This window comes from Methylopila jiangsuensis, assembly GCF_027922305.1.
Lineage (GTDB): Bacteria > Pseudomonadota > Alphaproteobacteria > Rhizobiales > Methylopilaceae > Methylopila > Methylopila jiangsuensis.
Genome location: NZ_BSFK01000016.1, coordinates 1 through 224,548, shown reverse-complemented (window position 1 = coordinate 224,548; position 224,548 = coordinate 1). Strand labels below are relative to the sequence as shown.

Below are 224,548 nucleotides of genomic sequence, written 5' to 3'. Positions count from 1 at the left end.
GGTGGTGACGCTGCAGGGCGCGCAGGGCCACGTGGCCTATCCCCACCTCGCCGACAATCCGCTGCGGCGCCTCGGTCCCGCGCTCGCGGCGCTCATGGACGAGCCGCTGGACGAAGGCACGGCGCACTTCCAGCCCTCCCATCTGGAGGTGGTGGGGGTCGAGAGCGGAACCGGCGCGTTCAACGTCATCCCCGCCTCGGCGACGCTGCAGTTCAACGTGCGCTTCAACGACCGGCACACGCCCGACAGCCTGAAGGCGCTGCTGACGGACAGGCTCGCCAAGGCGCTCGGCCCGGACGCCTTCGCCATCGCCTTCCAGCCCCGGCCGGGCGAGGCCTTCCTCACCGCGCCGGGCGCCTTCGTGGACCTGGTGTCGGACGCGGTGGAGGCGGAGACCGGGCGCCGCCCGGCGCTCACCACCGGCGGCGGCACCTCGGACGCCCGCTTCATCAAGTCCTACTGCCCGGTGGTGGAGTTCGGGCTGGTGGGCCAGACCATGCACCAGGTGGACGAGCGGGTCGCCGTGGCCGACCTCGAGACCCTGACCCGCATCTACGAGCGCGCGCTCGTCGCCGCCTGCGGTTGAAGCCTCCGCCGCGCCGCTTCATGCTGGCGCAAAAACGGAGGACGCCATGGGCCACGATCACGAACGCGACGCCGGGGCGGAGCGCTGGAAGCACGACGGCGTCCGCGTCATCAAGGGCGACAGGCTCGATCCCAACACCGCCCAGACGCCGGGCATGTTCCGGCAGGCCGCCATCACCCACGCCCGCGTCGGCGCGCAGCGCATCTGGGCCGGGACGGTGGCGATCGAACCCGACGCCAAGACCGGCGTGCATCACCACGGCGCGCTGGAGAGCGTGATCTACGTCATCAGCGGTCGGGCGCGCATGCGCTGGGGCGAGCGGCTGGAGTACGTGGCCGAGGCGGGGCCGGGCGACTTCATCTTCGTGCCGCCCTACGTCCCCCATCAGGAGATCAACGCCGACCCGGAGCAGCCGCTCAACTGCGTGCTGGTGCGCTCCGACAACGAGGCGGTGGTGGTGAACATCGCCGACGTCGACCCGGTCGAGGCGCCGGAGGAGGTCTACTGGGTGGACCCGATCCACGCCCGTCCGGAGACGTGACGGAGCGACGCCGTCGACCGACTCTCGCCGCGGCCGGCGCGCGCGAACCGCTTCGACAACGTTCCGACAGGCTGTAAGCTCCTCGCGGAGGCTGGCGGCCGGCGCCGCCGGCGCTTGGGGAGGCGCGGTCATGAACGTGGTCGTGGGTCTGTTCGTCGGCCTGCTGGTGGTCGTCGCCCTCACGGGCTTCGCTCGGCGCGATCCGGGCGCGGTCGGGCCGGACAGCTTCGGCGATGACCCGCGAACAGATGGCGACGGCGGCGACGGCGGGGGCGACTGAGCCGCCGCGTCAGACCGCGGCGGCCTCGCCGGCGATGGCGCGCCAGAGTTCGGCCACCGACAGCGGCTTGGTCACCACCTCGTCCGCGCCGGCGGCGCGGAACGCCGCGATCTCGTGCGGGAAGGCGCGGGCGGTGACGCCGACGACGCGGATGGCGCCGTGGGGCGCGGGCAGGGCGCGGATGGCGCGGGTGGCCTCCAGCCCGTCCAGCGTCGGCATGGTGGCGTCCATCAGCACCAGATCGTAGCCGCCGGCGGAGACGGCCGCGAGCGCCTCGGCGCCGTCCATGGCCATGTCGAAGGCCAGATCGAAATGCTCCAGCAGCGTGGCGATGACCCGGCGGTTGACCGCGTTGTCCTCCGCCACCAGCACCCGGCGGGGGCGACCGGCCGGCGCCGGCCGACGGGGCATGGCGAGCCGCAGCCGGGCCGCCACCTCCGCGCCGCCCTCGGGACGGTTGCGGGCTTCGACCCCGCCGCCCATGCCGCGGGCGATCTCCGCCACCAGCGCGAGCCCGAGCCCGGCGGCGCCGCGGGCGCTCTCGCCCTGCACGAAGGGCTGGAACAGGCGCTCGGGCGTCGGCCCGAGCCCCGGCCCGGTGTCGCGCACGACGATCCGCAGCGTCGCCTCCGCGCCGTCGCAGGCGACGGGTTCGATCGCAAGCGAAACCGAACCGGAGGCCGTGGCGCGCAGGGCGTTGTCGGCGAGGTTCTCCACGATCTGTCGCAGCGCCGCCTCGTTGGCGATCACCCGCGCCGGCGCGCCGGGCGCGCGGAGGACCGTGAAGTCGAGCGCCTTGCTCCGGGCGCGGGCCTCCAGCGCCGGAGCGACGCGGGCGAGGAAGGCGTCGAGCTCGACCTCCTCGGCGCGGCGCGGCGCCATGTCGGCGCCCAGCAGGGCGCTCGCCACGCTGAGCAGGTGTTCGGCGGAAGTCTTGAGCGCCGCGGCGTGGCCGCGGGCGGCCTCCGACAGCTCCTCGGCCAGCAGCAGGTCGGCGAGCGCCAGGATGCCGCCGAGGGGCGTGCGGATCTCGTGCGCGGCGACGGCGATCCGCCGCGCCGGGTCCGGCGCCTCACAATCCTCGGCGAAGCTCGCGGTCGCGCTCATGCGGGCGATCGTCCTTCTGGTCCTTCGGCGGCGGGAACGTCGGCCCGAACCTGCCCCCGAGGCTTTAAGGATGGGCTAAACCGATCGCGAAATCCCGCCTGCAAACGCGCTGTCCCCAGCTTCCGCGCCGCCGCGTTGACCGGGCCGGCGCGACTGTCCTAATCGGGGACACGCGACCGTTCGCCGCGAACGGCGCCCATTGAGCCCAACCCATGTCCGATCTCCTCGCCATCGTGCTGCCGACCTTCGGCCTCATCGGCCTCGGCTACGGCGCGGCGCAGCTGCGCCTGATGGGCGAGCGCGCGGGCGACGGCCTGTCGGACTACGTGTTCCTGCTGGCGATCCCGGCGCTGATCTTCCGCACGCTGTCGACCGGCGGCGCGGTGGAGCAGAACCCCTGGGGCTACTGGGTCGCCTATTTCGCCGGCGTCGCGGTGGTCTGGACGCTGGGCGCGCTCTGCGCCCGCCGTCTGTTCGGCCGGGACCGGCGGGAGGCCGCGATCCACGGCTTCGCCTCCGGCCAGTCCAACACGGTGCTGGTGGGCGTGCCGCTGATCCTGCAGGCCTATGGCGCCACGGGCGCGACGCCGCTGTTCCTGCTGCTCGCCATCCATCTGCCGATCATGATGACGGTGGTGACGCTGCAGATCGAGACCGCGGGCTCCGAGCGGCGCGGCCTCGCCGTCGCGGGCCGGCTGGCCCGCACCATCCTCACCCATCCGATCGTGGTGGCGCTCGCCGCCGGCCTTGCGGCGCAGACGGCGGGCTACCAGCCCTCCGGCGCGCTGAAGGCGATCGTCGACCAGCTCGCCGCCACCGCCAGCCCCTGCGCGCTGGTCGCCATGGGGCTGGCGCTGAAGCGCTACGGCATGCGGGGCGACGTGAAGCCGGTGCTGGTCATCAGCGGGCTGAAGCTCGTGGTCCATCCCCTCATCGTCTGGCTGCTCGCGGTCCACGCGCTGCCCGTCCCGCCGGTCTGGGCCGGCGTGGCGGTGCTGTTCGCCGCCATGCCGAGCGGCGTGAACGCCTATCTGGTGGCGGCGCGCTACAAGGTGGGCGAAAAAACCTCCTCGGCCGCCGTCGCCGTCTCCACCGCGCTGTCGGTGGTCACGGTGTCGTTCTGGCTGTGGGTGCTGGGCGTCGTCTGACGCTTGTCCGATCCGAACGACGCATTTTCCAGGAGACGGCCGATGACGGCGCCGGAACGCAAGGTCCTGACCGTGGGAGACGGCGCAGACGCGCGCGAGATCGCGGTCCTGTTCCGCCCCGGCGCCGGCCCCTGCGTCGTCTGGCTCGGCGGCTTCCGCTCGGACATGACCGCCACCAAGGCCACCGCCATCGACCAGTGGGGCGAACGCGCGGGCCGCGCCGTGCTGCGCTTCGACTACTCCGGCCACGGCGCCTCCAGCGGCGCCTTCGAGGACGGGACCATCGGGACATGGCTGGAGGACGCGGAGGCTGCGATCGCGGCCTTCGCAGGCCCCGCGCCGGTGCTGGTGGGCTCTTCCATGGGCGGGTGGATCGCGCTGCTCGCCGCCCGCCGCAGCGCCGCGCCGCTCGCCGGGCTGGTGCTGATCGCGCCCGCCGCCGACTTCACCGAGGCGCTGATGTGGGAGCGCTTCTCGAACGAGACCCGCCGCGAGATCGTCGAGACCGGCCGCTGGATGCGCCCGAGCGCCTACGCGCCCGGCCCCTACCCGATCACCCGCGCGCTGATCGAGGAGGGGCGCGATCATCTCCTCCTGGACGCGCCGGTCACGATCGGCGCCCCGGTCCACATCCTGCAGGGCATGCGCGACGTGGACGTGCCGTGGGAGCACGCCATGCGACTGGTGGACCGGCTCGCGGAGGACGACGTGGTGGTGACGCTGATCAAGGACGGCGACCACCGCCTGTCCCGGGACGAGGACATCGCCCGGCTGATCGCGGCGGTGGATGGGATCGCTCCGGCGGCGTGAAGGGCTCGCCTCGCGGGAATCGGCACGGTTAAAGTCCCGTTAAGCGTTGATTCGTTTCGATGCTCTCGCCCGTCCGCCGAAAGCCTCCCGCCGCCGATGTCCCTGCTCCGCGCTCTTGGCCTCCGCGCCCCCGTCCGTCGTCCCGAGCCCCGCGCCCTCGGCGACGCGCTGACGGTGGCGACCCGCATGGGCGAGGTGGCGATCGCGGTGCGGCGCACCGCCCGGGCCCGGCGCATGACGCTTCGGGTGCGGGCCGCCGCCCGGGACGTGACGCTGACGCTGCCGGCGCGCACGCCGATCGCCGCCGCCCGGGACTTCGTGGAGCGGCATGTGGACTGGATCGAGCAGCGCCTTGCGCGGCTGCCGGACCGGATTCCGTTCGCGGACGGCGAGATGGTCCCGATCCGGGGCGTCGGCCATCGCATCGCGCTGCGCGAGGGCGCGCGCGGTCTGGTGCGGATCGAGCCGGGCCTCCGGGGCGAGCCGCCGACGCTGGCGGTGCACGGCCACCCGCCCCACGCCGCCCGCCGCGTCGCCGATTTCCTGAAGCGCGAGGCGCGCAAGGACCTGCTGGCGGCGACGTCCCGCCACGCGTCGGCTCTGGGCGTCACGGTCGGCCGGGTGACGCTGAAGGACACGACCACCCGCTGGGGGTCGTGCTCGTCCTCCGGCGACCTCGCCTTCTCGTGGCGGCTGATCCTCGCGCCCGCCCATGTGCTGGACTATCTCGCCGCCCACGAAGTGGCGCACCGCCGGGAGATGAACCACGGGCCCCGCTACTGGGCCCATGTGGCGGCGATCTATCCCGACTACGAGCGGGCCGAGGCCTGGCTCAAGGCCCACGGCGCCACGCTGCACCGCTACGGCTGACGCCCGTCAGAGCCGGCGGAAGACCAGGTAGTTGCCCCTGCGGCCTTCCCGGATGGCCTTGGCCTCGTAGCGGGTGCCCGGCCAGCCGGCCCAGGGGCGCCGCCAGTCGTCGGCCTTGGCGGCCGTCCACTCGAAATCCGGCGAGCGGCGGGCGTGCTCCAGCGTCCAGGCCACATAGGTGTCGATGTCGGAGGCGAAGCGGAACGGCGCCCCGGCTTTCAGAGCGCGGGCGATGCGGCCGAGGTTCTGGTCCGACACGAAGCGGCGCTTCCAGTGCCGGGTCTTGGGCCAGGGATCGGGATAGAGCAGATCCACCCGGGCGAGCGAGGCCTCGGGCAGCGCGTCGAGCAGCTGCGTGGCGTCGTCGTCGTAGAGCCGCACGTTGCGCAAGCCGAGCCGCTCGATGCCGGCGAGGCCCTTGGCGAGCCCGGCGAGGAACGGCTCGACCCCGATGAAGCCCACGTCCGGGTTCTGGGTCGCCTCGTGCAGCAGGTGCTCGGCGCCGCCGAAGCCGATCTCCAGCCGCACCTCGCGCACCGGGACCGGGAACAGCGCCCCGAGGTCGTCCGGCACGGCGGCGAGGTCGACCTTCAGCTCGGGCAGGTCGTCCGCGATCAGCGCGGCGCGGCCGGCGCGCAGCGGCTTGCCGCGGCGTCGGCCGAAGAACGACCCTTCGTAACGCATCGCCTCGTCGGACATCACGCCGTCACCTTCATGCCGCCCGACGCGGCGCGCCTTGAGCTCAGCCGAGCGCGGACTTCAGCGCGTCGACCAGATCGGTCGCCTCCCAGGAGAAGCCGCCGTCCGTCTCGGGCGCGCGGCCGAAATGGCCGTAGGCCGCGGTGCGGGCGTAGATCGGGCGGTTCAGCTTGAGGTGCTGGCGGATGCCGCGCGGGCTGAGCGACATGACCTGGCCGAGCACCTGCTCGAGCTTGGCCTCGTCCACCCGGCCGGTGCCGTGCAGATCCACATAGATCGACAGCGGCTCCGACACGCCGATGGCGTAGGACAGCTGGATCGTGGCCCGGTCGGCCAGGTCGGCCGCGATCACGTTCTTGGCGAGGTAGCGCGCGGCGTAGGCGGCCGAACGGTCCACCTTGGTGGGGTCCTTGCCGGAGAAGGCGCCGCCGCCGTGGGGCGCCGCGCCGCCGTAGGTGTCCACGATGATCTTGCGGCCGGTCAGGCCGGTGTCGCCGTCCGGGCCGCCGATGACGAAGGAGCCGGTCGGGTTCACATGCCAGACGGTCTCGGGCGAGATCCAGCCTTCCGGCAGCGTCTCGCGGATGTAGGGCTCGACGATGGCGCGGATGTCGTCCGAGGTCTGGGCCTCGTCGGTGTGCTGGGTCGAGAGCACGATCGAGGTCACGCCCACCGGTTTGCCCCCGGCGTAGCGCACGGTGACCTGGCTCTTGGCGTCCGGAGCCAGCGTCGGCTGCTCGCCGCTGTGGCGGACCTCGGCGAGGCGCTTCAGGATCTTGTGGCTGTAGTAGAGCGGCGCCGGCATCAGCTCCGGCGTCTCGCGGCAGGCGTAGCCGAACATGATGCCCTGGTCGCCCGCGCCTTCGTCCTTGTTGTCGGCCGCGTCCACGCCCTGGGCGATGTGCGCCGACTGCGCGTGCAGGTACACGTCAACGTTGGCGTTGGCCCAGTGGAAGCCGTCCTGCTCGTAGCCGATGTCCTTGATCGCCTGACGCGCCACCTCCTCGATCCGGTCGTGGGTGATGCTCTCCGGCCCGCGCACTTCGCCGGCGATGACCACGCGGTTGGTGGTCACCAGCGTCTCACAGGCGACGCGCGCCTCGGGAGCGGCGGCGAGGTAGAGATCCACGACCTCGTCGGAGATCCGGTCGCTGACCTTGTCCGGGTGGCCTTCGGAGACGGATTCACTCGTGAACAGATAATCGGCGCGGGCCAAGACTGAACTCCCACTCGAGAACGAGGGCGTTCGTTAGAACGAACGCGCCGTTCTTCGCAGAAGCGTCCGAGCGGGTCAAGGCGGGCCGGCGGTCAGCCGGCCGCAGGCTCCACATCCGCGAGCGAGGCGACGAGCTCGACGATCTTGCGCCGCACCTTGGCGTCGGAGATGCGCGCGAACGCCTTGTTGAGCTGGAGGCCTTCAGTGGTGGAGAGAAAGTCGACCACGTAATCGGAGCCGGGGGCCTCGGACAATCCGCCCCGGGCGGTCTCGGCCCCGGGGGCGTCGTCGAAGAAGTAGGAGACGGGGACGCCCAGCACGTTTGAAATCTGCTGCATGCGGCTGGCGCCGATGCGGTTGGCGCCTTTCTCGTATTTCTGGATCTGCTGGAAGGTGATGCCCAGAGCTTCTCCAAGCTTTTCCTGGCTCATCCCGATCAAGACACGCCTCATGCGGACCCGGCTGCCGACATGCTTGTCGACCGGGTTCGGCGTTTTCTTAATCATAGTCCTCGTCTCCTCGCGGTCCCTCCGTGCGGCGCGCCCCCGCCGTACAAGATTATCAACGATGTGCGCACGAACGGCCACGGGCGTTCGACGTCCCGACGCCGACTACCGGCGTAGTGGCGCCATTAGTCGGCGTCTCCTTAGGAATGTCAAACACTGCGCCGCCGCAGAACTGCGGCGAGCATGAAAACGATGGGGAACAGCAGAAATAACATACCGCGAGTTGTGTCGTAAATCGTCGGCGCAATTTTCAAGGGGAGCCGGGAGTCCACGACGCCGCGCTGACCGAGCGGAAGGGCGGCGAGCACGCGGCCGTAAGCGTCGACCACCATGGACACGCCGCCATTGGCGGAGCGCACCAGCGGAAGGCCCTGCTCGATCGCCCGCACCCGCGCCTGCGCCGCATGCTGTAGCGGGCCGGGGGTGTGGCCGAACCAGGCGTCGTTGGTGACGTTCAGCAGGAAGTCCGGCCGTTCGCCGCCGGCGATCTCGCCCGGAAAGATCGCTTCGTAGCAGATCAGCGCGCGAAAGCGGGGCCCCTGCGGCAGCGCGATCAGGGTGGCGCGGTCGCCGGCCGAGAAGCCGCCCTGCAGCCTGGTGAGCTGCTGCAGCCCGACCGCCTCCAGCAGGGCCTGGAACGGCAGATACTCGCCGAACGGCACCAGATGCAGCTTGTCGTAAGTGGCGTGGATCGCGCCGTCGTCCCCGACAAGATGGAGCGCGTTCCAGAACTGCGGCGTTCCGTCCGGCCGCAGTTCGCCGCGCACCGCGCCGGTGGCGAGCGTGGCGCCGGGCGCGAGGCTCGCGCCGATGCGAGACAGCGCCTCGGGCGTGCGGGACAGGATGAAGGGGAAGGCGGACTCCGGCCACACCGTCAGCGTGGCGTCGGCGAGTCCCCGGCTCTCCGGCCCCCGCGCCTCGTCCGACAACGCCAGATAGGCGTCCATGACGACGTCGCGCTGAGCCTCCTGGGTCTTGATGTCCTGCGGAATCTCCGGCTGGATCGCCCGCACCGTCACGCGCGGATCGTATTCGGTCGGCCCGAGCGCAAGACGGCCGGCGCCGAAGGCGGCGAGGCCCGCGAGCGTCAGCGCCGCCGCCGCGGCGCCGCGCCAGGCCGGACGGGGACCGACGAGCGCCGCCGGCGCCGCGAACACGGCGAGCGCGATGAAGGTCAGGCCCTCGACGCCGACCACGGAGGCGAACTGGCCGAACCAGCTCTGGTCGGCCAGCGCGTAGCCGAAGGCGTTCCAGGGAAAGCCGGTGAGGACGTGGCCGCGCAGCGTCTCGGCGAGTCCAAGCGCGCCGGCGAAGGCGAACACGCGCCGGCCGCCGCCGCTCCAGAGCGCGCGGGCGAGCGCGAAGCCCGCGGCGGGAAACAGCGCGAGACCCGCGGGCAGGCCGGCGACCCCGAGCGGCATCAGCCAGCCGAAGATGTCGGCGTCCACCAGAAAGGCGGAGCCGATCCACCACAGCCCGCCGAGGAAATAGCCGAAGCCGAACCACCAGCCGGCGACGGCCGCGGACAGGATCGTCCGGCCGCGGGTGGCGCCGGCGGCGCCGTCGATCAGGAACACGGCGACGGGGAAGCTCAGCGCCAGAACCGGCCAGAGCGACAGCGGCGGCATGGCGAGAGCGGAGGCTGCGCCGGCCGAAAACGCGATCATGACCCGCCGCCAGCCGTTCGCCAGCGTGACGGTCTGCGCGAGGGCGGCGAGCGGCGAGCGGCGCGTCATGCGGTCGGGCCCCGGTGGATCGCGCCGCCCCGTGGCGGGCGATCAGGCCGCGTTGGCGGCGTCCCTGCCGGAGGTATCCGATTCGTCGCCGTCGCGCTCGGGATCGCGCTCGGGCCGGGAGATGCGCACCGACACCACCCGGCGGGGGTTGGCGTCCAGCACCTCGATCAGCCGGCCGCCCGGACCCGCGATCACGTCGCCCTGCGCCGGCACCCGGCCGGCGAGCGTCACGATCAGCCCGCCGATCGTGTCCACGTCGTCGATGAAGTCGGAGACGTCGAAGCTCGGTCCCACCGCCTCGGCCACGTCCTCCAGCGAGGCGCGGGCGTCGGCCACGAAGCCGCCGGCGCCGTCGGGCGCGATGCGCGCCTCGACCGCGTCGTCGTGCTCGTCCTCGATGTCGCCCACGATGGTCTCGACCAGATCCTCGATCGAGACCAGGCCGTCGACGCCGCCATATTCGTCCACCACCAGCGCCAGATGCACATGCTGCGACTGCATGCGCGCCAGCAGGTCCATCACCGTCATGGAGGGCGGCGCGTAGATCACCGGCCGGATCAGGTCGAGGTCGCCGATGCGGGCGGAGAAGTCGATCGCGCCCGCAGGCAGGCCCTCGGGCCCCGAGGCGCCGGCGATCCGGCCGAGCGCGTCCTTGATGTGGACCATGCCCGCCGGCTCGTCGAGCGAGCCGTGATGCACCGGCAGCCGGGAATGGCCGGCGACGAGAAACGCCTGCAGCAGCTCGGCGAAGGAGATGTCCGCCGGCGCCGCCTTGATCTCGGTGCGGGGCACCATCACGTCGTCGACCCGGGTGTCGTGCAGGCCGAGCACGTTGCGCAGCAGAACCCGCTCCTGCGGGGTGACGGAGGCGTCGTCCGCCGGGTCCTCGATCGCCTCGGCCAGCGCCTCGCGCAGGGTGGGCGCGGCGCCGAGGCCGACGAATGAGCGTATTCGGTCGACCCAGCTGTCCGGGCGGGCCTCGCCGTCGTGCGTCTGGGACGCTCGGTCGCGGGAGGAATGGTCGGAGGAGGACATGGCGTCGGAACCGTTCAGCTTTCCAGGGAGGTCGCGGCGTCGGCGTCCGCGTAAGGATCGGCCACGCCGATGCGGGCGAGAGCGGCCGTCTCCAGCGTCTCCATCTCCTCCGCCTCGGTGTCGTCGACGTGGTCGTAGCCGAACAGGTGCAGCACGCCGTGGACCACCAGATGGGCCAGGTGGTCGCCGATGGCCTTGCCCTCGGCGTCGGCTTCGCGCGCTACGGTCTCGTAGGCCAGGATGACGTCGCCGAGCATGGGCGCGTCCGCGGTCTCGTCGGGTTCGTAAGCGGGGAAGCTCAGCACGTTGGTGGGCGTTTCCTTGCCGCGCCAGTCCGTGTTCAGCTCCCGCACGCGGGCGTCGTCCGCCAGCGTCACCGCCAGCTCCGCGTCGGGGCGGGCTTCAAGCTCGCCTTCCGCGAAGGCGGCCCAGACCGCGCGGGCGACGATGGCCTCGGCGTCGGGAAGGGCGGTCCAGAGTTCGCTGTCGCGCACGGTTTCGAGCGCGACGGGGGGAGATCGGTCCGGGCTCATCGCTTTCGCGTCAGACCTCCGGGCTGTCATGGGCGCCCTCATAGGCGCGCACGATGCGGGCGACCAGTTCGTGCCGCACCACGTCGGCGGAGCTGAAGCGGGTGACGCCGATGCCCTCGACGTTCTCCAGCAGCGCCACCGCCTCGCCGAGGCCGGAGACCTGGCCGGGCGGCAGGTCGATCTGGGTCGGGTCGCCGGTGATGATCATGCGGCTGTTCTCGCCGAGGCGCGTCAGGAACATCTTCATCTGCATGGACGAGGTGTTCTGCGCCTCGTCCAGCAGCACCACGGCGTTGGCGAGGGTTCGGCCGCGCATGAAGGCGAGCGGCGCGATCTCGATCATGCCGGAGGCGATGCCGCGCTCCACCTTCTCGGCCGGCATCACGTCGTAGAGCGAATCGTAGAGCGGGCGGAGATAGGGGTCCACCTTCTCCTTCATGTCGCCGGGCAGGAAGCCGAGCCGTTCGCCGGCCTCGACCGCCGGGCGGGACAGGATGATGCGGTCGGCCTCGCCGCGCTCGATCAGCGCCGCGGCCCAGGCCACCGCGATGTAGGTCTTGCCGGTGCCGGCCGGGCCGGTGGCGAACACCAGCTCGTGCTTGGCGAGCGCGCGGATGTAGGCGTCCTGCGCGGCGGTGCGGGCCACGATGGTCTTCTTGCGGGTGGAGACCTGCGCGAAGCCGGGGCGCGGGCCTTCGCCGTCGGCGGGGAAGAGCTGGCCCTGCGAGGTGGTCATGCGGATCGCGCCGTCCACGTCGCCGAGCGCCACCGGCTCGCCGCGACGGACGCGGTCGTAGAGGTTCTCCAGCACTTTCTTGGCCTGCCGGCAGGCTTCCGCGGGGCCGCGCAGGCCCACGTGGTTGCCGCGCACGGTCGCCTCCACGCCGAGCCGGCGCTCCAGGAAGGCGAGGTTCTGGTCGTGGCTGCCGAACAGGCTGGAGGCGTGGCGGTTGTCCTCGAAGGCGAGCGTCACCTCGGCCGGCGAGGACGGGGCCTCGCGCGCGAAGCCGGGCTTGCGCGGACTGGCCGCAGGAGCGTTTTTCAGCGGATCGAAACCTTTGGACATGGTCTCAACGCTCAAGCGGTCGCCTCCGCGGGCTCATGGAGGATGTCGCGCGCGCCGCCCGCAGGCGCGGCGAACAGGCTGTTCGCGCCGGTGTCGGTGACCACGGCGCGGATCACGTCGCCGACCGCGGCGCCGGGCGCCGTGATCTGGACCGGCTGGAGATAGGGGGAACGTCCCGCGAGCTGGCCGGGATGGCGGCCGGGGCGGTCGAGCAGCACATCGATCTCGCGGCCCACCAGCGAGCGGGCGAAGGCCGCCTGCTGGTCCGAGATCAGCCGCTGCAGCCGCTGCAGCCGCTCGTCCTTCACCGCTTCCGGAACCTGACCGCCCATGTCCGCCGCCGGCGTGCCGGGCCGCGGGCTGTATTTGAAGGTGAACGCGCTGGCGTAGGCCGCGTCGCGGGCGATCGCCAGAGTGTCCTCGAAGTCGGCGTCGGTCTCGCCGGGGAAGCCGACGATGAAGTCGCCCCACAGGGCGAGATCCGGTTGGGCCGCGCGGATGCGGTCGATCAGGCCAAGATACTCGTCCGCGGTGTGCTTGCGGTTCATGGCCGCGAGGATGCGGTCGGAACCGGACTGCACCGGCAGGTGCAGATAGGGCATCAGCTTGGGCAGGTCGCGATGGGCGGCGATCAGTTCGTCGTCCATGTCGCGGGGATGGCTGGTGGTGTAGCGCAGCCGGGCGAGGCCCTCGATCTCCGACAGCGCCCGCATGAGGCGCGCCAGCGACCACGTCCGCCCGTCCGGCCCCTCGCCGTGATAGGCGTCCACGTTCTGGCCGAGCAGCGTCACCTCGCGCACGCCGGCGGCGACAAGGCGCTCGGTCTCGGCGATGAGCTGGGCCGCGGGGCGCGAGCTTTCCGCGCCGCGGGTGTAGGGCACCACGCAGAAGGTGCAGAACTTGTCGCAGCCCTCCTGCACCGTGACGAAGGCGGTGACGCCGCGGGACGCGATCGCCTTGGGCGAGGGCTTGGCGAGGCGCTCGAACTTGTCCTCGACCGCGAAATCGGTGTCGACCGGACGGCGGCCCTCCGCCGCCTCGCGCAGCAGCTCCGGCAGGCGCTGGTAGCTCTGGGGGCCGATCACCAGATCGACCACCGGGGCGCGCTTGAGGATCTCGGCGCCTTCCGCCTGGGCCACGCAGCCCGCGACCGCCACCTTGGGCGCGCGGCCGGTCTCCTGCTTCATCTTCCGGATGCGGCCGAGCTCGGAATAGACCTTTTCGGCCGCCTTCTCGCGGATGTGGCAGGTGTTCAGGATGATGAGGTCGGCGTCCTCGGCCGACTGCGTCTCCACATAGCCTTCCGGCGCCAGCGCATCCGCCATGCGCTCCGCGTCGTAGACGTTCATCTGACAGCCGTAGGACTTGACGAAGAGCTTGGGGGCGTTGGCTGTCATTCGCAGATGTCGGTCACGGGTCGGTCTTGGGCTCCTGCACGAGGCTGCGCCGCGCAATCGCTCCAAGCCTTACCGCGAAACGCGCGTCGAGAGAATAGCCGCCGCGCATGACGCCGCAGCGACGGGCCGCGCTCCGCACATGAAACCGACCGACGAAAGGAACGCCGCCGGACGGCGCTCAGAGGCCGCGGGCGATCCAGCGGCCGGTCATCTCCACGCCCCGGTCGAGATCGGCGGGGAAGTCCAGCTCGCTCCAGTCCAGGCCGCGGATCGAACGCACGCCCACATGGCCGTGGTAGCGGGCGATGCCGTCGATGGCGGACAGGTACCAGCGCTTCAGCCCGTCCTCGTTGCGCAGCAGACGCTCGATTTCGGCCACGAAGGCGCGGCCGCCCTCGGCGGTGAAACGGAGGAAGCCGATGGACTCTCCCGTCACCAGATCAAGCGGCAGCGTCTTGCCGATGGCCAGCAGCCGGTCGCCCTCGGCCCGCACCTTCATGTCGTCGCTGTCGTAGTCGTCCTTGACGTCGATCGTCACCGTGATGGGCGCGGCCGGCGGATCGGCCAGCACCCGCTCCACGATCGCGGGCTCGATCAGCGTGTCGCCGTTGAGGATCAGGAAGGCGTCCGTCATCTCGTGACGGGCGATCCAGCAGCTGGCCAGATTGTCGGCCAGCTCGAAGAACGGGTTGTGCGTGGTGCGCAGCCGCGCGCCCGGCAGGTGGATGCCTTCGAGCGTCGCGACCACCTTGTCGGCCTCGAAGCCGGTGACCACCACCACCTCGGTGACGCCGGAGGCGGCGAGCGCCCGCACCTGCCACTCCAGCAGCGTGCGGCCGGAGAACGGCACCAGGCACTTCGGCGTCTCCGCCGTCAGCGGCAGCAGGCGCCGGCCCTGCCCGGCGCTGAGGATGATGGCCTTCACTGCTCCGTCCCGCTTTCGCCCTCGACGATCTCGGTCTTCTCGATCGCGATGCCGAAGCCGGCGATGCCGACGAACTGGCGCTCGTGGCCGGCGAGCAGCGCGATCTTGCGCACGCCGAGATCGCGCAGGATCTGCGCCCCGACGCCGATCTCGCGCCAGCGGGCGCGGCGCTGCCGGGCGGACTGGTGCTTCTCCTCCGAGCCGTCCGCGACCGCGCCGCCCACGTCGGCGGCGTCGCGCAGCACGGCCGGATCGCGGATCAGCACGAACACGCCGCGCCGGGTCTCGCCGAAGCGGGCCAGCGCGTTGTCGAGCCAGCCCTTGGAGGTGGCGGCGCCGCGCAGCAGGTCGGACAGCAGGTGCTCGCGGTGGATGCGGCAGGGCGTGGCCCTGTCGCTCTTCACGTCGCCCACGGTGATGGCCACATGCTGGGTCTGCTCGAACGGCGTCTCGTAGATCGAGACCGTGGCGTCGAGGCCGTTGATGCGGCGCTCGAAGCTGTCCACGCGCTTGACGAAGGTCTCGCGGCGGGAGCGGAAGTCGATCAGGTCTTCGATCGAGACGATCTTCAGCCCGTGCTCCCGGGCGAAGGGGATCAGTTCGCCCATGCGCTTCACGGTGCCGTCGTCGTTCACGATCTCGGCCAGCACGCCCACCGCCGGCAGGCCGGCCAGCGCCGCGAGGTCGCAGCCGGCCTCGGTGTGGCCGGAGCGGGTGAGCACGCCGCCCTCGCGGGCGATCAGCGGGAAGATGTGGCCGGGGCGCAGGAAGTCGGAGCCCGTGGCGTTGTCGCTGGCGAGCGCGCGCACGGTGTTGGCCCGCTCCTCGGCCGAAATGCCGGTGGTGAGGCCGATCTTGTAGTCCACGGTCACCGTGAAGGCGGTGCGCATGGGGTCGCGGTTGTTGGCGACCATGGGCGCGAGGTTCAGCTCGTCGGCGCGGTCGGCGGTCATGGGCGCGCAGATGATGCCGCTGGTGTGGCGGATCATGAAGGCGAGCTTCTCCGGCGTCGCCTTGGAGGCGGCCATGATGAGGTCGCCCTCGTTCTCGCGGTCGGTGTCGTCCACCACCACGACCAGCTCGCCCGCGGCGATCGCCGCGATGGCGTCCTCAATGCTGTCGAGTTCCATCGGCCCATGCTTTCCGCTGCCGCGGGCGAAACCTTCAGGGGCCGCCCGCACCGGGCTCGAATGCACCCGCGGCCGCGGAGCGGTCAAGGTTTTATCGGGGGCGCCGGCCCTGCGCTCGGAGCCCGTTTGAGACGTCAGGCAGGCCGTCATGCCCGAGCGTGTCTCGGTCATCCACGCCTTGGAGTTTCAAGCTTTCGTCCTGCAAAAGTCATGGTTGCCCGGCTTCGCCGGGCATGACGGGACTGTGAAACGCACGCTTCCGCAGGTTTCAAACGGCTCTCAGAGCCCGCAGGCGGCCAGCGCGTCCTGCAGGGCGCGGGTGTTGAACGGCTTGGTCACCACCTGGGTCGGCCCGCTCGCCGCTAGAGCCTGCGGCGGCTGGAACTCGGAGCGTCCGGTGGCGAACACGATCGGAAGGCCGGGGCGCTCGCTCCGGAGCCAGCGGGCGAGGTCCTCGCCGTCCATGTCCGGCAGGCCGAGATCGGTCAGGGCGAGATCGACCGGCGCGCCGGTCCGCGCGGCGTGCTGGGCGGCGGCGGCGTTGCGGGCCTCCACAACCTCATAGCCGAGGCTCTCCAGCAGATCGGCCACCGCCATGGCGATCAGGGCGTCGTCCTCCACCAGCAGCACCCGCCGGCGGGTGGGCGGCGTGGACACAGGAGCAGGCGCCGCCGCAGGCGGCTCGTCCAGCAGGCGGCGCAGGGCGACCGACAGCGCGTCCTTGCGGTAGGGCTTCTCGATCAGGTGGATGTCGGCGTCGACCCGGCCCTGATGCACCACCACGTCCTCGGCGTAGCCGGACATGAACAGCACCTTCAGGCCCGGCCGCGCGCTCTGCGCCGCGCGGGCGAATTCGGGCGGGCTCGGGAGGCCGGGCATCACCACGTCCGACAGCAGCAGGTCGAAGCCGCGGCCGTCGGCGAGAACGCGCCCCGCCTCGGCGGTGGAGGCCGCCTCCGTCACCTCGTAGCCCAGCGAGCGCACCAGATCGGCCACGGCGCGGCGGACGTCGTCGTCGTCCTCCAGCACCAGAATGCGCTCGCCCCGCCCGCGCGCGTCCGCGGGCGGGGGCTCGGCCAGCTCCACCGCCTGGGTGGCGCTCGCCGGAAGAAACAGCCGCACCGCGGCCCCGGCGCCCGGCGCGCTCTCGATCTCCATCCGGCCGTTGGACTGGGCGATGAAGCCCTGCACCTGCGGCAGGCCGAGCCCGGTGCCGCGGCCTTCCGGCTTGGTGGAGAAGAACGGCTCGTAGACCCGCGCCAGCACCTGCGGCGTCATGCCGACGCCGGTGTCGGACACGGCGATCTCGAGCCATAAATCGTCCTTCTCCACGTCGTCGGCGCGGTTGCGCACCTCGATGGTCAGTCGGCCGCCTTCCGGCATGGCGTCGCGGGCGTTGATGGCGAGGTTCAGCACCGCGTTCTCGAGCTGGGTCGGGTCGACCAGCGCGGTCCAGCTCGGCCGGTCGCCGTCGATCGCCACCTCGATCCGTTCGCCGAGCGTGCGCGCCAGCATGTCGGACATGCCGTGGATCAGGGCCAGCGCGTCGACCCATTTGGGCGCCAGCGGCTGGCGGCGGGAGAAGGCCAGAAGCTGGCGCGTCAGCCGCGCGCCCCGCTCGGCGCCCGCCAGCGCGTCGCGCAGGCGGCGCTGCACCGCCGCGGGCAGCCCGGCCGCGGCCGGGGTCGACAGATCGGCCGCGAGCAGCTCCAGATTGCCCTTCACCACCTGCAGAAGGTTGTTGAAGTCGTGGGCGACGCCGCCGGTGAGCTGGCCGATCGCCTCCATCTTCTGGGCCTGCCGCAGCTGCTCCTCGGCGTGGCGCCGGTCGGTGAGGTCGCGGGCGGCGCCCACCACCCGCGGGGGCGCGCCGGGCGCGGTCACCGGCGTGAGCGTGACCTCGTACACCCGCTCGCCGATGGGCAGGTCGACGGTCTCCTCATAGCGCAGCGGCGCGCCGCTCGCGACGCAGGCGGAAATGTTGGCGATCAGGCGCTGGGCGGCGGCGCCCGGCATCACGTCGCCCAGCGCCATGCCGCGCACGCCGTCGCGGCGCAGCCCCAGCGCGCGCTCCACCACGCGGTTGACGGTCTCGATCCGCACCCGCTCGTCCGGCTCGACGCTCACCAGGAACACGCCGTCCGGCGTGTTGTCGATATAGGCGGCGTAGATGGCGTCGACGCTCCGGCGTTCGGTCTCGACGTCCCGCCGCTCCTCCGCCGCCATGTTCAGGCGGCGACGCGCCTCCGCGAGCTCCCGTTCGAGCCGCGCGATCGTCCGATCGTCCACGGGCGCAGCCGAGCCCTCCTCGCGCGGCGTGGCGGCGGTCGGCGAAGGGCTGGTCATGAAGCCGGTCGTCCCCGTTGCGCGTCAGCGCAGGACGTATGGCCCCGAAGTCCGCCCGGCGCCTGCGCGGGCGGGACAGTAGCATATTTGAACCGCGCGCCACCCCATGAGGACCGCGAGCGGCGACGGACCGCGCGATCAGTTCCCCGGCGAGCCCTCGCCGCCGTCGCCCGCGGGGCCGTCCAGCCGGTCCGGCGCGGCCGAGACCGTCGTCTCCGCGCCCGGGGGCGTCTCGATCCGCACCAGCGGAGCGTCCCCGTCGGTCGCGATGCGCAGCGGCGGGGCGAAGCCGTTCTTGTCCTCGCCCATGTAGAGCGTGACGTGCGGGTAGGGCATCTCGATGCCGCGCTGGTCGAAGATCTCCTTCAGTATCTCGTTGTAGGCGCGGCCCGCGGCCCATTGCTTGCCCGGCTCGGTCTTGATGCGGGCGCGGACCGTGATGGCGCTGTCGCCGAACACGGTCAGGCCGTGCATCTCGAACGGGCCGATGATGGCGGGGCCGTGGGCGGTCTGCTTCAGCCGGTCGAAGGCGTCCTGCATCGCCTGCTTCACCTCGGGCACGCTCTCCCGGTAGGCCACGCCGATCTCGGCCATGTGATAGCTGAAATGCTTGGTGGCGTTGGACACCGTCTCCACCGAGGAGAACGGGATCAGGTGGTACACGCCGTCGATGGAGCGCACCCCCACCGAGCGGATGGTCAGCCGCTCCACCGTGCCGGTGACGCCCGCGATCTTGACGTTGTCGCCGGTGTTCATGGCGTTCTCGATCTGGATGAAGGCGCCGGTGATGATGTCCTGCACCAGCTTCTGGGCGCCGAAGCCGACCGCGAGGCCCAGCACGCCCGCGCCGGCGAGCAGCGGCGCGATGTTCACGCCGATCTCCGACAGCGCCAGCATGACGACCAGCACCGCCAGCACGATGGTGAAGGCGTTGCGGAACAGCGTCAGCAGCGTGCGCTCGCGGGCGGTCGGGGCCGCGCCCGCATTGGGATTCAGCCGGTACTCCACCCAGGACGACATGGCGAGATAGGCCGCGAGCCCGATCAGCACGATCAGGCCGGCGGAGATCACCGAGGTCGCGACCCTTGCGCCCACCTCGCTCGACACCCAGCCGAGGAAGTCCACCAGCGCCCAGCTCTGGGCGATGGCGATCAGCACGCCCAGAAGCACCACGATCCGCATCACCTTGAGGACCGCGGGGACGAAGGCGTTCAGCCGCGCCTCCAGCAGCGGCAGCCGCTGCTTCATCTCGGCCGGCAGCCGCATGCCGCCGGCGATCAGCCGCGACAGGAACGCCGTCACCGCGGCCCCGATCGCCACCGCGATCGCGGTCTGAAGCGTGGCCGCGGCCATGAAGGGCAGCGCATCGTCGGGGTTCGCGAGCCACACCACGAACAGCGCCACGAGCCACGCCAGCGCCGCCAGATGCCACAGCCGCGCCAGCAGCCGGTAGAAGGCCGACAGGGCGTCGTTGTGGCTCGCCTCGGCGCCGCCGGCGAGCGCCGCGCGCACCCGCTCCCTGTTCTGGAGCACGATGGCGATCGCCATCAGCAGCGCCGCGAAGGCCACCACCACACGCACCGCCTGCGCCGCGCCCGGCGACACCGCCGCGGTCACGATCGGGGCCGCGAACAGGAACGTGTAGCCGAGCGCGCTGACCATGCGGCTCAGCCAGAAGTACCAGTAGGCGGCGGTCTCGTCGGACAGCGGCAGCAGCCGCAGCGCCCCGTGGTTCGGCGACAGGCCGGCGCGCAGGGCGACCTTCGCCATCTCCACGAACAGGAAGGCGTTCAGGAACAGCGCCTCCTGGATGTTCATCACCCCCGTGGTCCCGAACTGCAGCGCGAAGACGTAGCCCACCGCCCAGGCGATCAGGATCATCAGCGCGTCCACGACCACGCTCGCCACGAACAGCGGGACGCGGAGCGGCCAGCGTAAGGACGCGGCGCGGCGGCCGATGGCGCGGTAGAACGGGATGCCGACCGCCCTGAGGCCGAAGAACACGCCGAAGGCGACGCCGATGGTGGCGAGCACGGCGATGACCCGCGGCCAGTCCACGGGCGCGCCCGAGACGCCCGCCGAGAACAGGCTGGACAGGTCGGACACGAACACGGCGGTCGCGCCCATGACGCTCGCCGCCTCCTCGGCCACGCCGCGGGTGTATTCCGCCACCTGCCGCGCGAAGGTGGGCTCGGCGACGCCTTCCGCTTTTCCGGCCGCGGCCTGCGCGGCGTCCGGGTCCGGCGGCGCGGAGGGTCCATCCCCGCCAGCCGCCTTGACGGCCTCGCTCGGTCCCGGCTCGGCCGTGGCCGCAGGCGCCTCCCGCTTCAGCCGCTCGATCAGCGCGGCGCGGGCGCCGTCGTCCTCCAGCACGCGGATCAGCGCGTCCACGTCCGCCTTGGCCGCCGGCGCGTCGGACGGGCCTTGCGCCGATGCGGCGGTCGCGAACGTCAGCAGGGCGGCGGTGAGCAGCGATCGCAGAAACATGAAGCGCCTGACCGGTGGCGCGCCGGGGGCGGCGCAGGGGCGCGGTCAGATAGATCGCGACGCCTCAGCGGACAGGGCGACGATGGAAGCGCCGCCGCCTCAGCCGTCGGCGTTCAGCTCGGAATGGGACTTCAGCGCCTTGGCCCCGTCCGGCTGCTCGATCAGATAGGCCGGGTTCGTCTCCGACGCCCGGCGGACGATCCGCGCGCCCTTGATGGTGCGCTGGACCCGCCTGCGGAACACCTCGACCACCGCGCCGGAGGCCTCGCCCTTGCCCCAGGACCACGCCACCCTGGCGCCGACCGCGTAAGCCCTGGTCATGCACGCCTCTCCTCGCATCCTCGCCGTGAGGGACGAACGTGGAGAAACGGGAGGCGTTCCGCGCGCCGGGATCAGCGCGGCAGCAGCACCCAGAGGTCGAGGTCGAGCACCACGGCCGGGTCGTCCTTGCCGTCGGCGGTCTTGAGCGGGAAGGCGCCCGGCGTCGCATCCTTGAGGCCGACGAGCCGCACCCGCAGCGCGCCCACGTCGTCGCGGCCCGGCAGCGGCTGCTTGTCGAGAATCTCCGACCAGGCGTAGAGCGTGTCGCCGGCGAAGATCGGGGCCACGTGGCGGCCGCCGTTGATGGCGGCGACGTGGAAGGCGTTCTCGAGCCCGTTGTACATCAGGCCGCGCGCCAGGCTGATGACGTGGCCGCCGTAGACCAGCCGCCGGCCGATCTTGGACGACTTCTGCGCATAGCCGTCGAAATGGACGCGGGCGGTGTTCTGCCACAGGCGGGTGGCGAGCTGGTGCTCGGCCTCCTCCACCGTCATGCCGTCCACATGGTCGATCTTCTCGCCGACCTGATAATCGTCGAAGCGGCGGGCGCTGCCCGACAGCGCGTCGTCCCAGGCGGAGGCGTCGATGCGCGGGCAGGCGCCGCCGATCTCGGCCGGGTCGACCACCGCCGGCAGCGACGGGACCACCGGATCGGGCAGCGGCCGGCCGCCCTGCACCCGGACCAGCACCCAGCGCACGTAGTCCAGCACCAGTTCGCCGTTCGCGCGCGTTCCGCGGGTGCGCACCCACACCACGCCGGCGTCGCCCTTGGAGGTGGGCCGCACGCCGATCACTTCCGACGTGGAGGCCAGGGTGTCGCCCGGATAGACCGGCGACAGGAACCGGCCAGCGGCGTAGCCGAGGTTGGCGAAGGCGTTGAGCGAGACGTCCGGCACGGTCTTGCCGAACACCACGTGGAAGGTGACCAGATCGTCCACCGGGCTGCGGGGATAGCCGAGACCTTGCGCGAAAGCGTCCGAGGACTGCACCGCGTAGCGGTTGCCGTAGAGCGCCTGGTTCAGCGCCAGATCGCCCAGCGTGACGGTGCGGGGCGTCGCGTGGCGGATGACGTCGCCGACGATGAAGTCCTCGAAGAAGCGTCCCGCGCCCGCCATCGCCGTCTCCTGCTGATCCGAAGGTTTTCGCAGCGCGGTATCTGCCACGTTGCGGCGCCCGCGGCGACATCGACCTTGGGTCAAGAGCGCCGGGTCAAGCGATCATTCGCGCCCGATTTCCGTTCACCTTTCCAGCGCGTGAACGCAAAGCGCCGCTTTCGCCCATGCCGCTTCACGCCGCTTTCAAGCGGCCCGTGCCAGTGTCCGTCCATGGCCGTCGGCGCTTCGCCGCCGGCGGCGCAGCATGACGCAGGAGCTTACCCCCATGACGCTTGGCGACGTCCTCGATCCGACGCATGACAGCCGCTGGACCGCGCCTCTGGCCGCGAGCTACCTGCGCTTCGCGTTCGACTGGACCGCGGACGGCGAAGGCACGCTCGCCGACGCGGAGGCCGCGCTGGTGCGCGGCGTGGCGATCCTCACCGCCGACCTCGCGGCGCAGCCGGACGACGTGGCGCGGCTGCTGCTGGTGGCGCGCGCCTGCGAGCAGCGCTGCCTGCTCCGGGCCTATGGCGAGAGCTGGACGCGGGCGGCCCGCGCGGCGCTGGACGGCGGCGACGCCCCGGCCGTGACCGGCGACCGGCGGCAGATCCGCGCCGCCGGCGCGGCCGCGACCGCAGCCCTCGACCTTGTGGCGCTGGAGGCGCCGAACCTCGCGCCGCTGGCGCAGGACCTGGCGCTGAGCTGCCTCAGGCTCGCGGCGACGCTGGAGGCGGCGGGCGCGGACGAGGCGGCCGGCGGCCTGCTGCTCCGTGCGGAATCGATCATGCGCGGCGTGCGCCCCGCGCCGTCCCCGACGGTCTCGGCGGAGCCCCAGCCGATCAGCCTGCGGGCGATCGAGGGCGGCGGCCAACGCACGCCTGCGGCCCGGCCTCAGCTGCGGATCGTCACCAGTCCGACAGCTTGATCTCGTCGGAGAACTCCACGTCCGGAACCTCCTTCGTCACCGCCTGGGCCGCGATCACGGTCTGCCGGACCGGATCGTAGGTGAGCGACGGCGAGCCCGCGAGCGCCCAGCCCTTGCTGAGCGCCCCCGACACCCGCTTGCAGAAGGCGGAATCGTCGGGACCGGTGAGGAGGCGGTAGAGTTTCATGACCGGAACAACGCTTCAGACGTGGGGGGGATCAGCCGCGCTTGCCGTAGCGGCGGTCGAACTTGGCGGCCTCGTGGCGGGCCCAGAGGAGCGCGGTCAGGCCGATCGCAAGACCGCCGATCGGCACCGCGAGCTGAAACCACAGCGGGAGCTGCATCGCCTAATCCTCGCTTCGCAGGACGCCGAGCACCGCCTGCGCAAACACATGTAATGCGACAGCGGCCAGAATCCAAAGGGCTGCGAACCACGACGCTTTGCCGGTCGTGACGGGCACGAGCACCGCCGCGCCAAGGATGGTGAGACCCACCGCGTTCGACGTCGAGGCCGCGAGCTTAAGGCGCTCGTTCGTGCGCTTCGCCCGAAGCCGCCGTTCGACGTCTTCGGGCGAGCGCTCCGTCATGTCACGCCGCCTTCTTGAGCAGGCCGCGGTTGGCGAGGCATTCGGCGATCTGGACTGCGTTCAGCGCCGCGCCCTTGCGCAGGTTGTCGGAGACGACCCACAGCGCGAGGCCGTTGTCCACCGTCGGATCCTCGCGGATGCGGGAGACGAAGGTGGCGAAGTCGCCGACGCATTCGACCGGGGTCACGTAGCCGCCGGGCTCGCGCTTGTCGACGACCAGCACGCCCGGCGCCTCGCGCAGGATGTCCCGGGCCTCGTCGGCGGACAGCGGCTTCTCGAACTCGATGTTCACCGCCTCCGAATGGCCGACGAACACCGGCACGCGCACCGCGGTGGCGGTCAGCTTGATCTTCGGGTCGAGGATCTTCTTGGTCTCCGCCACCATCTTCCATTCCTCCTTCGTGAAGCCGTCCTCCATGAAGACGTCGATGTGAGGAATGACGTTGAAGGCGATCTGCTTGGGGAACTTGCCGCCCTCGTGCTCGGGGCTCTGGTTCACGTAGATGCCCTTGGTCTGGTTCCACAGCTCGTCCATGGCGTCCTTGCCGGCGCCGGAGACCGACTGGTAGGTCGAGACCACCACGCGCGTGATGGTCGCCGCGTCGTGCAGCGGCTTCAGCGCCACCACGAGCTGGGCGGTGGAGCAGTTCGGGTTGGCGATGATGCCCTTCTTCGCATAGCCGGCGACCGCGTCGGCGTTCACCTCCGGCACCACCAGCGGCACGTCCGGGTCCATGCGCCAGGTGGAGGAGTTGTCGATCACGATCGCGCCCTGGGCGGCGATCTTCGGCGACCACTCCTTGGACACGGCGCCGCCGGCCGACATCAGGCAGATGTCGATCCCGGTGAAGTCGAAGGTCGCCAGATCCTTGCATTTCAGGGTTCGGTCGCCGAACGACACTTCCGTGCCGAGGCTCCGGCGCGAGGCCAGCGGGACGAGCTCGTCGACCGGAAACTCCCGCTCGTCGAGGATGTTCAGCATCTCGCGGCCCACGTTGCCCGTGGCGCCGACGATGGCGATCCGATAACCCATGTTCAGCTCCATCGCCGGCGCGAAGGCTTTTTGAGGGACGCGCCGGCGTCCTCGTGTCTGCGGCGCTCCGCCGCGCCGCTCTGATGACGCCAAACGGCCGGCAAATCAATCATCATGGCGCGCCGACGCCTATTGATGACGGCGGGATCTCCGCCAGTTCTTAGAGCCAAGCGCCTCTTTTCACGCCCGGAGCCCCGTCATGTCCCGCGCCCTCGCCGTTCTCGCCGCCGCCGCGTTGCTGTCCGCCGTCCAGATGTCGCCCGCCGCCGCCCAGTCGTCCGAGCGCCGCTCCGCGTCGAGCGGCGTCGCCATCACCATCACCAAGCAGTCGAACTACCTCAACACCCGCACGGTGGCGCGCCCCAACAGCCGCGCCAATTACGACACCTCCGCCGTCTACCAGTCCTCGACCCCCACGCGCGGCCCCGGCGGCTTCGAGCGCTGGCCGCTGCCCTCCACCTTCACCCTTCCGGGCTACTGATCCGCGATGGTCCCCCGCCGCCCGGCCGGCGGGGGACCATCGGCCTATAGGAGCGACCTTGAAAAGACGTTTCCCATAGGCTATGTAGTGTTCATCGATCTTGCTCGTTGAAATTTGTTACGCGTTTCAAACGCGACGGCGAACTTCCTTTCAAAATCGATCTAGTCGCAGCGCTCGGCATACGGTCGGGCGATCGAGAAACTGTGTCGATTTAAGGAAAATCGTCATGATCAACGGCACCGTGAAGTTCTTCAACACCCAGAAGGGCTACGGCTTCATCCAGCCCGACACCGGCGCGACGGACGTTTTTGTCCACATCTCCGCCGTCGAGCGTTCCGGCCTCCACACCCTCGTCGAAGGCCAGAAGGTCTCGTTCGAAGTGGTGCAGGATCGCCGCTCGGGCAAAAGCGCCGCCGAAAACATCCAGGCGGCGTGACGATATCGCTTCCGGCCCGCGACCACGGATGTACTGGCGCGGGCGGTTGAGGCGAGTGGGAGAAGGTCGGGCGTTCGCCCGGCCTTTTTTCGTTTCAGAAGGGACATTCGATGCTGAAGCTGACGAAAGAAAGCCTGTTCAAGCCATCGAAGGCTGAGGTCAAGGGCGACGCCACGACCCGCGCCGCCCGGGCGATCATCGACCAGGAGACCGCCCGACGGGACGCGAAGACGGCCCGGCTGAGAGAGGCCCGCCTGGCGCGGGACGCGGCCGAGCAGGCCGCGGCGCCGGCCCCCAAGGCGGCGCCGGTCCGCAAACGCGCCAAGGCCGCCGCCGCGGGCTGACGGCGGTCCTCGCGTCTCCCCTGGCTCGCCGTGACCGGCGGCGTCAGGCCAGCGCGTCAATCTCGGCGTCGGTGAGCCCGCCGGGCACGATCGCGACCGGAATCGGGAAGGCGCCGGCCGCCTTGCCGACGATGGCGGAGACCAGCGGGCCCGGCCCCTCCGGCCCGGGGCTCGCGGCCAGCACCAGCAGGGCGATGTCCTCGTCGTCCTCGATCAGGGCGGCCAGCTCGCCGGCGCGATCGCCCTCGCGCACCACCTGTTCCGGCTCCACGCCGGCCACCTCGCGGGCGTGCGCCGCCACGCGGGCGAGATGGGCGCGGGCCGCGGCTTCCGCTTCCTCGCGCATCACGTCGCCGACGCCGAACCAGTGCTGGAACTCGCCGGGCGTGACCACCGACAGCAGCGCCAGCGTCGCCCCCACGCGGCCGGCGCGCCGCGCGGCGAAGTAGACCGCGCGGCCGCACTCCTCGGTGTCGTCCACCACGACGAGGAACTTCGGGCGATGCCCGGCTTCATAGGAGCGGCGCGGCGCGGCGGTCATGAGGGGAAGCATGCGCGAGCCCGGCCCGCGCCGCAATCGGGACGGGACGGTTCTCCCCGCCCCGTCCGCCGTCAGCCGCCGAAGGCCCGGCGCAGCATCTCCATCTGGCCTTCCAGCGGGTGGCGCACCGGCGTCTCCACCATCACCGCGCCGTCGAGCTGCACGTCGAGGATCTGCACCCGCTCCTGCAGGCGGGCGGTGCGCTCGATCAGGTCGCGCAGGCGCTCCGGCAGCCGGCCGAGCATGTCGGCGGCGAGGGTGGAGGTCATGGGCGAGAGGCGCACCTTGAGCTTCTCCTCCCGCGCCTGGTCGAACGACATCTCGCCCTCGTTCACGGCGCGCTGCAGCAGCAGCCACGAGGCGATCTGCATCAGGCGGGTGGTCAGCCGCATGCTCTCGGTGGCGTAGGCGATGGATTCGGAGCGGCCCAACAGGCGGGATTCCGCGCGGCCGTCGCCGTCGAGATAGGCCGCGGTCTCCTCCACCAGCGCCATGCCTTCCCGGAACAGGGCGGTGAAGGCGGCGGAGCCCACGAGCCGCGCCCCGAACGAAACCGGCGCGTCCTGGGGTTCGACGCGCTCCCACCTGTCGTTCATGGATCTGGCCCTTTCATCGGCGCTTTGGCCGGCGACAGACTTAGCCGCCGCACAGCATGGCATCAACGCGAGGAAACGGGCAATCACCGGGCCAACCGCGCCGTTATCCACGGCGGAGACCCGCGCATGGTTAACCGGCCGCGACGAAAAAAGGCCGCCTGCGAAGGGCGGCCTGAAGTCGAATGACAGGGAGGCGTCATACAGAGTGGACAGGACCCACTCGAAATCCAGAAAGCTGGACGCCCCGATTCATGATCCGGAAAGGTTAACGCAACGTTTCCAACCCGCCGGAGGCGTTCGGTCCTGAGGGATTTGGCGCTTTTCAGCTCCGGAACACGCTTTCCGCGGCGTCCCGATGGGCGGACTTGGCGGAGATCGCCGCCTCCAGCCGGGCGATCTCGCTCCGGAGGGCCGCCACGCGCGCGTTGAGCTCGTCCACCGACAGCCGGTCCAGCGGCTGGCCGATCTGGTGGGCCGAATCAGCCGCGGGTCGCGCCGGCCGGTCGTCGTCGAACAGGGACATGTCCGTCTCCTCATCCGTCATTGCGGGACGGCGGACCGTGCCGCATCGGGACGCCCCGGCGCAAGCCGCCGATGGACGGAGGGCGCACGACCGCGTTGCGCGCCGCCGACGCAGTCCCTATACAGGGGAGAACCCCCATCATCGATATATGGTCAGGGCTCCGCCGCGAACCGGCGGCCGGAGCGAGAGGAGCATCGCACCCATGTCAAACGCGCCGCTTATGCCGAAGGCGACCGCGGTCTGGCTGGTCGAGAACACGTCGCTGTCGTTCGCCCAGATCGCCGATTTCTGCAAGCTGCACGAGCTCGAGGTGAAGGCGGTCGCCGACGGCGACGCCGCCCAGGGCATCAAGGGCCTCGATCCCATCACCTCCGGGCAGATCACCCGCGAGGAGATCGAGCGCGGCCAGGACAATCCGAACCACCGCCTGCAGCTCGCGGTCTCCAAGGTGCGGCTGCCGCCGGTGAAGCCGCGCAAGGGGCCGCGCTACACCCCCGTCTCGCGCCGGCAGGACCGCCCCAACGCCATCCTCTGGCTGGTGCGCAACCATCCGGAGCTGAAGGACACCCAGATCATCCGCCTCGTCGGCACCACCAAGTCGACCATCGCGGCGATCCGCGACCGCACCCACTGGAACGCGGCCAACCTGACGCCGTCCGATCCGGTGACGCTCGGCCTGTGCTCGCAGATCGACCTGGACTTCGAGGTCTCCAAGGCCGCCAAGGCCAACCCCGACGCGGTGCTGCGCCGCGAGGAGGAGGACACCCTGCTGCCGGCGGAGATCACCACCGCCGAGGATGCGGGCGCGGAGGAGCGCGAGCTCGACGTGGAGAGCGTGTTCGCCAAGCTGAAGCAGCTCAAGCGCGACGACGCCGACGACGAGGACGACGACCGCCGCTGACCATGAGGCGCCGGGACGCCTGTTCCGGCGCGCCGCTTCGGGCATGATGGGCGTTCCTGAAACCGGACGCCCGGGCGCAGCGCATGCCGTTCCTGAACGACCCCCGCCGCGGCGACATCGAGGACGACGCCTCCAGCACCAAGCTCTGGTCGCTGGCCTCGCTCGCGGGCTGGGTGCTGGTGGAGATCAGCATCCCGAAGCTGCTGCTGGCGAGCGTGCTGCTGTTCGGCCTGCCCTGCCTGCTGCTGGGCGCGGCGCCGCTGCTCATCACGGCGTGGCTGTCCTCGGCGTCCCACAGCGCGACGCAGCTCGTCACCGGCCTGCTGCCGGTGGCGGTCCTCGCCGGCCTGCTCGGCCTGGCGGCGCTCGGGCTCAGGCCCGCCTTCCGGCTGGCGGAGCGCAGCTTCTGGTCGCTCAACGCGCTCACCGTTCAGCCGAGCTTCGTGCTGTGCCGGGAGGCGATGCGGCATTTCCTGGCGCGCCGGCTGTCGCTCTATCTGAAGCGCGACGGCGCGCGGGTGGGACGCTTCACGGCGCTGGCCGCCGCAGGCCTGATGTCCGCCGTCTCCGCCGCGGCGGCCTTTCTCGCCTGGCCCCATTCGCGCTGGATCGGATCGTGGCGGGAGCTCGCCGATCCGCTGGCGCTGCTGGGCGCGGCGTTCTCGAACAGCGTGGTGCTGTTCGGCCTTTACGTGGCGGTCGCGGCGCTGGTGTGGGGCTGGGCCGACGCCGCCATGGGCCAGCCGGTGACGCTCACCCGCCGCGATCCGGAACCCGGAAACGGCGTCCGGCCGCTCCGGGTGGCGCATCTGTCCGACCTGCACACGGTGGGCGAGCGCTTCGGCTTCCGCATCGAATGCGGCCGCAAGGGGCCGCAGGGCAACGGGCGGCTCGCGGACGTGCTGGCGGCGCTGGCGCGGGCGGACGCGGCCGATCCGCTCGACCTGATCCTCGTCACCGGCGACATGACCGACGCCGGACGCTCCGCCGAATGGGCGGAGCTGCTCGAGGCGCTGGATCGCCACCCGGCGCTGAAAGGGCGGATGCTGTTCCTGCCGGGCAACCACGACGTCAACGTGGTGGACCGGGCCAACCCGGCCCGTCTCGACCTGCCGTTCTCGCCCGGCAAGCGGCTGCGCCAGCTGCGGGCGCTCGCGCTTCTGGCGGGGCTTCAGGGCGACCGGGTCCGCGTCGGCCCGCCGCCGGAGGCGGGCGAGGCGCCGACGCTGTCCGCATGGCTGAAGCCGCATGAGGCGGCCATCCGCACCTTCCTGCGCACCGGGCGGGGCAAGCGCGCCCGGGACGTCCGCGCGGTGTGGGACGAGGCGTTCCCCATGTGGACGCCGCCCGCCACGCCGGACGGGCTCGGCGTCATCCTGCTGAACTCCAACGCCGACACCCATTTCTCCTTCACCAACGCGCTCGGCCTGATGCCGGCCGAGCAGGAGCGGCGGGTGGACGCCATCCTGAAGGCCTACCCCTCCGCCGCGTGGATCGTGGCGCTGCACCACCACCTCACCGAATATCCGCGCCCGACGCGCTCGCTGTCGGAACGCATCGGCACCGCGCTGATCAACGGCAGCTGGTTCCTGCGCCAGCTCAAGCCCCACGCCGACCGCCTGCTGGTGATGCACGGCCACCGCCACGTGGACTGGACGCTCTGCTGCGGCGACCTCAGGATCGTCTCCGCCCCGTCGCCGGTGATGGGCGAGCCCTATGTCCTGATCCAGCGGCTGACCGCAGGCGGCGGGCGTCTCGGGCTGCTGGAGGCGGAGCGGGTGACGCTGCCGGAGGACGAAGCCGCGCCCGCCGCCGCGCCCCGCGTCTCAGCCCTTGGACCAATGTGACGCCGGGCCGCGCCCTCCCCGGCGCGCCACGGCTTACATACGGAGCGGAGGGCGCGAGGCGGGCCAAGGGCTCGTTCGCCGGCGCCCGCTGCGAGCCGGCGCGCCGCCGGGCGAGGACGCCATGACCACGATGAAGCGCCTTCTGGTTCTTGTCCGGCACGGGCAGAGCGCGGACAACGAGCAGGATCTGTTCTCCGGCCTGCGCGACCCGGACCTGACGGCCCGCGGCGTGGCGGAGGCGCACGCCGCGGGACAGGCGTTGCGCGGGCTGGGCCTCCGCTTCGACCGGGCCTTCACCAGCGGCCTGCGGCGGGCCCAGCGGACGCTCGGGATCATTCTCGACGAGATCGGCCAGCCGGACCTCGCCACCGTGCGGGACGCGGCGCTGAACGAGCGCGACTACGGCGAGCTGGCGGGCCTCAACAAGACCCAGGCTCGCGCCCGGTTCGGGACCGAGCAGGTGCGCATCTGGCGCAAGTCCTACCACGAGACGCCGCCCGGCGGCGAAAGCCTCGCCGACACCGCGGCGCGGGTGTGGCCGTTCTACGAGCGCGAGATCGCGCCGGTGGTGGCGGCCGGCGGCCGGGCGCTGCTGGTCGGCCACGGCAACGCCCTGCGCTCCATGCTGATGCGGCTCGACGGCGTCGACCCCACCAGCATCGAGGAGGTCAACATCGGCACGGCGCAGTTCCTGATCTACGCCATGGCCGAAGACGGCGGCGGCCTCTCGCGGGTGGAGATCGCGCCGACGGCGTAAGGCGTCAGGGCGCGGCGGACCCGCGGCCTGCGTCGCCGGTCTCCCAGCCGAGCATGGCGCGCTTGCGGGTCAGGCCCCAATGGTAGCCGGTGAGCGCGCCGGAGGCGCCCACCACCCGGTGGCAGGGCACCACGAAGGAGATCGGGTTGCGCCCGACCGCGGCGCCCACCGCCCGCGCCGCCTTCGGCCGGCCGAGCGTCTCCGCCAGCCGGCCATAGGTGGTGGCCTGGCCGAGCGGGATCGACAGCAGCGCCCGCCACACCTCCACCTGGAAGTCGGCGCCGATCAGCACCAGCCGCAGCGGACGGTCCGGACGCCATTCGGCGGGGTCGAAGGCCTGCGCCGCGAAGGCCGCCACATGGGCGTCGTCGCGGATCAGTCGCGCCGCGGGCCAGCGGCCGGCGAGATCGTCCCGCGCGGCGGGAACGCCGGCCTCGTCGTCGGCGAAGCCGAGCCCGCACAGGCCGCGCTCCGTCGCCGCCAGCACCGCGAGGCCGAAGGGCGAGGGCGCGACGCCCCAGCGGATGTCGAGCCCCGCGCCGCCGGCCTTGAAGGCGCCCGGCGACATGGCCTCGTGGGTCACGAACAGGTCGTGCAGCCGCGCGGGACCGGACAGGCCGAGCTCGTAGGCCGCGTCCAGCAGGTTGGCCTCCTCCCGCCGCAGCAGGCCCCGGGCGCGATCGAGGGTCACCGCCTGCAGGAAGGCCTTGGGCGACAGCCCGCACCAGCGCCGGAACACATGGTTGAAATGGGAGGGCGACAGGCCGACCGCCGCCGCCACCTCCTCCGTGGAGGGCTGGTCGCGGAACCGCGTCGTCAGATGCTCCAGCGCGCGCCGCACCACGTCGTAATCTGACGGCGCGGGCTCCACGGAGGCGAGGGCGGTCAGGGTCGGGGCGGGCGGCATGGCGGTCTCCGGGAAACGGAGGCGGAGCATGGCGGGCGCACCGGGCGTCCGCCACCCGAAAGCGACGGCGGCTCAGTCCACGGCGCGCCGTGGCCCGGCCTTGGCTGTGGCCAGCGCCGCGCCGAAGGCGTCGGCGAACTCGGCCCGCTCCGGAGGCGACAGCGCTTGCGCCACGTCCACCGCCATGCGCCGCTCCCGCACCGCGAGCCGCGTCATGCCGAACTCGTCGTCGGTCTCGCTCTCGATCCGGGTCCAGAGCGGGTTCATGCGCCATTCCCGGCGCTCGCCCCGGTGGGTGATCTTCGCGATGGTCAGCTCCACATAGGTGAGCGCGATGCGCTCGCAGGCGCGGGCCTGGGCGAAGCTCGCCCGGAGCGCCAGCCACAGCAGGGCCACGTCGAGGCCGAAGAAGCCCACCACCGGCCAGGCGCCCATGAGGACGAACGGCAGGCTCACGGCGGCGGAGACGATCCCGAAGCCCGCCACGAGGATCAGCGCGCCGCGGCGCCCAAGCGAGCGGTGCGGCGTGATCTCGGCGGCGAAGACCTGAAGGTCGGCCGCGTGCTCAGGGCTGGCGGGAGGGGCCATGGCCTCAGTATAACCCGTCCATGCCGCCTCGCCAGAGCCCCCCGAAGACCGCGCGTCCGCGCCGCGCCACCGCCGCCCCGGCGCGGCTGACGCCCGCCGTGGCGGAGGAGATCTTCCGCCGCTTCCACGCCCGCGATCCCGAGCCCAAGGGCGAGCTGGAGTACGTGAACCCCTACACGCTGCTGGTGGCCGTGGTGCTGTCGGCGCAGGCCACCGACGTGGGCGTCAACAAGGCGACCCGCGGCCTGTTCGCGGCGGCCGCCACGCCCGAAGCCATGGTGGCGCTGGGCGAGGACCGGGTGCGGGAGCACATCCGCACCATCGGCCTGTTCCGCACCAAGGCGAAGAACGTGATCGCGCTGTCCGAGCGGCTGATCGCCGAGCACGGCGGCGCGGTGCCGCCGTCGCGCGCGGCGCTGGAGCTGCTGCCGGGCGTCGGCCGCAAGACCGCCAACGTGGTGCTCAACATCGCCTTCGGCGAGCCCACCATCGCGGTGGACACCCACCTGTTCCGGGTCGGCAACCGCACCCGGCTCGCGCCGGGCAAGACGCCGCTGGAGGTGGAGCTCGGGCTCGAACAGGTGGTGCCCGACCGCTACCGCCGCCACGCCCACCACTGGCTGATCCTGCACGGCCGCTACGTCTGCAAGGCGCGCGCGCCCGACTGCCCCGCCTGCCTGATCGCGGACCTGTGCCCGTTCGAGCCCAAGACGGTGGAGAAGGCGGCGGCCGGGCCGCGCAAGGCCGCGCCCGCCGACGCGGCGTAAGGCGGGACCACGCGTCCCTGCGAGGCGGCTTCAGCCGACGGCGACGATCTCCACCTCGCCGTTCGGCAGCGTCGCGGCGTCGCCCGCCCGCTTGCCGATCAGCGCGCGGGCGAGCGGGGAGACATAGGACACCGAGCCCTTCGCCGGGTCGGCCTCGTCCTCGCCCACGATGCGGAAGGTCTGGCGGCGGCCGTCCTCCCGGTCGAAGGTCACGGTGGAGCCGAAGGCCGCCACATCCGGATCGTGCGTCGGCTCCACCAGTTCGGCGGTGGCGCGGCGGGCGGCGTAGTAGCGCAGGTCGCGGGTGGCGCGGGCCATGGCGGTGCGGTCGGTCTGGATGTCGCCGGAGGCCTGCGCCGCCGCATAGGCCGCCCGCGCGGCGGCGAGCGCCTCGTCCAGCGCGGCGAGCCCCTCCCGCGTCACCAGATTGGGATGCTGGGAGATCGGACGGTCGGGCAGGTCCGCGGCGGTGGCCTCAAGGTCCTGCTCGCGGGTGAAGGCGACGCTCATGATGGTCGGTCTGGCTTTCTGGCGGTCTGCGAAGCCGATGAGGATCGCACGGTTGACGGGCGCAAGGAAAGCAGCCCCGCGCACGGCTAACGCTTCCTCAACGCGAAGCGGCGATGCTGGCCCGGCCGCCTGTTCCGGGCGCCGGTCGGGAGACGTAACCAGCGTGACCCTCATCGCCATCCTCGCGGGCGTCGGCCTTGTGGCGGCCCTTCTCGTCATCGCCGCGCTGCTGCGCCGGGCGAGCGCCCATGACGCGGAGATGGAGCGGCTGCGCGACGCGCTGTGGCGCTCCACCGAGCAGGAGGAACGCGCCCGCGCCGACGGCGCCGCGGCGCTCGCCCTGGCGCGGGAGCAGGCGGACGAGGGCGCCCGCGCCAAGTCCCGCTTCCTCGCCACCGTCACCCACGAGATGCGCACGCCGCTGTCCGGCGTCGCCGGCGCGGCCGACCTGCTGCTCGGCACCGCGCTCGCGCCCGAGCAGCGCACCTACGCCCAGGCGGTGCGCAGCTCCGCGGAGGCCATGCTGGGGCTGGTGGACGAAATCCTCGACATGTCGCGCATCGAGGCCGGCAAGGTGGCGCTGCAGCCGGCGCCGTTCGATCCGGCCGCGGTCGCGGAGCAGGTCGCCGAGCTGCTCGCCCCCCGCGCCCAGGCCAAGGGGCTGGACTTCGCCGTCTTCGTCGCGCCCGACGCGCCGGCGCGGATCACCGCCGACGCCGCCCGGTTGCGCCAGATCCTGCTCAACCTCGCCGGCAACGCGGTGAAGTTCACCGACGCCGGCGGCGTCGGCCTGCGGGTGGAGCCGGCGGGCGCGGGCCTGCGCTTCTCCGTCTGCGACACCGGGCCGGGCTTCGACCCCGCCGACGCCGCCCGCCTGTTCGGCGAGTTCGAGCGCGGCGCGGACGAGGCGGGCGCTCCGGGCGTCGGCCTTGGCCTCGCCATCAGCGCCCGGTTGGCGGAGGCCATGGGCGGAACCATCCGCGCCGAAGCGACGCCCGGCCGGGGCGCGACCTTCACCCTCACCCTGCCCGCGCGCGACGCGGCGCCCGCCGCCACGCTGGAAACGCGCCTTGAAGGGCGTCGCGTCGCCGTGCTGTCCGACGCGCCGTTCAGCGGGCCGTGGCTGGTGGAGCGGCTCGCGCTCTGCGGCGCGGAGGCTCGGCTGATGGCGACCTGCGGCGCCGCGGCCGACCAGGCCGAGGCGCTGAAGGCCTTCGCCGCGGACACCGCCCTGATCGACCGGCCGGGCGGCGAGCGCGCGCCGGCGGACCTCGCGCTCGCCGCCCGGCTCGGCGGCGTGGGGCTGCGGCTCGCGCTGCTGAACCCCGCCGACCGGGGCGAGCTGCCGGGCCTCGCCGCCGACGGCTTCGACGGCTTTCTGGTCAAGCCGGTGCGCACCGCCTCGCTGGTGTCGCGCCTCACCGATCCCCGGCCGATCTCCGCCTCCGGCGCCCTCGAGCCGCAGGACGCGCCGGCGCCGGCGGGTCGGGGCCTCAAGGTCCTGCTCGCCGAGGACGACGAGGTGAGCGCGCTGATCGCCACCGCCCATCTCAAGCGCCTTGGCCATGCGCCGACCCGTGCGCGGGACGGGCTCGCCGCGCTGGAGGCGCTGACCGGCGCCGCCTTCGACGCCGCCCTGCTCGACATCCGCATGCCCGGCCTCGACGGCCTCGCGGTGGCGCGGCGCGTGCGGGCGCGGGAGGCGGAGTCGGGCGCGCGCCCGCTGCTGATGCTGGCGCTGTCCGCCAACGCCTCCGACGAGGACCGCGCCGCGACGCTCGCCGCCGGCTTCGACGCCGCGCTGGTCAAGCCGCTCGACTCCGCCCGGCTGGCGGAGCTGCTGGACGGCTGCACGACGGCGCGCGTCGCCTGAGCCCTCAACCGTTTCCGGAGCGATGACAGCGGTTTGAGCTGTCATATGGCCGTCGGCGGAGTATGGTGTCCTGTTCGTTGCGGCCGAGATGCCCGCCGCCGGACGCGACGCCGCTCCGGCGTCCACAAGAGGCGCCCGACCGCCCCACGCTGAGGCTGACCATGGCCATCGTCCGCGCCAATCCGACCGGTCCCGCCGCGCTCGTGCGCCGCTTCCGCTCGCACCATTCGGCGGAGCGCCCCGGCGCCGCCGCCAAGCTGATCGCCAGCTTCCGGGGCGCCGCCGCGCCCGAGTCCACCCCGAGCCGGGCGCAGCTCGAAGCCTCCGCCGCCCGCCTGCCCAAGCCGCTCGGCCGCATCGGCGCGCTGGAGCTGCGGCTCGCCGAACGGCCGAAGGACGTGAAGCGCGCCCAGCGGCTGCGCTACGAGGTGTTCTACAAGGAGATGGCGGCCGTCGCCGACCCGCTGGCCAAGCTCGCCCGCCGCGACATGGACGCCTATGACGCGGTCTGCGACCACCTGCTGGTGCTCGACCACGGGCCGAAGCCGGCCCATCCGGTGGCGGGCAAGCTGCTGGCCGGGCTGCAGGGCCTCGATCTGAAGGGCTTCGAGGCCAAGGCGCCCTTCGCCATCGGCGCCGCCGCGCCCAAGCCGAAGAAGCCCCGCGTGGTCGGCACCTACCGCCTGCTGCGGCAGGAGCAGGCGGACCGCGCCTTCGGCTTCTACACCGCCGGCGAATTCGACATCGCGCCGCTGGTCGCCCGCCATCCGGGCCTGTCGTTCCTGGAGCTCGGCCGCTCCTGCGTGCTCAAGCCCTTCCGGGACAAGCGCACGGTGGAGCTGCTGTGGCACGGCGTCTGGTCCTACGTGGTGGCCCACGACGTGGACGTGATGATCGGCTGCGCCAGCCTCGAAGGCGTGGACCCCGAACGCATGGCGCTGCCCCTGTCCTACCTGCACCACTTCCACCGCGCGCCGGCCGAATGGGCCGCCGCGGCGCTGCCCGGCCGCCGCACCGACATGAACCTGATGCCCAAGGAGGCGATCGACCTCAAGGCGGCGCTGAAGGCGCTGCCGCCGCTGATCAAGGGCTACCTGAGGCTCGGCGCCTTCGTGGGCGACGGCGCGGTGATCGACCGCCAGTTCGGCACCACCGACGTGCTGATCGTGCTGCCGCGCGCCGTCATCAACCCGCGCTACGTGGCCTATTACGGCGCTGACGCCAGCCGCCACGCCGCCTGAGGCCTGGGAAACACGGGCGTCACGCCCGGCGAACGCCGGACATGACGGGTCTCTGGACGGCGGATCGCGGGGATCAGGCGGCGACGCCCGCGGTCCGGACGCCGCCGTTCACGCCGCCGTCCAGCCGCCGTCGATGGGCAGCGACGCGCCGGTGATGTTGGCCGCGGCGTCCGAGCACAGGAACGTCACGAAGGCGGCGACCTGATCCACCGTCACGAACTGCTTGGTGGGCTGGGCCGCCAGCAGCACGTCCTTCTTCACCTGCTCCTCGGTCAGGCCGCGGGCCTTCATGGTGTCGGGGATCTGCGCCTCCACCAGCGGCGTCCATACGTAGCCGGGGCAGATGGTGTTGGCGGTGATGCCGGCCTGGGCCACCTCCAGCGCCAGCGACTTGGTGAAGCCGGCCACGCCGTGCTTGGCCGCCACATAGGCCGACTTGTAGGGCGAGGCCACCAGCGCATGGGCCGAGCCGGTGTTGATCACCCGGCCCCAGCCCTTCCTCTTCATGCCCGGCAGCGCCGCCTTGGCGGCGTGGAACACCGCGTTGAGGTTGATGGCGATGATGCGGTCCCAGGCGGCGTCCGGGAACTCGTCCACCGGCGCCACATGCTGGATGCCGGCGTTGTTGACCAGGATGTCCACCGCCCCGAAGCGGTCCTCCGCCGCCTTCACCATGGCGGCGATCTGCTCGGGCTTGGTCATGTCCGCCGGATTATAGAGCGCCTGAACGCCGAACTCGGCTTCGATCGCGACCCGCGCCTTCTCGATCTCGCCGGCGTCGCCGAGCCCGTTGATCACCACGTCGGCGCCTTCGCGGGCGAGCGCGCGGGCGACCGCGAGGCCGATGCCGCTGGTGGAGCCGGTGACGAGCGCGGTCTTGGTCTTCAGCATGCTGTCCTCCCTCAGGGCGGCTTGGGCTGCCCGTCCCATCAGTCGCAAACGCGCGCCCGCTCCGCAACGCGCGAAACGGCGGCGCGGGTCCGCCCTGCGGCGCGCGCGGCTCGCCTTTCGGGCGCATGGCGGCTATGCCTCCCGGCGCTCCGCGTAAGGCGTCACGCCCGAAGGCGGAGGCTGGAGCCCTGCCCCCGTGTCCTTCTCGCTTGAAACGCTGGCCCTGTTCTTCGGCGCAGGCCTGTTCGCCGGCGTCGTCGACGCCATCGCCGGCGGCGGCGGCCTGATCACCCTGCCGACGCTGCTGCTGGGCGGGCTCGATCCGGTATCGGCGCTCGCCACCAACAAGCTGCAGGGCTCGGTCGGAACCGCCACCGCCACCTTCCGCTTCACCCAGGCCGGCATGCTGGACTTCCGCAGCCGGGAGACCTGGCGGCTCGCCGCCAGTTCCTTCGGCGGCGCCGCCGTCGGCGCGGCGCTGGTGACCGTGGCGCCGGTGGAGGCCATGCGCGTCGGCCTGCCCTTCCTGCTGATCGCGGTGGCGCTCTATTTCATCTTCGGGCCGAGGCTGTCGGACGTGGACGGCCGCCCCCGGCTGTCGCCCGTCGCCTTCTCGCTCGGAGTGGCGATGCCGATCGGGGCCTATGACGGCGTGTTCGGCCCCGGCACCGGCTCGTTCTTCATGATCGCGCTGGTGGGGCTCGCGGGCTTCGGCGCGGTGAAGGCGGTGGCGCGCACCAAGCTGCTCAACCTGTCGTCCAATCTGGCCAGCCTGATCGTCTTCGTGATCGGCGGCCATGTGGTGTGGACGGTGGGCGCCGTCATGGGCTGCGGCGCGCTGATCGGCGCGCGGCTCGGCGCGGGACTCGCCCTCAAGCACGGCGTGAAGCTGGTGCGCCCGCTGGTGATCGTGGTTGCGCTTGCGCTCAGCCTGCGGCTGATGCTCGATGCCGGCCACCCGGTCGGCGCCGCGTTCTGGGCGGCCATGGCCGGAGGCTGAAACGCCTGTTTGAGACTTGCCGAAGCGCGCGATCCAAGCTCCCGTCATGCCCGCCGCATGGCGGGCATCCACGACTTCTCGCGGCGTGGATGCTTGAGCGTCCAAGTCGTGGATGCCCGAGACAAGCTCGGGCATGACGGTTGCCTGAACGCCCCGACAGGCCCTGAGGAGGACCACATGCGTCGTCTCGCCCTAAGCGCCCTTGTGAGCCTCGCGGCGACCCCCGCCGTCGCGGTGGACGCGAAGCCCTGCTCCGCCTTCGCCTGGGACGTGAGCGCGGATGTGGCGGCGCTCGCGACGGCGGAGATGGTTCCGAGCGGCTCGACGATCCTTCCCGCCCCCGCCGTGGCCGTGCGGCTGCTGATGACGGACGCGGACAAGGCCGGCCTCGCGCTGCCGCCGGAGCAGGCGCAGGCCCCCGCCGCGCTGGCGGGGACGCTGCGATTCGAGGCCCGAGCGGGCGCGTGGCGGGTGACGACCACGGAGCGGGTCTGGTTCGACGTGGTTCAGGACGGATCCCCTGCGACGCCGCTGGGCTTCACCGGCGATCCCATCTGCGAAGGCGCGCGCAAATCCATGCGCTTCACGCTCAAGGACGGCCCGGCGACGCTGCAGGTCAGCGGCGCGCCGAGCCGCACCGTGGGCGTGGCGGTGACCGCCGAGACGCCCTGAGGCGAACCGCCTTCACGCCGCCCAAATCCGCGCGCGTGGTGCCGTGATCGCGCGGCGGGCCGCGCTCCGGGCCGCCTCGCCATGACCTATCGCCGCGCCGTCCTCGCCGCTCTCGCCACCTTCGCCGTCGTGGCCTATCCGGCCGCGCACAAGACCTTCACCCACTGGTTCCCCGGCCTGAAGCAGGCGCATCTGCCGCCGGGCGAGACCCTGCCCGAACTCGCCGACCTGCCGGTGGTGGCGGTGGCGCCCAAGGGGCCGCCGCGGGCGCTGGCGGTGATCGTCACCGGCGGCGGCGGCTGGGCCACCATCGACCGCAGGCTCGCGAAAGGCTTCGCGGATGACGGCGTCGCCACCATCGGCCTCGACAGCCTGCGCTACTTCCTCACCCCCCACTCCCCCGACGAGGTGGGCGCGGACGTGGGCCGCATCATCGAGACCGCCCGGCGGCTCTGGGGCGTCCAGGACGTGGCGCTGGTGGGCTACTCCTTCGGGGCGGACACCGTCCCCGTGGCCTACAACCGGCTGCCCGAGCCGGACCGGGCGCTGGTGCGCTCGGTCGCCATGCTCGGCCTGTCGAACACCGCAGATCTCGCCATGGGCGTCGCCAAGGTGGCGGCCCGGTTCGAGGGCTATCCGAAGCCCACCGTCCCGGAAGTGGTGCGGGCGGAAGAGGCCCCGGAACGGCCGACGCTGATCTGCGTCTATGGCGCCGAGGAGCAGGCGGTGGGGCGCACGCCCTGCCCGAGCTTCGACCCCGCCCGCGTCACCCTGATCGAGACGCCCGGCGGCCACCATTTCGACGGCGACTACGACCGCATCGCCCGGGCCATCTCCGCCACCATCAGGCGGCGCGCCTGACCCGTTGCAAACCGGGGCCGCGGCGCGTATAAGCCCGGCTTCCGCGCGCGCCCGGCCGGTTATGGGCTGCCGTGGCGCGCCCAATCCTGCTCGAAGCCTCGGGCCTGGCCGCCTCTCCGTCTCGGGGATCGGCGACCGCACGCCGGGGGCTTCTCCTTCTTTTCGGAGAGCGAAATGCCCAAGATCAAGTCCAAGTCGGCGGCGAAGAAGCGCTTCCGCTTCACCGCGACCGGCAAGGTCATCTCCGCCCAGGCCGGCAAGCGCCACGGGATGATCAAGCGCACCAACAAGCAGATCCGCAACCAGCGCGGCACGACCATCCTGACGCCGCAGGACGCGCGGATCGTCCGGACGTTCCTGCCCTACGGCTGACGCCCGCTCTGCTTTTCCCAAGCGCTTTTCCCGAACACCTGAGATCACGAGAGATTTGACCCATGGCTCGCGTTAAACGGGGCGTCACGTCCCACGCCAAGCACAAGAAGACGCTCGCCGCCGCGAAGGGCTTCTACGGCCGCCGCAAGAACACGATCCGCGCCGCCAAGGCCGCCGTCGATCGGTCGATGCAGTACGCCTACCGCGACCGCAAGAACAAGAAGCGCACCTTCCGCGCGCTCTGGATCCAGCGCATCAACGCCGCGGTCCGCGAGCACGAGCTGACCTACTCCCGCTTCATCGACGGCCTCGCCAAGGCCGGCATCGAGGTGGACCGCAAGGTGCTGTCCGAGCTCGCCATCGCCGAGCCGGCCGCCTTCGGCGCCCTGGCCGCCAAGGCCAAGGCCGCGCTCACGGCGTGAGGCCTTCCGGGCCGCGCCCTTCGAGGCGCCGGCCCGGACCACGATCAGCCACGCGACGTCGCCCCGGCCCGAGCGCCGGGGCCCCTCTCCCCCTCCGCCGCCGGAGCTCGTCGAAGACGCGGGGGACATGGATCGCGGCGCAGCGGCCGCGGTGGCGCCCGGCGCGGGATATTCCCCGCGCTTCCCTGTCGTTCCGGCGGCCTTCGCAGAAGACCGCGCCGCCGATGACCGACCTTGCAAGCCTTTCCGCCCTCGAAGCCGACGTTCTGGCCGCCGTCGCCGGCGCCGCCGACGAGGCCGCGCTTGAAGCCGTGCGCGTGGCCGCCCTCGGCAAGAAGGGCTCCGTCTCCGAAAAGCTGAAGACGCTCGGGACCATGTCCCCGGACGAGCGCAAGACCTTCGGCCCGGCGCTGAACGCGCTGCGCGACCGGGTGGCCGGCGCCCTCGCCGACCGCAAGGCCGCGCTCGCCGACGCGGCGCTCGAGGCCCGGCTGGCCTCGGAGCGGCTCGACGTCTCGCTGCCCGTGCGCGAGAGCGGGCTCGAGACCGGCCGCATCCACCCGGTCAGCCAGGTGATGGAGGAGATCGCGGCGATCTTCTCCGCCATGGGCTTCTCGATCGCCGAAGGGCCGGACATCGAGACCGACGAGCTGAACTTCACCGCGCTGAACTTCCCCGTGGGCCACCCCGCGCGGGAGATGCACGACACCTTCTTCCTGCCCGAGAAGGCGAACGGCGAGCGCCTGCTGCTGCGCACCCACACCAGCCCGGTGCAGGTGCGCACCATGCGCGCGGGCACGCCGCCGATCCGCGTCATCTGTCCGGGGCGCACCTACCGCTTCGACATGGACCAGACCCACACCCCCATGTTCCACCAGGTGGAGGGCCTCGTCATCGACGAGACCGCCCATATGGGCCACCTGAAATGGGTGCTGGAGGAGTTCCTGAAGACCTTCTTCGAGGTGCCCTCGGTGGAGCTGCGCTTCCGCCCGTCCTTCTTCCCCTTCACCGAACCGTCGATGGAGGTGGACGTGCGCTGCCGCAAGCTGCCCAACGAGGTGCGCATCGGCGAGGGCGACGACTGGCTGGAGATTCTCGGCTGCGGCATGGTGCATCCGAACGTGCTGCGCAACTGCGGGCTCGATCCGGACAGGCATCAGGGCTTCGCCTGGGGCATGGGCATCGACCGCATCGCCATGCTGAAATACGGCATGCCGGACCTGCGCGACCTGTTCGCCGCCGACGCCCGCTGGCTCGCGCATTACGGCTTCCGCCCGCTCGATTTCCCGACGCTCGCCGCCGGCCTGTCGTCCTGAAACGCCGATGGAGAGGCCGGAGCGCGCCTGAAACTGACGTCATGCCCGCCAAAGGCGGGCATGACGTCGAGCGTTGAACGACCGAGCCGGCTCTGAACCCAGGCCGACCGTCCTGATGATCCCCGGCTCGCCGCCCCCTGCGCGGCCGCGCCGACGCCCTGAGGGCCAAAGCTGATGAAATTCTCCCTCTCCTGGCTGAAAGAGCACCTCGGCGGCGACGCCGACCTCGCCCTCGTGACCGACACGCTGACCCGCGTCGGGCTGGAGGTGGAGGACGTGGAGGACAAGGCGGGCGAGCTCTCCGCCTTCGTCGTCGGCCACATCCTGGACGCCAAGCGCCACCCCAACGCCGACAAGCTTCAGGTCTGTTCGGTGGACGTCGGAAAAGGCGCGCCGTTGCAGGTGGTGTGCGGCGCCCCGAACGCGCGCGCCGGCCTCAAGGTGGTGTTCGCGGCCCCCGGCACGGTGGTGCCGTCGTCGGGCGTGAAGCTCGGCGCCTCCGAGATCCGCGGCGTGGCGTCGGGCGGCATGCTGTGCTCGGCGAAGGAGCTCGGCCTGTCGGACGAGAGCGAGGGCATCCTTGAGCTCCCTGCGGATTCGCCGGTCGGCCGCCCCTTCGCCCCGCTGGTCGGGCTCGACGATCCGGTGATCGAGATCGCGGTGACGCCGAACCGGCCGGACTGCCTCGGCGTCCACGGCGTGGCGCGCGACCTCGCCGCCGCCGAGATCGGCGAGCTGCGCGATCCGTCGATCCGCGCGGTCGCCGGCGCCTTCCCCTGCCCGGTCAAGGTGACGTTCGACTTCGGCGACACGGAGCCCTTGGCCTCGTTCTTCGCGCTTCGCCTCGTGCGCGGCGTCACGAACGGCGCCTCGCCGGAGTGGATGCGGCGGCGCCTGACCAGCGTCGGCTCCAAGCCCATCAACGCGCTGGTGGACGTCACCAACTATCTGAGCTTCGACCGCGGGCGGCCGCTGCACGTGTTCGACGCCGCCAAGGTGACCGGCGACCTCGTGGTGCGCCGCGCCCGCGCCGGCGAGACGCTGGTGGCGCTCGACGGCAAGACCTACGCGCTCGACGCGACCATGTGCGTGATCGCCGACGACGCCGGCCCGCAGGCCATCGCCGGCGTCATGGGCGGCCTCGCCACCGGCTGCGACGCGACCACCACCGACGTGCTGATCGAGAGCGCGCTGTGGGACCCGCTCTCCGTGGCCCGCACGGGGCGCGCGCTGAACCTGAACTCCGACGCCCGCCACCGCTTCGAGCGCGGCGTCGATCCCGCCTTCGCCCTGCCGGGGCTGGAGCTCGCCACCCAGCTCGTGCTCGACATCTGCGGCGGCGAAGCCTCCGGCATCGCGACCGCGGGCGAGGTCCCCGAGCGCGACCTGATCATCGACTTCCCCGTCTCCGAGGTGAAGCGGCTCACCGGCCTCGCGCTCACCCCGGCCGAGGTGAAGGCGCCGCTGGCGCTGCTGGGCTTCTGGGTCACCGGCCAGGGCGAGACCCTGAAAGCCGCCGTGCCGAGCTGGCGCCCCGACGTCTCCGGCAAGGCCGATCTGGTCGAGGAGGTGGTGCGCATCGTCGGCCTCGACCGGCTGGTGGCGACGCCGCTGCCGGCCGCCTTCGGCTCCGGGCCGAAGCTGTCGCCCGTCCAGCGCCGCGCCCGCGTCGCCCGCCGCACGCTGGCCGCCCGCGGCATGGTGGAGGCGGTGACGTGGTCCTTCGTGTCGAAGACCCAGGCCGAAGCCTTCGGCGGCGGAAAGCCGGAGCTTGCGCTCGCCAATCCCATCGCCGCCGACCTGTCCGACATGCGGCCGAGCCTGCTGCCGGGCCTGATCGCGGCCGCCCAGCGCAACGCGGACCGGGGCTTGGCCGACACCGCGCTGTTCGAGGCGGGGCAGGTGTTCTGGGGCGACCGCCCCGAGGACCAGAAGATCGCGGCCGCGGGCCTGCGCCGCGGAACCGCCAAGGCGCGGGGCGCGGGGCGCCACTGGGGCGAGGCCGCCGCGACGGTGGACGCTTTCGACGTCAAGGGCGATGCGCTCGCGGCCCTGGCGGGCCTCGGCCTGCAGCCCTCGGCGGTGCAGATCGCGCAAGGGGCGGCGCCGGGCTGGTTCCACCCCGGCCGTTCGGCCGCGCTGCAGCTCGGCCCCAAGGTCGTGCTTGGCGCCTTCGGCGAGCTGCACCCGCGCACGCTGCAGGCGCTCGGCGTCTCCGGGCCGCTGGTGGGCTTCGAGCTGATCCTCGACGCCCTGCCCCAGCCCAAGGCCAAGCCGACCCGCGCCAAGCCGCCGTTCGAGGGCTCGGCCTTCCAGCCGCTCAGCCGCGACTTCGCCTTCGTGACCGACCGCGACACGCCGGCGGGCGAGCTGATCCGCGCCGCGCTGGCGGCCGACCGCAAGCTCGTCGCACGCGTCGACCTGTTCGACCGCTACGAGGGGCCGGGCGTGCCCGAGGGCAAGGTGTCGCTGGCGCTGGCCGTGACGCTGCAGCCCCGGGAGAAGACCCTCACCGACGCCGAGATCGAGGAGGTCGCGGCCCGCATCGTGGCGCAGGTGACCAAGGCGACGGGCGCCGCCCTGCGCGGCTGACGCCCGCCCCTCCCGGCTCAGCAGCCCCGCCATGGGCGCGGGACTGCCGCGCCGGAGATCGCTCGACAGCTATTAGATAGCGCCCTATTTAATAGCCATGTCCATCGCCCCGCTCCCACCGCTCGCCGCCGAGTTCGGCTACCAGCTCGGCCACGCCGCCCGGCGCTGGCGGCGGGCGCTCGACGAGGCGCTGGCCTCGGAGGACCTGACCGAGGCCATGTGGCGGCCGCTGGTGCATCTCGCCCGGCTCGGCGACGGCGCCCGGCAGAACGACCTCGCCCGCTCGCTCGGCATCGAGGGGCCGTCGCTGGTGCGGCTGCTGGACCGGCTGGAGGCGGCGGGTCTCGTCGCCCGCAGCGAGGACCCGACCGATCGCCGCGCCAAGGCGCTGCGCCTGACGCCCGAAGGCGCGGCGCTGACCGACCGGCTGCAGACCACGGTGCGCGCCGTCTGCGCCGAACTGACCGAGGGCGTGTCGCCGGCGGAGCTGGAGGCCTGCCTGTCGGTGTTCGCGCGCATGGCCGAGCGCGCCGACCGCCGGGGACGGCCGTGAACGCCCTGTCCTCCGCCAAGCTGATCTTCGCGCTGCGCACCACGGCGGCCGCGCTGCTGGCGGCCTATGCGGCGTTCGTGATCAACCTGCCCCAGGCCGCCACCTCGATGATGACGGTGTTCATCGTCTCCCAGCCGCTCGCCGGCATGGTGCTGTCCAAGTCGCTGTTCCGCGTCGTCGGCACCGTGATCGGCGCGAGCGCCGCGGTGCTGTTCGCCGCCCTGTTCGCCCAGACGCCGGAGCTGATGGTGGGCGCCGCCTCGCTGTGGATCGGGGCCTGCGTCGCGGTCTCGGTGCTGCTGCGCGACGCCCCGGCCGCCTATGGCGCGCTGCTCTCCGGCTACACGGTGGCGATCATCGCCTTTCCCAATGTGGACGCGCCGCAGGCGGTGTTCCTGTCCGCGCTCGACCGGGGCGCGGAGATCTGCGTCGGCATCGTCGCCGCAACCGTCCTCAGCCAGACGCTGTTTCCGCAGACCGCCGCCGAAGCGCTGAAGCGCGCCACCGGGGCCGCGGTCGCCTCCGTCGCGGCCTTCGCGGCCGACACCCTGCGCGGCCGGCCTGACCGGACGCAGGCCATGCGCGACCGCCGCGCCATGATCTCCGCCGTGCTGAAGCTCGACGGGCTCCGGGTCCACGCCGCCTTCGACGACGCCGGCGTGCGGCTCTCCAACCGCCGCCTGCGGCTGCTGCACGGGCGGCTGATGAACCTTCTGGCGCTGGTGGTCTCGATCCATGACCGGATGGAGATCCTGCGCGAGCAGTTCCCGGACAAGGTGGAGGCGCTGAGGCCGCGGCTGCGTCAGGCGGCCGACGCGCTCGAACATCGCGGCGACCCGCAGGCGCTCGCCGCCGCCCGCGCCAGACTCGCCTCGGCCCTGCCCGACACGGAGGCCATGCGCGGCGACCGCGGGCTGGTGGTGGAGCGCGTTCTGCTGGTCCGCGCCATGGACCTGCTCGACTTCGCCGCCGACGTGGAGCGTCTGGGCGAGGCGCGCGGCCCCGCGCAGGCGCTGAAGGACGAGAGCGCGGACGACGTGGCGCTGGCGCGCTACCGCGACCCCCGGCTCGCGCTGGTCTCCGGAGGGGTGGCGGCGATCGCCCTGATCGTGATCTCGGTGTTCTGGAGCGCGTCGGGCTGGAACGCCGGCGCCGGCGCGGCGGTGATGGTGGCGGTGATGACCAGCCTGTTCGCCCAGCAGGACGACCCGGCCGCCGCCGCCGGGGCCTTCTTCAAGGCCACCGTCGCCGCCACCGCCATCGCCGCGGTCTACGCCTTTGCGGTGCTGCCGCGCATCGAGGGCTTCGAGACGCTCGCGATCTCGTTCGCGCCGCTGCTGATCGGCGCCGGCTACGCCATGACCTTTCCGCGCTTCGCCCTGCTCGGCCTCGCGGTGGCGCTGGGCGCGCTGAACCTGATCAACCTCACCAATGTGGCGACCCACGACTTCGCGGCCTTCGCCAACAACGCGCTGGCGCAGCTCGTGGGCATCGGCGTCGCCGCCGCCCTGCTCGGCACTCTGCGTCCCATCGGCGCGTCCTGGCCGATCGCGCGTCTCGTCCGGGGCCTGCATGAAGACCTGGCGGGCGCCATGGCGGGCCGCGACGTGGGCCGCCTCGCGTTCGAGGCTCGCATGTTCGACCGCATCGACGGGCTGATGGCCCGGCTCGACCTGTCGGACCCGGACCAGCTCGCGCTGGAGCAGGGCGCGCTCGCCGGCGTGCGGGTGGGCCTGAACGCGCTGGCGCTGCGGCGGGTGGCGCGAACCCTGCCCGCGCCCGCGGATCAGGCGGTGTCCGACGCGCTGGCGGCGCTGACGCGCCATTTCCGCCGGCTGGCGCGGGGCGAAGCCTCGGCCGTCCCGCTCGACCGGCTCGACGCGGCGCTCGACGCCGCGCTCGACCCGCGGCTCGGCGCCCGCGAGGACGCCGACGACCTGCCGATCTGGATCGCCGCGCTGCGCGGCGCGCTGGCCCGGCACCCGAAGCTGTTCGGCGCGCCCGCGCCGGAGGGAGGCGCCGCATGATCAAGGAGCTCGATCTGTTCGGCGTGTTCGCGCCGCCGCTGCTGCTCTATCTCGCCGTCGCCGCCCTGCTCTGGCAGCCGCTGCGGATGGTTCTGGAGCGCGTCGGCTTCTACCGGCTGGTCTGGCGGCCGGCCCTGTTCAATCTGGCGGTCTATGTGATCACGCTCGCGGGCGTGTGGGCCGTGCTGTCATGAGGAGTGCGCCGTCATGCCGTCGCTGAAGAGCGGGCTCCGGATCGCCGTCACGCTGCTCGCGCTCGCCGCCGCCGTGGCCGCGGGCGTGTGGCTGTGGCGCTCCTACGTCTACGAGCCGTGGACGCGGGACGGGCGCGTGCGCGCCGACATCGTGCGGCTGGCGCCGGACGTGGCGGGACAGGTCTCGGAGCTGAAGGTGCGCGACAACCAGCAGGTCAAGCGCGGCGACGTGCTGTTCGTGGTGGACCGGGAGCGCTACGCGCTGGCGCTGGAGCTCGCCCGCGCGGTGGAGGCCGGCCGCGCCAGCGATCTGGAGCAGCGCCGCCGCGAGTCCGACCGGCGCGACCGGCTGACCTCCAGCGCCGTGTCCGAGGAGACCCGCGAGCAGGCCCGCGCCGCCGTCGCAGCCGCCGACGCCGCCCTCGGCCAGGCGGTGGCGGAGCGCAAGACGGCGGAGCTCAACCTCGCCCGCACCGAGGTGCGCGCGCCGGTGAACGGCTACGTCTCCAACCTTCTGCTGCGGCCCGGCGACTACGTCACGGCCGGCAAGCCGGTGATCGCGCTGGTGGACAGCGACAGCTTCTACGTGGCCGGCTACTTCGAGGAGACCAAGCTGCGGCTGATCCGGGAGGGCGACCGGGCCGTGGTGCGTCTCATGGGCCACCCGGAGGACCTGACGGGCCATGTGGAGAGCGTCGCCCGCGCCATCGCCGACCGCGACAACGTCGCCGGCGACGACCTGATCGCCAACATCAATCCGAGCTTCGCCTGGGTCCGGCTCGCCCAGCGGGTGCCGGTGCGCGTGCGGCTCGACGGCGCGCCCGCCGACCTCCGCCTCACGGCGGGGCTCACCGCCACCGTGGTGATCGAACCGAAGGCGCAGGCCGGGACGCGCTGACGTCCGGCGCCCGCCTCGCGGGGAGGAGAATGGCGGGTTTCGCTCTCCAGACGGGCTTTCCGGGGCCCTGCCCCGCTTGCCGCCGCCCACGGCGCATCTAGCTTAAGGCGCGAACATGATCGCCGTCCGCCGCCCCCTCGCAATCGCCGTCCGCGCAGGCCTCGCCGGCCTGTGGCTTGCGCTCGCGCCGGCGGCGGCCTGGGCGCAAGAGCTGACGTTCCCGGCCTTCACCGGCTATGTGGTCGATCAGGCGGACGCGCTCCCGCCCGACGCCGAGCGGGCGCTGACCGACAAGCTCGCCGCCTTCCAGCGGACCACCGGCCACCAGTTCGCCGTCGCCACCGTGCCCTCGCTGCAGGGGACCTCGGCGGAGGATTACGGCAACCGGCTGTTCCGGACCTGGAAGCTCGGCGACGCGACCCGCAACGACGGCGCGCTGCTGCTGGTGGCCCCCAACGAGCGCAAGGTGCGGATCGAGGTCGGCTACGGGCTCGAGGGCGACCTTACCGACGCGGTGTCCCGCCTGATCATCGAGAACGCCATCCTGCCCCGCTTCCGGGCCGGCGACATTCCGGGCGGCGTCGCCCGGGGCGCGGACGACGTGATGGCGGTGTTCTCCGGCCATGCGGAGGACTTCAAGGCCCGTGCGGCGGAGCGGCGCGAGGAGCCCCCGCTGTTCGCAACCCTGTTCATGGCCGCCTTCGTGCTGTTCTTCCTCTATGTGTTCTGGCGCTCGCTCCGCTCCGCCCCGCTCAACGGACGCCGCCGGCGCGCCGCGCCGTGGATCATCGGCGGCCCCGGCATGGGCGGCGGTTTCGGCGGCGGATGGTCCGGCGGAGGCGGGGGCGGCTTCGGCGGCGGAGGCGGCGGCTCGTCCGGCGGCGGCGGAGCCTCGGGCGGATGGTGAGCGCGGCGACCGTCCTCACGCCCGCCGACCGCGGCCGCATCGCCGAGGCGGTCCGCGCCGCGGAGGCGCGCACCGCGGCCGAGATCGTGGTGGTGATCGAGACCGAGACCTGCGAGGAGACCGACGCCACGCTGGCGCTGGTGGCGGCCGGGCTGATCGCCATCGGCGTCGCGCTGCCGCTGTCTCACCTCAACCTGTCGATCCTGCTGCTGGCGGCGCTTCAGGCCGCGCTGTTCCTTGCGCTCGCCGGGCTCGCCGCCTCGTCGCGGGTGCGGCGGGCGCTCCGGCTGGACCGGCTGGCGGCGCCGGCGTCCGCCCACCGCGCGGCGCTTTCGGCCTTCGACGAGCTTGGCGTCTCGGGCACGAGAAACCGCATCGGCGTGCTGATCCATGTGGCCGTGGCGGACCGGCGCGCCGAGGTGATCGCCGACGTGGGCGTGCACGAGGCGGTCGACCCGGCGACCTGGCGGGAGGAGGTGGCGCTGATCGTGGACGCCGCCCGCGAGGGCCGGCTGATCGAGGGCGTCGTCGCCGCGGTGGCGCGCTGCGGCGAGGCCTTGGCCGACGCCCTGCCGCCGGAGCCCGGCCGGCGGGACGAACTGCCGGACGAGCCGGTGATCCGCTGACGTTCGAAGACGCTCAGCCCTCGGGGCCGTCCGAGGGCGGGTCCAGCAGCCCGTCGGGAATGGCGGCCACCAGGCGGCCGCCCGCCATGTCCACCACCGGAATCACCGCCCTGGTGAAGGGCAGGTAGACCGTGCGCCGCTCGCCCCTGAGCCGCACCTCCAGAAGATCGTCGGCGCCGAAATTGGTCACCGTCACCACCTCGCCGACCGCCGCGCCGTCCGCGGTCTCGACGCGCAGGCCGATCAGGTCGGTCCAGTAGAACTCGTCCTCGTCCTCGTCGGGCAGCGCCTCGCGCGGCACGAACAGGCCGACGCCGTTCAGGGCTTCGGCCTTGTCGCGGCTGTCCACGCCCTTGAAGCGCACCACCAGCATGTCGTCCTTGAGGTGGCGCAGGCCGGCCACCGCGAAGGCGCGCACGCCGTCCTCGGCGGTGATGGGGGCGTAGGCCGCGAGATCGATCGGGTTGGCGGTGAAGGACTTCACCCGCACCTCGCCCCGGACGCCGTGGGCGGCGCCGATGACGCCGATCTGAACCCGTCGGGAAGAGGTCATGGGCGGTGTCGTCTCGCTCGAAGGCCGAAGGCGGAACGCGAAGCCCCGGAGCGGACGGACGCCGCGCCGGGACCACGCAGATCGGGGAGCGCCTCGCGGCGCTCAAGGCCTGTCTGGACCGCGCCGCGGCGCGTGACGCCCACTCCCGTCATGCCCGGGACAGGCTCGGGCGTGGCGGCTGCGCGTGACGTTCCGTACGGCGTCCGAAATCCGGGCCGCGGTCATGCGGCCCGGAGGCGGATCACTCCGCGGCGTCGGCGCTCTTGGCGGCGGCCTCGGCGGCGCGCTCCTGCGCCTTCTTGCCCGGCTCGGCCTTGGTGGGGTTGTTGCGGGCCGGGCGCTTCAGCAGGCCGGCCTGGTCCAGGAAGCGGTGAACGCGGTCGGTCGGGGTCGCGCCCTTGGCCAGCCACTCCTTGGCCTTCTCCACGTCGAGAACGACGCGCTCGGCGTCCTTCGGCAGCACCGGGTTGTAGGTGCCGATGCGCTCGATGAAGCGGCCGTCGCGGGGATAGCGCGAGTCGGCGACGACGATGCGGTAGAACGGACGCTTCTTGGCGCCGCCGCGGGCGAGACGGATCTTCAGGGACATTTTCTTTCCTTCCAGTCAGGTCGTGGCCCCGGCCTCGGGCCGGGAGCGGTTCAGGGTCGTTCGGTCCATCCGGCGGAGGCTTCGGGCGTCGCGCTCGCGCGTCCGCCGCAATCTCCGCCTGAATTTCAAAGGCTCACTTCTTCTTCCCGAGACCGGGGAAGCCGCCGAGGCCCGGCAGTTTCGGCCCGCCGAGGCCGGGAAGCCCGGGCATTCCGCCCGGAAGCCCGCCGCCGCCGGGGAAGCCGGGCGGCAGGCCGTCCGGCAGCTTGCCCTTCTTCAGCTCCTCCAGCGCCTCCGGCGGGATCTGCGGGGCGCCGCCGCCGAAGCCCAGCGCCGCGCCGAGGCCGGCGAGCGGGCCGCGGCCGGACTTCGCGCCCTTGCCCATCAGCTTCATCATGTCCGCCATCTGGCGGTGCATCTTCAGCAGCTTGTTGACGTCCTCGACCTTCGCGCCGGAGCCCGCCGCCACCCGCTTCTTGCGCGAGGCCTTGAGGATGTCCGGGTTGCGGCGCTCCTCGCGGGTCATGCTGTCGATGATCGCGGCCTGGCGCCGGAACATGCCCTCGTCGAGATTGGCGCCGGCCATCTGCTTCTTGAGATTGGCCACGCCCGGCATCAGGCCCATCAGACCAGACATGCCGCCCATGCGCTGCATCTGCTGAAGCTGGTCGCGCAGGTCGTTCAGGTCGAACTGGCCCTTGCGCATGCGCTCGGCGGTCTTGGCCGCCTTCTCGGCGTCGATGGTGGCCGCGGCCTTCTCCACCAGCGAGACCACGTCGCCCATGCCGAGGATGCGGTTGGCGATGCGGGAGGGATCGAACTCCTCCACCGCGTCGAACTTCTCGCCCACGCCCACCAGCTTGATCGGCTTGCCGGTGACGGCGCGCATGGAGAGCGCCGCGCCGCCGCGGCCGTCGCCGTCCATGCGGGTCAGCACGATGCCGGTGACGCCGACCGCCTGGTCGAAGGCGCGGGCGGTGGTCACCGCGTCCTGGCCGGTGAGGGCGTCGGCCACCAGCAGCACCTCGTGCGGGTTGGTGGCTTGTCTGACCTCGACCACCTCCGCCATCAGCGCGTCGTCGAGCGTGGTGCGGCCGGCGGTGTCGAGCAGCACCACGTCGTAGCCGCCGAGCCGGCCCGCCTCCATCGCCCGGCGGGCGATCTGCAGCGCGGTCTGCCCCGGCACGATCGGCAGGGTGGCGACCTCGGTCTGGCGGCCCAGCGTGGCGAGCTGCTCCATCGCCGCCGGGCGGCGGGTGTCCAGCGAGGCCATCAGCACCTTGCGCCGGTCGCGCGTGGAGAGGCGGCGGGCGATCTTGGCGGTGGAGGTGGTCTTGCCCGAGCCCTGCAGGCCGACCATCAGGATCGGCACCGGGGCCGCGGCCGCGAGGCTGATCGGCTGGGCGTCCGGCCCCAGCATGGCGGCGAGCTCGTCATGGACGATCTTGACCACCATCTGGCCGGGGGTGACCGACTTCACCACCTCGACGCCGACCGCGCGCTCCTTCACCCGGTCGATGAAGGACCGCACCACCTCCAGCGCGACGTCCGCCTCCAGCAGCGCGCGCCGCACCTCGCGCATGGCCTCGGCCACGTCCGCCTCGGTCAGCGCGCCGCGGCGGGTCAGCCGGTCCAGAATGCCGCCGAGGCGGTCGGTCAGGGTCTCGAACATGAAGGCCAGCGCCTCGTGGTTGGTCTTAAACGGAGCCGTCGGCGCGCAACGCAAAACGCGCCCGCGGACGTGATCGTCGGCGGACGTTGACCCCCCGAACTCATGGGACGGGCGGCTTGGCTGGCGTCTGGTCTTTCAAGACGTGGGCGCTCCTTACAGGCCGCGGAGGTAGCCGTCAACCGCGCCGCGACGGAGCGTCGCGCCTTCGTCACATCTCTCGCCGCCGAGCGATTCCCGCGTTAGGTTGCCCCTCGTAGAGCACACATGGCTCGTCCGATGGCGGCGCATACCGCGCCGTCGGGACGGGTCTTGATGAACGTCCATTATCCGAGGCGTCGCGGAAGTCAGGCTCTCGTCCGCAGCGCAAGGCATAAGCCCGTCGGAGAGACGAAATGACCCTCATCGCACCGCGCGACGGCGCCGTTTTCAAGGCGTTCGCTTGCTGGCCCTCCCGAATCGGCGCGATCGCGCTGATCACCCTCGGCGTAAGCCTGGGGGCCGACGCCTACGCCGGCGGCCCCGCGCCCGCCGCCGTGGCCGAACAGACGCCGACCGGCGTGGGTTAAGAGCGCCCCTCACCGTTTCAGCACGCTCCGTCGCGGCGAAACCCTGGCGTTTCGCGAAGGCGCGCGCGATATGAAGGCTCGACGACGGCCCCCTCGCGGCCGCCGAACAGCTGGTGTCGCGCCATGAGCTCCCTGATCGGTCGCCCCTTCCTGAAGATGAACGGCCTCGGCAACGAGATCCTCGTGCTCGACCTGCGCGAGGGCGGCGCCGTCGCGCCCGACGAGGCGCGGGCGCTGGCCGCCCGGGACGCCACCCGCTTCGACCAGCTGATGGCGCTGCATCCGGGCCGGGGCGACGTGGACGCCTTCATGCGCATCTACAACGCCGACGGCTCGGAGGCCGCCGCCTGCGGCAACGGCACGCGCTGCGTGGCCTGGGCCCTGATGCGCGAAAGCGGGCGGGACGGGGCGCTGCTGGAGACCTCCGCCGGGCCGCTGGTCTGCTCGGCGGGCGCCGAGCCCGACCAGGTGACGGTGGACATGGGCGCGCCGAAGTTCGGCTGGGCCGACATTCCGCTGTCCGAGGCCTTCGCCGACACCCGCGCCATCGAGCTGCAGGTGGGCCCCATCGACGCGCCGCTGATCCATTCGCCCTCGGTCGCCAATGTGGGCAACCCGCACGCGATCTTCTGGGTCTCCGACCTCGACGTGGTGGATCTCGGCCGCGTCGGGCCGCTGCTGGAGAATCACCCGCTGTTCCCGGAGCGGGCCAACATCTCGCTCGCCCGGATCGATTCGCGGGAAGCCCTGACGCTGAAGGTGTGGGAGCGCGGCGCGGGCCTGACGCTCGCCTGCGGCACCGCCGCCTGCGCCGCCGCCGTCTCCGCCGCCCGCACCCGCCGCACGGGGCGCGACGTGACGGTGACCCTGCCCGGCGGATCGCTCAGGATTCAGTGGCGCGAGGGCGACGACCACATCCTGATGACCGGCCCCGCCACCTTCGAGCACGACGGCCGCATCGACGCCGCGCTTCTGGCGGGCGCGTGAGCCTTTCGGGCGGCCTGAAAAAGTCCGCCCCGCCCCGCTTGCGCCGCCGCCTCCCCTGTGGCAGTTTCCGCGCGCTTCGCCACGCCCCTTCGGGACGGAGGCCGACGCCGCAGTAGCTCAGTGGTAGAGCACACCATTGGTAATGGTGAGGTCGGGAGTTCAATCCTCCCCTGCGGCACCAGATTTTTCCCTGAAGAATGAACATGTGTTGAAACCCTTGGGGCTCCAGCGCGCCCGGCGGCATGCACGGGCGTCACGCATGGTTCTCCCGACGTCCCGACCTTTCAGGCTCCCCCAAAGACAGGCGTGTACTGGCACCGGAGGCGCGTTCCGGCGGACCTGAAGGCGGCCTATGAGGGCCGCTCGCCGCCGACCACGACGGTCAACACGAGGAACCCCGAAGAGGCGCGCCGACGTCACGCCGCAATGGCTGATGAGGTCTCTCGTCGTTGGTCCACGCTTCCGCGACGCGCAAACCGGGCGCGTCCCGCTCAAAAGCCATGGCCCTCCCAAGGCCTTGGCGCCCTCCAAGCGGATCGGCGTCCGATCGACGCTCCAGCCGGCCGGAGCGCGAGAGTTCGACCGGACACAGGCGGGCGCCACAGCGCGTCTCTTCCGGGATCCGGGGCTCAAGCCGCGCGCCAACGTCATCGAAAGCAAGTCGTCGGAGCCAAGATTCGTGGCGGGACCAGAGCTCGCGCGCCAAGAACCGTCAGCCGCCCGGCGCCACAGACTCCACGGGCTTCCGATTCAAGCCGACACGCGAAAACACCATCATCACAGCGATCCCCGCGAGCGCCGTGACCGCGGCGTGCACGACGAAGAATCTCGCCCAACCGGGATAGGCGTCGATCGCGAGCCCGGCGACGTTCGGCGCGACGATGCCGCCCAGCAGCAGAAAGGCGTTGACGAGAGCGATCTCGCTGGCGGCGTGGCGCAGCGACACCAGCCGCAGCGTCGCCAGCATCCACATGGCCGACATCATGGCGTAGACGCCCATCTGGGCCACCATGACGGCGCCGCCGATGAGCCAGGACGCCGCGTCCGGTCCCAAGGCCACTCCGGCCCAGGCGAGGCTGAGGCCGATCTGGAGGACGACGCCGGCGCCGATCATCGCCGTCAGGCCGAACCGGGAGGCGAGGCCGCCGCATGCGAGCGCCGCCGCGGCGCAGAGGATCGACCCGCCATAGCCGGCGCTCCAGCCGATCTGCTCGGCGGTGAAGCCCCTGTCGCTCAGAAGCACCAGACCGAGCCCGAAGGGCGGCGCCATCACCGCCGAGAGGACGAACAGCATGGCCACCGCCCCGACGAGGCCGGGTCGTCGGAACATCGCCCCGGCGACGGCGACGAGCGAGTCGGTCGAGGCTTCGGCCGCGGCGCTCCGGTCGCCGGGAAGCGCCAGAATCGCCGGCCATGTCACGAGCAGCGCGAGGGCCGCGAAGGCGAGCGCGCCGGGCCAGCCGTAATCCGGGAACTGCGACGCCAGGACGCCGGAGCCCAGCCAGTTGCCGATCGAAGCGCCGGCGAAACGGGCCCCCACGGCCGTCGCCATCTCGGACTCGTGGAGCCCTTCGCGCATCCAGGCTCCGAGCGCGATGTTCCGGGTGGCCAGCGCCACGCCCGCCGCGAGGCACACCAGCAGGACCGGGACGCCGCCCGCACCGTCGGGGACGGACGCCAGCCACAGCGCGCCCGCGGCCAGAACGCCTGCGGCGAGCAGTTGCGACAGTCCCGCCCACCCCGCGCGCCGGCCGAGCCAGCCGATGGGGTGGCGGTCTACGAACGGGGCCCACAGGAACGCGACCGCGAAGGGAAGCGTGACGTAGCCGACGGCTGTCGCCATCGCCGCGCCAGCGCCTTCCTCACGAAGAAGAAACGGTCCGGCCACCACCAGGAAGCCCAGGAGCAGGCTGTCGGGCAGGAAGAGCAGGGCGATGCGCAGCTGACGGAGCATGGAACGACTTTCATTTCACCGCGCGGCTCAGGCTCCTGCCGGAACGTGCTGATGTCCGTCGCGAGCCTCGCCCGACCAGCGATCCGTGGCGTTCTGGGCGCGCCAGAGGTCGCGGTAAAGCGGGCATGTGGCGAGCAGATGCTGGTGGCTCCCGACGCCCGCGACCCCTGCGCCCCGGGCGAGAACCACGATCTGGTCCGCGGTGGTGACGGAGGCGAGGCGGTGGGCGATCACCATGGCGGTGCGCCCCTGCGTCAGAGCGCCGAGCGCCTCTCGGATCGCCAGCTCGTTCTCCGGATCGATCGCGGCCGTCGCCTCGTCGAGCAGGACGATGGGCGCGTCCTTCAGCAGCGCGCGGGCGATGACGAGACGCTGCTTCTCGCCGCCGGACAGATGGACGCCGCTCTCCCCGATGCGGGTGGCGTAGCCGTCCGGCAGCTGCATGATCCGCCCGTGGATGCGGGCCGCGCGGGTCGCCCGCTCGATCTGCTCCATGGTCGCGTCCGGCCGGCCGATCCTCAGATTGGCCTCGACGGTGTCGTCGAACAGGAAGTCGTTCTGGAACACCATGGCGAGGCTCCCGTAGAGCCGGGCCTGGGGCATGGAGCGCACGTCCACCCCGCCGATCTCCACGCTGCCGGAATCCACGTCCCAGAACCGGGCGATGAGGTTCACCAGCGTCGACTTGCCCGCTCCGGACGGCCCCACGATGGCCGTCAGCTTGCCGTCCGGCAGGGTGACGCTGACGTCGTCGAGCACCCGTCGCTCGCCATAGGCGAAGCGGACCTTCTCGAGCCGCACGTCGAAGCGCTCGGGGATCCGGGCCGTTCCGGGCGCGGGGTCGGGCAGGATCGGCGCGTCGAACGCCTTGCCGATCGCCTCCATCGACCGCTCGATCAGACGGCGGTAGCTCGTGAGTTCGGCGGCGTCGAGGATCGGGATGTAGAAGGCGAGCGAGAACAGCGCGAACAGCACGAAGGTCTCGACCGGGACCAGCCCGGAAGCCGCCATGAGCCCGCCGCCGCAGGCCAACACGACGAAACCGAGTTCGAGCACGCCGACGCCGACGCCGAACGTCGGCGTCACCTTGCTGACCGTGTGCAGGCTGGCGTCGCGATAGCCCTTCATGGCGTCGTCGAAGCCGGCCGCGGTCGTCACCGACATGCCGAACGCGCGGATGACCGGCAGGCCGCGGAGAAACTCCAGCATGCTGCGGTCCGCCTGCGCCCGCGCCTCGATCAGCCGATCCCAGACCGCGCAGTAGATGCGATCTGTCCAGTGCAGGACGACAAGGTAGAGCGGCAGGGTGGCGAACAGGCACAGGGTCAGCCGCCAGTCGAACCACACAAGCACGAGCGCCGCCATCGCGGGGCCGATGACCGCGCGCAGGAACTGACCGGGCGCGGAGATGAAGTCGATCTGCGCCGGATGGGCGACGAGCAGGCCGGTGAGCCGGCCCGCGTCCGCGCCATGGAAGAAGCTGAGCGGAAGCCGCCTCAGGCGATAGCCGACCGCCTTCTGAAGCGCCGCGATCGCGCGCGGCTGGACGCGCCAGAGCGCGCGAAGCGCCGCGTGCTGCATCACGATCTCGACCGCGAAGCAGACGACGAGGATCGCGGAGTAGATCGCCGCCCGCTCAACCGTCAGCCGGTCGTGCAGCAGGTCGATCACGCTGAGCGCCGCCAGCAGGATCGGCGCGCCGTGCACGAAGCCCTCGGCGAATTGCAGCGGCAACGCCACCCGCAGGAAGCGCGCCCGCTCCGGCCCGAGAAGCCGGAAGAACATCCGGAAGAACGAGCCGCCGGCAAGATTTTCATAGGCGAGGTCCGGCTGTCCGCCCGCGTCGTCCTCCACGGCCGGCGCAGGGGCCTCCGTTCGAGCCTCGCCCCGGCCCTCGAACCGCCACGTCTGGCTGCGTTCGTAGGCTTGCCACTGCTGCCGATAGGTGATCGAGCTCTGATGGAGTTCGGCGTGCGCTCCGGCGGCCTCGATCCTGCCGTCGGCGATGACGAGGATCTGGTCCGCGCCGCGGATGGTGGCGAGCCGGTGGGCGATGACGATCACCGTGCGCCCGGCGGCGAGCTCGGACAGGGCCGCATGCACCCGCTCCTCGCTCTCGGCGTCGAGCGAGGCCGTAGCCTCGTCCAGCACGACGATCGGCGCGTCCTTCAAGATCGCCCGCGCGATCGCGATGCGCTGCCGCTGACCGCCGGAGAGAAGCGCGCCATCTTCGCCGATGCGGGAGTCCAGCCCGTCGCTCAGTTCGTCGAGAAAGTCCGTCACGCAGGCGCGGCGCGCCGCCGCCTCGATCTCGGCGTCTGAGGCCTCAGGCCTGCCGACGCGGATGTTGTTGCGGACGGTGTCGTCGAACAGGAAGGTCTCCTGGAACACGAAGGCGACCCGGCTCATCAGATCGTCCGTGGCGATCCGGCGGACGTCGACGCCTCCGACCGACACCGCTCCCGACGAAACCTCGAAGAAGCGCGGCACGAGCTTGGCGATCGTGGACTTGCCCGCGCCCGAGGGCCCGACCAGCGCCGTCACCTCGCCGGGCCGCGCCTCGAAGCTGACGCCGTTCAGGATGACATGGCCGTCGATTTCCAGACGCACATCCTCGAACCGGACGCCGTTGTCGCGCGGGGTCTGCGGCGCGGCGGGCTCCGCAAGCGGCGGGATGGCGAGGAGCCGCTCGATCTCGGCGCTGGCGATCTTGATCTTCCAGAACGCATGCCCGGCCGAATAGGTGAGCTTCGCCAGGGGCGGCGTGACGCCGATGCCGAGCAGCAGCGCGAGGATGACCGCCTCAGGCGTGGTCCACCCCATAGCGAGGAGCAGCGCGCCCGTCGGCAACACGGTGAGAAGCGTGCTGCGCAGCAGGACCAGCATCACCGCGAAGGGCTTGAGCGCCGCGACCGCGTAAGCCTCCGACGACCTGGCGTAGGCGTCGATCGCATCGGTCAGTTCGGCGAAGGAGCTGTTCGCGCGCGTGAAGGCCTTGATGACCTTCATGCCCGCGACATACTGCACGACCACGCTGTTCAGCGCCACGTGGCTCATCATGTGGCTCATGCGCTCGCTCTTGCTCGCCCGCAGCGTCACCCAGTAAGCGAGACCGATCAGCGGCATCGGAGCGAACAGGGCCAGGGCCAGCCGGACGTCCACGAAAGCGAGAAGCGCGAGCGCCGCCAGCGGCGCGACCAGAGCGCTCGCGATGTCGGGAACGGCGTGGGAGAGAGCGCTTTCGATCTGCTCCACATCGTCGTGCAGGACCTTCTTGGTCGCGCCGGTGGTCCGACCGCCGAGGGCTCCGAGCGGCAGTGACGACAGATGCCGCCCAAGCGCGACGCGGATGTCGTAGAGGATGTCGTAGGCCGCCACATGCGCCACATGCGCGCTGACCGACTGCAGCGCCGCCTTGGCGATCACCGCCAGGACGGCGCCGGCGAGCAGCCACCCCAGGCCGTCGGCGGCGGCCGCCGCGCCCCCCGCGAGCATCGTGGCGGTCATCTGATAGATCACCAGCGCCGGAACGAGGCCGAGCAACGCCGCCGCGACGGAGAGCGCCGCGCCGACGCCAAGCAAGCCGGCGCGACGGCGGATCAACTGCAGAACGGTCAGATGTGCGGACATTCGTTTTCCCACCACGGCTTTGCTTCGCAGGTCCGGATCAGGCCCCGCCGCTTAGGCTCGCGCCCCGACGTAAGGCGCGACCAGTTGGCTCCAATCGGTCTTCGGACGATCGATGGGGCGCGACACCCATGTGTAGTTGAGGAAATTCCGCCAGTTGACATTCTCGCCAACCAGGCTTCCACCCCATGTTCCGCAGGATAGCGTCGTCGTGAACGGCATGCCATTGGAGAAGCTTCCGCTGTTTCCAGCTCCTGTCGATTGATTCACCATCAATCTGCTGGTCTTGACGGCTCGCGCAAGATGGCAAATCTGCTCGGGTCGGTTGGTGTGAATGCCGCAGCTATGGCCCCGTCCGAACTGCCCGGTGAGGCGGCACACCATCTTCACCGCATCCTCGAAATCCCGCACATGCGCCATTCCAAGGATCGGCGAGAGCTTTTCCCGGCACAGCGGATCCTGCTCCGACGCGGCGAGGACCGAGCAGACGAGAAGGCGCGTGCCCGGCTTGACGTCGACGCCGGCCTGTTCGGCGATCTCCGTGGCGCTGCGCCCGACGACCGAACGCGCCAGGACGCCGCCGGGCCACACCGCCGCCCGCAGACGACGCCCCTCTTCGGCGGTGCAGAAATGCGCGCCGCGGCGCTGCAGTTCGCGGCGCAGGCTGTCCCGCAGGCTTTCCACCGCCACCACGCAGCTTTCGGACGAGCACGACGTGCGGCGGCACGACAACGCCGTCCGTCTACACTCGGCGCTCGGTTACAGGCCGCCCGCGCCCGAGGTCGCGTTGTGGCCGGTGACGTGACCCTTCAAGGCTCAGTCCTTTTTCCAAATTCTGATCGACGCGCCAGCTCGTCACCCAAGTCGTTCGGTCTTTAAGGAGATAATACCCACGGCCTGCGGCTGTGACGCGCGTGGGATTTCCACAACGTCGGGGGTGATGACCCTCTACATCTGGGAGGATTCGCGCCATGGCGTCAGCGATTTCGCTTCGCGGGGACTATTCCGCCGCCGAGCTTCAGCGGCTTGCTGCGTCGAGCCGCCATGCCAACCGGAGCCGCCGCCTGCTGTCGCTGGCCGCTGTCTTCGACGGCATGAACCGGACCGAGGCGGCCCGTATCGGCGGCATGGACCGTCAGACGCCGCGCGACTGGGTCCATCGCTTCAACGAACACGGCCCGGACGGGCTGAAGGACAGTTGGGCCAACGGCTCCGTCCCGCGACTGTTTTCGGCGCCACTCGCGGAACTCGCCACGATCGTCGAGACGGGCCCGGACCGGGCCGTTGACGGCGTCGTGCGCTGGCGGCGGATCGACCTGAAGCGGGTGATCGAGGAGCGCTTCGGCGTCGCCTATCACGAGCGCACGATCGGCAAGCTCCTGAAGCAGATCGGCTTCTCGCACGTCAGCGCCCGGCCGCGCCATCCCGGCCAGAAGGCCGAAGTCATCGCGGCGTTCAAAAAAACTTCCCGGCGACGCTGAGGGCGCATGTCGGCCACCTGCCCAAGGGCAAGCCGATCGAGATCTGGTTCCAGGACGAGGCTCGCATCGGCCAGAAGAACGGCGTCGTGCGGCAATGGGCGAAGCGCGGGACGAGGCCACGCCAGCCGGCCGACCAACGCTACCGGAGCGCCTATCTGTTCGGCGCGATCTGCGCCCCGCGCGCGGCGTCGGCGCGGCTATCGCCATGCCGCTCGCCGACAGCCACGCCATGCAGACCCATCTCGAGGAGATCGGCCGGACCGTCGCGGGGTCCCCATGCCTGCGTGCGATGGCGGCGATCCGTCCGGCGAGCCGCAACGCCTCCGGCCGGCGCGCCTCCGGAACGCCGCTCGCGTCGAGGCGCGCCCCGGCTCCATCGGCGAGGATCAGGAGACCGCCGTCCCCGACGCGAAGCCCCTGATCCACGTCGGGGCCCTTGACGACGACGCCTGGAACGCGTCCGCGCCGCTCCTCGGACGCCGGGCCGCGAAGCTGAGCTTCAACATCGCCGGCGAGATCAGATAAGGTCTTATCAAGATCAACCCTGCGACGAACGCCGCGAGCCGCGCCTTTCGAGAGCACAAGGCAGACGGGATCCTCTTCGCCGCCGATCTCGATGGCCTGCAGCGCGATCGCCGCCCACCAGGCGTCCGCCCGCATTCCAGCAGGCAAACCTCGTGAGAAAAACAGACTGTCGTCCATGATACGAGCACATCCCGCTATAAGCGCATAATAATCCGGCCGTCGAACAACGGTTCCGGCCCTTATTGCGCGGCGCTGAGACGGAAAATATCGACGCATCGCCAGCTCGGGATTGAGTTATTGGCGCGCCATGAAAATCGTCAACACATCTCGTTACTGAGAGAAAATATTTGATTCATTCCATTAAATCTTCGAACCGCCCCGTTCCTCAACGGCCTCGTCTCAAAATATGTCGGTTGTTTTTCAGACTGTATCATTTTAACGAAAAGCGAAAAATGATCGATCTACCAGCAAATTATACGTCGAAAACAAAAATTCATCGTACTATGGTCTACACCACCACGAAGCCTTTATTTAAATAACAATTCCATTTTTGTCACGGACTAGTGACTCTGAAATCCCTTGACCCTCACGCAGAAGATATTGTTGTGGGACCCGGCGCTGAATGGATGCGACTGAATTTCGCCGGCCTCTTGGCCCAGAAATCCGTTCACTCCCGCAAGGAACGAGTATTCAGATGGCGACTCTTGTAGGCGGACAGGCGGTAGAATTTTACGTCATCAACACCAGAAACCCTGAACCGGACAGCTATTGGCCAGACGTCAAAAATATCACTGCGCTGTCCGATCGTTTCGATCTCGACGGAATTCTTTGTTTTTCGTCGAACGACACGCTTGTGGACCCCTGGCTGACCGCGCAACATGTTCTTGCCAGCTCACGCCGCCTGACCCCGATCATCGCGGTGAATCCGGTCTATCAGCACCCGATTACATCAGCCAAGATGGTGTCGTCTTTGGCCTATATGTACGGTCGCCAGGTGGCCCTGAACCTGATCACCGGCGCGGCCGCGCGCGACCGCGAGGTTCTTCACGACGACGTTGCGCATGACGATCGTTATGTCCGGCTGACGGAATACGCCGAACTGATGCGCTCTCTTCTCTGGAACGCCTCGCTGACGAGCTTTTCCGGCGATTTCTACAATGTTTCCGCGGCGAAGATACTTCCGCATCCGCCGGCGCACCTTCTGCCGACGTTCATGGTGGCAGGCCATTCCGCGGCGGCGGAACGCACCGCCGCCGCGGTCGACGCCGTGAGGATGAGAATGCTGGCTCCGGACCTCGCCGACGCCACGCCCGCAGGCCCGCATCGCAAGGGCGTGCACCTCGGCGTCGTGACCCGCAAGACCGCGGCTGAGGCCTGGACCGCGGCGAGGACCCACTTCCCTCCGGAGCCGGACGGCGAAGGCGTCCTCGAGATGACGATGGAGACCTCGGACTCGGCCTGGAAGCGCAAGCTCTACGATCAGCTCAGGCAGCGCCAGCCGGCCCATGACGGGTTCTGGCTCGAGCCCTTCGGCCAGTTTCAGGCCGACTGCCCCTATTTCGTCGGATCCCACGACGAGGTCGCGGAAATGCTGTCATCGCATGTGACGCAAGGGGTTCGATGGTTCATTCTCGACATGCCCTCCCATGAGGAGGAGTTCGAGAATCTGGACATCGTTCTGAACGTTCTCGGCGCGCGATCATGACGACCGGATTGGGGACAGACATCCCCGTGGGGCCTCGCAGCCATGTCCGTTGAGAGCCTCGGCGACTATCACCCCACCGATCTCTACCGGCTGTCCGCGGCCCGCAACATCGATCTCGACCTGTCGGCCTCGCGGCCCGTCGGGGCGAACGGACCGGTCCTGAGCGGGCGCATCCTCTCGGCCCCGGTCCAGCGCGGCCTCGACTGCGTGGCCTACGACGTCGCCTATCTGTCGGACATGAAGATGCGACAGCGCTGCGGCCGCACGCTGCTGCTCGCCATTCAGGTCTCGGGCGAGGCGGAGCCGATGCGCGTCGAAGGCGCGGAAGCGGCCATGTTCCGTCCCGGCCTCGTCGTGGCGGTGGCGACGGGCGAGGGAGCGGAGTGCCTTGGCTCCTGCCGGGCCGGCCAGCGCTGCGCCACGGTGGCCGCAGCCGTCTCGCCCGAGTTCTTCGATCGTTTCGACGAGGACGATGGCGACGACGGCCTCGATCCGTTGCAGGCCATGGTCGAGGGCGGCGCGCGGGTCCGTGAACTGGGCGCGTCGTGGCGCCTGTCCCATCTCGCCGCCGAAACGCTCGCAGACCGCTATGACGGGCGCCTGGCGCGCCTCCATCTCGAAAGCGCCACCCTGGCCTTCGTCACCGAGGCCGCGCGCCTCGCCGGGCGATCGACCGCAGAGCCCCACGCGCTCAGCGCCCGCCAATACGAGCGGATGGTCGAAGTGAAACGCGCCATCGACGCGGACGCCTTCGCCGTGCCGACCATGGCGGCGCTGGCGCGGCGCGCGGGCGTCAGCGCCAGCACCCTGCGCTCGCACTACCGCAAGGCGTTCGGAATCGCCCCGTTCGATTACGTCCGGACGCGCCGGCTCGAACTGGCGCAGGGGCTGCTGCGCAACCGGGAGCTGTCCGTCGCGGAGGTGGCCTATCGCGTCGGGTTCACCGATCAGGCCGCCTTCGCCACCGCCTATCGCCGCAGGTTCGGGTATCCCCCGAGCCGCGAGGCGAACCGCGCCTGACGCAATCGGCGGAAAACACAAAAGCTTTGGCGTTCTACAAAATCCAGGGGATCGCAGAGATGCGATAAGGCCCTGCTCTATCTCTGACTTTGGGGGAGACGATGGTTCGACGGGGTGCGGTTGCGCTGGGCGCGGCGATGTTCGGCTTCAGCGGCGCAGGACTTGCTCAGGACGGTCCCGACGGCGCCGTCATGCTCGAGGAGATCACCGTCACCGCGCGCAAACGGCCCGAAAACGCTCAGGACATCCCCATGAGCCTCACGGTGATCAACCGGGAGGCCGTGCCGTCCTTCTCCGCCGATCCCGGCGCGGACATCGCGCGGTCGACGCCGAACTTCAACTTCACCGATTTTTCGGTGCCCGGTCAGAACTTCAGCCAGATGCGCGGCATCGCGCCGCTCGGCAGCCCGTTCAACTCGCTCGACAACACCGTCGGCTATTCGCAGGACGGCGTGCCGACCAGCGCCTTCGGCTCCTTCTCCAGCCTGCTCGACGTGGAGCGGGTGGAGGTTCTGCGCGGCCCGCAGGGCACGCTGTTCGGCCGCAACGCCCTCGGCGGCGCGGTGAACGTGATCTCGACGCCCGCCGACGGCCGGCGCGAGTTCACCACCTCGGGCGAGATCGGTTCGGACGGGCATCGCGTCGCCCAGATGGTCGCCGGCGGATGGCTGGTCCAGGACAAGATCGCCGGGCGGCTTGCGCTGCGTTATTCCCATGTGGACGGCGACATCCGCAACTCGGTGATCGGCGGCCGGGAAGGCGGCGCCGAGCTCGCCTCCGGCAAGACCACCCTCACCTTCACGCCCAACGACACGCTGGACGTGACCGTGCGCGGCGGCTTCGACCGCGACCACCGCGACAATCCCATGCTGCTGCTCGCCGAGCATCCGGACTTCCCGCGCAGCGGGCTCGACGAGCATCCCTCGGGCAAGCGCGACATGGAGAACCTGGGCGTCGAGGTGAACAAGAGCTTCGACAGCTTCAAGTTCACCTCCATCTCCAGCGTCCAGAACATCAAGATCCGTCAGAGGTTCGACGACACCGACGCCTTCCTGTTCAGCAGGATTTATGGGGGATCGGTCGGAGATTACAACGATACTCTCAACGACAAGAGCCGGCAGGTGGAGCGGGAGCGCATCTATTCGCAGGAGCTCCGCGTCAGCTCGCTTGAAGGCGCCAACATTTCATGGGTGGCGGGCGCCAGCTACTTCCGGTCCGAGTACGACACGGTGCGCGACCAGACCAGCACCGTCAGCGCCTACACCAACGGGATCAACGACACCCAGATCGTCAGCCAGACCTGGGCGGCGTTCGGCGACGTTTCAGTCCCGGTGACGGATCGGCTGACGCTCTCCGGCGGCCTGCGTCTGGCCAACGACGACCAGAAATTCACCAGTCTCTATGTGGGCAACGGCAATGCGCCGCTGCTCGATCCCCGCGCCGTCGACCGGTTCGGCCAGAGGCGGAACTACTCCGACACCTATCTGACCGGCCGCGCCGCGGCCTCCTGGCGCTGGACGGACGGCGTCTCCACTTACGCCTCCGTCGCGCATGGCTACGTTTCGGGCGGGTTCGAGCGCTACTCGATCGACGCCGTTTTCGGCATTCCCACCAGCCCGTATCGGCCGTCCAAGGGCTGGACCTACGAAGCCGGGCTGAAGAGCCGCTTCCTTGACGATCGCGTCACGCTGAACGCCGCGGCGTTCTACAACGACATCAAGGACGGTCAGCTTACGACCTTCGACCCGCTGACCTTCTATGTCGAGTACGACAATCAGGACTACAAGTCCTATGGCTTCGAGGTTGAGTCGACCGTCAAGATCAGCGACCGTCTCTCCGCGCGCGGCGGCTTCGGCTATACGAAGAGCAAGATCGTCAACGTCGGGGGCAACGCCTCCGCGCTGCAATCCACGTTCAACGGAGCCCGCGTTCCCAACGTGCCGGAATACACCGCCAATTTCGCGATGACCTATGTTCTTCCGGGCGAGGCGGTCGGCGTGCAGGGCGCGTTCACGGCCACCGGCGAGGTGCAATATATGGGCTCACGCCAGGCCGACACCGGAAACTCCTACAAGCTCGATCCCTACACGTTCCTGAACGCGCAGCTGGGTTGGGGCGACGACAAGACGAAAGTGTACGGTTTCGCACGGAACATCCTCGACAAGCGGCCCCAGTACTTCGGCTCGACCTACGCGCCCAACACCCATGGACTGATCATCGGGCGCGGACGCCTTCTCGGCGTCGGAGCGAGTTACACGTGGTGACGAGGGCCGCGGCGGAGAAGCAGCGCAGGCGGCCCTGCGGTTCATGGAACGCCTGACGCTTCCGCCGGGACGGATCGACGTCTGGCTCGCCCGGCCCGACGATCTCGACGCGGCGCAGGAGCGATCCTGCCTCGCGCTCCTGAGCGAGGAGGAACGAGGGCGTTGCGACCGTTTCGTGGCGTCCGGCGCGCGGCTGCAGTATCTGGCCGCCCACGCCCTGCTGCGCCTGACCCTGTCGCGCTATGCGGATGTCCTACCCGAGGACTGGACCTTCGGCGCGAACGCGTTCGGCCGGCCGCATGTGGAGACGACGGCCGGCCTGGGGCTTCATTTCAATCTCAGCCACACGGACGGTCTGGTCGCCGTCGCCGTCGCCGCCGATCCGCTGATCGGCGTGGACGTCGAGAGCATGAGGCGCGCCAAGGACCTGGAAGGCCTCGCCCGCTCCGTGTTCTCGGGGCACGAACTGGCGGCCTTCTCGGCTGGGCCAGACGAGGCGGAACGGCGGGACCTGTTCTTTGCGCTCTGGACGTTGAAGGAGGCCTACATCAAGGCTCGCGGCCTTGGGTTCTCGCTCGACCTCGACAGCTTCGCTTTCGAGGTGTCAGGCCCGTCGCCCTCCATCCGCTTCAGCGAAAGATGTCCCGACGATCCGGCGCGATGGCGTTTCTGGCGTTTCCGCCCAACGCCCGACCATTTTCTCGCCATCGCAGGATCAGTCCGAAGCAATGCCCCCAACCTCATCTGGCTGGATAAGCGCATACTTCAAATACATACAGGATCATGACCCGCCAATTTGGGTCAATGCGCTATTTATTTAAGGCTTATCCCCTTGGCTCAGGTCCCCCTAGATGTGGTGTCTGTCCTGTTTTGTCGTAACCAAGCGAACGCGTTGAAGTTCGAAGCGTAGATTTTGAACCTCATTTCGAAGCTCAGTGACCAGTCGATAAAGCCATAGGGCTACGGCGACAGTGACGCCGGTCACACTGCAAAGGACAAAAACGGACAGAGTCGTCAGCATCACAATTCTCCACCGCGTCGCGAGAGCGGCGACGGTCACTATAGTGACTGGAACGGGTTAACGATCGCTTGCGTCATGCGCGCATGCGCTTGGCTGAGACCTTCGGTAAGAACGTGCGGAAAGCCCGCCTCGACAAGGGCATGACCTTGGAAGGCCTGGCGCACGAGGTCGGCTTGGCTTACAGCTACGTTGGCGGCATCGAGCGTGGTTCGAAGAATCCGACTCTCGATGTGGTTGAAAAGATCGCCTCTGTCCTAAAAGTATCTCCCTTACATTTACTTTCTGACAGTGGATGAAATGGCGCGGCATTTGCTCGTGAGCCGGCATGAGCGCGCGCTGGACCCATGATCGTCCCATTTCACTACAAGCCTTTATGGCTCTGTTCCCGGATGACGCGGCTTGCGCCGAGCATCTGATCCGGAAGCGCTGGCCTGATGGCTTCCGCTGCCCTGCATGCGCTTGCGTCAAGGGATGGCGGCTCGCCACGAAGCCGTGGACCTATGAGTGCGCTGGCTGCGGCAAGCAGACGTCCGCTACGGCGGGCACCATCATGCACCGTACGCATCTGCCGCTGCGAACGTGGTTCCTCGCCGCACACCTTGTGGCGACGCATTCCAACGGCATCTCAGCGCTCCAGCTTCAGGCCAAGCTCGGGATCGGTTCATACAAGACCGCGTGGTTCCTACTGCATCGCCTGCGCAAGGCCATGGTCGATCCCGATCGCGGCGCGCTGGAAGGCGTCGTGGAGGTGGACGAGTCGTCCATGCCCTATCACGCCAAGAGCGACTCCCGACGCTTCGGGACGCAAGGGCGAAGCCCGGTCGGCAAGCTGATCGTCCTTGGCGCGGTCGAACTCAAGGATGGCGGCAAGGGTCCGGGACGCATTCGCCTGAAAGCCGCCAGCGATTTCCAGGGCGCGACGCTGCGCGCCTTCGTGGAGAGCGTTACCGTTCCAAAATCGACCATCTCAACGGATGGCAACACCGGCTATCGCGGGCTGAAGGACCGGGAGCACAAGGAGCGGGTCATTGGCATGATGCCCGCGCACGTCTTCATGCCCTGGATTCACCGCGTGTTTTCGAACCTCAAGCGCTGGGGCATGGGCGTCTATCACGGTTTACGCCGCTGCTACCTGCAAGCCTATCTTGACGAGTTCGCGTTCCGCTGGAACTTCCGACGCCGTTACGCCGAGGCGTTCGACGTCCTGCTTGGGATCGGGATGGCGGTGGGGCCGATGTCGTTGAAGGCGTTGAGGGAAGCTTACAAAAACCCATTGCCTCGGCAGCAGCCTTAGGGCATTGAGCCACTGTCGCCCCTGCGAGAGCCGATAAGCTTCATCGCGCTTCTCGCAGGGACTCAGCGGCAACCCACGGCCTCGATTGAACTGTGTTCACACGAAGCCACGGTGACGGAGTCACTGCGGCTTCTAGAGGGAAGCACGTGGGACCGCTAACGGTGGTCATGAACACCGGAAGCGGGCCGATGCACCCATGAACGGCGGCAAAACCGTTCGATGGGGGCCGTAACCTCAACCTTTTGGGTCGAGGCGCGCCTGACCCGGAGGTCATGTCCATGAATCGGACAAGCATCCGTGTCGATGTTACAGTGAAACTTGACGTCGCCAAAGTACTAAACACACTCTTGGTAGCCGTCTTAATTTTACTGTAGCTCGGGCGGGGATCGCTTAAGGCGATCCCCGCTTTTTTTGTTTTCCCAATCATCCTTTAAAAAAAAGAGACGACATTTATAGGCTTTGCCCCTAATCAGGGTACGTATTTATTATAGTACATATCAACATATAGGCCAACCTTAATCAACGGGATAAGCCTTATTTATTTTCGTTCCACGAAGTGGGATTGGAATGGGTTCGTTAATTACGATGGGAGCCTATTCGGCGGACGCCCGCGCGACATCTATCCTCTTCACACATGGCGCGCCGCCTCACCTCACCGGAAACATCACGCCGGTGAGTTCCTCGGAGACGGTCCACAGTCGCCGCTGCACGGCAAGGTCGTAGGAGTCGGCGCTGGAGGTGACCAGTTTTGGATATCCGCGCACTTCACCCCACCCGCCGGGGCCGTAATATTGCCCGCCGAGAACCGCCGGATCGGTGGCGGCGCGCAGCGTCGGCAAGGCGCCCATTTCAGGCTTTTGGGTCAGCAATGGCGCAAGCCAGCTTATGGGACCACGAAACGCGGACGGCAGGTTTCGGATCAGTTCAGTGTTGGACACACCGGGATGGGCCGCCACCGCGACCGTCGCGCCATGCCGGGCGAGGCGGCGCTGAAGTTCATAGGTGAACATCAGGTTGGCCAGTTTGGACTGGCCGTAGGCGCCAGCGCGGCTGTACGAACGCTGCCCCTGCAGGTCGTCGAAATGGATGGCGGCCTGAATGCGGTGGCCGGTGCTGCTGACCGTCACGACGCGGGAGCCGGGAACCGGGAGAAGGCCGTCGAGCAGGAGACCCGTCAGCGCGAAGTGGCCGAGGTGGTTGACGCCGAACTGCAGTTCGAAACCGTCCGAGGTGGTCTGCCTCGGCGTGTACATCACCCCGGCGTTGTTGATCAGAAGATCGATGCGCGGATAGGCGGCCCGCAGGTCGGCCGCCGCCGAGCGGATCGAATTGAGCGAGGCCAGGTCGAGCGCCTGGACGGCGACCTCGCCGGCGATGCGGGCCGCCGCCTGCGCGCCCTTCGCCACGTCGCGGACCGCCAGAACCACTTTCGCTCCATGCGCGGCAAGCATCCGCGCCGTCTCAAAACCCAGCCCGGTGTTGCCGCCGGTGACGATCGCGATCCGTCCGCGCTGGTCGGGGATGCTGTGCTCGGTCCAATTGCCACTCACGGAACGCCCCTATAGAACCATCGGTCTGTAATGCTGCACATTAGAGACCGGCGGTCTTACGTCAAGAGACCATTGGTCTTTAGCGGGAGCGAGAGCGTGACTTTTCAGCGTGCGCGAAACGAGGAGCAACGTGAGGCCCGGCGCAGGGCGATCCTGGATACGGCGGCTGCGATGCTCGGCGAGATGCCTTTGGCCGAGGTCAGTCTCAACGAGCTCAGCCGGCGGGTCGGCTTGGCCAAGTCGAACGTCCTGCGCTATTTCGAATCGCGCGAGGCCGTGCTGCTCGAACTGCTGGACGACTTTCTTGGACGCTGGCTTGCCGATCTGGCGGCCGAACTGGCCGACGGCATCGACGCGCGGGCGACGCCGGATCAACGAACCGCTGAACTAGCGGAGATCCTCAGCCGCTCGCTGGCGCGCCGACCGGCGCTATGCGACCTCTTCGGCGCGCAGGGCGGCGTCCTGGAGCGCAATGTCTCGATCGAGACGATAAAGCGGTGCAAGCGGTCCTCGCTCGACCGGCTCGCGAACATGACTGAACTCATGCGACAGCATGTGCCGGAACTTGGCGACGGCGCCCAACTGTTCTGCCTGATGAGCCTCCTGTCGGCGGGCGCCCTGTCGGCCTACGCCCCGCCGCCGCCCAGCCTCCTCGCCGCCTATGCGGACGAGCCCGCTCTTGGCGCGCTTCACATGGACCTGCGCGATGCGCTGCGGGCCTCGTTCACCTCGATGCTGCTGGGCGTGCTGCCGCGCACCTGACCGGGCGTCGATCGACCAGCGCGGCGGCTCGTTGATGGCCGGCGACCCGATCCTGCTTCGGCGGCATGCGCGAGTGACATTGACTTATCCGCCGGAGCCCAAGATGGCGGCGAGAACTCCGAACGGCCCAACGGCGTCCGGACCCGGGCAACAACAGGTGACATCGCCGCTGCGCCCATGAGCCCATTTGCTCAAAAATGATGGGCCGATATGGCGGCCCTGATCTCGGTGGCGGGCCGGAGAGGATGAAACGGAGCGCTACGTCTACGCCATAGCCCTCCATAATCACGACTGAATTGGTCGACCCAATGTTGAGCCGCCAAGGCGTTGTTCAGATTAATCGCCGCGCGCTTTGCGGGCCATGTCGCTGAGCGTCGCGATGGTCGCATCGAAACGCCCTTCCGCCTCGGCGAAACGCTGGAAACGGGCGCGGGTGACGATGATTTCTGCTGGCGTCGGCTGCTGGGCAAACAGGGCCATCACCTCGTCAATGAACTCACCGAGCGGCTGGTAGCCCGCGCGGGTTTCCTGTCCGGGCGTCAAACCTGTCTGCACGGCGGGCGGCGCAAGCTCAATGACCTCAACCTCGCCCTTCAGGGCCTCGCGCAGCGAGAGGCTGTAAGAATGGATCGCGGCCTTGGTCGCGTTATAGGTGGGGCTGGTGTACAGCGGCACGAAAGCCAGACCGGAACTGACATTTACGATCGCCGCATCGGGCCGGGCGACGAGGTGATCAATCAGCGCGTTGGTCATCCGGATCGGGCCAAGCAGATTGGTGGTGATTGTCGCCTCGGCGTCGGCAAGGTCACGGCGAGTTTCCAGACGCTCCGAACGCATGATGCCGGCATTGTTGATCACGATGTTCAGCGCCGGAAATCTGGCGACGATATCTTTGGCGAATTGGTCGATTGCCGCCGCGCTTTCGATGTCGAGCCTGAGAGCATGCATGTTCGCCCGCCCTTCGCAGGTGCGATCCAGCGCGTCCTGCCGCCGGCCGGCGACGATGATGGTGTTGCCCAGATCGTGGAAGCGCTGCGCAAGCGCCGCGCCGATGCCGGAGCCGCCGCCGGTGATGAGGATGGCGTTGCCGGAGAGTTTCATCGGGAGCTCCATAATTTGTTATGGGTCTCAACTGGGCCGGCGCAGGCGTGATAGAAAGTAGGCGCTCAAAAGATTTATACTTACCGAAAAGAGAGTATTGGAAAATGCGCAGCCCTCAGACCGTTCAGGCCGCAACCCACAACGCCGGCGGGGACGTTGACGGAGAAACCGATCCGAAGGTCGAGGCATTGGTGAACGACCTGATCGGACGCGTGGCCGATAAATGGACAATGATCGTTCTCGAAGTCCTGAACGATCATGAGGAGTTGCGCTTCACCCAGCTCGCGCGAAATGTGCCCGGCATCAGCCAGAAGATGCTGACACAGACCCTCAGGCAGATGGAACGCGATGGCATGTTGACCCGCACCGTGCATGCGGTGGTTCCGCCAAGGGTCGACTATCGCCTGACAGATCTTGGAAAAAGCTTGGGTGCGGCGTTCTGCAGCGTGTGGATATGGGCCGAGCAAAACCTCGACAGGGTCGAGACCGCACGAGAAAATTTCGACGGCGCAGTTCGATAGGCAGCGCTGCTGACGGGCGATTACAGACTACGCTTTAAAGCTGAACGCCGTGGGACGTGACGTGCTCCCCTGAGTTCCCGCCACGGATAAGTTGGGTCCTTCGATCAGGAGAAGGATCATGCGGCGGAGCCGTTTCACCGAGGAGCAGGTCATCTCGGTGCTGAAGGAGCACGAGGCGGGGATGAAGACCGCCGACGTGCGCCGCAAGCACGGGATCTCGGACGCCACGCTCTACAAGGGGAAGGCTCGGTACGGCGGCATGACGGCCTCCGAGACGGCGCGGCTGCGCACGCTCGAGGAGGAGAACCGGCGGCTGAAGAAGCTTCTGGCCGAGCAGATGCTCGACAATGCGGCGCTGAAGGATCTGCTGGGAAAAACTGATCTCGCCTGCGGCGCGGTTCGCGACGGTGAAGCGCGTGATCGACGATCACGGCTACTCGGAGCGCCGGGCCTGCAGGCTGATCGGAGTGGATCGGTCGAGCTTCCAGCGCCGGCGCGAGGCGGATGGCGATGCCGCCGTCCGCACGCGCCTGCGGGAGCTTGCCGATGAGCGCCGCCGGTTCGGCTACCGGCGGCTGGCGATCCTGCTGAGGCGGGAGGGATTGAGGATGAACCTGAGGAAGGTCTACCGCCTCTGCCGGGAGGAGCGGCTCGTGGCGCGTCGACGCGGCGGGCGCTCGGCGCCAGGGCGCCAGGGCGCCGGCGACATCGCAGTAAGTTTCCACTTTGGTATCTGAATGATAGTCAGGCCTACAATACTAAGAAAATTTTAATTCGTAGGAGTCTTTTCCAGCGCGCTTGCATATGGCTTTAGGATGCGCGTACTCTGGAACGTCCTGAGCTTCAATTGCATCCAAAAACATGGAAACATTACCAATATCGTCAGCTAGGATGCGAATATCCTTTTCCCACCAACGGCTCGAAATTAGCCTTTCAACAGTATGTTCGTCAAATCGCATTCTCTTTATTGTAGCCGGAGATCCGGCTACGACAGCGTATGGCGGCACATCATGCACAACTACAGAGTTTGCGCCGACAATCGCGCCCGTGCCAATGGTCACGCCGCTGCGAATAAAAGCGCCATCACCCACCCAGACGTCATGGCCCACGTAAAGGCGCGGTCTATTTTTGACCTCACGCTCCCGCACAGCGATCTGAAAAAACTGGTTATTAATGAATAATGAGCGCGGGTTATACGCTATTGGATGGGTAGTGACGTAGTCCGTCGGGTGTTCAACTTGAGCGCCGCGCACACGGCGCCCGAAAGAGCAGTATCGGCCTATTTCACCTCGGCGAATGTCGCAATAAGGTCCAAAATACGAAAATGCGCCAACAGTGAGGTGCTTGCTCGCTAAGTCTGATAGCCTGCAAGGTAGTTCTACCTGAAGCGAATCAGGAACATTGAACGATTTGGCGCAGGACATGCCATTGTCCAATAATTGCTTTAACGCCTCGTCTTTTGTGTAAATTGGCATAGATCCAAAACCATTCTTCAATCTGATAATCTATATTCATATAGCCTTTATGCAATTTCAATTGCAATGGATCGCGGCGGCGAGAAGCACGGCCCCCCAACTGGGCCATCGCGGGTCCGCTCATCATCGCCCAATGGCCGCAGCCGCCCTTCCTCATGACGCCTGTTCTTTTTTCGTTCTCATGGAATCCATGATCCCAATCAGACCGGGAGACGGGACCATGACACGACTGGCGGAGGCCGCCGAGCCGGCCGATGATCTGTTTCTTGACGAGCGGCTGGCCGCGGAGGCGGCGGAGATCGAGGACCTGATCGCCCGCGCTCACGGCGATCCGCGAGCGGCGATCGGCGCGCTGCTGGTCCAGCTCGCTGAGATCGAGCGGGCGCGCGCGGAGGCCGATCGCGCGGCCTCCCTGGGCTTCCGGCGCGGGCTGCAGCCGGAGCGGCCGGCGTGAGGCGCCCGGAACAGGTCGAGCGCCTGCATCTCGACTTCGGCGGCTTTTTTTGGCGAGCTGCGAGCAACTGGCGCGCCTGCCCGCGGCGGTCGGATCACGCGTGGCCGGTGTGGCGGGGTTTGGGGTGACGCTCATAATGAGCGCAGGCCCGCCCGGACGGGCCGGGCGAGCCGTAACGCTCCTGAACGGTGAGGCGCGTCAGCCGAACAGAAGATCCGTCGTGTCGTTCAGCAGGCCGCCGAGATTGCCGAGGTCGTGCGCGTCAAGCTTGCCGCCGGTGATGTCGTCGACAAGCTCCTCGACCAGCAGGTCGCCGTCTCCGTCGCCACCTTCGAGTGTGTTTTCCAGAAAGCCGGTCAGCGCGCTGAGCCCGTCGGTCTGAAGCCCGTCTAACAACTGCTCCACCACGAAATCGCCGCCGTGCACAGATCCTGTAAGCAGGAATTCGGTGACGCCGTGAACGACTCCGCTGCGTCCGCCCTGTTCGCCGAGCAAATTGGGGATCAGGCCGTCGTCATCGTTCAGGAGGAAGTCTAAAGCGGGCATGTGAAACTCCACGGTTCTAGGTGTCGGTTCTGGTCCTTATTCGCGAGGGGGCCAAAGGGCGCCGCTCGGCTCGCATAAATTCATCGAGCGATTACTGATCTAGAGTCGAGATCGTGGGGTTTCGACCCAAATATCGATAACATAATGCATTTTGGTTCAGTTATTTCGGCTGATGGTTAGCCAAAGCTGTACCTTCTCGCCGGCGGGAACACTGAAGTCGTCCCGCGCGCGGGGCTCATCGGGCCATGGCGGCGCCGGGGCAGGCGCTTGACGAAGGTCACCTTCCGCTCCTTCGCCCGCGAACGACGTCCTCCAGCGGCCACCATCAGCAGGTCTGCCCAGAGCTGCGCCAGCTCGCACCGGCGGGCGGCGTGCAGCGCCCGTTATAGGAGGCTTCGACCTCGTCCTTCGGCCCGTGGCTCAGCATCATGTCGATCACCTCCCGGTCGGGACGGAAGCGCTCGTTCATGATGGTGCTGAAGGCCGTCCGCCAGCCGTGCGGGACGTGCCGGCGGTGGTATCCGGCGCGGTTGAGCAGGTAGCCGAGCGCGTTCTCCGACATCGGTTTCGAGACGTGCCGATCGTTCGGGAACAGGAATGGGCTGCGGCCGGCGCAGCTCTGGCGCGTCGATCGGGCCGGCTTCCGAGCGCAGGCGGATGCGCTCGCCATCCGAACGCAGAGTGTCGCCGTCGATCACGGTAATTCCGGGTCGGTCATTACCCTGTTCCGCAACGGCCGGGCTTGCGGGCGCCAGCAGCGCGGCGAGAGTTAGGGTGATGCGGGTATTCCGAGCGGCCCGCCGCTGCCGGCTGCGGGTAACATCACCGCGGCGCAAACAAGTCAATTTGCTGAAAAATGAGGGGGCTGACTGGCGGCCCTGATCTCGGTGGCGGAGGGGGCGGGATTCGAACCCGCGATACGGTTGCCCGCATACACACTTTCCAGGCGTGCGCCTTCAACCACTCGGCCACCCCTCCGTCGGAGGCCGCAGGGATTATCAAGCCGCGACGGCGGTGACAAGCGCGGGATGGGGATCAGCGCACGATAACCTGCTTTGCGCATTGCCGGATGGCCTCCGGGAGCCCATCTTTCGGCGGCGAACGCGGTTTTCGCCCGCGCGCCATGCCCTTCCGCCGTCCTTGAGAGGCCGACGACCCTCATGATTCGCTTCCTGTTCCGCCTGCTCGGCTTCCTGGTGCTCGCGGCGGGCTTCGTCGCGCTGGTCGCGGACGGCGCCCGTTCGATCGCCGCCGGCGCGCTGCGCCTCACCTCCACCGAGCAGGCCTGGGCGCTGGCGTCCGCGGACGGGCTCGCAAGCGCGAAGACCGCGATCGCGGGGCTTGGCTCGCCGGGCGTCGCGGATCCGGCCTTCGCCTGGACGCTGGCGACGCCCGCCTGCGCGGCGCTGATCGTGATCGGCCTGCTGCTGATGATCGTCGGGCGGCGGCCGCGGCCGCGCGTGGGCGTCGCACCCTGAACCGACCGCGCTGAAGGCCCGAGGGGGATCGGGTCGGGGGCGTTTTTCGTGAAACGCGAACCGATGGAGACCCGCATGTTCGGCCTCGCCCGCAAGCCTCTCGACCTGCCCTCCGCCGCCACGGCCCTGCCGGGACGCGGCAGCCCGCTGCCCACGGCGGACACCCATCTGGTGTTCGGAACCCCGCTGAAGGGGCCGTTTCCGGACGGAACCGAACTCGCCCTGTTCGGCCTCGGCTGCTTCTGGGGCGTGGAGCGGGTGTTCTGGAACGCGCCGGGCGTGATCTCCACCGCCGTCGGCTACGCCGGCGGGCTGACGCCGAACCCCACCTATCATGAGGTCTGCACCGGCCTCACCGGCCACAACGAGGTGGTGCGGGTGGCGTTCGATCCGGCGAAGACCTCCTACGAGGCCCTGCTGAAGCTGTTCTTCGAGACCCACGACCCGACCCAGGGCATGCGCCAGGGCAACGACGTGGGCACCCAGTACCGGTCGGGGATCTATCCGGCGGACGCCGCGCAGCGTGAAACGGCCGAGGCCGCCCGCGCCGCCTATGGCGAGGCGCTCTCCGCCCGTGGCCTGGGCCCGGTGACCACCGAGATCGTCGACGCGCCGGAGTTCTATTTCGCCGAGGACTATCACCAGCAGTATCTGGCCCGGAACCCGGACGGCTATTGCGGCGTGCGCGGCCTTGGCGTCGCCTGCCCCCTGCCGCCGCGCGCGAAAGCGTGATCGGCCGCACGGTCCTGTGTCCTGGCGCCGGGACTTGCCCCGGTCCCGGCGCCGTGCCATGGCCTCCGCCGGTTTCGCCGCTCAGGTTCGCGGCCGGGGATTGCTGACCATGATCTCACGCACGCTCGAGCGCGCTTTGTTCGCCAGCCGCTGGCTGATGGCGCCGTTCTATGTGGGCCTCGTGCTCGGGCTGGTGGTCATTCTGATCAAGTTCCTGCAGGAGCTCGTTCATTTCGCGGAAGGCGTGCTGCACGCCACCGAGAGTCAGGTCATCCTGGGCGCGCTGTCGCTGATCGACCTGTCGCTGACCGCCAATCTGGTGCTGCTGGTGATCTTCTCCGGCTACGAGAACTTCATCTCGCGCATGGACCTGAAGGACCAGAGCGTGCGGCCCGAATGGATGGGCAAGATCGACTTCTCGGGCCTGAAGCTGAAGCTGATCGCCTCCATCGTGGCGATCTCGGCGATCCAGCTGCTGAAGTCCTTCATGGACCTCGGCGCGGTCAGCGACCGCGACATCTACTGGATGACGGTGGTTCATGCGGTGTTCGTGCTGTCCGGCGTGTTCCTGGCGCTGACCGACTGGCTGACCGACGACGCCCACGGCAAGGAGGGCGACAGCCACGCCCCCAATCCCGAGGGCGAGGACACGGACGAGCATCGCGCCAAGGAGCAGGCGGAAAAGTCCGGAACGCCCCGCGCGTAGTCCCACGGTCCAAGGGGTTCGGGCCCGCGTGGGACGCGGCGGCGCGGGGCGGGCGGCGGCGGATGGTTGCGAAGCGCGCGCCGCGGCTTACCTGATGAGCGGTGAGGTTCCGGCGGTCGTTTCGGAACGTTTGCGCCGGGAGTTCGGGGCCGTGGTCCTTCGTTTCAACTGCGCCGCCGTTTCGCGTGTCGACGAGCAGGCGCGGGTCGCCGCGTCGTCCCTAAGCGCGCGCTGATCCGATGGAGCCTCTTCTCGTTCTTCCGGCGATCATGCTGGTGTGGAGCGTCGCGTTTCTGGCGCAGGTGATCCCGGCGAGCCGCAGGCTCGGCGTCGGCGCCGCCGCCTGGGTCGCGAAGGCGGCGCTGGCACTGGTCGCGGTCGGCGTCGCCGTCGCGCTGGAGTGGGAGGCCGCGGTCTATGCGGTCGCCGCGGCCTGGGGGCTGCTGCTGGTGGCGCCGTCCTTCGCGGCCAACGCCCATGCCCGTGCGCTGACCGCGCAGGACTACGCCAGGGCGCGGCGCTTCGCGGCCGTGGTCCGGCTGCTGCACCCCTTCGGCGGCTGGCGCCGCGAGCCGGGCCTGATGGCCGCTCTGGCGCGGGTCCGCGCAGGCGACGGCGCGGCGATTGCGGAGGTGCGGCGGACGCTCGCGGAGCCCGGCCTGCTGCCGTCTTCGCGCGCCTGCGCCATCGCCGAACTCGCCCGGCAGACCGGCGACTGGCGCGGCGTGGTCTCAGGCTCCATGCCGCCGGGCGGCGACAGCGTGCGTCTTCGGGCGCTGGGCGAGCAGGGCCGGCTGGCCGAACTGGTCGACGCCTACCGGGCGGCGCCGGTCGATCCCGCCTCGGACCTGATGCTGCTCGCCTTCGGCGGCCGGGCCGACGCCGTGGCCGCGCTGCTCGATGCGGCGCCCTTCGCCGCGCTCACCCCCAACGCCCGGCGGTTCTGGCTGGCGACCGCCGCGCTCGTGCGCGATCCCTCCAACCGGGAGGCGCGGGAGGCGGTCATGGCCGGCGCCGAGGGGCCGCAGCGCGAGGCGCTGATCGCGCGCCGTCTTCGGGTGGGGAGCGCCGACGGGCTCGGTTCGCCCCAGGCGCTGTCGCCGGAGCGGCGCGGGGTGATCGACCATGTGGCCCGCGCCGTGCTGGAGGCGAAGGCGGAGGGGCGCCTGCCCGCCGCGGAGCCGCCCGCGCCCCGGCCGGTCGTCACGCTGGCGCTGATCGCGGCCAATGTCGCCGCGTTCGGGCTGGAGCTCTGGACCGGCGGCTGGGGCGGCCCGACCGATCTGGAGACGCTGTACGAGCTCGGCGCGCTGTGGCCGCCAGCGGTGCTTCAGGGCGGCGAATGGAGCCGGCTGTTCACCGCGCTGTTCCTGCATTTCGGCGGCCTGCATCTCGCGCTCAACATGCTGGGGCTGCTGGCCTTCGGCCGCATGGTGGAGGCGCGCGCCGGCCGGCTCGGCATGATCGCCATCTACGCGGTCTCCGGCCTCGGCTCCATGGCCGGCGTGCTGGCGCTGGAAACCGCCTTCGCCGCCGAGCCGACGCTGCTGGTGGGCGCGTCCGGCGCCATTTTCGGCGTGGTCGGCGCCTTCGGCGGCCTGCTGCTGCGGGACGCGGCGCGGGGCGCGCCGGAAGCGCGGCGAGGGCTGACCCTGCTCTCGGGCATCGTTGTGGCGCAGGTCGCGTTCGACCTGATCGTGCCCCAGGTCAGCTTCGCCGCCCACGCCTTCGGCTTCGCCATCGGCGCGGCGGTCGGCCTGCTGCTCGGCGGCCGGAAACGGCGCTGACGCGACGGCGCCGCAGCGCTCGCGTCAGCGGTCTCCGCAAGGCCCGCTCGTCAGGGCGTCTGGTCGTCGGCGCCGATGGCGGCGAGCGCGGCGCGGGCGACGATCACGTCCTCCGCGCCCGTGCCGGAGCCGACCCCGACGCCGCCGACGCAGACGCCGTCGATCACGATCGGCAGGCCGCCCGGCAGGTTGGTCAGCCGGCCGCCGGAGGCGACCGCCAGCTTCATCTCGGCCGCGCCGTCGAGCCGGCCGGTGGGCTGGCGGTGGGAGGCGGCGGAGATCGCCTTGGACAGCGAGGTCTCCCGCGACAGCAGCCTGGCGCCGTCGGTGCGCACGAAGGCGAGCAGGTTGCCGCCCTCGTCCACGATGGAGACGTTCTGGGGCACGCCGATCTCCTCCGCCTTGGCGGCCGCGGCCGCCAGCGCCTTCAGCGCGCCGGCGTGGGTGAGCTTCAGGGAGCGGGCGGTCACGGTCATGGCGTCCTCGTCGGGTCGGGCCGTCACGCGGCGCGGATCGCCTCGGGGGCGACGGCGCGGGCCGCGATCGGCGGAAGCGCGCGCCCTTCCGGGCCGATGTATTCGGCGGTCGGGCGGATGATCTTGCCATCGGAGCGCTGCTCGATGACATGGGCGCACCAGCCGGCCGTGCGCGCCATGGCGAACAGGGCGGTGAACATCGACTGGGGAACGCCCAGCAGGTGATAGACCAGCGCGCTGTACCAGTCGACGTTCGGGAACATGCCCTTGGCGTCGGCCATCACGCTTTCGATGCGCTGGGCCACGTCGAACAGGCGGGAGGGGGCGCCCTCGGCCACCAGCCGGGCGGCGACCGCCTTGATCACCCGGTTGCGCGGATCGCCCGACACATAGACCGGATGGCCGAAGCCCATCACCACCTCCTTGCGGGCGACGCGTTCGCGCACGGCGGCCTCGGCTTCGGCCTCGTCCACATAGCGGCACATCTCGATGAAGGCCTGCTCGTTGGCGCCGCCATGCTTGGCGCCGCTCAGCGCGCCGATGGCCGCCACCACGCAGGAGTACAGGTCGGCGCCCGTGCCCGCCACCGAGCGTGCGGTGAAGGTGGAGGCGTTGAACTCGTGCTCGGCGTAGATCACGAACGAGGCGTGCATGGCCGCGACCTCCGCCTCCGAGGGCGGCGTGCGGCGCATGAGATGCAGCAGGTGCCCGCCCACGCTGTCGTCGTCGGTCTCCACCTCGATGCGGCGGCCGCCATGGGCGTAATGGCGCCAGTAGGCCAGCATGGAGCCCATGCTGGCGATCAGCTTGTCGGCCACGTCGGCGGCGCCGCGGGGCTGGCTGCGGGGCGGCTCCGGCAGCACGCAGCCCAGCGCCGACACGCCGCTGCGCAGCACGTCCATGGGATGGGCGGAGGCGGGCAGCGCCTCGAGCGCGCGGCGCACCGCGTCCGGCAGCCCCCGCGACGCCTTCAGCCGCGCCGTGTAGGCGGCGAGTTCGGAGGCGCTGGGCAGGTCGCCATAGACCAGAAGGTAGGCGACCTCCTCGAAGGCGCAGGAGGTGGCGAGATCCACGACGTCGTAGCCCCGGTAGCGGAGTTCGGCGCCGCCGACGCTGGACAGCGCGGTGCGGCCGGCGACGACGCCGGACAGGGCGACGGACTTCTTGGGCGCGAGGCGCGGAGAGGCGGCGACATCGGTCAGGGCGAGGGCCATCACACGTCTCCAGGTTCTGGGGATGAGGAAAAAGGGCGAGACAGGCGGCGCGGGTCGGGAGAATCCCGCGCCGCCCTGGCGCGTCAGCGTTTGCCGGGCGCGTCGCGCACGGTGGGGACCATCTGGTCGCCCCAGCTTCCCGAGCCGTTATGGTAGCGGGACACCCGCACCATCTCGACCGACAGGCCGGCTTCGACCGCCCGGATGACGGTCTGGTTCAGGCGGTGGACGGCGTCGGCCACGCGGCGCAGCGCCTTGTCCTGTTCGGTCTCGTCCGTGGGGCGGACGCGGCGGAACTCGCCGGGCGGGGTGGGCTCCACGGCGCTGGGGGCCATGAAATCTTCGACGTCGAGGCTCATTCCGCCGCCTCCGCGTGGGAGGGCGCGTCGAACTGGTCCGCCTCGGTGGATTCGCCCAGCGCCGTGGTGGAGGACAGGCCGCCGGTGATGGCGAGCGAGATGGCGTCGAAGTAGCCGGTGCCGACCTCGCGCTGGTGGCGGGTGGCGGTGTAGCCGTTGGCCTCGGAGGCGAACTCCGCCTGCTGCAGCTCGGAGTACGCCGCCATGCCGCGGTCCTTGTAGCCGCGCGCCAGCTCGAACATGCTGTGGTTGAGCTGGTGGAAGCCCGCCAGCGTCACGAACTGGTACTTGTAGCCCATGGCGCCGAGCTCACGCTGGAACTTCGCGATGGTCTCGCGGTCGAGGTTCTTCTCCCAGTTGAACGACGGCGAGCAGTTGTAGGACAGCAGCTTGCCGGGGAACCTGGCGTGGATGGCCTCGGCGAAGCGCCGGGCCTCCTCGAGGTTCGGCTTGGAGGTCTCCCACCACAGCAGGTCGGCGTAGGGCGCGTAGGCGAGACCGCGCTGGATGCAGGCCTCGACGCCGCACCTGTAGCGGAAGAAGCCCTCCGGCGTGCGCTCGCCCTCCTCGATGAACGGGCGGTCGCGCTCGTCGATGTCGGAGGTGATCAGCTTGGCGGATTCCGCGTCGGTGCGGGCCATGACCAGCGTCGGCACGCCCATGACGTCGGCCGCGAGCCGCGCCGCGACCAGGTTGCGGATGTGCGCCTGAGTCGGGATCAGCACCTTGCCGCCCAGATGGCCGCACTTCTTCTCCGAGGCGAGCTGGTCCTCGAAGTGGACGCCGGCCGCGCCCGCCTCGATGTAGGACTTCATGATCTCGAAGGCGTTGAGCGGGCCGCCGAAACCGGCTTCGGCGTCGGCGACGATCGGGGCGAACCAGTTTTCCACCGAGCGCTTGCCCTCGGAATGCTCGATCTGGTCGGCGCGCTGCAGGGTGCGGTTGATGCGGCGGCAGAGCTCGGGGCCGGAATTGGCCGGATAGAGGCTCTGGTCCGGATACATGGCGCCGGCGGCGTTGGCGTCGGCCGCCACCTGCCAGCCGGAGAGGTAGATCGCCTCAAGCCCGGCGCGGACCATCTGCATGGCCTGGTTGCCGGTGACCGCGCCGAGCGAATGCACGTAGGGGCGGGTCTTGAGCAGGCGCCACAGGCGGTTCGCGCCATGGGTCGCGACGGTGTGGCGGATGTCGAGCGAACCGCGCAGGCGCTCCACCTCCTCCGCCGCATAGGGACGCTCGACCCCCTCGAAACGACCTTCCGGGGTGTTGGGGACGAGCTGTTCGAACGTGGCCATGAAATCCTTCCTTCCAGCGAAGGGCGCGCTTGCGCCGTCGGGTGACGGACGCAATATTCGCAATCGGATTTCTGCGGAAAACCACTGAAAATGCGAAGTTTTGCAAGCGAAGCAGGCACAGTTTGCGAAGTTTGCGAATGCGAAGGATCGGGGCACGACGCGGCATGCGCAAGACCTTCTCGGGAGTCCGGCTGAAACGCCTGCGCGAGGAGCGGGGCATGACGCAGGCCGCTCTGGCCAAGGCGTTAGACCTTTCTCCAAGCTACCTGAACCAGATCGAGAACAACCAGCGGCCGCTCACGGTGGCCGTGCTGCTGCGGCTCAACGCGGCGTTCGGCGTCGACGTGCAGCTGTTCGCCGAGGACGACGAGGCGCGGCTGATCGGCGAGCTGAAGGACGCGCTGTCCGATCCGGCGGTGTCCGACCCGATCGCCACCAGCGAACTGCGGGAGATCGCGAGCGCCATGCCCGCCGTCGGGCGCGCCATCGTCACCCTGCACCGGCGCTACCGGCAGGCGGCGGAGCGGGCCGAGGCGCTGACCGCGCGGCTCGCGCCCGGCGCGGAGGCGGCGGGCGTGCTGCCGCTGCTGCCCTACGAGCAGGTGCGCGATTTCTTCTACGCCAACCACAATTACTTCCATGAGCTCGACGCGGCTGCGGAGCGGCTGGCGGCCCGGCTCGGCGGCGGTCCGGGCGCCGCGGCGGCGCCCGCCTTCGCCGCGCGGCTCGAAAGCGCCCACGGGGTGCGGGTGACGGTGGACGGCGAGGCGGACCGGCTCTACCGCCGCTCGGGCGACGCGCTGCGGCTCTCGCCCCGCATGCGGCCGGGGCAGCAGGCGTTCCAGATGGCGACGCAGCTCGCCTTTCTGGAGGCGGGCGACAGCCTCGAGCGCCTCGCGGACGAGGCGGCCAAGGGCGACCGGGAGACGCACGCTCTGGCCCGCATCGGCCTCGCGCATCACTTCGCCGGCGCGCTTCTGATGCCCTACGCCGGCTTTCTCCAGAACGCCGAAGACCGGCGCTACGACATCGAGCGGCTGGGCCAGCTCTACGGCCTCGGCTTCGAGACCATCTGCCACCGGCTCTCCACCCTGCAGCGTCCGAACGCCCGCGGCGTGCCGTTCGTGTTCGTGCGGGTGGACCGGGCGGGCAACATCTCCAAGCGCCAGTCGGCGACCGACTTCCATTTCTCCCGCGTCGGCGGCGCCTGCCCGTTGTGGAACGTGTACGAGGCCTTCGCCCAGCCGTCGCGCATCCTCACCCAGATCGCCCGCATGCCGGACGGCCGCGCCTATCTCTGGGTGGCGCGCACGGTCAGCCGCCCCGCCGGCGCCTATGGCGCGATTCCCAAGACCTTCGCCATCGCGCTCGGCTGCGACCTGCGTCACGCCGACCGGTTGGTCTACGCCAAGGGCCTCGACCTCGCCGATCCGGACGCCGCCACCCCCATCGGCGCCGGCTGCAAGGTCTGCGAACGGCCGGCCTGCCCCCAGCGGGCCTTTCCGCCCGTGGGCCGGAAACTCACCATCGACGAGACCAGCCGGGCCTTCGCGCCCTATTCCGCAGCCTGATCGCCCCGCCAACAGGACGACGACCCCGCATGACACCGACCACCGCCGTGGCGCTCTACGGCCGCGCCGCGTTCGACCGCCGCCAGTCTCTCTCCGCCGTCCGCGACGCGCTGCTGGCGCAAGGCGCGGCGACCCGGATCGAGATCGCCTTCGCCGATCTCTCCGGCCCGTCGCTGCCGGACGTGCTCTCGCGCCTGGCGGACGAGGGCGTCACCCATGTGACCGTCGCGCCCTGCATGATCCCGACCGATCCGAGCCTGTCGGTCTGGCTGCCCGGCGCGCTGAGCGCGTGGCGCAGCGGCCGCGCCTCCGCCCCCGAGGTCCGGATCGCGCCGGCGATCGAGGCCTTCGCCGATCTGGCCGCGCTGGTCCGCGCCGCGCTCGCCGCAGGCGACGAGGCCCGCGACGTGGCCGGGGCCGCGCCCTCCATGGGCAAGCCCGGCTGGAGCGAGATTCCCGAGCATGGCCGGCAGGCGTTCTTCTGCGTCGGCGCCCGCTGCCTCCATCGCGGCGCGGACGCGCTCTACCAGCGCCTGCGCGACGCCATGAAGCGCGAGCGGGCGCTCGCCAAGGGCCCGAAGCGCGTGCTGTGCGCCCGCACCTCGTGCCAGTTTCCGTGCAACCGCGGCCCGCTGATGACGGTTTACCCGGACGGTCTGTGGTATGGCGATCTGGACCCGCAGGCGATCGACCGCATCGTGCGCGAGCATTTCGTGGGCGGCCGCCCGGTTGAGACCCATGTGATCACGGCGGGCGCGACGGACCCGGCATGACGCGCGCGGCGCACGGCGAAAAGAGAGTCCTTCGGGGATTTCCTTTTCCAAGTTATATTTCTCCCCCTGAAAAATGGAGCGGTTCCAATATTTGACGGCAGGCGCCATTCGATGAGGTTGAAGTCGGAACATCTCGATGGACGCATGCAGTTGGTGTCCGGCGCGGAGACGTTTTCAGACGGCGCGCATGTGACGGAGCCGGTGCGCGACGGGCTGCGGGTGATCGTGGTGCTGGACGGCGCCATGACGCTCTCCGTGGGCGACCAGCCGGAACTCGTCGTCGACCGCCCCACGGTGTTCGCCGTGTTCAGCGAGGGCGAGAGCGCCCGCGACCAGCGGTTCGCGCCCGACCTCACCTTCCGCTACGTGCTGGTGTGGCTCGACTCCGACCTGATCGCCCAGGAGCTTGGGGCCCCGCCCACGGCGCTGTTCGCCACAGTGGGGCGCTCCTCGTCGGGCGGCGCCCTGGCGCTCGCGGCGCAGCCGGCGGACGCCGGGCTGCAGGCGGTGGCGGGGCAGATCATCGCCTGCCCGGAAGGCCCGCAGCACAACCTGTACCGCTCCGCCAAGGCCATGGAGCTGCTGGCGCTGTCCATCGACGCGCTGCGGCCGGCGGAGCGCCGGCCTTCGATCAGCCGGCTGACCGCCGCGGACATCACGAGGGTGGAAGCGGCGCGCGAAGCGCTGATCGCGGTGATGCAGCGCCCCCCCGACATCGACGCCCTGGCGGCGCAGGTGGGCTTCACGCCCCGCCGGCTGAACGACGCCTTCCGCGCCCGTTTCGGCTCGACCCCTTACGCCTATCTGCAGGAGCACCGGCTCCAGACCGCCTACCGCGCCCTGTCCAGCGGCGCGCGCGGCGCCGCCGAATGCGCCTATCTCGTGGGCTACACTCCGGCCCACTTCGCCACCCTGTTCCGGAAGCGCTTCGGCATGCCTCCGAGCGCCCTGACCCGGCGCGCAGGCGCCCTGCGGACGACCGGCAGTTTGGAACGCGCCTAAGCGCGATCGCAAGCATCAGCCGCTCGCGCGAAAGCCTAAGTTATTGTCCAGAAAAGATATTGCATTGTACCTCGACCCTTGTGCTTGACGCTTTTCGCAAAGGGGCGACGCCATGCGGCGCAGGTCTGCTCTTCTCGCCGGTTCCTCCCTCGCGGTTCTGACGGTGACTGCGGTCGGCGCGGCCTGGGCGCAGTCGCCCGGCGACGCCATTCCGCTTGAGGAAATTTCCGTCCAGGGACAGGGCGCGGCGGCCGAGCGGGCCGACGGGCCGGTGAACGGTTTCGTCGCGACCCGCAGCGCCACCGGCGCCAAGACCGACCTGCCGCTGAAGGAGACGCCCCAGTCCATCAGCGTGGTGACGCAGGACCAGCTTCGGGCGACAGGCGCCCAGACGCCGAGCGAGGCGCTGCGCTACGTGGCCGGCGTGCAGGCGGAGCGCTACGCGTCCGACGCCCGCTACGACTGGATCAAGATCCGCGGCTTCGACGCGCCGGAATACCTCGACGGCATGCAGATGCCGAAGGGCCTCTACTCGTGGCCCCGCTACGAGCCGTTCGGGATCGAGAGGCTCGAGGTGCTCAAGGGCCCGGCCTCGGTGCTCTACGGCCAGACGCCGCCCGGCGGCCTGCTGAACTTCGTCTCCAAGAAGCCGCTGGATGAGGCTCAGGGCGAGGCGCGGCTGTCCACCGGCAGCTACGGCCGCCTGCAGGGCGCTTTCGACGTCACCGGCCCGGCCAATGCGGACGGAAGCGTGCTTTACCGCATGGTCGGTCTCGGGCGGCTCTCGGACACGATCGTCGACTACACCGACAACGATCGCGTCTTCCTGGCGCCGAGCGTGAGCTTCAAGCCTTCCGACGACACCAAGCTGACCGTTCTCGCCCACTACATCCGCGACGAGAGCAAGGCGGTGCAGTTCCTGCCCGCCAATGGCGTGCTCTACGACATTCCGGGCTACGGCAAGCTGCCGCGCAGCCGCTTCATCGGCGAGCCGGACTATGACGATTTCAAGCGCCGCGAATGGGCGATCGGCTACGAATTCGAGCATCGGTTCCAGAACGACGTCACCTTCCGCCAGAAGGCGCGCTACATGAGCGTCGACATCGACATGCCGGTCGTGCGCAACGGCTTCGCCGTCAGCGCCGACCCGCGCTATGTGGACCGGCTCGCGGTGCGCTTCGACGACAAGGCGACGGGCGTGACCGTCGACAATCAGCTTTCCTACGATCTGCGGACCGGTCCGGTGAGCCACAGCCTGCTCGCGGGCTTCGACTACCGCGACTTCGACCTGGATTATGTGGGCAAGAGCGCGCTTTTCGGCCGGCCGGCCGGCTATCCGGGGTTCGACGTCACCGATCCCACGTACGGAACGCCCGTCCCGGCGCTCGGGCCGCAGGGATCGTTCCGCCAGACGCTGAAGCAATCCGGCCTCTACGCCCAGGATCAGATCAGGTTCGACCGCTTCGTTCTGCTGTTGAGCGGGCGCTACGACTGGGTGTCGAACGACACCCGCAACCGCCTGAACCACACGTCGCTCGATCGCGACGACGAGAAATTCACTTGGCGCGCGGGTCTGCTCTACGCGTTCGACAACGGGATTGCGCCTTACGTCAGCTACTCGACCATGTTCCAGCCGGCCGCGGGCTTCAGCTCGGCGGCGGGATCGATCGGCACCGGGGCGGGTCCGGACGGAAAGCCCTACGCGCCGACCACCGGCGACCAGATCGAGGTCGGCGTGAAGTATGAAATCCCCGGCACGCGCAGCCTGCTGACCGCGGCGGTCTACGACATCACCCAGAAGAACGTGCTGGTGGCGAACGCCCTGGGCGGCCCGCAGGCTCAGGTCGGCGAGGTGCGGATGAAGGGCTTCGAGGCCGAGGCGAAGATCGGCCTCGCCGAGGGCTGGGACGCGGTCGGCGCCTTCACCTATGCGGACTCGGAAATTTCCCGCGCCTCGGTCGCGGGCGTGGCGGGCAACCGCTTCCCGCAGACGCCGAAGTATCAGGCGTCGGGCTTCGTCACCTACGCCCTTCAGTCCGCGCCCCTGCAGGGACTGACCCTTGGCGGCGGCGTGCGTTATTTCGGCGCCCACTACGGCGACCAGCTCAACGCCCTGCGCATTCCGTCCAACACGCTGTTCGACGCCATGGCGCGTTACGACTTCGGCGCGCGCAACCCGCAGCTCAAGGGGGTTTCCGCGACGATCACCGCCACAAACCTGTTCGACAAGACCTATGTGTCGAGCTGCGTCGACAGGAACAGCTGCTACTGGGGCGCGGCGCGCACCGTCATCGGCACGCTGTCCTACCGCTGGTGACGCCCACGGCGCCGGCCCTGACGCGCCGCGCGGCGCTGCTCGCCGGGGCGGGCCTGCTGGCGGCGCCTGCGCTCGGCCGCGCCGCGGAGGCGATCGAGATCCGCGACGTGGCGGGCCGGACGGTCCGGCTCGACCGCCCGGCCCGCCGCATCGTCCTGAGCTCCTGGGTCAGCCTCGACGCGCTGGCCCTGCTGCATCCCGAGCCCGTGTCGCTGCTCGCCGGATGGCAGGGCGCGCCGGGCGCGGTGCTGGACGAAGGCTTCTACGAGGCGGTGCTCCGTCGCTTTCCCGAAGCGCGGGCGCTGCCCGCCATCGGGCGGTTCTCGCTGGACGGCGGCGCGGTGGAGACCGTGCTCGGCCTCGAGCCGGACCTGCTCGTGCTCAGCATGTTCGACGCGTTCGGCATGGGGGGCGGCGCGACCAATCCGCAGATCGCCGCCTTCGAAGCCGCGGGCGTGCCGGTGCTGATCGTCGATTTCTTCCTCGATCCTCTGGGCCGCTCGGAGGAGAGCCTGCTGGCGCTCGGGCGCGCCATAGGGCGCGAGGAGGCGGCGGCCGCCTACAACGCCTTCTATCGCGGACGGCGGGAGCGCGTGACGCGGACCGTCGCGGCGAAGGTCGGGGACGGCGCGCGTCCCGCGGTCTTCATGCACGTGCATGCGGCCTCGCCCGACTGCTGCTACTCGCCGGGCCACGCCACGCTGAACGCGTTCATCCGGCTCGCCGGCGGCCACAACATCGGCGCCGACGCGCTGCCGGGCGCCACCGGCCAGCTCAGCCTCGAATATGTCCTCTCCCGCGATCCGGACGTCTATGTGGCCACCGGCGGCTATCAGGCCGAGCCGGGACGTTTCACCCTCGGCCGCGGCGTGTCGGACGAGCGGGCGCGGGCAGGGTTCGCGTCCGTGACGGCGCGTCCCGGGCTGTCGGGGCTGAGGGCCGTCGCGTCCGGGCGGGCCTACGGGCTGTGGCACTCCTTCGCTCATTCCCCGGCCCACGTGGTCGCGATCGAGCTTCTGGCGCGCTGGTTCCAGCCGGAGCTGTTCTCGGACATCGACCCGAAAGCGACGCTGGACGAGATCAACGCGCGCTTCGCCGCCCTGCCTCTCACGGGCGCGCTCTGGGTGGAAACGGGTCCTTCATGACGAAACTGCTGACTGAGGCCGAGATCGCCCTCGCGGAGCCGGAGAGGATCGCAGAGCTGGTCTGCGCTCATCTGACCGAGCACGGCGCGACGGCCGGCCGGGACGCCGAAGGCTGGACGCTGACCTGGCCCAGGGCGACCGCCCGGATGAGCGCGGCGGCGGGAAGACTGCGGATCCACGCCGAGGCGGAAGACTTCGAGGCGCTGTACTGGCTGCGGCTCGGCCTCGCGTCCCATGTGGCCGAGTTCGCGGGCGCAGCCGCCCCGACCATCCTCTGGTCCGGCGACGGAAACGACATCCTGACGCCGCCCAACTTCCGGCTCGCGCGCGTGGCCGGCGTCACGCAGATCACGCCGAACATGCGCCGGGTGACGCTGACCGGCGACGATCTCGCCCGCTTCATGACCGACGACGCCCTGCATGTGAAGCTGCTGGCGCCAACGGTCCCGGGGCGGCCGGCGGGCGTCCCGACGATCGGGCGGGACGGCGTGGTGGTCTGGCCGCAGGGCGAGGGCGCTCCGGCCCGCCGCACCTACACCGTGCGGCGCTTCGACCGCGCGCGGCAGACGCTCGACATCGACGTGGTCGCCCATGACGCGCCGGGACCGGGCGCGCGCTGGGCGCTGTCCGCCCGTGCGGGCGACGAGATCGGCGTCATGGGGCCGGGCGGCGGCGGGATTCCGCAGGCGGCGGAGCTGCTGATCGCCGGCGACGAGACCGCCCTGCCGGCGATCGCGCGCATCCTTGAGGCGCTTCCCCGCGCGGCTCGCGGCAGGGCGATCGTGGAGGTCGCCGACGTGGACGAAATCCAGCCCATCGCCGCGCCCGACGGCGTCGAACTCGTATGGCGCGATCGTTCCGCGCCGCAGGCGCCCGCAGGCGAAACCCTCGCGGACGCAGTGGCGCGGGCCGCGCCGGCGCGCCCGCAGGACGATGTTTTCCTGTGGGCGGGCTGCGAGTTCGAGGATTTCCGGGCCATCCGGGCCCACGCCCGCAAGACGCTCGGCCTTCCGAAAGCCCGGCATCTGGTCGCAGCCTACTGGCGCCGGGGCCGCAGCGAGAGCGCCCGGGAGGAATGATCCCCGCGCCGTGCAGCCGGGACGTCCCCCCGCGCGATGTGCTATCGGCGGCGCCGGCCTGCGCTCATGCGGGATCGAGGGAGACGGATCGGCCATGCCGGAGGAAACCGCCGCGGCTTACGCCCGCGACCGGACGCTCGACGCCTATCGCCGGCTGACCCGGCGTCGCGCGGCGCTGGCGGCGGCGCTGGCGCTGGCGGCTTTCGGGGCGCTGCTGCTCGACATCGGGTCGGGCGCGTCCAGCGTGACGGCGCCGGACGCGTTCCGGGCGCTGGTCGGCTGGGGCGAGGTTTCGCGTTCGCTCGAGGTCATCGTCTGGCAGGTGCGGCTGCCCGCGGCCCTGATGGCGCTGCTGGTGGGCGCGGCGCTGGCGCTCGCCGGCGCCGAGATGCAGACCGTGCTGGGCAACCCGCTGGCGGAGCCGTTCACGCTCGGCGTGTCGGCGGCGGCGGCGCTGGGCGCGGCGCTCGCCATCGTGCTGGGGATCTCGGCCTTCGGCGTTCCGGCGGAATTCGCCGTGCCCGCGAACGCCTTCCTGTTCGCGCTCGGCTCGCTGCTGCTGCTCCTGCTGCTGTCGCGGGTCAGCGGCGCGGGGCCGGACACGCTGGTGCTGTTCGGCATCGCGCTCGGCTTCGCGGCCCAGTCCCTGCTGGCGCTGGTGCAGTTCGTCGCCACCGCCGACAGCCTGCAGCAGCTGGTGTTCTGGAGCATGGGCAGCCTGTCCCGCGCCAGCATGACCACCGTCGGCCTGCTGGCGGCGGCGCTGGCGCTGGTGGCGCCGTTCTCCTTCGCCGCCTCCTGGCGGCTGACGGCGCTCAGGCTCGGCGACGAGCGCGCCCGCAGCTTCGGCGTGGACGTGGCCCGGCTCCGCTTCGCGGCGCTGGCGCGGGTCAGCCTGCTCGCGGCCTGCGCCGTGGCCTTCGTGGGCGTCGTCGGCTTCGTGGGGCTGGTGGGGCCGCATGTGGCCCGCATGCTGGTGGGCGAGGACCACCGCTACCTGCTGCCCGCAAGCGCCCTGTGCGGCGCGCTCGCCATGTCGCTGGCCTCCGTGCTCAGCAAGATGGTCGTGCCGGGCGTCATCCTGCCCATCGGTCTGGTGACGGCGCTGGTGGGGCTGCCGGTGTTCGTGGCGCTGATCCTCCGCCGGGGCCGGCGATGACGGAGGCGGGCGCGCTTCTCGTCTCCGGCCTCGCCGTCGGCTACGGCCGGCGCATGGTCGCCCGCGACCTCACCCTGCCGCCGCTCGCGCCCGGCGAGGTGACGGCGCTGGTCGGCCCCAACGCCGCCGGCAAATCCACCATCCTCAAGGCGCTGGCGGGGCTGGTTCCGGCCGAGGGAAGCATCCGCCTCGGCGACGTGGACCTGCGGGCGCTGTCGCGGGGAAAGCGCGCGGAGCTGGTCGGATTCATGCCGCAGACGCTGCCCTCCTCCAGCGACCTGACCGTGCTGGAGGGCATGATGGCGGCGCTGCGCGCCGGCGCCGCGCCGGCGGGACACGGCGCGCTGGAGGAGCGGGCGGTGGCGGCGCTCGACAGCCTCGAGGTGGGGCCGCTGGCGCTGAAGACCTTCGCCGAGCTCTCCGGCGGCCAGCGGCAGATCGCGAGCCTCGCCCAGGCGGTGGCGCGGAGGCCGCGCCTGCTGCTGCTGGACGAGCCCACCAGCGCGCTCGATCTGGCGCGCCAGCATCAGGTCATGGCGCTGGCGCGCGCTTACGCCCGCGAAGGCCGCATCGTGGTGGCGGTGCTGCACGACCTCGCGCTCGCGGCCTCATGGGCCGACCGCATGGTGGTGCTGTCCGAGGGGCGGCTGCACGCCTTCGGCCGCCCGGACGAGGCCCTGACGCCCGGGACGCTCGCCACGGTCTATGGCGTGGAGGCGCGGGTAGAGCGCTGCTCCCGCGGACGGCTGCAGGTGATCGTGGACGGCCTGATCGGCGGCGCAGCTTAGAATGACTATAAAATATTGATATTGCACGATATTTCTTGTCACGGCATAGTGAGGTTCTCCTCCTCGTGACATGGCGCCTCGCAGAATGGGTTCCGACCTCTCCGGGCGGGCCGAAGCGTTCGGCCAGCTCTACGCCGAACACAGCGACCAGTTGGAGCGGGCGGTGCGCCGCCGGCTGGGCCATGGCGCGGGCGCCCGCGACGTGGTGCAGGAGGCGTTCCTGAAGCTGTGGGAGAAGGCGATCGACGCCGCCCGGCTCACGCCCGCCTATCTGCACAAGGTCGCCCGCAACGCCGCCATCGACCATGCGCGGGCCAAGACGGTGCGGCGGGACGCGGTGCGCGACCTCGCCGAGCTTGCGATCCCGACGTCGCCGCCGACGCCATACGACGCCATGGCCTCGCGCGAGGCGCTGGAGACGGTGGAGCGCGCGCTGGAGGCGCTGCCGTCGCGCACCCGGCTGATCTTCCTGCTCAACCGCATTCATGGCCGCACCTTCGTGGAGATCGCGGGCGGCCTCGGCCTGTCCGAGCGCGCGGTGGCCAAGCACATGGCCAGGGCGCTCTCCGTCTGCGAGCGCGCGCTGCCGCGCGACTGAACGGCCCTTGCCGAAACGTCTCCCATGGCGCACGTCTTGGGCGCGCCGCCTTTCGCGACCCGACCGCCCATGACCTCTTCCGCCGACGATTCCGACCTCACCCTGCGCGACGCGGCGCGCGCGCTGTTCGTGCGCCTCAAGGATCGCGAGACGCCCCGCCGCCGGCGCGCGGCCGAGAGCTTCCGCAGCCAAAGTCCGGAGCATGAGGCGGCGTGGCTGGCGGTGGAGGGGGCCTGGCGCGACGCGCAGGGGCCCGCGGCGCGGCTCGCCGCCAGGGACGAGGCGGATGTGCGCGACGCGCTCCGGCGCATCGACGCGGCCAAGGGGGCCAGGCCGCCCAAAGGCCTCGTCGTCGCCTGCCTCGCGCTTGGCGCGGCGCTTGCGGGCGGGCTGTGGCTGGAGCGGCCGCATCTGATGCAGGACCTCGTCGCGGATCATGTGGCGCCCCGGGGCGAGCGGCGGCTGGTGACGCTCGCCGACGGCTCCAGCGCGCTGCTCGACGCCGACAGCGCGCTGGACGAGGACTTCGGCGCCGGGCGCCGGGTGCGGCTGCTGCGGGGCGCCGCCTATTTCGAGGTGAAGCCCGCCGCCGCGCCCTTCGTGGTGGAGGCGGACGGTGCCGAGACGCGGGTGCTCGGCACCGGCTTCGAGGTGCGGCTGCTGGAGACGGGCGGGACAGTGACTCTGGCCCACGGCGCGGTGGCGGTGCGCGGGCGCGCCGGCGGCGAAGCGCGGCTCGCGCCCGGCGAGGCGGTCGCCTTCGGTCCCGCAGGCGTCGGCCGCGCGGCGCCGGCGGATGTGGACGGCGCGCTCGCCTGGCGCGGCGGGCGCTTCGTGTTCTACCGCATGCGGCTCGCCGACGTGGCGCGGGAGATCGAGCGCTACCGGCCCGGCCGGGTGGTGGTGGCCTCCGCCGACCTCGCCGACGAGCGCATCACCGGCACGCTCGACCTCGCTAAGCCCGACGCCGCGCTGGAATCGCTGCGGGCGAGCGTGGGCTTCCGCGTCACCGCCCTCGCCGGACGGCTGGTCGTTCTCCGGCGCTGAAAAAAATCCGTCCGCGGCGGTTCAGTGAACGCGCGTGGCGGCCGTCATCCCCATGAGACCCGCCAGACGCCGGCGGGCGCGTTACGGGGATGTTCAAAATGGCGATGAAGAGCGTGTGGCGCGCGGGCCTTGCAGCCGGTGCGCTGGCGGCGGCGGTGGGGACGGCGGGGGCCGATCCGGCGGACGCGCGGCGGGTGCGGATCGACATCGCCGCGAAAGCCGCCCCGCAGGCGCTGAACGAACTCGGCCGGGCCATGGGCCTCGCAGTGGTGTTCCGCGAGAACCGCCCCATCACCGCCAGCACCAAGCCGGTCAAGGGCGAGATGACCGCGCGCGAGGCGCTGGGACGCATGCTCTCCGGCACCGGCTACGCCTACCGCTTCGTGAACGAGGGCACGGTCTCGATCTTCAACCCGGCGGCGGACGCCGCGCCGGTGGCGCTGGAGGAGACGGTGGAGCTGCCGCCGCTCTCGGTCGCCGGCGAGGGCGAGACCGCCACCGGCCCGGTGAACGGCTTCGTGGCGAAGCGCTCCGCCACCGCCTCCAAGACCGACGCGGCGCTGATCGAGACGCCGCAGTCGATCTCCGTCATCCCCCGCGACCAGATGGACGCCCAAGGCGCCACCACGGTGGGCGAGGCGCTGCGCTACACCGCGGGCGTGGTGGCCGGCACCGCGGGCCTGCAGAGCCGGCGGTTCGACCCGGTGTTCCTGCGCGGCTTCGGCGGCTTCTCCGCCGACGCCAGCTACGCCTCCTATCACGACGGCCTGCGCTGGAACTTCCCCGCCCGCACCGCGGTGCAGATCGACCCGTTCCTGCTGGAGCGCGTGGAGGTGTTCCGCGGCCCGTCCTCGGTGCTCTACGGCCGCGCCCAGCCCGGCGGCTTCGTCAACCTGGTCAGCAAGCGCCCCACCGACACGCCGGTGAACGAGGTCTTCGCCCGCGTCGGCGAGCACGCCTATCTGGAGACCGGCGTGGACGTGGGCGGCAAGGTCGACGACGCCGGGACGCTCACCTACCGCATGATCGCGCTCGGCCGGCTGGCCGAGACCCAGATCGACTACCAGAAGGACCAGCGCATCCTGCTGGCGCCGTCCTTCACCTGGCGGCCGGACGACCAGACCACGCTCACCGTGCAGGCGGCCTACCAGCACGACCCGCACACCTCCGACGCCGGCTTCGTCTCCCCCCGCGGCACGATCCTGGGCGTCCCCGGCCACGGCAAGCTGTCCAACAGCTTCTTCCAGGGCGACAAGAACTGGAACCGCTTCGACCGCACCGAAGCCTGGGTCAGCGCCCAGTTCGAGCATGAGTTCAACGACAGCCTGACCTTCCGCTCCAACGCCCGCTACGGCAAGATCAAGGACACGTTCAAGAGCGTCGATTTCTTCCAGCTCGCGGATGACAATAAGACACTCTATCGCACCCCCACGATCTCGAAACATGACGTAGACAATTTCGCGATCGACAATCAGCTCGAAACGAAGTTCGAGACCGGTCCGTTCTCGCACACGACGCTGGTCGGCCTCGATTACCAGTGGATGGATGGACCTTGGGATTACGGTTGGTCGTCCATAGATCCTATCGATATCTTTGACCCCAACAACAATATGTCGTTCGTCAAGCCGAAGCCGATCGTTCGCAACACCAACGAGATCGAGCAGGTCGGCGTCTACGCGCAGGACCAGATCGCCTTCGACAAGTGGCGGCTGTGGCTGTCGGGCCGGCGCGACTGGTCCAATATCCACACGAAGCAAACGATCATCGCGACGGACTTCGTCCGTAGCGACATTCGGGCGAAGGACGCGGCATGGACCGGCCGGGCGGGCCTCGTCTATCTGTTCGACAACGGTCTGTCGCCTTACGTCAGCTATTCGACCTCGTTCGAGCCGACGCTCGCTACAGCCTCGGATCAGGGTCCCTACAAGCCGACCACGGGCAACCAGTGGGAAGCAGGCTTCAAGTATCAGCCGACTGGCTACAACGCCTTCATCACGGTGGCCGCGTTCGACATTCACAAGGAGAATGTCGTGAGCTCGGCCCTGGTGGGAACGGACACCGTGTATCGGGTTGACGGTGAAGTGCGATCACGGGGTTTCGAGGTCGAGGGTAAGGCAAGCCTCGCCGAAGGGCTCAATCTGACTGCAAGCTACGCCTACACCGACATGAAGGTGCTTGAGACCTCCGAAAGCACCACGCTAAAGGACGATGATGTAATCTCGCACAAGGGCAAGCGTCCTGTCGCCGTGCCCGAGCACACGGCGACGATCTGGGCCGACTACGCCTTCCAGCCGTCGAACGCGCTCAACGGCCTGACCGTTGGCGGCGGCGTCCGATACATCAGTTCAACCTTCGGCACGGCGTCGAACGTGTGGAACGAACCTGGCTATATCCGCAAGCCCTCAAAGGTGCCCGGCTTCACCCTCGTGGACGCCGCCGTCACCTACGACTTCGGCAAGCGCAATCCGCGGCTTGACGGCTTCAGCGTGACGGTCAACGCCAAGAACCTGTTCGACAAGGACTACATCGCCGCCTGCAACGGCTTCGGCTCCTGCACCTTCGGCGAGGGCCGCATGGTGCTGGCCACGGCCCGCTACCGCTGGTGAGGCGGCGGGAGGTCCTGCTCGGTTCGCTCGCGCTTGGCGCCCTCGGGGTTCCGGCGCGGGCGCGGGCGGCGGCGATCTCCGTGGTGGATCAGGCGGGCCGGACGGTGACGCTGGACCGGCCGGCCCGCCGCCTCGTCCTCTCGGACGGGATCGACCTGATCGCGCTGGGGCTGATCCACGACCGGCCGGTGGAGCTGCTCGCCGGCTGGAACGCCACCTGGCTCGACGCCGACACGCTGGCGACGCTCGAGGCCGCGGACCCCCGCCTCGCCGCGGTCCCGAAGCTCGGCGCGTCCTCCCCGGACGCGCTGCCGATCGAGAAGCTGATCGCGCTCTCCCCCGATCTGGTGGTGCTCAGCCCCTATTTCGCCTCCCACGCCGCCGGCGTCGCGGCGCTGGAGCGGGCGGGGATCGCGGTGGCGGTGCTGCAGCCCTCGCCGTCCTTACGCGACGGCGCGCAGGGGCTCGCGCTGCTCGGCCGGCTCATCGGCCGGGACGCGCAGGCCGACGCCTACCTCTCCTTCTTCCGGGCGCGCAGCGGGGCGATCCGCGACCGGCTGGCCAAGGCCGGCGGCCCGCGTCCGCCGGTGCTGCTGGAGGCCCATGCGGGCGCAGGCCCGTGCTGTATGTCGCCCGGCCGCGGCCAGAGCATCGGCGATCTGGTGGACGCGGCCGGAGGCCGCAACATCGGCGAGGACGTCATCGCCGGCATGGCCGGACAGCTCTCGCTGGAACATGTGCTCGCCGCCGAGCCGCAGATCTATGTGGGCACCGGCGGCGCCTATCTCGCGGCCCGCGGCGGGCTGGTGCTGGGCCCCCGCCGCACCGTGGACGAGGCGCGGGCCTCGCTCGCCAGGGCGCTCGCCCGGCCGGGCCTGTCCGAAATCCCCGCCATCCGCCACGGCCGCGCCTATGGCCTGTGGCACGATCTCGCCCGCTCCGCGCTCAATCTGGTGGCGCTGGAGGCGCTCGCCCGCTGGATCCGCCCGGACCTGTTCGGCGACCTCTCCCCGCAGGCCATGCTCGACCGCATCAACGCCGAGTTCTCCGCCTTCCCCGTCACCGGCGCGCTGTGGGTGGAGGCGCGGCCGTGAGCCCCGGCCGGCTGCGCGCGGAGGCGGCGATCCGCCTGCCGGACGCCGGGCGTTACGTGGAGCCGATCTGCGCCCATCTGGAGGGCCACGGCGCCCGCCGCCGGCGCGAGGGAGGCGCGGAGGAGATCGCCTTTCCGTTCGCCCGCGGCCGGTTCGAGGCGACCGGCGACCATCTGCGGATCACGGCCGAGGCCGAGGACGCCGACCTGCTGTTCGAGCTTCAGCAGGAGATCGAGGAGCATGTGGAGGAGTTTGCGGGCCGGGCGGCCGGTCCTCTGGTCTGGACCGGCGACGCGGCGCCCAGGCCGGAGAGGCCGCCGAATTTCCGGCTGGCCACCGTGGTCGGCGCATGCCTCCTGTCGCCCGGATTCCGCCGGGTCACGCTGCGCTGTCCCAATCCGCTGCGGTTCACCAGCCCCAACGACCTTCATGTGAAGCTGCTGGTCCCGCCCGCAGGAAGGCCACCGGAATGGCCCGCCTTCGGACCCGACGGCGGCTTCCGCTGGCCCAGCGGACCGGGCCGGCCGGAGGTGCGCAAATACACGGTCCGGAGCTACGATCTTGGCGCTGGAACGCTGGACGTGGACTTCGCGCTGCATGGCGATCCGGGGCCCGGCGCGCGCTGGGGCGCCGAGGCGCAGGTCGGCGACCAGGTGGGACTCGTCGGTCCCGGCGGACGCGCGGCGCCCCCGGCGGACTGGCTGCTGCTGGCGGGGGACGAGACCGCGCTGCCCGCCATCGCCCGCATTCTGGAAAACGCCCGTTCCGGGACGCGGGGCGTCGCCGTGATCGAACTCGCCGACGCCGCCGACCGGCAGGAGATCGCGAAACCCGCCGGCGTGGAGCTGCGCTGGCTCACCCGCGGCCGCGACGCGCCGCTCGCGCAAGCCGTGCGCGACGTCGTCCCGCCGCCGGCCGGAAGCTCGCGCTTCTTCTGGGCGGCCGCCGAGCATGCCGTGTTCAGGGCGATGCTCGCTCAGGCGCGGCGGGACGGCTGGGGCAAGGCCGAGCGCCTGATCGTCTCCTACTGGCGCCGCGGCGTGGCGGGGGAGGAGGACGGCGCTCTCGGCTCCCTGCTCCGGGCGATCGCGGGCTGACCGCCTGAACGCGAGAAGCCGGCTAATCTTCGGCCTTTCGAAACCTGGGGCGTTTCAGTACGCCATCTCCCGGAACGCCGGATCGACGCTTTCGCCCCAGGCGCCGTGGTACTTGCCGAGCAGGGTCTCGGCCAGCGTGCGCTCCTCCTCCACCACCCGCAGCAGCGGCGCGATGTGGATGCGCTCGTCGTCGCCCATGAGGTTGGCGCGGCCGCGGCGGGCGAGGCCGTCGGAGGCGAGCGCCACCGTCTCGCGGGCGAGATCCAGCACGCTGCGGCCGGCGATCTCCGCCTTCAGGCCGAGGCGCGGAACGTCGTCGCGCAGGCGCTGCCGCTCCTCCGCGCTCCAGCCCTTCACGATCTCCCAGGCCGCGTCCAGATTGGCCGCGTCGTAGAGCAGGCCGACCCAGTAGGACGGCAGCGCGCAGATGCGGCCCGTGGGGCCGGAGTCCGCGCCGCGCATCTCCAGATAGCGCTTGAGCCGGACCTCGGGAAAGATGGTGGTCAGATGGTTGGACCAGTCGGCGACGGTGGCGCGCTCGCCGGGAAGCTGGGGCAGGCGGCCCTCAAGGAGGTCGCGGAACGAGGCCCCGGCCACGTCGTGGTAGCGGTCGCCGCGCTTGACGAAATACATCGGCACGTCGAGCGCGTAGTCCACGTAACGCTCGAAGCCCATGCCGTCCTCGAAGGCGAAGGGCAGCATGCCGGCGCGCTGGTTGTCGGTGTCGCGCCAGATCTCCGAGCGGGCGGAGAGGAAGCCGTTGGGCCGCCCCTCCATGAACGGCGAATTGGCGAACAGCGCGGTGGCGATCGGCTGCAGCGCGAGGCTGACGCGCAGCTTGCGCACCATGTCCGCCTCGCTCTCGAAGTCGAGATTCACCTGCACCGTCGAGGTGCGGTACATCATGTCGAGGCCGCGGGTCCCCACCTTGGGCATGTAGCGGGTCATGATGCCGTAGCGGCCCTTGGGCATCACCGGCGTCTCCGCCAGCGTCCATTTCGGGCTCATCCCGAGGCCGAGGAAGCCGAGGCCGAGCGGGTCGGCCACCTGCCGCACCTGCGCCAGATGGGCGTGCAGCTCGGAACAGGTCTGGTGGATGGTCTCCACCGGCGCGCCGGACAGCTCGAACTGGCCGCCCGGCTCCAGGCTGATGGCGCCGCCGCCGGTCACGTCGTAGAGGCCGATGATCCGGCCGTCCTCGAGGATCGGATCCCAGCCCAGCAGAGCCTGCATGCCCTCCAGCAGCGCGCGGATTCCGTCCGGCCCCTCGTAAGCCACCGGCGACAGGTCGGCGCGGCGGAACGGGAACTTCTCGTGCTCCGTGCCGATGCGGAACTGCTCGACCGGCTTGCAGCCGGCTTCGAGCCATCCCACGAGCTCCGCCCGCGACGAAATGAGGTTGGGGTCGATCTGGTCGCGGGCCATGACGGCTCCTGATGAAGGCGAAGCCGCAGACCGTTACGGGGTCGGACGACAGCCGTAAAGCGGCGCGTCGAACGTCAGGAGGTGACGCCGAGGGTCCGGCTGGGTGGCAGCACCACCACCTGGGTGCCGGTGGGCACGCGCTCGTAGAGGTCGATGATGTCGTGGTTGAGCATGCGGATGCAGCCCGACGACAGCGCGCGGCCGATGGAGCGCGGCGCGTTGGTGCCATGGATGCGGTACATGGTGTCCCGGCCATCCTGGTAGAGGTAGAGCGCGCGGGCGCCGAGCGGGTTGTCGAGGCCGCCGGGCATGCCGCCCGCCCATTTGGCGTTCAGCTCCGGGTCGCGGGAGATCATGTCGCGGGTGGGCGTCCAGGTGGGCCACACGCCCTTGCGCTGGATGGTGGCGCGGCCGTTCCACTCCATGCCCTGCTTGCCGACGCCGACGCCGTAGCGCATGGCGCGTCCGCCTTCGAGCACCAGGTAGAGCAGGCGCGCGTCCGGATCGACCACGATGGTTCCCGGCGCCTCGCCGGTGGGGTCGGACATGGTCCGGCGCAGCACCGCCGGATGCAGCATGCGCCAGTTCACCGCCGGCATCGGATGCGCCTCGTCCGGGCGGGCGCCGTAGATCTCGTCGTAGTTGGCGCCGTCCGGGTCGATGAAGGCGCGCATGTCGGTCAGCGGGCCGCCGCCGGCGCAGGCCGCGAGACCGAGAGGCATCGCCGCCACGAAGGCGCGGCGCGTCATGCGGACGGGGGCGTTACGCGACATGGGCATGCGATCCGATTCTGGAGAGGCCGGCGAGGCCGCGCGGGGGCGCCGCGGCGCTCCGCCGGGGAAGGCGGGCGGGTTAGAAACGTCGGAACCGCGCGGCCGTTCCAGCGTCGCCGCGCGCCCCCGCGCTGGTTAAGAGCGGACCACGACGCGCGTGCCGATCGGCACGCGGCTGTAGAGGTCGATCACGTCCTGGTTGAGCATGCGGATGCAGCCGGAGGAGACCGCCTTGCCGATGGAGTAGGGCTCGACCGTGCCGTGGATGCGGAACAGGGTGTCCTTGTCGCCCTGCCACAGCGCGAGCGAGCGGGCGCCCAGCGGGTTGCTCGGGCCGCCGGGCATGCCGCTGGCGTAGGGGCGCGCCTTGGGGTCGCGGGCGACCATCTCCGCCGGCGGATGCCAGTCCGGCCATTCCAGCTTGCGGCGCACATAGGCCTGTCCGGACCAGGCGAAGCCTTCGCGGCCGACGCCCACGCCGTAGCGGATCGCGGTGCCGTCGTCCTGCACCAGATAGAGATGCCGCTCGTGCGGGTCGATGACGATGGTGCCGGCGGGTTCGCCGGTGGTGTTCGGGACCGTCTGCTTCAGGAAGCGCGGGTCGATCTTCTGCAGGTTGACCGGGCGGACGGGATAAGGCTCGTCGGCGTCCGCGCCGGCGCCGTAGCGGGCGTCGTTCGACGGCTCGGTGATGTCGGGCAGGCTCGGCAGCACGGGCAGCACCGGAACCGGCGCCGCGGCGTAAGGCATGGCGGTGGGCGGCGGCAGCGGACGCGAGGCCGAACAGGCCGCGAGCGCCAGCGGCAGCGCGGCGAGGGCGAGACGGCGCGACCACAGGGCGGCGCAGGAGACAGTGTCGTGCAGACCAGATGACATGGAGGTGTTCTTCGACAAGACCCGCTAGAGCCGCCCGAGCCGGCGGCTTCACTTAACGCCTATACGCCTCTCGCCGCCCTCGCGGCATGCCGACTTCGCGAGAACGCCGCGATGCCGCGGCGGTGCGTCATTTCCGCAACGCCGCACAGCGCAACGCCTTTTGTTCGGCCGAGAGAATCTAGGTGGAATTAAGTTAACAACTGGTCAATTCGGCGGCGGCGCGCCGTCCCGCGCCGCCTGCACCAGCGCGAGCGCGGCCACCGCCGCGGTGTCCGCCCGCAGGATGCGCGGCCCGAGCGAGATTCGCGTCACGCCGGGAAGGCGCAGCAGCGCCGTGCGCTCCGCGGGATCGAAGCCGCCTTCCGGCCCGATCAGCACGGCGAGCGGGCCGGCCGCGATCGGACGCAGCGCCGCCATGGGGTCGGCCTGCTCCGCGGCCTCGTCGCAGAACACGAGCGGAAGCGCCTCCGGCCAGCGCGCCAGCGCGCGGTCCAGCGGCTCCGGGTCCAGCACCTCCGGCACGGCCAGCACGCCGCATTGCTCCGCCGCCTCGATCACATTGGCGCGCATGCGCTCCAGATTGACCCGCGTCGCCTGGGTGCGGCGGGTGAGCACGGGCCGGAGCCGTCCGGCGCCCATCTCCGCCGCCTTCTGGACCATGTAGTCTAGCCGGGCGTGCTTCAGCGGCGCGAACAGATAGTCCACGCCGGTGGGCGGGCTCTGCTCGCGGGTGCGGCGCTCCACCGCCACCTGAACGCGCTTCTTCTCCACCGCCTCGACGCGCCCGGCCCATTCGCCGTCGCGCCCGTTGAACAGCAGCAGCGCCTGTCCAGGCGCGACCCGCATCACGTTGCGCAGGTAGTTGGCCGGCGCGTCGGTCAGCGTCAGCGCCCCGCCGTCGGTCAGGGCCTCGTCCACGAACAGCCGGGAGGAAAGGAAATCGTCGTCCGCCATGCGCCCCTTTTAGCCGAACCGGCGGGCGAGGCCAGAGGCGGGCGCGCTTCCGCCGGTTAACGAAACGTTAAAAAAGCGGCGCGGCTACGTGGAAATCCGGTTGGCCGCCGCCTGGGTCCGGGCTATCCAGCCTTCCGACGAGGTGGGGACCTTGTCGGGGGATGCCGCGGTGGACAAGAGCCTGCTCAAGACGGCGGCGATCGGCTTTCTCGCGCCGGTCGTGCTGCTGGCGCCGTTCCAGAATGCCCGCGCCGGATTTCTGGACTGGCTGTTCGGGCGCAGGCCCGCGGCCGTCAGCGCGCCCGCGCATCCCGAGGTGACCGTTTCCGCCGCGTCCAAGCGGCCGAAGAAGAAGCGCGCGGCTGCGCTCAAGGCGCCGCCGGTTCCGGCGCTGACGCCGCAGGAGCAGCTCGCCCGCACCATTGATCCGGACAAGACGCCGGACTGGCATCTGGTCGATCCCACCCTGCGCCGGGGCGACGTGCTGTTCCTGAAGGACAGGGTCGTGGTTTTCATGGGCGGGGAGCCCGGCAAGCCCGGCGCCTACATGCCCGTCAGCCAGACGCGGCTGTTCACCGCCAGGGAACGCCGCCTGTTCGCCGCCATGGCGCGCGACCGCGCCGGCCCGCCGCGCCCGACCCGGATCGCGCGGGCGCGCTGAGGACCTGCGCGCGGACCTCGCCGGGTCGTGAGAGGCCCGAGCGACCGGTTTTCGTTGGTCGCGGGCGAGCATCCCGCTAAATCGGAGCGGCCCCGTTCCGATCCAGCGAGATCACGATATGCCCAACCGTTCCGCGCTGACGGCCGCCGCCGTGGCGATCCTGTGCCTTGTCTCGTTCTTCGGCGCGGACCCGGCGCGCGCGGCCGAGACGGCGCATGTGGACGGGGCGGAGCTCTCGCTGCTGTGGACGCTGCCGCTCGTCGGGCTGCTGCTGTCGATCGCGATCCTGCCGCTGGCGGCGCCGCGGCTGTGGCATCACCACTATGGCAAGATCGCCGCCGGCTGGGCGCTGGCGCTGATGCTGCCCTTCGCTCTTGTTCAGGGGGTGGGGCCCGCGGCGGCGGAGCTGACCCACGCCGCGCTTGCGGAATACATCCCCTTCGTGGCGCTGCTGTTCGCGCTGTTCACCATTTCCGGCGGCGTGCTGGTGACGGGCAACCTCAAGGGCTCGCCCGGCGTCAACACCGCGCTGCTCGGGATCGGCACGCTGCTCGCCAGCGTCATCGGCACCACCGGCGCCTCCATGGTGCTGATCCGGCCGTTGCTGCGCGCCAACGACCAGCGCAAGCGCAACGCCCATGTGGTGGTGTTCTTCATCTTCCTGGTGTCGAACATCGGCGGCTCGCTCACGCCGCTTGGCGATCCGCCGCTGTTCCTCGGCTTCCTGAAGGGCGTCGATTTCTTCTGGACCACCACCCATCTCGGCAAGGAAACGGCGGTTCTGGCGGCGATCCTGCTGCCGCTGTTCTATCTGGTGGACCGCTTCTTCTGGTCGAAGGAGGGCTTCATCCCGCCGTCCGACCCCACGCCCGACAGCCGGGTCGGCCTTAAAGGTCTGCAGAACCTTCCGCTGCTCGCGGGCGTCGTCGGCGCCATCCTGATGAGCGGGCTGTGGAACCCCGGCGTGGCGTTCGCCGTGCTCGGCACGGAGGTGACGCTGCAGGCGATCGTCCGCGACGTGGCGCTCCTCGGCCTTGCGATGGTCTCGCTTGCGATCACGCCCGCCGGGCTGCGCGAGCGCAACGGCTTCGACTGGGAGCCGATCCGCGAGGTGGCCAAGCTGTTCGCCGCCATCTTCGCCACGCTGATCCCGGCGCTGCTGATCCTGAAGGCCGGCGCGGACGGGGCTGCCGCCCCGCTGGTCGGGCTCGTGAGCCGTCCGGACGGAACGCCCCACGAGGCCGCCTACTTCTGGCTGACCGGCATCCTGTCCAGCGTGCTCGACAACGCGCCGACCTATCTCGTGTTCTTCAACCTCGCCGGCGGCGACGCCGCCGAGCTGATGGGACCGCTGGCGGGCACGCTGGCGGCGATTTCCGGCGGCGCAGTGTTCATGGGCGCGATGACCTACATCGGCAACGCGCCCAACTTCATGGTGCTCGCCATCGCCCGCAACCGCGGCGTCGCCATGCCAAGCTTCTTTGGCTACATGGCGTGGTCCTGGCTGATTCTGGGACCGTGCTTCGCCCTGCTGACGCTGCTGTTCTTCCTCTGACGCCGTCGGGAGACGTCGCGATGTCCCGCAAGATCGTCCTCTCGCTCGCGCTGCTCGCCGGCGTCGCCGCCTTCGCGGCCTGGACCGGCTGGAGCCGGACGCACGAGCCGCGCGGAGGCGCCGGACTGTCCGGCGAAGGCCGGGCCACCTTCGTCAGGGCGGCGGAGGACGCCTGCGTGGCGGCGCAGGGGGCCGGCGGCGACGGCGCGCCGTCTCGGGAAGAGTTCCGAACGTTCTGCCGCTGCTACGGCGAGGCGATCGCCGACGCCATGACGCCGCAGGAGGTGGAGCGGCTGTCGCGCCTGCCGCGGGAGCAGATTCTCGCGGCGCAGGAGGATCAGGCCGCCGAGGCCTTTCAGGCCTGCTCCGGCGACGCCAGAGAGGAAGCCGGCGCGCCGCGCTGATTGAACGTCGAGCGCGCTGCAAGCCTGTTTGGAAACTGCCGAGGCGAACCGTTCAAGCCGACGTCCCGCCCGCGCCTTCGCGCGGGCGGGACGTCGGCTAAGCAAGGATATCAGCGGCGGACGAAGCCGACGATGTCCTTGACGTGGTTCATGGTCACGGCCGCGATGGCCTCCGCCCGCCCGGCGCCCTCGCCCAGCACCCGGTCGATGTGGCCGGGGTCGGCCACGAGGCGCTTCATCTCGGCGTTGATGGGGCCGAGCTTCGACACCGTGAGGTCCACCAGCGCCTGCTTGAAGGCGGAGAACTGCTGGCCGGCGAACTGCGCCACCACGGCCGACGCGTCCGTGTCCGACAGCGCGGCGTAGATGCCGACGAGGTTCTCCGCCTCGGGCCGCGTCTTCATCTCCTCGACGGTTTCAGGCAGCGGCAGCGGATCGGTCTTCGCCTTGCGGATCTTGGCGGCGATCTGGTCGGCGTCGTCGGTGAGGTTGATGCGGGAGGCGTCGGACGGGTCGGACTTCGACATCTTCTTGGAGCCGTCGCGCAAGGACATGACGCGGGTCGCCGGCCCCGAGATCAGCGGCTCCGGCTGGGGGAAGAACTCGGGCGCGAGCCCGTTGGCGGCGATCGAGACGGCGAAGTCGTTGTTGAACTTCTGCGCGATGTCGCGGGCGAGCTCCAGATGCTGCTTCTGGTCCTCGCCCACCGGCACATGGGTGGCGCGGTAGGCCAGGATGTCGGCCGCCATCAGGTTGGGATAGGCGTAGAGCCCGACGCTCTTGTTCTCGCGGTCCTTGCCGGCCTTCTCCTTGAACTGGGTCATGCGGTTCAGCCAGCCGAGGCGGGCGACGCAGTTCAGCACCCAGGCGAGTTCGGCGTGCTGGGGCACCTGGCTCTGGTTGAAGACGATGTGCTTCGAGCCGTCGACGCCCGCGGCGAGGAAGGCGGCCGCCACCTCGCGGATGGAGCGCTTCAGCTCCACCGGATCCTGCCACACGGTGATCGCGTGCATGTCGACGACGCAGTAGACGCAATCGTACCGGTCCTGCATCTCCACGAAGCGCTTCACCGCGCCGAGGTAGTTGCCGAGGTGGAGGTTGCCGGTCGGCTGGACGCCGGAGAACACCCGCTGGGACATCGCATTTGCCTCATGAACGAGGGCGCGTTATGGCCTTCGCGCACCCCTCGCGCAAGGGCCTGCGCGGCCGCGCGAACCCCGCACACCGGAGCACCCTTCCATGTCTGACGCGCGTTACGACGTTCTCGGCATCGGCAACGCCATCGTCGACGTGATCGCGCGCACCGAGGACGATTTCCTCGTGGCCGAAGGGCTTGTGAAGGGCTCCATGGCGCTGATCGACGAGGCGCGGGCGGAGACGCTTTACGCCCGGATGGGACCGGCGATCGAGGCCTCCGGCGGCTCGGCCGCCAACACGGTGGCGGGCGTCAGCTCCTTCGGCGGCCGCGCCGCCTTCGTCGGCAAGGTGAAGGACGACGCGCCGGGCGGCGTGTTCGCCCACGACATCCGCGCCATCGGGGTCGATTTCAGCGCGCGGCCCGCGGGAGACGGCGCCGCCACCGCCCGCTGCTTCGTGCTGGTGACGCCGGACGGCGAGCGCACCATGAACACCTATCTGGGCGCCTGCCAGGCGCTCGGCCCGGACGACATCGACGCCGAGATGGTGGCGGCGGCGAAGATCACCTATCTGGAAGGCTATCTCTGGGACCCGGCGGAGGCCAAGCTCGCCTTCCGCAAGGCCGCCGAGATCGCCCATGGCGCCGGCCGCAAGGTGGCGCTGTCGCTGTCGGATTCGTTCTGCGTCGACCGCTACCGGGCGGAGTTCCTGGAGCTGGTCCGGAGCGGGACCGTGGACCTGCTGTTCGCCAACGACAGCGAGCTGAAGTCGCTCTATGAGACCAGCGACATCGAGGCCGCGCTGCAGGCGGCGGCGAAGGACGCCAAGCTCGCCGCGATCACGCTCGGCGCCGACGGCTGCGCGGTGATCGCCGGCGAAACCCGCCTCGCCGTGGCCGCGGCGCCGGTGGACGGCGCGATCGTGGACAAGACCGGCGCCGGCGACCTGTTCGCCGCCGGCTTCCTGCTCGGCCACGCCCGCGGCCTCGACCTGACGCGCTCCGCGGAGCTGGGCGGGCTCGCCGCGGCCGAAGTGATCTCCCATGTGGGCGCCCGGCCGCTGGTCAATCTGCAGCAGCTCGCCACGGAGCGCGGGCTGCTCTGACCCCGGCCCGGTTGCGCCTGCGCCCGCCGTCCGGCCATCCTTGCGCCCCATGACCGACGCGCCGCGGATTCCCGTCTTCGACGGCCACAACGACACGCTGCTCCGGCTCTACGAGCGGCGCGACCCGGACCGGGGCGCCGCGGCCTTTCTCGAGGGCGGGGTCGGCGGGCACATCGACCTGCTGAAAGCGCGCGCGGGCGGGCTCGCCGGCGGGCTGTTCGCCATCTTCACGCCCTCGCCCCACCTCGGCGGCGACTATCTGGAGATGATGCGGGCCGCGGCCTATGACGTGCCGCTGCCCGATCCGCTGCCGATCGCGGAGGCCCAGCGCGCGGTTCTCGGCATGGCCGCCACGCTGCTCGCGATCGAGAAGGCGTCCGACGGCGCGGTGGCGGTCTGCCGCAGCGTGCGCCACATCCGCGCCGCTATGGGTCGGGGCGCGCTCGCCGCCGTGCTCCACATCGAGGGCGCGGAGGCGATCGGGCCGGACCTCGACGCCCTGCATGTGCTGCACGCCGCCGGCCTGCGTTCGCTGGGGCCGGTGTGGAGCCGGCCCACCATCTTCGGCCACGGCGCGCCGTTCCGCTTCCCGTCCTCGCCGGACACCGGGCCGGGCCTGACCGAGGCGGGCCGGCGGCTGGTCCGGGAATGCGACGCGCTGCGGGTCGTGATCGACCTCAGCCACCTGAACGAGACCGGCTTCTGGGACGTGGCGAGACTGTCGGCCCGGCCGCTGGTGGCGACCCACTCCAACGCCCACGCCGTGACGCCCCACGCCCGCAACCTCACCGACGCCCAGCTCGACGCCATCCGCGACAGCGGCGGGCTGGTGGGGCTGAACTTCGCCACCTGCTTCCTGCGGGAGGACGGCCGCATGACGGCGGACACACCGTTCGAGGCCATGACGCGGCATCTCGACCACCTGATCGGACGGCTCGGCGTCGACCATGTGGGCTTCGGCTCGGATTTCGACGGCGCGATCGTGCCCGCCGCGCTCGGCGACGCCGCCGGCCTGCCGCGGCTGATCGCCCATCTCCTCGCCCACGGCTACGACCGCGACACGGTGGAGAAGCTCGCCTTCCGCAACTGGCTCGGGGTGCTGGAGCGGGTCTGGGGCGAATAGGCCGGCGGAGCTCAGCCCTCGATCGGGCGGGCCTCGTCCGGCAGCATGATCGGGATGCCGTCGCGGATCGGATAGGCGAGCTTGGCGGGGCGGGAGATCAGCTCCTGCCGCTCCGCGTCGTAGGTCAGCGTCGCCTTGGTCAGCGGGCAGACCAGGATTTCAAGCAGCTTCGGGTCCACGCCGGCGTGGCGGCGGGAAGCGTCGTCGTGAGCGTCGGTCATTGCAGGGAGGAACTCGCGTCGCCGCGCGCGCGGGCCAGCTCCATTTCGGTCACGGCGACCAGGATCTCCGCGCGGGCCTTGAGATCCGGAGCTTCGAGCAGGGCTTGCTTCTCGCGCGGGCCGAACGGGCTCATCATGGCGAGCGCGTTCACCAGCGCCTCGTTGGGCGCGCGGCGGATGCCGTCCCAGTCCGCCTCCAGTTCGTTGGCGGCGAGATAGTCCTTCAGCGTCCTGAGCAGCGCCTCCCGGTCCACCTCGTCCTGCCCCTCGCCGGGGGCGAGGTCGAGCGCGAACTCGTCATAGGACGGGCGCGCCTGGCGGTAGGGCGTGGTCGCCACCAGCTCCTCCGCCACCCGGAAGCGGGCGACGCCGGTGAGCGTGATCAGGTAGCGCCCGTCGCCGGTCTCCGCGAAGGCGGTGAGACGCCCGGCGCAGCCGATCTGCACCAGCGCGGGGCGCTCGGCGTCCTCGTCCGCCTCGGGGTCGGGCTGGATCAGCCCGATGAGGCGGTGGCCGCGGATGGCGTCCTCGATCATGGCGAGATAGCGCGGCTCGAAGATGTTGAGCGGCATCTCGCCCCGGGGCAGCAGCAGCGCGGCGCGCAGGGGGAACACCGGGATCACGGCCGGCAGTTCATCGAGCTTGTGGTAGATGACGTTGGAGGCCATGGCCGCCTTATCCTGTCACGAGAACAGCAGCGACGACAGGCGCTTTCGGCCCGCGACCGTGTTTTCGTCCTTGGGGCCCCAGGCCTCGAACAGCTTCACCAGCTCCTTGCGGGCGCCGTCCTCGTTCCAGCTCCGGTCGCGCTTCACGATCTCAAGCAGATGGTCCAGAGCCTCGCGGGCGTAGCCGGCGGCGGCGAGCCCCACCGCCAGATCGAACCGCGCCTGATGGTCGGCGGGGTCGGCGGCGATGCGGGCCTCCAGCGGGGCCAGGTCGCCCACGGCGGCGGCCTTCTCCGCCAGCGCGATCTGCGCCAGCGCGGCGGCGATGGCGGCGTCCTTCGCCGCCGCGGCGGGCGCCGAGGCGAGGGTGGCCTTCGCGGCGTCGATCGAGCCGGCCGCGAGCTGGGCGCGTGCGAGGCCGGCGATGGCGGCGGCGTTCTCCGGCTCCTCCGCCAGCAGCCCGGCGTAGAGCTGCGCCGCGCCGGCCGCGTCGCCGGCCTCGAGCGCCGCGTCGGCGTCCGCCAGCAGATCGCCGACGCCGCCGTCCTCCTCCACCGCGCCGCCGGTGAGGCGCTCGATGAAGGCCTTCACCTGCGCCTCGGGCAGCGCGCCCATGAAGCCGTCCACCGGCTGGCCGCGGGTGAAGGCGATCACCGCCGGGATCGACTGGATGCCGAGCTGCTGGGCGATGGCCGGATGCTCGTCGATGTTCATGGTGGCGAGCTTCACCGCGCCGCCGGCGGCTTTCACCACCTTCTCAAGCACCGGGGTGAGTTGCCGGCACGGCCCGCACCAGGGCGCCCAGAAGTCCACCAGCACCGGACGGGTGAGCGAGGCCTGCACCACGTCGGCCATGAAGCTCTGGGTGGTGGTGGCGACGATCAGGTCGTCGGTCGCGGGCTTGGCGGCGTCGGCCCCGGCTGCGAAGGTCATGCGAACCCCTCGGAATCGTCGCGGCCGCGTCGTCGCGGCGGCGTTCCACGTCGGCGAGAGAGATGGGGGAAGCGGGGCGGGATTGCAAACGTCGCCGCGCGGGCGGCCGAGGACGGCGCAAAGGGCAGATGGTCGCGGCGGCGTGATAGGCCGCAACTTTTCCTGAATGATGCTAGACAGGTGCTCAGCTTAACCGAAAGGACGAGACCGCAGATGGCCGAAGCGACGACCGTGTCCTCCCCCAAGCCGCGCCGCAAGGTGGTGATCGTGGGCGCCGGCTTCGGCGGCCTCACCGTGGCGCGCGACCTCGCGAAGGCGGACGTGGACGTCACGGTGATCGACCGGCACAACTACCACTGCTTCCAGCCGCTGCTGTACCAGGTCGCCACCGCCGAGCTATCCCCCGCCGACATCGCCTGGCCGATCCGCCACGTGCTGCGCAAGCAGGCCAACGTGCAGGTGCTGCTGGGCAAGGTGGAGGCGGTGGACACCGAAAACCGGCTGGTGAAGGCGGACACCGTCACGCTGCCCTATGACGAACTGGTCATCGCCACCGGCGCCACCCACTCCTATTTCGGCCGCGACGACTGGGCGCCGGTGGCGCCCGGCATGAAGCGCATCGAGGACGCCACCGTCATCCGCCGCCGGCTGCTGATGGCCTTCGAGCGCGCCGAGCTCGCCAACGACCCGGCCGAGCGCGAGCGGCTGCTCACCTTCGCCATCGTGGGCGCCGGCCCCACCGGCGTGGAGCTCGCCGGCGCCATCGTCGAGGTGGCGAAGAAGGTGATGCCGGCCGAGTTCCGCCGCATCGACCCGCGCACCGCCCGGGTGATCCTGATCGAGGCCGGGCCGCGGGTGCTGCCGGCCTTCCCCGATGACCTGTCCGACTACACCAAACGCGCGCTGGAAAAGATGGGCGTGGACGTGCGCGTCAACACCCGCGTCACCAACTGCGACGCCGCCGGCGTCGATCTGGAGACCGGCCGGCTCGACGCCGCCACCATCGTCTGGGCCGCGGGCGTCGTGGCCTCGCCGGCGGCGGAGTGGCTGGGGGTGGAAAGCGACCGGGCGGGACGCGTGGTGGTGGGTCCGGACCTCAGCGTGCCGGGCCATCCCGACGTGTTCGTCATCGGCGACACCGCCTGCGCCATTCAGGAAGACGGCAAGCCCGCGCCGGGCGTGGCGCCGGCCGCCAAGCAGATGGGCGCCTACGTGGCGGACGTGATCGCCTGCCGTCTGGACGGGCTCGTGCCGCCGCCGCACTTCGCCTACAAGCACGAGGGCGACTTCGCCACCATCGGCCGCAAGTCCGCGGTGGTGAAGATGCCCTGGATGCAGATGCACGGCTTCCCGGCCTGGCTGCTGTGGTGCGTGGCCCACATCTACTTCCTGATCGGCACCCGCCACCGCATCGCCGTGGCGTTCAAATGGGCCTGGGACTTCGCCACCTTCCAGCGCGGCGCCCGGCTCATCACCGACCAGAAGGACCAGCTCTGACAAGGGTGTCCGAGCCCGCAGGCGGCGCGTTTCAAAGCGCGTCATGCCCGGCGCACGCCGGGGCACCGGCGATGTGTCGCGTGATGAAAGCTGAAACCTTCACGTCGGAAATGCACGATGGCCACGCTCGGGCGTGACGGATGTCCGGGACAAAGGTTTCGGCTTCCCAAAGCCGCGTTCTGAGCGTGGGAGAGCGCCTTTCATGACCGACGCCCCAACGACGCTCGACGCGCTGTTCGCCGCCGCTGTCGCCGCGCGGGAACGGGCCTACGCCCCCTATTCCGGCTTCACGGTGGGCGCCGCGCTCATCACGCCCGACGGCGCGATCCATGCGGGCTGCAACGTGGAGAACGCGGCCTATCCGGTCGGCGCCTGCGCCGAGGCGGGCGCGATCTCGGCCATGGTCGCGGGCGGCGGAAGGCGCATCGCCGCGATGCTGGTGGTGGCGGGCGGCGAGGGCCTGTGCACCCCCTGCGGCGCCTGCCGACAGCGCATCCGGGAGTTCGCCGCGCCGGACACGCCGGTCCATGTGGCGGGGCCAGAGGGCCTGCGCCGCAGCTTCACGCTGGAGCAGCTGCTGCCGGCCTCCTTCGGACCCGACGTGCTGGACGCCGCCCGGAGCGCGCCGTGACGGAGGCCGCCGCCCGGCTGCGGGCGCTCGGCGGCGACGAACCGGCGACCGTCGGCCTGGTGCTCGGCACCGGGCTCGGGCCCGTGACCGACGCCTTCGAGGACGCGGTCGCCATCCCTTACGCCGACTTGCCCGGCTTTCCCTCCGGCGGCGTCAGCGGCCACGCCCGCCGCGTCGTGGTCGGCCGGTTCGGCGGACGGCGCGTCGCGGCGCTGGACGGCCGGGCGCACGTCTACGAGAGCGGCGACCCGGCGGCGATGCGCGCGCCGCTGGAGACCCTGAAGGCCATCGGCGTCGAGACGCTCATCCTTACCGCCGCGGTGGGCGCCTTGGACCCCGGCCTCGCGCCCGGATCGCTCGTCGCGGTCGCGGACCACATTAATTTAGCCGGCTACAATCCGCTGATCGGCGTCGCGGGCGACGGCCGCTTCGTGGACATGGTGGACGCCTATTCGCCCCGTCTGCGCGCTGCGCTGGCGCGGGCGGCGGCGGTGGAAGGCCTTGACCTTCCCGAGGGCGTGCTGATGTGGTTTCCGGGTCCGAGCTTCGAGACGCCGGCCGAAATCCGCGCCGCCCGCGTGCTCGGGGCCGATCTGGTGGGCATGTCGCTGGCGCCGGAGGCGGTGCTGGCGCGCTGGCTGGGCTTCGAGCTGGCCGCGGTCGCGACCGTGGTCAACCTGGCGGCGGGTCTCGCGCCCGCAGGTCCGAGCCACGCCGAGAGCAGGACGGTCGCGGGCCAGGCCGCCGACCGCCTCGCCCGTCTGCTGGCCCGGGCTATCGAGCGTCTTTGAGCGGCCTCACGCCGCTTCCCTGTGCGCGGTCTCGGCGATGCGCACGATGTCGGACATGATCGAGGTCAGGTCGAAGTTCTTCGGCGTGTAGACCGCGGTGACGCCCATGGCCTTGAGCTGGACCTCGTCCTCCGGCGGGATGATGCCGCCCACGATCACCGGCACGTCGTCCAGCCCCTCCTTGCGCATGCGCTCCAGCACGTCGCGCACCAGCGGCACGTGGCTGCCGGACAGGATCGACAGCCCGACCACGTGCACGCCCTCTTCGAGCGCGGCGTTGACGATCTCGGCCGGGGTGAGGCGGATGCCCTCGTAGACCACCTCGAAGCCGCAGTCGCGGGCGCGGACCGCGATCTGCTCGGCGCCGTTGGAGTGGCCGTCGAGGCCGGGCTTGCCCACCAGCAGCTTGAGCCGGCGGCCGAGCCGGGCGGAGGCGGCCTCCACCTCCTCGCGCACGCGGGCGATGTCGTCGCCGCCAGCCTCGGCGCGCACCGCGCGGCCGACGCCGGTCGGCGCCCGGAACTCGCCGAAGATCTCCCGCAGGGTCGCGCCCCATTCGCCGGTGGTGACGCCCGCCTTGGCCGCGGCGATGGAGGGCTCCATGATGTTGCGGTCTTCCTTGGCGGCGGCGGCGAGGTCGGCCAGCGCCTTGTCGACCGCCTTCTGGTCGCGCTGGGCGCGCCAAGCGTTCAGGCGCTCGATCGCCTCCACGCCCACGCTTTCCGGCACCACCTGGATCGCGCCCGAGCCGGTGGAGAGCGGCGACGGCTCGGTCTCCTTCCAGCGGTTGACGCCGACCACGATCTGCTCGCCGCTCTCGATGGCCGCGAGGCGCCGCGCGTTGGACTCCACCAGCCGGCCCTTCATGTAGCCGGACTGCACCGCCGCGATGGCGCCGCCCATCTCGTCGATGCGGGCGAGCTCGGCGCGGGCCTCCTCCTTCAGCGCCTCCACCTTGGCGTTCATCACCTCGGAGCCGTTGAAGATGTCGGCGTAGTCGAGGATGTCGGTCTCGTAGGCCAGGATCTGCTGGGCGCGCAGCGACCACTGCTGGTCCCACGGCCGGGGAAGCCCGAGCGCTTCGTTCCACGCCGGGAGCTGCACCGCGCGAGCGCGAGCGTCCTTCGACAGCGTGACGGCGAGCGTCTGCAGCAGGATGCGGTAGACGTTGTTCTCGGGCTGAGGCTCGGTGAGGCCGAGCGAGTTCACCTGCACGCCGTAGCGGAAGCGCCGGGACTTGGCGTCGGTGACGCCGTAGCGCTCACGCGTGATCTCGTCCCAGAGGTCCACGAAGGCGCGCATCTTGGCGATCTCGGTGATGAACTTCATGCCCGCGTTCACGAAGAACGAGATGCGCTGCACCGTCTGGGAGAAGGCCTCTTCGCTCGGATTGGTCTCCTTGACCTCGTCCAGCACCGCGATGGCGGTGGCGAGCGCGTAGGCGAGCTCCTGCACCGGCGTCGCGCCCGCCTCCTGCAGATGGTAGGAGCAGACGTTCATTGGGTTCCACTTCGGCATTTCCGTCGTGGTGAACAGGATGACGTCGCGGATCAGTCGCAGCGACGGCGCGGGCGGGAACACATAGGTGCCGCGCGACAGGTATTCCTTGATGATGTCGTTCTGGGTCGTGCCATTCAGCCTGGAGCGGTCCGCGCCCTGCTCCTCCGCCTGCGCCACATAGAGCGACAGCAGCCAGGCCGCCGTGGCGTTGATGGTCATGGAGGTGTTCATCTGCTCGAGCGGAATGCCGTCGAACAGGGTGCGCATGTCGCCGAGATGGGACAGCGGCACGCCGACCTTGCCCACCTCGCCGCGGGACAGGACATGGTCCGGGTCGTAGCCGGTCTGGGTCGGCAGGTCGAAGGCGACGGACAGGCCGGTCTGGCCCTTGGCCAGGTTCGACTTGTACAGCTTGTTCGACTCCACGGGCGAGGAATGGCCCGCATAGGTCCGGAACAGCCAGGGTTTGTCGGCCATGTCAGATCGCCTCGCGCAAACGCGGGCGGCGTACTCCGCCCGCGCCAGTGTTTAACCCACCGATGCTGCGCCGCAATGAGCCGATCGTCGAGGGGTTCTAACCCTCACGCTCGTCGAAACAGACCGATGATCAGCAGCAGCACGATGGCGCCGATGGTGGCGCCGATGATCTGGCCGAGCACGCCGGGGCCGACGAAGATGCCGAGCTGCGCCAGCAGCCAGGCGCCGATCACCGCGCCGAGGATGCCGACCACGATGTTGCCGAGGACGCCGAGGCCGTAGCCGCGGACGACCAGCCCCGCGAGCCAGCCGGCGACGCCGCCGATGATGAGGATGGCGAGAATGCCGTAACCGGCGAACACTTCCATGCGGAGCCCTCCGAGGGGCGCCGCGCGGGACCGTTTCCCGCGCCGCAGCGCCCATGGGACCAAAGATGGAGCGCGACTTGGTTCCGGCCATCTCGCGCCGCAGCATGAGGCCATCGTCGCATTGCGCCGGTGAGCGGCCCCGTCATAGTGCCGCGACCAAACGCCACTTTTTCCCTATCGCGAGGGTGCGCCCGCCATGGCTTCGACGGAAGAACGCAAAGACCTCTACGAACTCGGCGAGATCCCGCCGCTCGGCCATGTGCCCGCCAACATGTACGCCTGGGTGGTGCGCAAGGAGCGCCACGGGCCGCCGGAAAGCGCCAACGAGGTCGAGGTGGTCCCCACCTGGGAGATCGGCGACGACGAGGTGCTGGTCTACGTCATGGCCGCGGGCGTGAATTACAACCACGTCTGGGCCTCGCTCGGCGAGCCGATCTCGCCCATCGACGCGCACAAGATCCCGATCCACATCGGCGGTTCGGACGCCTCGGGCGTCGTCTGGGCGGTGGGCCGCAAGGTCACCCGCTGGAAGGTTGGCGACGAGGTCATCATCCACTGCAACCAGGACGACGGCGACGACGAGGAGTGCAACGGCGGCGATCCGATGTTCTCCTCCAGCCAGCGCATCTGGGGCTACGAAACGCCGGACGGCTCCTTCGCCCAGTTCTGCCGGGTGCAGTCGCGCCAGCTCATGGAGCGGCCGAAGCACCTGACCTGGGAGGAGGCCGCCTGCTACACGCTGACGCTGGCCACCGCCTACCGCATGCTGTTCGGCCACGCGCCGCACGCGCTGAAGCCGTCCGACAACGTGCTGGTCTGGGGCGCCTCGGGCGGCCTCGGCGTGTTCGCCGTGCAGCTCATCAAACAGTCGGGCGCCAACGCCATCGGCGTGATCTCCGACGAGTCGAAGCGCGACTATGTGATGAGCCTCGGCGCCAAGGGCGTCATCAACCGCAAGGACTTCGACTGCTGGGGCCAGATGCCCAAGGTCAACAGCCCCGAGTACAACACGTGGGTGAAAAGCGCCCGCGCCTTCGGCAAGGCGATCTGGGACATCACCGGCAAGGGCGTCGACGTGGACATGGTGTTCGAGCATCCGGGCGAGGCCACCTTCCCGGTGTCCTGCCTGGTGGTGAAGCGCGGCGGCATGGTGGTGTTCTGCGCCGGCACCACCGGCTTCAACATCACCTTCGACGCGCGCTACGTCTGGATGCGGCAGAAGCGCATCCAGGGCTCGCACTTCGCCCATCTGAAGCAGGCCTCGGCCGCCAACAAGTTCGTGCTCGACGGCCGGGTGGACCCCTGCATGTCGGAGGTGTTCAGCTGGGCGGAAATCCCGCAGGCGCACACCAAGATGTGGAAGAACCAGCACGCTCCGGGCAATATGGCGGTTCTGGTCAACGCGCAGCGCCCCGGCCTGCGCACCGTGGACGAGGTGCGCGCCGGCGGAACCGTGCCGGCCAAGGCCACGGTCCCCGCGTAACAAGGACAGCCGATGCAACGCTACGTTCGGGCGAAGCTCCATGGGATCCGCGTCACTGGCGCGGATCTCAACTACCACGGCTCGATCACCATCGACGCCGAACTCTGCCGCGAGGCGGGGCTGGAGCCGCTCGAATTCGTGGAGATCTGGAACAAGAACTCCGGCGCCCGCATCGCCACTTACGTTCTTTACGGCGAAGCGGGCTCCCGCTGCTGCATCCTGAACGGGGCCGCGGCGCGCACCTGCCAGGTGGGCGACGAGGTCATCATCGCCTCCTCCGAATGGGGCGCGTTCGACGACATCGCCGCGCTGAGCCCGAAGGTGCTCACCTTCAAGGACGGCAACGAAATCGACGAGCGCATCGTCTACCGGGTGTTCCGCAACGCCCGGGGCGAGTTCGACATGGCGATCGAAACCGACGCCGGCGCGCCGCTCGACGTCAGCAGCCTCGTCGGCGGCTGATCCCTATCCCCCTGCTCCGCCCGTGATCGACGCCCGGCCACGCGCCGGGCGTTTCGCGTTTCAGCGCGGCTTGATCGCGCCGCGCCGCTCGTCCATCACCGCGTAGCCCAGACCCTGCGTGAGGCCGAGCCCCATGACCGACGCCGGCGCCCCCTCCCCGTCCGCCTTCAACGCCGCGCTTCGGCGCGACAGCATCGTCGCCGTCTCCACCGCGCCCGGCCGGGCGGCGATCGCCGTGATCCGGCTGTCTGGCCCGGAAACCGGCGCGGCGCTCGATGCGCTGGCGGGCGCACGCCCTGCGCCGAGGCGCGCCTCGCTCCGCCGCATCCGTGATCCGCGCGACGGTGAGACGCTGGACCGGGGGCTCGCGCTGTGGCTGCCTGGGCCGGGCAGCCCCACCGGCGAGGACTGCGCCGAACTCCATATCCATGGCGGCCGCGCCGTGGTCGCCGCCGTGCTGGACGCCGCGCTCTCCTTGCCCGGCGTTCGCGCAGCGGAGCCCGGCGAGTTCGCCCGTCGGGCCTTTCTCGCCGGCCGGCTCGATCTGGCGGAGGCGGAGGGCCTCGCCGATCTGATCGACGCCGAGACCGAAGGCCAGCGTCGGCAGGCGCTGCGCCAGAGCGAGGGCGCGCTCTCCGCCCGGGCGCAGCAGTGGCGGGACCGGATGATCGGCGCCATGGCGCTGATCGAGGCCGGGATCGACTTCGTGGACGAGGACGACGTGCCGGCCGAGGCTCGCGCTCAAAGCTACGGCCCCGTGGCGGCTCTGGCCGAGGACCTGCGCGCGGCGCTTGCCGACCAGCGCGCCGAGCGGCTGCGCGATGGCTTCCATGTGGCGATCGTCGGCCGCCCCAACGCCGGCAAGTCCTCGCTCCTGAACTCGCTGCTCCGGGAGGACGTCGCGATCGTCGCCGACACGCCCGGAACCACCCGCGACGTGCTGGAGGCGCGGCTCGATCTCGGCGGTTATCCGGTCGTGCTCGCCGACACCGCGGGTCTGCGCGAGGCGGAGGACGCCGTGGAACGCGAGGGCGTGCGCCGGGCGAGACGCCGCGCGGCCGAGGCCGACCTGACCCTGTGGCTGCGCGACGCCTCCGCCCCCGACGAGGACGAATCCGCGCCCGAAAGCGGCGGGGCGCTGTGGCGGATCGCCAGCAAGACCGATCTGGCGCCGGCGCCTGCGGACGCCGATCTCGCGCTTTCGACACGCACCGGCGCGGGGCTCGACGCCCTGCTGGCCGCGCTCACCGAGGCTGTGCAGGATGGGCTTGGCGGGACCGAGCATGCGGGCCTGACCCGCGCCCGCCATCGGGAGGTGGTCGCCGCCGCGCTCGACGATCTGGACGCCGCGCTCGGGCGCTGGGCGCATCTGCCCGACGAGGTGCTGGCGGAGCTGCTGCGCCGGGCCGCCGGCGCCATTGGCCGCATCGTCGGCGGCGTGGATGTGGAGGACGTGCTGGACCGGCTGTTCTCCTCCTTCTGCATCGGCAAATGAGTCAGGCTCGGCGCTCCATGTTTCACGTGAAACACGGGCGGCGCGTTGCGGGACGGAGGCCGCTCCGCTATTCAGGACGCTGACTTCTGAACAGACGGAACGAGCGACATGCGGACGTCCTTCGACGTCGTCGTGGTGGGAGGCGGCCATGCGGGCTGCGAGGCGGCGGCGGCTTCGGCGCGGTTTGGCGCGCGCACGGCGCTGGTGACCCACCGGGCCGACACCATCGGCGCCATGTCGTGCAACCCGGCCATCGGCGGGCTCGGCAAGGGCCATCTGGTGCGCGATCTGGATGCGCTCGACGGCTTGATGGGCCGCGTGGCGGACGCAGGCGGCATCCAGTTCCGGGTGCTGAACCGGCGCAAAGGGCCCGCGGTGCGCGGCCCCCGCGCCCAGCAGGACCGCAAGCTCTACGCCGCCGCCATGCAGGCGGCGCTGGCGGCTCAGGCGAATCTCACCATTATAGAGGGTGAGATCGACGACCTCGTGGTGGAGGACGGCCGCGTGACCGGCGTCACGCTCACCGACGGGCGCGGCCTCGGCGCCGGCGCGGTGGCGCTGACCACCGGCACCTTCCTGCGCGGACTGATCCACATCGGCGAGGTGAGCTTCCCCGCCGGCCGCATGGGCGAAGCGCCCGCGCTCGGCCTGTCCAAACGGCTGGGGGCGTTGGGCTTCGCGCTCGGCCGGCTGAAGACCGGCACCCCGCCCCGGCTCGACGGCCGCACCATCGACTTCGGCGCGCTGGAGGAGCAGGCGGGCGATGAACCGCCGGAGCCGTTCTCGACTCTCACGGCTGCGATCACGACGCCCCAGATCGCCTGCCACATCACCCGGACCACCGCGGAGACCCATCGGGTCATCCGGGACAACATCGCCCGCTCGGCGATGTACTCCGGCCGGATCGAGAGCCGCGGCCCGCGCTACTGCCCCTCGATCGAGGACAAGATCGTCCGCTTCGGCGACCGGGACAGCCATCAGATCTTCCTGGAGCCGGAGGGGCTCGACGACCCCACCATTTACCCGAACGGCATCTCCACCTCTTTGCCGGAGGACGTGCAGGGCGCCGTCATCCGTTCCATTCCGGGGCTGGAGCGCGCGGCGATCCTGCGACCGGGCTACGCCATCGAGTACGACCATGTGGACCCGCGCGAGCTCGATCCCACGCTGGAGTCGAAGCGTCTGCGCGGCCTGTTCCTCGCCGGCCAGATCAACGGCACCACAGGATATGAGGAGGCGGCGGCGCAGGGGCTGCTGGCCGGCCTCAACGCCGCCCGCCGCGCCGCGGGCCAGGACGGCGCCGTCTTCGACCGGGCCGAGGCTTATCTCGGCGTGATGGTGGACGACCTCGTCACCCGCGGCGTCAGCGAGCCCTATCGCATGTTCACCTCGCGCGCCGAGTACCGGCTATCGCTGCGGGCGGACAACGCCGACCTGCGCCTCACTCGCCGCGGCATGGCGCTCGGTCTGGTGGGCGGGACGCGGGAGCGCGCCTTCGCCGCCAAGGCGGAGGCGCTGGCCGCGGCGGAGGCTTTCGCCCGCGGGGTGGCGCTGACGCCGAACGAGGCCGCGGCCCACGGCGTCACGGTCAACCGCGACGGCCGCCGCCGCACCGCCTTCGAGCTGATGTCGCTGCCGGACGTGGGCGTGGAGCGGCTCGCCGCCATCTGGCCGGAGCTCGCCCGTTTCGGCGCCTCCACGCTGGCGCAACTGGAGATCGAGGCGTCCTATGCGGTCTATCTGGACCGGCAGGACGCGGACATCCAGCGCTACCGGGCGGAGGAGAGCGCGTCGATCCCGACGGATATGGATTACGCCACGCTGCCCGGCCTGTCGGCGGAGCTGAAGGCGAAGCTGGACGCCGCCCGCCCCGCGACCCTCGGCCAGGCCGGGCGCATCGAGGGCATGACGCCGGCGGCGCTGACGCTGATCGCGGCGCGGGCGCGCAAGCTCGCCAGCCAGGCGGCCTGAACCGGAGAACCAACGCATGGCGGGTTTCGATCCGGCGAACCGCGCCGCCGACCGCGCGGCGGCCGAGCGGCTGATGCATGTTTCACGTGAAACATGGGCCAGGCTGGACGCGCTGGTGGCCACGCTGGACCGCTGGCAGGCCACGACCAACCTCGTCGCCCCCACCACCCTGGCGCAGGTCTGGACCCGTCATGTGGCGGACAGCGCCCAACTTGTGAATCTGGCGCCGGCGGACGCCGAAGTCTGGGTGGACATCGGCGCCGGCGCCGGTTTTCCGGGGCTGGTGGTGGCGGCGCTGCTCGCCGGCCGCACGGAGGTGCATCTGGTCGAGAGCAATCTGAAAAAGGCCGCCTTCCTGCGCGAGGCCGCCCGCGCCATGGGGTTGACGGTGGCGGTGCACGGCGTGCGGGCGGAGGCGGCGCTGGGCTCCGCCATCCCCCACGCGGACGTGGTGAGCGCCCGCGCGCTGGCCTCGCTGTCGGACCTGCTGCGCCTCGCGGCGCCGCTGTTGAAAACCGGGGCGGTCGGCCTGTTTCCCAAGGGCGAGAAGGCGGCCGATGAATTGACCGAAGCGCAGGAATCCTGGAACATTAACGCATCGTTTCATGCGAGCCGGACCGACCCTGCCGCCAGCGTCATTCGTGTGGAGGGATTGTCCGATAAACGCTTCGGCTGACCGTTTTCGCGCCCGTTCGCGCGCTGGAGCTTCCGCCCATGCTGTCCTCCGCTTTTCCTGAAGGCGCGCGCCCTCGGGTGCTCACCCTCGCCAACCAGAAGGGCGGCGTCGGCAAGACCACGACCGCCATCAATCTCGGCACCGCGCTCGCCGCCATCGGCGAGACGGTGCTGATCATCGACCTCGACCCCCAGGGCAACGCCTCCACCGGGCTCGGAGTCGATCGCCGGGCGCGGCGCATCTCCACCTACGACGTGCTGGTGGGCGAAGCGACGCTGGCGGAGACCATCCATGAGACCGCCGTGCCACGGCTGCATCTGGCGCCCTCCACCATGGACCTGCTGGGCGTGGAGCTGGAGATCGCGTCCGAGAAGGACCGCGCGCTGCGGCTGCGCGACGCCATCGCCGCGCTGCACGACGCCAAGGTGGGCGGCCGGGCCTACACCTATGTGCTGGTGGATTGCCCCCCTTCGCTCAACCTGCTCACCATCAACGCCATGGCGGCGGCGGATTCCATCGTGGTGCCGCTGCAGTGCGAGTTCTTCGCGCTGGAGGGCCTGAGCCAGCTGCTCAAGACCGTGGAGCAGGTGCGCGGCGCCCTGAACCCGCACCTCACCATCCATGGCGTGGTGCTGACCATGTTCGACCCGCGCAACAACCTGTCCAACCAGGTGGTGGCGGACGTGCGCCAGTTCATGGGGCCGAAGGTCTACGACACCATGATCCCGCGCAACGTGCGGGTGTCGGAGGCGCCGTCCTACGGCAAGCCGGCGCTGCTGTACGATCTGAAGTGCTCCGGCTCGCAGGCCTATCTTCGGCTGGCGTCCGAGGTGATCCAGCGCGAGCGCGCGCTGCGGGCGGCCTGACGCCGCCGTTGGTTTTGGAGACATGAGCATGGCGGACGAGCCCCAGCGGTCGCGTCTCGGGCGCGGCCTTGCGGCCCTGATCGGCGACGTGGGCGACGAGACCGCGGTGGTGGAGCGCTCCCGCGGGCAGCGCCGCGCGCCCATCGCCCATCTGAAGCCTTCCGCCGCCAACCCCCGCCGCCGCTTCGCGGAGACCGATCTGGACGACCTCGCGGCCTCGATCCGCGAGAAGGGCGTCATCCAGCCCATCATCGTGCGCCGGCTGGCGGGCGAGGCGGAGCGGTTCGAGATCATCGCCGGCGAGCGGCGCTGGCGCGCGGCCCAGAAGGCGGGCGTGCACGACGCGCCGATCCTGGTGCTCGACGTCACCGAGCGCGAGGCGCTCGAGATCGCCATCATCGAAAACGTCCAGCGCGCCGACCTCAACGCCATCGAGGAGGCGGTGGGCTACGAGCAGCTCATGGCCCAGTTCGCCTACCGGCAGGAGGATCTGGCCCGCGTCATCGGCAAGAGTCGAAGCCACATCGCCAACACCATGCGGCTGACCAAGCTGCCGGACGACGTGAAGGAGCTGGTGACCGAGGGCGCGCTTTCCGCCGGCCACGCCCGCGCGCTGCTGGCGCTGCCGGACCCTTCCGCCGCCGCCCGCAAGGCGGTGGCCAAGGGTCTGTCGGTGCGCGAGGTGGAGGCCATGGCCCGCGCGCCGGAGATCAAGTCCGTCGAGGGCCTGCGCAAGCCGAAGCCGGAGAAAGACGCCGACACCGCGGCGCTGGAGCAGGCGCTGTCCGAGGCGCTGGGCCTTGCGGTCGCGATCAGCCCCAAGGGCGAGGGCGGAGAGCTGTCGATCCGATACCGCAGCCTCGACCAGCTCGACATGGTGTGCCGCCGCCTGAAGGGCTGAGCACGCGGCGTCAAAACCTCGCGAAAACCGCCCTGCCCTTCCAGGCGACTCTGAAGCCCCGCAGGCGGCCGCGCCGTTTCGCGCAGGCCATCACAGGCGCCGCCTTCGCGAACGCCGTCAGCGGCCATTTGTGAGGGTCGGTTTTTTCGGCGCGGGCAGCCGTTTTGCGCAAGCGTTCAGCCGGCCGGCCGGCGCACCGAAGTGACGGGGCCGTCGGTGAGCGCGATCCGGGCGATCGCCTCGTGCAGCGGCTCCAGTGCGGTCGCCATGTGGAAGGCGTTGGCGTGCAACAGCGTGCGCTCGTCTTTCAGCATGGCCACATGGCCCTTCCAGAACAACAGGTCGCCGCGTCGAGCCTCGTCGAGGGCGATCGGGCGGCCCAGCTCGCGCTCCTGCAGGTCGGCGTCCCGGGGCGCGGCGATCCCGCAGGCGGCGAGCGCGATCTGGACCAGACCGGAACAGTCGAGCCCGAGGCTGGTGCGGCCGCCCCAGAGATAGGGCGCGCCGACGAAGCGCTCGGCCACCGCCGCCGCGTCGTCCTCGACGGCGTCAAGCGGCGCCAGATGGCGGGCGATGGCGAATGCGCCGGTGTCGAGCGCGGCGAAGCGGCCGTCCACGTTCACGACGCCGACCCGCGCGCCGGTGGAAAGCGCGTCCACGGGCGGAACCTTGAACGAGGGAGCCGGGAACAGCAGCGTGCGCAGCGCGGCCACGCGATGGGTGGCGCCGGGGCCGAGATCGGCGCTCAGCGCAGCGGAGGGCATGTAGCCGACATAGGAGTCCAGCGCGAGCTGGACCCAGGCCCAGCCGTCCAGTTCGTCGTAGACCGTGACCTCCTCGCCGAACAGCGCCTCGGTCTCCAGCATGGCGTCCGGCTGGGGCGCGCGGCGCAGCGGCGCATGGCCCACGGCGACGCGGCGGCGTTCTCCGGTTTCGAACCGTAACGCCTCCACCTGCCCCCGAAGATGGGCGGCGGCGACGTCGGGGCGGGCGGGAGTGAGGCGGCGGTCGGCCATGGAACGCTCCGGGCGGCGGGCGGCGCGGGACGCGCGCCGTCAGCGGAACAGGTAAGGCGCGGCGACGAACCCGAGGACGACCAGCGCAAGCGAGATCCAGAACACCTGGGTCAGGCGCGTGTCCATCAGGCGTTTGGCCTGCGGGCCATAATAATAGAGCAGCGCGCAGGGCAGGAAGAACCGCACGCCGCGCGCCGCCACGCTCGCCAGCACGAAGGTGACGAAGTCGAGCTGGGTCAGGCCGCTGGCGATGGTGATCACCTTATAGGGGATCGGCGTTACGCCGCCGCCGATCAGCACCATCAGCCAGCCGTATTCGTTGTATTTGCCGGCGACGCTCTCGAACTCGTCCCCCATGCCGTAGAGCGCGAGCAAGGGCTGGCCCACCGCCTCGAACAGGAAATAGCCAATCAGATAGCCGGCTATCCCACCGAGCACGGAAGAGATGGTGCAGATGGCGGCGTAGCGCCAGGCCTTGGCCCGGTCCGCGAGGATCATGGGCAGCAGCATCACTTCCGGCAGCGCCGGCACGAAGGAGCTTTCCGCGAAGCACAGCGCCGCGAGCGCCCGCTCGGCGTGCCGGTGGCGCGCCATGCGCAGGGACCAGTCGTAGACGCGTTGCAGCATGCCGTCCGTCAGGGTTCGGGAGGTGGAGGGCGTTATGCCAAGCCTCGGGGCTCGCGTCCCGTCTAGCGGAAGCGCTCTGACCGTTTCGTGAACGTCTGGCCCACCCAGGCGCCCGCTCTAGGATTGCCGAAGCGCACGATTTGAACCCGTCATGCCCGCGATGCTCGGGTAGCCATGACTTGGCCGCGCCGAACCGTGAACCGCTCAGGTCGTGGAAGCCCGAGGCGAGCTCGGGCATGACGGGTGGCGGATTTTCCCAATCGGCGCCCTCAGGTCGAATAGCGCTCGGCGAGCATGGCCGCGAGCGCGCGGGCCCCCTGCACCTCACCGCCCTCGGGCCGGCCGGGCTTGGGCGAGGGCGCCCAGGCGAACACGTCGAGATGGGCCCAGGATCGGGCCCGGCCCACGAAGCGGCGCAGGAACAGCGCGGCGGTGACCGAGCCGGCGAAGGCGCCGCCGGAGATGTGGTTCACGTCGGCGATCTTGGACGACAGCAGATCGTCATAGGGGTTCCAGAGCGGCATGCGCCACAGCGGATCGTGCTCGGCGGCCGCATGGCGCAGCAGGTCGGCGGCGAGCGTCTCGTCGTCGGTGTAGAGCGGCGGCAGGTCCGGCCCCAGCGCCACGCGGGCGGCCCCGGTGAGCGTCGCGGCGTCGACGATCAGCTCCGGCGCCTCCTCGTCGCCGAGCGCGAGGCAGTCCGCAAGCACGAGGCGGCCTTCCGCGTCGGTGTTGCCGATCTCCACGCTCAGGCCCTTGCGGCTCGGGATCACGTCGCCGGGGCGGAAGGCGTCGCCGGAGATGGCGTTCTCCACCGCGCCCACGATCAGCCGCAGCCGCACCGGAAGTTTCGCGCCCATCACCATGTCGGCGAGCGCGATCATGGCGGCCGCGCCGCCCATGTCCTTCTTCATCAGCAGCATGGAGGCGTCGGGCTTGATGTTGAGCCCGCCGGTGTCGAAGGTCACGCCCTTGCCCACCAGCGTCACCTTGGGCGCGTCCTCCGGCCCCCACAGCAGATTCACCACCCGCGGCGCGTGATGGGGCGCGGCGGCGCGGCCGACCGCGTGAACCAGCGGGAAGTTCGCTCCCAGCAGGTCGTCGCCCACGATGGCGCTCACCGAAGCGCCATGGCGCTGGCCAAGGGCGCGGATCGCGGCTTCGAGCTCCGCCGGGCCGAGATCGTTGGCGGGCGTGTTGACGAGGTCGCGGCCGAGCGTCACCGCCGCCACCGTGCGCTCCAGCTCCGCGCGGTCGACGCCTTCGGGCGTCGCCACCCGCGCGGCCGGGACCGGGAGCTTGCCGTAGCGGGTGAACCGGTAGGCGCCGAGCGCGAAGCCGAGCGCGGCGAGGCGGGCGTCCCGGACGGCGCCCTCGAAGCGGTAGGTCCCGGCGGGAAGCGCGCCCACGAGGCGGCCGGCGAGGAACGGGTTGATCTGGCGCGCGTCATCGGACTCGACGCCGAACAGGACGCCGGCGAGGCCGCCCTTCTCGTCCGGGGTCAGCAGCGTCTTGCCCGGCCCGTTCTCGAAGCCCGCGGCCTCCGCCCAGCGCCTGGCCTGCTCCGGCAGCGGCGCGCCGCCGGGCGTGAACCACACCGGCGTGGCGGCGTCGGCGGCGTCGGCGAAGACGGACATGGGCGGCTTCCTCGAAGGCTTCAGGCGGATGTGACGCCCCGTCATCGCATATTCGGGGCGCGGCGCCACGTCCGGGAAGGCTTGCCCTCAGACGCGGGGCGCGCCAAACCATGCGCCCAAGACACGGCAAGACCACACGCCCTCAAGGACCGGACGCCCCATGACCCAGCTTCCCGCCGACATGGCCTTCATCCGCGCCGAGGGCGCCGGCGAGCCCGACGTCCTCGCGCTCGCCCGCGGCCCGCTGCCGGAGCCGAAGGAGGGCGAGGTGCTGGTGGAGGTGGCGGCCGCCGGCGTCAACCGGCCGGACGTGATGCAGCGCAAGGGCATGTATCCCGCCCCTCCCGGCGCGCCGGAGACGCTCGGGCTCGAGATCGCCGGCCGCGTTGCGGCGCTCGGCGCAGGCGTCGAGAACCTGAAGGTCGGCGACGCGGTCTGCGCGCTGATCGCCGGCGGCGGCTACGCCGAATACGCGGTCGCGCACGCCTCCAACTGCCTGCCGGTCCCGAAGGGCCTCTCCATGGTGGAGGCCGCGAGCCTGCCCGAGACCTTCATGACGGTGTGGTCCAACGTGTTCGACCGGGCCGGGCTGAAAAGCGGCCAGAGCTTCCTGGTGCATGGCGGAACGAGCGGCATCGGCGTCACCGCCATCCAGCTCGCCGCCGCCCGCGGCGCCACCGTCTACGCCACCGCCGGCGGGCCGGAGAAGGCGGCCTTCTGCGAAAAGCTCGGCGCCAAGCGCGGAATCGACTACCGCGCCGAGGACTTCCAGGCCGTGCTGAAGGAGGAGACCGGCGGCAAGGGCGTCAACGTCATCCTCGACATGGTCGGCGGCGAGTACACCGCCAAGAACCTGAAGTCGCTGGCGGCGGACGGCTTCCTGGTCCAGATCGCCTTCATGCAGGGGCCGAAGGTCAGCATCGACCTCACGCCCATCATGCTGAAGCGGCTCAACCTGACGGGCTCCACCCTGCGCGCCCGGCCCGTGGCCCAGAAGGCGGCGATCGCCGAGGCGCTGGTCCGGGAAGTCTGGCCGCTGATCGAGGCGGGCAAGATCAAGCCCGTGGTCCACGCCACGTTCCCGCTGGCTGGCGCCGCCGACGCGCACCGGCTGATGGAGGCGAGCAGCCACATGGGCAAGATCATCCTCACCACCGACAAAGCGGCCTGAGCGGAAGTCTGGCTGCGTCTTCGCCGGGATGGCCGGAGCATGCCGGCCATCCGCGACGCCGGCCATTCAAGGGCTCATGCGCTTCAGGCGAGGCCCGCCCGAGATCGGCTCGGGCGTCCGCGCGGTCAGCCGCGCTCCTGCACGGAAGCGCCGCCGGCGATCAGCCAGTTGACGTCGAACCAGCGGTCGGCCGGGCCGTCATAGGGCAGCCGGTTGATGTCCCAGTGCCGGATGTACGGCGCATAGGCGCCCCAGGCCACCGGGCCGCCGCCCACATAGACCACCCGGTCCGGGAAGCGGGCCAGCACGTCGCGCGGGTCCATGCCGCGGTCGGTGATGAACAGCGTGCGGTCGCCCCGGGCGAAGTCCGGGATGGCCTCGATGGTCTTGCGGCCCGCGACCAGAACATGGCCGCGAGTGATGTCGAAGAACCGGGCCACGTCGTCCACGAACGCCTGGCGCGGGTCGCCCTCCCACGGCAGCACGCCGTTGAGGCCCATCTGGCCGCTGAGGCCGATGGCGCAGATCGAGCGGACGTCGGGCATGGGAAGGCTCCTGTTGCGGTTCGCCGAGCCCTAGCCCGATCCGGCCCGCACGGTCAAAGGCGCGGGGCCGCTCACGCCTCGCCGTTCGCGACCTTCGCCTCATAGGCCGGCAGGTCGAGCAGGCCCTCGCGCTCGGCCGCGCGGCGGTCGCCCTCGGGCAGCGCCTCCTGCACGAAATCAAGCCGCTTCCATTCGGCGAGCGGCGCGGAGCCGTCCGCCGCCGGCACGTAGCGCGAGGTCCCGACCCGCTGGTGGCGGTGGATGTAGCGCGGGCAGTTGACCCAGGTCTTGTCCAGAGCCACCCGGACCACGCACTGGGCGCCCGGCCATTCGCCCTTCAGCGGATCGTCCACGGACAGCGTGGCGATCCCTTGCGCGCGCAGCCGATGCGGCGTCTCGAAGTCGATGAACAGCAGCCCGACCTTGCCCTGCCCCTGCAGATTGCCGAAGGACAGGAACATGCCGTTGCCGTCGAAGCCCGGAAACGCGATCGTGCGCGCGTCCAGCACCCGCACCAGCCCCTCCGGTCCGCCCTTGTAGGACACGGAGGGCATGCCGTCCGGATCGACGGTGGACAGGAAGAAGAAGTCGCGCGAGGCCACGAAGGCCTGATCCGCCTCGCTCAGGTCGTCCCGCACATGATGCGCGTCGAGGAAATCGGCCAGCGGGCGCGAGCCGAACGCCTCCTGCAGCGCGCGGTGCGTGTCGGAATAGAGCGAGGTCATGAGGCGTGTCTCCCGAAGCCTTGTTCCAAGGTCTTTGGGCGTATGACGGCACGGCCGGCCGCGCCTGTCCATGGGCGAAGGGCGGTTTGCGCCCTTGCGATCGACACGCAAAATGCGTATATCTCACTCCATCACTGACATCGTCGACTGGCTTCGATCGAGGCTTTTCGAGGGTGGGTCCCGAAGGGGCCCGCTCCAAACCCGCTTAAACGCTCCCAGGATTTCATGACCGACGGCATCGCGACCGAGATCGACAGCCCCCTCGACGAACCCCGCCTCGTGACCGAGAGCGGCGTCGACGCGCGCGTGGCGGCGATCGTGGGTCCGACGCTGATCGACCTCGGCTTCCGTCTGGTGCGGGTCAAGTCCTCGGGCCGCGACGGCTACACCCTGCAGATCATGGTGGAGCGCGCCGACGGCACCTTCACGGTCGACGACTGCGAGGTCGCCTCCAAGGCGGTCTCGCCGGTGCTCGACGTGGAGGACCCGATCGACCGCGCCTACAACCTGGAAGTCTCCTCCCCCGGCATCGACCGCCCGCTGGTGCGCGTGTCCGACTTCGCGCGCTGGGCCGGCCATCTCGCCAAGGTGGAGATGGAGGTGGCCGTGGACGGCCGCCGCCGCTTCAAGGGCGTGCTGGAGGGCGTGGACGGCGACCTGGCGCTGCTGCGCCGCGACGACGCCGGCAAGGACGAACCCGCCAGGGTGCGCCTGCCCATCGCCGACGTGGCCGAGGCCCGCCTGATCCTCACCGACGAGCTGATCCGCGAGGCGCTGCGCCGGGCCAAGGCCGCCGGCCGCGCGCCGGACGACGAGGACGGCGACGAGACGTTGACCGACGACGGCGCGGCGCCCGCGTCCGCCGCCGATGACGAGACCGCCGCGGCGCCCGAGGGCGCGCGGCCGGCCCGCCGCTGGAGCGGCGCAAAAGGGGGAGCCGGCAAGGCCGCCCCCAAGGCACGGAGGTAAACCCCAATGGCGAGCGCCAACCGGCTCGAGCTTCTCCAGATCGCTGAGGCCGTCGCCCGCGAGAAGGTCATCGACAAGGGCATCGTGCTCGAGGCGATGGAGGACGCGATCCAGAAGGCCGCCCGGTCCCGCTACGGGCTGGAGACGGAGATCCGCGCCGAGATCCATCCCAAGACCGGCGAGATCCGCCTGTCGCGCCTGATGCTCGTCGTCGACAGCGTCGACAACGACAACATCGAGATTTCCCTCGACGACGCCCGCAAGCGCAACCCGGCCGCCCAGCCCGGCGACTACATCGCCGACACGCTGCCGCCGTTCGACTTCGGCCGCATCGCCGCCCAGTCCGCCAAGCAGGTGATCGTGCAGAAGGTGCGCGACGCCGAGCGCGACCGCCAGTACCAGGAGTACAAGGATCGCATCGGCGACATCGTCAACGGTCTGGTGAAGCGCGTCGAATACGGCAACGTCATCGTGGACCTCGGCCGCGGCGAGGCCATCGTGCGCCGCGACGAGCTCCTGCCGCGCGAGCAGTTCCGCCCCGGCGACCGCGTGCGCGCCTATGTGTACGACGTGCGCCGCGAACCGCGCGGGCCGCAGATCTTCCTGTCGCGCACCCATCCGCAGTTCATGGCGAAGCTGTTCGCCCAGGAGGTGCCGGAAATCTACGACGGCGTGATCGAGGTGAAGGCGGTGGCCCGCGATCCGGGCTCGCGCGCCAAGATCGCCGTGATCTCCCGCGACGGCTCCATCGACCCCGTGGGCGCCTGCGTCGGCATGCGCGGCTCGCGCGTGCAGGCGGTGGTGCAGGAGCTGCAGGGCGAGAAGATCGACATCATCCCCTGGTCCACCGACAACGCCACCTTCATCGTCAACGCGCTGCAGCCGGCGGAAGTGGTGAAGGTCGTTCTCGACGAGGACACCAACAAGATCGAGGTGGTGGTTCCCGACGACCAGCTCTCGCTCGCCATCGGCCGCCGCGGCCAGAACGTGCGCCTCGCCTCCCAGCTCACCGGCTGGGACATCGACATCATGACCGAGGCCGAGGAGAGCGAGCGCCGCCAGAAGGAGTTCCAGACCCGGTCGCAGGAGTTCATGGCGGCGCTCGACGTGGACGAGACCCTCGGCCAGCTGCTGGCGGCGGAAGGCTTCGTCTCCGTGGAGGAGATCGCCTATGTGGAGCTCTCGGAGCTGGCCTCGATCGAGGGCTTCGACGAGGACACCGCGCAGGAGATCCAGAACCGCGCGCTGGACTATCTGGCCCGCATCGAGGCCGAGCATGACGCCCGCCGCGTCGAGCTCGGCGTGGAGGACGCCCTGCGCGAGGTGCCGGGCGTGACCACGGCCATGCTGGTGGCCTTCGGCGAGCACGACATCAAGACGGTCGAGGATCTGGCCGGCTGCGCCACCGACGACCTGATCGGCTGGATCGACCGCAGCGGTCCGGAGGCCCGCCGCGAGAGCGGCGCGCTCGACGGCTTCTACGTCTCCCGCGACGAGGCCGAGGGCATGATCATGCAGGCGCGCGTCAAGGCGGGCTGGATCGACGAGGCCGACCTCGCCGCGCCCGAGGAGGAGGCCGTGGAGGCCGACGAGACGGTCGAGGCGGAGCCGGCGCGGGTCTGACGGCGCGTCGGATGGCGGGCGACCGCGACGACGACCGCGCCGCTCCGGAGCGCACCTGCGTCGCGACGCGCGCGACCAGGGCCGTGGACGAGCTGATCCGCTTCGTCCGCGCGCCGGACGGAACCGTGGTTCCCGACCTGAAGCGCGAGCTTCCCGGCCGGGGCGTGTGGGTGACGGCCGAGGCCGAGGCGGTGCGCCTTGCGGTGAAGCGCAAGGCCTTCGCCCGCGGCTTCAAGGATCAGGCGAGCGTCGATCCCGCGATCGACGCCGTGGTCGACGCGCTTCTCGAGCGTCAGGCGCTCGCGATGCTTGGCTTCGCTCAGAAGGCGGGGCGTGTGACCTGCGGTTTCGCCAAGGTGGAGGCGGCTTTCGTCAAGGAGCCCGTCATCGCTCTGGTGGAAGCCGAAGACGGGGGCGCCGACGGCGCCCGCAAGTTACGGCAGGTTCTGACGCGGCTGAACAAGCTGTCGGCGGTCCGTGTCATCAAGTTGTTTCGCTCCGCTCAATTGGACTTGGCGTTGGGGCGGATGAATGTGGTACATGCAGCGCTGCTCGCAGGCCCCGTCAGCGCCGCCTTTCTCGCGCGATGCGACCAGCTCGCGCGCTACCGAGGCGTGAAGGCTGATGGGCCCGTCTCCGCGAAGGCCGCGGAGACGATGGGTGTTGGGGCAGGCGAGCCGCCTGCAGGAACGGACAGGGCATGACGGACACGAAGAATACCGGCGACAAGACGCTCACCGCATCTCCGAAGACGCTCACGCTGAAGCGTCCGTCGGAGACGGGCGTCGTGCGCCAGAGTTTCAGCCACGGACGCACGAACGCCGTGGTGGTTGAGAAGGTGAAGCGCCGCACCGTGACCCCGGGTGACGCCAAGGGCGCATCCGCCGCACCCTCCCCGTCCGCCGCGTCCACGGCTCCGGCGCCCGCTCCCGCCCGGCCCGCCCCGCAGCAGCCTGCGGCGCCCCAGCGTCCCGCCGCCTCCGGCCAGCCGCAGCGTCCGGCCCCCGCCGCGCCGCGCGCAGGCGGACGTCCCGGCGGCGTCGTGCTGCGCACCCTGACCTCCGACGAGATGGGCGCCCGCGCCCAGGCGCTCGCCGGCGCCCGCATCCGCGAAGCGGAAGACCGCAAGCGCGCCGAGGCTGACGCCCGAGCCCGCGCCGTGCGCGAGGCCGAGGAAGAGCGCGAGCGTCTGGCGGCCGAGGCCCGCAAGCGCGAGGAGGACGCCCGCCGCCAGCAGGAGGAGGAGGCCCGACGCCGCGCCGAGATCGAAGCCGCCAAGCGCGCGCAGGATGCGGCGACCATATCCACGCCGCAGACCGCCGCCCCCGTCGCGGAGCGTCCGGCCGCGTCCGCGCCGCGTCCGCAGTCGTCCGCCCCCTATTCCGCCCAGCGCCCCGCCGGTCCGTCTTCGGCCGGCCCGCGTCCGGCCGGCCCGTCCTCCACGGCGCCGCGCCGGCCGGGCGCGCCCGCGCCGATCGGCGGCGTGCGCCGTCCGTCCGCGCCGATCGAGTCCGAGGAGCCCGTGCGCGCTCCCGTGCGCCGCGCCGGCCCGAGCGCTCCCGTGCGCGCCCCGGCCCCGGCCAAGCCCGAACGCGCCAAGGCCGCCCCGACCAAGGAGCGCGGACGCCTCACCATCGCCACCGCCACCGGCGGCAGCGACGAGGAGCGGTCGCGTTCGGTCGCGTCCTACCGCCGGCGCGTGCAGCGCCTGTCCGGCAAGGGCCATCAGGAGCCCAAGGAGAAGCTCGCCCGCGAAGTGACGGTCCCCGAGACCCTCACGGTGCAGGAGCTGGCGAACCGCATGTCGGAGCGCGCGGTGGACGTGGTGCGCCTGCTGATGAAGCAGGGCGTCATGAAGAAGATCACCGACCTGATCGACGCCGACACCGCCCAGCTCATCGCCGAGGAGCTGGGCCACACCGTGCGCCGCGTGGCCGAGTCCGACGTGGAGGAAGGCCTGTTCGACGCCCCCGACGCGCCGGAGAGCCTGAAGCCGCGCCCGCCGGTCGTGACCATCATGGGCCACGTGGACCACGGCAAGACCTCGCTGCTGGACGCCATCCGCCAGACCAACGTGGTCAAGGGCGAGGCCGGCGGCATCACCCAGCACATCGGCGCCTATCAGGTGACGTCGCCGCTCGGCGGCAAGATCACCTTCATCGACACGCCGGGCCACGCCGCCTTCACGGCGATGCGCGCCCGCGGCGCCAAGTCCACGGACATCGTGGTGCTGGTGGTGGCGGCCGACGACGGCGTGAAGCCGCAGACCGCGGAGGCGATCAACCACGCCCGCGCGGCCGGCGTGCCGATCATCGTGGCGATCAACAAGGTCGACAAGCCCGAGGCCAAGCCGGAAAAGGTGCGCAGCGAGCTGCTGCAGTACGAGATCCAGGTGGAGTCGCTGGGCGGCGAGACCCTGGAGGTCGAGGTCTCGGCCAAGGCGCGGACCAATCTCGACAAGCTGCTCGAGATCATCCAGCTCCAGTCCGAAATCCTCGAGCTGAAGGCGAATCCCGACCGTCCGGCCGAGGGCACCGTGATCGAGGCCAAGCTCGACCGCGGCCGCGGTCCGGTAGCGACGGCGCTGGTCCAGCGCGGCACGCTGTATCAGGGCGACATCGTGGTGGCCGGTTCCGAATGGGGCCGCGTGCGCGCCCTCGTCACCGACCAGGGCGACACCACCCCCGAGGCCGGCCCGTCCATGCCGGTGGAGATCCTCGGCTTCAACGGAGCGCCGGAGGCCGGCGACCGCATCGCAGTGGTGGAGAACGAGGCCCGCGCCCGCGAGATCGCCGACTACCGCACGCGTCAGAAGCGCGAGCAGGCGGCGGCCCGCGCCGTGGTCCGCGTCTCGGGCCTCGAGCAGATGATGTCGCAGATCAAGGTGGCGGGTAAGAAGGAGTTCCCACTCGTCATCAAGGGCGACGTGCAGGGCTCCGTGGAGGCGATCGTCCAGGCGCTGGAGAAGGTCGGCAACGACGAAGTCGGCGTGCGCGTGCTGCTGTCGGGCGCCGGCGGCGTGACCGAGAGCGACGTGATCCTGGCCTCGGCCTCGAACGCGGTGGTGATCGGCTTCAACGTCCGCGCGCTGAAGGAGGCCCGCGACGCCGCCGAGCGCACCGGCACCGAAATCCGCTACTACAACATCATCTACGATCTGGTGGACGACATCAAAGCCGCCATGTCCGGGATGCTGTCGCCGGAGCGGCGCGAGGACTTCCTCGGCAACGCCCAGATCCGCGAGATCTTCGCGGTGTCCAAGGTCGGCAAGATCGCCGGCTGCCTCGTCACCGAGGGCGTGGTCCAGAAGGGCGCGAGCGTGCGCCTCATCCGCGACAACGTCGTCATCCACGAGGGCAAGCTCGCGACGCTCAAGCGCTTCAAGGACGACGTGCCGGAAATCCGCGCCGGCACCGAATGCGGCATGTCGTTCGAGAACTACCAGGACATGCGCGCCGGCGACGTGATCGAGTGCTACCGCGTCACGGAAGTGAAGCGCACGCTCTAAGCGCGTCCGACGTTCGAACCATTTGCGACCCGCGGCTCACGCCGCGGGTCGTTCGTTTGTCCGCTCACGGCCGGTCCGATCCCGGCCCTGACGGCGCTCCGGCGCAGGTCCGGACGCCGCAAAGGCGAAGAAGGAACACAGAATGTCCCGTTCTTCTCAGGGCTCCAAGGCCCCGTCGCAGCGCATGCTGCGCGTCGGCGAACTCGTGCGCCACGCGCTGGCTGAGGTGTTCCAGCGTGGCGAGGTGATGGACCCGGTGCTGGAGAAGCACGTCATCACCGTGCCCGAGGTCCGCATGACGCCGGACCTGAAGCTCGCCACCGCCTATGTGATGCCGCTCGGCGGCAAGGACGTCGCCAAGGTGCTCAAGGCGCTGGAGGCCAACCGCAAGCAGATCCGCATGCTGGTGGTGCAGCGCCTCGCGCTGAAATCCGCGCCGGACCTCCGCTTCCGCGAGGACGAGAGCTTCGCCGAAGGCGCCCGCATCGACGCGCTGCTGCGCTCGCCGCAGGTCTCCCGCGATCTGGACGAAGACGCGCCGGAGGGCGACGACCGATGAGCCGCGCGCTCTTTTCCGCAGCACGCGCGGGCCTTCACCTCTCCCCGGCGGGGAGAGGTCGCCGCGCAGCGGCGGGTGAGGGGGCGCTATCGCCCCGAAAGCTGAGCGCTGATCGCCTCGAGAACGCCCTCCAGATTGTCGTACACGTCGGCGTTGGAGACGCGCATCACGAAGAAGCCGTCGCGTTCGAGCCGCTCCGTCCGCGCGCGATCCCGACAGATCTCGGCGTCCGCGCCATGCGTGACGCCATCCACTTCGACGATGAGCTTTCCGGCGAGCGTCACGAAGTCGACGACGAAGCCGTCGATCGGATGCTGCCGTCGAAACTTCCGGCGCTCCAGCCGCCGGCCGCCCAGCGCCTGCCAGAGCGTCGCTTCCGCGCTCGTTTGAGTATTCCTCAGCGCTTTCGCGCGGGCTTTGAAGCGTCGCATCCCCCTCACCCGCTCGGCATGCGCCTCGCGACCTCTCCCCGCCGGGGAGAGGTGACGGCGCGCGCGTCCCGCACCGATTCTAGTCCGAAAGAGCTTTCCCATGTCGCGCCGTAAGAAGGGTCTCGACATCTCCGGCTGGCTGGTGCTCGACAAGCCGGTGGGCGTCGCCTCCACCCAGGCGGTGTCCAAGTGCCGCTGGATCTATCAGGCCAAGAAGGCAGGGCATGCGGGCACGCTGGACCCGCTCGCCTCCGGCATCCTGCCGATCGCCTTCGGCGAGGCCACCAAGACCGTGCCTTTCGTCATGGACGGCCGGAAGATCTACCGCTTCGAGGTCACCTGGGGGGTCGAGACCAACACCGACGACACCGAGGGCGAGGCGGTGGCGACCTCCGACGTGCGACCGTCGCAGGAGGCGATCCTCGCGCTGCTGCCGTCGTTCCGGGGCGCGATCGAGCAGGTCCCGCCCCAGTTCTCGGCCATCAAGATCGACGGCCAGCGCGCCTACGACCTCGCCCGAGACGGCGAGGAGGTGGAGCTTGCGGCCCGCACGATCGAGGTGCACCGGCTCGACCTGATCGAGGCGGATGCGGACAAGGCGGTGTTCGAGGCGGAGACCGGCAAGGGCGCCTATGTGCGGGCGCTCGCCCGCGACATGGGCCGGGCGCTCGGCACGCGAGGCCACGTGACGGCGCTTCGGCGGACCGCGGTCGGCGGCTTCACCGAGGACGACGCGATTTCGCTGGACGAACTGGAGCGTTTGCGACAGGGTGCCGGCGGCGAGCAGGAGCTCGCGGAATGCCTCCTTCCGGTTGAGACGGCGCTGGACGACATCCCGGCGCTCGCCGTCAGCCAGGCGGAGGCGGCACGGCTGCTCAACGGGCAGCCCGTGCTGCTGCGCGGACGGGATGCCCCGACCTATCAGGGCTCTGTCTCCGTGACGGCCGGCGGCGCGTTGATCGCGCTCGCCGAGATCGACCGCGGCGAACTCCATCCCCGACGCATTTTCCACCTCGACCGGGCGTGACGCCTGGCCGGGACCCGACAGTCTGATCGAACGAAGAGAGACCCCGATGTCGATCACCGCCGAACGCAAGAAGCAGCTCGTCGCCGACTACGCCACCAAGCCCGGCGACACCGGCTCCCCCGAAGTGCAGGTCGCCGTGCTCACCGAGCGCATCAACAACCTGACCGGCCACTTCAAGAGCCACGCCAAGGACAACCATTCCCGCCGCGGCCTGCTGAAGATGGTGAGCGCCCGCCGCTCGCTGCTGGACTACGTCAAGGGCAAGGACGTGGCCCGCTACCAGAGCCTGATCGAGCGTCTCGGCATCCGCCGCTGACGCTTTCCGGCGCCGCCGTCCCCCTCACCCGGCCCTTCGGGCCGACCTCTCCCCGCCGGGGAGAGGTGCGCAGGCGGCGCCGTTCTTCACCTTTCCCCGGCGGGGAGAGGTCGGATGACGCAGTCATCCGGGTGAGGGGGCGGCTCGACAGAGCCGTTTAGCGAGATCATGGCCGCCGGCGCAATGAGGCGCCGGCCGCCGCACTGTTGAGGATCCGGGACGCCATCGGGCCCCGGACGTCATGGGGCAGGATCGCAGGGCGCTTTTCCGACGCCGCGTCGAGACGCGGGCGTCGCCACGCCGGAGACGGCGTGGACCAGCGGAGAGCGCCGCGCCGTCTTGCCCATGGCTTTCAGACCGCCCGACGGTCGTCCCACGGTCCCGTGACCGCCAGGACGAACGAAGACATGTTTGAGATTCATCGCGAAAAGATCGAGTGGGCCGGCCGGACGCTGACGCTTGAGACGGGCCACGTGGCCCGCCAGGCCGACGGCGCCGTGCTCGTGACCTACGGCGAGACCACCGTGCTCGCCACCGCCGTGTCCGCCAAGGCCCCGAAGGCCGGCGTCGACTTCTTCCCGCTCACCGTGAACTACACCGAGAAGTACTACGCCGCGGGCCGCATCCCCGGCGGCTACTTCAAGCGCGAGCGCGGCCCGACCGAGAAGGACACGCTCACCTCCCGCCTGATCGACCGCCCGATCCGCCCGCTGTTCGCGGACGGCTACAAGAACGACACCCAGGTGGTCGTCACCGTTCTCTCCTACGACCTCGAGAACGATCCGGACATCGTGGGCATGATCGGCGCCTCCGCCGCGCTGACGCTCTCCGGCGTGCCGTTCATGGGCCCGATCGGCGGCGCCCGCGTCGGCTACATCGACGGCGAATATGTGCTGAACCCGGTCGCCGACCGCATGGAGGGCTCGGACCTCGACCTCGTGGTCGCCGGCACCCAGGACGCGGTGCTGATGGTGGAGTCGGAGGCCAAGGAGCTGTCCGAGGAGACCATGCTCGGCGCCGTGATGTTCGGCCACAAGGGCTTCCAGCCGGTGATCGAGGCCATCATCCGCCTCGCCGAGAAGGCCGCCAAGGAGCCCCGCGACCATCAGGTCGAGGACGTCTCCGAGCTCGAGAACAAGCTGCGCGAGCTGGTCGAGGCCGACCTGCGCGACGCTTACAAGATCAAGGCCAAACAGGACCGCTACGCCGCGGTCGGCGCCGCCAAGAAGAAGGCGCTCGCCGCCCTCTCCGGCGAAGGCGTCGAGAACCCGGTCGACGCGCTCAAGCTCGGCGCGGTGTTCAAGGAGCTCGAGGCCAAGATCGTCCGCTGGGGCATCCTGGACGACAAGATCCGCATCGATGGCCGCGACCTGACCACGGTGCGCCCGATCCTGGCGGAAGTGGGCGTGCTGCCGCGCACCCACGGCTCGGCCATCTTCACCCGCGGCGAGACCCAGGCCCTCGTGGTGGCGACGCTCGGCACCGGCGAGGACGAGCAGTTCATCGACTCGCTCGGCGGCACCTACAAGGAGCGCTTCCTGCTCCACTACAACTTCCCGCCCTATTCGGTGGGCGAGACCGGCCGCATGGGCGCGCCCGGCCGTCGTGAAGTGGGCCACGGCAAGCTCGCCTGGCGCGCGATCCACCCGATGCTGCCCAAGGCGGACGAGTTCCCCTACACGCTGCGCATCGTGTCCGAGATCACCGAGTCCAACGGCTCGTCCTCGATGGCCTCCGTCTGCGGCGCCTCGCTCTCGGCCATGGACGCCGGCGTGCCGCTGAAGCGGCCGGTGGCGGGCATCGCCATGGGCCTGATCCTCGAAGGCGAGAAGTTCGCCGTGCTGTCCGACATCCTCGGCGACGAGGACCACCTCGGCGACATGGACTTCAAGGTGGCCGGCACCGAAGCGGGCGTCACCGCGCTGCAGATGGACATCAAGATCGCCGGCATCACCGAGGAGATCATGAAGGTCGCCCTCGGCCAGGCGAAGGACGGCCGTCTCGGCATCCTCGACGAGATGTCCAAGGCGATCGCCGCCGGCCGCACCGAGCTCGGCGAGTACGCGCCGCGCATCGAGGTCATCAAGATCCCGACCGACAAGATCCGCGAAGTCATCGGCACCGGCGGCAAGGTCATCCGCGAGATCGTGGAGAAGACCGGCGCCAAGGTGAACATCGAGGACGACGGCACCGTGAAGGTGGCCTCCTCCGACGGCAAGGCCATCAAGGCCGCGCTGAACTGGATCAAGTCCATCGCCTCCGATCCGGAAGTGGGCGTGATCTATGAGGGCACCGTGGTGAAGGTGGTCGAGTTCGGCGCCTTCGTGAACTTCTTCGGCGCCAAGGACGGCCTCGTGCACGTCTCCCAGATCTCCCGGGAGCGGGTGGCCAAGCCCTCCGACGTCCTGAAGGAGGGCGACAAGGTCAAGGTCAAGCTCATGGGCTTCGACGACCGCGGCAAGACCCGCCTCTCCATGAAGGTCGTGGACCAGGAGACCGGCGAGGACCTCGAGGGCAAGGGCGCCGAGGGCGGCGACGCCGCCTCCGAGCCGTCCGAGGGCGGCGAAGAGCGTTCGGGCGGCCGTCGCGGCGGCCGTCGCCGTCGCGAGGACGCGGCCGAGTGATCGGACGCCCCTGACATCCGGTCCCGCCGCCTCGGGCGGACGGCATCGTGACCTCTCACGGAAAAGGCGGCCCTTCGCGGGGCCGCCTTTTTTATTGGCGTCCGAAAAGAAAGACTCGGCTTCGGCGGAACGTCGCCTCAGGTGTCGCGTTGGAGTCGCGAAACCGTGAGAGGAAACGCCATGAGCGACAAAGGTCTCGACATCCTATTCCACGAAACTCTGAAGGACATTTACTACGCGGAACGCAAGATCCTCAAGGCGCTGCCCAAGATGGCGCGCGGCGCGCAGGATCCGAAACTGAAAGCGGCCTTCACGAAACACAAGGACGAGACCGAAGGTCAGATCGAACGTCTGCAGAAGGTGTTCGAGATCATCGGCAAGCCCGCCCGCGGCAAGACCTGCGACGCGATCGAGGGCATCCTCGCGGAAGGCGAAGAGATTCTCGAGGAGTTCAAAGGCCAGCCCGCGCTCGACGCCGGCCTCGTGGCCGCGGCGCAGGCGGTTGAGCATTACGAGATGGCCCGCTACGGCGCGCTGAAGAGCTGGGCCACGGCGCTCGGCCTCACAGAAGCCGCGACTCTGCTCGACGAGACCCTGTCGGAGGAGAAGAAGACCGACTCCGACCTGACCAAGCTCGGGCAGGGCGTGGTGAACGAGACCGCCAAGAAAGCCGCCTGACGCCGCCGGCGCTCCCTCCGGACGCAGGCCTTCACCCATCCGCAGAGCGTCAACGCGGGTTGGGAGGCAGATGCCGTCCTGTCTGGTTGCAGGTTTACGCCTGTCTGGTTCCGCCGCCGCCGGCGGCGGCGCTTGATCTTGACGCCGTTTCCGCTTCATCCGGATGAGTGCCTCATCCGGATGAAGCGGCGATGAGCGCGGTCAGGACCTCACGATCAACGAAAGACCAGATCGGACGCTCGCGCGCCTCGCGCGGGCCTGACGGCCGTTTGAATGGCAGGTTTCTGCACCTTCAAAGCGGCCGCTCACAGCTCCCGCTCATAGATGCGCCAGACCTTGGTGAGTTCGGCGGGCATGCCAGCCACCAGATTGATGACGTTGCGGTTGTCCTTGAGCATCCAGCTCACCTCCATCCGCTCCGCGCCGGCCTTGCGGGCCTTCTCCACCGCGTCGGCCAGCAGCGCGGCTGCGGCCATCGCGCCGACCCGGGTGCCGCGCCAGCCCCGGCGCACGCCGATCACCGGCACGCGCACCCGGTTCAACCCGGACACCTTCAGCCGCCACAGCATCTTCGCCCAGCCGAAGGGCGCGAGGCGGCCGCCAAGGTCGTGGATCGCCTGGTTCACGTCCGGCGCCATGGTGAGCACGCCGATGGGCTCGCCGCGCCAGTCGGCGATCACGGTCCAGTCGCGCGGCAGGATCGGCTGGGCAAGTTCGGCGAGGAAGCGCGCCTCTTCGATCGAAACCGGCACCGCCCCCCAGTTGCCGGACCAGCCGTCGTTGTAGACGTCGTTGATCTGCGCCACCGCGTCCGGCCCCACGGCGCTGCGCAACGTGAGGTCGCGGGAGCCGCGCCATCTGGCCCGCGCCCGCGCCACCCGCTCTGGGAGGCGGCTCGCGTTCACGTCGCCCTCGTAGCCGACGATGTCCTTGGCGGGGCGGAAGCCGAGCTTTTCCAGCCGGGCCGCGTAATAGGGCGGGGCGTAATTGGTGTGGGTTGTGGAGGGCGTGCCGTAGCCCTTCACCAGCAGGCCGCATTCGTGGTTGACCGAGGCGCTGTAGGGGCCGGTGACGCGCGTCAGTCCGCGCCCGCGCAGGAAGCCGAAGGCGGTCTCGAACAGCGCCTCCCACACCGCGTCGTCGTCGATCGCCTCCAGGAAGCCGAACTGGCCGGTCGCGTCGCCATGGGCGGCGAGGTGGGCGTGGTTCTTCACCGCGTAGATGCGGCCCACAGGCTCGCCGTCCCGGAACGCGGTCCAGGCCTGCCCGTCATTGGCGCGGGCGAAGGGCGTGTTCCGCGGCGTGATGGTGACGTTCAGCTCGTGCAGCAGCGGCGGCGCGTAGTTGGGGTCACGCCCCTGCGCCGCGAGCCCTGCACGCCAGAACGCCTTGACGTCGCGTTTCGACGTCAGCGGCCGTATCTCAACCATGGAACGCCGTCCCCCCGGACCGCTCAAGCCATAAGGTCCTATCTCGTGGCTTTGGCGAGAGCCGCCGCCATCTTCACGCCGAACCCGGCCTTGGCGAGCGCCGCATGCTCCTCGGCCGTGATCGCCACGGCCTCGTCGATGTCGGCGTCGGAATGCTCGCTGGTGAGGAAGAAGCGCAGCCGCGCGGCCCGCTCCGGCACGGCGGGATGCACGATCGGCAGCGCGTTGACGCCCCGCTGCAGCAGGCGGTCGGCCAGATAGACCGCGCGCAGGCTGTCGCCCACCATGACCGGCGAGATGGCGAAGCCGGCGCTGTCGCCCACGTCAAGACCGGCGGCCTTCGCCTTCTCCACGAAGCGCAGGCCGTTGGCGCGCAGCTTCGCCACCCGCTCCGGCTCCCGCTCCAGCACGTCGAGCGAGGCGATGGCGGCGGCCGCCACCGGCGGCGGCATGCCGACAGAATAGACGAAGCCGGGCGCGGTGAACTTCAGGAACTCCACCAGCGCGCCGGAACCCGCGATGTAGCCGCCGCAGCCGGAAAGGGTCTTGGAGAGCGTGCCCATCCAGATGTCCACGTCGTGCGGGTCGACGCCGGCCTCCTCCGCGATCCCGCGGCCGGTCTTGCCCAGCACGCCCAGCGAATGGGCCTCGTCCACCATCAGCCACACGCCGTAGCGCTCGCGCAGCGCCACCGCGCGGGCGAGGTCGGGAATGTCGCCGTCCATGCTGTAGAGGCCCTCGATCGCCACCAGCACCCGGTCGTGGGCGTGGGCGTGGGCCGCCAGCAGCTCCTCCAGCTTGTCGAAGTCGTTGTGGGGGAACATGCGCCGGGTCGCGCCCGAGAGCTGCGCGCCCATGACGATGGAGTTGTGCGACAGCGAATCGTAGAGGATCAGGTCGTTCGGCCGCAGCAGGTGCCCGATCACGCCCACATTGGTGGCGTGGCCGCTGACGAAGACCAGCGCCGCCTCCGCCCCCACGAAGCCGGCGATGCGACGCTCCAGTTCCCGGTGCACCGGCCGCTCGCCCGCCACCAGCCGGCTGGCGGAGGCGGAAACGCCGTAATGGTCCACCGCGGCCTTGGCGGCGGCGGAGACCTCCGGATGGCCGTTGAGGCCGAGGTAGTTGTAGGAGCCGAAGTTCAGCAGGCTGCGGCCGTCGATCTCGGTGCGGGCCCCGGCCCGGCCGTCATGGACCCGGAAGAACGGGTTCTCCACCTTCAGCAGGTCGGCCACCGCCCGCTGGGTGTGGATGTCCTTCAGCTCCGGCAGATCGGCGAAGCTGTTGCGCTTGCGCCGAAGCACGGGGCGCGGCCGGGCGGGTTCGCCGCCGTCCTCGTCCTTCGCCGGCTGCGCGGCGCGCAAGGCGCCGAGCACGCTGTCCTTGGCGGCCCGCGACAGGCCGCCGATGCCTCGACCGCGCCCGCTCACGCGCCGGCCCGCCCGAGCGCGGCGCGCCGCTCCTCCACCGCCGCGCCGAAGGCGGCGAGGTCGTCCGCCTCCACGTCGTCGGCGATGTGGCGCTGGGCGAGGTCGGCGTTGACCGCCCCCGTCTCCGCGCCCGCGTCCGGATCGTGGATGCGCGCCACCACCGACTGGGCGATGGTGATCAGCGTGGTGCTGTCGCCGATCGCCACCAGCGGCAGCTCCACGTCGAAGCGGCGCTCCACGCTCATGCGCAGCTCGAGGCCCATCAGCGAGTCCATGCCGAGCTCCGCCAGCGGGCGCTGGGGCGAGATCTCCTTGGCGGGCAGCTTCAGGATGCGCGCCACCTCGCCGGCGAGGATCTCCGCCACGATGTCGCGGGCCTCGCGGGCGTCCTTGCCGCGCACCAGCGCGGCGAGGTCGATCTGCTCCACCGAATCCTGCGGCCCCATCTCGGCGCCCGCCAGAACCTCGGCGAAGGTGGGGGCGGCGAGGAAGGCGAGGTCGCGCCGGGCGGCGGCCCAGTCGAGCGGAGCGATGGTCACCACCGCGGTCTCGGGCCGCAGGTCCGCCTCCGCCAGCACGGTCCCGAGTCCGGCCAGCGCCTCGGCGCCGGAGAGCGTGGCGTGGCCGAGCCGGCGCTGGATCTTCTCCTTCACCTCGCCGGTGCGGGCGAGATAGCCCACGTCGCCGAGCGCGCCCCAGGCGATAGCGAGGCCGGGCAGGCCCTCACGGCGGCGGTTGCGCGCCAGCGTCTCGAGCCAGGAGTTGGCCGCCACGTAGTTCGCCTGCCCCGGATTGCCGATCACGGTGGTGGCGGAGGAGTAGACCACGAACTGCTTGACCGGATCGCCCCGCGTCAGCCGGTCGAGCGCCTTGCCGCCGTCGATCTTGGGCCGGAGCGCCTTGGCGAAGCGGTCCGCGTCCAGATTGGCCAGCAGCGCGTCCTCCAGCACCATGGCCACGTGCCAGGCGCCGCCGATGGGGCCGAGCGCCGCGCGGGTCTCGTCCAGCGCTTTCGCCAGCGCCGTCTCGTCGGCGGCGTCGCAGGCGAACGCCTTCACCTGTACGCCGGCCTCCTCAAGCCGCTTCACGCCGGCGGCGGCCGCGGGCGACGACGCGCCGGAGCGGCCGATGAGCGCGAGCTTGGTGGCGCCGTTCGCCGCCAGCCATTCGGCGGTGGCGAGACCGAAGCCGCCGAGGCCGCCCACCAGCACATGGACCCCCTCCGCCGCGCGGAAGGCGCGGGCCGGGGCGGGCAGATCGGCCGGGCGCGCCGGCCGCACCACGATCTTGCCCACGTGGCCGGACTGCTGCATCAGCCGGAAGGCGTCGCTCACCTCATGGCCCGCGAAGGCGCGGTAGGGCAGCGGCGCGAACACGCCCTTGGCGAACAGCGCCAGAATGTCCCGGAACAGCCGGCGGCCGAGCTCCGGCCGGTGGATCAGCAGCTGGTCGGCGTCGATGCCGAAATAGGACACGTTGCGGCGGAACGGGCGCAGGCCGAGCCGGCTGTTGGCGTAGTAGTCGCGCTTGCCGAGCTCCAGGAAGCGGCCGAACGGCTTCAGCACGCCGACGCTGCGCTCCATCGCCTCGCCGAACAGCGAGTTCAGCGCCACGTCCACGCCCTCGCCGCCGGTGAGGCGCTTCACCTCGTCGGCGAACTCCAGCGAGCGGCTGGACAGCACATGGGTGGCGCCCAGCGTGGTCAGCAAGTCGCGCTTCTCGTCGGTGCCGGCGGTGGCGATGACCTTGGCCCCCTTCCACAGCGCGATCTGCAGCGCCGCGAGGCCGACGCCGCCGGCGCCGCCGTGGATCAGCACCCATTCGCCGCGGCGGATGCGGGCGAGCTCCACCAGCGCGTAATAGGCGGTGAGGAAGCACACCGGGATGGTGGCGCCCTCCTCGAACGACACGCCCTCGGGCAGCGGCGCCACCGCGATCTCGGGCACCGTGACGTGGCTGGCGAAGGCGCCCGAGGCGAAGGCCACCGCCCGGTCGCCGGGTTTCAGATGGGTGACGCCGGCGCCCGCGGCCGTGACGACGCCCGAACATTCGATGCCGAGGCCGGGGCCGGCGAAGCCGTCCTCCAGCGCCTCTTCCGGCAGCAGGCCAAGCGCCCACATCACGTCGCGGAAGTTGAGGCCGACCGCCTCCACCGCGATCGACACTTCGCCGGCGCCCGGCGCCCGGCGGGGCTTCGCCGTCCAGGCCACGTCGTCGAGCCCGCCCTCGCGGCCGGTCTCCAGCGCGGCGGCCACGTCGGCGGCTGGCCGGGCGGAGGTCGCCCGCTCCGGCAGGCCGTGGCGCAGCCGCGGGGCGCGCAGCGCGTCGGCCGCGATGGCGATCTCCACATCGGCGTGGGGCGCGGCGATCTCGCGGGCGATGGCGGCGGCCGCCGCCTCCGTGTCCAGCGACGGCGCGGCGTCGATCAGCCGGATGTCCTGCCCGCGGTGCTCGTTGCGCACCACCCGCAGGAAGCCGGCGAGCGCGGCCTGGTCGGTCCGCTCCGCCCCGTCGAGGCCGAGCGCGGCGGGAGCGACCACGAACAGCCGCGCCTCCGCCGCCTGCGCGGCGCGGATCACGCCCAGCAGCCGCCCGGCGCGGGCGGTGGCGCTTGCGGCGTCGTCCGGCGTCGGCGCGTCGAACACGGCCACGATGTCCGGGCGAGGGGCGTTCTTCGCGGGCGCGGGCAGGTCGAGCGCGGCAGGCGCGCCCCAGTCGCCGGAGACGTCGTCGAGCGCCACGGCGCGCACCGTCCGGCCGCCCGCCGCGAGCGCCTGTTCGAGCGCCGCGCCAAGCGCGCCGCTCCCCTCATGGACCAGCACCAGCTCGGCGACCGGAGCGTCGGCCGTCTCCGCCGGCGCGCGTTCGGGACGCACGGCCAGCACGAGGTTGGCCGGCGCGCGCACGCCGTCGAGCGGTGCCACCACATGGTCGGCGAGACGGGCGTCGGCGAGATCATGCGCCCAGTCGTTCGCGTCGCGGGCCACGCCCACGGGGAAGTCGTCGGTGGCCGAGCGCTCGAACCAGCTCGGATCGAGCCCGAAGGTCACGTCCAGCAGCGGCTGCGGCGCGAGCGCCGCCAGCATGAGCGCGCCGCCGTCGGCGAGCGTCGCGCCGAGGCGGCGCAGCGCGTCCGGGCCGGACAGCGCATGGCCCCAGCCGAGCGCGCCCACCACCAGATCGTAGGTTCCGGGGGCGTCGCCCTCGGCGGAGGGATCGAAGGCGGCGACGCTCAGCCCCGGCTTTCCGGCGAAGGCGAAGCGCAGGCGCTCCGCCGCGGTGGCGTCGGGGTCGCTGACGGTCAGCGTCACCCGCGGGTCTTCGCCCAGATCGGCGAGGGCGCGGGTCAGCGCCCCGGAGCCGGCGCCGATCTCGAGAATGCGCAGCGGCCGGTCGGCGGCGGCCGCCGCCACATGGGCGCGCACGAACCGGGCCAGCGCCGCCACCGCGTCCGAGACCAGAGGCGCGGCGGCCCCGAGATGGGCCAGCGTCGCCGCGCCGAACGGCGCGCGGGACGACGGGCCGTCCACAAGCGTCTTCGGCAGCAGCGCCAGCGCGCGCGAGGCCGCCACGCATTCCGCGCCCCGGTCCGGGCTGTCGGCCAGCACGGTGCGGATCAGCTCCGCCGCGGCGGGCAGGCCGGTGGAGGCGGCGAGCGTCCACACGTCGCCGTCGCGGGCGGCGTGGCCGCGGGCGGCGAGCAGGTCGAGCAGGCTGCGGGCGAGCCGCGCGGAAGCGGGCTTGAGCCGCTTGCGCGCCACGAGATCGGCGAGGCGGGCCGGCTTGCGGCCGCGGCCGAACACCGCCGAGAGCGCCTGATGCGCGGCGGCGACGGCGAAGGCTTCCAGCAGCAGGTCGTCGTCCGGCCGCTCGGGGCTTGCGGCGGTCAGGCCGAGCGAGGCCGCGCGGGCGGCGAGCATGGCCGCGGACAGCGGCTCAACCGCGGCGGCCTCGGGGCCGGGGCCGATCAGCGCGGGCGCGGCGTGGTAGGATAGCCGCTCCAGCGGGGTGCGGCGGGCGAGCGTCACGGCGCGGAACCGGGCGTCGGTCAGCGTGGCGATCACCGCGCCGTCGGCGTCGAACAGCGTGAAGGCGGCGTCGATGGAGCGCGGGCTGAAGCGGCGGATCACGATCTCCGCCCGGGCGATGGCCGCGCCCGGCGCGTAAAGCCGGAGCGCGCCGAACCGCATGGGCAGATAGGTCACGTCCGGCCGGTCGCCGGCCTCGCCGAACAGCGTCAGCAGGCCGTGGAAACAGGCGTCGAAGTCCGCCGGGTGCAGGCCGTAGCGGGCGTCGCGGGGCCCACGCTCCGCTTCCGGCTTCAGCGTCACCCGCAGCCGGTTCTCGGACAGCCGCTCCACATGGCTCGCCGCCTGGAAGGCGGGGCCGAAATCGAGCCCGTAGGCGCCGGCGAGGGCGTAGAGCCCGGCGCCCTCGGCGCGGAGGGCGCTCGCGGGCGTCACGGCCTCCTCGATCGTGGGCCTCGCGACGGGAACCGGGGCGACGCGGCCGATGGCGTGCAGCGTCCAGTCCTCGGAGCGCAGCCGCGGCCGGCTGAGGATCTCCACCGTGCGGCTTTCGGGCGAGATGCGTGTGCGCACCTCGGCGATGGCGTCGGCGTCCAGCGTCAGCGCGTGGCTGATCTCGAAGTCGGACAGTTCCACCGCCTCGACCTTCAGCCAGGCGCGGCCGGCGGCGAGCGCCATTTCGGCGAGCGCCGCGGCGGGCGCCACCACCCGGCCGCCCACCTTGTGGTCCGCGATCAGCGGCGCGACCGCCGGGTCGAGATGGGCGTTCCACTCGTCGCCCTGCGTCTTCAGCCGGGCGCCGATCAGCGGATGGCGGTCGTAGCCCTGGTAGAGCGCCTGACCGTCCGGCGTCACGCCCACCGCGAAGCGGGCGTTCTGCCACGGATAGGTCGGCAGGCGGACGGCGGGGCCGTTGAGCCGGCCGAAGGCTGCGTCGCGGGCCACGCGGCCGCCCTTGGCGACGAGCTTCGCCAGCGTGCGGCGCACGGGATCGTGCTCGCCCGCGCCGTGGTCGTCGCAGTTGACCACGCCGGCGGTGATCTCGGCCGCGGCCAGCACGTCGGTCATGTAGGTCTGCAGCACTGGCCGCGGGCCGATCTCCACGAACACGCGGGCGCCGAGCCCCGCCGCGGCTTCCACCGCGTCGGCGAACAGCACCGGCCGGCGCACGTTGGCCCACCAGTAGTCGGCGTCGAGCGCCGCGCCGTCGGTCGCCTGGCCGGAGACGCTGGAGACGAAGGGAACCCGCATCGCCCGCGGGCGCAGACCCGCGAGATCGTCCAGCAGGGGCGCGCGCACGCCCTCGATCAGGCCGGTGTGGAACGGATAGTCGATGTCGAGCACCCGCACCGCCACCCGGCGGCCGCGGGCGAAGCGGCTGAGCTCGCGGATCTCGGTCTCCGGGCCGGACAGCGTGATGGAGCGGGCGCTGTTGATCGCCGCGATCTCCACGCCGCCGAAGCCGCCGGCCGCGATCAGGTCGCGCGCCTCGTCCGCGGACACGAGCACGGCGGCCATGACGCCGGCCTTCCAGGCGATCTCCTGATGCAGGCTGCGGGAATGCACCACGGCGCAGGCCTGCTCCAGCGTCAGCGCGCCGCTCGCGAGAGCGGCCGCCACCTCGCCCACCGAATGGCCCAGCGTCACGTCCGGCGTCACGCCCGCCGCGGCCAGCGCCGCAGTGGTCGCTTCCTGGGTGGCGAACAGCAGCGGCTGGGCGAACTCGGCCCGCTTCAGCTTGTCGGCGAGATCGTCGGCGAACAGCGCCTGGATCACCGACCAGCCGGCGACCGCGCCGAAACGCTCGTCGATCTCGGCGAGCCGCGCCCGGAACGCGGCGTCGTGGGCGTGCAGGCGGCGGCCCATGCCAGCCCATTGCGAGCCGTTGCCGGCGTATGCGAAGGCCACCGGCGCCTCGCGGCCGACCGCGCCGTCGAGGATCACGCCGTCGGCGGCGCCGGTCTCGGCGAAGGCGGCGAGCGTCGCCTCCCAGCTGGTGGGATCGTCGCTCTCCAGCACGAGCCGCTTCGGCAGCAGGTCGCGGGTGGCGGCGACGCTGGTGGCCACGTGCCGGGCGCGGGCGGCGTCGCGGCCGGCGAGCGTCTTCGCATAGGCCGCGGCGAGATCGGTCAGCGCCTCGCGGCTGCGGGCGGACAGCGCCAGAACCGGGGTCGGGCCACCGGCGTCGATGGCGCGCGGCGCGGAGCGCCCGGCCCGGTCCTCGGGCGTGGGGTCGCTCAGCACCACATGGGCGTTGGCGCCGCCGAAGCCGAAGGAGTTGACGCCGGCGTAGCGCGGCGCGGACCCGCGCGGCAGCGGCACGGGGCGGGTCGCCACCGCGAGCTTCAGCTCGTCGAACGGGATGTCCGGGTTGAGTTCGGTGACGTGCAGCGAGGCCGGCAGCAGGTCGTGCTCCAGCGCCAGATCCGCCTTCAGCAGCCCGACGAGGCCGGAGGCCGGCTCCAGATGGCCCACGTTGCTCTTGACCGAGCCGATGGGCACCGGCCCCGCCGTGCGGCGCTTCAGCAGGCCGCCGACGGCGTTCGCCTCCGCCGGATCGCCCACGCGGGTGCCGGTGCCGTGGGCCTCGATGAAGGCGAGCCGGTCGAGGTCGATGTCCGCCTGGGCGTAGACGCGCTCCAGCAGCGCGAGCTGGGCGTCGGCGGAGGGCAGCGACATGCCGACGGTGCGGCCGTCGGAATTGACGTCGCAGGCGGCGATCATCACCCGCATGCGGCGATGGGCGGCGCGGGCGGCGTCGGCGCGCTCGATCACCAGCGCCACGCCGCCTTCGGAGCGCACATAGCCCTCGGCGGAGGCGTCGAAGGCCCGGCACAGGCCCTGCGGCGACAGCATGGTCGCCTGGGCGAAGGAGATGAACGGGAACGGGCTGGCGAGGATGTTCACGCCCACCACGATGGCGCGCTCGATGCGGCCGGCGTTCAGCGCCGCCACCGCCTCGTTCAGCGCCACCAGGGAGGACGAGCAGGCGGTGTCCACCGTGAAGCTCGGGCCGCGCAGGTCGAACAGGTAAGAGATGCGGTTCGAGACGATGGAGAGCGTGTTGCCGGTGGCGAAATAGGGGTCCGCCGAGGCCGGGTCGAAGATGATGCGGTTGCCGTAGTCGAGCGCGGAGGCGCCCACGAACACGCCGGTCTCGCCGCCGGCGATGGAGGAGGGCGGAATGCCGGCGTCCTCCAGCGCCTCCCACACGAGCTGCAGCGACAGCCGCTGCTGCGGGTCCATCTGCTCGGCCTCGCGGGGCGAAACGCCGAAAGCGGCCGGATCGAAGGCGTAGATGTCGTCCAGCACGCCGGCCGCGAAGGTATAGCTCTTGCCGGGCTCCCCCTTGCGCGGGTGCAGGTAGCGGGCGGAGCTCCACCGCTCCTCGCCGATGGAGGTGACGGCGCAGCGGCCCTCGGACAGCAGACGCCAGAACGCGGGAACGTCGGGCGCGCCCGGAAGCCGGCAGGAACGGCCGACGATGGCGAGAGGCGTGTGTTTTTTCATGGATGCTGCTGCTTGCCGGCGCCCGCATGACGACGAAGGCGGCCGAGCGCCGCCCGGCGCGCCGCTTCGGAAGGGCGCTGGCGCGGCGGCGTGATCACGCGCGGCCGCGAACGGAAGGACGAATGAGGATGAGCACGACGAAGGTGTACCTCCGCCTTACGGGCGCCTGTCAAGCGCGCCGCGGGTCGAGCCGCGGCGGATGCCTGAGAGCGCTTAGGCCAATGGCGAACCATGCGTTCCCCGTTGCGTGCGATCCGACCACGGATCGCGAAGCCCCAAGGGCGCAGGCTACACGACTTTTGGCTGCTTCGCCTACAGGCTGGCGTCGGGGAGGCGCGCGCGAAGGTCAGCGCCCCGTGCGGGACAGGCGCCGGGCGTTCGCGCGCAGGCGGCGGTTCGCCGGACGGATCGCCGCTTCGCCGGCCGCGACCATCAGGCCGGCGGCGGCGATCGGCGTGGTGGCGCAGGACATGCGGGACAGGACCCGCCCCGCCGCGACCCCGCCTTCGAACGCGGCGGACATCTTTTCGGAGACCATGCGCTGCGCCTCCGCCACGCCCGCCGGCGTGGGAGCCCCGGCTTCGCGCGTCATCTGCGCGATGCGGGTCGCCATCACGAAGCCGGCGAACGGACCCATGGCCGCGAACCCGTTGGCCAGAGCCATCTGGCGGCGCCACAGTTCGAAAAGATCGGTGGTCATACGCTGGGTCGATCTCCGGGACCGACGCCGCGGGGACCGCGGCTGTTCTCGATCACACGAATGAGATTAGCGCGCGCAGGCCATGCGTCCATCCGGCCGAAAGACGCAGGAGGCGCCCTCCGCGCGCATGGAACGCGCGGCGGGCGCCCTAAGTCGCGGACCGGTCAGGCGATGCCGTCGATCACGCCGTCGTCCAGCAGGCGCATGTTGACCGAGGCCGGAACCTTGGGCAGGCCCGGCATGGTCATCACCTCGCCGCAGATCACCACGATGAAGCCGGCGCCGGCGGACAGGCGCACCTCGCGGATCGGCAGCGTGTGGCCGGTCGGCGCGCCGATGGCGGTCGGGTCGGCCGAGAACGAGCTCTGGGTCTTGGCCATGCAGACCGGGAACGAGCCGTAGCCGGCCGCCTCCCAGTCCTTGAGCTGCTTCTTGACCGCCGCGCTCGCGGTCACCTTGTCGGCGCGGTAGAGCCTCTTGGCGATGGTCTCGACCTTCTCCAGCAGCGGCAGGTCGTCGCCGTAGAGGAACTCGAAGCTCGCCTTCTCGCGCTCCACCAGATCGACCAGCGTGCGGGCCAGCTCCTCGGCGCCGGCGCCGCCCTCGGCCCAGTGCTTGCAGACCACGGCGTCGACGCCGAAATCGGCCTTCACCCGCCGCTTCAGGGTCTCCACTTCGGCGTCGGTGTCGGAGACGAAGTGGTTGATGGCCACCACCACCGGAAGGCCGAAGCCCTTCATGTTCTCGATGTGGCGGCCGAGATTGGCGAGGCCCGCCTCGAGCGCCGGCACGTTCTCGGACGTCAGCTCGCTCTTGGCCACGCCGCCGTGCATCTTCAGCGCGCGGATGGTGGCGACGATGACCACCGCGTCCGGCGACAGGCCCGACTTGCGGCACTTGATGTCGAGGAACTTCTCGGCGCCGAGATCCGCGCCGAAGCCGGCCTCGGTGACGGTCCAGTCGGCGAGCGCAAGCCCGGTCTTGGTGGCGATCACCGAGTTGCAGCCGTGGGCGATGTTGGCGAAGGGGCCGCCGTGGATGAAGGCGGGCGTGCCCTCGATCGACTGCACCAGGTTCGGGCGCAGCGCGTCGCGCAGCAGCACGGACAGCGCGCCCTCGGCGTCCACGTCCTTGGCGGTGATCGGCTTCCGGTCCGGCGTGTAGGCCACCACGATGCGGCCGAGACGCTCCTCCAGGTCCTTCAGGTCGTTGGCGAGGCAGAAGATCGCCATGATCTCGGAGGCGACGGTGATGTCGAAGCCGGCCTCGCGGGTGTAGCCGTTGGCGGGCGCGCCGACGCCGGAGATGATCTGGCGCAGGGTGCGGTCGTTCATGTCGATCACGCGGCGGAACACGATGCGGCGCGGATCGATGTTGAGCGGGTTGCCCCAGTAGAGCGAGTTGTCGACGAGCGCCGCCAGCAGGTTGTTCGCCGAGGTGATGGCGTGGAAGTCGCCGGTGAAGTGCAGGTTGATCTGCTCCATCGGCAGCACCTGCGCGTAGCCGCCGCCGGCCGCGCCGCCCTTCACGCCGAACACCGGCCCGAGCGAGGGCTCGCGCAGGCACACCACCGCCTTCTTCCCGATGCGGTTCAGGGCGTCGCCGAGGCCGACCGTGGTCGTGGTCTTGCCCTCGCCCGCGGGCGTCGGGTTGATGGCGGTGACGAGGACGAGCCTTGCGCCGTCCTTCTTCGGCAGGCTGGCGATGAAGCGGTCGTCCAGCTTGGCGATGTGCTTGCCGTGCAGGTGAAGCGCGTCCTCGGGGATGCCCACCTTGGCCGCGACCTCGACGATCGGCTTGAGTTCAACGGAACGAGCGATCTCGATATCGGTCGGCATGTACGGATTCCCCAGATTTTCCCAGATGAGGAGACGGCCCATCGGCCGGGCGCTGTTGTCTCTTGTCAGACGCGCGCGCGCAACCGGGACGGAGGACCGCAGACGAAGGTCTTATGTGATGAAGGAATGAGGCGCGGAAATCCCTACCGCGCGTAAGCGGCGGCGAGGTCGGCCGCGAGCGCGACCAGCGCGGAGTCGCAGGTGGCGAACAGCAGGGCGAGCGCCACGGGGGCGAGCGCGAGCAGCCGGGCGCCTCTGGAAAGGCTCCCGGCGCGGGCGAAGGCGATCAGCCGCGTCGCCGGAGCCGGCATGGCTTACTTGCCGCCGACGCCGCCGGAGGCGAGGCCGGCGCGCTGGGCGATCTGGGCGGCGGCCGCCTCGAACGCCTCCTTCTCGTCGCCGACGGCGAGCACCGGCTCGCAGCTGGGCGTGCAGGACAGGCTCTCGCGTTTGCCGGCGCGCTGGACGGTGACCACGCCGTCGAGGGCGCGGCGCACGTTGACGATGGTCTCCGAGACCACGTCGCCCGCGCCGTTCAGCAGCATGATGTTGGTGGAGCCGAAGCTCTTGCCGGTGACGATCATCACGCCGTTCTTCTGGACGGTGGCGTCTGCGATCATCGGGTTGCCGATCACGATGGTGGCCGTGCCCTCGGGCGCGCGCATGATGCTGGCGCGGTCGACGGTGACGTCGACGGAGCCGTTCGCGCCTTGCGCCGCCGTCGCGGCCAGAGCCGCGCAGGCCGCAGCGACCATTCCGCCCATGCGCAGCGTCGCCGCGATCCCCGAACCCATGACGTCGTCCCCGAAGCTGAACCGGGGAGCATTCAAGCGAAGAACGGTGAATGAACTGCTAACGCCGACGGACTCCGTATTTTCGAAACCGGCCGCACCCACAAGCCGAAGGCCGCATGGCCCTTAACGGAATCTTCCAGGCGCTCCGGAATTCAAGAAGTGATCAAAATTATACCTTAACCACGAAAGGATCGGATTTAATTCAGGTTGGTTTCATCGATCGGATTAACTCAATCGCAACAGGGCGGCGCCTATGTTCAGGACGTTCCGGCGCACCGACGAGCTTAGCCAAGGACGCGGGACTGGAGCTGTCGCAAATTCTCAAGTGTTCGGGAGAACTGACATGAGCATCCTCAAGCGTTTCGCCAAGGACGAGTCCGGCGCCACCGCGATCGAGTACGGCCTGATCGCCGTCGGCATCGCCATCGCCATCATCACCACGGTTCAGCTGGTCGGCACCAACCTGACCACCGCCTTCAACAAGGTCGCCACCAACCTCACCAAGTGATCCGTTCGCTTGAAGAGTGACTGTCGACGCTCCCTCGCCGACCGTTCCGGCCCGCCGGGCCGGAACGGGGCAGGGGTGATGCAGACCGCCGATCTCCGTCGCGGGAGACGGCGGTTTCGTCGTCTTCGGCCCCACGGAACGTATAGGCCATGACCGGATCGGTGACTCTGGACGTCTTCGTGCTGGCGGTGCTGCCCGCTCTGGTGGCGGTGGCCGCCGTGTCCGACCTTCTGACCATGACGATCCCGAACCGCCTCGTGCTGGCGGTGGTCGCAGCCTTCGCGGTGGCGGCGCCGGCCGCGGGCCTCGGCCCGGCCCAGATCGGCATGCATCTCGCCGCCGGCGCTCTGGTTCTGGCCATCGGCGTCGCGCTTTTCATTCCGGGCTGGATCGGCGGCGGCGACGCCAAGCTCGCCGGCGCGCTCGCGCTGTGGCTGGGCTTCACGCCGCTGCTGGAGTGGTTCGTCCTGTTCGCCCTGTTCGGCGGCGCGCTGACCCTGGCCGTGCTGTGGTATCGCGGCGTGCCTCTGCCGGCGCGGCTTGTGGGCGTGGACTGGCTCGCCCGCCTGCACCACCCGCGCTCGGGCGTGCCCTATGGGGTCGCGCTCGCCGCCGGGACGCTGCTGCTGCTGCCCGCCACGGACTGGTTTCGGCTGCTGTCCTGACGAAGCGGCGGCCACGCATGGCGCCGCGCGTAAGTAAAAGCCCTTAACCACGTTTGAAAATCCAGCATTAACCATGAATTGACGAATGCCTGCTTGAATCTCCCGAACGCCTCCGACGTCCGAGGCGGGGTCGGGGGAGACAGACGGGATGAGAGCCGCACGCATCGTCGTTTTGGGCGTCGCGCTGGTCGCGGGCCTTGGGGCGGCCATGCTGGCCGGCGGTGGCGGCGACGCGCCTGAGGCGCCCGCTCCCGTGGCCCAGGCCCCGGCGCTCGAAGTCCTTGTGGCCGCGAAGGATGTGGCTCTCGGCGGCGTGGTCCGCGCCGAAGACCTGCGCTGGCAGGCCTGGCCCCCGGAAGCGGGCAATCCGGCCTTCGTGACCCGGCAGGCCTCCCCGGACGCCATGACCGAGAACGCCGGCGCCATCGCCCGCTCGCCCTTCGTGGCCGGCGAGCCGATCCGCGCCGACAAGCTGATCAAGGGCGGCGGCTCCGGCTACATGGCGGCGATCCTGCCGGCCGGCATGCGCGCCATCTCGGTGGAGATCTCGCCCGAGACCGGCGCCGGCGGCTTCATCCTGCCGAACGACCGCGTCGACGTGGTGCTGACGCGCCGCTCCAGCGGCGCCGGCGGCCGGGACGACAGCTACTCCGAGACCATCGCCGCCAATGTCCGCGTCCTGGCGATCGACCAGACCATCGAGGACAAGGAAGGCGAGAAGGTCGTCGTGGGCAAGACCGCGACGCTGGAGCTGTCCCCCGCCCAGACCGAGACGCTGGCGCTCAGCCGCCAGCAGGGCGTGATCGCGCTGGCGCTGCGCTCGCTCGCCGACTCCGCCGCTGGCCCGATCGATCCCAACGCCCTCAGCTCCACGCAGCGCGACCGCGTGACCGTCGTCCGCTTCGGCGTCGTCACCCAGGGAGGCGCGCGATGAGCCCCGATCGCGCTCCCGCCGCCGTTCCGCCGTTCCCCACGGCGTCTCTCAAGCTCCGCCGTCAGGACTGGACCTCCATGCCCGCTCGCCTCGTTCCCGACGCCCGGCGCACGCTCGTCTCCGCGCTCGGCCGCAGCCTGCGCTCCGTGCTGGTCGCCGTCTGCGCCCTCTCGCTCGCGGCGCCGCTGCCGGCGGCGGCGGCCGACAAAGCCTATTTCTCGCAGGCGTCCGGCGTGGACGAGACGCGGATCGATCTCGGCATCGGCAAGTCCTACGCCGTCACGCTGCCGCAGGACGCCAAGGAGGTGTTCGTGGCAGACCCCACGGTCGCCAACGCCGTGGTGCGCACCGCCCGCAAGGCCTATCTGATCGGCGCCGGCCCCGGCCAGACCGACGTGAAGTTCCTCGACGGCGAGGGCCGCGAGATCGCCTCCTACGAGGTGTCGGTCTCCCGCGACGTGGGCTCGATCCGTTCCTCCATCGGCCGCTCCATCGACGGCGCCAACGTGCGGGTCGAGGGCGTCGGCGACGGCGTGGTGGTGACCGGTTCGGTCAAGTCCGCCCAGGAGGCCCAGACCGCGATCGACATCGCGGCCGGCTACATGACCGATCCCAAGAAGGTGGTGAACGCGCTGAAGATCGACGGGCAGGACCAGGTCATGCTCAAGGTCAAGGTCGTGGAGATGCGCCGCGACATCCTCAAGCAGCTCGGCTTCGACTACGCCGCCAATGGCCTCGACGTGTTCGGCGCCAAAGTCGTCGGCTCCACCTTGTTCCCCTACAGCGCCTCCGGCGCGACTCCCAGCAACCTGTTTCCTCCGATGATGGCGGGCGGCGAGGCCAAGGGCCTGCTGAACGCCCCTGTGATCGGCGGCTTCAACAAGGCGAACACCTTCGGCGCCCAGCTTCAGGCGCTGGAGCGCAACGGCGTGGCGCGCACGCTGGCGGAGCCGACCCTGACCTCGATCTCGGGCGAGAGCGCCCGGTTCCTGGTCGGCGGCGAGTTCCCCATCATCACCGGCTTCGACCGCGACACCGGCACCGCCCGCGTCACCTTCAAGGAGTTCGGCGTCGCCCTGAACTTCGTGCCGCTGGTGCTGACGAGCGGCCGCATCAACCTCAAGATCGCGACCGAAGTCAGCGAGATCGACACCACCACCGCGATCCAGGTCAGCGGCACGTCGGTTCCCGGCCTGAAGACCCGCCGCGCGGACTCGACGCTGGAGATCCCGTCGGGCGGCTCGCTGGTTCTGGCCGGCCTGATCCAGCAGAGCACCAAGCGGGCGGTCAACGGGCTGCCGGGGCTGATGCGCATTCCGGTGCTCGGCACGCTGTTCCGCTCCAACGACTTCCTGCGCAACGAGACCGAGCTCGCGATCTTCGTGACGCCCTATCTCGCCAAGCCCACCGCGCCGGCCAAGTTCGCTTCTCCGGACGCCGGCTTCGCCGAGCCCTCCGACCCCTCCGCCATGCTGCTCGGCCGCCTGAACCGCCTCTATGGCGTGCCGGGCAAGATCGACCCCAACACCGTGAGCCACCGCCGCGGCGGCTTCATCATCGACTGAGGCCTTAGGCGCTCATGGAGTTTCCTGCGATGAACGGCACGCTTTCCCTTGCGGTCCGCGGGCGCCTCGGCGCCGCGCTGATCGCGGCCACGGCGCTCACCCTCGGCGGCTGCCACGCCGACCGCATCGTCGGCGAGCCTTACCCGACCTCCTACGAGCAGCGGCACCCCATCGCGCTGAGCGAGGGCGCCGCCCGGCTCGACCTTCCGGTCGGCGCCGGCCGCGACGGCCTGACGCCGCGCCAGAAGGAGGACCTCCGCGCCTTCGCCGCCGAGTGGCGGCGGGACGGCCGCAGTCCGATCGCGATCATGACGCCGCAGGGCGGCCCGAGCGGCGCGGCCGCGTCCTATTCGATGGCCGCCGTCCGCTCCACGCTGGTGGGCGCCGGCGTTCCGGCGACCGCGATCCGCGCCCAGCGCTACGCCGCCGACGACCGCGAAGGCCCCGCGCCGATGCGTCTCGGTTTCGTGAAGCTCAAGGCCGGTCTGACGCACCAGTGCGGCCTGTGGCCGGAAGACCTCGGCTATGGCGCGGACTTCCGCGGCGGCGCCGCCAACGAGGACTACTGGAACTTCGGCTGCGCCGCCCAGCAGAACCTCGCGGCCCAGGTGGCCGATCCGGAAGACCTGGCGCGTCCGCGGGCGGAGACCGGCATCTACGCCGCTCGCCGTCAGACCGTGATGGAGAAGCATCGCATCAGCGAGATCACCTCCGCACGTTACAAGATCGAGGGCGCCTCGGTCAGCGCGGTTGGAGGGAAGTCCCAGTGAGCGACCGCACCCACACCGGCGACGGCGGGCCGTCGCACGTGTCCGACATCATCGCGCCGCTGCCGCGCGTCTCGATCCAGGCCTTCTGCGAGACGGTGGAGATCGCCCGCCTCATCGAGCAGGTGACGGCCGACCGCCGCATGGAGAAGGCGCACGTCAAGGTGCAGATGGGCGGCGGCGCCGCCGCCACCGAGGCCTACAAGACCGCCCCCACTCCCAACGTCATCATCATCGAGGGCGACGCCAGCCGCGCCCGCCTGCTGGAGACGCTGGAGAAGCTGGCGGAGGTCTGCGACGCCGGCACCAAGGTGGTCGTCATCGGGCAGGTCAACGACGTGCCGCTCTACCGCGAGCTGATGCGGCAGGGCGTCAGCGAGTATCTGGTGCCGCCCTTCGGCGTCATCGACATGGTGCGGGCGCTGTCCGAGATCTTCCGGGCGCCGGGCGCGGATCCCGTCGGCCGCACGGTGGCCTTCGTGGGCGCCAAGGGCGGCGTGGGGGCCTCGACCGTGGCGCACAACGCCGCCTGGGCGATCGCGCGCCAGCTCAAGCTCGACAGCGTGGTGGTCGACCTCGACCTCGCCTTCGGCACCGCCGGCCTCGACTTCAACCAGGACCCGCCGCAGGGCATCGCCGAAGTGGTGTTCGCGCCCGACCGGCTCGACTCCGCGCTGGTTGACCGGCTGCTGTCGAAATGCACCGAACAGCTCAGCCTGCTGGCGGCGCCGTCGACGCTCGACCGGGTCTACGACTTCCACGAGGACGTGTTCGACCCGCTGCTCGACATCCTGCGCGCCAACGCGCCCTGCAGCGTGCTGGACGTGCCGCACATCTGGACGGCGTGGTCCCGCCGCGCCCTGATCGCCGCCGACGAGGTGGTGATCGTGGCCGGCCCCGATCTCGCCAATCTGCGCAACGCCAAGAACCTGATCGACCTGCTGAAGGCGGCCCGCCCCAACGACGCGCCGATGCGGCTGGTGCTCAACCAGGTCGCGGTGCCGAAGCGGGCCGAGATCAAGGTCGCCGATTTCTGCAAGGCGCTGGATGTGGAGCCCTCGGCCGTCATCGCCTTCGATCCGGCGCTGTTCGGGGCGGCGGCCAACAACGGCCAGATGATCGCGGAGGCTTCGCCCGGCCACAAGGTCAACGAAACCTTTACCGATCTTGCGCGCAAGATCACGGGCCGGTCCGAGGCGCGGGCGACCAAGCGCAGCCTGCTCGAGCCGCTGAAGGCGCGGATGAACTGGAAGAAGGCCGGCTGACAAGCTGAAGGCCCAAGGAGCGCGACGCATGTTCGGAAAACGGGGCGGTTCGCCGTCTGCTCCCGCTCAGCAGGGATTCACCCGCGCCGCCCTCGGCGCGGGGCTGGGGGCGCAGGTCATCGACATCGCGCCGATCTCCATCGCGGACGAGCCCCGCGTCGCGCCGGCGGCCGCCAGCGACGGACGCCGCTCGGACGACTACTACCAGACCAAGAGCCGCATCTTCGGGGCCCTGATCGAGGCGATCGACCTGGCCCAGCTCGCCCGGCTCGACACCGAGAGCGCGCGCGAGGAAATCCGCGACATCGTCAACGAGATCATCGCGATCCGGAACGTGGTGATGTCGATCGCCGAGCAGGAGGAGCTGCTCGACGACATCTGCAACGACGTACTGGGCTACGGCCCGCTGGAGCCGCTGCTCGCCCGCGACGACATCGCCGACATCATGGTGAACGGCGCGGACAGCACCTACATCGAGGTCGCCGGCAAGCTGCAGCCGACCTTCGTCCGCTTCCGCGACAACGCCCAGCTCCTGAACATCTGCCAGCGCATCGTGAGCCAGGTCGGACGCCGGGTCGACGAGGCCTCGCCGATCTGCGACGCGCGCCTGCCGGACGGCTCCCGCGTCAACGTCATCGCGCCGCCGCTCGCCCTCGACGGGCCGACGCTGACCATCCGCAAGTTCAAGAAGGACAAGCTGACGCTCGACCAGCTCGTCCGCTTCGCCTCCATCAGCCCGGAAGGGGCCGAGATCCTCAAGATCATCGGCCGCGTCCGCTGCAACGTGCTGATCTCGGGCGGCACGGGCTCGGGCAAGACCACGCTGCTCAACTGCCTGACGCGCTACATCGACGAGGACGAGCGCATCATCACCTGCGAGGACGCGGCCGAGCTGCAGCTGCAGCAGCCGCATGTGGTGCGGCTCGAAACCCGCCCGCCGAACCTCGAAGGCGAGGGCCAGATCACCATGCGCGATCTGGTGAAGAACTGTCTGCGCATGCGCCCCGAGCGCATCATCGTGGGCGAGGTGCGCGGGCCTGAAGCCTTCGACCTGCTGCAGGCCATGAACACCGGCCATGACGGCTCCATGGGCACGCTGCACGCCAACTCCCCGCGCGAGGCGCTGTCGCGCCTGGAGAGCATGATCACCATGGGCGGCTTCACCCTGCCGTCCCGCACCATCCGCGAGATGATCTGCTCGTCGGTGGACGTGATCGTGCAGGCGTCGCGCCTGCGCGACGGCTCCCGCCGCATCACCCATGTGACCGAGGTGATGGGCATGGAAGGCGACGTGATCATCACCCAGGACATCCTGCTCTACGACATCCTGGGCGAGGACCAGAACAAGCGGCTGATCGGCCGGCACCGCTCCACCGGCATCGGCCGTCCGCGGTTCTGGGAGCGCGCCCGCTACTTCGGCGAAGAGAACCGCCTCGCCGCCGCGATCGACGCCATGGACGTCGACACGCCGCGCAGCGCCTGATCCGGACCGGACCCTTCAGCCCATGGACATGGATCGCCTTCCCTTCATCCTCCTCGCCGCGGTCGCTGCGGGCGGGGCCACCTACGCGCTGTTCTATCCGTGGCTGTCCGGCGAGAAGAAGCTGGAGCAGCGCCAGAAGCTGATCGGCGTCGACCGGCGGCGGGTGGCGACGGAGGCCGCCGCCGAGAGCCTCCGGCGCGGCCAGGTGGCCGACAGCCTGAAGGCCCTGGACGAGCGGCAGCGCCGCATCAACCGGCCGAACCTCGAGATGCGGCTGGCGCAGGCGGGTCTGAACGGCTGGAGCAAGGGCCGGTACTACGCCTTCAGCGGCGTCCTGGCCGCCGTTCTGGGACTGGCCGTCATGCTGGCCTCGGGCAGCCCGCTTGCGGGGCTGGGCGGCGCCTTCGCGGGCTTCTTCGGCGCGCCCACATGGATTCTCGGCTTCCTGAAACGGCGGCGCATCGCGCGCTTCCTGGTGGAGCTGCCCAACGCCGTGGAGGTCATCCTGCGCGGCCTGAAGGCGGGCCTGCCGCTCGGCGACTGCATCCGCATCGTCGCCAACGAGACGCAGGAGCCGGTCAAGGGCGAGTTCCGCGCCATCGTCGAAGCGCAGGCGGTGGGCATTCCCCTGCACGAGGCGGTGGGCAAGCTTTACGAACGCATGCCGGTGCCGGAGGCGAACTTCTTCGGCATCGTGATCGCGATCCAGAGCAAGGCCGGCGGCAGCCTGTCCGACGCGCTCGGCAACCTCGCCCGCGTGCTGCGCGACCGCAAGCGCATGAAAGCAAAGGTTCAGGCCATGTCGATGGAGGCCAAGGCCTCGGCCGCCATCATCGGCTCGCTTCCGATCATCACCGTCGTCGTGATCTCGGGCCTCAACCCCGGCTACATGAACCTGATGTGGACCACCGATCTCGGCCGCATCATGCTCGTGGGCTCGGCGCTCTGGATGATCACCGGCATTCTGGTGATGAAGAAGATGATCAATTTCGACATCTGAAGGCGTGGGGACCGTCGTGTTCAGCGAAATCTTCAAGGCGGCGACGGACTTTCACACCGCGGCCACCATCCTGGCGGGGCTTGCGGCCGCAGCGACGGTGATGTCGCTCGCCATGCCGCTGCTGGTGGACGATCCGCTGCAGAAGCGCATGAAGTCGGTCGCGACCGAGCGCTCCCGCATCCGCGCCCGCGAGCGCGAGCGCCTGATGGCGGCGGAGCGCAAGGGCATCCGGCGCGAGCCCAAGGCCTACATGCAGTCGGTGGTGAGCCGCTTCAATCTGGCCAAGCACCTCGGAACCGACGACGCCAAGCAGCGCCTGCAGATGGCCGGCTATCGCGGCCCGAGCGCCATGACCACCTTCCTGTTCTTCCGGCTGGTGGCGCCGCTCGGCTTCATGGTGTTCGCGCTGTTCTACCTGTTCGTGGTCAACGATCTCGGCCAGCCGGCGCTGATCCGCCTCGGCGGCGTGGTGTTCGCCACCTATGCGGGCATCAAGGCGCCGGAGCTTTACCTCAAGAACCAGATGGCCAAACGTCAGGCCGAGATGCAGCGCGCCTTCCCGGACGCGCTAGACCTGATGCTGATCTGCGTGGAATCCGGCATGTCGATCGAGGCCGCCTTCCGCAAGGTGGCCGACGAGATCGGAACCCAGTCGGTGGCGCTCGCCGAAGAGCTGACGCTCACCATGGCCGAGATGTCCTATCTGCAGGACCGGCGTCAGGCCTATGAGAACTTCGGCGCCCGCACCGGGCTCGAATCCGTCAAGTCGGTGGTGACCGCCCTGATCCAGGCCGACAAATACGGCACCCCGGTCAGCCAGGCGCTTCGGGTGCTGGGCCAGGACAGCCGCGACATGCGCATGGCCGAGGCCGAGAAGAAGGCCGCCGCGCTGCCGCCCAAGCTGACGGTGCCGATGATCCTGTTCTTCCTGCCGGTGATCTTCGTGGTGATCCTCGGCCCGGCCGTCATCCAGGTCATGAACCTGAAGTGAGGCCCGCGGCGGCCGGCGGCCGCTCCAAGCGCGGATCGGACGTCCGCGCTCTTCGCCACGCGCCGAGAGGCCTTCACCCGTCTGCGGGAAGGGTTTCGTCCGGCTCGATGTCCGGCTCCGCCGGCTCGATGGTCTGGTGCGGGAAGCCCTCGATCGAGCCCACCAGCTTGGCGTCGCGCTTGATGTCGATCGGGCTGGTGGCGTAGGCGGTCAGCAGTTCGGCCAGCGAGCGCAGCGCGTGCATGTGGATGCGCTCGTAGCCGTGGCTGGCGTCCACGCCGAAGGTGACGAGCGCGGTGCGCACGTCCGCCCCCGCCTCCAGCGCCGAGGCGCTGTCCGAGCGGTAATAGCGGAACACGTCGCGCTGGTGGCGTATGTCGTTGTCGCGGGCGAGCCGGATCAGCTCGTGGGTGAGGTGGTAGTCGAACGGCCCGGTCTGGTCCGCCATGGCGATGGTGACGCCGAACTCGTCGGAGGCCTGCCCCGGCGCGGTGGTGCCGTTGTCCACCGTCACCATGGCCGCCACGTCATGGGGCAGCACGGCGGCGGCGCCGAGCCCCACCTCCTCCGCGATCGAGAACACCCACCAGGTGTCCACCGGCGGCGTCTTCCCGCTGTCGACCATGGCTTTCAGCGCCGCCAGCAGGATGGCGACGCCCGCCTTGTCGTCCAGATGGCGGGAGACGATGAAGCCGTTGTCGAGAAACTCGGTCCCGGTGTCGATCGCGACGACGTCGCCCACATGGAAGCCGAGCCGGTTCAGGTCGGCGGCGTCCCGCGCCAGCGCGTCGACCCGCACCTCCACATAGGGCCAGCCGGTGGGCTGGGTGTCCACCTCGTCGGCGTAGGTGTGGCCGGACGCCTTCAGCGGCAGGATGGAGCCGCGATAGGCGCCGTGTTCGGTGAACACGGTGCAGCGGGCGCCTTCCGCGAAGCGGGCCGACCAGTTGCCGATGGGCACCAGCTCCAGCCGTCCGTTCGGCTTCAGGTACTTCACCTGCGCGCCGAGGGTGTCGAGATGGGCGATCAGCGCTCGCGACGGATCCTTGACCCGGCCCTTCAGCCGGGCGCGGATGGCCCCGCGGCGGGTGACCTCGGGCTCGACGCCGAGCCGCTGCAGCTCGTCCACCACCGCATGGGTGATGGCGTCGGTGAAGCCGGTGGGGCTCGGAATGGCGAGCAGCGCCTTGAGCTGATCGCCGAGATAGTCGATGTCGACGTCGAGACGGGGCATGAGACCTCAGCGCAGGCGAAGAAGGTGTCGGGGAGACGGCCGCGGCCATCAGGATAGGGCGGCGCGGCCCGGGGACGATAGGCGCGTCGCGCCGGTCAGAGGTGGCGCCGCCAGTCCCGTGTGGCGTGGAGCACGCGCAGGATCAGAACGCCGCCGTCGGATTCGACGCCGTAATAAATCGCGTGCAGGCGGTGAAACAGCACCCGACATGGCGGGTCGAGCTCCGGCCGGGCGACGCCGACGCCAGGGGCGTCGCTGACGAGATCGAGCGCGTCCAGGAGATCGGAAAAGTAAGCGTCGGCTTTTGCGACGCCGAAGTTTTCGACGCCGTAGCGGAAAAGAGCGAACAGGTCCGCCTTGGCCGCCGCCGTCGTCCTATAGGCCATCGCGCGGCGCCACGCCCGCCCGGGCGCGCGCCTCCCGCAAAAGCTCGTCCCGCGTGATCGTCGAGACCCCGCTCGCGCGGCCCTCGTCGATCAGGCGCTGAAGCTCGGCGATGCTGGCCTGTTTCTCCTGATCGCGGCGGATCAGGTCGCGGATGTAGTCGCTGGCGTTGCCGTAGCGGCCGCTTTCCGTCTGGCCCTCGACCCATTTCTTCATCAGGTCGGGCAGGGACACGTTCATCGTCGCCATGTTCGCCTCCAAAAGTCCTCCGAGGATGGCATGGATTGGCAATCTTCGCCAACCACGCAGTCCGCCGGAACTGGAGTCCCTTCCGGCCTTCGCGGCCCGGTCCGCGACGCCCGTGTCAGGTTGCGCCCGCCTGCCGGGCCGCATAGGCCTGCATGTGGGCCAGCGCCACGGCGAGAACCGGCGTGGCGAGGCCCGCGGCGCGGGCGCGGCGGCGCATGTCGCCCAGGATGTGCTCGTGCTCGGTGCGGAAGCCGTTCTCCGTGTCCCGCAGCATGGAGGCGGTGGCGGCCGAGCCCTTCGCGGTCAGCATGCCGAGGCTCTGGTCCAGGAACGGCTGGCGGGGCGGATGGCCGTTCGCCGCCGCGACCGAGGCGCATTCGCTAAGCAGGGCGCCGGCGAGGGCCTCGCCCTCCTCCGCCTCCATGATCTGGCCGACCGAGGCCCGCATCACGCAGGTGAGGCCCGCGAAGGTCGCGAGCATGGTGAACTTCTCCCACATGTCCTGCATCACGTCGGCGCTGAACTCCGGCCTGAAGCCGCCCGGCTCCAGCGCCGCGTGCAGCCGGGCCGCGGCGTCCTGCTGCCCGGCGGAGCGCGCGCCCATGACGAAGCGCTGCAGCCTGTTGAGATGGCGGATGGTCCCGTCGGCGGCCATGGTCACCATGATGTGGACCGAGCCGCCCAGCACCTTGTCCGCTCCGAAGCGGGCGTCCAGCGCGTCCAGATGGCGCACGCCGTTCAGGAGCGGCAGCACCACGGTCTCCGGCCCGACCGCGGGGGCGATCGCCTCCACCGCGCTGTCAAGATCGTACGCCTTGCAGGACAGCAGCACCGCGTCGAACGGCTCGGCGATTGCGGTGACCGCGGCCGCCTTTTGCGTGACGTCGCCATAGGGGCTCGTGATCACGAGGCCGTCGCGCGCGAGCTGCTCCGCGCGCCGCTCGCGCACGAGAAAGGTCACGTCCGCGCCGGAGGCGGCGAGCCGGCCGCCGTAATAGCCGCCGATGCCGCCGGCGCCGAGGATCAGAAGACGCATGACCGGATGTCTCCGCAGGAACCGCGTTTCACGAGGCCTTGTCCTATACCCGCGTGGCGCTCCCCGCCCAAGCCGCGCCTTTCGCCGCCCCGCGTTCCGGCCGGGCGCTTAGCCTTAAGACCAAGTCAGCGCTGCTGACGCGCCACGTGCGCCGCACCAAGACCTTGTCCCACATGCGTTTTTTAAGCGGCGAAATGGTGTCAGGCGCTGCAGTTCCAAGTATTCCCGAAGTGCAAGGGAAGTTTTGCCATTGATAAAGGCGCGACGGTAAGCCCCCGTTGCGGGGCCGCCAAAAAAGGCGGCCGGTCGTCGCGTGCGCACGCGGCGAGCGATAAACGCATAAGGGAGAAAACGCCATGACCAAGACCCTGGTCGCCATCGCTTCGGCGCTGCTTCTGTCCGGGGCGGCCGCCGTCGCCGCCGAATGGGCCGATTTCAAGTCCCTCGACACCGACGGCAGCGGCAAGATCAGCCGGGTGGAATGGGACAAGAACGTGGGCAAGCTGAAGCTTGATCCCGCGCCTGTCTTCTCGGCGATGGACACGGACGACAACAACGGCATCGACGAGGACGAGTGGGCCGCGGCGGAAAAGCTCGCCAAGGGCTACACCGAGCGCTGCCGCGAAGCCTCCGCCTCGTGGTGCAAGGACGCCAAGTGATCTCGTTCTCGTGACCGCGATCACGAGACGCTAGGCTCCGATCCGACGCCCGGAAGACCTGCTCCGGGCGTCGGACGACCGCCCTCCGGAAACCCCGCGAGGCCTTTTCCGCACGAAAATTTGGGGTTCCGGGCCGCCTAAGCGCGGTTCTTCCGCAGCGCGCCGCGCGCGAACCATGTATGACGCGGGCGGACACTCTGGCGTCGGCGCCCGCCGCGCGGTTCGTGCGGATGGACGGTGATGACCGGCGTTCTGCTGCTCACCCTGCAGGCCCTGCTCTATTTCGGCGTGATGGCCGCGCTGCTGCGCGCCCGGATCGCCTATGGCGTCGGCCTGTTCGTGTGCGCTCTCGGAGTGATGCACTTCCTCGAGACCTACCTGGCGGCGGTGTTCTTCATCGAACTGCCGTTCGGGCTGCTGTCGCCCGGCTCCACGGTGCTGTTCTCCGGCAAGCTGATGATGTTCCTCCTGCTCTACATAAGGGAGGACGCCGAGACCGTGCGCCAGCCGATCTACGGGCTGATGGTCGGCAACCTGCTGCTGGCGGCGCTGGCGCTGCTGCTGCGCCAGCACGAGCATCTGGCGCCGCTGCCCGGCTACCAGGCCGACATGCGCTTCATCGACCAGATCGGCGTGCTGATGATCTGGGGCACGGTGCTGCTGTTCGTGGACATCATCGCGCTGATCCTCGTCTACGAGCGCCTGCTGCGGGCGTTCCGGCGCCACGCGCTGCCGGCGCTGATGGCGAGTTCGGCGCTGGTGCTCACCTTCGACCAGATCGCCTTCTTCCCCGTGCTGCACTGGCTGACCGGAACGCCGCTCGGCGCCCTGACCGGCGGCTGGGCGGCGAAGATGGGCGCCGCCGCGCTCTACAGCCTGCTGATCGCGGGCTATCTCGCCCTGATCGAGCCCACGGCGCGGCCCTCGCCCTCGCGCCGGCGGATCTGGGACGTGTTCGACGCGCTCACCTACCGCACCCGCTACGAGGACCTGCTCGCCCGCTCCGCCGTGGACAAGCTGACCGGCGCCGGCGCCCGCAGCGCCTTCGAGGACTGGCGCCAGCAGCGCATGGAGCGGACGTCGGTGGATCCACGGGCGGTCAGCGTGCTGATGGCGGACGTGGACCACTTCAAGGCCGCCAACGACCGGCACGGCCATCAGGCCGGCGACGAAATCCTGATCCGGGTGGCGCGGGCGCTGATGGACGGGGTGCGCGAGGGCGACCGGGTCTACCGCTACGGCGGCGAGGAGTTCGTGATCCTGTGCGAGGGCCTCGACGACGCCGGCGCCCTGAGGCTCGCGGAGCGCCTGCGGACCGCGGTGGCCGCCGCCTTCGCGACCGATCCCGACCGGCGCGTCACCATCAGCGTCGGCGTCGCCACCTCGACGCCCGGCGCGGGCGACATCGGCCCGACGCTGCGCGCGGCGGACGACCGGCTCTACGCCGCCAAGCGCGCCGGCCGGGACCGGGCGGTGGGCGCCGGCTGAAACGTCAGCGCAGCGCGCCCGCCTTGCGGATGCGCACATAGAGCGCGCCCGCGCCGCCGTGGACGGCGTCCGCGGTCTCGAACCCCACAACCAGCCCGCGGGCCGCCGGCGAGGACAGCCACATGGGCACCGAGCGGCGCAGCACGCCGCGCTCCGGCCCGTACCAGTCGCCCACCTCCTGCCCCGGCCGGCCCTTGCCGGTGATGACCAGCACCACCCGGCAGCCGGAGACCTGCGCCGAAGCGAGGAAGGTGGCGAGCCGCCGGTGCGCCTCGTCCTGCCGCAGGCCGTGCAGGTCGATGCGGGCGTCGATCGCGACCACGCCCCGGCTGAGGCGGCGGCGCAGCTTCGGCTCCAGCGGCGCGAGCGGCGGCGCGGCGGACTTGCGAGGAGGCGCAGGGGCGGCGGGAGCGGGCGACGAAAGATCGGCGAAGGGGAGGGGCGCCGGCTTCGGCTCCTCCTTCGGCGCGGGCTCCGGCTCCTCGACGCGGGCGCGGGGCGCAAGCGGGGTCACCGTCTCCACCACCTTGTCCCACAGCGCGCGCTCGGCGGCGGAGAGCTGGCGGCGGCGGCGACTCCCGCCGCCCCGCCCGATCATGGCCGGTCCGCGCGCGGGAGCAGAACGACGAATTCGGTCTGCTCCCGCATGCCTCCGGCGATCGCGCCCGCGGCGTCGCCGGAGCCGACGAAATAGTCGCCGCGCGCCTGGCCAAGGATCGCGGAGCCGGTGTCCTGCGCGATCACGAGCCGGCGCAGAGGACCCCCGCCGCCCGCCGGCGGAAGCCGGCCCTCGATCCAGAAGGGAAGGCCATAGGCCCAGCGGGTGCGGTCGACCGCCATGCTGCGCCCGTCGGTGAGCGGCGCGGCCTGCGCGCCCCTCGGGCCGTCGGACGGCTTCAGCGCCGTGTCGACCTTGAAGAAGATGTAGGACTGGTTCTCGCGCATCACCGCGCGGCCCTCCGCCGGCCGGGCGGCGAGCCACGCGCGCAGCGCCTGCATGGAGGCCACGTCCTTCGCCATCTCGCCCCGCTGCACCAGAAGCCGGCCGATCGGCGTGAACGGCCGGCCGTTGCGGCCGTCATAAGCGATGCGGATCACCGCGCCGTCGTCAAGCCGGACCCGGGTGGAGCCCTGGATGTGGACGAAGAAGGCGTCGACCCGCTCGAGCCAGACCAGCGGCTTCGCGTCGGGCCCGAGCGCGCCGTCCTCGATCTCGGCGCGGGTGGGGAAGGGGGCGTGGCCTTGGGCGGTCCTACGCGCCGCCGTCAGCTCCGCCGGCACGCCCGCGGGGCGCGGCGCGCCGTCGGCGAGGTCCACCAGATCGGCCGGGCGCGCCAGCAGCGGCGTGTCGAAGCGGGCGGTGCGGTGGAGCGAGCCCCGCGCCTCGGGCTCGTAATAGCCGGTGAGGATTCCACGTCCTGCCCGGTACGGCCGGAACCAGCGCTCGAAGAAGGCGCGGGCGGACGCGGGGTCCGGGCGCGCTTTGGCGAGCGCGGCCTCGCACACGGGCGTGAGGGCAGGGGGCGGGGGAAGCGCGGCGCGCAAGGGCGGCGCGCCGGCCAGCATGGTCCGGCAGGAGACGCGGAAGGCGGCGAAGGCCCGCGAGGGATCGTCCTGGGCCCAGCCGTTCAGATCGGCGAAGCGGACGGGCTCGAGCCCCCGCTCGAACGACTGCGCGCCCGCGGGCGAAACGCCGGCGAGCGCGAGAACGAGCGCCACGGCGGCGCGGACGGACATGGGACGCGGCCTCCGGTCGTCGGATCAGACCGCTTCGGTCGCCACGAGACGCCAGTTCGGATCGCGGGCGTTGAGGTCGCGGGCGAAGGTCCAGACGTCCACCAGATCGGCGATCTCGGTCGGGCTGCCGTCGATCACCTCGCCGGCGCGGTCGCGGGTCGCGCTGATGACCTGGGAGACGAACCGCACCGTGAGCTGGGCGGCGCGGCCCGAGGTCTCGGCGGCGGTCAGCTCCGCCTTCTCGATCGCCACGAAGCGGGATTCCACCGTCTCGCCGCGGGCCTCCCGGGCGGAGATGGCGGCGTCGAACCCGTCGAACACCTCCTTCGCCAGCAGCGGCTTCAGCGCCTTGCGGTCGCCGGCGGCGAAGGCGGTGACGATCATCTCGTAGGCCGCGCGGGCGCCGGCCAGGAACTGGCGCGGATCGAAGTCCCGCTCGCTCTCGGCGATCTGATCGAGGCCGCGGGCCACCGCGCTGTCCGGCGCGGCGACGCCGGCCCAACGGTCCGCGGGGGGCGCGTCGTCCAGCGGATCCGCGTCCCGCACGGGCTCGGACGGCCGCTGGGGCTGCAGCGTGGGCCGGTCGTTGGCGGGCGGGGCGTCCGGCTGGGGTCCGCGGGACAGGTCGGTGGGGCGCCGCTCGTGGCCGGTCCGCGTTCCGAGCACGGAGCGCAGCTTGAAGAAGATGAAGACCGCCAACACGAGGATGATGATCGTGTAGATGTCGATGCCGTCGTTCATCTGGTCTCGCAACTGGTGTCGTGCGCGGCCCGTCGCCGCCTGTCCGTCATGGTCTATATGTGCCGCGCCCGCGCGTCGATCCAGTCGGATCGTCGCCGCGCGGGAACGGAACGCCTCCCGGCCCGACGCGAAGCCGTGAAGCGCGAGGGCCTTGCGGGCGCCCTGCGCCTCCCCACATGGAGCATGGCGGCCTGTTTCGCCAAGCTCGTTCACGGACACGTCAATGCCGCGCATCCTTACTCTGCTTCTGGCCCTGCCGATCCTCGAGATCGTCGCCTTCGCCCTGGTGGCCTCGGCCATCGGCGTCGGAAAGGCCATCCTGCTGCAGGTCGCGATCTCCGCGATCGGCATCGCCATGCTGGGTTCGCTGATCCGCGAGGCGCGGGCCGAAGCGCGGCGCGGCGGCGGCGTGCTGTCCATGGCGCTCGACGGCTCGCGCGGCATGCGCGGCCTCGCGGGCCTGCTGTTCGCCGTTCCGGGCTTCCTCACCGACGCGCTCGGCCTGCTGGCGCTGGTTCCCGAAGCCCGGCGGCGCATCCGCTGGCTGTTCACGGGCGAGATGGCTCCGGCCGCCGCACGGCCCCAGAGGCCGCGTTCCGCCGCGAAGCCCGAGATGGTCGACCTGGACGCGCGGGAATGGCGCGAGGTCGAGCCCGCCGCGCGCACCGAACGCTGAGCCGGAGACGCGCCCGTCTTTTCGGAGGACGGGACTTCCGACGCGCGCGGCCCTGTGTTACGCCGCGCGCGAACATGGGCCTTGGGCGCGGATGCGCTTCGCGGCCCGGCCGCGACCCTTCCGTCAGCGAAAGATCCTAACCCATGGCGAACACCAACGGCGCCCCGGACCCCAGCACCCTGCCGGCGATCAACGTCCTCGCCCAGTACGCCAAGGACATCTCGTTCGAGAACCCGAACGCGCCGCGCTCGCTCGCGCCGCGCGAGACCTCGCCGCAGATCGAGATCCGCGTGAACGTGAACGCCCGCAAGGTCGGCGAGCACGATTTCGAGGTCGAGCTGGCGATCGAGGGCCAGGCCAAGGACGGCGACACCCAGATTTTCCGCGTCGACCTGCTCTACGGCGGCGTGTTCCACATCGTGAACATCCCGGAGGATCAGCTTCACCCGGTGGTCATGATCGAGTGCCCCCGGCTGCTGTTCCCGTTCGCGCGCCAGATCGTGGCCGAGTCCGTGCGCAACGGCGGCTTCCCGCCGCTGATGATCGACCCGGTGGACTTCGCCGCGCTCTACCGCGCCCGCGCCGCCGACGAGGCCGCCCGCCAGCAGCAGGGCGCGCCGAACTGATCCTTTTCCGTTCGACGGAACCGAAAAAGGCCGCCGGGAGCGCATCCCGGCGGCCTTTTTCATGCGTCCTGCGGCGAGCCCGTCATTCTGCGGCGGCGGCGGCCTCCGGGTCTTCCAGGTACTCCCGCCAGGCGGGCGATCCGCCTCCGAGCGTCGCGATGAAGGCGAGGTGGGCGGCGTTCTCCTCGGCGGTCAGGCGGGGCGGCAGCGGAACCGGCCGCTGGGGCGTGCGCACCCGGCCGCGGGCGTTGAGGGCGTCCAGCGGCGACAGGCCGAGCGAGGCCTGCCGGCCGCCCAGCAGCTCCAGATAGACCTCCGCCAGGATTTCGCTGTCGAGCAGCGCGCCGTGCTTGGTGCGCTTGGAGTTGTCGATGCCGTAGCGCTGGCACAGCGCGTCGAGCGAGGCGCCGCCGCCGGGGTTGCGCCGCCGCGCCAGAGGCAGCGTGTCGACGATGCGGTCGGAGTACAGCTCCTCCCGGCCGCAGCGCTTCAGCTCCATGTTGAGGAAGCCCACGTCGAAGGCGGCGTTGTGGATCACCAGCGCGTCTTCGGCGATGAAGTCGAGAAAGCCGTCGATCACGTCGGCGAAGACCGGCTTGTCCGACAGGAACTCCGCCGAGAGGCCATGGACCCGGAACGCCTCGTCCGGCATGTCGCGCTCGGGGTTGATGTAGACGTGGTAGTGGCCGCCGGTGGGGATGCGGTTCAGCAGCTCCACGCAGCCGATCTCCACCACCCGGTCGCCCTTCAGGGGATCGAGGCCGGTGGTTTCGGTGTCGAGCACGATCTCGCGCATGGACGTCAGCCTTTGTGGGTCAGCGCCGCGATCAGGGCGCGCACCTGATCGCGCGCCGCCTCGATCCCGCGGGAGGTGTCGATGACGCTGTGGGCGCGGGCGCGCTTTTCGGCGTCGGGGGTCTGGCGGGCCAGCACGGCGGCGAAGGTCTCCTCGGTCATGCCGGGCCGCGCCAGCACCCGGCGGCGCTGCTCGTCCTCGCCGGCGCTGACCACGGCCACATGGTCCACGGCGCCGGCGCGGCCGGTCTCGAACAGCAGCGGCACGTCCAGCACCACCAGCGGCCGGCCCCCCCCGCGCTCCCGGGCCAGAAAGTCGGCCTCGGCGCGGCGCACCAGAGGATGAACGATCGCCTCCAGTTTCGCGAGCTCTTCGGGCCGCCCGATCACCCTCGTCCCCAGCTCCCTGCGGTCGACCACGCCGTCCCGGATCACGCCGGGAAAGACGGCCTCGATCAGAGGCGCCGCCTCGCCGGCGTAGAGCCGGTGCACGGTGGCGTCGGCGTCGTGCACCGGCACGCCTTCGTCGGCGAACAGCCGCGCGGTGGTGGACTTGCCCATGCCGATGGAGCCGGTGAGGCCGAGGACGATCACGCCGCCACGCCCGCGATGTCGGCGACGACCCGCGCCCGCAGCTCCGGCGTCACCTCGGGCCGCGCGCCGAACCAGCGCTCGAAGCCCGGAACCGCCTGATGCAGCAGCATGCCGAGCCCGTCCACCGTCCGCACGCCCCGCGCCTTGGCGTCCCTGAGGAACGGCGTCTCCAGCGGCACGTAGATCAGGTCGGTCGCCACCGCCCGCTCGGGCAGCTCGCCCAGATGAACCTCGAGCGCGCCCTTGCCCGCCATGCCGAGCGAGGTGGCGTTCACCACCAGATCGGCGTCCGGCAGCACGCGCCACAGCTCGTCGAAGCCGAAGGCCCGCCCGGCGCGGCCGGCGAGCGCGGCCACCGCCTCGGCCTTGTCGCGGGTGCGGTTGACCACCGCCACCCGGTCGAAGCCGCGGCGCCCGAGCGCATGGACCACCGACCGCCCCGCGCCGCCGGCGCCGATGACGACCGCGGTCTGACGTTCGCCCTCCCAGCCTGGGGCGGCCTCGTCCAGATTGGTCAGGAAGCCGAAGCCGTCGGTGTTGGCGCCGTGGAGCCGGCCGCCGTCCAGCCACAGCGTGTTGACGGCGCGAAGCGCGCCCGCCTCGCCGTCGGCCTCGTCCACCAGCGCGAAGGCGGCTTCCTTGTGGGGCGCGGTGACGTTGCCGCCCACGAAGCCGTTGGCGGCGAAGGCCCGCACGAAGGCCTCGAAATCCTCGGGAGCCACTTCCGCATGCTCGTAGGAGCCGGGAAGGCCGAGCGTCGTCAGCCAGTGGCCGTGGATCATGGGCGAGCGGGACTGACGCACCGGCCAGCCCAGCACGCAGGCGCGGGGAGCGCTCACGCCGCCACCGCGCCGGCCCGGCGCAGCGCCGCAAGCAGCGGCAGCAGGGGCAGGCCGAGGATGGTGAAGAAGTCGCCCTCCACCGCCTCGAACAGATGGGCGCCCACGCCCTCGAACTGGTAGCCGCCGACGCTCAGGCGCGCGCCGTCGCCGGCCGCGTCCAGATAGGCCTCGATGAAGGCCGGCGACAGCGTCCGCATGGTCAGGCGCGCCTGCTCCACCTCGGTCCAGAGCGCCACGCCGTCGATGGCGAGCGCCACGCCGGAGGACAGCACGTGGGACCGCCCCGACAGCCGCTCCAGCTGGCGGCGGCCCGCCTCCCGGTCCGAGGGCTTGGTGAAGCGTTCGGAGCCCAGCGCCAGCGTCTGGTCGGCGCCCGCCACCAGACGGCCGGGGAGATGCAGCGAGACCTCCACCGCCTTGGCGGCGGCGAGCGCCCCCGCCACGTTCGCGGGCGAGGCGCCGTCGCCGGTCAGCTCCGCCTCCACCGCCCGCTCGTCGATGTCGGCGGGCCGGGTCTCCACCGGCAGGCCGGCGCCGGTGAGGATGCTGGCGCGGATGGCGCTCTTGGAGGCGAGCGCGAGCGGGTGGGGCAGGGTCCAGAGCGTCATGTGGTGGCGATGTGTTCGGCGAAGCGTTTGGCGCGGTGCTCGCTCAGCATGGAGAGCACGGCGGCGGCCGTCTCCTCGATGGAGCGGCGGGTGACGTCGATGGTCTGCCAGCCGTAGCGGGCGCAGAAGCGGCGGGAGGCGGAAATCTCGGCCGCCACCGCCTCCGGGTCCACATAGGCGTCGTCCTGCAGCCGTCCCTCCATGCCGCCCTCGAGCCCGAGGATGCGGTTGTGGCGGATGGCGACGATCCGCTCGGGCGTGGCGATCAGGCCCACGATCAGCGGCTTGCGCAGCTTCTCCAGCCCGTGCGGCGGCGGCAGATCGGGGATGAGCGGGATGTTCGCGGTCTTCACGCCCCGGTTGGCCAGGTAGATCGAGGTCGGCGTCTTGGAGGTGCGGCTGACGCCGAGCAGGATCACGTCCGCGTCGGCCATGCCCTCGGTGAACTGGCCGTCGTCATGGGCCATGGTGAAGTTCAGCGCGTCGATGCGCTTGAAATAGTCGGCGTTGAGGGCGTGCTGGGCGCCCGGCAGCTTGGTCTTCTCGGCCCCGAGATAGGAGCGCAGCAGCGCGAACACCGGCTCCAGCACATGCAGGCAGGGGCAGCCGAGCGCCCGGCAGCGGGTCTCCAGCCGCTCGATCAGCTCCTCCTCCACCAGCGTGTAGAGCACGATGCCCGGATCGTCGGCGATCTCGCCCAGCACCCGGTCGAGCTGCCGGGCCGAGCGCACCAGCGGATAGACATGCTCGACGCCGGCGACGTCCTCGTATTGGGACACCGCGGCGCGGGCCACCGCCACCAGCGTTTCGCCGGTGGAGTCGGACACCAGATGGAAATGGAAGGCGCGAACGGGCATGGCGGTTCAGCGGGACCGGACGGGGAAAGGCGGGCGAGGCGCGGGACAGGCCGTGAATCCCGCGGTGGACGGCTGTGGACGACGGAACGCCCGAACGCCGCTTCGGGGCGGACAGTGGCCGAAGGGGCGATTTTCATCAACATCGATCCGCGCCGGGACAGGATTCCGGCGCCGGTGGACGGAATGAGCGGACAACCCCTCGACTCCTTCAGCTTCGAAGCGCCGCCACAGGCGTTAACGCATGGTTAACGATGCATGTTCTGTGGACGCCTTGTGGACCCCTTGGAATGGATGTAATCGGCCCCCCTAGAAAAAGAAGCAGAAGAGTCGATTCAGGATTCTTAGAGAAGGAGCCTTCGTGGTGAGCCAGCAGGGGACGGCAGGTCCGGATCAGGGCGACACGGCGCCGTTCCTGAGGGCGCTCGCCGGCGAGACGCTGCCGACGCCGCCCATCTGGCTCATGCGGCAGGCGGGACGCTATCTGCCCGAATACCGCGAGCTGCGCGCCCGCGCCGGCAGCTTCCTCGACCTCTGCTACACGCCGGAGTTCGCCACCGAGGTGACGCTGCAGCCGATCCGGCGCTACGGCTTCGATGCGGCGATCCTGTTCTCCGACATCCTGGTGGTGCCGCACGCGCTCGGACAGGACGTGCGCTTCGTGGAGGGCGAGGGCCCGCGCCTCGATCCGGTGACGACGCTCGCCCAGTTCGACCGCCTGAAGCCCGAGATCGACCTGGGCTTCCTGTCGCCGGTCTACGAGACCGTGGCGCGGGCGCGGGCGGCGCTGTCGCCCGAGACCGCGCTGATCGGCTTCTGCGGGGCTCCCTATACCGTGGCGACCTATATGGTGGCCGGACGGGGCGGCGACGAGCAGGCGCCGGCGCGGCTGCTGGCCTATGGCGAGCCGGAGACCTTCCAGGTTCTGATCGACCGGCTGGTGGAAGCCTCCGCCGCCCATCTGGTGGCGCAGCTTCAGGCGGGCGCGCAGGCGGTGCAGATCTTCGACAGCTGGAGCGGCGACCTGCCCCCGGCCGAATTCGAGCGCTGGTCGACGAAGCCGATCGCGGCGATCTGCGAGCGGGTGCGGGCCAGGGTTCCGGGCGCGCCGATCATCGCCTTCGCCCGCGGCGCCGGCGCCAAGTTCGGCGCCTTCGCCCATGCGGTGCCGGCGAACGGTTTCGGCCTCGCCACCGCCGAGGACCGGGTGGCCGCCCGCGCCGCGGCCCCTGCGGGCGCGGCGCTGCAGGGTAACGTGGACCCGCTGGCGCTGATGGCCGGCGGCCCGGCGCTCGACGCGGCCGTGGACGCCTGCCTCCGGGACCTTGGCTCCGGCCCGTTCATCCTCAACCTCGGCCACGGGGTGCGGCAGCACACGCCCCCGGAGCATGTGGCCCAGCTGGTGGCGCGGGCGCGGCGGACCGGTTAAAAGCCGTCAAAGCCGTTTGAAATTGGAGCTCTCCGTCATGCCCGAGCTTGTCTCGGGCATCCACGACTGGAACGCTCAGGCCTGCGTTCCACCAAAAAATCGTGGATACCCGCGCTCCGCGCGGGCATGACGAAATCTGGACAGCGGCTCTGGCAATTTCCAGACAGGCTCTTGAAGCCTCAAAGCCGGGACGGGGCGCGCCGATGGATCTCTACGGCTGGATCAAGACCCTGCATGTGGTCGCCATCATCTCCTGGATGGCGGCGATCCTCTATCTGCCCCGGCTGTTCGTGTACCACTGCGCCGCCGCGCCGGGATCGGAGACCTCCGAGACCTTCAAGGTGATGGAGCGGCGGCTGCTCAACGCCATCGGCCGGCCGGCCATGGCCGTGGCCTGGGTCGCGGGCCTCGCGATGATCTGGATGGCGGGCTGGTGGTCGTCGGGCTGGATGCACGCCAAGCTGGCGCTGGTGGCGGCGCTTTCGGCCTACACCGAGGTTCTCGGCCGCTGGGTCAAGGATTTCGCCGCCGACCGCAACGCGCGCAGCCACCGCTTCTACCGGTTCATGAACGAGGTTCCGACCCTGCTGATGATCCTGATCGTCGCGCTTGTGATCCTCAAACCGTTCTGATCTTGCTTTTTCGTGGGCCTCGCCTCTTGTCGGGCGCGTCCCCGATGGTTTATGTGAAAGCCACTCCCTACGCAGCGCCATAGCGTTCCGGCCCGTTCGAGGCTGGAGCCGGCTCCGCCTTCGGACGGTTTCGTCCGGCGCGCGACGCTCAGGAGGCGACGGGCGGCTCGCCCCAATCGAGCCTTCCGCCCCGCCTGCGAACGACCCTCCCCCCCTGCCCGATCGATCCGATTTTCTCCGTTCGATTCCGGACTCCATCTCCCGAAGGCTGCCGATGCCCGAAGTCAGGCTTTCCGATCTCAAGGCCAAGTCGCCCACCGAACTGCTCGTCCAGGCCGAGGAGCTCGAGGTCGAGAACGCCAGCACGCTGCGAAAGCAGGAGCTGCTGTTCGCCATTCTCAAGCAGCTCGCGGCGCGGGAGACCGACATCATCGGCGTCGGCGTGGTGGAGGTGCTGCAGGACGGCTTCGGCTTCCTGCGCTCGCCGGACGCCAACTATCTGCCGGGGCCGGACGACATCTACATCTCGCCCTCGCAGATCCGCCGCTTCTCGCTCCGCACGGGCGACACGGTGGAGGGGCAGATCCGCAGCCCCAAGGAGGGCGAGCGCTACTTCGCCCTGCTGAAGGTCAACACCATCAACTTCGAGGAGCCTGAAAAGGCCCGGCACAAGGTCCACTTCGACAATCTGACGCCGCTCTATCCGGACGAGCGGCTGAAGATGGAGGTGGAGAACCCCACCAAGAAGGACATGTCGACCCGCGTGATCGACATCGTCGCCCCCCTCGGCAAGGGCCAGCGCGCCCTGATCGTGGCGCCGCCCCGCACGGGCAAGACGGTGATGATGCAGAACATCGCCAGCGCCATCGCCCAGAACCACCCTGAATGCTACCTCATCGTGCTGCTGATCGACGAGCGGCCGGAAGAGGTCACCGACATGCAGCGCTCGGTGAAGGGCGAGGTCATCTCCTCCACCTTCGACGAGCCGGCCCAGCGCCACGTCCAGGTCGCCGAGATGGTGATCGAGAAGGCCAAGCGCCTGGTGGAGCATGGCCGCGACGTGGTCATCCTGCTGGACTCGATCACCCGCCTCGGCCGCGCCTACAACACCGTGGTGCCGTCCTCCGGCAAGGTGCTGACCGGCGGCGTGGACGCCAACGCCCTGCAGCGCCCGAAGCGCTTCTTCGGCGCGGCGCGCAACATCGAGGAAGGCGGCTCGCTCACCATCATCGCCTCGGCGCTGATCGACACCGGCAGCCGCATGGACGAGGTGATCTTCGAGGAGTTCAAGGGCACCGGCAACTCGGAGCTCATCCTCGACCGCAAGGTGTCGGACAAGCGCACCTTCCCGGCCATGGACATCACCCGCTCCGGCACCCGCAAGGAAGAGCTCATCGTTCCGCCGGATCAGCTCAAGAAGATGTATGTGCTGCGCCGCATCCTCAATCCCATGGGCACGGTGGACGCCATGGAGTTCCTGCTGGACAAGCTGCGCTCCACCAAGACCAACGCCGATTTCTTCGACAGCATGAACACCTGACGCGTCCTCACGCGCAGGTTTCAGGGTCCGCTGAACGAAAAAGGGCGCGACGGAGATCCCCGTCGCGCCCTTTTTTCGTTTCAGCCGTCTTCGCGCCGCTCCAGCGAGCGGGCGGTTCGGAGGCCCGGAAACCACCACGCCCACAGGCCGGCCACCGCCATGGCCCCGACGCCGCCCGCCACGATGGCGGGCATGACGCCGATGATGGAGGCCATGGCCCCGGCGCGGAATTCGCCGAGCTCGTTGGAGGCGCCGATGAACAGCATGTTCACGGCGTTGACCCGGCCGCGCACCTCGTCCGGCGTCCAGAGCTGGAGCAGCGTCTCGCGGATGGTGACGCTCACCATGTCGGCGGCGCCCATCACGCCAAGCGCCGCCACCGACAGCCACACGGTCTCCGACAGGCCGAACACGGCGGTGGCGAGCCCGAACAGGCCGACGCAGGCGAACATGATCCGTCCCGCATGGTCGCGGATCGGCGCGACGGACAGCAGCACCGCCATGGCGATGGCGCCAACGCCGGGCGCGGCCCGCAGCAGGCCGAGGCCCCAGGGTCCGACGTCGAGCACGTCGCGGGCCACAGCGGGCATCAGGGCGACCGCGCCGCCCAGCAGCACCGCGAACAGGTCGAGCGAGATCGCGCCGAGAACGATCTTCTCCTTCGCCACATAAGCGAAGCCCGCCACCAGCGTGCGCCAGCTGGAATCCAGCGTCCGGCGGGGCTGGTCCACCCTGAGCAGCGCGATCGCGCCGAGGCCGACGCCGAGCAGGACCGCGGCGCCCATATAGGCCGCCTGGGGGCTGAAGCCGTAGAGCAGGCCGCCGGCCACCGGGCCGACGATGCTGGCGAACTGCCAGGACGACGACGCCCAGGTGATGGCGTTGGCCAGCGCCTCCTTCGGCACGAGGCTCGGGATCAGCGCGGCGCTGGCGGGGCCGAAGAAGGCCCGCGCCACGCCGAAGGCGAACAGCGCCGCGAAGATCGGCCCGGTGTCGACGTTGCCGACGAGCGTCAGCCCCACCAGCGCCAGCGCGCCGACCGCCTCCAGCGCCACGCACAGGCCCATGATGATCCGGCGCGGGAACCGGTCGGCGGCCGGGCCGGTGACCAGCACCAGCGCGAAGGCCGGCGCGAACTGGACGAGGCCCACCAGACCGAGGTCGAACGGGTCGCGGGTGAGGTCGTAGACCTGCCAGCCGACCGCCACCGACACCACCTGCACCGCGAAGGTGGCGCAGAGCCGCGCCGTCCAGAACAGCACGAAGTTGCGGTGGCGGAAGGCGATGGGGGAGGCGGGGGCGGGGGGCATGAACACGGTCTCGTGACAAGTGAGCGGGTCTTCATCGCGCATGGCGCCGGTTTCGTCGAGCGTGGCGCTTAACCGAATGTTCGCTCGCGCCGCGTCATGCTGGGGAACTGTCCTCAGGCCGCGACGCAAAGATTTCCCCGTGACGATACTGGCGCCGGACGCATCGCGGAGCGAACTGCTCGAGCTCACCGCCGCCCGCGGCTTCGCGGCGCTGATGGTGGTGATCTTCCACATCGACGCCTATGCGCAAGGGGTCGTCTCCAGCCGCGTCCCGCTCGACGTGCTGGGCCTGCTCGCGGTGGATTTCTTCTTCGTGCTCAGCGGCTTCGTGCTGGCCCATGTCTATGAGGGGCCGTGGCGGAACGGGACTTACGACCACCTCCGCTTCCTGATCCGCCGCTTCGCCCGCATCTGGCCGCTGCACATGGCGGGCCTCATCGCGGTGGCGGCCATCGTGTTCGGCGGCCGGGCGGTGGGGCTCACGCCGCCGTGGTCGCCCACCGCCTCGTCCTTCGCAGCCCATGCGGCCATGCTGCACGCCACCGGGATCACGCCGGAGCTCGCCTGGAACCAGCCGTCCTGGTCGGTGGGCGCGGAATGGACCGCCTATCTCACCTTCCCGCTCTATCTGATGGTGTCCTCCCGGCTGCGCTCGCCGCTCGCGAAGCTCGCCGCCGCGGCCGCGCTGTTCGCCCTGTGCTGGGCGATCGCCAAGCTCTGGCTCGGCCGGGACCTGATGACCCTGATGCACGACGGCGGCGCGCTGCGCATCGTGCCGTCCTTCTTCCTCGGCGTCGTGCTGCGGGAGATCTTCGGCGTCCTGACGAAGCGGCCGGGGCCGCTGACGCTCGCCGGCCTGTTCGGGCTGACGCTGGGCGCCGCCGGCGCGCTGCTCGCCTTCGGCGCCGGCGGCGCGGCGCTGTGGCCGCTGGTGGGGGCGCTGGTGCTGCTGCTGGCGCTGCGGGCCGTCGCGCCCGAGCCCGGCCTGCTGAGGGCCCGGCCGCTGACCTGGTTCGGCGAAATCTCCTACGCGCTCTACATCGTCCACGCGCCGGTGCTGATGGTGACCTTCGGCGTCGCCGGCAAGCTGCTCGGCCTGACCTCGCCCCTGGGGCTGATGATGGTGGGCCTTGCGGGGCTCGCAGCCGCCGTGATCGCGGCCGCCATCGCCCATTACGTGATCGAGAAGCCCGCCCGCGACCGCATCATCGCCTGGGGCGACGCGGCGCGAAGCGTGCGCCGCCGCCCGGCCTGACCTTTCGGCCTGATTCTCCCGCGCGGGTGGCGTTTTTCCCGCCGTTGCGGCATATCCGCGGACCATGGGACCCGAGATCGTCACCTTCGGCTGCCGGCTGAACGCCGTGGACAGCGAGGCCATCCGCGCACATGCGCGCGGGCGGGACGATATCGTCGTGGTCAACGCCTGCGCGGTCACGGCGGAGGCCGGCCGGCAGGCCCGGCAGGCGGCGCGACGCGCGGCCCGCGCCCGGCCGGACGCGGAGATCGTCGTCACCGGCTGCGGCGCCCAGATCGAGCCCCAGACCTACGCCGCCATGCCGGAGGTGAGCCGCGTGGTGGGCGCGGCCGCGCGCCAGAGCCCCGAGACCTGGGCGCGCCGCGCCGGGCCGGACGCGCCCCGCGTCGCGGTCGCGGACGTGTTCGCGGAGCGCAGCCCGCCGCCTCCGCCGCCGGCCGCGGCCGACATCCTTCTGCCGCGCGCCTTCGTCGCCGTGCAGACCGGCTGCGACCACCGCTGCACCTTCTGCGTCATCCCCTTCGGCCGGGGAGCCTCGCGCTCGACGCCGAAGGCGCAGGTGATCGCCGAGGTGCGGCGCGTGCTGGCGCTGGGCGCGCGCGAGGCGGTGCTCACCGGCGTCGACCTCACCTCCTGGGGGCACGATCTCGGCGGCGGGGAGGAGCGGCTGGGCGATCTGGTCCGCGCCGTGCTGAAGGCCGTGCCCGAGCTGCCGCGGCTTCGGCTGTCCTCGCTCGACGCGGTGGAGATCGACCCCGCGCTGATGCGGGCGCTGGCGGAGGAGGAGCGGCTCGCGCCCCATCTCCACCTCTCGCTGCAGTCCGGCGACGACCTGATCCTGAAGCGAATGAAGCGCCGCCATTCCCGCGCCGACGCGGAGCGCTTCTGCGACGCGGCGCGGCGGGCGCGGCCGGACATCGCCTTCGGCTGCGACGTGATCGCGGGCTTCCCCACCGAGACCGAGGCCATGGCGTCGAACACCCGCGCGGCGCTGGAGGCCTGCGGGATCGCCTACGCCCATGTGTTTCCGTTCTCCGCCCGGCCCGAGACGCCGGCCGCCCGCATGCCGCAGCTTGCGCCCGAGGTGGTGAAGGCCCGCGCCGCCGCCCTGCGGGAGCTGGGCGCGGCGCTGCTCGCGCGCCACCTGGACGCCCGGCTCGGGCGCCGCATCGCCGCGCTGTCGGAAGGCAAGGGCCTCGCCCGCGCGGCCGATTTCACCGCCATCCGCCTCGCCCGCGCCGTGCCCCGCGGCGAGACCGTCATCCTGCGCGCCGCGACCCACGACGGCCGCGCTTTGATCGCCGCCTGAACGCCCGCCAAGGACAGACGCCATGACCGACGACGCCCAACCCAGGGACTGGTTCTCGCGGCTGCGCGCGGGCCTCGCCAAGACCTCGAACCAGCTCACCCGCGGCATCACCGAGCTGTTCACCAAGGAGAAGCTCGACGGCGCCACGCTGGACGAGTTGGAGGACCTGCTGATCCAGGCCGATCTCGGCGTCGGCGTGGCCGAGCGCATCACCGCCGCGGTGGGCCGCGCCCGGCACGAGCGGGCGCTGGACGGCGCCGGCGTGCGGGCCATCGTGGCTCAGGAGGTGGCGAAGACGCTGGCGCCGGTGGCGGCGCCGCTCGATCCGCCGGAAAGCGCCCGGCCGGCCGTGATCCTGGTGGTGGGCGTCAACGGCTCGGGCAAGACCACCACCATCGGCAAGCTGGCGGAGACCTACCGCACCGCCGGCATGTCGATCGTGCTGGCGGCGGGCGACACCTTCCGCGCCGCGGCCGTGGAGCAGCTCGGGGTGTGGGCGGAGCGCACCGGCGCCACCTTCGTCTCCAAGGAGACCGGCGCCGACGCCGCGGCGCTCGCCTACGAGGCCTTCGTCAAGGCCCGCGAGCAGGACGCCGACCTGCTGATCGTCGACACCGCCGGCCGGCTGCAGAACAAGGCCGGGCTGATGGCGGAGCTGGAAAAGATCGTCCGGGTGCTGAAGAAGTTCGATCCGGACGCGCCCCACGCCTGCATGCTGGTGCTGGACGCCACCACCGGACAGAACGCGCTGTCGCAGGTGGAGGCGTTCCAGCGCACCGCGGGCGTCACCGGCCTCGTGGTCACCAAGCTCGACGGCACCGCGCGCGGCGGCATTCTGGTGGCGGTGGCGGAGAAGTACGGCCTCCCCGTGCACTTCATCGGCGTGGGCGAGGGCGTGGACGACCTTGAGCCCTTCGACGCCGACGATTTCGCCCGCGCGCTGGTGGGCCTGCCCAAGACCGAGAAGTTCTGGGAGTTCTGAGACCCCGTTTGAAAATTCAGGCAGGCCGTCATGCCCGAGCGTGTCTCGGGCATGACGGCAGTTTGAATCGCGCGCTGCGGCGCCGCCCGACAGGCTCTGAGGACGCCGCCCTCACGGCGTGAGCAGGCGCTCCAGATAGTCCAGCTCCTCGCGGGGGCGCTCGCTTTCGCCGATGCGGCGGCGCAGCTCCTCCAGCACACGGCGGGCGCGCTGGGCCTCGATCTCGCCGGGCACCTTGGTGCCGGTCCCGTCGCTCTCGCGACGGCGCACGGGACGGCCGAGCGGATCGTCGCGGCCGTCGGCCTGTCCGTTCTCGGCGCCCTGCTGGCCCTGTCCGGGCTGCTGCCCCTGCTGCTCGGCCTGCTGGCGCATCTGCTCCGCCAGCGCCTGCGCGCCCTTGCGCAGGTTGTCGAGCGCCCGGCTCTGATCGTCCAGCGCCTGCCCCGTCCGGCCCTGTCCGAGCGCGCCACGGGCGTCGCCCATGCTGCGCCCGGCCTCGCCCAGCGGATCCTGACCTTGGCCTTGGCCTTCGCCCTGCGCCTGACGTCCCTGACCTTGTCCCGGCTGCCCCTGTCCCTGTTGGCCCTGCCCCTGCCGGCCTTCGCCCTGCTGTCCCTGTCCGCTCTGGCCCTGCTGCTGTTGCTGCTGGCCCTCGCCGCCGTTCTCGCCCGGTCTTTGGGGCTGGTTCGGCCGGTCCGGCTGGCCGCCGGGCGACATCTCCTGCATCAGCTCGTCCAGCTTCTTCTGCAGCTGGCGCTGCTGCTCGGCGAGCGCCTGCATGTCGCCGCTCTGGCCCTGCCGGGGCTGGCCGTCGCGGCCGCGCTGGTTGCGCTCCGCCCGCTCCTGCTGGCGGTACTGCTGATAGGTCTTGTCCCGGAGCTGGTTCTGTTCGCGGATCATGCCCTGCAGCTTGTCCATCTGCTGCTGGTTCTGGGACTGCTGGGGATCGCCCTGCTGCTGCTGGCCCGGCTGGGCGGTGCGCAGGTTGTCGAGCATCTCGCGCAGCTCGTTCAGCGCCTGCTGGGCCGCCTCGCGCGAGCCGCTCTTGGCCATCTGCTCCATGCGGTCGATCATCTTGCGCAGGTCGTCCGGCCGGATCGCCTGCGCGCCGTTCGGCGGGGTCTGCGCCTGCTGGCCCGGCTGCTGCTGCGCCCGCTGGGCGAGCTCCTTCATGAAGGCGTCCAGCGCCTTGCGCAGCTCCTCGGTGAGCTTGGCGATTTCCTGCTCCGAGGCGCCGTTCTCCAGCGCCTCGCGCAGCTCCTGCTCGGCCTGGCGCAGCTTGCGCTCCGCGTCCGGCAGGTCGCCGTCCTCGAGCCGGAGCGCCATCTCCCACAGATGGTCGGCGACGGCGCGCAGCTCGTCGTCGGTCTGGGCGATGTCGAGCCGGCGGTAGGCGGTGCGCAGGCCGAGATAGACCGAGGCTCTGGGCGTGAACTCCTCCGGATAGAGCATCAGCGCCTGCAGCGCGCGCGCCACCTCGGGCTTGGCGTTGGCGTCGAGCGCCAGCGTCCGCCGCTGCTCCACCAGCGCCCGGGCGAGCGGATTGACGAAGGGGCGGCCGGGCAGCCGCAGGGTCTCGGGCGCGCTCAGGCCCTCCTGTCCCGCCTCGTCTTTGGCCACGAGCGTCATCACCGCCTCGGCGCCGGCGAACGGATGCTCGGCGAGGTCGAGCGAGGTCTGGCCCTTGCCTTCCCGCGCCCGCTTGCGGGGCAGGGTCAGCGCGATCTTCGGCGCCTCGTAGAGCGGGCGGCGCTCTTCCGCCTGCCCGTCCTTGGGCGTCTCCGCCGGCTTCAGCGCGAAACGGGCCTCGGCGGCGACGACGCCGTAATCGTCCGTCACCTCGTAGCGCAGCGTCGCGCCGCCGCGGGCGTTGCGCTGGGGCGGTTCGCTCAGGCGGATGGTGGGCGGCGCGTCGGGGATGGCGGCGAAGCGCCAGGACCGCGGCGCGGCGTCGCCGTCGCCGGCCACGCGCAATTCGCTTGCGCCGGTGAGCCGGAAGCGGTGCTCCGTCAGGCCCTCGGGGCGTTTGGCGTCCTCGGGCGTGGCCTGCTCCAGCCCGCCGGTCGCGGTCACCTCGGCGGTTCCGCCGGCGACCCGCACCACCAGCAGGGAGCCCGCCGGCGCGCGCGTCACCTCGGGCGCGGCCTCGCCCTGCGCCTTGGCGGCGGTGAGGAAGATCGGCGGCCGGCCGGTGTAGGGCGGCGGCGTCAGCCAGGCGTCCACCCGCACGGGCGGAACCTCGGCCCGGGGCGTCGTCCAGTCGAAGGCGGCGCGCAGCCGCGCGTCCCGATCCGAGCCCGCCGCCACGAAGGCGACCACGGCCACGAGCGCCGCCAGAAACCGCAGGGCGTAAGGGTCGCGGGCGGCGAGGCGGGGGCGCGGCGCGGCGGCGCGCAGCCGCGCGCTCTCGGCCTCGAGCCGTTCGCGATGGGCGGCCCAGAGCGCGCGGGTGAGCGGATCCTCGCCCGCCTCCGCGAGGCGGTCGTCGTAGCTGGTGGCGGGGCGGTGGGCGAGCGCCGAGTCCCGGTCGACGCGGGCGAGCGCCGCCCGTCGCCCTTCCGGCCGCAGCCGGACCAGCGGCGCCAGCGCGGCGAGCGCCGCCAGAGCGAACAGCGCCACGCCCGCCATGCGCGCCCAGACGGGCAGGGCGTCCCACAGGCCGAGCCAGGAGGCGCTCAGGAACACGAGGCCGACCACCAGCGCCGAAGCGAGCGCCGGCCAGGCCTTCTCCCAGACGAGGGCGAGCGCCGCGCGCCGGGCGAGGCGGTCGATCAGGGACCCGCGCGACGACGGCGGGATCGGATGGGTGTCGTTCAAACGCCGGTCTCCCGTGCGCGCCCGTCTCCCCTCAAGGCGTTTCGCGCGTTGAAAGGGGGAGACTAGCACGGGACGGCGCAGGCGCTACCCCGGGACCGGAAGGCGGCCTCACTCCGGCGTGAGGCCTCAGCCGTTCGCGAGCCAGTCCGGCACGCGGTCGAGCGCGATCAGGTCGTCCAGCGAGGGGCGCGGGCGCACCACGGCGTAGCGGTCGCCGTCCACCAGCGCTTCGGGCACGAGCGGGCGGGAGTTGTAGGTGGTGGCCTGCACCGCGCCATAGGCGCCGGCGGACATCACCGCCAGCAGATCGCCCGCCTCGGGCGCCGCCATCTCCCGGTCGAGCGCCAGATAGTCGCCGGTCTCGCACACCGGGCCCACCACGTCGGCGCGGATGCGCGGCGCGTCGGGGGCGGGCGCGGCCACCGGCCAGATCTCGTGATGGGCGTCGTAGAGCGTCGGGCGGATCAGGTCGTTCATGCCCGCGTCCACGATCACGAAGGTCTTGGCGGCGCCCTGCTTCACATAGATCACGCGGGTGAGCAGCACGCCGGCGTTGCCCACGATGAGCCGGCCGGGCTCGAACACCAGCGTCGCCTTCAGGTCGGCGGTCAGGCGCTTGACCACGGCCGCGTAGGCGTCCGGGTGGGGCGGGGGCTCGTTGTCGTCGCGGTAGGGAATGCCGAGCCCGCCGCCCAGGTCCACATGCTCGATGGCGTGGCCGTCGGCGCGCAGTTCGCCCACGAAAGACACCAGCCGGGCGATGGCGCTGTCGAACGGGTCGAGCTCGGTGATCTGGCTGCCGATGTGCATGTCCACGCCGGAGACCTTGAGGCCCGGCAGCCGCGCGGCCTCCGCATAGACCCGGCGGGCGTCGGCGATGGGCACGCCGAACTTGGTCTCGGACGAGCCGGTGGAGATCTTGGCGTGGCTCCTGGCGTCCACGTCCGGGTTGACCCTGAGCGCGACGTGGGCGGTCGCGCCCTTGTCCGCCGCCACCTGCGACAGCAGCCGCAGTTCGGGCTCGCTCTCCACGTTGAAGGCGAGGATGCCGGCCTCGATCCCGGCCGCCAGCTCCGCCGCGGTCTTGCCCACGCCGGAGAATGTGATGCGCTCGCCCGGCACGCCGGCCTTCAGCGCGCGATGCAGTTCCCCGCCGGACACCACGTCCATGCCGACGCCGAGCCGCGCCAGCGTGGTCAGCACCGCCTGGTTGGAGTTCGCCTTCAGCGCGTAGCAGACGAGGTGGTCCACGCCGGCGAAGGCCTCGCGGAACACGCGCACGTGCCGGGTCAGCGTGGCGGTGGAATAGACGTAGACGGGCGTGCCCACCTCGTCCGCGATGCGGGCGAGGGGCACGTCCTCGGCGCGGAGCGCGCCGTCGGCATAGGCGAAATGGTGCATGGGTCGGTCCGGGTGGGGCGCTGGGCCGCGCCCGTCAGTTCAGGAGACGGTCGAGCACGAAGGGCCGGTCGGGCTTGGCCGGCTTCTCCTCCACCGTGCCGTCGGGCCGGGTGACCTTCACGGTCGGGGCGCCGGGGGGCGGCTCCGGCGGGCCCTTGCGGCCGCAGCCGGCGAGGCCGAGAGCGGCGATGAGGGCGACGGCGGCGCAGACGGCGCGGGTTGCGGGGCTCGACACGGGGTCTGGTCCTTGGGTCTCGGATGAGAGGCGCGCTCAGGCGTCCGTGGGCGTGTTGTCGAAGGCCTGCGCCTCCTTGGCAAGCCTCTTCCGCCAGCGGACGGCCTGCGCCTTCACGTTGGCGGGCGCCGCGCCGCCGTAACTGGTGCGGCTCGCCACCGAGCGACGCACGCCCAGAACCTCGGACACCGCCTCGGTGATGCGGGGCTCCACCGCCTGCATGTCGGCGAGCGCCAGCCGCTCCAGCGGCAGCTTCTTCTCCGCCGCCACCGCCACGATGCGGCCGGTGACGTGATGCGCCTCGCGGAACGGCAGGCCGAGCACCCGGACCAGCCAGTCGGCGAGGTCGGTGGCGGTGGCGTAGCCGGCGCCGGCGGCGTTGGCCATGGTGCGGGCGTTCACCGTCATGTCGAGCACCATGCCGGTGGTGGCGGCGATGTTCAGGTCGAGCGTGTCGAGCGCGTCGAACAGCCCCTCCTTGTCCTCCTGCATGTCCTTGGAATAGGCGAGCGGCAGGCCCTTCATCACCGTCAGCAGCGCCACCAGCGCGCCGATGACGCGCCCGGTCTTGCCGCGCACCAGTTCGGCGGCGTCCGGGTTGCGCTTCTGGGGCATGATGGAGGAGCCGGTGGAGAAGCGGTCCGACAGGCGGATGAAATTGAACTGCGGGGTCGACCACAGCACGATCTCCTCCGCGAAGCGGGAGAGATGGCCGGCGCAGATGGCGGCGAAGGACAGGGTCTCCAGCACGAAGTCCCGGTCCGACACGCTGTCGATGGAGTTGGCGGTCGGGCGGTCGAAGCCGAGGCCGCGCGCGGTCATCTCCCGGTCGATGGGGAACGAGGTGCCGGCGAGGGCCGCGGCGCCGAGCGGGCATTCGTTGAGCCGGCGGCGGGCGTCGGCGAGGCGGCCGCGGTCGCGCCCGATCATCTCCACATAGGCGAGCAGGTGGTGGCCGAAGGTCACCGGCTGGGCGCTCTGCAGATGGGTGAAGCCCGGCATCACCGTGCCGGCGTTGGGGGCGGCGCGGCTGACCAGCGCCTGCTGCAGCCCGTGCAGGCTGCGGTCCAGCCCGTCCAGCGCGTCGCGCACGAACATGCGGAAGTCGGTCGCCACCTGATCGTTGCGGGAGCGCGCGGTGTGCAGCCGGCCGGCGGCGGGGCCGACGATCTCCGTCAGCCGGTTCTCCACGTTGAGGTGGATGTCCTCCAGCGCGCGCGAGAAGGTGAAGCGGCCCTCCTCGATCTCGGCCAGAACCTGGTTCAGACCCTTGAAGATCGCCGCGGCGTCCTCCCGCGCCACGATGCCGGTGGCGGCGAGCATGGCGATGTGGACCTTGGAGCCGCGGATGTCCTGGGCGTAGAAGCGGCGGTCGAAGTCGATCGAGGCGTTGATCGCTTCGAGGACGGCGTCCGGCTTTTCGGAGAACCGGCCGCCCCACATCGAGTTGCTCATCTGATAAAGGTCCCGTCGCGCGGCGCCCGCGCGGGCGCGTTCATCGAGGTCGAACAAGCATGCCAGAGCCCACGGTCCGACAGAGCCACAGCCTCTTGGGGAGGCCCTGGGTCCGCAGGGGCCTGCTCGGCGCGGCCGCCGTCGCGGGGCTCGCCGCGCTCGCCCTATACGGGATCGGCGGCGGCGACAAGGCCCAAGCCGCCTGCGCCGCCTCGTCCGAGACGCTCGCCGCCATGGCGAAGGCCGCCCGCGGCGAGGTGGCGGGGGTGGTGGTCCCGTCCGCGCCGCGCCCGCTGCCGCCGCTCACGTTCCAGGACGCCGCCGGCGCCGCGACCGGGCTCGACCGGTTCAGAGGCAAGGTGACGCTGCTGAATCTCTGGGCCACCTGGTGCGCGCCCTGCCGCAAGGAGATGCCGGCGCTGGACCAGCTCGAGGCGGAGCGCGGCGGCGCGGAGTTCGAGGTGGTCGCCGTGTCGCTGGATTTCGGCGGGACCGACAAGCCCAAGGCGTTCCTGAAGGAGATCGGGTCGCGGAACCTCGCCTTCTACGCCGACCCCACCAACAAGCTGTTCCGGGATCTGCGCGCCGTCGGCCGCGGCTCGGGCATGCCGACCACCCTGATCCTCGACCGCGCCGGCTGCGAGATCGGCTTCCTTCCCGGCCCGGCGGAGTGGGCGAGCGCCGACGCGCTCAAGCTGATCGACGCGGCGCTCGGGCGCTGACCTAGACCTCGCCCCGGAGCGCGGCGGCGGTCATGCGCCGCACCTCGGCCTCGGCGGAGCGGGCCACCGCCTTGCGGTCGGTGGCGGCGTCCACCCGGATCGGGGCGCCGAAGCTGACGGTGACGTCGATCGCGCCGCCCCGCAGGATCGCCCACATGTGCGGCAGGATGTCGAGGTCGCCGTACCAGGCCACGTCCTGCCGGCCCCGGCGGCCGAGCGGCAGGCCGTTGCGGTGGGTGTAGGCGATGGAGACCGGCTGCACGAAGGCCTCCTCGCCGCCGCCGGAGACGATGGCCGCGCGGGCCGCGCCGATCAGGGCCGAGCGGAACGGCAGCAGGCGCACCCCGTCGTTAGAGGTGCCTTCCGCGAACAGCACGATCGGATCGCCCGCCACCAGCCGCTCGCTCATCTCGCGGCTCACGGCGCCGGTGGCCCCGCGCCGCTGGCGGTCCACGAAGATCGAGCGCTGCAGCCGGGCGAAGGTGCCGAACAGCGGCCAGGACGCGATCTCGGACTTGGCGACGAAGGAGACCGGGGCGGTGGCGCCCAGAACCACGATGTCGAGCCAGGAGGCGTGGTTGGCGGCGATCAGCAGCGGCCGCGCCTCTCCCGGAACGCCCACCACCCGGCGCCGGACGCCGATGGCCCCGAGCGCGAAGCGGTGGAACAGCACCGGGATGCGCCGGGCGGCGGGGCTGCCGAGCTTCAGCGCCACATGCTGGATCGGCAGGCCGACGAGGGTCGCGGCGGCGAGCGCCCCCACGGCGAGGCCTGCGCGAACGGAACGGAGCGGCAAGGGGGGTCAGTCCTCGCGGTCGTCGAGCGGCACGGCGTAGAGCTCCAGCCGGTGGTCCACCAGCCGGTAGCCAAGCCTACGGGCGATCTCCGCCTGCAGCGCCTCGATCTCCTCGTTGCGGAACTCCACCACCTTGCCCGAGCGCAGGTCGATCAGGTGGTCGTGGTGCTCGTCCGGCGCCGGTTCGTAGCGGGAGCGGCCGTCGCGGAAGTCCACCCGGGCGATCACGCCGGCGTCCTCGAACAGCTTCACCGTGCGGTAGACGGTGGAGATGGAGATGCGCGGGTCCAGCGCCGAGGCGCGGCGGTAGAGCTCCTCCACGTCCGGGTGATCCTCGGCGCCTTCGATCACGCGCGCGATGGTGCGGCGCTGCTCGGTCATGCGCATGCCCTTGGAGGCGCAGAGCCGCTCGATCGTTTCGGTCTTGAGCGCTGTCGTGGCCATGGCGGCCGCCTCCCTTGCGCGGGCGGGGGTGTTCGGGAGCTTATAGGAGCGCCGGGGCGAGCCGTAAACGTGGGCCGGATCAAACCTCGGACGGCGGGGCGCTCACGCCATGTCGAGCGCGAGCACCAGCGCCGAGGCGCGGCCGCCGTCGGCGCGCTGGTAATAGGCGGCGCGCCGCCCGACCCGGCGGAAGCCGAAACCCTCATAGAGCCGGATCGCGGCGGCGTTGTCCTCGTCCACCTCCAGCGCCACCCGGCGCGCGCCGGCGGCCGCGAGCTGGCCGAGATGGCGGCCGAACAGCGCCTTGCCGCCGCCTTGCCCGCGGCGGCGCTCGATGACCGCCACCGACAGCACCTCAGCTTCGTCGGCGGCGATGCGGGACAAAGCGAAGCCCTTCGGCTTCGATCTTCCTTCGCGGTAGAGCGCCGAGGCCACCACCGCCCGGTCGCGCAGCAGCGATTCCATTTCCTCCACGCTCCAGCCGCGGGCGAAGCTCGCGGCGTGGATCGCGGCCAGTTCGTCGGCGTCGCCGGCGTCCGCCGTCGTCACCGCCCAGTGTGGCGCGCGTCCGAGGAGCGCGTCCCAGTACCAGAGCCAGAGCATGTCCGTCCGCCACGGGGCGTTCACGCCCCGGTCCTCCCGTTGGCCTCGCGTCACCGCCGCGCGATGCGTCCCGACGTCTGCGGATGCGCGTCCGCGGCCTTGAGGTAGAGCGGCCGCGGCGGCGCCCGGTCAGGATCGCACGCCGCCCCGAGGCTCGCCAGCCGGATCGGGGCCGGCGCGTGGTGCGGGCCGTCCGCCTTGCGGAGCCGGCCGTGGCCCGCCGCGATCACCGCATCCGCGCCCGAGCCCACGACCTGCGCCGGGCCGTCGCAGAGAGCGCCGGCGGCGTCCTCGGCGGCGAGCAGGCGCGCCGGCGCCAGCGCCTCGCCGTCCGGGCGGAAGGCCTGGAAGAACACCCGGCCGTGGCGGGCGTCGATCGCCGCCGCCACCGGCTCCGTCGCGGCCTCGAGCGCGGGCGCGGCCAGCGCCTGAAGCGTCGAGACGCCGACCACGGGAATCCCCCAGGCCAGCCCAAGCGCCCGCGCGCAGGCGAGCCCGACCCGAAGGCCCGTGAAGCTGCCGGGCCCAACCGTCACCGCGATGCGATCGACGGCGCCGAGCCCGCCGGCCTCGCGCAGGACGTCGCGCACAAGCGGCATCAGCGCCTCGGCGTGGCCGCGCGCCATCGTCTCCGACCGCGCTGCGGGCCGCGCGGAGCCGTCGACCGCGACCACCGCCGCGGTCGCGGCGCCGAGCGCCGTGTCGAGGACGAGAATGCGCATGGCCCGATCAGACGATGCGGCAGAACTCGTCGAACTCCGGCCGGGGCAGACGCTCAAACAGGTTCGCGCCGTCGCCGTAGCCTAGATTGACGAGGAAGCTCGACTTCCAGGTCGTGCCGGCGAGGAAGGCCTCGTCCACCGCCTTGGCGTCGAAGCCCGCCATCGGGCCGGCGTCGAGGCCGAGCGCCCGGGCGGCGAGGATGAGATAGCCGCCCATGAGCGAGCCGTTCAGCTTCGCGGCGCCCTCGATCGCGGCGTCGTTGCCCTCGTACCAGGACTTGGCGTCCGCATGGGGGAAGAAGCGCGGCAGGTGGTCGATCCAGCGCAGGTCGTGGGCCACGATCACCGTCACCGGAGCCGAGGCGGTCTTGGCGCGGTTCGAGTCCGACAGCGTCGGCAGCAGCTTGGCCTTGCCTTCCGGCGAGGTCACGAACAGGAAGCGGCCGGGCAGGCCGTTGGCGCTGGTGGGGCCCATCTTCACCAGCTCGAACAGCGCCCGGAGCGTCACCTCGGACACCGGCTCCGGCTTGAAGCTGTTGTGGCTGCGCGCGGCGCGGAACAGCGTGTCGAGCGCGTCGTCGTCGAGCGGGGAGCGATGGGGGCCGGTCACGGGCGTCTCCTGAAAGAACGGTTCCCGCTCCGGCGCGCCGAGGCGGGGACGCCCGTTGTAATCCACCCGGCCCGCGCGGCGCGAGCCCGTTTCACGCCCCCGCGACCTTGCGTCAGAGCACGACGTCGCCCGGAGAAGGGCGACCTGGCCGGGTCCCCTGTCAGGCGAGGGCGTCGACCACGCCGCCGTCGACGCGAAGCGCCGCGCCGGTGGTGGCGGAGGCCTGTTCGGAACAGGCGTAGACCACCATGTTCGCCACCTCCTCGACGGTGGCGGCGCGCTGGATCAGCGAGGTGGGGCGGTGCTCCCGCACGAAGGCGACGGCGGCCTCCTCCACCGTCTTGCCGGTCTTCTCCGCCTCCTCGCGCAGCATCTCCTCCACCCCTTCCGACAACGTGGGGCCGGGCAGCACCGCGTTGACGGTGACGCCCGTGCCCGCGAGCCGCTTGGCGAGGCCGCGGGAGACGGCGAGGTTCGCGGTCTTGGTGAAGCCGTAATGGATCATGTCGGCGGGGATGTTCAGCGCGGATTCCGACGACAGGAACACGATGCGCCCCCAGCCGCGCTCCACCATGCCCGGCGCGTAGAGCCGCGACATGCGCACGCCGGACATGACGTTGACCTCGAAGAAGCGGGTCCATTCCGCGTCCGGGATGTCGAAGAAGTCCTGCGGGCCGAAGATCCCCACATTGTTGACGAGGATGTCCGCCTCCGGCACGGCGGCGTGGAGCGCCGCGGCGCCGTCCGCCGCTCCAAGGTCGGCGGCGACGCCGATCAGCGTGGCGCCGGGGACGGCTGCGCCGATGGCTGCGATCGCCTTGTCCACGGCCTCCGGCCTGCGGCCGTTGACGACCACGGTCGCGCCGGCGCGCGCAAGCCCGAGGGCGATGGCGTGGCCGATGCCGAGGGTGGAGCCGGTGACGACGGCGGTCTTGCCGGTGAGATCGATGCGCATGGGCGGATGTCCTGTGGCTCGCGCCGCGGATCGGCCCACGGCGGCTGGCGTGTCGGGACCGGAAATGGCGTCCGGGCCGCTTACGTAAACCCGCCGCCCCGTCAGGCCCCGGCGGCGTCCAGCGCGCGGGTCTCCTCCTCGGTGAACAGGCGCGAGCGGATGTGGAACCGCACCTCGCGGCCGTTCTCCAGGCTGAACATGCCGCCCCGACCGGGCACCACGTCCAGCGTCAGCGCCGTGTGGCGCCAGTATTCGAACTGGGACGGGCTCATGTGAAAGCCCGCGCCGCCCACCTCGCCCAGCTTCACGTCGGCGTCCGACAGCAGGTAGTCGCCGACCGCGTAGCACATGGGCGACGACCCGTCGCAGCAGCCGCCGGACTGGTGGAACAGCACCTCGCCGTGTTCGGCCCGAAGCTCCTCGATCAGAGCGAGCGCCGCCTCGGTGGCGGTCACGCGCAGGGGGATGGTCGAGCTCATGACGGTCGTACCCTCTTGGTCGCGCCGGTCCCTGGTGGCCGGGCGTCGTTGTCACAGGCCGGCGGATGAGACGTTCTACCGCCCGCGCCCATCATGCGGCAGGACGCCGCCAAGCCAGACCCGCCTAAAGTCATGAATCATATCGATGTATAAAATCGAAGGCATGCGTTGGACTGATTTTCTGCGGCGCATCATATTGCCGGTCAAGACAGCGCGGAACGTTCCGCGCGCATCGCCAAAAAGGGTTCTGACCATGTCCAATCGTGTTGTCGCCGCCGCCGGCGCCGCCGCCGTCGCCACCTACGCCGCGGTCGCGGCGTCGCTGCTCGCCCTGCCGCCCTTCGTCGTGGAGGCGCCCGCCGTTCGCACGGCGCAGGTCCAGCCGCAGGCGGTCCCCCTCTCGGGGGCCGTTCCGGTTCGGGCCATGGAAGCTCCGGCGGTCGATAGGGCGCCGGCCGGGGCAGGCCGGCTGCCGCCTGCGTGATGCGGAACCCTGCCCCGGCGCCGCGCCGGGGCAGGGTCTAACAGGTTCAATGGAGGAGCAGCGCCCCGGCTGCGATCAGGATCACCAGAAAGGTGACGATCACCGCGCCGCCTCGGAACGCGAACTGGGTCCAGTGGTTCGCGGGCGTGAACATGCCGTAAGGATGCGACAGCCGGGCCAGCAGAAGCGCGATCAGCAGGCCGCGCGTCAGGCCGTGCGATCCGCCGCCGGCTTCGTAAAGCCCGATCAGCAGCAGCGCGAACGGGACGTATTCGGCGAAATTGCCGTGCGCGCGGATGCGTTTGGCGAGGCTGTCGTCGCCGCCGTCGCCGTGGAGCGCGTTGGCGTTGACGCGGCCGGCGACCACCCAGCCGGACAGGGCGACGAACAGGATCGCGAGCAGGGCGCCATAGAACGCGGTGAGCGCGGGAAAGACGAGCGGCGCCATGGGAGTCTCCGGTTGCGGGCGGCGATCGCGCCATGCCTGCGGGTGAACCGCCGCAACCCTATATCGTTCCGCAAGGTCTGAAGATGGGTGAGGCGGCCGCGGCCGGAACCTGACGCTCCGGCCACGGCCGCCTCGGGCGTTCGCCGCGGCGCCCTCTTGCCTGATCCGCGTGACGGGCATGCGACGGAAGGTGGAGAAGGGCGGCCGGCCCCGTTTCCCATCGTGGTCGCGCTGCCGTAAAAGCCAGGGGGCTGGCGTGCCCCGGTCGTCCTTTGGCCGGGAAACGCAGGGGAGCTGCGGGCGACGTTGGGGGACGCTTGCGCCGCCGCCCGCAGCTCTTAGCCCCGTCGTCGGGCCGGGATTTGGGCCCGGCCCGACGACGGAGACCGTGCGCGGCGACAGCGCTTGCACCGTCGCCGCGAAATCTTCAGGCGGCGTCCGTCACGCCGCGGCCTCCTGCGCCGGCGCGGGCGAGGACGCCAGCGCGGCGACGAAAGCCTGGACGATCGCGCAGCCGCGGGTCGTCAGGTCCATGTCCTCGGGCGCCTCCAGCCAGCGCCGCAGCAGGCCGAACACCAGCGCCCGGAACGCGCCCTGCGCCAGTTCGGGCGTGAAGGCGGCGTTCAGCCGGCCGCGCTCCCGGGCGAGCGCGAACAGAACCCCGAACTGCGCGTCGAGCGAACAGTCGGCCTCGTCCTGCCGGCGGATCGCGTCCGCCATCTCGTCGGTGTACTCGCAGCGCATCAGCAGGATCGCCAGCACGCGGGTCTGGCTCTCGTCGGACGCGATGGTGCGGAAGATGTCGCACACCCGATCGCCGGCCTCGCGCAGCGGGTCGAGGTCGGGGCACTGAGCGATGCAGGCGCAGAGCTCCTCCTGCGGCAGGCGCGCGCGCTCCTGCATCGCGAGGAACAGGTCCACCTTGTTGGTGAAGTGCCAGTAGACCGCGCCACGGGTGACGCCGGCGGCGCGGGCGATGTCGTCCAGCGACGACCGGGCGACCCCGCGCTCGAAGAACACGCGCTCGGCCGCGTCCAGGATCTGGTCCCGGGTCTTCTCCGCCTCCGCCTTGGTCTTGCGCATGCGCCGCGCTCTCCGTGACGGGACGAAGCTACATCCATGTATGTATGTATGTAAAGCCCATGGCGCCGGGTTCGGCCCGATCGGTCGCAGGCCGGCCGTTTCGGCTGGGAAGGAGGGCGTCGGACCTGTGACAGGCGGTGGACGACGCGCTTCGACGGGAGGGCGGAAAGCGTCCGGGCGGGCCGGGCCATCGGCCATCGCTCCCGTGTGCGCTCGGAGCGGAGCGGCGCGCGGAACGCATGAGAGCGCTAAACGGGCGGCCGAAACGATAAGGGCGGCCCGAAGGCCGCCCCAACCGTCGCCGTTTGCGGGCCTAAGCCTCAGAAGAAGCCGAGCTTCTTCGGGTTGTAGCTGACCAGCATGTTCTTGGTCTGCTGGTAGTGGTCCAGCATCATCTTGTGGGTCTCGCGGCCGATGCCGGACTGCTTGTAGCCGCCGAAGGCCGCGTGGGCCGGATAGGCGTGGTAGCAGTTGGTCCACACGCGGCCGGCCTGGATGGCGCGGCCGAAGCGGTAGGCGCGGGTGCCGTCGCGGGTCCAGACGCCGGCGCCGAGGCCGTAGAGCGTGTCGTTGGCGATCGAGAGCGCCTCGTCGTCGTCCTTGAAGGTCGTGACCGAGAGCACGGGCCCGAAGATCTCCTCCTGGAAGATCCGCATCTTGTTGTGGCCCTTGAACACCGTCGGCTTGACGTAGTAGCCGCCGGCCAGTTCGCCGTCGAGTTCGCTGCGGCCGCCGCCGGCGAGCAGCTCGGCGCCCTCCTGCTTGCCGATGTCGATGTAGCTCAGGATCTTCTCGAGCTGCTCCGACGAGGCCTGCGCGCCCACCATGGTGGACGGATCGAGCGGCGAGCCGAGCTTGATCGCGTTCACCCGCTGCACCGCCCGCTCGATGAAGCGGTCGTAGATCTTCTCATGCACCAGCGCGCGGCTCGGGCAGGTGCAGATCTCGCCCTGGTTCAGCGCGAACATCACGAAGCCTTCGATCGCCTTGTCGAAGAAGTCGTCGTCCTCGGCGGTGACGTCGGAGAAGAAGATGTTCGGCGACTTGCCGCCGAGCTCCAGCGTCACCGGGATCAGGTTCTGGGAGGCGTACTGCATGATGAGACGGCCGGTGGTCGTCTCGCCGGTGAAGGCGATCTTGGCGATGCGCGGGCTGGAGGCCAGGGGCTTGCCGGCCTCCAGGCCGAAGCCGTTGACGATGTTCAGCACGCCCGCCGGCAGGATGTCGGCGATCAGCTCGGCCACCACCAGGATGGAGGCGGGGGTCTGCTCGGCCGGCTTCAGCACCACGCAGTTGCCGGCGGCGAGCGCGGGCGCGAGCTTCCACACCGCCATCAGGATCGGGAAGTTCCACGGGATGATCTGGCCGACGACGCCCAGCGGCTCGTGGAAATGGTAGGCGACCGTGTCGTGGTCGATCTCGGACAGCGCGCCTTCCTGCGCGCGCACGCAGCCGGCGAAATAGCGCCAGTGGTCGATCGCCAGCGGAATGTCCGCCGCCATGGTCTCGCGGATCGGCTTGCCGTTGTCCCAGGTCTCGGCGGTGGCGATCAGCTCGAGATTGTCCTCCATCACGTCGGCGATCTTGAGCAGCATGGCGGCGCGCTCGGCCGGCGAGGTGCGGCCCCAGGCGTCCTTGGCCTTGTGGGCGGCGTCGAGGGCGAGCTCCACGTCCTCCTTCTGGGAGCGGGCGATCTCGCAGATCTTCTGGCCGTTGATGGGGCTGGTGTTCTCGAAGTAGCGGCCGCCGACCGGGGCGACGAACTTGCCGCCGATGAAGTTGTCGTAGCGCTCCTTGAAGGGGGCCTTCGTGAAGGCTTCCATGCGTTCGGGCTTGTTCATGGCGTCTCTCCCAAGACTTGTGTTCTGTCCGTCCCGCGTTTCGCAGGGTTCGTGCCAGTTGGGGCGTCGTCGGGCGTTTCGTTGTTGTGCGCCGCGGTAACGGCCTGACTTTCCGGGACTGTGGCCGATTCTAGGGCGTCTCCGCCGATGACGAAGGTGGACGCGGCCGACGATGTCGTGAAACAGTGTCGGGGAACGCGACGGCACGGTCGCGACACATGTCGCAAAACGCGACGACAGGGATGAGCCGCCATGGAGCGATCCGCTCCCACCGCCGACGTCGCCGTGGCGCGCCGGCAGTTCTTCGATCTGGGCGCCGAGCCCCAGGGCGCGGTGTCGCCGACGATCCTGAACTCCTGGGCCCGCTGCCGCGCCCGCGGCTTCGACAGCCACGGCCAGCCGGCGCTGGAGCCGGTGCCGTCCTCCACCCTCAAGGAGCATCACGACCGCTCCGAGCGGCTGATCCGCGCCAGCCGGCGGGAGCTGGTGGCGTTGCGGGGCGAGGCGCGGGGCGCAGGCGCCATCGCCATCCTCACCGACGGCGCCGGCCTGGTGCTGGACGCGGCCGGCGACACGGGCTTCGCCGGCAAGGCGGCGCGCGTGGCGCTCCGGCCGGGCGTCGCCTGGAGCGAGGCGGCGAGCGGCACCAACGCCATCGGCGCCGCGCTGATGGAGCGCCGGCCGGTGGAGGTGCGCGGCGGCGAGCACTACTTCGAGCCCCACCGCTTCCTCACCTGCGCCGCGGCCCCGATCTTCAGCCCCACCGGCGATCTGCTCGGCGCGCTCGACCTGTCCGGTCCGGCGGGGGCTCCGACCGCCGAGGCGCTGGAGCTGATCGGCCGCGGCGTGGACCAGATCGAGCGCCGGCTGTTCGAGGCCGCCTTCCGCTCGGAGGACGTGGTGCGGCTGCAGACCGATCCGGACCGCTTCGGCGGCGCGCAGGACGGCCTGCTGGCCTTCGAGGGCTCCCGGCTGGTGGCGGCCAACCGCCATGCGCTGCGCATGCTCGGGCTCGACTGGAGCGCGCTCGGCCAGCGCTCGTTCCGGGACCTGTTCGAAGCCCCGCGCTCCGCCTTCGTGGACGGCGTGGCGCGCTCCGGTCCCTGCGGAACGCTCTACGCCCGCGCCGCCCGGGCTCCGGCGCTCACGCCCGGGGCGGCGTTCGAGTCCGCCCGCACGCCTGCGGAGGCGCGCCCCGCGTCGGAGCCCGGCCCGGTGTTCGACGCGGGGACGCGGGCGGATCTGGCCCGGGCGGTGCGCCTGATCGAAGGCGACGTGCCGGTGCTGATCTGCGGCGAGACCGGATCGGGCAAGGAGGTGTTCGCCCGAGCCGCGCACGCCGCCAGTTCCCGCGCCCGCAAGCCGTTCGTGGCTGTGAACTGCGCCGCGCTGCCCGAGGGGCTGATCGAGGCCGAGCTGTTCGGCTACGAGGAGGGCGCCTTCACCGGAGCGCGCCGGTCGGGCTCGAAGGGCCTGCTGCGGGAGGCGGACGGCGGCGTGCTGCTGCTGGACGAGATCGGCGACATGCCGCTCGCGCTGCAGGCGCGGCTGCTCAGGGTGGTGCAGGAGCGGGCGGTGACGCCGCTCGGCGGCGGCAAGCCCCATCCTGTCGACCTGCGCCTGCTCTGCGCCACCCACCGCGACCTGCGCGCCATGACCGAAAGCGGCGGCTTCCGCGCCGATCTCTATTACCGCGTGGCGCAATACGCTGTGGCTTTGCCGCCGCTGCGCGCCGCCCCGGACCGCCGCGCCGCCGCGCTCGCCTTCTGGGCCACGCTGCGGACGGAGGGACGGACGCTCGGCCCCGCCACGCTGGAGCGCATGGCGGCCTATGACTGGCCTGGCAACCGCCGGGAGCTGGTGGGCGCCATGAAGGCTCTGATCGCCCTGTCCGAGCCGGGCGACGAGATCGGCCCGGAACTGCTGCCCGCGCCCCTGCGCGGGCGCGCGTCGGTTCCGTCCGCCGTCCCGGCGCCGGAGGGCCCGGCGGAGCGGACCGCCGATCTCGATACGGTGGCGCGCGCGGCGATCGCTTCGGCGCTGGACGCCGCGGGCGGCAACGTGGCGGAGGCGGCCCGCCGGCTCGGCGTCAGCCGCAGCACGCTCTACCGGCGCGGGGTCGCCCGACGGGCGTCATGACCGCGGCGTCAGCTTTCGCCGCCGTTGTGCAGGAAGCGGTCGGCGTCCATCAGGATGCGCTCGTCGGCGCCGCCAATCGCCTTCAGGTCGCGGCCGCGATAGGGAATGTTCAGCAGCAGGTGGCGGATGACCGCGAGCCGCAGGCGGCGCTTGTCGTTGGCGTGCACCACCGTCCACGGCGTGTCCTTGGTGTGCGTCGCGTGCAGCATGCGCTCGATCGCGTGCGAATAGGCGTCCCACAGGTTCAGGCCGGCGTAGTCGATCGGCGACAGCTTCCAGCGCTTCAGGGGGTCGTGCCGGCGGGCGTGAAGACGCTTGATCTGGGTCTCGCGCCCGATGGTGAACCAGAACTTGAACAGGCGGACGCCGTCCTCCACCAGCAGGCGCTCCACCTGCGGCGCCTCGTGCAGGAAGCGGGCGGTCTGCTCGGCGGTGCAGAAGCCCATCACCGGCTCCACCGCGCCGCGGTTGTACCAGGAGCGGTCGAACAGCGCGATGTCGCCCGCGGTCGGCAAATGCTTGAGGTAGCGCTGGAAGTACCACTGGCCCGCCTCGACCGGGGTCGGCTTGGCGAGCGCGATCACATGCACGCTGCGCGGGCTGAGGTGCTCGGTGACCCGCTGGATCACGCCGCCCTTGCCGGCGCTGTCCCGGCCCTCGAACAGCACCACGACCCGCTCGCCGGCCTCCTGCGCCCAGGACTGCAGTTTCAGAAGCTCGATCTGGAGCAGGCGCAGGCTCTGCTGGTAGGGTTCGTCGGCGAGCTTCTTGTCGTAAGGAAAGCCGCCGCTGGTCAGCGCCGCCTTGTCGATGGCCTCCGGCAGCTTTTCGTCGTCGAGGTTCACCTCGAGTCCGTCGATCGCCACGATCGGCGTGGCGTCGAGACCGGCCGGCGACACCTGTTCCGGCGCGGACGCGTCATCCTTCGGGCTCGACTTGGATTTCCGGCCATGGGCGGCTTTGGACACGACGCTGCTCTCCCTGCTGGCGCGACCGTCGCGCCGTCGTCACGAAAGTGGAGTCCTTTGCCGGTTTCTCCAATGCGCGCGTTGTCGATCCATGGCTGACACCCCCGCCTCACCGGACACCGACTCCCGCCGCGCCGCCGGCCGCCTGCGCGGCGCGGGCTGGGCGCTGGCCGGCGTCGCGCTGCTGCTGGCCGCCTTCGCGCTCGTGGGGCGGATCACCCCGGCGGAGGCCGGGCTCGGCTTCGCCGTGGTGGCGCTGCTGGCGGCGGTGGCGCCCCGGCCCCGATCGGTTCTGACGCCCCGCCGCATGACCGGCGCCGACGATGTGGTCAGCCCGCAGACGCTGGCGCTGCTCTCGGGTCTGCCGGACCCGACGCTGGTGCTCGACCGGCGCGGCCTCGTGCTCGCCTTCAACGCCCGCGCCCGCGCCACGCTGCCGGCGCTGCGCACCGGCGATCCGCTGTCCTTCGCGCTCCGGGCGCCGGAGGTGCTGGACGCGGTGCGCGCCGCGCTCGGCGGCCGCGCGCCGACGGTCACGTCCTACGCTGAGCGGGTGCCGATCGAGCGCTGGTTCGAGGTCAGCGTGACGCCGATCGTGTTCGACAAGGTGGGCGCCGGCGCCGCGGTGGTGACGCTGCGCGACCTCACCGAGCAGCGCCGGTCGGAGCGCATGCGGGTGGACTTCATCGCCAACGCCAGCCACGAGCTGCGCACGCCGCTCGCCTCGCTGCTGGGCTTCATCGAGACCCTGCAGGGCCCGGCCCGCAACGACGTGGACGCCCGCGCCCGCTTCCTGGAGATCATGCGCACCCAGGCCGCCCGCATGTCGCGGCTGATCGACGACCTGCTGTCCCTGTCCCGCATCGAGCTGAAGGCCCATGTGCGGCCGGATTCCGCGGTGGAGATTTCCGGCATCGTCCGCTCCGTCATCGACGCCATCGGGCCGCTGGCGCAGGACCGGAACGTGGAGCTGGCCTTTACGCCGCCCGCCGCGCCGGTGTGGGCGCTGGGGGATCGGGACGAACTGATCCGCGTGGTCGAGAACCTGATCGAGAACGCGGTCAAATACGGAGCCTCCGGCGGCCGGGTGGAGACCTCGGTCACCGCGGGCGAAGGCCCGCAGGGGGTGCGCGTCACGGTGCGCGACTTCGGTCCGGGCATCGCGCCCGAGCATCTCCCGCGCCTGACGGAACGCTTCTACCGCGGCGACGCCCAGGCCTCCCGGGACGCCGGCGGCACCGGCCTTGGCCTTGCGCTGGTGAAGCACATCCTGCAGCGGCACGGCGGCCAGCTCGCGATCGAGAGCCGGCTCGGCGAGGGCGCGTCGTTTGTCGTGACGCTCGACCCGGCGCCGAAGGAGCTGGCGGCCTCCGCGTCGCCCGCCCTGAAAGCCGCCGGCTGACGATGCAGACGAAAGAATGATCCGGCGATCAAAAGCCTTCGCGCGCTCGGGAGCGGCGTGTCACACAACTGTCGTCCAACTTTCATAGAAGCGTGACGACGGGCCTCTAGGGTCCGCCGCATTCCCGCCGGTCGAACCGGGGGGCGATGACGGTCAGGCGACCGCGCCGCCGTTTTCGATGACGGCGAATTAACGACGATCACATGAAGGAGAGGCGCGTGAAGCTCTTCACGATGTCCAGCACCATCGCGCTCGCGTTCGCGGGCGTGCTCGCGGCCGGCGCCGCCAGCGCCCAGTCCCGCGACCAGATCCGGATCGTCGGCTCCTCGACGGTCTATCCGTTCACCACCGCCGCCGCCGAGCAGTTCGGCAAGGCCGGCCAGTTCAAGACCCCGGTGGTCGAGTCCACCGGCACCGGCGGCGGCTTCAAGTTGTTCTGCGCCGGCGTCGGCGCCGGTCACCCGGACGCGGTGAACGCCTCGCGCGCCATCAAGAAGTCCGAGTTCGACGACTGCAACAAGAACGGCGTCTCCGAGATCATCGAGCTGAAGGTCGGCTTCGACGGCATCGTGCTCGCCAACTCCAAGAAGGGTCCGGACTTCAAGCTGACCCGCCAGCAGCTGTTCCTGGCGCTCGCCAAGGAAGTGCCGGGCGCGGACGGCAAGCTGGTCGCCAATCCCTACAAGTCCTGGAACGACATCGACCCGTCGCTCCCGGCCGAGAAGATCGAGGTCCTGGGCCCGCCCCCGACCTCCGGCACCCGCGACGCCTTCCTTGAGCTGGTGATGGAGAAGGGCGCCGAGAAGGTCGAGAGCTTCGCCGCGCTCAAGAAGTCGGACAAGAAGGCCTTCGACACCGCGTGGAAGACCGTCCGCGAGGACGGCGCCTACATCGACGCGGGCGAGAACGACAACCTGATCGTGCAGAAGCTCGAAGCCAACCCCAAGGCGGTCGGCATCTTCGGCTACTCGTTCCTCGAAGAGAACGCGTCGCAGATCAAGGGCGCCAACATCGAGGGCAAGGCTCCGACCTTCGAGGCCATCGCCGACGGCTCCTACAAGGTCTCCCGCCCGCTGTTCGTCTACTTCAAGAAGCAGCATGTGGGCGTGATCCCCGGCCTCAAGGAGTTCCTCGCCGAATACGCCTCCGACAAGGCCATGGGCGAAGAGGGCTACCTGTCCGAGAAGGGCCTCGTGCCGCTGCCGGAAGCCCAGGCCCACGAGGCCGAAGACGCCGCCAAGAAGCTCGTGACGATCTCCGCTCCGGCGTCCTGATCCGTCCCGACCACGCCGAACGGCGCCGCGGGGCGAACCTCCGCGGCGCCGTTCGCCCGTCTCCGCTCCCGGAGCGGGCGTGAAATCCAGTCCCGGCATCGAGCGGAGCGCTCAGCGGATGACGTTCATCTACATTCTCGGCATCGCGCTGGTCGCGATCGGCGCCTATGTCGCCGGCCGCCAGCGCGGCATGTCCTTCGCGGTCGCAGGCGCGGGCGGCGGCGCGGCCCGCATGCACTCGCTGCCCAGCTATCACGGCTTCTATCTGGCGGTGGCCGCCATCGCCCCCATGCTGCTGTGGCTGTTCGCCTGGCAGGCGATCGCCCCCAAGGTGGTCGAGGCGCAGGCGATCGCGGCGCTGCCGTCGGACCTCACGCCGACCGATCCGCTCACCTACGGCGCCCGCCTGCGCGAGATCATGACGCTGGCCCAGGGCGGCCAGGTCCCGGACGCGTCCGACGGCCTGCGCGCCGCGGGCCAGACCTTCGCCGGCTGGAGCATGGCCGCGGACTGGTCGCTGCTGGTCGTCGGCTTCGCGCTGGCGCTGCTCGGCTTCTTCTGGGCGTCCCGCCAGCTCTCCCCCGCCTTCCGCGCCCGCAACCGGGTCGAGAAGGTGGTGGGCGTCCTGCTGCTCGCCTGCTCCGCGGTCGCGGTGCTGACCACGGTCGGCATCGTGTTCTCGGTGCTGTTCGAGACGCTGCGCTTTTTCTCCAAGTACCCCTGGTACGACTTCCTGTTCGGCCTGCAGTGGTCGCCCCAGACGGCGATCCGCGCCGATCAGGTCGGCGCCTCCGGCTCCTTCGGCGCCGTGCCTCTGTTCGCCGGCACCACGCTGATCATGCTGATCGCCATGCTGGTCGCGGGCCCCATCGGCCTGTTCTCCGCGATCTACATGGCCGAGTACGCGAGCCCGCGGGTGCGCTCCATCGTCAAGCCGGTGCTCGAGGTTCTGGCCGGCGTGCCCACGGTGGTGTTCGGCTTCTTCGCGGCGCTGACCGTCGCGCCGCTCATCCGCTCCACCGGCGAGGCTCTCGGCCTCAACGTGGCGTCAGAGAGCGCGCTGGCGGCGGGCCTCGTCATGGGCGTGATGATCATCCCCTTCGTGTCGTCGCTGTCCGACGACGTGATCAACGCCGTGCCGCAGTCGCTGCGCGACGGCTCCTACGGCATGGGCGCCACCAAGTCGGAGACCATCAAGAAGGTCATCCTGCCGGCGGCGCTGCCGGGCATCGTCTCGGCCTTCATGCTCGCCATCTCCCGCGCGGTGGGCGAGACCATGATCGTGGTGATGGCGGCGGGCCTCGCCGGCAACCTCACCTTCAACCCGCTCGAGGCGGTCACCACCGTCACCGTTCAGATCAAGACGCTGCTGGTCGGCGATCAGGAGTTCGACAGCCCCAAGACGCTCTCCGCCTTCGCGCTGGGCTTCGTGCTGTTCTTCTTCACGCTGGTCCTGAACTTCATCGCCCTCCGTATCGTGCAGAAGTATCGAGAGCAGTATGACTGACATGACCGCAACCGCCGCCGGATCCCCGTCGCGCCGTCGGGCCGTCAGCGACGAAGCCGCTCGCGCGCTGGTGCGCAAGCGCTACCGCTCCGAAGCCCGCTTCAAGGCCTACGGCATCGCCGCCATCCTGTTCTCGGCCGCCTTCCTCGTGGTGCTGCTGGCGGACATCGTCGTCAAGGCGACGCCCGCCTTCACCATCACCCACCTGACGCTGCAGACGCAGCCGACCGCCGATCAGGTCGATCCGGCCGGCGACCGCTCGGCGGCCTCGCTCGCCCGCGGCGACTACACCGCGGCGGTGCGCGCCTCCTACCAGGCGCTGTTCCCGGAGGTGTCGGGCCGCGCCGAACGCCGCCAGCTCAACGGCCTGCTGTCCAGCGGCGCAGCCGACGACCTGCGCGACGACGTGATGGCCAATCCGCGCCTGATCGGCCAGACCGTCGAGACCCGCTCCGCCTTCTCGGACGATGCGGACCTCTATTACAAGGGCGCGGTGACGAAGGTCGCCGAGGAGATCGGCGAGGGCGTCGCGACCCCCTCCGCGACCACCGGCGACGTGACCATCGTCACGTCGAACCCGGCCTTCGCCAACGATCTCGCCGACATCAAGAGCGACCTTTCGGAGACCGCGCGCTCCCGCCGCTTCGAGGTGGAGCGGATCAAGACCCTGCGCGACGGCGTCCTGGCCGACCGGCCGGGCGCCGAGCGCGAACTCGCCAACGCGGAAGGTTCGGGCGACGCCGCCCGGGTCACCGTGGCGCGCAACACGCTCGCCAAGATCGACTCCGACTCCGACAGCCTGCGCTCCCAGATGGAGACGCTGGCCGGCGAGGCGGCGGACTTCGAGACCCGGTTCAGGAACCAGAGCGGCGCCGAGACTCTCGACGAGAAGCTGCCGAGCCGTCTCGTCGCCATCAACGGCGGTCTGGTGAAGGTGACGAGCCTCGCCGCCGACCGCGTCGAGGGCCGGGTGCTTGTGCCGCTGCAGAACCCGAACGCGGCCCAGGCCGGCCAGTGGAAGGTGCTGACCTACGAGACCCCGGAGAACTCCCGCCGGCTGAACGACCAGCAGATCGCCTGGCTGGAGTCGCTTGAGGAGAAGGGGCTGGTGACGTCCGGCTTCAACACCGGCTTCTTCACCACCGGCGACTCCCGCGAGGCCGAGCAGGCCGGCATCCTCGGCGCCCTGGTCGGCTCGCTGCTGACCATGGCGGTGACGCTGCTGATCTGCCTGCCGATCGGCGTTGGCGCCGCGATCTATCTCGAGGAGTTCGCTCCGAAGAACCGGATCACGGACATCATCGAGATCAACATCAACAACCTCGCGGCGGTGCCCTCCATCGTCTACGGCCTGCTCGGCCTCGCGGTGTTCCTGAACTTCTTCGGCATGCCGCGCTCGTCCGCGGTGGTCGGCGGCTTCGTGCTGGCCCTGCTGGTGCTGCCCACCATCATCATCGCGAGCCGCGCCGCGCTGAAGGCGGTGCCGCCCTCGATCCGCGAAGCCGCGCTCGGCGTCGGCGCCTCGCACCAGCAGGCGGTGTTCCACCACACCCTGCCGCTGGCGATGCCGGGCATCATGACCGGCACCATCATCGGCATGGCCCACGCCCTCGGCGAGACCGCGCCGCTGCTGCTGATCGGCATGGTGGCCTTCATCGTCGACGTGCCCACCAGCCTGTCCTCGGCGACCACGGTTCTGCCGGTGCAGATCTATCTCTGGTCCGACCTGCCCGAGGTCGCGTTCCAGGCCAAGACCTCGGCGGCCATCATCGTGCTGCTGCTGTTCCTCTTCCTCATGAACGGACTTGCGATCCTGCTGCGCAAACGCTTCGAGCGGCGGTGGTGAGCGTGACCGAAGGAGTTTCGACCATGGACGCCAACGTGAACGCCCAGACCCAGACCCAGGGCGCCGCCTCCGCCGATCTCGGCGGCGATCCGAAGATCGTCGCCCGCAACGTGAACGTCTATTACGGCGAGAAGCACGCCCTGAAGGACGTCTCCATCGACATGGCCGAGCGTTCGGTCACGGCCTTCATCGGCCCGTCCGGCTGCGGCAAGTCCACGTTCCTGCGCTGCATCAACCGCATGAACGACACGATCTCCATCTGCCGGGTCACCGGCAAGATCACCATCGACGACTACGACATCTACGATCCCTCGCTGGACGTGGTGCAGCTGCGCGCCCGCGTCGGCATGGTGTTCCAGAAGCCGAACCCGTTCCCGAAATCGATCTACGAGAACGTGGCCTACGGCCCGCGCATCCACGGCCTGGCCCGCTCCAAGGCGGAGATGGACGAGATCGTCGAGGACAGCCTGCGCAAGGCGAGCCTCTGGAACGAGGTGAAGGACCGCCTCAACGACGGCGGCACCGGCCTCTCCGGCGGCCAGCAGCAGCGCCTCTGCATCGCCCGCGCCATCGCGGTGAGCCCCGAGGTGATCCTGATGGACGAGCCCTGCTCGGCGCTCGACCCCATCGCGACCGCCAAGATCGAGGAGCTGATCGACGAACTGCGCCAGAACTTCACGATCGTGATCGTGACGCACTCCATGCAGCAGGCGGCGCGCGTGTCCCAGCGCACGGCGTTCTTCCATCTCGGCGTCATCGTCGAGACCGGCCCGACCGAGCAGATCTTCACCAGCCCGAACGACCGCCGCACCCAGGACTACATCACGGGCCGCTTCGGCTGACCGGGACGGGGAGGGAGACACCCACATGACCACCACCACCATGCCCGACCACATCGTCAGCGCCTTCGACGCCGACCTGAAGGAGCTCGGCGACAAGCTCGCCGAGATGGGCGGCCTGGCCGAGAAGCTCGTCGCCGAATCCGTCGACGCGCTGCTCACCCGCGACAGCCCGCTCGCCCGGCGGGTGATCGACTGGGACCGCTCCATCGACCGCCTGCAGCAGGAGATCGAGGAGCGCGCCATCCTCACCATCGCCAAGCGCGCGCCGGTCGCCATCGACCTGCGAGAGGTGGTGGCGTCGCTGCGCATCGCCAACGACCTGGAGCGCATCGGCGACCTCGCCAAGAACATCGCCAAGCGCGTGATCGCGCTCGACGGCCAGTTCCAGCCGCCCAAGCTCGCCCACGGCGTGGCGCACATCGCCAACCTAACGCTGGCGCAGCTGAAGGAGGTGCTCGACGCCTACACCCAGCGCGACGAGGCCCGGGCGCTCGAGGTGTGGAAGCGGGACGGCGAGATCGACCAGCTCTACACCTCGCTGTTCCGCGAGCTGCTGACCTACATGATGGAGGATCCGCGCAACATCGGCTTCTGCGCGCATCTCCTGTTCTGCGCCAAGAACGTGGAGCGCATCGGCGACCACGCCACCAACATCGCGGAGACGATCTACTACCTCGTCAACGGGACGCCCCTGACCGAGGACCGGCCCAAGGGCGACACCTCGAGCTCGACCAAGATCGAGTTCCCGCAGGGGTGAGCCGATGACGCCTCGGGTGATGATCGTCGAGGACGAGGAGCCGCTGACGCTCCTCCTCCGCTACAACCTGGAAGCCGAGGGCTACGCCGTGGAATCGGTGGCCCGCGGCGACGAGGCCGAGACGCGGCTGCGCGAGTGGACGCCGGACCTGATCCTGCTCGACTGGATGCTGCCGGGGCTGTCGGGCATCGAGCTGTGCCGCCGTCTGCGGACCCGGCCCGAGACCGAACGTCTGCCCATCATCATGCTCACCGCGCGCGGCGAGGAGGCCGAGCGCGTGCGCGGCCTCGCCACCGGCGCGGACGACTACGTGGTCAAGCCGTTCTCGGTGCCGGAGCTGGTGGCGCGGGTGCGGGCGCTGCTGCGCCGGGCGAAGCCCGAGCATGTGGCGACGGTGCTCAAGGCCGGCGACATCGAGCTCGACCGCCAGTCGCACCGGGTGCACCGGCAGTCGCGGGAAATCCATCTCGGGCCGACGGAGTTCAAGCTGCTGGAGTTCCTGATGCAGTCGGCGGGGCGGGTGTTCTCCCGCGAACAGCTGCTCGACGGCGTCTGGGGGCACGACGTCTACATCGACGAGCGCACCGTGGACGTGCACGTGGGCCGCTTGCGCAAGGCCATCAATCGCGGGCGGCAGCTCGATCCGATCCGCACCGTGCGCGGCGCGGGTTACTCGTTCGACGAGACCTTCGCCCGCACCCAGTGAGGTCAGGGGGCGCCTGACCTCACCTCACGCCGCGACGCCCCGGACCCGATGACGGTCCGGGGCGTCGTGCGTTTGGGCGCATGAAAAAGCCCCCGGCGCGAGGGCGCGCCGGGGGCCGAGTGGCCGCGGACGGGGCGATGGGAGCGCGACCCCGTCAGGTTCGCGGCGAACTCACTCCGCGGGAGCGGCGTGGCCGGCGGGCGCCGCGACGTCAGCCTTGGCGCCGGCGACGACGCGGCGGCGCCAGGGCTTCAGCAGGGCGATGGCGAGCACCGAGGCGAGGATGTTGGCGCCGGCGGCGATCAGGAACACGCCGTCCCAGGAGCCCTGGCCCTGCTGCAGATAGTTCGCGAACGGCACCAGCAGCGCGGCCGTGCCCTTGGCGGTGTAGAGCATGCCCGCGTTGGTGGCGGCGAACTTGGAGCCGAACGTGTCGGTGCAGGTGGCCGGGAACAGCGAGTAAATCTCGCCCCAGGCGAAGAACACGAAGCCCGAAAGCAGCACGAACCACAGCGGATCGTGGCCCCACAGGTAGAGCATGTAGATGCCGACGCCTTCCATGGCGAAGGCGACGAACATGGTGTTCTCACGGCCGATCTTGTCGGAGATCCAGCCGAAGAACGGGCGGGTGAGGCCGTTCAGCACGCGGTCGATGGTGGCGGAGAAGGTGACCACCGTCATGGTCAGGCCGAGCAGGGTGACGGGCACCTTGTCGATGTGCAGGTCGGCGGCGATCGGCTTCAGGTTGGCGGTGATCATCAGGCCGCCGGCGCCGACGATGACGAACATGAAGTACATCAGCCAGAAGATCGGCTGGCGCACCACCTCGGACGGGCCGTAGTTGCGGCGGCTCTGGATGTTCGCGGCGTTGACCGTGACAGCGGGCGTCTGGCCGGCCTTCGGGCCGCGCAGCAGCGTGGACATCACGCAGATCACCACGGCCTGGCCGATGCCGAACCAGATGAAGGCGGCCTGGTAGCCGGAATTGGCGATCATGGACTGGATCGGGGCGACGGTGAGCGCGGCGCCCGCGCCGAAGCCGGCGGCGGTGATGCCGGCGGCGAGGCCGCGCTTGTCGGGGAACCACTTCAGCGCGTTGCCCACGCAGGTGCCGTAGACCGCGCCGGCGCCGACGCCGGCGATGACCTGGCCCACATAGAACCCGGTCAGCGAGGTGGCGTAGCCGTTGATGACCCAGCCGACGCCGCAGAGCACGCCGCCGAAGGCGACCACCACCAGCGGGCCGTACTTGTCCACGAACCAGCCCTCGACCGGCACCAGCCAGGTCTCGAACAGCACGAACAGCGTGAAGGCCCACTGGATCGCGGCGCGGTCCCAGCCGAACTTGGCCTGAATGTCGGGAACGAAGAAGGTCCAGCCGTATTGCAGGTTGGCGATCATCACCATGCAGATGACGCCGACGACAAGTTGCGTCCAGCGATAGGCGTCGCTGACGCGGTGGCCGGGGTCGCCGGCCTCAAGCGCAGAGTGCATTTCCTACCCTCATGATTGGTCTTGTTGCGTGGGGGTCATCACGGGACACTCACGGATTTGTCATATTGGTATTCAAGATGCCAATAAGGCAAGCGACGAAAGTTGTAGACGCTGAATGATGCTGCGTCGCAAAATGCCCGGAGCCCTTATGAGCGACCCTAAGGAGGAGAGGGCATAACGTCGCAGGAGCGCGCGGCGCGACCCGATATGGAGCCATCCTAAAGTATAAGCGTTTCTGGCATGTGGCATACCAAAATGCCTATCGTCGCCGCTCCAGCCCCGCGAAAACCGAAGAGCTTCTTGCGTCGCAGCAAAAAACTCCGCCCCTCGCTCGGTGAGGTTTCGTTGACAGCCTTGTATCTGGCATGCCAGATTTGCGGCGATCAGAGGGTCGGCGCGACCGGCCCGGGCGCCGGCGGACGCTGCGACCAAAGCGCGCGACGTTCGCCGGCACGAGCGCGCCGCACGCGCGGAAAGGGAAAGGCCAAGGGGCCGAAGAGCCCACGTCACCCGAGCGTCAAAGGCCGCGGAAGCCGTCCGGACCCGTTCCGGAACGCGCCTTCGGAGCGGACCGCAAAAGCAAAAAAGAAATCTGGAGGATTACGCCCATGTCGAGCGCCGCATTGAAGATCCAAACCCTGTCCGAAGAGCAGACCGCCGCCCCCCTGCTCGATCCGCAGATCGCCGCCGAGCCCGAGCTCACCGACGGCTTCCATCTGGTCATCGACGCCCTGAAGCTGAACGGCATCGAGACCATCTATGGCGTGCCGGGCATTCCGATCACGGATCTCGGCCGCATGGCCCAGGCGGAAGGCATCCGCGTCATCTCGTTCCGCCACGAGCAGAACGCCGGCAACGCCGCCGCCATCGCGGGCTTCCTCACCAAGACGCCGGGCGTCTGCCTTACGGTCTCCGCGCCGGGCTTCCTGAACGGCCTGACGGCGCTCGCCAACGCCACCACCAACTGCTTCCCCATGATCCTGATCTCCGGCTCGTCCGAGCGTGAGATCGTCGACCTGCAGCAGGGCGACTACGAGGAGATGGACCAGCTCGCCATCGCCAAGCCGCTGTGCAAGGCGGCCTTCCGCGTGCTGCACGCCGAGGACATCGGCATCGGCGTCGCCCGCGCCATCCGCGCAGCGGTCTCGGGCCGTCCGGGCGGCGTCTATCTGGACCTGCCGGCCAAGCTGTTCTCCCAGGTGATCGACGCCGCCAAGGGCGAGGCCTCGCTGGTCAAGGTGATCGACGCGGCTCCCGAGCAGATCCCGGCGCCGTCCGCGGTCAAGCGCGCGCTCGACCTGCTGAAGTCCGCCAAGCGTCCGCTGATCATCCTCGGCAAGGGCGCGGCCTACGCCCAGGCCGACGACGAGATCCGCGAGCTCGTGGAGCGTTCGGGCATCCCCTACATCCCCATGAGCATGGCCAAGGGCCTGCTGCCCGACACCCATCCGCTGTCGGCGGGCGCGGCGCGCTCCACCGTGCTCAAGGACTCCGACGTGGTGCTGCTGCTCGGCGCCCGCCTGAACTGGCTGCTCAGCCACGGCAAGGGCAAGCAGTGGGGCGAGCCCGGCTCCAAGAAGTTCATCCAGGTGGACATCGAGCCGCGCGAGATGGACTCCAACGTCGAGATCGCAGCCCCGCTCGTGGGCGACATCGGCTCGGTGGTGAAGACCCTGCTCGCGGGCATCGACTCCAGCTGGCCGGGCGTGCCCGCCGAGTGGACCTCGACGATCAACGCCAAGAAGGACGCCAACATCGCCAAGATGGAGGCCAAGCTCGGCAAGAACGCCGCGCCCATGGACTTCCACGGCGCCCTCGGCGCGCTGCGCGAGGTGATCAAGGAGCGGCCGGACGCCATCCTCGTGAACGAGGGCGCCAACACGCTCGACCTCGCCCGCGGCGTCATCAACATGTACCAGCCGCGCAAGCGCCTGGACGTGGGCACCTGGGGCGTGATGGGCATAGGCATGGGCTTCGCCATCGCCGCCGCGGTGGAGACGGGCAAGCCGGTGCTGGCGGTCGAAGGCGACTCGGCCTTCGGCTTCTCCGGCATGGAGGTGGAGACGATCTGCCGGTACAACCTGCCGGTCTGCATCGTGATCTTCAACAACAACGGCATCTACCGCGGCACGGACACCGATCCGACCGGCCGCGATCCCGGCACCACCGTGTTCGTGCCGGGCGCCCGCTACGACAAGATGATGGAGGCCTTCGGCGGCGTGGGCGTGAACGTGACGACCCCCGACGAACTGAAGCGCGCGGTGGACGCGGCCATGGACAGCGGCAAACCCACCCTCATCAACGCGGAGATCGACCCGGAAGCCGGCAGCGAGAGCGGCAACATCGGAAGCCTTAATCCCCAGAGCGTGGTCAAGAAGAAGAAGTGAAGCGACGATCCGCCGCCGACCAAGGGATTAGGCGGCGGCGGTCGGGTTTCATGTATAAGTAATGCCAGCGTGTCCCATTGACGGCGGCCCCATCGCGCCGTCAATGGGATGGGGATATGACGCCGCAGGCCCGTGAGGGGCCCGCGGCCTGGGGCTTCCGGAAGGATTGGAGCGACATGAGCAAGGCTCTCGAAGGCGTCCGCGTGCTGGATTTCACCCATGTCCAGTCGGGCCCGACCTGCACCCAGCTTCTCGCCTGGTTCGGCGCCGACGTGATCAAGGTGGAGCGCCCGGGCGCCGGCGACGCCACCCGGCAGCAGCTTCAGGACATCCCTGACGTGGACAGCCTCTATTTCACGATGCTGAACCACAACAAGCGCTCCATCACGCTGGACTCCAAGAGCGCCAAGGGCAAGGAAGTGCTCTGGCGGCTGGTGAAGGAATGCGACGTGCTGGTGGAGAACTTCGCCCCGGGCGCGCTCGACCGCATGGGACTGACCTGGGAGAAAATCCAGGAGGTCAACCCGCGCATGATCCTGGCGTCCGTGAAGGGCTTTGGCCCCGGCCGCTACCAGGACTGCAAGGTCTATGAGAACGTCGCCCAGTGCGCCGGCGGCTCCGCCTCCACCACCGGCTTCCGCGACGGCATCCCGATGGTGACCGGCGCCCAGATCGGCGACAGCGGCACCGGCCTGCACCTCGCGCTCGGCATCGTCACCGCCCTGTTCCACCGCACCCATTCCGGCCGCGGCCAGAAGGTGGACTGCGCCATGCAGGACTCGGTGCTGAACCTCTGCCGCGTCAAGCTGCGCGACCAGCAGCGCCTGGAGCACGGCCCTCTGCGCGAATACAGCCAGTTCGGCGAAGGCATCGACTTCGACGACTACGTGCCGCGCGCGGGCAACGACTCCGGCGGCGGCCAGCCGGGCCGCATCCTGAAGTGCAAGGGCTGGGAGCACGACGCCAACGCCTATCTGTACTTCATCACCCAGGCCCCGGTCTGGGAGAAGATCTGCGACGTCATCGGCGAGCCCACCTGGAAGACCGATCCGAACTACGCCACGCCCAAGGCGCGCCTGCCGCATCTCAACGAGATCTTCACGCGCATCGAAGCCTGGACCATGACCAAGACCAAGTTCGAGGCCATGGACATCCTGAACAAGTTCGACATCCCCTGCGGTCCGATCCTCTCCATGAAGGAGATCATCGAGGACGAAGGTCTGTACGACACCGGCACGCTGGTGAAGGTCGACCATCCGACCCGCGGCGAATACGTCTCGGTCGGCAGCCCCATCAAGCTCTCGGGCAGCCCGGTCGAGGTGGAGCGCGCCCCGCTGCTGGGCGAGCACACCGACGAGATCCTGCGCGACGTGCTGGGCTACTCCGACTCCGAGATCGCCGAGATCGAGGGCTCCGGCGCCGTCGGCGTCATCCAGAAGCTCGCAGCCGAATAACACCGCTCCTTGCGGCCCGCCCGCCGGCGGCTCACAGAAGGGACGCGCGCCCCGCGCCCCCGACGTGACCCCCCGGCGGGCGGTTTTTTTATGTGGACCGCGCGGCGTTCGTCGGCGTCCTGCGCGTTCCGCACCGAACGTCATCTGGGAGGACAAGCGCATGCGCATCGTGGTTCACGGCCAGCAGGCCTTCGGCAAGGCGGTGCTTGAGGCGCTGCTCGCGCGCGGCGAAAACGTCGTGGCGGTCTATGTGGCGCCCGAGAAAGAGGGCCAGAAGGCCGATCCCCTGAAGGAGGCGGCGCTGGCCGCGGGGCTGGAGGTGCGCCAGCCCGCCTCCTACCGGTCGGACGAGGTGGCCGAGCAGTTCCGCGCCCTGAAGCCGGACCTTCAGGTGATGGCCTTCGTCACGCTGTTCGTGCCGTCGAGCTTCCTGAACATCCCGACCCACGGCTCGATCCAGTACCACCCGTCGCTGTTGCCGGCCTATCGGGGCGCCTCGGCCATCAACTGGCCGATCATCAAGGGCGAGACCGAGACCGGGCTGTCGATCTTCTGGCCGGACGACGGCCTGGACACCGGCGACGTGCTGCTGCAGAAGACCACGCCCATCGGGCCGAAGGACACGCTGGGCTCGGTCTATTTCGACCGGCTGTTCCCCTTGGGCGTCGAGGCCATGCTCGAGGCGGTCGATCTGGTGAAGGCCGGAACGGCGCCGCGGATCAAACAGGACGAGGACAAGGCCACCTATGAGGGTCTGTGCCGCGCGGCCAACGCCAGGATCGACTGGGGCAAGCCTTGGAGCCAAATCGACCGGCTGATCCGCGGCTGCAACCCCTCGCCCGGCGCCTGGACGACGCTGGATGGCGCGACGCTCAAGGTCTTGGACGCGACCCCGCTGCCGGCCAAGTCCCCCAAGGACATCGGAGGCAAGCTCGGCGAGGTGGTTGCGGTCGGACCGGAGGGCATCACCGTGGTCTGCGCCGACGGGCGTTTCCTGATCACCCGCGTTCAGCCCGAGGGCGGCGCGAAGCTCGCGGCCGGCGAACACGCCGCGTCGTCTGGCCTCGCCGTCGGCGCGCGCTTCAGCGTGTGAGCCGAACGTCCGGGAGCCGAGCCCGCGCGTAAAGACTCCTCCACGTCATGCCCGCCGCATGGCGGGCATCCAAGATGTGGACGCCGGGGTTTCGCTCAAGGGAAGTCGTGGATGCCCGAGACAAGCTCGGGCATGACGGTGTGCGGACGTCAGCGTTAGGGCAGCGTCGTCCGGCGCAGCAGGTAGCTGTCCATGATCCAGCCGTTCGCGGCGCGGGCCTCCGTCCGGCGGCGGACGATCTCGTCGGCGACCTCGCCGACAGGCCCGGTGATCCGGATCTCGTTGGCGGCCCCCACATAGGCGCCCCAGTAGATCTCGACGGACGGGTCGTCCCGGAACGCCAGAAAGCTGTTCTCCGCGTCCAGCATCACCGCGACGCTGTCCGTGTTCGTCGGAAACCCGTCCGCCGCAAGCCGTCGCCCGGTGGTGATGAGCACCGGGCGGCCGATGCTGTTCAGCGTCACCTTATGGCGCGCGGTCAGCGCCTGCAGGCTGCTGACGCCGGGGATCACCTCCCAGACGATGTCGTGACGCCCGCTCTCCGCAATCGTGCGGATGATGCGGATGGTGCTGTCGTAGAGCGCGGGATCGCCCCAGGCGAGGTAGCCGGCGCATTCGCCGTCCGCCATCTCCTCGGCGATCAGCCGCTCCACCGCGGCGCCCTTGCGATCGTTCAGGTCGTCGACGGCGGCGAGATAGTCCGCCGCGCCCCGGTCCCGCTCCGGCGTGGTCCCTTCCGCGAAGCGGTAGGTCCGGTCCGCCCGGATGTAGCGCCGGCACACCTCGCGGCGCAGCGCCAGCAGATCGTCCTTGGACGGGCCCTTCTCCATCAGGAAGAACACGTCCACCGTATTCAGCGCCTCGACCGCCTGCAGGGTGACGTGGGACGGATCGCCGGCCCCGATTCCGATGATCTTGATGGTCTTGGCCATGGGCCGCCTCCCCGTGACGAACGGGCTTCCCTTTACCGGCTTCGGCGGGCCGGCGCACGCGGCTTCGTCAGCCGCGCGCGGCTTGCGCCCTCAGCCCGGCGACGGTCGCGGTCGGACTCAGCGCTTCGGGATCGAGCGCCACATGGATCAGCGCCGGGCGCCCCGAGGCCCGCGCCGCGGCGAAGGCGGTGGCGAACGCGCCGGCCTCCGTGACCGAGAATCCCTCCGCGCCATAGGCCCGCGCCAGCGCCGCGAAATCCGGATTCGCCAGCGCCGTGCCGAAGGGGCGGCCGGGATAGGTCCGCTCCTGATGCATGCGGATGGTGCCGTACTGGCCGTTGTCGATCACGATCGTCACCACCGCGAGATCGTGCTGGACCGCGGTGGCGAGCTCCTGCCCCGTCATCAGGAAGCAGCCGTCGCCGGCGAGCGCCACCACCTCGCGCGCCGGATCGAGCCGCTTGGCCGCGATCGCCGCCGGCAGACCGTAGCCCATGGAGCCGGAGGCGGGCGCCGCCTGGCTTCCGTAGCGGGTGAAGCGGTGGAAGCGGTGCAGCCAGCCGCAGTAGTTGCCCGCGCCGTTGCAGATCACCGCCTCGGGCGGCAGCGCGCGCAGCGCAGCCGTCACCTCGGCCATCTGGACCGGGCCCGGATGCGGGGGGACGGTCTCCGACCAGGCGAGGTAATCCGCGTGCGCCGCGTCCGTCTCCGCCTCCCAGGGCAGGGCGTTCGGCGGCTGCACGCCTTCGAGCGTGGCGGCGAAGGCGGTGGGCGACGCCACGATCCCGAGCGCCGGCTGGTAGACCCGGCCGATCTCCTGCGGATCGGGATGCACATGGATCAGCGTCTGCCGGGGGGAGGGGACGCCGAGCAGCTCGTAGCCCTGGGACGGAACCTCGCTCAGCCGGTCGCCGATCAGCAGCACGAGGTCGGCATTGCGGATGCGCGTCGCGAGCTTCGGGTTGGGCGCGATGCCGAGGTCGCCCGCGGCGCACGGGTGGTCGGCCGGAAACAGCATCTGCCGGCGGAAGGTGGTGGCGACCGGAAGCCGGAACCGGTCCGCGAATCGGGCGAGGCTCTGGACCGCGCGCGCCGACCAGCGCCCGCCGCCCACGACCGCGATCGGCCGCTTCGCCGCCCACAGCCGCTTCTGGAGCTCGGCCATGTCGGCGAGGCCGGACCAGCTTTCCGCCGGCGCGACGGCGGGGGCGTCCGCGACGGAGGCCTGATCCGCCAGCATGTCCTCGGGCAGGCCGATCACCACCGGGCCGGGCGCCCCTTGCGTCGCCGTCCGGATCGCCCGCGCGATCAGCTCGGGGATGCGCGCCGCGTCGTCGATCTCCACCACCCATTTGGCGATGGAGCCGAACACCGCGCGGAGGTCCAGCTCCTGAAACGCTTCACGCCCCCGGACGCCGCGCGCCACCTGGCCCACGAACAGCAGCAGCGGGTTCGAATCCTGCCGCGCCACATGCAGTCCGCTCATGGCGTTGGTCGCGCCGGGGCCGCGGGTGACGAAGCACAGGCCCGGACGGCCCGAAAGCCGGCCCCAGGCGTCGGCCATCATCGCGGCGCCGCCCTCCTGCCGGCAGGTGACGAAGTCGAACCCGCCTCCCGCCGCCCGCATGGCCTCCAGCACGGCGAGATAGCTTTCGCCCGGCACGCCGAAGCCGGTGGTCAGCCCGTTCGCCACGAGCGCGTCCACGAGGATTTCGGCGCCGGAGCGCGGGCGAAGGTCGGTCATCGCGGTCGGGTCCGGAAGAGCGGCGAAAAAGCCTGATTGGAACGTCAAGATTTTCGTCATGCCCGATGGGCAAGCTCGGGCATGACGAAGTTTAGATCGCGCCCTTCAGCGATGTCCAAGCAGGCTCAATGAGGGAGGCGAATCAGCCGCCTTCGCTGGTCGCGGCGCGGGCGGCGGTGGTGGAGCCGCGCCCGAGCAGGCCGTCGACGCGCTCGCGCTCGCGCTGGAAGCTCGCCAGCGTCTCGCCGTCGAGCTCGCGGCCGCGCGGAAGCTTGATCTTCATGGGGTTCACGAAGCGGCCGTTGATCAGCACCTCGTAATGCAGATGCGCTCCGGTGGAGAGCCCGGTGGAGCCCACATAGCCGATGACCTGTCCCTGTCGCACCCGCGCGCCGGGCGTGACGCCGCGGGCGATGCCGGACATGTGGTTGTAGGTGCTCTCGTACCCGTTGGCGTGCTTCAGCACCACCTGCCGGCCATAGCCGTTGGACCAGCCGGCCTTCTCCACGTCGCCATTGCCGGAGGCGACGATGGGCGTGCCGGTGGGGGCCGCCCAGTCCACGCCGGTGTGCATCTTGGAGTAGCCCAGCACCGGATGCCGCCGGAAGCCGAAGCCCGAGCGCATCACGCCGCCGCTCATGGGCTTGCGCATCAGGAACTGCTTCGCCGACTTGCCGGTCTCGTCGTAATAGTCGGCGACGCCGTCGTCCTCGGTGGTGAAGCGGTAGAAACGCCGGGCCTCGCCGCCGGCGGTGAGCGCCATGAAGGCCACCTCGCCGGCGCCGTTCAGCTCCTCGTCGGCGGCGTAGAACACCTCGAAGCTGTCGCCGGGCCGCACCGGGCGGTTGAAGTCCACGTCATAGGAGACGATGCGCACCATCTCGTCGATGATGGCGGGCGGCACGTCGTTCTTCAGCGCCGCCTCATAGAGGCCGTTGTAGAGCCGCATGCGGCCGGAGGCGACGGGCGCGCTTTCCTCGGCCAGCTCCTCCGCCGTCGGCTCGTCCGACATGTCGCCCACATCGGCGATGGCCACATAGTCGCCCACGTCCGACAGCGCCACCGAGCCCACATGGTCGCCGTTGGCCTCGAACAGGCTGACGCGCACCGGCTGCAGCCGGTTGAGGCCGGGCGCGGCGGAGCGGCCCATCAGCACCTTCAGCTTCTGCCCGGTCTTCACCGTGGCGAGGCCGTAGCCGTCGCGGCCGCCGAATCGCTGCGCCACGGCCCGGGCGTCCTCGGGCAGAACCCCCGCCTCCTGCTCCAGCGCCGCCTCCAGCGCGCCATCGGCCGTGATGGCGATCATGCGCTCGCCGGGGCCGGCGGGGTTCAGCGGTTCGGTGGCGGACTTCGCCACCAGGGTGACGTTGGCGACCGGCGGAGCGTCGTCGCCGAACGGCGCTGCGAACCCACCCGCGCCCGGCTCCGGCGCGTAAGCGAGCCGGCTCTGGGCGCCGGGGGTGAGCTGGGTCGCCGCGGCGTAGCGGGACGCGATCTCGAACGCCGCGGCCTCGCGCACCCGGGCGCGCACCTCGGTGGGCGGCACGGTGGGGCCCTCATCCGGGCCGATGGCGTGCTTGGACAGGTCGCTGACCACGAAGGACAGGTCGCCCTCGCCGTCCGCGTCCGGCTGGGGCGGGGGATTCTTGTCCGCCGCGGCCTGCACCTTCAGCGGATCGAACGGCGGCACGTCGCCGGCGCGGTCGGTCGGCCCCTGGGCCAGCGTCGCGCTGACGCGCACGAAGGGCCGCATCTTCACCACTTCGCGGTCGCCGTGCCGGGTGCTGGCGCTGACGCGGATCAGCGCGCGCGCCGACACCTGCTCGGCCTCCGCCGACAGCCGGTCGCCCTTGCGCAGGCCGGCCGAGCCGGTCTCCTCGGGCGCGGGGCGCAGGGCGGCCAGCAGCCGCGGCGCGCCGATGACCCCGGCTTCGCTCTCCAGCGTGGAGTAGATCGCGCCCGCGAGCAGCCCGGCCCCCGCCATGCCCGTCAGCACCGTGCCCACGAACCACCGGAGGCTGACCGCGCGCGGGTCCGGCGGGCCGTCGCCCTGTCCGTCGACGCGCAGCGGCGGCTCCGAGCCGAGGGCGATCGGCGGCCGCATATGCGTGGAACTGCGGGGAACGCGACGGGGGGACACGTTGTCGGGCGGCCTCGACCTGTGAAGCGAATGTTAAGAACGCAGGGCAAGCTACCCCCGTCGCTCCCGAACGCCAACGTTCGGAGGCGCGCGGCGGCATGTTTTCCGCTCGCGTCCTGTGCGAACAGGGATTCGCGAGCAGTGTGGCCCCATTGGGGCGCACCTAAAAAGAACGCTCAGGCAAGGGGTTAAGGGATCCGGCTCTCCCGGATGCGCGGAAACGCGTCGATGGGGTTTGCCTGACGGGCCCATCCCCTGCGCGGGCCGGAATGACCGGGGAATGACGTTTTTTTGGAGCGTTTAAGACGGCTCAAACCGCCTCATTCTTGAGCGGAAAGCCGTCCTGATGGGCAGGGGCTGGCGACCGAAAGGGCGAAAAAACCGAAAAACCGTCGTTGACACCTTGGTTGGGTGCTGCCTATAAAGCGCCACACCGGACGACGGGGCGGCCAACAGCG

Annotated in this window: 212 protein-coding genes, 2 tRNA genes and 3 pseudogenes (1 of these 217 cut by a window edge); 120 read left to right on the top strand and 97 right to left on the bottom strand. The window is 70.7% G+C overall.

The window, feature by feature from the left end; all coding sequences use genetic code 11:
* From dapE to PKE85_RS13885, 3 genes are all read left to right on the top strand, one after another.
* A protein-coding gene (dapE, locus tag PKE85_RS13895) for a succinyl-diaminopimelate desuccinylase (RefSeq protein WP_271206066.1) crosses the window boundary here: on the top strand, positions 1–586 show its 3' portion. The gene continues 551 nt to the left of window position 1, outside the view; only the last 586 of its 1,137 coding nucleotides appear in the window; its start codon lies beyond the left edge, outside the window; the stop codon is at positions 584–586.
* A 46-nt stretch (positions 587–632) separates the two neighbouring features.
* Positions 633–1,127, top strand: coding sequence for a cupin domain-containing protein (locus PKE85_RS13890; RefSeq protein WP_271205360.1), 495 nt, complete (start codon positions 633–635; stop codon positions 1,125–1,127).
* Between the two features lie 130 nt (positions 1,128–1,257).
* Positions 1,258–1,407 (top strand): hypothetical protein, encoded by a 150-nt coding sequence (locus PKE85_RS13885; protein ID WP_271205359.1) that lies wholly within the window; start codon positions 1,258–1,260, stop codon positions 1,405–1,407.
* A 9-nt stretch (positions 1,408–1,416) separates the two neighbouring features.
* Here the strand turns inward: PKE85_RS13885 and PKE85_RS13880 are convergent, their stop codons facing one another.
* A complete protein-coding gene (locus PKE85_RS13880; RefSeq protein ID WP_271205358.1) occupies positions 1,417–2,514 on the bottom strand; it encodes a response regulator in 1,098 nt (365 codons plus the stop codon).
* A gap of 212 nt (positions 2,515–2,726) precedes the next feature.
* On the opposite strand from PKE85_RS13880, the gene PKE85_RS13875 reads away from it, so the two are divergent.
* The 3 genes from PKE85_RS13875 (at position 2,727) to PKE85_RS13865 (ending at position 5,342) form a co-directional block, all read left to right on the top strand.
* Entirely contained in the window at positions 2,727–3,662 is a 936-nt protein-coding gene (locus tag PKE85_RS13875) for an AEC family transporter (protein ID WP_271205357.1), read from the top strand.
* Positions 3,663–3,704: 42 nt separating this feature from the next.
* On the top strand, positions 3,705–4,472 hold the full coding sequence (locus PKE85_RS13870) for an alpha/beta hydrolase (RefSeq protein WP_271205356.1): 768 nt from the start codon (positions 3,705–3,707) through the stop codon (positions 4,470–4,472).
* Between the two features lie 96 nt (positions 4,473–4,568).
* Positions 4,569–5,342 (top strand): M48 family metallopeptidase, encoded by a 774-nt coding sequence (locus PKE85_RS13865; RefSeq protein WP_271205355.1) that lies wholly within the window; start codon positions 4,569–4,571, stop codon positions 5,340–5,342.
* A gap of 6 nt (positions 5,343–5,348) precedes the next feature.
* Here PKE85_RS13865 and trmB read toward each other — a convergent pair whose 3' ends face one another.
* The 14 genes from trmB to PKE85_RS13795 form a co-directional block, all read right to left on the bottom strand.
* Positions 5,349–6,044 (bottom strand): tRNA (guanine(46)-N(7))-methyltransferase TrmB, encoded by a 696-nt coding sequence (gene trmB / locus PKE85_RS13860; RefSeq protein WP_428981356.1) that lies wholly within the window; start codon positions 6,042–6,044, stop codon positions 5,349–5,351.
* 40 nt (positions 6,045–6,084) lie between these two features.
* Positions 6,085–7,257 carry a methionine adenosyltransferase gene (gene metK / locus PKE85_RS13855; protein ID WP_271205353.1) on the bottom strand — a complete coding sequence of 391 codons (1,173 nt, stop codon included), beginning with the start codon at positions 7,255–7,257 and terminating at the stop codon, positions 6,085–6,087.
* 92 nt (positions 7,258–7,349) lie between these two features.
* Positions 7,350–7,763 carry a helix-turn-helix domain-containing protein gene (locus PKE85_RS13850; RefSeq protein ID WP_271205352.1) on the bottom strand — a complete coding sequence of 138 codons (414 nt, stop codon included), beginning with the start codon at positions 7,761–7,763 and terminating at the stop codon, positions 7,350–7,352.
* A gap of 149 nt (positions 7,764–7,912) precedes the next feature.
* Complete coding sequence (gene lnt / locus PKE85_RS13845) at positions 7,913–9,499, bottom strand: apolipoprotein N-acyltransferase (protein WP_271205351.1); 1,587 nt, start codon at positions 9,497–9,499, stop codon at positions 7,913–7,915.
* 42 nt (positions 9,500–9,541) lie between these two features.
* Entirely contained in the window at positions 9,542–10,534 is a 993-nt protein-coding gene (locus PKE85_RS13840; protein ID WP_271205350.1) for a hemolysin family protein, read from the bottom strand.
* Between the two features lie 14 nt (positions 10,535–10,548).
* Positions 10,549–11,067, bottom strand: coding sequence for an rRNA maturation RNase YbeY (gene ybeY, locus PKE85_RS13835; RefSeq protein ID WP_271205349.1), 519 nt, complete (start codon positions 11,065–11,067; stop codon positions 10,549–10,551).
* A gap of 10 nt (positions 11,068–11,077) precedes the next feature.
* Positions 11,078–12,133: a PhoH family protein gene (locus tag PKE85_RS13830; protein ID WP_428981376.1), complete on the bottom strand. Its 1,056-nt coding sequence runs from the start codon at positions 12,131–12,133 to the stop codon at positions 11,078–11,080.
* 11 nt (positions 12,134–12,144) lie between these two features.
* Positions 12,145–13,530 (bottom strand): tRNA (N6-isopentenyl adenosine(37)-C2)-methylthiotransferase MiaB, encoded by a 1,386-nt coding sequence (gene miaB / locus PKE85_RS13825; RefSeq protein ID WP_271205347.1) that lies wholly within the window; start codon positions 13,528–13,530, stop codon positions 12,145–12,147.
* A 178-nt stretch (positions 13,531–13,708) separates the two neighbouring features.
* Positions 13,709–14,455, bottom strand: coding sequence for a phosphocholine cytidylyltransferase family protein (locus PKE85_RS13820; protein WP_271205346.1), 747 nt, complete (start codon positions 14,453–14,455; stop codon positions 13,709–13,711).
* The gene (gene ribB, locus PKE85_RS13815) at positions 14,452–15,585 is read right to left on the bottom strand and encodes a 3,4-dihydroxy-2-butanone-4-phosphate synthase (protein WP_271205345.1); all 1,134 of its coding nucleotides are present in this window, start codon (positions 15,583–15,585) and stop codon (positions 14,452–14,454) included. Before ribB ends, PKE85_RS13820 begins: the two co-directional genes overlap by 4 nt.
* A 279-nt stretch (positions 15,586–15,864) precedes the next feature.
* Positions 15,865–17,931: a hybrid sensor histidine kinase/response regulator gene (locus PKE85_RS13810; RefSeq protein ID WP_271205344.1), complete on the bottom strand. Its 2,067-nt coding sequence runs from the start codon at positions 17,929–17,931 to the stop codon at positions 15,865–15,867.
* Positions 17,932–18,069: 138 nt separating this feature from the next.
* Positions 18,070–20,418, bottom strand: coding sequence for a mechanosensitive ion channel domain-containing protein (locus PKE85_RS13805; RefSeq protein WP_271205343.1), 2,349 nt, complete (start codon positions 20,416–20,418; stop codon positions 18,070–18,072).
* A gap of 99 nt (positions 20,419–20,517) precedes the next feature.
* Positions 20,518–20,739: a hypervirulence associated TUDOR domain-containing protein gene (locus PKE85_RS13800; protein WP_271205342.1), complete on the bottom strand. Its 222-nt coding sequence runs from the start codon at positions 20,737–20,739 to the stop codon at positions 20,518–20,520.
* 71 nt (positions 20,740–20,810) lie between these two features.
* Positions 20,811–21,854: a MaoC family dehydratase gene (locus tag PKE85_RS13795; protein WP_271205341.1), complete on the bottom strand. Its 1,044-nt coding sequence runs from the start codon at positions 21,852–21,854 to the stop codon at positions 20,811–20,813.
* A gap of 244 nt (positions 21,855–22,098) precedes the next feature.
* Between PKE85_RS13795 and PKE85_RS13790 the strand changes: the two genes are divergently transcribed.
* Positions 22,099–22,761: a hypothetical protein gene (locus PKE85_RS13790; RefSeq protein ID WP_271205340.1), complete on the top strand. Its 663-nt coding sequence runs from the start codon at positions 22,099–22,101 to the stop codon at positions 22,759–22,761.
* Here the strand turns inward: PKE85_RS13790 and PKE85_RS13785 are convergent.
* From PKE85_RS13785 to PKE85_RS13770, 4 genes are read right to left on the bottom strand one after another with little or no spacing between them, the layout of a single operon-like run.
* Positions 22,742–22,948 carry a DUF1737 domain-containing protein gene (locus PKE85_RS13785; protein ID WP_271205339.1) on the bottom strand — a complete coding sequence of 69 codons (207 nt, stop codon included), beginning with the start codon at positions 22,946–22,948 and terminating at the stop codon, positions 22,742–22,744. The genes PKE85_RS13790 and PKE85_RS13785 overlap by 20 nt on opposite strands.
* 31 nt (positions 22,949–22,979) lie before the next feature.
* Positions 22,980–23,105: a hypothetical protein gene (locus tag PKE85_RS13780; protein WP_271205338.1), complete on the bottom strand. Its 126-nt coding sequence runs from the start codon at positions 23,103–23,105 to the stop codon at positions 22,980–22,982.
* A 3-nt stretch (positions 23,106–23,108) separates the two neighbouring features.
* A complete protein-coding gene (locus PKE85_RS13775; RefSeq protein ID WP_271205337.1) occupies positions 23,109–23,348 on the bottom strand; it encodes a hypothetical protein in 240 nt (79 codons plus the stop codon).
* A gap of 1 nt (position 23,349) precedes the next feature.
* Positions 23,350–24,381, bottom strand: a complete 1,032-nt coding sequence (locus tag PKE85_RS13770) for an aspartate-semialdehyde dehydrogenase (RefSeq protein WP_271205336.1) — start codon at positions 24,379–24,381, stop codon at positions 23,350–23,352.
* Between the two features lie 199 nt (positions 24,382–24,580).
* On the opposite strand from PKE85_RS13770, the gene PKE85_RS13765 reads away from it, so the two are divergent.
* From PKE85_RS13765 to PKE85_RS13755, 3 genes are all read left to right on the top strand, one after another.
* Complete coding sequence (locus tag PKE85_RS13765) at positions 24,581–24,862, top strand: hypothetical protein (RefSeq protein ID WP_271205335.1); 282 nt, start codon at positions 24,581–24,583, stop codon at positions 24,860–24,862.
* Between the two features lie 226 nt (positions 24,863–25,088).
* On the top strand, positions 25,089–25,298 hold the full coding sequence (locus PKE85_RS13760) for a cold-shock protein (RefSeq protein WP_271205334.1): 210 nt from the start codon (positions 25,089–25,091) through the stop codon (positions 25,296–25,298).
* A 110-nt stretch (positions 25,299–25,408) separates the two neighbouring features.
* Positions 25,409–25,642: a hypothetical protein gene (locus PKE85_RS13755; RefSeq protein WP_271205333.1), complete on the top strand. Its 234-nt coding sequence runs from the start codon at positions 25,409–25,411 to the stop codon at positions 25,640–25,642.
* A gap of 43 nt (positions 25,643–25,685) precedes the next feature.
* Here PKE85_RS13755 and PKE85_RS13750 read toward each other — a convergent pair whose 3' ends face one another.
* The 3 genes from PKE85_RS13750 to PKE85_RS13740 all read right to left on the bottom strand — a co-directional run bounded on the left by PKE85_RS13750 (position 25,686) and on the right by PKE85_RS13740 (position 27,302).
* Positions 25,686–26,195, bottom strand: a complete 510-nt coding sequence (locus PKE85_RS13750) for a universal stress protein (protein ID WP_271205332.1) — start codon at positions 26,193–26,195, stop codon at positions 25,686–25,688.
* A gap of 59 nt (positions 26,196–26,254) precedes the next feature.
* On the bottom strand, positions 26,255–26,779 hold the full coding sequence (gene rcdA, locus PKE85_RS13745; RefSeq protein WP_271205331.1) for a protease adaptor protein RcdA: 525 nt from the start codon (positions 26,777–26,779) through the stop codon (positions 26,255–26,257).
* Between the two features lie 322 nt (positions 26,780–27,101).
* Positions 27,102–27,302: a DUF1192 domain-containing protein gene (locus PKE85_RS13740; RefSeq protein ID WP_271205330.1), complete on the bottom strand. Its 201-nt coding sequence runs from the start codon at positions 27,300–27,302 to the stop codon at positions 27,102–27,104.
* Between the two features lie 202 nt (positions 27,303–27,504).
* Between PKE85_RS13740 and PKE85_RS13735 the strand changes: the two genes are divergently transcribed.
* From PKE85_RS13735 to PKE85_RS13725, 3 genes are all read left to right on the top strand, one after another.
* Positions 27,505–28,203 carry a DUF1013 domain-containing protein gene (locus PKE85_RS13735; RefSeq protein WP_271205329.1) on the top strand — a complete coding sequence of 233 codons (699 nt, stop codon included), beginning with the start codon at positions 27,505–27,507 and terminating at the stop codon, positions 28,201–28,203.
* A gap of 83 nt (positions 28,204–28,286) precedes the next feature.
* The gene (locus PKE85_RS13730) at positions 28,287–30,050 is read left to right on the top strand and encodes a metallophosphoesterase family protein (protein WP_271205328.1); all 1,764 of its coding nucleotides are present in this window, start codon (positions 28,287–28,289) and stop codon (positions 30,048–30,050) included.
* 121 nt (positions 30,051–30,171) lie between these two features.
* Positions 30,172–30,807 carry a 2,3-bisphosphoglycerate-dependent phosphoglycerate mutase gene (locus PKE85_RS13725; protein ID WP_271205327.1) on the top strand — a complete coding sequence of 212 codons (636 nt, stop codon included), beginning with the start codon at positions 30,172–30,174 and terminating at the stop codon, positions 30,805–30,807.
* Positions 30,808–30,811: 4 nt separating this feature from the next.
* Here the strand turns inward: PKE85_RS13725 and PKE85_RS13720 are convergent, their stop codons facing one another.
* Positions 30,812–31,714, bottom strand: a complete 903-nt coding sequence (locus PKE85_RS13720; RefSeq protein ID WP_271205326.1) for a methylated-DNA--[protein]-cysteine S-methyltransferase — start codon at positions 31,712–31,714, stop codon at positions 30,812–30,814.
* 72 nt (positions 31,715–31,786) lie between these two features.
* Positions 31,787–32,302, bottom strand: a complete 516-nt coding sequence (locus PKE85_RS13715; protein WP_271205325.1) for a DUF2244 domain-containing protein — start codon at positions 32,300–32,302, stop codon at positions 31,787–31,789.
* Between the two features lie 20 nt (positions 32,303–32,322).
* Between PKE85_RS13715 and nth the strand changes: the two genes are divergently transcribed.
* Positions 32,323–33,069, top strand: a complete 747-nt coding sequence (nth, locus tag PKE85_RS13710; RefSeq protein ID WP_271205324.1) for an endonuclease III — start codon at positions 32,323–32,325, stop codon at positions 33,067–33,069.
* 30 nt (positions 33,070–33,099) lie between these two features.
* Here nth and greA read toward each other — a convergent pair whose 3' ends face one another.
* Positions 33,100–33,579 carry a transcription elongation factor GreA gene (greA, locus tag PKE85_RS13705; protein ID WP_271205323.1) on the bottom strand — a complete coding sequence of 160 codons (480 nt, stop codon included), beginning with the start codon at positions 33,577–33,579 and terminating at the stop codon, positions 33,100–33,102.
* A 163-nt stretch (positions 33,580–33,742) separates the two neighbouring features.
* Between greA and PKE85_RS13700 the strand changes: the two genes are divergently transcribed.
* Positions 33,743–35,452 (top strand): ATP-binding protein, encoded by a 1,710-nt coding sequence (locus tag PKE85_RS13700; protein ID WP_271205322.1) that lies wholly within the window; start codon positions 33,743–33,745, stop codon positions 35,450–35,452.
* A 161-nt stretch (positions 35,453–35,613) separates the two neighbouring features.
* On the top strand, positions 35,614–36,693 hold the full coding sequence (locus PKE85_RS13695; protein WP_271205321.1) for a GNAT family N-acetyltransferase: 1,080 nt from the start codon (positions 35,614–35,616) through the stop codon (positions 36,691–36,693).
* 108 nt (positions 36,694–36,801) lie between these two features.
* Here PKE85_RS13695 and PKE85_RS13690 read toward each other — a convergent pair whose 3' ends face one another.
* The gene (locus PKE85_RS13690) at positions 36,802–37,584 is read right to left on the bottom strand and encodes a 3-hydroxybutyrate dehydrogenase (protein ID WP_271205320.1); all 783 of its coding nucleotides are present in this window, start codon (positions 37,582–37,584) and stop codon (positions 36,802–36,804) included.
* A gap of 196 nt (positions 37,585–37,780) precedes the next feature.
* Between PKE85_RS13690 and PKE85_RS13685 the strand changes: the two genes are divergently transcribed.
* From PKE85_RS13685 to PKE85_RS13625, 13 genes are all read left to right on the top strand, one after another.
* Positions 37,781–38,584, top strand: coding sequence for a TSUP family transporter (locus PKE85_RS13685; protein WP_271205319.1), 804 nt, complete (start codon positions 37,781–37,783; stop codon positions 38,582–38,584).
* A 177-nt stretch (positions 38,585–38,761) separates the two neighbouring features.
* On the top strand, positions 38,762–39,256 hold the full coding sequence (locus PKE85_RS13680; RefSeq protein ID WP_271205318.1) for a hypothetical protein: 495 nt from the start codon (positions 38,762–38,764) through the stop codon (positions 39,254–39,256).
* Between the two features lie 81 nt (positions 39,257–39,337).
* Positions 39,338–40,117 carry an alpha/beta fold hydrolase gene (locus tag PKE85_RS13675; protein WP_271205317.1) on the top strand — a complete coding sequence of 260 codons (780 nt, stop codon included), beginning with the start codon at positions 39,338–39,340 and terminating at the stop codon, positions 40,115–40,117.
* 174 nt (positions 40,118–40,291) lie between these two features.
* The gene (gene rpmI, locus PKE85_RS13670) at positions 40,292–40,489 is read left to right on the top strand and encodes a 50S ribosomal protein L35 (RefSeq protein ID WP_020187175.1); all 198 of its coding nucleotides are present in this window, start codon (positions 40,292–40,294) and stop codon (positions 40,487–40,489) included.
* Positions 40,490–40,551: 62 nt separating this feature from the next.
* A complete protein-coding gene (rplT, locus tag PKE85_RS13665; protein WP_271205316.1) occupies positions 40,552–40,911 on the top strand; it encodes a 50S ribosomal protein L20 in 360 nt (119 codons plus the stop codon).
* A 224-nt stretch (positions 40,912–41,135) separates the two neighbouring features.
* The gene (gene pheS, locus PKE85_RS13660) at positions 41,136–42,227 is read left to right on the top strand and encodes a phenylalanine--tRNA ligase subunit alpha (RefSeq protein WP_271205315.1); all 1,092 of its coding nucleotides are present in this window, start codon (positions 41,136–41,138) and stop codon (positions 42,225–42,227) included.
* 174 nt (positions 42,228–42,401) lie between these two features.
* Complete coding sequence (gene pheT / locus PKE85_RS13655; RefSeq protein WP_271205314.1) at positions 42,402–44,819, top strand: phenylalanine--tRNA ligase subunit beta; 2,418 nt, start codon at positions 42,402–42,404, stop codon at positions 44,817–44,819.
* Positions 44,820–44,916: 97 nt separating this feature from the next.
* Positions 44,917–45,372 carry a MarR family winged helix-turn-helix transcriptional regulator gene (locus PKE85_RS13650; RefSeq protein ID WP_271205313.1) on the top strand — a complete coding sequence of 152 codons (456 nt, stop codon included), beginning with the start codon at positions 44,917–44,919 and terminating at the stop codon, positions 45,370–45,372.
* The gene (locus tag PKE85_RS13645; RefSeq protein WP_271205312.1) at positions 45,369–47,399 is read left to right on the top strand and encodes an FUSC family protein; all 2,031 of its coding nucleotides are present in this window, start codon (positions 45,369–45,371) and stop codon (positions 47,397–47,399) included. The genes PKE85_RS13650 and PKE85_RS13645 overlap by 4 nt, the downstream gene beginning before the upstream one ends.
* Positions 47,396–47,593: a DUF1656 domain-containing protein gene (locus PKE85_RS13640; RefSeq protein ID WP_271205311.1), complete on the top strand. Its 198-nt coding sequence runs from the start codon at positions 47,396–47,398 to the stop codon at positions 47,591–47,593. The genes PKE85_RS13645 and PKE85_RS13640 overlap by 4 nt, the downstream gene beginning before the upstream one ends.
* 13 nt (positions 47,594–47,606) lie before the next feature.
* Positions 47,607–48,491 carry an efflux RND transporter periplasmic adaptor subunit gene (locus PKE85_RS13635; protein ID WP_271205310.1) on the top strand — a complete coding sequence of 295 codons (885 nt, stop codon included), beginning with the start codon at positions 47,607–47,609 and terminating at the stop codon, positions 48,489–48,491.
* Between the two features lie 115 nt (positions 48,492–48,606).
* On the top strand, positions 48,607–49,398 hold the full coding sequence (locus PKE85_RS13630; protein WP_271205309.1) for a TPM domain-containing protein: 792 nt from the start codon (positions 48,607–48,609) through the stop codon (positions 49,396–49,398).
* On the top strand, positions 49,392–50,024 hold the full coding sequence (locus PKE85_RS13625) for a TPM domain-containing protein (protein ID WP_271205308.1): 633 nt from the start codon (positions 49,392–49,394) through the stop codon (positions 50,022–50,024). Before PKE85_RS13630 ends, PKE85_RS13625 begins: the two co-directional genes overlap by 7 nt.
* Before the next feature lie 13 nt (positions 50,025–50,037).
* Here PKE85_RS13625 and rimM read toward each other — a convergent pair whose 3' ends face one another.
* From rimM to ffh, 3 genes are all read right to left on the bottom strand, one after another.
* A complete protein-coding gene (rimM, locus tag PKE85_RS13620) occupies positions 50,038–50,577 on the bottom strand; it encodes a ribosome maturation factor RimM (protein ID WP_271205307.1) in 540 nt (179 codons plus the stop codon).
* Between the two features lie 241 nt (positions 50,578–50,818).
* Positions 50,819–51,166 (bottom strand): 30S ribosomal protein S16, encoded by a 348-nt coding sequence (rpsP, locus tag PKE85_RS13615; RefSeq protein WP_271205306.1) that lies wholly within the window; start codon positions 51,164–51,166, stop codon positions 50,819–50,821.
* Between the two features lie 133 nt (positions 51,167–51,299).
* Positions 51,300–52,838: a signal recognition particle protein gene (gene ffh, locus PKE85_RS13610; RefSeq protein WP_271205305.1), complete on the bottom strand. Its 1,539-nt coding sequence runs from the start codon at positions 52,836–52,838 to the stop codon at positions 51,300–51,302.
* 392 nt (positions 52,839–53,230) lie between these two features.
* On the opposite strand from ffh, the gene PKE85_RS13605 reads away from it, so the two are divergent.
* From PKE85_RS13605 to PKE85_RS17715, 4 genes are all read left to right on the top strand, one after another.
* Positions 53,231–53,404 carry a hypothetical protein gene (locus tag PKE85_RS13605; protein WP_271205304.1) on the top strand — a complete coding sequence of 58 codons (174 nt, stop codon included), beginning with the start codon at positions 53,231–53,233 and terminating at the stop codon, positions 53,402–53,404.
* A 123-nt stretch (positions 53,405–53,527) separates the two neighbouring features.
* Positions 53,528–54,391: a diaminopimelate epimerase gene (gene dapF / locus PKE85_RS13600; RefSeq protein ID WP_271205303.1), complete on the top strand. Its 864-nt coding sequence runs from the start codon at positions 53,528–53,530 to the stop codon at positions 54,389–54,391.
* 106 nt (positions 54,392–54,497) lie between these two features.
* Positions 54,498–54,572 (top strand) — tRNA-Thr (locus PKE85_RS13595).
* Positions 54,573–54,697: 125 nt separating this feature from the next.
* Entirely contained in the window at positions 54,698–55,195 is a 498-nt protein-coding gene (locus PKE85_RS17715; RefSeq protein WP_428981355.1) for a DUF6538 domain-containing protein, read from the top strand.
* Here the strand turns inward: PKE85_RS17715 and PKE85_RS13590 are convergent.
* The 3 genes from PKE85_RS13590 to PKE85_RS13580 are packed head-to-tail and all read right to left on the bottom strand — an operon-like array spanning position 55,104 to position 60,665.
* On the bottom strand, positions 55,104–56,345 hold the full coding sequence (locus PKE85_RS13590; RefSeq protein WP_271205302.1) for an MFS transporter: 1,242 nt from the start codon (positions 56,343–56,345) through the stop codon (positions 55,104–55,106). The two genes, PKE85_RS17715 and PKE85_RS13590, sit on opposite strands and share 92 nt — an antisense overlap.
* 27 nt (positions 56,346–56,372) lie before the next feature.
* Complete coding sequence (locus PKE85_RS13585; RefSeq protein WP_271205301.1) at positions 56,373–59,975, bottom strand: ABC transporter ATP-binding protein; 3,603 nt, start codon at positions 59,973–59,975, stop codon at positions 56,373–56,375.
* Between the two features lie 51 nt (positions 59,976–60,026).
* Positions 60,027–60,665 (bottom strand): aldehyde dehydrogenase family protein, encoded by a 639-nt coding sequence (locus PKE85_RS13580; RefSeq protein ID WP_271205300.1) that lies wholly within the window; start codon positions 60,663–60,665, stop codon positions 60,027–60,029.
* Between the two features lie 278 nt (positions 60,666–60,943).
* Here PKE85_RS13580 and PKE85_RS13575 point away from each other — a divergent pair.
* From PKE85_RS13575 to PKE85_RS13545, 7 genes and pseudogenes are all read left to right on the top strand, one after another.
* A pseudogene (locus PKE85_RS13575) lies at positions 60,944–61,740 on the top strand (IS630 family transposase); the annotation flags it as partial.
* A gap of 932 nt (positions 61,741–62,672) precedes the next feature.
* Entirely contained in the window at positions 62,673–63,683 is a 1,011-nt protein-coding gene (locus PKE85_RS13570; RefSeq protein WP_271205299.1) for an LLM class flavin-dependent oxidoreductase, read from the top strand.
* A 42-nt stretch (positions 63,684–63,725) separates the two neighbouring features.
* Positions 63,726–64,703: a helix-turn-helix transcriptional regulator gene (locus PKE85_RS13565; RefSeq protein ID WP_271205298.1), complete on the top strand. Its 978-nt coding sequence runs from the start codon at positions 63,726–63,728 to the stop codon at positions 64,701–64,703.
* A gap of 101 nt (positions 64,704–64,804) precedes the next feature.
* On the top strand, positions 64,805–66,967 hold the full coding sequence (locus PKE85_RS13560; RefSeq protein WP_271205297.1) for a TonB-dependent receptor: 2,163 nt from the start codon (positions 64,805–64,807) through the stop codon (positions 66,965–66,967).
* Positions 66,968–67,010: 43 nt separating this feature from the next.
* A complete protein-coding gene (locus tag PKE85_RS13555) occupies positions 67,011–67,754 on the top strand; it encodes a 4'-phosphopantetheinyl transferase family protein (RefSeq protein ID WP_271205296.1) in 744 nt (247 codons plus the stop codon).
* A gap of 323 nt (positions 67,755–68,077) precedes the next feature.
* Entirely contained in the window at positions 68,078–68,284 is a 207-nt protein-coding gene (locus tag PKE85_RS13550; RefSeq protein ID WP_346433353.1) for a helix-turn-helix domain-containing protein, read from the top strand.
* A gap of 29 nt (positions 68,285–68,313) precedes the next feature.
* Complete coding sequence (locus PKE85_RS13545; RefSeq protein ID WP_271205294.1) at positions 68,314–69,282, top strand: IS1595 family transposase; 969 nt, start codon at positions 68,314–68,316, stop codon at positions 69,280–69,282.
* 647 nt (positions 69,283–69,929) lie between these two features.
* Here PKE85_RS13545 and PKE85_RS13540 read toward each other — a convergent pair.
* The gene (locus PKE85_RS13540) at positions 69,930–70,832 is read right to left on the bottom strand and encodes an SDR family NAD(P)-dependent oxidoreductase (RefSeq protein ID WP_271205293.1); all 903 of its coding nucleotides are present in this window, start codon (positions 70,830–70,832) and stop codon (positions 69,930–69,932) included.
* Positions 70,833–70,928: 96 nt separating this feature from the next.
* Here PKE85_RS13540 and PKE85_RS13535 point away from each other — a divergent pair, with 96 nt between their 5' ends.
* Positions 70,929–71,594 carry a TetR/AcrR family transcriptional regulator gene (locus PKE85_RS13535; RefSeq protein ID WP_271205292.1) on the top strand — a complete coding sequence of 222 codons (666 nt, stop codon included), beginning with the start codon at positions 70,929–70,931 and terminating at the stop codon, positions 71,592–71,594.
* 336 nt (positions 71,595–71,930) lie between these two features.
* Here PKE85_RS13535 and PKE85_RS13530 read toward each other — a convergent pair whose 3' ends face one another.
* On the bottom strand, positions 71,931–72,695 hold the full coding sequence (locus tag PKE85_RS13530) for an SDR family oxidoreductase (protein WP_271205291.1): 765 nt from the start codon (positions 72,693–72,695) through the stop codon (positions 71,931–71,933).
* A gap of 104 nt (positions 72,696–72,799) precedes the next feature.
* On the opposite strand from PKE85_RS13530, the gene PKE85_RS13525 reads away from it, so the two are divergent.
* The 3 genes from PKE85_RS13525 to PKE85_RS17710 all read left to right on the top strand — a co-directional run bounded on the left by PKE85_RS13525 (position 72,800) and on the right by PKE85_RS17710 (position 73,953).
* A complete protein-coding gene (locus PKE85_RS13525) occupies positions 72,800–73,216 on the top strand; it encodes a winged helix-turn-helix transcriptional regulator (RefSeq protein WP_271205290.1) in 417 nt (138 codons plus the stop codon).
* Positions 73,217–73,334: 118 nt separating this feature from the next.
* Positions 73,335–73,766, top strand: coding sequence for a transposase (locus PKE85_RS13520; RefSeq protein WP_271205289.1), 432 nt, complete (start codon positions 73,335–73,337; stop codon positions 73,764–73,766).
* A complete protein-coding gene (locus PKE85_RS17710; protein WP_428981354.1) occupies positions 73,684–73,953 on the top strand; it encodes an IS3 family transposase in 270 nt (89 codons plus the stop codon). Before PKE85_RS13520 ends, PKE85_RS17710 begins: the two co-directional genes overlap by 83 nt.
* 21 nt (positions 73,954–73,974) lie before the next feature.
* On the opposite strand, the gene PKE85_RS13515 is transcribed toward PKE85_RS17710, so the two are convergent.
* The gene (locus PKE85_RS13515; RefSeq protein ID WP_271205288.1) at positions 73,975–74,691 is read right to left on the bottom strand and encodes a CatB-related O-acetyltransferase; all 717 of its coding nucleotides are present in this window, start codon (positions 74,689–74,691) and stop codon (positions 73,975–73,977) included.
* Positions 74,692–74,911: 220 nt separating this feature from the next.
* Between PKE85_RS13515 and PKE85_RS13510 the strand changes: the two genes are divergently transcribed.
* Complete coding sequence (locus PKE85_RS13510; RefSeq protein ID WP_271205287.1) at positions 74,912–75,145, top strand: hypothetical protein; 234 nt, start codon at positions 74,912–74,914, stop codon at positions 75,143–75,145.
* Between the two features lie 198 nt (positions 75,146–75,343).
* Here PKE85_RS13510 and PKE85_RS13505 read toward each other — a convergent pair whose 3' ends face one another.
* From PKE85_RS13505 to PKE85_RS13495, 3 genes are all read right to left on the bottom strand, one after another.
* Positions 75,344–75,691 (bottom strand): hypothetical protein, encoded by a 348-nt coding sequence (locus PKE85_RS13505; RefSeq protein ID WP_271205286.1) that lies wholly within the window; start codon positions 75,689–75,691, stop codon positions 75,344–75,346.
* A gap of 325 nt (positions 75,692–76,016) precedes the next feature.
* Positions 76,017–76,361, bottom strand: a complete 345-nt coding sequence (locus tag PKE85_RS13500; RefSeq protein WP_271205285.1) for a hypothetical protein — start codon at positions 76,359–76,361, stop codon at positions 76,017–76,019.
* A gap of 218 nt (positions 76,362–76,579) precedes the next feature.
* Positions 76,580–76,669, bottom strand: a tRNA-Ser gene (locus PKE85_RS13495).
* A 182-nt stretch (positions 76,670–76,851) separates the two neighbouring features.
* On the opposite strand from PKE85_RS13495, the gene PKE85_RS13490 reads away from it, so the two are divergent.
* From PKE85_RS13490 to PKE85_RS13475, 4 genes are all read left to right on the top strand, one after another.
* On the top strand, positions 76,852–77,169 hold the full coding sequence (locus tag PKE85_RS13490; protein WP_271205284.1) for a hypothetical protein: 318 nt from the start codon (positions 76,852–76,854) through the stop codon (positions 77,167–77,169).
* A 75-nt stretch (positions 77,170–77,244) separates the two neighbouring features.
* Positions 77,245–77,901: a peptide-methionine (S)-S-oxide reductase MsrA gene (msrA, locus tag PKE85_RS13485; RefSeq protein WP_271206065.1), complete on the top strand. Its 657-nt coding sequence runs from the start codon at positions 77,245–77,247 to the stop codon at positions 77,899–77,901.
* A gap of 109 nt (positions 77,902–78,010) precedes the next feature.
* Positions 78,011–78,607 carry a TIGR00645 family protein gene (locus PKE85_RS13480; RefSeq protein ID WP_271205283.1) on the top strand — a complete coding sequence of 199 codons (597 nt, stop codon included), beginning with the start codon at positions 78,011–78,013 and terminating at the stop codon, positions 78,605–78,607.
* A gap of 239 nt (positions 78,608–78,846) precedes the next feature.
* Positions 78,847–80,394: a rhomboid family intramembrane serine protease gene (locus tag PKE85_RS13475; protein ID WP_271205282.1), complete on the top strand. Its 1,548-nt coding sequence runs from the start codon at positions 78,847–78,849 to the stop codon at positions 80,392–80,394.
* A gap of 50 nt (positions 80,395–80,444) precedes the next feature.
* Here PKE85_RS13475 and PKE85_RS13470 read toward each other — a convergent pair whose 3' ends face one another.
* The 4 genes from PKE85_RS13470 to aceA form a co-directional block, all read right to left on the bottom strand.
* On the bottom strand, positions 80,445–80,870 hold the full coding sequence (locus PKE85_RS13470) for a GlcG/HbpS family heme-binding protein (protein ID WP_271206064.1): 426 nt from the start codon (positions 80,868–80,870) through the stop codon (positions 80,445–80,447).
* 23 nt (positions 80,871–80,893) lie between these two features.
* Positions 80,894–82,084: a bifunctional 2-methylcitrate synthase/citrate synthase gene (prpC, locus tag PKE85_RS13465; protein ID WP_271205281.1), complete on the bottom strand. Its 1,191-nt coding sequence runs from the start codon at positions 82,082–82,084 to the stop codon at positions 80,894–80,896.
* A gap of 83 nt (positions 82,085–82,167) precedes the next feature.
* Positions 82,168–82,443, bottom strand: coding sequence for a hypothetical protein (locus PKE85_RS13460; RefSeq protein ID WP_271205280.1), 276 nt, complete (start codon positions 82,441–82,443; stop codon positions 82,168–82,170).
* On the bottom strand, positions 82,440–83,738 hold the full coding sequence (aceA, locus tag PKE85_RS13455) for an isocitrate lyase (protein WP_271205279.1): 1,299 nt from the start codon (positions 83,736–83,738) through the stop codon (positions 82,440–82,442). The genes PKE85_RS13460 and aceA overlap by 4 nt, the downstream gene beginning before the upstream one ends.
* A 137-nt stretch (positions 83,739–83,875) precedes the next feature.
* Between aceA and PKE85_RS13450 the strand changes: the two genes are divergently transcribed.
* The 13 genes from PKE85_RS13450 (at position 83,876) to PKE85_RS13390 (ending at position 100,014) form a co-directional block, all read left to right on the top strand.
* Positions 83,876–85,309, top strand: a complete 1,434-nt coding sequence (locus PKE85_RS13450) for a short-chain fatty acyl-CoA regulator family protein (RefSeq protein ID WP_309299081.1) — start codon at positions 83,876–83,878, stop codon at positions 85,307–85,309.
* Positions 85,310–85,338: 29 nt separating this feature from the next.
* A complete protein-coding gene (locus PKE85_RS13445) occupies positions 85,339–86,082 on the top strand; it encodes a (2Fe-2S) ferredoxin domain-containing protein (protein WP_271205277.1) in 744 nt (247 codons plus the stop codon).
* Between the two features lie 111 nt (positions 86,083–86,193).
* Complete coding sequence (locus PKE85_RS13440; protein ID WP_309802502.1) at positions 86,194–87,084, top strand: helix-turn-helix domain-containing protein; 891 nt, start codon at positions 86,194–86,196, stop codon at positions 87,082–87,084.
* Positions 87,085–87,196: 112 nt separating this feature from the next.
* Positions 87,197–89,401 (top strand): TonB-dependent siderophore receptor, encoded by a 2,205-nt coding sequence (locus PKE85_RS13435; RefSeq protein WP_271205275.1) that lies wholly within the window; start codon positions 87,197–87,199, stop codon positions 89,399–89,401.
* Positions 89,398–90,546 (top strand): ABC transporter substrate-binding protein, encoded by a 1,149-nt coding sequence (locus PKE85_RS13430; RefSeq protein ID WP_271205274.1) that lies wholly within the window; start codon positions 89,398–89,400, stop codon positions 90,544–90,546. The genes PKE85_RS13435 and PKE85_RS13430 overlap by 4 nt, the downstream gene beginning before the upstream one ends.
* Positions 90,543–91,625 carry a siderophore-interacting protein gene (locus tag PKE85_RS13425; protein ID WP_271205273.1) on the top strand — a complete coding sequence of 361 codons (1,083 nt, stop codon included), beginning with the start codon at positions 90,543–90,545 and terminating at the stop codon, positions 91,623–91,625. The genes PKE85_RS13430 and PKE85_RS13425 overlap by 4 nt, the downstream gene beginning before the upstream one ends.
* A gap of 94 nt (positions 91,626–91,719) precedes the next feature.
* Positions 91,720–92,784, top strand: coding sequence for a FecCD family ABC transporter permease (locus tag PKE85_RS13420; RefSeq protein ID WP_271205272.1), 1,065 nt, complete (start codon positions 91,720–91,722; stop codon positions 92,782–92,784).
* Positions 92,781–93,572: an ABC transporter ATP-binding protein gene (locus tag PKE85_RS13415; RefSeq protein WP_271205271.1), complete on the top strand. Its 792-nt coding sequence runs from the start codon at positions 92,781–92,783 to the stop codon at positions 93,570–93,572. The genes PKE85_RS13420 and PKE85_RS13415 overlap by 4 nt, the downstream gene beginning before the upstream one ends.
* Positions 93,573–93,657: 85 nt before the next feature.
* Positions 93,658–94,170 (top strand): sigma-70 family RNA polymerase sigma factor, encoded by a 513-nt coding sequence (locus PKE85_RS13410; protein ID WP_271205270.1) that lies wholly within the window; start codon positions 93,658–93,660, stop codon positions 94,168–94,170.
* A 69-nt stretch (positions 94,171–94,239) separates the two neighbouring features.
* Positions 94,240–95,217: a FecR family protein gene (locus PKE85_RS13405; RefSeq protein ID WP_271205269.1), complete on the top strand. Its 978-nt coding sequence runs from the start codon at positions 94,240–94,242 to the stop codon at positions 95,215–95,217.
* A 98-nt stretch (positions 95,218–95,315) separates the two neighbouring features.
* A complete protein-coding gene (locus tag PKE85_RS13400) occupies positions 95,316–97,823 on the top strand; it encodes a TonB-dependent siderophore receptor (RefSeq protein WP_271205268.1) in 2,508 nt (835 codons plus the stop codon).
* Complete coding sequence (locus tag PKE85_RS13395) at positions 97,820–98,917, top strand: ABC transporter substrate-binding protein (RefSeq protein ID WP_271205267.1); 1,098 nt, start codon at positions 97,820–97,822, stop codon at positions 98,915–98,917. The genes PKE85_RS13400 and PKE85_RS13395 overlap by 4 nt, the downstream gene beginning before the upstream one ends.
* A complete protein-coding gene (locus PKE85_RS13390) occupies positions 98,914–100,014 on the top strand; it encodes a siderophore-interacting protein (protein WP_271205266.1) in 1,101 nt (366 codons plus the stop codon). The genes PKE85_RS13395 and PKE85_RS13390 overlap by 4 nt, the downstream gene beginning before the upstream one ends.
* Positions 100,015–100,068: 54 nt before the next feature.
* Here PKE85_RS13390 and PKE85_RS13385 read toward each other — a convergent pair whose 3' ends face one another.
* The 4 genes from PKE85_RS13385 to PKE85_RS13370 form a co-directional block, all read right to left on the bottom strand.
* Entirely contained in the window at positions 100,069–101,439 is a 1,371-nt protein-coding gene (locus PKE85_RS13385) for a glutamate--cysteine ligase (protein WP_271205265.1), read from the bottom strand.
* Positions 101,440–101,513: 74 nt separating this feature from the next.
* On the bottom strand, positions 101,514–102,212 hold the full coding sequence (locus tag PKE85_RS13380; protein WP_271205264.1) for a L,D-transpeptidase: 699 nt from the start codon (positions 102,210–102,212) through the stop codon (positions 101,514–101,516).
* A gap of 135 nt (positions 102,213–102,347) precedes the next feature.
* Complete coding sequence (locus PKE85_RS13375) at positions 102,348–103,088, bottom strand: L,D-transpeptidase (protein WP_271205263.1); 741 nt, start codon at positions 103,086–103,088, stop codon at positions 102,348–102,350.
* A 204-nt stretch (positions 103,089–103,292) separates the two neighbouring features.
* On the bottom strand, positions 103,293–104,042 hold the full coding sequence (locus PKE85_RS13370) for a 16S rRNA (uracil(1498)-N(3))-methyltransferase (RefSeq protein ID WP_271205262.1): 750 nt from the start codon (positions 104,040–104,042) through the stop codon (positions 103,293–103,295).
* Between the two features lie 151 nt (positions 104,043–104,193).
* Here PKE85_RS13370 and PKE85_RS13365 point away from each other — a divergent pair, with 151 nt between their 5' ends.
* The 3 genes from PKE85_RS13365 (at position 104,194) to PKE85_RS13355 (ending at position 106,662) form a co-directional block, all read left to right on the top strand.
* Positions 104,194–104,703: a hypothetical protein gene (locus tag PKE85_RS13365; RefSeq protein WP_271205261.1), complete on the top strand. Its 510-nt coding sequence runs from the start codon at positions 104,194–104,196 to the stop codon at positions 104,701–104,703.
* Between the two features lie 118 nt (positions 104,704–104,821).
* Entirely contained in the window at positions 104,822–106,258 is a 1,437-nt protein-coding gene (locus PKE85_RS13360) for a sodium:proton antiporter (protein WP_271205260.1), read from the top strand.
* 20 nt (positions 106,259–106,278) lie between these two features.
* Positions 106,279–106,662 carry a hypothetical protein gene (locus tag PKE85_RS13355; protein ID WP_271205259.1) on the top strand — a complete coding sequence of 128 codons (384 nt, stop codon included), beginning with the start codon at positions 106,279–106,281 and terminating at the stop codon, positions 106,660–106,662.
* Positions 106,663–106,772: 110 nt separating this feature from the next.
* Here PKE85_RS13355 and trpS read toward each other — a convergent pair whose 3' ends face one another.
* Complete coding sequence (gene trpS / locus PKE85_RS13350; RefSeq protein WP_271205258.1) at positions 106,773–107,801, bottom strand: tryptophan--tRNA ligase; 1,029 nt, start codon at positions 107,799–107,801, stop codon at positions 106,773–106,775.
* Between the two features lie 100 nt (positions 107,802–107,901).
* Between trpS and PKE85_RS13345 the strand changes: the two genes are divergently transcribed.
* Entirely contained in the window at positions 107,902–108,903 is a 1,002-nt protein-coding gene (locus PKE85_RS13345) for an adenosine kinase (protein WP_271205257.1), read from the top strand.
* Positions 108,904–108,952: 49 nt separating this feature from the next.
* On the top strand, positions 108,953–110,026 hold the full coding sequence (locus PKE85_RS13340) for a dipeptidase (protein WP_271205256.1): 1,074 nt from the start codon (positions 108,953–108,955) through the stop codon (positions 110,024–110,026).
* 11 nt (positions 110,027–110,037) lie between these two features.
* Here PKE85_RS13340 and PKE85_RS13335 read toward each other — a convergent pair whose 3' ends face one another.
* Genes PKE85_RS13335 through trxA form a run of 3 tightly spaced genes read right to left on the bottom strand, consistent with a single transcriptional unit; the run spans position 110,038 to position 111,848 of the window.
* A complete protein-coding gene (locus PKE85_RS13335) occupies positions 110,038–110,247 on the bottom strand; it encodes a Trm112 family protein (protein ID WP_271205255.1) in 210 nt (69 codons plus the stop codon).
* Positions 110,244–110,915: an LON peptidase substrate-binding domain-containing protein gene (locus PKE85_RS13330; RefSeq protein ID WP_271205254.1), complete on the bottom strand. Its 672-nt coding sequence runs from the start codon at positions 110,913–110,915 to the stop codon at positions 110,244–110,246. The genes PKE85_RS13335 and PKE85_RS13330 overlap by 4 nt, the downstream gene beginning before the upstream one ends.
* Before the next feature lie 15 nt (positions 110,916–110,930).
* Complete coding sequence (gene trxA / locus PKE85_RS13325; RefSeq protein ID WP_271205253.1) at positions 110,931–111,848, bottom strand: thioredoxin; 918 nt, start codon at positions 111,846–111,848, stop codon at positions 110,931–110,933.
* Between the two features lie 213 nt (positions 111,849–112,061).
* On the opposite strand from trxA, the gene PKE85_RS13320 reads away from it, so the two are divergent.
* The 3 genes from PKE85_RS13320 (at position 112,062) to PKE85_RS13310 (ending at position 114,767) form a co-directional block, all read left to right on the top strand.
* Positions 112,062–113,345 carry an NAD(P)/FAD-dependent oxidoreductase gene (locus tag PKE85_RS13320; protein ID WP_271205252.1) on the top strand — a complete coding sequence of 428 codons (1,284 nt, stop codon included), beginning with the start codon at positions 112,062–112,064 and terminating at the stop codon, positions 113,343–113,345.
* 202 nt (positions 113,346–113,547) lie between these two features.
* Positions 113,548–113,976 carry a cytidine deaminase gene (locus PKE85_RS13315; RefSeq protein WP_271205251.1) on the top strand — a complete coding sequence of 143 codons (429 nt, stop codon included), beginning with the start codon at positions 113,548–113,550 and terminating at the stop codon, positions 113,974–113,976.
* Positions 113,973–114,767 (top strand): purine-nucleoside phosphorylase, encoded by a 795-nt coding sequence (locus PKE85_RS13310; protein WP_271205250.1) that lies wholly within the window; start codon positions 113,973–113,975, stop codon positions 114,765–114,767. Before PKE85_RS13315 ends, PKE85_RS13310 begins: the two co-directional genes overlap by 4 nt.
* A gap of 6 nt (positions 114,768–114,773) precedes the next feature.
* Here the strand turns inward: PKE85_RS13310 and PKE85_RS13305 are convergent, their stop codons facing one another.
* Both PKE85_RS13305 and PKE85_RS13300 read right to left on the bottom strand, forming a co-directional pair.
* Complete coding sequence (locus PKE85_RS13305) at positions 114,774–116,744, bottom strand: protein meaA (RefSeq protein WP_271205249.1); 1,971 nt, start codon at positions 116,742–116,744, stop codon at positions 114,774–114,776.
* A 104-nt stretch (positions 116,745–116,848) separates the two neighbouring features.
* Positions 116,849–117,112 carry a GlsB/YeaQ/YmgE family stress response membrane protein gene (locus PKE85_RS13300; protein WP_271205248.1) on the bottom strand — a complete coding sequence of 88 codons (264 nt, stop codon included), beginning with the start codon at positions 117,110–117,112 and terminating at the stop codon, positions 116,849–116,851.
* A gap of 196 nt (positions 117,113–117,308) precedes the next feature.
* Between PKE85_RS13300 and ccrA the strand changes: the two genes are divergently transcribed.
* From ccrA to PKE85_RS13265, 7 genes are all read left to right on the top strand, one after another.
* Positions 117,309–118,595, top strand: a complete 1,287-nt coding sequence (gene ccrA, locus PKE85_RS13295) for a crotonyl-CoA carboxylase/reductase (protein WP_271205247.1) — start codon at positions 117,309–117,311, stop codon at positions 118,593–118,595.
* A gap of 12 nt (positions 118,596–118,607) precedes the next feature.
* Positions 118,608–119,057, top strand: coding sequence for an aspartate 1-decarboxylase (gene panD / locus PKE85_RS13290; protein WP_271205246.1), 450 nt, complete (start codon positions 118,608–118,610; stop codon positions 119,055–119,057).
* 133 nt (positions 119,058–119,190) lie between these two features.
* Entirely contained in the window at positions 119,191–120,552 is a 1,362-nt protein-coding gene (gene mnmE / locus PKE85_RS13285) for a tRNA uridine-5-carboxymethylaminomethyl(34) synthesis GTPase MnmE (RefSeq protein ID WP_271205245.1), read from the top strand.
* 108 nt (positions 120,553–120,660) lie between these two features.
* Positions 120,661–122,523 (top strand): tRNA uridine-5-carboxymethylaminomethyl(34) synthesis enzyme MnmG, encoded by a 1,863-nt coding sequence (gene mnmG / locus PKE85_RS13280; protein WP_271205244.1) that lies wholly within the window; start codon positions 120,661–120,663, stop codon positions 122,521–122,523.
* 16 nt (positions 122,524–122,539) lie between these two features.
* Positions 122,540–123,199 (top strand): 16S rRNA (guanine(527)-N(7))-methyltransferase RsmG, encoded by a 660-nt coding sequence (gene rsmG / locus PKE85_RS13275; RefSeq protein WP_271205243.1) that lies wholly within the window; start codon positions 122,540–122,542, stop codon positions 123,197–123,199.
* A 38-nt stretch (positions 123,200–123,237) separates the two neighbouring features.
* Entirely contained in the window at positions 123,238–124,065 is an 828-nt protein-coding gene (locus tag PKE85_RS13270; protein WP_271205242.1) for a ParA family protein, read from the top strand.
* Between the two features lie 28 nt (positions 124,066–124,093).
* Positions 124,094–124,966: a ParB/RepB/Spo0J family partition protein gene (locus tag PKE85_RS13265; protein WP_271205241.1), complete on the top strand. Its 873-nt coding sequence runs from the start codon at positions 124,094–124,096 to the stop codon at positions 124,964–124,966.
* Positions 124,967–125,142: 176 nt separating this feature from the next.
* Here the strand turns inward: PKE85_RS13265 and PKE85_RS13260 are convergent, their stop codons facing one another.
* The 3 genes from PKE85_RS13260 to PKE85_RS13250 all read right to left on the bottom strand — a co-directional run bounded on the left by PKE85_RS13260 (position 125,143) and on the right by PKE85_RS13250 (position 128,246).
* Positions 125,143–125,982: a C40 family peptidase gene (locus PKE85_RS13260; RefSeq protein ID WP_271205240.1), complete on the bottom strand. Its 840-nt coding sequence runs from the start codon at positions 125,980–125,982 to the stop codon at positions 125,143–125,145.
* Between the two features lie 39 nt (positions 125,983–126,021).
* Positions 126,022–126,609: a YqaA family protein gene (locus PKE85_RS13255; RefSeq protein WP_271205239.1), complete on the bottom strand. Its 588-nt coding sequence runs from the start codon at positions 126,607–126,609 to the stop codon at positions 126,022–126,024.
* 269 nt (positions 126,610–126,878) lie between these two features.
* Positions 126,879–128,246, bottom strand: coding sequence for a leucyl aminopeptidase family protein (locus tag PKE85_RS13250; protein WP_271205238.1), 1,368 nt, complete (start codon positions 128,244–128,246; stop codon positions 126,879–126,881).
* 160 nt (positions 128,247–128,406) lie between these two features.
* On the opposite strand from PKE85_RS13250, the gene PKE85_RS13245 reads away from it, so the two are divergent.
* Entirely contained in the window at positions 128,407–129,417 is a 1,011-nt protein-coding gene (locus PKE85_RS13245; RefSeq protein WP_271205237.1) for an NAD(P)H-quinone oxidoreductase, read from the top strand.
* 125 nt (positions 129,418–129,542) lie between these two features.
* Here the strand turns inward: PKE85_RS13245 and PKE85_RS13240 are convergent, their stop codons facing one another.
* Both PKE85_RS13240 and PKE85_RS13235 read right to left on the bottom strand, forming a co-directional pair.
* Positions 129,543–129,962: a dihydrofolate reductase family protein gene (locus PKE85_RS13240; protein WP_271205236.1), complete on the bottom strand. Its 420-nt coding sequence runs from the start codon at positions 129,960–129,962 to the stop codon at positions 129,543–129,545.
* Positions 129,963–130,033: 71 nt separating this feature from the next.
* Positions 130,034–130,687, bottom strand: coding sequence for a pyridoxamine 5'-phosphate oxidase family protein (locus PKE85_RS13235; protein ID WP_271205235.1), 654 nt, complete (start codon positions 130,685–130,687; stop codon positions 130,034–130,036).
* Between the two features lie 225 nt (positions 130,688–130,912).
* On the opposite strand from PKE85_RS13235, the gene rimP reads away from it, so the two are divergent.
* The 5 genes from rimP to rbfA all read left to right on the top strand — a co-directional run bounded on the left by rimP (position 130,913) and on the right by rbfA (position 137,346).
* A complete protein-coding gene (rimP, locus tag PKE85_RS13230; protein ID WP_271205234.1) occupies positions 130,913–131,656 on the top strand; it encodes a ribosome maturation factor RimP in 744 nt (247 codons plus the stop codon).
* A 6-nt stretch (positions 131,657–131,662) separates the two neighbouring features.
* Positions 131,663–133,279, top strand: coding sequence for a transcription termination factor NusA (nusA, locus tag PKE85_RS13225; protein WP_271205233.1), 1,617 nt, complete (start codon positions 131,663–131,665; stop codon positions 133,277–133,279).
* Positions 133,280–133,290: 11 nt separating this feature from the next.
* The gene (locus tag PKE85_RS13220) at positions 133,291–133,983 is read left to right on the top strand and encodes an RNA-binding protein (RefSeq protein ID WP_271205232.1); all 693 of its coding nucleotides are present in this window, start codon (positions 133,291–133,293) and stop codon (positions 133,981–133,983) included.
* On the top strand, positions 133,980–136,787 hold the full coding sequence (gene infB / locus PKE85_RS13215; protein WP_271205231.1) for a translation initiation factor IF-2: 2,808 nt from the start codon (positions 133,980–133,982) through the stop codon (positions 136,785–136,787). Before PKE85_RS13220 ends, infB begins: the two co-directional genes overlap by 4 nt.
* Positions 136,788–136,929: 142 nt before the next feature.
* Positions 136,930–137,346: a 30S ribosome-binding factor RbfA gene (gene rbfA / locus PKE85_RS13210; RefSeq protein ID WP_271205230.1), complete on the top strand. Its 417-nt coding sequence runs from the start codon at positions 136,930–136,932 to the stop codon at positions 137,344–137,346.
* Positions 137,347–137,432: 86 nt separating this feature from the next.
* Here the strand turns inward: rbfA and PKE85_RS13205 are convergent, their stop codons facing one another.
* Positions 137,433–137,879, bottom strand: a complete 447-nt coding sequence (locus PKE85_RS13205; protein WP_271205229.1) for an endonuclease domain-containing protein — start codon at positions 137,877–137,879, stop codon at positions 137,433–137,435.
* Here PKE85_RS13205 and truB point away from each other — a divergent pair.
* The 4 genes from truB (at position 137,878) to PKE85_RS13185 (ending at position 142,422) form a co-directional block, all read left to right on the top strand.
* Entirely contained in the window at positions 137,878–138,804 is a 927-nt protein-coding gene (gene truB, locus PKE85_RS13200; RefSeq protein ID WP_271205228.1) for a tRNA pseudouridine(55) synthase TruB, read from the top strand. The two genes, PKE85_RS13205 and truB, sit on opposite strands and share 2 nt — an antisense overlap.
* Positions 138,805–138,850: 46 nt before the next feature.
* Positions 138,851–139,120, top strand: a complete 270-nt coding sequence (gene rpsO, locus PKE85_RS13195; protein WP_271205227.1) for a 30S ribosomal protein S15 — start codon at positions 138,851–138,853, stop codon at positions 139,118–139,120.
* 407 nt (positions 139,121–139,527) lie between these two features.
* Positions 139,528–141,744, top strand: coding sequence for a polyribonucleotide nucleotidyltransferase (pnp, locus tag PKE85_RS13190; protein ID WP_271205226.1), 2,217 nt, complete (start codon positions 139,528–139,530; stop codon positions 141,742–141,744).
* 180 nt (positions 141,745–141,924) lie between these two features.
* Positions 141,925–142,422 carry a YciE/YciF ferroxidase family protein gene (locus tag PKE85_RS13185; RefSeq protein ID WP_271205225.1) on the top strand — a complete coding sequence of 166 codons (498 nt, stop codon included), beginning with the start codon at positions 141,925–141,927 and terminating at the stop codon, positions 142,420–142,422.
* Between the two features lie 305 nt (positions 142,423–142,727).
* On the opposite strand, the gene PKE85_RS13180 is transcribed toward PKE85_RS13185, so the two are convergent.
* From PKE85_RS13180 to PKE85_RS13150, 7 genes are all read right to left on the bottom strand, one after another.
* A complete protein-coding gene (locus PKE85_RS13180; protein WP_271205224.1) occupies positions 142,728–143,852 on the bottom strand; it encodes a hypothetical protein in 1,125 nt (374 codons plus the stop codon).
* Between the two features lie 38 nt (positions 143,853–143,890).
* A complete protein-coding gene (locus tag PKE85_RS13175; RefSeq protein WP_271205223.1) occupies positions 143,891–145,282 on the bottom strand; it encodes an aminotransferase class I/II-fold pyridoxal phosphate-dependent enzyme in 1,392 nt (463 codons plus the stop codon).
* Complete coding sequence (locus PKE85_RS13170) at positions 145,279–152,820, bottom strand: type I polyketide synthase (protein WP_271205222.1); 7,542 nt, start codon at positions 152,818–152,820, stop codon at positions 145,279–145,281. The genes PKE85_RS13175 and PKE85_RS13170 overlap by 4 nt, the downstream gene beginning before the upstream one ends.
* A gap of 346 nt (positions 152,821–153,166) precedes the next feature.
* Complete coding sequence (locus PKE85_RS13165) at positions 153,167–153,520, bottom strand: hypothetical protein (protein ID WP_271205221.1); 354 nt, start codon at positions 153,518–153,520, stop codon at positions 153,167–153,169.
* A 164-nt stretch (positions 153,521–153,684) separates the two neighbouring features.
* Positions 153,685–155,358: a formate--tetrahydrofolate ligase gene (locus PKE85_RS13160; RefSeq protein WP_271205220.1), complete on the bottom strand. Its 1,674-nt coding sequence runs from the start codon at positions 155,356–155,358 to the stop codon at positions 153,685–153,687.
* A gap of 143 nt (positions 155,359–155,501) precedes the next feature.
* Complete coding sequence (locus PKE85_RS13155) at positions 155,502–155,669, bottom strand: hypothetical protein (RefSeq protein ID WP_271205219.1); 168 nt, start codon at positions 155,667–155,669, stop codon at positions 155,502–155,504.
* A gap of 3 nt (positions 155,670–155,672) precedes the next feature.
* Complete coding sequence (locus PKE85_RS13150) at positions 155,673–156,152, bottom strand: pilus assembly protein N-terminal domain-containing protein (protein ID WP_271205218.1); 480 nt, start codon at positions 156,150–156,152, stop codon at positions 155,673–155,675.
* 343 nt (positions 156,153–156,495) lie between these two features.
* Between PKE85_RS13150 and PKE85_RS13145 the strand changes: the two genes are divergently transcribed.
* The 9 genes from PKE85_RS13145 to PKE85_RS13105 all read left to right on the top strand — a co-directional run bounded on the left by PKE85_RS13145 (position 156,496) and on the right by PKE85_RS13105 (position 165,330).
* Positions 156,496–156,660 (top strand): Flp family type IVb pilin, encoded by a 165-nt coding sequence (locus PKE85_RS13145; RefSeq protein ID WP_271205217.1) that lies wholly within the window; start codon positions 156,496–156,498, stop codon positions 156,658–156,660.
* 149 nt (positions 156,661–156,809) lie between these two features.
* Complete coding sequence (locus PKE85_RS13140) at positions 156,810–157,325, top strand: A24 family peptidase (protein ID WP_271205216.1); 516 nt, start codon at positions 156,810–156,812, stop codon at positions 157,323–157,325.
* 148 nt (positions 157,326–157,473) lie between these two features.
* A complete protein-coding gene (cpaB, locus tag PKE85_RS13135) occupies positions 157,474–158,259 on the top strand; it encodes a Flp pilus assembly protein CpaB (protein WP_271205215.1) in 786 nt (261 codons plus the stop codon).
* On the top strand, positions 158,256–159,824 hold the full coding sequence (locus PKE85_RS13130) for a type II and III secretion system protein family protein (RefSeq protein WP_271205214.1): 1,569 nt from the start codon (positions 158,256–158,258) through the stop codon (positions 159,822–159,824). Before cpaB ends, PKE85_RS13130 begins: the two co-directional genes overlap by 4 nt.
* Positions 159,825–159,853: 29 nt before the next feature.
* Entirely contained in the window at positions 159,854–160,594 is a 741-nt protein-coding gene (locus PKE85_RS13125) for a CpaD family pilus assembly protein (protein WP_271205213.1), read from the top strand.
* On the top strand, positions 160,591–161,856 hold the full coding sequence (locus tag PKE85_RS13120) for a CpaE/TadZ family protein (RefSeq protein WP_271205212.1): 1,266 nt from the start codon (positions 160,591–160,593) through the stop codon (positions 161,854–161,856). Before PKE85_RS13125 ends, PKE85_RS13120 begins: the two co-directional genes overlap by 4 nt.
* 28 nt (positions 161,857–161,884) lie before the next feature.
* Positions 161,885–163,339, top strand: a complete 1,455-nt coding sequence (locus PKE85_RS13115; protein ID WP_271205211.1) for a TadA family conjugal transfer-associated ATPase — start codon at positions 161,885–161,887, stop codon at positions 163,337–163,339.
* Positions 163,340–163,361: 22 nt separating this feature from the next.
* Positions 163,362–164,339, top strand: coding sequence for a type II secretion system F family protein (locus PKE85_RS13110; protein ID WP_271205210.1), 978 nt, complete (start codon positions 163,362–163,364; stop codon positions 164,337–164,339).
* Positions 164,340–164,355: 16 nt separating this feature from the next.
* Positions 164,356–165,330: a type II secretion system F family protein gene (locus tag PKE85_RS13105; protein WP_271206063.1), complete on the top strand. Its 975-nt coding sequence runs from the start codon at positions 164,356–164,358 to the stop codon at positions 165,328–165,330.
* 73 nt (positions 165,331–165,403) lie between these two features.
* Here PKE85_RS13105 and PKE85_RS13100 read toward each other — a convergent pair whose 3' ends face one another.
* From PKE85_RS13100 to panE, 4 genes are all read right to left on the bottom strand, one after another.
* The gene (locus tag PKE85_RS13100; RefSeq protein ID WP_271205209.1) at positions 165,404–166,564 is read right to left on the bottom strand and encodes an osmoprotectant NAGGN system M42 family peptidase; all 1,161 of its coding nucleotides are present in this window, start codon (positions 166,562–166,564) and stop codon (positions 165,404–165,406) included.
* A 95-nt stretch (positions 166,565–166,659) separates the two neighbouring features.
* Positions 166,660–166,950, bottom strand: coding sequence for a type II toxin-antitoxin system RelE/ParE family toxin (locus PKE85_RS13095; protein WP_271205208.1), 291 nt, complete (start codon positions 166,948–166,950; stop codon positions 166,660–166,662).
* Positions 166,940–167,197 (bottom strand): type II toxin-antitoxin system ParD family antitoxin, encoded by a 258-nt coding sequence (locus tag PKE85_RS13090; RefSeq protein WP_271205207.1) that lies wholly within the window; start codon positions 167,195–167,197, stop codon positions 166,940–166,942. The genes PKE85_RS13095 and PKE85_RS13090 overlap by 11 nt, the downstream gene beginning before the upstream one ends.
* 115 nt (positions 167,198–167,312) lie before the next feature.
* Positions 167,313–168,233 (bottom strand): 2-dehydropantoate 2-reductase, encoded by a 921-nt coding sequence (panE, locus tag PKE85_RS13085; RefSeq protein ID WP_271205206.1) that lies wholly within the window; start codon positions 168,231–168,233, stop codon positions 167,313–167,315.
* Between the two features lie 356 nt (positions 168,234–168,589).
* Between panE and PKE85_RS13080 the strand changes: the two genes are divergently transcribed.
* Both PKE85_RS13080 and PKE85_RS13075 read left to right on the top strand, forming a co-directional pair.
* Positions 168,590–168,892, top strand: coding sequence for an EF-hand domain-containing protein (locus PKE85_RS13080; RefSeq protein WP_271205205.1), 303 nt, complete (start codon positions 168,590–168,592; stop codon positions 168,890–168,892).
* Between the two features lie 240 nt (positions 168,893–169,132).
* Positions 169,133–170,380 carry a GGDEF domain-containing protein gene (locus PKE85_RS13075; RefSeq protein ID WP_271205204.1) on the top strand — a complete coding sequence of 416 codons (1,248 nt, stop codon included), beginning with the start codon at positions 169,133–169,135 and terminating at the stop codon, positions 170,378–170,380.
* Between the two features lie 4 nt (positions 170,381–170,384).
* Here the strand turns inward: PKE85_RS13075 and PKE85_RS13070 are convergent, their stop codons facing one another.
* Genes PKE85_RS13070 through PKE85_RS13060 form a run of 3 tightly spaced genes read right to left on the bottom strand, consistent with a single transcriptional unit; the run spans position 170,385 to position 172,846 of the window.
* Positions 170,385–170,978 carry a Smr/MutS family protein gene (locus PKE85_RS13070; RefSeq protein WP_271205203.1) on the bottom strand — a complete coding sequence of 198 codons (594 nt, stop codon included), beginning with the start codon at positions 170,976–170,978 and terminating at the stop codon, positions 170,385–170,387.
* Positions 170,975–172,117, bottom strand: a complete 1,143-nt coding sequence (gene mltA, locus PKE85_RS13065; protein WP_271205202.1) for a murein transglycosylase A — start codon at positions 172,115–172,117, stop codon at positions 170,975–170,977. The genes PKE85_RS13070 and mltA overlap by 4 nt, the downstream gene beginning before the upstream one ends.
* A 24-nt stretch (positions 172,118–172,141) precedes the next feature.
* Complete coding sequence (locus tag PKE85_RS13060; RefSeq protein ID WP_428981375.1) at positions 172,142–172,846, bottom strand: Tim44/TimA family putative adaptor protein; 705 nt, start codon at positions 172,844–172,846, stop codon at positions 172,142–172,144.
* 235 nt (positions 172,847–173,081) lie between these two features.
* On the opposite strand from PKE85_RS13060, the gene PKE85_RS13055 reads away from it, so the two are divergent.
* Together PKE85_RS13055 and secB are read left to right on the top strand one after the other, a co-directional pair.
* Entirely contained in the window at positions 173,082–173,534 is a 453-nt protein-coding gene (locus PKE85_RS13055; protein WP_271205200.1) for an FxsA family protein, read from the top strand.
* 143 nt (positions 173,535–173,677) lie between these two features.
* Positions 173,678–174,160 carry a protein-export chaperone SecB gene (gene secB / locus PKE85_RS13050; RefSeq protein WP_271205199.1) on the top strand — a complete coding sequence of 161 codons (483 nt, stop codon included), beginning with the start codon at positions 173,678–173,680 and terminating at the stop codon, positions 174,158–174,160.
* Positions 174,161–174,242: 82 nt separating this feature from the next.
* Here secB and dnaQ read toward each other — a convergent pair whose 3' ends face one another.
* Genes dnaQ through PKE85_RS13025 form a run of 5 tightly spaced genes read right to left on the bottom strand, consistent with a single transcriptional unit; the run spans position 174,243 to position 177,856 of the window.
* On the bottom strand, positions 174,243–174,956 hold the full coding sequence (dnaQ, locus tag PKE85_RS13045) for a DNA polymerase III subunit epsilon (RefSeq protein WP_271205198.1): 714 nt from the start codon (positions 174,954–174,956) through the stop codon (positions 174,243–174,245).
* A gap of 5 nt (positions 174,957–174,961) precedes the next feature.
* Positions 174,962–175,549, bottom strand: a complete 588-nt coding sequence (gene coaE, locus PKE85_RS13040) for a dephospho-CoA kinase (protein ID WP_271205197.1) — start codon at positions 175,547–175,549, stop codon at positions 174,962–174,964.
* The gene (locus PKE85_RS13035; RefSeq protein WP_271205196.1) at positions 175,546–176,388 is read right to left on the bottom strand and encodes a shikimate dehydrogenase; all 843 of its coding nucleotides are present in this window, start codon (positions 176,386–176,388) and stop codon (positions 175,546–175,548) included. Before PKE85_RS13035 ends, coaE begins: the two co-directional genes overlap by 4 nt.
* A complete protein-coding gene (locus PKE85_RS13030; protein ID WP_271205195.1) occupies positions 176,385–176,999 on the bottom strand; it encodes a Maf family protein in 615 nt (204 codons plus the stop codon). The genes PKE85_RS13035 and PKE85_RS13030 overlap by 4 nt, the downstream gene beginning before the upstream one ends.
* Entirely contained in the window at positions 176,996–177,856 is an 861-nt protein-coding gene (locus PKE85_RS13025; protein ID WP_271205194.1) for a pyruvate, water dikinase regulatory protein, read from the bottom strand. Before PKE85_RS13025 ends, PKE85_RS13030 begins: the two co-directional genes overlap by 4 nt.
* Before the next feature lie 361 nt (positions 177,857–178,217).
* Here PKE85_RS13025 and hemE point away from each other — a divergent pair, with 361 nt between their 5' ends.
* From hemE to rho, 3 genes are all read left to right on the top strand, one after another.
* Positions 178,218–179,282, top strand: coding sequence for a uroporphyrinogen decarboxylase (gene hemE, locus PKE85_RS13020; protein ID WP_271205193.1), 1,065 nt, complete (start codon positions 178,218–178,220; stop codon positions 179,280–179,282).
* Positions 179,283–179,485: 203 nt separating this feature from the next.
* Positions 179,486–179,914 (top strand): protoporphyrinogen oxidase HemJ, encoded by a 429-nt coding sequence (hemJ, locus tag PKE85_RS13015; RefSeq protein ID WP_271205192.1) that lies wholly within the window; start codon positions 179,486–179,488, stop codon positions 179,912–179,914.
* Positions 179,915–180,188: 274 nt separating this feature from the next.
* Positions 180,189–181,454 (top strand): transcription termination factor Rho, encoded by a 1,266-nt coding sequence (gene rho, locus PKE85_RS13010; RefSeq protein ID WP_271205191.1) that lies wholly within the window; start codon positions 180,189–180,191, stop codon positions 181,452–181,454.
* A gap of 80 nt (positions 181,455–181,534) precedes the next feature.
* Here the strand turns inward: rho and PKE85_RS13005 are convergent, their stop codons facing one another.
* Positions 181,535–182,764, bottom strand: coding sequence for an MFS transporter (locus tag PKE85_RS13005; RefSeq protein ID WP_271205190.1), 1,230 nt, complete (start codon positions 182,762–182,764; stop codon positions 181,535–181,537).
* Between the two features lie 139 nt (positions 182,765–182,903).
* Between PKE85_RS13005 and PKE85_RS13000 the strand changes: the two genes are divergently transcribed.
* The 3 genes from PKE85_RS13000 (at position 182,904) to ftsY (ending at position 186,310) form a co-directional block, all read left to right on the top strand.
* Positions 182,904–184,019 (top strand): acyltransferase family protein, encoded by a 1,116-nt coding sequence (locus PKE85_RS13000; protein ID WP_271205189.1) that lies wholly within the window; start codon positions 182,904–182,906, stop codon positions 184,017–184,019.
* A 64-nt stretch (positions 184,020–184,083) separates the two neighbouring features.
* Complete coding sequence (gene mtaB, locus PKE85_RS12995; protein ID WP_271205188.1) at positions 184,084–185,328, top strand: tRNA (N(6)-L-threonylcarbamoyladenosine(37)-C(2))-methylthiotransferase MtaB; 1,245 nt, start codon at positions 184,084–184,086, stop codon at positions 185,326–185,328.
* Between the two features lie 22 nt (positions 185,329–185,350).
* Positions 185,351–186,310: a signal recognition particle-docking protein FtsY gene (gene ftsY / locus PKE85_RS12990; protein WP_271205187.1), complete on the top strand. Its 960-nt coding sequence runs from the start codon at positions 185,351–185,353 to the stop codon at positions 186,308–186,310.
* A 111-nt stretch (positions 186,311–186,421) separates the two neighbouring features.
* Here ftsY and PKE85_RS12985 read toward each other — a convergent pair whose 3' ends face one another.
* From PKE85_RS12985 to argH, 4 genes are all read right to left on the bottom strand, one after another.
* The gene (locus tag PKE85_RS12985) at positions 186,422–189,127 is read right to left on the bottom strand and encodes a TIGR02302 family protein (RefSeq protein WP_271205186.1); all 2,706 of its coding nucleotides are present in this window, start codon (positions 189,125–189,127) and stop codon (positions 186,422–186,424) included.
* Between the two features lie 126 nt (positions 189,128–189,253).
* Complete coding sequence (gene lysA, locus PKE85_RS12980) at positions 189,254–190,528, bottom strand: diaminopimelate decarboxylase (RefSeq protein WP_271205185.1); 1,275 nt, start codon at positions 190,526–190,528, stop codon at positions 189,254–189,256.
* A 34-nt stretch (positions 190,529–190,562) separates the two neighbouring features.
* Positions 190,563–190,763, bottom strand: a complete 201-nt coding sequence (gene lptM, locus PKE85_RS12975; protein ID WP_271205184.1) for an LPS translocon maturation chaperone LptM — start codon at positions 190,761–190,763, stop codon at positions 190,563–190,565.
* A 36-nt stretch (positions 190,764–190,799) separates the two neighbouring features.
* Positions 190,800–192,218, bottom strand: a complete 1,419-nt coding sequence (gene argH / locus PKE85_RS12970; protein WP_271205182.1) for an argininosuccinate lyase — start codon at positions 192,216–192,218, stop codon at positions 190,800–190,802.
* A 59-nt stretch (positions 192,219–192,277) separates the two neighbouring features.
* Here argH and tlpA point away from each other — a divergent pair, with 59 nt between their 5' ends.
* Positions 192,278–192,940 (top strand): thiol:disulfide interchange protein TlpA, encoded by a 663-nt coding sequence (tlpA, locus tag PKE85_RS12965; RefSeq protein WP_271205181.1) that lies wholly within the window; start codon positions 192,278–192,280, stop codon positions 192,938–192,940.
* Between the two features lies 1 nt (position 192,941).
* Here the strand turns inward: tlpA and olsA are convergent, their stop codons facing one another.
* From olsA to PKE85_RS12930, 7 genes are all read right to left on the bottom strand, one after another.
* Positions 192,942–193,736 carry a lyso-ornithine lipid O-acyltransferase gene (gene olsA, locus PKE85_RS12960; protein WP_271205180.1) on the bottom strand — a complete coding sequence of 265 codons (795 nt, stop codon included), beginning with the start codon at positions 193,734–193,736 and terminating at the stop codon, positions 192,942–192,944.
* Between the two features lie 6 nt (positions 193,737–193,742).
* Positions 193,743–194,180 (bottom strand): Fur family transcriptional regulator, encoded by a 438-nt coding sequence (locus PKE85_RS12955; protein WP_271205179.1) that lies wholly within the window; start codon positions 194,178–194,180, stop codon positions 193,743–193,745.
* A 102-nt stretch (positions 194,181–194,282) separates the two neighbouring features.
* Positions 194,283–194,807 (bottom strand): GNAT family N-acetyltransferase, encoded by a 525-nt coding sequence (locus PKE85_RS12950; protein WP_271205178.1) that lies wholly within the window; start codon positions 194,805–194,807, stop codon positions 194,283–194,285.
* Between the two features lie 26 nt (positions 194,808–194,833).
* Positions 194,834–195,505, bottom strand: a complete 672-nt coding sequence (gene tsaB / locus PKE85_RS12945; protein ID WP_271205177.1) for a tRNA (adenosine(37)-N6)-threonylcarbamoyltransferase complex dimerization subunit type 1 TsaB — start codon at positions 195,503–195,505, stop codon at positions 194,834–194,836.
* A 7-nt stretch (positions 195,506–195,512) separates the two neighbouring features.
* Positions 195,513–196,115: a malonic semialdehyde reductase gene (locus PKE85_RS12940; RefSeq protein WP_271205176.1), complete on the bottom strand. Its 603-nt coding sequence runs from the start codon at positions 196,113–196,115 to the stop codon at positions 195,513–195,515.
* 160 nt (positions 196,116–196,275) lie between these two features.
* Positions 196,276–197,070, bottom strand: coding sequence for an SDR family NAD(P)-dependent oxidoreductase (locus tag PKE85_RS12935; RefSeq protein WP_271205175.1), 795 nt, complete (start codon positions 197,068–197,070; stop codon positions 196,276–196,278).
* A 101-nt stretch (positions 197,071–197,171) separates the two neighbouring features.
* Complete coding sequence (locus tag PKE85_RS12930; RefSeq protein ID WP_271205174.1) at positions 197,172–197,549, bottom strand: DUF779 domain-containing protein; 378 nt, start codon at positions 197,547–197,549, stop codon at positions 197,172–197,174.
* A 253-nt stretch (positions 197,550–197,802) separates the two neighbouring features.
* Between PKE85_RS12930 and PKE85_RS12925 the strand changes: the two genes are divergently transcribed.
* Positions 197,803–198,033, top strand: a complete 231-nt coding sequence (locus tag PKE85_RS12925) for a hypothetical protein (RefSeq protein WP_271205173.1) — start codon at positions 197,803–197,805, stop codon at positions 198,031–198,033.
* A gap of 46 nt (positions 198,034–198,079) precedes the next feature.
* Here PKE85_RS12925 and PKE85_RS12920 read toward each other — a convergent pair whose 3' ends face one another.
* The 3 genes from PKE85_RS12920 to adh all read right to left on the bottom strand — a co-directional run bounded on the left by PKE85_RS12920 (position 198,080) and on the right by adh (position 201,405).
* Positions 198,080–198,481 carry an MAPEG family protein gene (locus PKE85_RS12920; protein ID WP_271205172.1) on the bottom strand — a complete coding sequence of 134 codons (402 nt, stop codon included), beginning with the start codon at positions 198,479–198,481 and terminating at the stop codon, positions 198,080–198,082.
* A gap of 441 nt (positions 198,482–198,922) precedes the next feature.
* Positions 198,923–199,564, bottom strand: coding sequence for a TetR family transcriptional regulator (locus tag PKE85_RS12915; protein WP_271205171.1), 642 nt, complete (start codon positions 199,562–199,564; stop codon positions 198,923–198,925).
* Positions 199,565–199,884: 320 nt separating this feature from the next.
* Complete coding sequence (adh, locus tag PKE85_RS12910; protein ID WP_271205170.1) at positions 199,885–201,405, bottom strand: aldehyde dehydrogenase; 1,521 nt, start codon at positions 201,403–201,405, stop codon at positions 199,885–199,887.
* A 252-nt stretch (positions 201,406–201,657) separates the two neighbouring features.
* Between adh and PKE85_RS12905 the strand changes: the two genes are divergently transcribed.
* Positions 201,658–203,544: a sigma-54-dependent Fis family transcriptional regulator gene (locus tag PKE85_RS12905; protein WP_271205169.1), complete on the top strand. Its 1,887-nt coding sequence runs from the start codon at positions 201,658–201,660 to the stop codon at positions 203,542–203,544.
* An 8-nt stretch (positions 203,545–203,552) separates the two neighbouring features.
* Here PKE85_RS12905 and ppk2 read toward each other — a convergent pair whose 3' ends face one another.
* The gene (gene ppk2, locus PKE85_RS12900) at positions 203,553–204,512 is read right to left on the bottom strand and encodes a polyphosphate kinase 2 (protein WP_271205168.1); all 960 of its coding nucleotides are present in this window, start codon (positions 204,510–204,512) and stop codon (positions 203,553–203,555) included.
* 91 nt (positions 204,513–204,603) lie between these two features.
* On the opposite strand from ppk2, the gene PKE85_RS12895 reads away from it, so the two are divergent.
* From PKE85_RS12895 to phoB, 8 genes and pseudogenes are all read left to right on the top strand, one after another.
* Positions 204,604–205,914, top strand: coding sequence for an ATP-binding protein (locus PKE85_RS12895; protein WP_271205167.1), 1,311 nt, complete (start codon positions 204,604–204,606; stop codon positions 205,912–205,914).
* Between the two features lie 218 nt (positions 205,915–206,132).
* Entirely contained in the window at positions 206,133–207,188 is a 1,056-nt protein-coding gene (locus PKE85_RS12890) for a PstS family phosphate ABC transporter substrate-binding protein (RefSeq protein WP_271205166.1), read from the top strand.
* A 118-nt stretch (positions 207,189–207,306) separates the two neighbouring features.
* The gene (gene pstC, locus PKE85_RS12885) at positions 207,307–208,695 is read left to right on the top strand and encodes a phosphate ABC transporter permease subunit PstC (protein ID WP_271205165.1); all 1,389 of its coding nucleotides are present in this window, start codon (positions 207,307–207,309) and stop codon (positions 208,693–208,695) included.
* Positions 208,688–209,188 (top strand): annotated as a pseudogene (locus PKE85_RS12880) (DUF3333 domain-containing protein); the annotation flags it as partial. The gene pstC and the pseudogene PKE85_RS12880, both read left to right, overlap by 8 nt.
* A 549-nt stretch (positions 209,189–209,737) precedes the next feature.
* Positions 209,738–210,541 (top strand): annotated as a pseudogene (pstA, locus tag PKE85_RS12875) (phosphate ABC transporter permease PstA); the annotation flags it as partial.
* A gap of 95 nt (positions 210,542–210,636) precedes the next feature.
* Positions 210,637–211,383: a phosphate ABC transporter ATP-binding protein PstB gene (gene pstB / locus PKE85_RS12870; protein ID WP_428981374.1), complete on the top strand. Its 747-nt coding sequence runs from the start codon at positions 210,637–210,639 to the stop codon at positions 211,381–211,383.
* 40 nt (positions 211,384–211,423) lie between these two features.
* Entirely contained in the window at positions 211,424–212,140 is a 717-nt protein-coding gene (gene phoU / locus PKE85_RS12865; protein WP_271206062.1) for a phosphate signaling complex protein PhoU, read from the top strand.
* 4 nt (positions 212,141–212,144) lie between these two features.
* On the top strand, positions 212,145–212,846 hold the full coding sequence (phoB, locus tag PKE85_RS12860; protein ID WP_271205163.1) for a phosphate regulon transcriptional regulator PhoB: 702 nt from the start codon (positions 212,145–212,147) through the stop codon (positions 212,844–212,846).
* Positions 212,847–213,017: 171 nt separating this feature from the next.
* Here the strand turns inward: phoB and oxlT are convergent, their stop codons facing one another.
* Entirely contained in the window at positions 213,018–214,340 is a 1,323-nt protein-coding gene (oxlT, locus tag PKE85_RS12855; RefSeq protein ID WP_271205162.1) for an oxalate/formate MFS antiporter, read from the bottom strand.
* A 608-nt stretch (positions 214,341–214,948) separates the two neighbouring features.
* Here oxlT and oxc point away from each other — a divergent pair.
* From oxc to PKE85_RS12840, 3 genes are all read left to right on the top strand, one after another.
* On the top strand, positions 214,949–216,727 hold the full coding sequence (gene oxc, locus PKE85_RS12850) for an oxalyl-CoA decarboxylase (protein ID WP_271205161.1): 1,779 nt from the start codon (positions 214,949–214,951) through the stop codon (positions 216,725–216,727).
* Positions 216,728–216,903: 176 nt separating this feature from the next.
* Positions 216,904–218,181: a formyl-CoA transferase gene (frc, locus tag PKE85_RS12845; RefSeq protein WP_271205160.1), complete on the top strand. Its 1,278-nt coding sequence runs from the start codon at positions 216,904–216,906 to the stop codon at positions 218,179–218,181.
* Positions 218,182–218,341: 160 nt separating this feature from the next.
* A complete protein-coding gene (locus tag PKE85_RS12840; RefSeq protein WP_271205159.1) occupies positions 218,342–219,274 on the top strand; it encodes a methionyl-tRNA formyltransferase in 933 nt (310 codons plus the stop codon).
* 155 nt (positions 219,275–219,429) lie between these two features.
* Here the strand turns inward: PKE85_RS12840 and cobF are convergent, their stop codons facing one another.
* The 3 genes from cobF to PKE85_RS12825 form a co-directional block, all read right to left on the bottom strand.
* A complete protein-coding gene (gene cobF / locus PKE85_RS12835) occupies positions 219,430–220,206 on the bottom strand; it encodes a precorrin-6A synthase (deacetylating) (protein ID WP_271205158.1) in 777 nt (258 codons plus the stop codon).
* A 67-nt stretch (positions 220,207–220,273) separates the two neighbouring features.
* Entirely contained in the window at positions 220,274–221,950 is a 1,677-nt protein-coding gene (locus PKE85_RS12830) for a thiamine pyrophosphate-binding protein (protein WP_271205157.1), read from the bottom strand.
* A gap of 142 nt (positions 221,951–222,092) precedes the next feature.
* Positions 222,093–224,054, bottom strand: a complete 1,962-nt coding sequence (locus tag PKE85_RS12825) for a M23 family metallopeptidase (RefSeq protein ID WP_271205156.1) — start codon at positions 224,052–224,054, stop codon at positions 222,093–222,095.
* Positions 224,055–224,548: the final 494 nt, after the last annotated feature.

Coding starts and splice junctions, on each gene's coding strand:
- PKE85_RS13030 (WP_271205195.1), bottom strand. CDS start 176,999: ATGACGCTCTGGACCCTGCCCCACCCGCTCGCGCTCGCCTCCAAGAGC.
- PKE85_RS13145 (WP_271205217.1), top strand. CDS start 156,496: ATGAGCATCCTCAAGCGTTTCGCCAAGGACGAGTCCGGCGCCACCGCG.
- trxA (WP_271205253.1), bottom strand. CDS start 111,848: ATGACCTTCGCAGCCGGGGCCGACGCCGCCAAGCCCGCGACCGACGAC.
- PKE85_RS12920 (WP_271205172.1), bottom strand. CDS start 198,481: ATGGCGCCGCTCGTCTTTCCCGCGCTCACCGCGTTCTATGGCGCCCTG.
- PKE85_RS13235 (WP_271205235.1), bottom strand. CDS start 130,687: ATGACCTCGCTCTATTCCGACACGCACCGCGCGCTGCAGGAGGCGTTC.
- miaB (WP_271205347.1), bottom strand. CDS start 13,530: ATGACAGCCAACGCCCCCAAGCTCTTCGTCAAGTCCTACGGCTGTCAG.
- PKE85_RS13880 (WP_271205358.1), bottom strand. CDS start 2,514: ATGAGCGCGACCGCGAGCTTCGCCGAGGATTGTGAGGCGCCGGACCCG.
- PKE85_RS13410 (WP_271205270.1), top strand. CDS start 93,658: ATGGGTTCCGACCTCTCCGGGCGGGCCGAAGCGTTCGGCCAGCTCTAC.
- panD (WP_271205246.1), top strand. CDS start 118,608: ATGCAACGCTACGTTCGGGCGAAGCTCCATGGGATCCGCGTCACTGGC.
- secB (WP_271205199.1), top strand. CDS start 173,678: ATGGCGAACACCAACGGCGCCCCGGACCCCAGCACCCTGCCGGCGATC.
- rpmI (WP_020187175.1), top strand. CDS start 40,292: ATGCCCAAGATCAAGTCCAAGTCGGCGGCGAAGAAGCGCTTCCGCTTC.
- pheT (WP_271205314.1), top strand. CDS start 42,402: ATGAAATTCTCCCTCTCCTGGCTGAAAGAGCACCTCGGCGGCGACGCC.
- PKE85_RS13830 (WP_428981376.1), bottom strand. CDS start 12,133: ATGTCCAAAGGTTTCGATCCGCTGAAAAACGCTCCTGCGGCCAGTCCG.
- PKE85_RS13450 (WP_309299081.1), top strand. CDS start 83,876: ATGCGAAGGATCGGGGCACGACGCGGCATGCGCAAGACCTTCTCGGGA.
- PKE85_RS13585 (WP_271205301.1), bottom strand. CDS start 59,975: ATGTCCGCACATCTGACCGTTCTGCAGTTGATCCGCCGTCGCGCCGGC.
- PKE85_RS13730 (WP_271205328.1), top strand. CDS start 28,287: ATGCCGTTCCTGAACGACCCCCGCCGCGGCGACATCGAGGACGACGCC.
- PKE85_RS13315 (WP_271205251.1), top strand. CDS start 113,548: ATGACCGACGCCCCAACGACGCTCGACGCGCTGTTCGCCGCCGCTGTC.
- PKE85_RS13095 (WP_271205208.1), bottom strand. CDS start 166,950: ATGGCCTATAGGACGACGGCGGCGGCCAAGGCGGACCTGTTCGCTCTT.
- PKE85_RS13025 (WP_271205194.1), bottom strand. CDS start 177,856: ATGCCCGTTCGCGCCTTCCATTTCCATCTGGTGTCCGACTCCACCGGC.
- mnmG (WP_271205244.1), top strand. CDS start 120,661: ATGCGGACGTCCTTCGACGTCGTCGTGGTGGGAGGCGGCCATGCGGGC.
- PKE85_RS13335 (WP_271205255.1), bottom strand. CDS start 110,247: ATGACCGACGCTCACGACGACGCTTCCCGCCGCCACGCCGGCGTGGAC.
- PKE85_RS13570 (WP_271205299.1), top strand. CDS start 62,673: ATGGCGACTCTTGTAGGCGGACAGGCGGTAGAATTTTACGTCATCAAC.
- PKE85_RS13690 (WP_271205320.1), bottom strand. CDS start 37,584: ATGCTGAAGACCAAGACCGCGCTCGTCACCGGCTCCACCAGCGGCATC.
- PKE85_RS13360 (WP_271205260.1), top strand. CDS start 104,822: ATGCCCAACCGTTCCGCGCTGACGGCCGCCGCCGTGGCGATCCTGTGC.
- PKE85_RS13520 (WP_271205289.1), top strand. CDS start 73,335: ATGCGGCGGAGCCGTTTCACCGAGGAGCAGGTCATCTCGGTGCTGAAG.
- PKE85_RS13150 (WP_271205218.1), bottom strand. CDS start 156,152: ATGGGTTCGGGGATCGCGGCGACGCTGCGCATGGGCGGAATGGTCGCT.
- PKE85_RS13080 (WP_271205205.1), top strand. CDS start 168,590: ATGACCAAGACCCTGGTCGCCATCGCTTCGGCGCTGCTTCTGTCCGGG.
- PKE85_RS12830 (WP_271205157.1), bottom strand. CDS start 221,950: ATGACCGACCTTCGCCCGCGCTCCGGCGCCGAAATCCTCGTGGACGCG.
- PKE85_RS13400 (WP_271205268.1), top strand. CDS start 95,316: ATGGCGATGAAGAGCGTGTGGCGCGCGGGCCTTGCAGCCGGTGCGCTG.
- dapF (WP_271205303.1), top strand. CDS start 53,528: ATGAGCTCCCTGATCGGTCGCCCCTTCCTGAAGATGAACGGCCTCGGC.
- rpsP (WP_271205306.1), bottom strand. CDS start 51,166: ATGTCCCTGAAGATCCGTCTCGCCCGCGGCGGCGCCAAGAAGCGTCCG.
- nusA (WP_271205233.1), top strand. CDS start 131,663: ATGGCGAGCGCCAACCGGCTCGAGCTTCTCCAGATCGCTGAGGCCGTC.
- panE (WP_271205206.1), bottom strand. CDS start 168,233: ATGCGTCTTCTGATCCTCGGCGCCGGCGGCATCGGCGGCTATTACGGC.
- PKE85_RS13605 (WP_271205304.1), top strand. CDS start 53,231: ATGACCCTCATCGCACCGCGCGACGGCGCCGTTTTCAAGGCGTTCGCT.
- PKE85_RS13265 (WP_271205241.1), top strand. CDS start 124,094: ATGGCGGACGAGCCCCAGCGGTCGCGTCTCGGGCGCGGCCTTGCGGCC.
- frc (WP_271205160.1), top strand. CDS start 216,904: ATGAGCAAGGCTCTCGAAGGCGTCCGCGTGCTGGATTTCACCCATGTC.
- PKE85_RS12930 (WP_271205174.1), bottom strand. CDS start 197,549: ATGAGCTCGACCATCCCCCTGCGCGTGACCGCCACCGAGGCGGCGCTC.
- PKE85_RS13775 (WP_271205337.1), bottom strand. CDS start 23,348: ATGACGGAGCGCTCGCCCGAAGACGTCGAACGGCGGCTTCGGGCGAAG.
- PKE85_RS13300 (WP_271205248.1), bottom strand. CDS start 117,112: ATGGAAGTGTTCGCCGGTTACGGCATTCTCGCCATCCTCATCATCGGC.
- rplT (WP_271205316.1), top strand. CDS start 40,552: ATGGCTCGCGTTAAACGGGGCGTCACGTCCCACGCCAAGCACAAGAAG.
- PKE85_RS13415 (WP_271205271.1), top strand. CDS start 92,781: ATGACGGAGGCGGGCGCGCTTCTCGTCTCCGGCCTCGCCGTCGGCTAC.
- PKE85_RS13425 (WP_271205273.1), top strand. CDS start 90,543: ATGACGAAACTGCTGACTGAGGCCGAGATCGCCCTCGCGGAGCCGGAG.
- PKE85_RS13795 (WP_271205341.1), bottom strand. CDS start 21,854: ATGGCGGGCGCGGGACGCTTCTTCGAGGACTTCATCGTCGGCGACGTC.
- rimM (WP_271205307.1), bottom strand. CDS start 50,577: ATGACCTCTTCCCGACGGGTTCAGATCGGCGTCATCGGCGCCGCCCAC.
- PKE85_RS13170 (WP_271205222.1), bottom strand. CDS start 152,820: ATGAAAAAACACACGCCTCTCGCCATCGTCGGCCGTTCCTGCCGGCTT.
- PKE85_RS13180 (WP_271205224.1), bottom strand. CDS start 143,852: ATGGTTGAGATACGGCCGCTGACGTCGAAACGCGACGTCAAGGCGTTC.
- PKE85_RS13345 (WP_271205257.1), top strand. CDS start 107,902: ATGTCTGACGCGCGTTACGACGTTCTCGGCATCGGCAACGCCATCGTC.
- PKE85_RS13740 (WP_271205330.1), bottom strand. CDS start 27,302: ATGTCCCTGTTCGACGACGACCGGCCGGCGCGACCCGCGGCTGATTCG.
- PKE85_RS13750 (WP_271205332.1), bottom strand. CDS start 26,195: ATGCTTCCCCTCATGACCGCCGCGCCGCGCCGCTCCTATGAAGCCGGG.
- PKE85_RS13555 (WP_271205296.1), top strand. CDS start 67,011: ATGGAACGCCTGACGCTTCCGCCGGGACGGATCGACGTCTGGCTCGCC.
- oxlT (WP_271205162.1), bottom strand. CDS start 214,340: ATGCACTCTGCGCTTGAGGCCGGCGACCCCGGCCACCGCGTCAGCGAC.
- PKE85_RS12935 (WP_271205175.1), bottom strand. CDS start 197,070: ATGCGCATCGATCTCACCGGCAAGACCGCCGTCGTCACCGGCTCCACC.
- pnp (WP_271205226.1), top strand. CDS start 139,528: ATGTTTGAGATTCATCGCGAAAAGATCGAGTGGGCCGGCCGGACGCTG.
- cpaB (WP_271205215.1), top strand. CDS start 157,474: ATGAGAGCCGCACGCATCGTCGTTTTGGGCGTCGCGCTGGTCGCGGGC.
- PKE85_RS13695 (WP_271205321.1), top strand. CDS start 35,614: ATGGCCATCGTCCGCGCCAATCCGACCGGTCCCGCCGCGCTCGTGCGC.
- PKE85_RS13435 (WP_271205275.1), top strand. CDS start 87,197: ATGCGGCGCAGGTCTGCTCTTCTCGCCGGTTCCTCCCTCGCGGTTCTG.
- PKE85_RS13005 (WP_271205190.1), bottom strand. CDS start 182,764: ATGCCCCCCGCCCCCGCCTCCCCCATCGCCTTCCGCCACCGCAACTTC.
- rpsO (WP_271205227.1), top strand. CDS start 138,851: ATGTCGATCACCGCCGAACGCAAGAAGCAGCTCGTCGCCGACTACGCC.
- cobF (WP_271205158.1), bottom strand. CDS start 220,206: ATGGCCAAGACCATCAAGATCATCGGAATCGGGGCCGGCGATCCGTCC.
- pheS (WP_271205315.1), top strand. CDS start 41,136: ATGACCGACCTTGCAAGCCTTTCCGCCCTCGAAGCCGACGTTCTGGCC.
- PKE85_RS13870 (WP_271205356.1), top strand. CDS start 3,705: ATGACGGCGCCGGAACGCAAGGTCCTGACCGTGGGAGACGGCGCAGAC.
- phoU (WP_271206062.1), top strand. CDS start 211,424: ATGCCCGACCACATCGTCAGCGCCTTCGACGCCGACCTGAAGGAGCTC.
- PKE85_RS13165 (WP_271205221.1), bottom strand. CDS start 153,520: ATGACCACCGATCTTTTCGAACTGTGGCGCCGCCAGATGGCTCTGGCC.
- PKE85_RS13890 (WP_271205360.1), top strand. CDS start 633: ATGGGCCACGATCACGAACGCGACGCCGGGGCGGAGCGCTGGAAGCAC.
- prpC (WP_271205281.1), bottom strand. CDS start 82,084: ATGGCCCTCGCCCTGACCGATGTCGCCGCCTCTCCGCGCCTCGCGCCC.
- PKE85_RS13475 (WP_271205282.1), top strand. CDS start 78,847: ATGGAGCCTCTTCTCGTTCTTCCGGCGATCATGCTGGTGTGGAGCGTC.
- PKE85_RS13185 (WP_271205225.1), top strand. CDS start 141,925: ATGAGCGACAAAGGTCTCGACATCCTATTCCACGAAACTCTGAAGGAC.
- PKE85_RS13515 (WP_271205288.1), bottom strand. CDS start 74,691: ATGCCAATTTACACAAAAGACGAGGCGTTAAAGCAATTATTGGACAAT.
- PKE85_RS13160 (WP_271205220.1), bottom strand. CDS start 155,358: ATGCCGACCGATATCGAGATCGCTCGTTCCGTTGAACTCAAGCCGATC.
- rbfA (WP_271205230.1), top strand. CDS start 136,930: ATGTCCCGTTCTTCTCAGGGCTCCAAGGCCCCGTCGCAGCGCATGCTG.
- PKE85_RS13590 (WP_271205302.1), bottom strand. CDS start 56,345: ATGCTCCGTCAGCTGCGCATCGCCCTGCTCTTCCTGCCCGACAGCCTG.
- PKE85_RS13240 (WP_271205236.1), bottom strand. CDS start 129,962: ATGCCCGACGTCCGCTCGATCTGCGCCATCGGCCTCAGCGGCCAGATG.
- PKE85_RS13155 (WP_271205219.1), bottom strand. CDS start 155,669: ATGCCGGCTCCGGCGACGCGGCTGATCGCCTTCGCCCGCGCCGGGAGC.
- PKE85_RS13715 (WP_271205325.1), bottom strand. CDS start 32,302: ATGGCCCCTCCCGCCAGCCCTGAGCACGCGGCCGACCTTCAGGTCTTC.
- PKE85_RS13650 (WP_271205313.1), top strand. CDS start 44,917: ATGTCCATCGCCCCGCTCCCACCGCTCGCCGCCGAGTTCGGCTACCAG.
- dnaQ (WP_271205198.1), bottom strand. CDS start 174,956: ATGCGCGAGATCGTGCTCGACACCGAAACCACCGGCCTCGATCCCCTG.
- greA (WP_271205323.1), bottom strand. CDS start 33,579: ATGAGCGTCGCCTTCACCCGCGAGCAGGACCTTGAGGCCACCGCCGCG.
- lnt (WP_271205351.1), bottom strand. CDS start 9,499: ATGACGCGCCGCTCGCCGCTCGCCGCCCTCGCGCAGACCGTCACGCTG.
- PKE85_RS13625 (WP_271205308.1), top strand. CDS start 49,392: ATGGTGAGCGCGGCGACCGTCCTCACGCCCGCCGACCGCGGCCGCATC.
- PKE85_RS13865 (WP_271205355.1), top strand. CDS start 4,569: ATGTCCCTGCTCCGCGCTCTTGGCCTCCGCGCCCCCGTCCGTCGTCCC.
- PKE85_RS13810 (WP_271205344.1), bottom strand. CDS start 17,931: ATGACCAGCCCTTCGCCGACCGCCGCCACGCCGCGCGAGGAGGGCTCG.
- PKE85_RS13220 (WP_271205232.1), top strand. CDS start 133,291: ATGGCGGGCGACCGCGACGACGACCGCGCCGCTCCGGAGCGCACCTGC.
- ybeY (WP_271205349.1), bottom strand. CDS start 11,067: ATGAGCCCGGACCGATCTCCCCCCGTCGCGCTCGAAACCGTGCGCGAC.
- PKE85_RS13355 (WP_271205259.1), top strand. CDS start 106,279: ATGTCCCGCAAGATCGTCCTCTCGCTCGCGCTGCTCGCCGGCGTCGCC.
- PKE85_RS12895 (WP_271205167.1), top strand. CDS start 204,604: ATGGCTGACACCCCCGCCTCACCGGACACCGACTCCCGCCGCGCCGCC.
- PKE85_RS13805 (WP_271205343.1), bottom strand. CDS start 20,418: ATGTTTCTGCGATCGCTGCTCACCGCCGCCCTGCTGACGTTCGCGACC.
- rimP (WP_271205234.1), top strand. CDS start 130,913: ATGACCGACGGCATCGCGACCGAGATCGACAGCCCCCTCGACGAACCC.
- PKE85_RS13270 (WP_271205242.1), top strand. CDS start 123,238: ATGCTGTCCTCCGCTTTTCCTGAAGGCGCGCGCCCTCGGGTGCTCACC.
- ftsY (WP_271205187.1), top strand. CDS start 185,351: ATGACCGACGACGCCCAACCCAGGGACTGGTTCTCGCGGCTGCGCGCG.
- PKE85_RS13545 (WP_271205294.1), top strand. CDS start 68,314: ATGAGCGCGCGCTGGACCCATGATCGTCCCATTTCACTACAAGCCTTT.
- aceA (WP_271205279.1), bottom strand. CDS start 83,738: ATGGCCACGTTCGAACAGCTCGTCCCCAACACCCCGGAAGGTCGTTTC.
- PKE85_RS13675 (WP_271205317.1), top strand. CDS start 39,338: ATGACCTATCGCCGCGCCGTCCTCGCCGCTCTCGCCACCTTCGCCGTC.
- tlpA (WP_271205181.1), top strand. CDS start 192,278: ATGCCAGAGCCCACGGTCCGACAGAGCCACAGCCTCTTGGGGAGGCCC.
- PKE85_RS13075 (WP_271205204.1), top strand. CDS start 169,133: ATGACCGGCGTTCTGCTGCTCACCCTGCAGGCCCTGCTCTATTTCGGC.
- PKE85_RS13445 (WP_271205277.1), top strand. CDS start 85,339: ATGACACCGACCACCGCCGTGGCGCTCTACGGCCGCGCCGCGTTCGAC.
- PKE85_RS13565 (WP_271205298.1), top strand. CDS start 63,726: ATGTCCGTTGAGAGCCTCGGCGACTATCACCCCACCGATCTCTACCGG.
- PKE85_RS13125 (WP_271205213.1), top strand. CDS start 159,854: ATGAACGGCACGCTTTCCCTTGCGGTCCGCGGGCGCCTCGGCGCCGCG.
- PKE85_RS13780 (WP_271205338.1), bottom strand. CDS start 23,105: ATGCAGCTCCCGCTGTGGTTTCAGCTCGCGGTGCCGATCGGCGGTCTT.
- PKE85_RS13380 (WP_271205264.1), bottom strand. CDS start 102,212: ATGTCGCGTAACGCCCCCGTCCGCATGACGCGCCGCGCCTTCGTGGCG.
- PKE85_RS13385 (WP_271205265.1), bottom strand. CDS start 101,439: ATGGCCCGCGACCAGATCGACCCCAACCTCATTTCGTCGCGGGCGGAG.
- PKE85_RS13370 (WP_271205262.1), bottom strand. CDS start 104,042: ATGGCGGACGACGATTTCCTTTCCTCCCGGCTGTTCGTGGACGAGGCC.
- hemJ (WP_271205192.1), top strand. CDS start 179,486: ATGGATCTCTACGGCTGGATCAAGACCCTGCATGTGGTCGCCATCATC.
- ribB (WP_271205345.1), bottom strand. CDS start 15,585: ATGGAACTCGACAGCATTGAGGACGCCATCGCGGCGATCGCCGCGGGC.
- PKE85_RS13245 (WP_271205237.1), top strand. CDS start 128,407: ATGACCCAGCTTCCCGCCGACATGGCCTTCATCCGCGCCGAGGGCGCC.
- PKE85_RS13205 (WP_271205229.1), bottom strand. CDS start 137,879: ATGGGAAAGCTCTTTCGGACTAGAATCGGTGCGGGACGCGCGCGCCGT.
- PKE85_RS13260 (WP_271205240.1), bottom strand. CDS start 125,982: ATGGCCGACCGCCGCCTCACTCCCGCCCGCCCCGACGTCGCCGCCGCC.
- PKE85_RS13140 (WP_271205216.1), top strand. CDS start 156,810: ATGACCGGATCGGTGACTCTGGACGTCTTCGTGCTGGCGGTGCTGCCC.
- rsmG (WP_271205243.1), top strand. CDS start 122,540: ATGGCGGGTTTCGATCCGGCGAACCGCGCCGCCGACCGCGCGGCGGCC.
- PKE85_RS13490 (WP_271205284.1), top strand. CDS start 76,852: ATGATTCGCTTCCTGTTCCGCCTGCTCGGCTTCCTGGTGCTCGCGGCG.
- adh (WP_271205170.1), bottom strand. CDS start 201,405: ATGAACAAGCCCGAACGCATGGAAGCCTTCACGAAGGCCCCCTTCAAG.
- PKE85_RS13405 (WP_271205269.1), top strand. CDS start 94,240: ATGACCTCTTCCGCCGACGATTCCGACCTCACCCTGCGCGACGCGGCG.
- rho (WP_271205191.1), top strand. CDS start 180,189: ATGCCCGAAGTCAGGCTTTCCGATCTCAAGGCCAAGTCGCCCACCGAA.
- argH (WP_271205182.1), bottom strand. CDS start 192,218: ATGAGCAACTCGATGTGGGGCGGCCGGTTCTCCGAAAAGCCGGACGCC.
- oxc (WP_271205161.1), top strand. CDS start 214,949: ATGTCGAGCGCCGCATTGAAGATCCAAACCCTGTCCGAAGAGCAGACC.
- PKE85_RS13840 (WP_271205350.1), bottom strand. CDS start 10,534: ATGTCCTCCTCCGACCATTCCTCCCGCGACCGAGCGTCCCAGACGCAC.
- PKE85_RS12955 (WP_271205179.1), bottom strand. CDS start 194,180: ATGGCCACGACAGCGCTCAAGACCGAAACGATCGAGCGGCTCTGCGCC.
- PKE85_RS13560 (WP_271205297.1), top strand. CDS start 64,805: ATGGTTCGACGGGGTGCGGTTGCGCTGGGCGCGGCGATGTTCGGCTTC.
- PKE85_RS13055 (WP_271205200.1), top strand. CDS start 173,082: ATGCCGCGCATCCTTACTCTGCTTCTGGCCCTGCCGATCCTCGAGATC.
- PKE85_RS13640 (WP_271205311.1), top strand. CDS start 47,396: ATGATCAAGGAGCTCGATCTGTTCGGCGTGTTCGCGCCGCCGCTGCTG.
- PKE85_RS13735 (WP_271205329.1), top strand. CDS start 27,505: ATGTCAAACGCGCCGCTTATGCCGAAGGCGACCGCGGTCTGGCTGGTC.
- PKE85_RS13420 (WP_271205272.1), top strand. CDS start 91,720: ATGCCGGAGGAAACCGCCGCGGCTTACGCCCGCGACCGGACGCTCGAC.
- PKE85_RS13505 (WP_271205286.1), bottom strand. CDS start 75,691: ATGCCCGCTTTAGACTTCCTCCTGAACGATGACGACGGCCTGATCCCC.
- PKE85_RS13635 (WP_271205310.1), top strand. CDS start 47,607: ATGCCGTCGCTGAAGAGCGGGCTCCGGATCGCCGTCACGCTGCTCGCG.
- PKE85_RS13510 (WP_271205287.1), top strand. CDS start 74,912: ATGACACGACTGGCGGAGGCCGCCGAGCCGGCCGATGATCTGTTTCTT.
- mnmE (WP_271205245.1), top strand. CDS start 119,191: ATGACCGACGCCGGCGCCCCCTCCCCGTCCGCCTTCAACGCCGCGCTT.
- PKE85_RS13530 (WP_271205291.1), bottom strand. CDS start 72,695: ATGAAACTCTCCGGCAACGCCATCCTCATCACCGGCGGCGGCTCCGGC.
- PKE85_RS13110 (WP_271205210.1), top strand. CDS start 163,362: ATGGACATGGATCGCCTTCCCTTCATCCTCCTCGCCGCGGTCGCTGCG.
- PKE85_RS13130 (WP_271205214.1), top strand. CDS start 158,256: ATGAGCCCCGATCGCGCTCCCGCCGCCGTTCCGCCGTTCCCCACGGCG.
- PKE85_RS13480 (WP_271205283.1), top strand. CDS start 78,011: ATGATCTCACGCACGCTCGAGCGCGCTTTGTTCGCCAGCCGCTGGCTG.
- lysA (WP_271205185.1), bottom strand. CDS start 190,528: ATGCACCATTTCGCCTATGCCGACGGCGCGCTCCGCGCCGAGGACGTG.
- nth (WP_271205324.1), top strand. CDS start 32,323: ATGCCGCCTCGCCAGAGCCCCCCGAAGACCGCGCGTCCGCGCCGCGCC.
- PKE85_RS13250 (WP_271205238.1), bottom strand. CDS start 128,246: ATGTCCGTCTTCGCCGACGCCGCCGACGCCGCCACGCCGGTGTGGTTC.
- mtaB (WP_271205188.1), top strand. CDS start 184,084: ATGGGACCCGAGATCGTCACCTTCGGCTGCCGGCTGAACGCCGTGGAC.
- trpS (WP_271205258.1), bottom strand. CDS start 107,801: ATGTCCCAGCGGGTGTTCTCCGGCGTCCAGCCGACCGGCAACCTCCAC.
- PKE85_RS12840 (WP_271205159.1), top strand. CDS start 218,342: ATGCGCATCGTGGTTCACGGCCAGCAGGCCTTCGGCAAGGCGGTGCTT.
- PKE85_RS13115 (WP_271205211.1), top strand. CDS start 161,885: ATGTTCGGAAAACGGGGCGGTTCGCCGTCTGCTCCCGCTCAGCAGGGA.
- PKE85_RS13725 (WP_271205327.1), top strand. CDS start 30,172: ATGACCACGATGAAGCGCCTTCTGGTTCTTGTCCGGCACGGGCAGAGC.
- PKE85_RS13255 (WP_271205239.1), bottom strand. CDS start 126,609: ATGCTGCAACGCGTCTACGACTGGTCCCTGCGCATGGCGCGCCACCGG.
- PKE85_RS13720 (WP_271205326.1), bottom strand. CDS start 31,714: ATGCCGCCCGCCCCGACCCTGACCGCCCTCGCCTCCGTGGAGCCCGCG.
- PKE85_RS13875 (WP_271205357.1), top strand. CDS start 2,727: ATGTCCGATCTCCTCGCCATCGTGCTGCCGACCTTCGGCCTCATCGGC.
- rcdA (WP_271205331.1), bottom strand. CDS start 26,779: ATGAACGACAGGTGGGAGCGCGTCGAACCCCAGGACGCGCCGGTTTCG.
- truB (WP_271205228.1), top strand. CDS start 137,878: ATGTCGCGCCGTAAGAAGGGTCTCGACATCTCCGGCTGGCTGGTGCTC.
- ffh (WP_271205305.1), bottom strand. CDS start 52,838: ATGTTCGAGACCCTGACCGACCGCCTCGGCGGCATTCTGGACCGGCTG.
- PKE85_RS13090 (WP_271205207.1), bottom strand. CDS start 167,197: ATGGCGACGATGAACGTGTCCCTGCCCGACCTGATGAAGAAATGGGTC.
- PKE85_RS13765 (WP_271205335.1), top strand. CDS start 24,581: ATGTCCCGCGCCCTCGCCGTTCTCGCCGCCGCCGCGTTGCTGTCCGCC.
- PKE85_RS13470 (WP_271206064.1), bottom strand. CDS start 80,870: ATGACCGTGACCGCCCGCTCCCTGAAGCTCACCCACGCCGGCGCGCTG.
- pstC (WP_271205165.1), top strand. CDS start 207,307: ATGACGTTCATCTACATTCTCGGCATCGCGCTGGTCGCGATCGGCGCC.
- PKE85_RS13460 (WP_271205280.1), bottom strand. CDS start 82,443: ATGAGCCTCGACGTCGAAGATTTCATGGCCCCCAGCGCCGTGGAGCCC.
- PKE85_RS13500 (WP_271205285.1), bottom strand. CDS start 76,361: ATGGCGAGCGCATCCGCCTGCGCTCGGAAGCCGGCCCGATCGACGCGC.
- ccrA (WP_271205247.1), top strand. CDS start 117,309: ATGGCTTCGACGGAAGAACGCAAAGACCTCTACGAACTCGGCGAGATC.
- PKE85_RS13785 (WP_271205339.1), bottom strand. CDS start 22,948: ATGAAACTCTACCGCCTCCTCACCGGTCCCGACGATTCCGCCTTCTGC.
- PKE85_RS12905 (WP_271205169.1), top strand. CDS start 201,658: ATGGAGCGATCCGCTCCCACCGCCGACGTCGCCGTGGCGCGCCGGCAG.
- PKE85_RS12825 (WP_271205156.1), bottom strand. CDS start 224,054: ATGCGGCCGCCGATCGCCCTCGGCTCGGAGCCGCCGCTGCGCGTCGAC.
- PKE85_RS12925 (WP_271205173.1), top strand. CDS start 197,803: ATGTCCAATCGTGTTGTCGCCGCCGCCGGCGCCGCCGCCGTCGCCACC.
- PKE85_RS13330 (WP_271205254.1), bottom strand. CDS start 110,915: ATGGCCTCCAACGTCATCTACCACAAGCTCGATGAACTGCCGGCCGTG.
- PKE85_RS13800 (WP_271205342.1), bottom strand. CDS start 20,739: ATGACCAGGGCTTACGCGGTCGGCGCCAGGGTGGCGTGGTCCTGGGGC.
- PKE85_RS13770 (WP_271205336.1), bottom strand. CDS start 24,381: ATGGGTTATCGGATCGCCATCGTCGGCGCCACGGGCAACGTGGGCCGC.
- PKE85_RS13630 (WP_271205309.1), top strand. CDS start 48,607: ATGATCGCCGTCCGCCGCCCCCTCGCAATCGCCGTCCGCGCAGGCCTC.
- PKE85_RS13070 (WP_271205203.1), bottom strand. CDS start 170,978: ATGATCGGGCGGGGCGGCGGGAGTCGCCGCCGCCGCCAGCTCTCCGCC.
- PKE85_RS13850 (WP_271205352.1), bottom strand. CDS start 7,763: ATGATTAAGAAAACGCCGAACCCGGTCGACAAGCATGTCGGCAGCCGG.
- PKE85_RS13440 (WP_309802502.1), top strand. CDS start 86,194: ATGAGGTTGAAGTCGGAACATCTCGATGGACGCATGCAGTTGGTGTCC.
- PKE85_RS13320 (WP_271205252.1), top strand. CDS start 112,062: ATGGCCGAAGCGACGACCGTGTCCTCCCCCAAGCCGCGCCGCAAGGTG.
- PKE85_RS13760 (WP_271205334.1), top strand. CDS start 25,089: ATGATCAACGGCACCGTGAAGTTCTTCAACACCCAGAAGGGCTACGGC.
- PKE85_RS13755 (WP_271205333.1), top strand. CDS start 25,409: ATGCTGAAGCTGACGAAAGAAAGCCTGTTCAAGCCATCGAAGGCTGAG.
- PKE85_RS13340 (WP_271205256.1), top strand. CDS start 108,953: ATGACCGACGCGCCGCGGATTCCCGTCTTCGACGGCCACAACGACACG.
- PKE85_RS12915 (WP_271205171.1), bottom strand. CDS start 199,564: ATGCGCAAGACCAAGGCGGAGGCGGAGAAGACCCGGGACCAGATCCTG.
- PKE85_RS13305 (WP_271205249.1), bottom strand. CDS start 116,744: ATGGCCGACAAACCCTGGCTGTTCCGGACCTATGCGGGCCATTCCTCG.
- mltA (WP_271205202.1), bottom strand. CDS start 172,117: ATGTCCGTCCGCGCCGCCGTGGCGCTCGTTCTCGCGCTCGCCGGCGTT.
- PKE85_RS13525 (WP_271205290.1), top strand. CDS start 72,800: ATGCGCAGCCCTCAGACCGTTCAGGCCGCAACCCACAACGCCGGCGGG.
- PKE85_RS13100 (WP_271205209.1), bottom strand. CDS start 166,564: ATGCCCCGTCTCGACGTCGACATCGACTATCTCGGCGATCAGCTCAAG.
- infB (WP_271205231.1), top strand. CDS start 133,980: ATGACGGACACGAAGAATACCGGCGACAAGACGCTCACCGCATCTCCG.
- msrA (WP_271206065.1), top strand. CDS start 77,245: ATGTTCGGCCTCGCCCGCAAGCCTCTCGACCTGCCCTCCGCCGCCACG.
- phoB (WP_271205163.1), top strand. CDS start 212,145: ATGACGCCTCGGGTGATGATCGTCGAGGACGAGGAGCCGCTGACGCTC.
- tsaB (WP_271205177.1), bottom strand. CDS start 195,505: ATGCGCATTCTCGTCCTCGACACGGCGCTCGGCGCCGCGACCGCGGCG.
- PKE85_RS13885 (WP_271205359.1), top strand. CDS start 1,258: ATGAACGTGGTCGTGGGTCTGTTCGTCGGCCTGCTGGTGGTCGTCGCC.
- PKE85_RS13790 (WP_271205340.1), top strand. CDS start 22,099: ATGACGCAGGAGCTTACCCCCATGACGCTTGGCGACGTCCTCGATCCG.
- PKE85_RS13680 (WP_271205318.1), top strand. CDS start 38,762: ATGCGTCGTCTCGCCCTAAGCGCCCTTGTGAGCCTCGCGGCGACCCCC.
- PKE85_RS13375 (WP_271205263.1), bottom strand. CDS start 103,088: ATGTCATCTGGTCTGCACGACACTGTCTCCTGCGCCGCCCTGTGGTCG.